Source organism: Desulfogranum marinum (assembly GCF_963675105.2).
Lineage (GTDB): Bacteria > Desulfobacterota > Desulfobulbia > Desulfobulbales > Desulfobulbaceae > Desulfogranum > Desulfogranum marinum.
The window spans coordinates 57,672-288,357 of the sequence record NZ_CAXXRO010000005.1 but is presented as its reverse complement, the minus strand read 5'-3'; the positions used below and the strand labels follow the sequence as shown (position 1 = coordinate 288,357).

Genomic DNA, 230,686 nt, shown 5'->3' with positions numbered 1-230,686 from the left:
CCTCGCCCTTCTTGGCCGAAGCCTCCCTGCCTGCAAAAGGTGGATCTGCCGCCTTGCCCACTTCGAGCTCCCACTCCATAGCAGTGCTCGACTCAGGGCTTACCCCTGAAGCTCTTTCACTGCCATGGGTCGCTGCCACCTACGATGCAGTACAGCCATACTCACAAATTCAGGACCCATCAGGGCACGGCACCCAGATGGCGCAGCTTGCTTCAGGCGCAGTGTCCCCATTAGGTGTAAGTGCGAACCAGGCCGACCAACTCACCTCACCGGTAATAGCGGTACGAGTCTTTGATCAAAATGGGGTTACCTCTAATTTCAGCATCATCCAGGCCCTTGACTTTGCCATGGCCAACCATGCAAAGGTGGTCAGCATGAGCTGGGGTGGCTCAACAAAAAGCGAGTTTCTTGATCAGGCCCTTCAAACAGCAAACGCCAACGATCTCATTCTGGTGGCCGCCGCGGGCAACGACGCTACAGGTGAATCCATTTACCCTGCCGCCTTTGAAAATGTTATCGGCGTCGGCGCCTTAAAGCCGGATGGAACCCCGTGGGAGTCTTCCAATTTTGGCCCTTTTGTTGAGGTACAGGCTGCTGGTTTTGCACCTTTTGTTCAAAAAGAAGAGAATACCCCCATGCTCTTTGCCGGCACCTCCATTTCCACAGCCTATATTGCCCATACCATTGCATCTTTCCTTGACACCCACCCCGATGCTACTCTTCAGGAAGTGCGTACCATGCTGCAAAAACGTTTTTAATTACTCAAGGCAGTACTTCATACACGGTCAACCACTATTATTCCATTTCATCAGCAGACAACAATGAATAACAATTCATAAACGCCCTCCAAAAAACAATGCTATTTCAACATGTTGCACGGCTCGACAATGAGCGCTTGACTTTTTATCCATTGATTTGTATCAATAACGGCTGGTTGCATATGAAAGGGTATGTGTGGGCTGGAGTTCTTGTGTCTCTTTTTTTTATTTTTAAACACAGGATCTGCAAGGGTGTATCCACTTATCAACCTTTCCGGGCAACCACACCATTGTCTGACTATAAATGGTAATAATGCCTCATCTTGAGGATTTTTGTTTACGTTACGGTAGATCCCGATACGTTTTGGGCTACCAGCTGTTAAGACAACTTTAGTGTAAGGAGAAAAAAATGAAAGCACCAGTACGTGTAGCCGTTACCGGCGCAGCAGGTCAAATCGCATACTCCCTCATCTTCCGCATTGCCAGCGGCAGTATGCTTGGTCCTGATCAGCCTGTTATCCTCCAGCTCTTGGAAATTCCGCCTGCAATGGGCGCACTCAATGGCGTTGTTATGGAACTTAACGACTGTGCATTCCCATTGGTTGCCGGCATTGTAGCCACTGATGATGCAAACGTCGCATTTAAAGATATTGATTTTGGTCTCTTAGTTGGTTCTCGTCCTCGTGGACCAGGAATGGAACGTTCCGACCTGCTGGAAGCCAATGCCCAGATTTTCTCCGCCCAAGGTAAAGCACTTAACGATAACGCCAAGCCTGACGTAAAAATACTGGTTGTTGGTAACCCTGCAAACACCAACGCCCTTATCACACTGAAAAATGCACCGGATCTCAATCCACGCAACATCACAGCTATGATGCGTCTGGATCACAACCGTGCCAAATCTCAGCTTGCTGAAAAAACAGGTGCTCACGCCAACGACATTGAGCAAATGGTTGTTTGGGGTAATCACTCTGCAACCCAGTATCCAGATATCAGCTATGCCACCGTTAAAGGCGAAGCTGCAAAAGGTTTGGTCGACGACGCATGGAACGTGGACAACTTTATCCCTGTTGTCCAGCAACGCGGTGCCGCTATCATCAAAGCCCGGGGCGCTTCCAGTGCGGCATCTGCAGCTTCTGCGGCAGTAGACCATATGAGAGACTGGGCTTTGGGTAGCGAAGGCAAATGGGTCAGCATGGGTGTATACAGTGCCGGCAACCCTTACGGCATTGATGAAGATATCATCTACGCCTTCCCTATCACCACTGAAAACGGTGAATGGAAAATCGTTGAAGGTCTTGAAGTTAGTGACTTCAGCCGTAAAAGTATGCAGGAAACTCAAGACGAACTGACAGGCGAAAGAGACGCTATCAAGCATCTGCTGTAAGTTTTAAATCACTCGTTAGTCAAAAGGGGGTACCTACAGGGCACCCCCTTTTTTTATTCCCTCTTTCTCCTCAATCAGTGTACCATCAATAGAATTCTTTACGGTCACGCATCTATCTCCCCAGAGATGTGCTATACTCTCTCACAAAACGTTCACATGAGAGGACTATCCGGGTGTCAGACAACATTGCTCTAATTAAGAAAAAAATAGCAGCAGGCCACATTGTCGAGGCCGGCACCCTGCTTAAACTGCACCCTGACACCATTACGGGTGAACAACGCACCGCATTGCAGCAAGCCATTGCAGAGGTGAAGGCTGCGGCAGATGCGTTGATGGACCAGGCCAATGCTGAAGAAAAAAAAGGAAATGTAGAGGAAGGTATACGGTTGCTTCATCAGGCTGAAAAAATTGCAACTGATCTGCCCGACCTGGGCACAATGCTCACCCGAATGCATGACACGGTTGCTCTCACCCGGGCCTTAAAAAACAGATCACTCCGCCGGACACAGCCACTCCCGCCAGCTAAACCAGCTCGCCCTACGGCACGAACACTCAAGATCGCCTGCCTATTGACCACTCTGCTGGGCATCTCTGCATGGCTTATCGGCAACTCGCCCTTTTCACCTTTACGACAACCTGAAGTAATTCCCCCAAAAAAAACGGCTACGAACCTACTCAAAAAAATACAGGTTGCCACCTCATCACCACCCCAATTAGAGGTTACAAACATCCAACGGCCATCTGTAAAACCACCGGCTGACGAGACAGCCAAGAGCCCCGGCTCAGTATCCCAGATAAAAGAAGCGCCAATCCCTGCTGCCGTTATAAGTACCAAATCCAGCACCACAACTACAATAAACGGACAACAGAGTTTGCCCCTGCAAAAGCCCGTCTCCGTTCCGCGGCAGCAGGTAGGCCTCCTTCCGCCACCGTCAACCAGCCTGCCTGATAAAAAAACAGCCAACACTCCCCCGCAAGCACGAGGCACGGCCGGAACATACGTCATTCAGCCCGGAGACACACTCAGCTCCATTGCCAATCGTCTTTTCTGCAACGAAAAAGAAAGGGAAAAGCTGTACAGGATGAACAAGGACCGGCTGGCTGCCCCCAGCTCCATTTACCCTGGCGTCGAGCTCAAACTGGAGACCGAAACCATAACCATTGTTAATCTTTGTAATCGCTAAAGGCGTCTAAAATGGCGGCGCAGAAAAAAAGCAAAGTACTCGATCTGTTTCCGGATGGACAAACTGCAACCCTGTTGCATGGAGCAGCATCTGGTCTCCTCGGTGGCCATCACCGTATAAGCTGTCACCTACAATGGGATGTCCAAGGCCTTTAGAATGACTGGAATGTAACCGGAGTTGATGGGTCCGCCCTGTCGCGGGGAAAAATTCAATCTTTGTCCGCTGCTGAAAACGTTGCAGAACTCTCCATTTGGTCACTCCCAGCTTTCCGCATTCAGGATCATAGACCTGGTGTGGCCGGTTATCCGGATCTAGCCTGAAAGCCAGTTCTATTCTCCCTGCTTCTGCATCCACCAGACCATCGACAACAGCAACATATCGTTTGATCACGGTACGGTTTTCAAACTGCAGCGAAAGATGCCGGTGCGCCGTACGCGTCAGTCCTAGCACCATGAGCCCCGAGGTTGCCATATCCAATCGGTGCACTGCCGGCTGTGTTATACATTCCGATACCTTCTTTTGCAGACGGGTGACAACACAGTCTTGTTTATCCGCACCTCGTCCGGGAACAGCGAGCATACCGCCAGGTTTGTTCACCACGGCAAATGATGGTTCCAGGTACAAAATTTCTAGATTTTGCTGACTACACATCGCTTTCTAACCCGCAGAGAAAAAAGCCAAGAATAGGTTCGCACTTTGTTGCACAGGAGGGATAAAAAAATCCGTGTTGTCGTGAGCGAGACGCATTTTCTTTACCCCAGTAAAATTCAGCCAGCCCCACAGGCACGATCTTATGCAGGGCCGCATGTTGCAGGAGTTTCGGCGCACAGCAATCACCTGTACCGGTAGGTGGGCCATTTTCACCATTAAAAATGTCAGTTAACAATTCGCCGGCACCCCGAAAATTAGTCACCCTGTACAAGCCATGAATCTGCTGCATCAATTGCCGAGACAACCGCCGCCTTTTTTGTACGAGTTCTTTGCGCCGATCAGATTGAGGCGAAAGACGGCGGATCTCCCGAGTCAGCCTTTTCACCTCCCGCTCACCGTCCTCGGTCACATTAACAAAGGCCGCAGGGTCAAACACAGGTTCTACCCAGTCAGCCACAGACCAAAGACCATTGTATTGACCGGAAAAAGCATAAAAGATCTTTTCCCTACCCAGTTCATCTCTCCCTACAAGAGCACCAAACATCTTTCCCCTTGCCTCTCCAAACAAATAGTCTGTACGGCACAGTGGATTACTCTGATGGGGAGGGACCTGAAAATCTATGCGTTGATGTACCCTCAGGTTGGTCATCAGGTCCAGGCAGGCTTGTCTCGCAGGTCCTGCCTCCAGGCGATGGTCCTTTTGGCAGTGACGACAATAGCCGCCAATCGTTATTCCCCAAGATGGAGGCACGTTTTCTTCCGTTGAGCTTTGCCTGTCTTTGTTCACTTCCATTACACGATTCAACTGGAGTCTATTTTCGGAAAAACCAGATCAAAACAGAGATGATCACGCTAAACAACAGGCAGGTCGTCACCGGAAAATAAAACCGAAAATTTTCGCGAACAATGATGATATCGCCCGGAAAACGACCAAAAGGAATTTGCTTTATCCACGGCCAGCAGGCGCCAATACAGATGCAGATCACACCTACCCAGATCAATGCCTTATTCATGAACTCATGCCACTTCTTCTTGATTTTTTCGATCCTGACTCAGGATAACCCCACAAAACACCAACACACAGGCCCAAAACTGCCAAAAGGTAAAATGTTCCCCTAAAATCACAAACCCAAGGATAACAGTAAAAACGGGAATAAGATTAATAAAGACTGAAGCCTGATTTGCTGGTATGCGACTAATACCGAAATTATACAGACCATAGGCTCCGACACTGACAAAAACACCTAGATAGAGAATAATCGACACCCCGCTGAGCGATATTGCCTGTGGGACATGCACCTGGGGAAGCAGCAGTACCGGCAAAAAAAACAGGGCTCCCAAAACACATTGCACTGCTGTTAAAAAAAAGGGTGAAAGATCTCTGCTTAAATATTTCATCTGAATAATGTATCCTGTGGCACAAACCATGGCCAGGAATTCTAAAAAATTTCCCAGGACCGGGTTGGGAGCCTGCTGGGTACGTTCTCCAGCCAAAGTGAGCCACAAGGCCCCTGCAGCTGCGAGGATAAAACCAATCACGGTTTTTCGTGAAATATGCTCTCCCAAAATTGCACCAGCAGCAATCGCCACCAGCAGCGGCAACATGGTTGTAATCATTGATGCCTGAGATGCGCTGGTCTGCTGCAGAGCGGCTGCTTCAAAAAGAAAATACAGACAGGGTTCGCAGAGGCCCATTCCCAGCATGGGCAACAGATGTTTTTTTCTGATTGGCGCCTTGACAAAGTGCCGGATAAAAGGAAGAAAGCACAGTGAAGCGACCACAAGACGACCCAATACAACAAGCAAGGGATCAAGTTCAAAAAAAGCGTACTTCATGGCAACAAAAGAGCTTCCCCACAACACCATGGCCACCAACATTGCCAATGTCGGCAGCAAACTCCCCTGGTAAGAGACTACCTGATTTATATGTCCTTTATGTTCCACATCCATAACTTCTCTCGCAAACAGCTTATTGCTCTTTTATTCCTCTCCATTGCGCTCTTTGCAATGCTGGAGGGCAGCACCGCGACAACAGCACACGGAGCCCCCCTTGACTTACAGCATGCGAGTTGGCGACAGACCGTCAGTCTATACCAGAGAAATGACTGCCTTACCAGTGAGCAAGTGGCCTATGGCAAAGAAATTATCAAAGGACTCAGTTATAATAGCCAGCGCGTTTTGCGTATCTTTTGCAGCCTCCCTGCTCTCGGCTTTGCCCAATACCAAAACATCTGGTCACTGCTCATTAACCACCCTCTCACCTTTGAACAGGTGCGCATTTTTGAGCAATGGAGTGAGCTTACCGGTACTGATTACGACCTCTCACTTAAGGCAGTGCCGGCAATCAGTGCTCTCTCTTATGCAGCGGGCAAAACCTTCGTTGCCTTTTTCGAGCTTCCTGATACGACTCCCGGCTTTGCTCTGGAGTTAATCCCTCTGCTCAACAAGCTGCCTGCTCCAACCCACCAGGCACTGCAAGCTATGCTGGCAGTCAAGGGCATGACTGCCAAGAACATCACCACGGTTTTACTGACCATACACAGACTCAGTGAAAGCCAAGCCATGGCACTCAAGGCTTATGCTCAGCTTGAAGACCTGGATACGACAACCCTTTTTGAAGGACTTTCACTCATCTCCCGACTTCGCAAGGAAGATGCCTGGAATGCTCATTTTCTTTTTATCACCACCCAACCACCCAGCAAAGAAGCCTGGGACTGGCTGGTTATGTTTTTTGCCCTGCCGCCGGACATCCAGGAAACCCAGGTCGCCACCTTTAACAAAGGGCAGAAGAAACAACTCCTCCAAGGCATGCAGGCAGGCGCCCAAACCCTGATATGGGAAATAAACGATCTCCACGCCCTGACAGATCGATTTGGCATGGAACTTTCTTCAAGTGTTCTCCGCAAGATGCCCACCAAAGAACTCCGACGATATTTCCACCACCTTTCACCGGTCATCAAAGTCCGCTATGGCAACCAATTTACCTCCGCAATCACATCCCGGCAGCAAGGCACAGCAATCAATATCCTGCGTGAGGCAACCTCTGCCAACAGATCGTACATCGCATCCAGCCTGACATCGATCAACATCTACGCACTCCTTAGCCAGGGAAGCGAATTATATGATTCTTCCTTCCGGAATATTCTGGTACCAGTCCTGCAAAGGCGCCTGCGAGATAACTTTTCAGACAATCTCCTCCTTTTCTTTGAAGCCGTTGACCCAACACATTTCCTGGTAGCACAGTTCATTACCAGTTGTGCCCAAAAAGGTAAATTGGCCTCATTTTTCCCAAAAAACAGTCAACAGCAACAACAGGTGCTGGACCTGGTGGCCAAATCCGCTTTTCGTGATCCCGCTTCACTGCTTGTCTTCACAGCTACAATGCAGCCGCTTTTTAAAATCCTTAAAACAGAGGCCCGTTCTTATTTTGTACAAAAGATGATCACGGCTGCAGAAGAAACCAACTCAGAGGTAGCAAGACTACTGATCGCAGCCCTGCAATATTACCAACAACATCAGCAGGAATTTCTTACTCGAGAAGACCAGGAAAAATTGAGCTTGCTTGAGCAAAAGCATGGTCGGCTCTCCTTTGCCCAGTTCCTGCAGACTCCTTTTGCAGAATGGAAGCAGGACAACCAATTAGTGTCGTTGTCTCTTTTCCATCCCGATGACGACGGACGTCAATCGTTTTATTCCTTTGCACGCTATCTGCGGCAAAAGGGTTACGTATTGGAACCGGCTCCGGCCTATTCAGCGGTTGCAATTTCGCCCTTACAGCGGCAAGAAATCAATACCCTTTCTCCTCAAGATGAAAACATAGGGTCCCTAGGACTACCAAAACTTTTCCGACTGATGGAAACAGAAAAAGCCAGCGTGGCATTTACTCGCACCCTCAACCACATAACCATACGCCACGTACTCTCTGTATATGCAACCCAGGAAGAACAACAAGACAAGCTCCTCAACTTTTTCACAAGTGGTCATGAAATGCTTATCCAGCGAGGGCATAGCTACTGGCGCAAAGAACAAATAACCGATCCAATGACCTCCCTTATCGACCAAAATATGCTCACTCAAAAAATGCTTAAAAACAAGCAACGTTTTTTAAGTATTGGCTCCTGCGGCGGAGTGAAGGTATACTCTCACCTTAATCAACTTTTTGCGGGATCAGTTGATATTTTGGCAACCATCGGCACGGGTCTGGCTGAAATAAACACTCCTTACAACACCTTTTTATTTGAATTTGTCGCCACCCACGGAGAGGCAGCCACCTGGGATAAGGTTACCAATGCCTCTACGCCATTTTTCCAGTCCGGCCGTGGCCAGGACTACTTGCAACCAGGATCACTGCCGGCTATCCTTCATAAAATGTTTATCAACCAGCCTGCTACCCTTCTCCCCCCGAAAAAGAGCTAACCTGTATGCCTGTCTACACTCGCGAAACACTCCCCAAGTTACTGGAACAAACCGTCAACAATGCAGCCCAGGTCTACCTCTTTTTTGGTGAACGATATTTATGCAGGGATGCTGTTGAAAAAATTGAAAAACAGCTCCTCCAGCTCCCGGGTACAGTTCACCCAGTTGACGGTGAGCATGAGGACACGGCAACCCTGGTGTACAAACTGCGCAGCTTCAGCCTTCTTCCCGGTCGCCAAATCTTTAAAGTCATTGACACTCGGCTCTTTTTTTCAAAAACTGTTGCGAAAAACATATGGAAAAAAGTTATCAAGGCCCATGAGGCAAAGAAACCAGGACAAGTGACTCGATCACTTAGTGCTTTCCTCAGTGCAGGCGGAATAAAAGCGGATATTTCTGAACATGACCTCAGCCAACTGACCCCCCAGCAGTGGCAGCATGCTTTTGGTTTCGCCAAACCTGATGAAGATCTCTCCTGGACAGTTGAACCGTTGCTGACACTACGCTCACAACCCGACAAGCAGGTCAAAAACGCTGCCGACTCTGCGGAAATACTCATAGCATGTCTTGAAGAAAACATCCCCGCAAACAACATCCTGATCCTAATTGCCGAAGCAGTCGATAAAAGGAAAAAACTGTTCAAATATTTCAAAGAGCACCATGTCGTGGTCGATCTCGGCGTTGAGGCAGGTTCTTCTGCCAAGGCGCAAAAGCAGCAAAAAAGTGTGCTTCTAGCTCTCATCCAACAGACTCTGACCGAGATGAATAAAACCATTGTTCCTGCTGTCGCTGATCGGTTGATAGAAAGAGTCGGCTTCCATCCGGTTGCGGTTGTCATGGAACTTAGAAAAGTTATGCTCTATATCGGAGAGCGTCAAAAAATAACCCAAGAAGACCTCGACGCTGTGGTCGGCAGGACCCGCCAGGAAGCACTTTTTGAATTGACCACCGCCTTAACGGCTAAAAATCTCAGGCAAGTTCTACTCATTGCCGACAGGCTGCAGGCAAATGGGCTCCATCCCCTTGCGCTTATAGCAGCATTGAGGAATACGACCCGCTCTCTTTTATTATTTCGCTCGCTCCAGGAACAACCCCACTTCGGCTACACACCTTCCATGTCTGCCAGCGCTTTTCAGAATCAGTGCCTTCCGCTACTAAAAGAGAATTCCGCCTGGAAAAAAGAACTCAGCGGCCACCCATATGCACTGTATATGCAATTTAAAACGGCGGCCAACCATCCATTGCAGCAACTGCAGCAGTGGATGCGCCTCCTGTTACAAACAGAAATGCGGCTCAAAGGTTCTCCTGTGACTCCGCAAATAATCCTTCAGCATCTTTTTTTCAGCATGCTCGCTCAGCAGCAATGACATTGCCGCCCTCCGAAATGAAAGGAAACTTGAAAATTTAGAGGGGAGCATTACTATACAAGTATGAAAGAGAGAAAAAAAAAGTTACAACCCTGTTGTTATTTCAACGCACTTGACACAATTAACACTGTAGATTCGACGGCAGAAACAGCTTTGGGTCTACGAAATATAAATGTAATTAACTGTTCACGATAATGGCCAAGGAACAATCCAACCTTCAAGGTGAGATTCTCGCAGAAGATAAGAAGCAGCTGCAAGAACCACCACTTTTTAAAGTTTTGCTGCACAACGACGACTACACTACCATGGATTTTGTGGTGATGATTCTTGAAACGATTTTTAACAAGGACAGCACCGAAGCCACTAAAATCATGCTTGATGTACACCACCAGGGAATGGGCATTGCGGGTATATATACCCGTGAAATAGGGGAAACAAAAATATCCCAGGTGCATCATTTGGCCCAAAAAAATCAATTCCCATTGAAATGTTCTCTTGAAAAAGACTGTTAACACCACCAGAGGACACCGGACCATTCTTAGGCAAAAGAATGTACGTCCAGTCTCTGTATAAGGATCAATACTATGCTGAGTAAACAATTGGAACTGGCACTAATAAAGGCCATCAAAGAAGCAAGAAATCAGCAACATGAATATGTTACTGTCGAGCATATGCTCTACGGGTTACTCCACGACGAACTGGCCCGACACATTATTGATAAATGCGGCGGCAACAATGCCAACCTTAAAGAACGGCTTGAACAATTCTTTGCCAGTGGTATGCCGGTATTAAAAAACAATGAGAGCGAGCCCTCACAAACAGTTGCCTTTAACAGGGTTCTGCAAAGGGCTGTTAGTCATGTGCAGAGTTGCGGTAAAAAACAGGTCGACACAGGAGACGTGCTCGTATCCATACTTACCGAGCCCGATTCCCATGCCGTTTATTTTCTCGGTTCAGAAGGAGTTGGTCGCCTGGAAGTAGTTGAATATATTTCACATGGTCTCCCTGAAACGCTACAGAGTGAACCGTTTAAACAACCTTCACCACCCCCCAACAAAAACAAACAAAAAAAGGGCGGTGAAAACGCACTTCAGGAATTTACGGTCAATTACGCGCAAAGAGCAGCAGAGGGAACTATTGATCCTCTGATTGGCAGAGACAGTGAACTACACCGAATGATGCAAGTACTTTGCCGCCGGAAAAAAAATAACCCCTTGTTGGTGGGCGAACCTGGAGTCGGTAAAACAGCCATGGCAGAAGGGCTTGCTCTCAGGATCTACGAGGATGGCATAGCACGTCAGTCCGATCCCCCTGATGAAGATAAGCTAGTACCGGATCTGCTTCAGGACACGGAAATCTATATGTTGGATCTCGGCACTCTGGTTGCCGGAACCAAATATCGAGGTGACTTTGAAAAACGGCTTAAAGAAGTGGTAAGCGCCATCGAAAATAAGGACAATGCAATCCTTTTTATCGATGAAATGCACACCATTATCGGCGCCGGTGCCACCAGCGGTGGTTCTATGGATGCTTCAAATCTGCTCAAACCTGCTTTGCAGGCCGGCACCATCCGCTGTATCGGTTCAACTACTTATGAAGAGTATAAGAACCATATCGAAAAAGACAGGGCTCTATCCCGGAGATTTCAAAAGATAGACATCGAAGAGCCTTCGGTGGATGATACCTGCAACATCTTAAAAGGGTTGCAGCCCCGTTACGAAGAACATCATCATATCCGTTATTCTAAAAATGCCATTATCTCAACGGCTGAACTGGCGGACCGATATATAAACGATCGCTTCCTCCCAGACAAGGCTATCGATATTATGGATGAGGTAGGTGCCTCTTTTCGGCTAATGGGAAAGATAGGGAAAACTGTGGGCGTTAAGGATATAGAGCGTATCGTATCAAAAATGGCCAGGGTTCCTGTTTCGAGCAAGGTCCGTGATGACACCAAAGATCTTCGCAACCTTAACAACAAGCTGAAGTCAGCCATTTTTGGACAAGACGACGCACTTGAAGCCGTTGTCAAGGCTGTTAAGCGCTCTCGAGCCGGACTTGGCAACCCATTGGCGCCTACAGGTTCGTTTCTTTTTGCCGGCCCGACCGGAGTCGGCAAAACAGAAGTTGCGAGGCAACTGGCAGCAGCTCTTTCCATTCATTTTGAACGTTTTGACATGAGTGAATATATGGAAAAACATGCGGTGGCAAGACTTATTGGTGCTCCTCCAGGTTATGTCGGATTTGACCAAGGAGGCCTGCTCACCGATGCCATTCGCAAGCACCCCTATTCAGTACTGCTGCTCGACGAAATCGAAAAGGCGCATCCTGATGTTTTTTCGGTTTTACTCCAAGTTATGGATCATTCAACCCTCACTGATAATGCAGGGCGACGAGCCGACTTTCGCAACGTCATTATCATTATGACCACCAATGCCGGTGCCAGGGAAATGAGTGAACAGACAATAGGATTTATCGGCGATTCTAAAGGGAAAGAGCAAAAAGCCATTAAAAATCTTTTTGCCCCTGAATTTCGCAATCGCCTTGATGCAACCATCAGCTTTTCCACCCTTGGTATAGATACGGTAGAGAAGATTGTCGATAAAATGACACTTGAGCTGCAAGCCCAGTTGTCCGAAAAGAATATCTCAATTTCCTTAACCCCAAGTGCACGACGCTGGATTGCCAGTGAAGGCTATGAACCCGCCTACGGGGCTCGCCCCCTGCGTCGCCTGATCATGAAAGAGATAGGCGACACCTTAACCGACGAAATCCTTTTCGGGGCTCTTAAAAAAGGTGGCAATGTAAGAATAGGCCGAAAAAACAACAAAATGACCTTCCGCTACTATTAACATCCGTATCAATCACCGGAAGTATTATTCGCTTCCGGTGATTCTCCCTCCTTAAGCCCCACCCTCCCGAGTACAATTTTTTATACTTTTATAGGCTGTCGCATTGACTTTCTTCGGTTATAACGATACTATCGGTATTAAAATATACATAGTGTGCTGTAATTCCGTATAGTTTCAGAAAATTAAGGGAAGGAAGAAGGGAGGAGGAAAGATGGTAAAAAAAATGTCCATGCTTGCTTTGGCTGGTTTGCTGGCTTTGCCGGCAACTACCTTTGCCGGTGCAGGCAAAACACCCCAAGATCTGGAAAGCAAGATCGAAGAACTTGCTAGACAGCTTGATGCTTTGAAAGCCCAGTTGGCCGAACAAAGTGAGGCAATGACCGAATACAGTGATAAAGTTAACGACATGGATGACCTGCTGGAGGAAAAATCAGAGTCCTGGGACCTGGCAGCTCGTTTTACTTTTTACGGCGACTTCCGTGCCCGCGGCGATTTTTACAGTGCAAGCAACGTCTTTGATGCCGGCACTCCTCTGCTTATGACCGGCATGGCAAACGGGCAACCCACCTTTGCCACCCAGGCCATGGGAGATCAAGAAAACGATACCATCCTCACCAACCGCTTTCGCCTCAACATGCGGGTTAAAGCGACTGAAAACGTTGAGTTCAAAGGTCGTCTTGCCATGTACAAGGCGTGGGGTATGCAGTCAACCCCGGATAACCTGGCAGGTGGTTTTCCGATCTTTGACGGCAATGTCACCCGTACCCCCAACGACAGCGCTCTTTATGTAGACCGTGCCTTCGTCAATTGGAACAACATCGGCGGTTTGCCTATGTGGTTCTCCATTGGTCGGCGTCCTACCACTGATGGTCCCCCCGCACATTTACGTATGGGTAATGATACTAGAATGGCCACCCCAAGCGCCTATTTTGATTACCCCTTTGACGGCCTCACCCTTGGGTACGCATGGGACTGGAATGCAGAAGCCATGGGTACCAGCCGGTTACGCTTCTGTTATGGCCGTGGGTTCGAAAACGGTCTCCAATATGATCAAGACACCAACCCATATCCGCTTGACGACACCGATTTCGGCGGCTTCAGCTGGGATGTCATGAAGCAGGGGTCAAGATTCCTCAATCTGCAATTCTTCGGCATCTACAACTTGTTCAACTATCCTAATTTCCAAAGCGACCTTGTTCGCCTGGGAGCAAGCCAACCACAAGAAGACGGCGGCTTTGGCGCCCAGAAAGATCTCGGCCAAATGTACCACACCACGGGTATATTCATGGACAAGGTTAACAACTTCAACTACTTCCTTGCTGGTGGATGGAGCCATACCGATCCAAACGGCAACGGCATGTTCAATGATTATTTCGGCATGAGCAGTGGCCAAACCGGGCTCAATACCGATTCAGAAGATGGTTATTCCGTCTACGCCGGCATCCGGTATGACTTTGAAGACCTTGGTCTCAAGCTTGGCGCTGAATACAACTACGGCTCTCAATACTGGGTTGCCTTCACTCCTGGTCATGACGAACTCTACATGTCTAAGCTGGCCACCCGCGGTAATGCCTACGAATTGTACATGATCTACGACCTGCCTACCGGCGAAGCTATTTCCAAATATGCCAAGACGTTTATCCGTCTGGGCTGGCAGTACTATGATTACAACTACTCAGGCGGATTTGACTGGAATGTCAAACCTTATGACCTTGACGATGACAAAGATGCGCTGCAAGCACTTGGACTCAACCCTGTAGAAAGCGCGCACCAAGTATACCTCACCTTTGAGGCTTATTTCTAGCATCTGGCCTGCAGCATAAACACTTCTAACCGGGAAAGCCTTCACAGGCTTTCCCTTTTTTCATTATACGAACGTGATTACATCCCATCCAGGACTCACTTATTGCACAAGCAGTAATCTACCTATTCCCCACGGCATGTTTTGCCGGCATGGCGGCGTCGGTTCAGGACCTTTCAACTCGCTGAACCTCAGCTACTCTGTTGGCGACAGCGAGGAAGCAGTAAAGGCCAACCGCAATATTCTCCGTCAACGCCTCCGGATTGAGCACCTCTGTTCGGCCCATCAGATCCATTCAGATGTGGTTGCAGTCATCCGTTCAAAAAATAATCTAAAGGAAATTGAAGGCGCTGACGCTTTAATAACCAGTATGAAGGGAATCGGCTTGCTCATCCAGCAAGCAGACTGTCAGGCGGTTCTCCTTTATGATCCACAGCAACAGGCCATTGGTGCTATCCATTGCGGTTGGAAAGGAAGTGTCATCAATATTATTGCCACAACCGTAGCCCAAATGCAGAAAGAATTTGCAGTAGCTCCACACGATTTACGTGCTGTTATCAGCCCTTCGCTTGGTCCATGCTGTGCAGAATTTCAAAACTATCGCCAGGAGCTGCCAACGTGGATGCACGCTTACCAGGTACGTAGAAACTATTTTGATTTTTGGGCCATAACCAGACAACAACTCAGACAAGCAGGGATAAAGAACACCAACATTGAGACGACAGAAGTATGCACCAAATGCAATGACCGTTTTTTTTCCTACAGAAGAAGCACAGCAAAGGGAGAAAAATATACAGGTCGCAATGGCTCAGTCATCAGCCTGCCGCAAACAGACCACGATTAGGCAAAACGAAAAATTATAAAAATTCGAAATCACAAATCAATGGAGCATGGTCTGAAAAAGTGACCAGAGGAATCTGGAAATTGACCACCCTCAATTCAGGACTGTGAAGGATAAAATCAAGCTCCATTTTAGGGCTACGACTGGGGAAGGATGGTATTTTTTTCGGATTGGCACTCACCAGGCCGGTGGCGCCGAGAAAAAGGTCAAGTTCTCGCTTTCCCCAAAGCACATTAAAATCACCCGCCAAAATCACAGGCCGATCAACTTCTCGAATAAGCCGATACAGCCGCTCCAGCTGGTATTGTCGCTTGCGAAATGTCAGTGACAAATGAACAAGAAAGACCGTAACCCTTTCCATACATGCCTGAATAATAAGCCTCTTGACCCCTTCCTCAAAATAATGAAAACGGTGACTGATTATTTCGTCATGCGCCAAAATAGCATTACCCTGCGTTCTCAACAAAGGCATCCGTTTCGCTACTGAACCAAAGGCATACTTGGTTTCAATAACATGATAGAGCTTGAGTTGATCTGCTATTTTTTTGGCCTGACACTGTTGCTCAGTTCGAAAAGAGCCGCCGTCCACCTCTACCAGCCCAAGGATATCCGGCTGCACGCTCTTAATAAAGGATACGATTTTGGCCAGTTGGCTTCCGGAACGCTTCAAATACCCGGCATAGGGGAATGGTAGATGAAAGCGGGTACCGTTTCCAGCTGCATAGCGAATGTTGTACAGCAAAAATCGTAATGCCCGTTCATCTTTTGGGGTAACAATCGTCTTAGCCACGATTCCTCAGTCCAAACACGCCTTGTTTTTTACTGCTAAAAGCAGGATTAACCCCCCGTCTACCCGGTTTTTTACTCCGAGTCCCATTTTCAGGCGGCATAACAACAGCTTCCTGCTGATGTTGCTCTTGGAAAAAGCAGTGCGGCTCGACCTCACCCTTGCCTAAGGATTCGCGGTAAATCGCATAAAAACGGGTACAGTCACGATAATAACTCTTCCGTTTTAACCATTTAGGTATTTTCCCTCCATTCTCCAACTGATGGAAGGTCGGTAGATTGACCAACAGGATCGCCAGGGCATCCTTTGCCATCCGCTTAACATTAAACTGTTCCCCTAAATAACTATCAAGATCCGCACGAATTTTGCGATTCAAGACATGATACCCTTTACCACGCAGCTGTACTTCCAGGAGATTGAAACGCCGGATTGCCCAAGGCAGAAGCAAAGCTGCAAACAGCATATATTCAGGAATTACAACTTGCCTTTTTTGTTTACGCAAACCATACAGCCTATCCACCACGCTTAACAGGCTATACAGTTCGTGTATTATATTCTGTCGTTCGTTACTCTTGAAACAATTCGTATACAATGGAAAGAGTATGTTCCAGATGTTATTTTCGATACAAAGCTGTGCCCATTTTTGGCTTGTCCCAGACTGCAGGTCCTTCAAAATTTCATCCCGAACACGTGATGCAGGGCAAAGCAAAAGTTTATCTGCATGCACTCCAATGGCCTCTCGGGTTGGGGAATCTATCGTAAATCCTTTTCTGGCGGCATGGCGGATTGCCCGCATTATACGCACGGGGTCACGCGTAAATCGACGATGAGGATCGCCGACCATACGGACCACCCCGGTATTTAGATCGTTGACGCCACCAATGTAGTCAATAATTGTATTGGTCTCTATTTCGTAAAACAGAGCATTGATGGTGAGGTCTCTGCGGAAGGCGTCTTCCTCCAGAGTGCCAAAGGTATTATTATGGGGCAGAACCTGTTGAGGGCCGTTAAGATCATGTTCGCTCTGTGACCGCAATGTCGAGACTTCGATAATCTTATTGCCTCGAAAAAAGACCTGAACTAATCGAAAACGTCTGCCGATTGTGCGGCTGTTACGAAAAAGTTTACGCAACTGCCCAGGACGAGCGTCAGTTGAAATATCAAAATCCTTGGGATTCTCACCAAGATAAAGATCACGCACCCCTCCACCGACAAGATACCCTTTAAAACCGGCATCACGCAGCCGGTAAAGCACTTTCAAGGCTTCGATGTCCAGCTGCGATTCTCGAATGGGGTGTTCAGATTCGGGGATAATCAACGGTTCGCACCGCTGATATCCCCGGCCAAGAGCTGCAATTGATGAATCCGTATCCATACACTCACTACAAATGGTTTATACCAGGCTTCTTCACGCTGCCCCGGGTTCGGATGTTTTTGCTGTTTCCTTGTAGACTGATTCGGCAGCCTTGACAAAACGATCAAAAATTTCACGCACCGGCAAAATCTCATTCATTTTATAGGTATTTGCCCCTGAAAAGAATAATCCATTATCAAGATCGCCATCGCATGCAGCCGTTAATCTGTCGTTAATACAATACTTATAACTGCATTTTTTCAGGCATTTAAACCTGCATTTATCCACCGAAACATCACCGCCTTTTTCCATTTTTTCAATAAATGGAGTTTTCACCGCTCGTCCGGTCATCCCCACCGGGGATGGCACTAAAACGATATCATCCTTCTGGGCTTTCAAGAAGGCGTTTTTGAACTCCTGAGAAACCGAGCATTCCTCACTAAGGACAAAACGGGAAGCAATCTGGATACCATCAGCACCATAGTCATCCATCATCTCAGCCATCTCAAAACCGTTTGTAATGCCTCCAGCGGCTATCAGCGGAACCTTGGAAACGGCCTTTCGAATTGCCGGGAACATGTCCCTCAATTTTTTATCCGTGCCGAGATGCCCACCGGCTTCAGTGGCTTCTGCAATGATGGCAGCAGCTCCAAGCTTTTCAGCCAGCTTTGCAAAATTGGGGGAAGAAACGATTGATACAATCGGTATATTATGTTTTTTTCCTATCTTAAAGATATCCCTTGAAAATCCAGCACCAGTAACAATCATGTCAGCACCGGCTTCTATGGACCCCATGACCAGTTCATAAAAGTCCTTCATCGCATACATAATGTTCACGGCGATTATGCCCTGGGTGGCGTCTTTGGCTTTACGAATATCCGCCTTTAATTCTTCGACAGGGATCGCAGATCCCCCTATTGTACCTATCCCGCCGCACTCGGCAACAGGCACTGCCAGAGCGGAGGTTGAAACACGAACTGACATTCCACCCTGAATGATAGGTACCTTGGCTATAAATGAGCCTATTTTTAATTCTGGCAATTTCATGCAAATCTCTTGGGTTAGAGGGCTAATATATTTACAGTCGCCGAAACGATGCACACTTCACGCTGCCTCGGCAATTTGCGGTAAAGCCTTAATACAACAGTAACCACTATCCAGTGCCTGACCTTGTAATATTGCCTTTTCAACGACCATATAATCTAAATACCAATCTACTATTATAGTCTTTTTACCAGAAATGCGCCACACTGACTTGACTTTTCATTCATTTTGCAGTTAGATTTTTGTCTTTTTTTATTAAAATCAAGTATCGTCGATGTGCATAATGCATATTTTCTGCAGTCACAATGGAGCACCTCTTTGAAAATTCAGGCTATAAACGGATTTAAAGACATTCTGCCGGACAGCGCCCTCCTCTGGCAGCAAATTGAACAACGGGCCAGAGATATTTTTCAACGATTCGGTATGCGGGAAATCAGAGTACCGATCATGGAAAAAACCGATTTGTTTGTCCGCTCCATCGGTGAGGCGACAGATGTGGTTGAAAAGGAGATGTATACCTTTACTGAGAAGTCGATAACCATGCGTCCGGAAGCAACTGCTTCCATCATGCGGGCTTTTATAGAAAACGGTATGCATGTGCAACAACCTGTTCAGCGGTTATTCACCATTGGCCCAATGTTTCGCCATGAACGTCCACAAAAAGGCCGTCAACGCCAATTCCACCAGCTTGATGCAGAAATCATCGGTGCCCAGGAACCGCAAGTTGACGCGGAATTGATTGCCATGGGCCAAATGTTACTCGATGAACTTGGCATAAACACCAGCCTGGAGATCAACTCACTGGGCTGCCCTGCATGCCGGCCCCCTTTTCGCACAAAACTCGTCAACTATCTGGAGCTGCATCAAGACGCACTGTGCGATGATTGCAAGCGCAGAACTACTACCAATCCGCTCAGAGTACTGGATTGCAAAAAATCTACTTGCAAAGCTATTGCCAAAGACGCCCCGTCCATACTTGACAGTCTCTGCGAAAACTGCAGCGACCACTTTTCCCTAGTCCGGCAAGCACTGCAGGACCTTGGCATATCGTTCACGATCAACCGTTTCATGGTACGCGGACTGGATTACTACACCCAGACTACTTTTGAATTTCTGACAAGTGATCTGGGAGCACAGGCAGCTGTCGGCGCTGGGGGACGATACGACGGACTAATAGAACAACTCGGTGGCCCGGCCTTGCCAGGCATTGGATTTGCCATGGGCATCGAACGTATTGTGCTGTTGATGGAACAAAAAAACAACGGCACCTCTCTTACCCAAAATACAGATTGCTTCATCGCAGCACTGGGCCAAGAGGCTAACAAGCCATGCAGCCAGCTGACCCACCAACTCAGACTGCGGGGAATAAATGCAGCCATGGATTACAGCGGCCGTAGTCTTAAGGCACAAATGAAACAGGCTAACCGCGTCCACGCTCGCTTTGTACTGATTGTCGGCGAAAACGAACTGAAGCAAGAGGAGGCTGTTCTCCGTGACATGAAAACTCAGAAACAGCAGGTCTTTTCCCTTGCCGGATCTGTCAGCGAGCAAGGCGAACGGTTAGCACCCGTGCTGCGCGCTTAACCTCAACACAATATTTTCAACCCTGCTGACCTTTCATCAAAACAGACAGCTTGAGTTGCAACGCGCCGTATCGGGCTTAGCCCGGCGGCCTTTTTCTGGAGAAAACTATGGAATCAATGGGAACGCTGCGGCGAACACATAACTGTAATGATCTTGGACTGGAAAACCTGTCTCAGGAAGTAACCCTCATGGGCTGGGTTTTGCGCCGTCGAGATCACGGCGGGGTTATTTTCATAGACCTTCGTGATCGCTGGGGCATCACCCAGATTGTTTTTAACCCTGAGATCAACAAAGACGTGCATGCAAAGGCTCACCAACTGCGCAACGAGTGGGTTGTTGCAGTAAGGGGCAAAGTCGAAAGACGTCCCGGGGACATGGAAAACAAAAAACTCAAGACCGGTTCCATCGAAATACTTGTTGATGAACTGCGCATTCTCAACACCAGTGAAACACCCCCTTTCCCACTGGACGAAGACAGTGATTTTTCCGACAACCTGCGTCTCCAGTACCGTTATCTCGACCTTCGCCGACCCGAGGTGGCTAAAAACCTCATCCTCAGACACCAAGCGCTGCAAACCGTTCGCAACTACCTCAACAACCGGGAGTTTCTCGAAATTGAGACCCCCATGCTCACCCGTTCAACCCCTGAAGGTGCTCGCGATTATCTGGTTCCCAGCAGGGTAAGTGCAGGTAAATTCTTTGCGCTTCCACAATCGCCCCAGCTCTTTAAGCAAATCCTGATGATGTCCGGCATGGACCGTTATTATCAAATTGTTAAATGCTTTCGCGACGAAGACCTGCGCGCTGATCGCCAGCCGGAGTTCACCCAGATTGATATGGAGCTCAGCTTTGTTACCCAAGAGGACATTATCACCATTGTTGAAGGCATGATTGCTGCCCTTTTCAAAGCTACTGTCAACGTCGACCTGAACCTCCCCATTAAACGTATGACGTATGACGAATCCATGCTCCGATTCGGTACTGATAGACCTGACACCCGTTTTGGCCTGGAGCTTGTCGACCTGACCGAGATCCTGAGCGGTTGCGGTTTCAAAGTGTTCAACACCATCATTGAAAAGGAAGGGGCTGTCAAGGCGATCAATGCCAAGGGGTGCGCCAATTTCTCCCGTAAAGACCTGGATGACCTGACAGAATATGCTGGACGATTTGGTGCGCGCGGTATGGCCTGGATTAAAATAAAAGATGACGAATGGCAATCCCCGATCACTAAATTTTTCAGTGATGAGGAAATCACAGCCATGGGCAAAGCTCTTGACGCTCAACCCGGCGACCTGATCTTATTTGGCGCAGACAAAATCAGCACTGTTCACCAGGTGTTGGGAGAGCTGCGGCTCGAGTTGGCACGCAGACTCGACATCATCGAACAAGACACCTATGACTTCCTCTGGATCACAGATTTCCCGATGTTTGAATACGATGACGATGCCAAGCGCTTTTCGGCGGTACACCATCCTTTCACAGCACCCTTTGACGACCAGCTGGACATGCTCGAATCAGATCCTGGAGCAGTAAAAAGCCAAGCTTACGATTTGGTTCTCAACGGCAACGAAATCGGTGGAGGCTCAATCCGTATTCACAATCCGGCAGTCCAGGAAAAGGTTTTCAAAGCCCTTGGAATTGACGATGAAGAAGCTCAGGAAAAGTTTGGTTTTCTCCTCAAAGCTCTCACCTATGGCGCACCTCCCCATGGCGGAATTGCTTTCGGGGTTGACCGCCTCATCATGCTCTTGAGCGGCTCCACCTCCATTCGAGAGGTTATTGCCTTTCCTAAAACCCAGAAGGCAACCTGCCTGCTAACGGAAGCGCCTGCACCTGTTAACCGCAAACAATTAACAGAACTGCACTTACGGCCTGACTGGAAAGAGGATTGAGAGTAATAATCCACACGATACAAAAAAGTCCGAAGCAGCAAACGATGCTTCGGACTTTTTTCTGATTACGCCTTTTCTATCTACCAGCTGCCTACAAAACGGCATTCCCCGCTTTCAGGCATTATCCTTCATCTGACGAATTATCCGAAATACCTCTTCCGGCGTACCGTCCATATTCGGGTCCACATTTTGCGCTGCAAAATGAATAGCAGGCTTACCACAGCGGAGAAACGGGTTGGTGTTCAGTTCAAGTTCCAGGTCTGACGGCGCCCAGCCCTCGGCACTGTTTGCTGCTGCGACCTCGTCTTCCAACCTCTGTATAATAGCACTGTTTGCAGGTTCGAGGGACTTGGCGAATTCAAGGTTCGCTCGCGTATAGTCATGACCGGGATAAATCTTGATTTCGGGCGCAAACAATTCCGTTATCCTTGCCAGAGAATGGTACATTTCCTCGGCCGTCCCCTCGAAAAGACGACCGCACCCAGCGCCGAAAAGTGTATCCCCAGTAAAAAGAGCGTCACCAAAATGATAAAGGGAACTGCCCCGCGTATGACCGGGTGTATGATAAATCTTCCCGTTAAGCCGGCCAACCGCCACCTCCTCCTGGTCAACTAACAGATGGGTTAATGCCGGAATACGCCCGTGATCACTAGCATGCCCATACACTGGAAGTCCCGGATACTCTTCCAGGATATCTTCGATGCCATCGATATGATCCCGGTGGTGGTGGGTACAAAAAATTGACTCGGGCTTGAGTTGATGCTCTGCCAGGGCTGAAACTACCGGGTAATACTCGCACGGGTCGACAATAGCGCACACCCTTGTTGTTTTATCGACAAGCAAATAGGAAAAATTATCAAACAAACAGGGAACAGGAAGAACAAACATACTATTTTCTCCTGGGTAGAATCTCAACAGTGTTGTTATCAGGTCTTTTCATCCGGATGTTTTCCGTGATAGGCCATGGCTGACGAACCTATTTCATCGCGGGTTTTACCAAGGGCCGCAAACGTGCCCATTTCCGTTGTCATCTTGAGCGCAGCTTCTATTATGGGAAAAACCAACGCACACCCCGTGCCTTCACCAAGGCGCATATTCATATCAAGCATTGGCTCCAGCCCGGTAATTTCCTTCAAAAGCTTTGCTCCGGGTTCAAAAGAGATATGCGAAGGAATTATATAATCGATTACCTCGGGTTTCAACCGTAGTGCAGTTAGTGCTGCCACATTGGAGATCAGCCCATCGGCAACCACCGGAATCTTTCTCGCAGCACAGGCGAGATAGATACCAGCCATACCGGCAATATCGAGACTACCGACCTTGGAGAGTACATCCAAGGGATCATCACGATCAGGCTGATGCAGATCAACCGCATCCTGCACCACCTTCTTTTTGGCAGCATAGGATTCATCGCTCAGCCCTGCCCCGCGGCCGACAACACGGTCAATAGCAGCACCGGTAAAGGCATACAATACGGCACTGGAAGCAGTGGTGTTCCCAATACCTATCTCCCCGGTGCCAAGCAGATTGTACCCGTCATCGATAGCCTGCCCGGCAATCTCAATCCCTGTTTCGACCGCCTTGACGGCCTCCTCTCTTTCCATTGCAGGTTGCCTGCGAAAATTGGCCGTACCATAACGAATTTTCCGTGACACAACCCGGGGAAGATCGACATCGACCTGGATACCTATATCAACGGCTATAATATCAGCCCCGGCATGATTGGCCAGGAAATTGACTCCCATCCTCCCAGAGGTTACAAAATCGGCTCCTATCCGGGTTACATCCTGCGGGTACATGGCAACACCTTCGCCATACACACCATTATCAGCCATCATGACAATAATGGCTTTTTTATCAATGGTGTTGTTTAGCTTGCCTGTGATACCAGCAACCTGGCGGGCTATATCTTCGAGCTTTCCAAGGCTTCCGGGAGGCTTGAGACAATAATCTATTTCCCGCTGGGCCTTAGCCATAATATCCCTGTCCGCTGCCCGGATGTGTCCAAGAGTCTGCTCTAAAATTTTCACAAAACCTACCTACCTGTAGTTGAATCGAACCAGAATCGGCATACCGCCCATAAATTCAATTTCGGTCAAAGTGGCATTATCCACCTTAAATTTCCAATATCCAGCAGAGATTGATTCACAAAAATAATGCGCCATCAATGAACGAATACATCCACCATGGGAGACTATTGCCAAGTCCTTGCCCGTATTGGCACCGACCAACTCATCTGCAAAGGAGACAACCCGCTGCTTAAACGAGCCAAAGGATTCACTACCCGGAATCTGGGTCTTTTCCCAGTCGGTCAGCCACGTCTTCCAGGCCTCCGGATACTGCTTTTCAATTTCTTTAAAATGCAGCCCTTCCCATTCACCGAAGTGATATTCCTGGATGCTCGAGTCGGTTATAATGGGCGCATCGCTACCAAAAACAATGGATGCCGTTTCAGTTGCGCGCTGCAGCGGGCTGGAAAAAATAGTGTCCACCTCCAGGGCGTTGAGACGATCCCGCAGATAAGAAGCCTGATTTCTTCCATAGTCATTAAGCGGAGCATCTGTGCTGCCCACCAGCACGCCGCCTTTATTTTGTTCGGTCTGTCCGTGACGGATAAGATAAAGTCTGGTTACCTTCATACCAAAAAGTCCCATGCTAAAAGAAAAAATAAAAAAGAGGTCATTTCACTGAGTTCAATCGTTGCGCCGATGGTATCACCGGTGATACCGCCAATTCGATGCTGCAGATAAAAAGCAAAACCAACAGCCAGGGCAATAGCAATGCCATGGAGGATTACAAGAGACCATATGGCCGAGACCAAAGACATACCTGTAAAATAGAAGACTATGCTTGTGAGCAGCAACGAGCATACTGTCGCAGTCAGTGCCTGGGGCAAACCAACACGATCGGTAAACGATCCCATTCCTGATTGCTCCCGTGCATAGCTCGCCACTGTTGTATGCCAGGTTATGGCCATGCGGCCAAGGACTGGAGCACACAACAAGGCGGTCACACTCCCTGCAAGCGGTATATTTTTCAAGGTAATAAATTTGAGCAAGATGGTCAAAACCACGGCTACGACTCCGTTGGTCCCCAAGGTGGAATCACGCATGATCTCCAGAACCCGTTCTTTTGAACGATAACAGAAAAGACCGTCTGCCGAATCACCCATTCCATCAAGATGCAGACCACCGGTAACAGTGATCAGTACAATCAAGGCTAGAAAAGTAGAAACCTCACCACCAAAATAAGGAAAACACAGATAGAGAAGAACTGCGGCAGGCAGCCCGACCAAAAAACCGACAATGGGCATCCATTTCATTCCCTGAACAAACCGATCAACAGTGAAATCTATCTGCACAGGGATAGGGTAACGAGTCATAAACTGGATCATCAACAATAGGCTAGACACCGATTCCGTCCCCTTTTATTTTTACGGGAATACCAGACACAACCATAACCACCTCGTCGGCCGCGGCAGCCATACGTTGATTGACCCGCCCACTGCAATCCCGAAAAAAACGAGACAATGGCGTAGCCGGGACGATGCCAAGTCCCACTTCATTGGTCACTGCAAACAAACGACCGGCATACGACGCATGACTTGCAAGCAGGGCATCAATTTCCGCCAGCACCCGTTGTTCAATCTTGGCCATGCTTACCACCGTTGGTTGTTCCCAATCAATGGCTGGATCCTCAAGGATGATATTTGTGGTTAAGACAGTCAGACAATCAAGCAAAAAACCGTCGTACTGCTGGTGGTAAGCCTGCACAATCGATGACGGATGCAAGGGTTCTTCAAACGTCTGCCAAGTTCCAGGCCGCTGCAATCGGTGCCTGGCAACTCGATCTTCCATTTCTGCATCCAGTGCACGAGCAGTGGCAATATAGGCTATATCTTCACACCATCTGCTTATTTGTTGCTCTGCATAGCTGCTCTTACCGCTGCGAGCCCCCCCTGTAATCAATGTCAAACGACCCATTGTAGTCCTGTATTCGTACTATTTCTCATGATACACCCTGCATTACGTTACCAAGCTGGGACAAGTGAGGATTCGATAGCAGAACCTCCACCACGAAGATCGCTACCCAGGAGAAGTATCTGGCTTATCCAAAAATATTGGAAATACAGTTGCGGGACAGCACGGGATTCACATTAAATACTCAACGTATTGATATTAAAAGACAAATCAAATGACACATTTAAATGTACCGCCAAAAATACCGCCAGCCCGATACCCCTTACTATTGTAAAACATGTTGTGTAACACGATAAGCTTTTAACCTCAATCTAACAAAAGAGAGAACGACAATGAAGAAGGAAAAATAAATCACAGAGCAGGATATCCTCAACATTCACAAAGCCGGTAACGGCGCGGCTATTATAACGAAGATTATGGAGGAGGTCGAGACAAGTAAAAATGGTACGGGGCAAGAATGCTTCCTCACCTCACCTGACCTAGGTAAGCTACTGGATCTGCATTCGTTCTTAGGTGAACACATTCCAGATAAAACAGTTCGCTTGGCAGAAGAAAAAATGTAGCCTATTTTCAGCTATTCAATGGACAACACAACCCGCCTTCTGTCCTAGTTGGCCGGTTTCTTTTTGTAGCCAGCTCCGCATTTTCCCACCCGTTATTTCCAGGCAAGAAACACAGTAAACAACTTCTCCTGTCATTGCAACGGCTACAAGGCGTTGTTGACATATGCACATTAGCGCGCTAAGATGTTGATATTGTACAACTTTACCTTTGTGTCGCGTGGGTTTTTTCAAGGGAGGGAACTTAAAAGGATCATGAGGATGCCTATCCAGCTTGATCACACTGTCACATTCGCTTGCTTATTCGTGTTAGTCTCTTTTGCTTTCCTGCCTCGTTGCATGTCTGCCGAGTTAAGCGATTACGAAAAAGGTCAACTTGCTGGGTCTCTTGTATTCTCGGCTCTTGCTGTTGATACGTATTATGCAATCTGTATTGCTGGCGGTTATGACGCAGAGAACCATATTACAGGTGTAGGACGTCTATTAAAAGAGAACTTCGATTTAGACTACAAGACCCTCTTAGAAGATCAGCAGTCTACCACTGGGCGGAATTATAAAGATGAAGCGGTGCGTATGGTTAACCACGCCAAAACTGAACTGGGCGGGTGCAGTTCTGAGAAGATGAAGACATGGTTTGCTGAGGTTGTTGAAAGAAGGTATTGGCAGAATCTAGAGGTGTTAAGAGCGATCCAGTGATTAAAGAGGGGCAAATAAGACATGAGGAGTAAAGGTGTAATTGTAATTTTAATTGGCATTGGCCTTCTGCTGCTAAGTTACGTGTTTGCCTCAGAAAGAGTAAAATGTCGTACGTGTGGTCTAAGGGAAAAAATATCCAAAATGGAAGTTGTATTTATAGAAGGAAAGCACCCTAACAAGGTGCCTGAAGATTTAGGCTTGTCACGTTATGATTCATACCATTACAAGAAGAACCATTATGTAGGAAGGGTCGCTATCCCGTTAAAATTCACTATTGCACTCTCTATTGTGATGATACTTTCGGGTTCAGGAATGGCAATTCTTGCACCTAAAAAAGAGAAGGTTTCGTCTTGATTTTGATAATGCTGGAGAAGGAAGATGTTTTGTCACCCGACACACGGCAATACCTCGCAATCAACCAAGGTCAGGCAACGACTTAGCTTCAACCGCTTCTGCTTCAATAACATCGTCTTGGCGACCCTCTCTCTGGTTGAATTTCCTTATTGTTTCAAGTAGTTGGCTATCTAGCGTGTGCGTATGACTTATCTCTATTTGAGCTTTGGGCGAATACTCTTGAGGCAGCTTGCGCTCTAGTAGCCATTTTGCCGTTGAAGTATCATTGTCTAAAGCGTCATATACACGTTGCCTTGCCTTGATTACAGGGTTTTGCCGAAGAGCGTCGAAGCGCTCGGCTAATTCAGGTTCGCGTTTCAGTAGATTGTAGTAGGCATCCTTCTTGACGCCAGCAGTATGCAGCGCTTCAGAGACGTTAGCGCCTATAGCGAAGGCGTTTTCAAGTTTGATAATTGCCGAATCTGTGACGACAGGTGGACGGCCTACAGGACGTGTTTTTTGCGTGTTCATATTCTACTCCTTGTCTTAAATGAAAGGTGAGTCACAATTATTGAGCTATGTTATGAAGAACGGAAGATGGAGTAACGCTAAGATATTTACGGTGCTAAGCTTTACCTGTGTATTTTTTGGAATGATTAGAGGTGACCATAGTTGGTGGTGGGCTGGATCATTTTTCTTTATTGCTGCTGCATTTCTCTCGCTTGTCTTGCGAGCGGGTTCAGGCAGAGATTAGATACCGTAATTCCATATATCAAAAATGGGAATTAATCACAAACGCCACTACGCCTCTAGTGGTTCATAGATACCCTAATGTTATTTATAAGCAGGAATACTAATTGCGTTAACAAATACGTTAATTAGGTATGGAGAGAGAAGGGAAGGTTTCCATTGAGGCTAGACATAGAGGTTCGAGGAGAAAAGATGCAGAAAAATTATTATTTATCTTCAGTGTTGATGATTGTATTATTGCTCTTCAATTCTAATGCGCGGGGAGATTCTTTCGATATATCTTCTTATCGAGAATCTGGTAACTTGCTTGGTCTTGCAGTTGATCCAATCACACATAATATATTTTTAACTAATGGCTCTGACGGACAAGGTAGGCTCCTTGAGTTTTCCCCTGAAGGCGTTCTCCTTAATGATACTATTGTCGTCAGGCAAAATGGAAATGATGTCTTGTCGAGTGCTGTAATGGTTGATAATGGGAATCTTTTTGTTAACGTGGCTTACAGCGATGACTGGAGTTCATGGGACCGACGGACTATTGAACTGAGCCGTGATGCAAGTACGATTTTCTCAGACTTTGATAGAGAGCCATTCACAAAAGGTGGTGATGGATTGACTTATGATCAAACTACCGATCACTTACTAATATCAAGCTATGCAGATAAAATGGTCTTTGAAACTACCCTTGAAGGAGTATTGGTCAACAGTTATGGAGGGTTCATAAGTAGCTATTACGACATTGCCCTTGACCCTTTTTCGGGAGATTTGTTTGCAATAAATAATAGTGATATTCTACACAGATATAACAAAGAAAGCTCGGGCAACTATACTCTTACCGAGTCTTTCGATCTTTCTTCTGTTGGTATTACAAGGACTCCATTAGCATTAGATATCGATAGAGCAAGTGGATTGTTTTATCTACAAGAAAGTAACAGACGAATAGTAGAGTTCAGCCTTGATGAGTTACTCTATTGTCCAGCTACTCCATGGGATTTTAAAGTTAACACTGAACAATATTTACTTACAGAACAACTGGCACTTGGCAACACCTTCACCTTCGATTATTGGTGGGAAATGGGGATGGAACCAACCGATTTCAATTGCGATTTTTTGTGGTTCAATGGTGCTCAGTGGGAAACTTTCGGATGGGCTTTAAATTTTGATGGTAGCTCCGATGGATGGAATACTGCATCATTCTTGGTTCCGTCATGGGCGCAGGGGGATACTGCGCAGATACGCTTTCAGCTTTTTGATTGGGGCCAGCAGACCAACCCAACTATTTACCTAAGAAACATAGTAAGCAACGGAACAGCACCGGTACCCGAACCAACCACCTTACTCCTCTTCGGTACAGGTCTAGCTGGCCTTTCTGCTGCAGTTGGCAGGAGAAGACGCAAGTAATGCAATTCCATTAACCGGAATTGAGAAGCAGGGTTTAACGGCTTTGCCTTTTCTATTTTAACAGGTAGAAAACCGCTCACCCCTTGGCAAGACAACCAAAAGGAATTGCCTCTCTTTTTGGCAAGAGAGTTGTTTGGGCGGTTATAGAGCTTGCTTCTTCCTCGAATCCTTGCCTAGGCTCTTCTCATTGATATCATCCATAACCGACTGCCGAGCCTTCTCGAAGATATCTGTAGCTCTATCTACCTCAAGATTACCAGACTCAACCATTGAACATAACCCACGACGCAACGCATAGAGATATATAATTGAATTGTCGTCAGGGTGTTTTTCCAGTAACGAATGCCATTCAAACCAGCTTGCTTCATCTCTGCAGTAGTTATCTGGCGTGCTATCTGTCGCATTAGCGAGGACATGGAAACTCGACAAGGAAATGATGGCTAAGAAGAGGAGACAGTGTATCTTGATTCGCATAGTGATCAAATTTTAAGGTTCACGATTACACGCTTATTGACACGTCAACATATAACCATTTTACACCTAACTAATTGATTAATCAATGAAATATCTTCACGGTACAGTCTTGAGCATCACGAAACAACCTTTGATATACCTAATACCTTCTCTGCTTATCTACACATTATGCCTGTTAGCGGCTCCACAAGCTTGCGCGTATACCGCAAAGGTAATAGGTGTTGCTGATGGTGATACAATCAAGGTTCAGCGTAGTAACGGCAAACAAGTCAAGATACGTCTCTACGGTATCGATACACCCGAGAAGAAGCAGGCGTATGGTAACCAAGCTAAAAAGCTGACTAATAAGCTAGTGAGAGGTAAGACGGTAGATGTTAAGCCTATTGATACAGACCGTTATGGGCGCACCGTAGGCTTGGTGAAGGTAAATGGTAAGAGTGTCAATAAACGCCTTATACAGGACGGGCTTGCTTGGGTCTACACTAAATATTGTCGAAAAAGTTTCTGTAGCTCGTGGAAATCAATTGAGAATAACGCGCGTTTACAGAAACGTGGTATGTGGAACGATCTTGATATTACCCCTCCATGGGAATGGCGAAAAGCTCAGCGGCAAGGCGGTGGTAGTAAAAAAGTAGCGACTACCAAGCCAATTGTAGCGGGTCAGTATCATGGCAATGTGAACAGCCTAAAGTTTCATCGTCCTGGGTGCAGGAGTTACAACTGCAAAAATTGCACTGCTGGCTTCGCTAGCCGAGAGACTGCAATCAGAGCAGGTTATAAACCTTGTGGGATTTGTCGTCCGTGATTGTGTGGTCAGTGCGCCTGGGTAGCTAGTAGAAAACAGCACTAAATCTGGCATTCAATATTTGCAAGGTTTATACCTCAACCGACAGTCCCTTGAAGACACACAGGAACAAGCTAACTTTTTGATATTTAGCTTCAGGGTAGTCCTGCCGATGGATACCTCAATCATTTAGTAAATTCATTTGCCGCTCAATATAATCTAGAAATTTCTATATCCAGCTTCCACAAACGACACTGCTCCACACAGAGTGCTTTACCACTCTTCTCGTTTTTCAAAAAACAAATTGAATTAAAATGGCGAAGCTATTAACCTCTAAGTTGTTGAACTTCAGGGGGAAGTACTAGCTTTCTCACCGGTGCAACAGGGCTCGTAATCATTCAGCCAAAGATAGTATTAGGCGTTGCAGTGGTTTCATGGCAATCACAGGTATCCCCGAATCAACCACCATGCTCCTTTTGGGAACAGGTATTGCTGGTCTTGCAGTAGTAGGTCGCAGGCGTAAAAAGGAAATTCACATTTCCGGACTTTGATAATACAGGAGGGACGATGAAACGATTAATAGGACTTGGAGCCGGTTTAGCTTTGCTTGGGCTTGCTGGTGTTGCCAATGCCAGTTTAATTGACTTGGGGAATGGTGTTATTCATGATGACGTTGCAAATCAATATTGGTTTCAGGATTTATCCACTTTCAAAAATCTAGACTACGAAACTCAACTTTATGAAATCGAATCATTAAATATGTTTGATGCTGGTTACTGGGATGATCGTTGGGGTGATTGGAGAATGGCCAATCTTAATGACATGCAAAACCTCTGGAGTTATGACGCTAGTGAGATAACAAGCATTTTCACTCAAACGGTTATAGATGACGAAAACAATAGAAGGTTTGAAGGTAGGTACAATGAAGCATATTCTTCACGACCCAATGAACATTTTATGGCCAACCTATTAATATATCCAACTGGATATGCTCGAAAATCGCCATTGTCAGCATACCCAATTTCAGATGCTCAAGGATTTGTAACTATCGGTGCTTGGGCAGTGGTGGATGCCACTTCTCCTGCCCCCGAACCAACCACCATTTTTCTTTTCGGAACGGGTATAGCTGGTCTTGCTGCTTTAGGTCGTAGACGTAGAAAGTAATTTTTACATATCCGGGAATTCTAGAGGCCGTCTTCTTTGTTGGAGGCGGTCTTATTTTATTGACTGGTTTTCGGTTCGGCGGCTTTTGTTCTATGCACGGGTGGCGGGTCTATTATTATAAGTTACATCAAGCGTTGCAAACGTAAGACTGAAACCGATAGCAGCCTGATGCTGATTCCAATAACTTGGCTACTTAGAAGAACTGTTACCCCGGTTTCGACCTCAGGCACCAGCTCTTTCGCTTAGCATTTCCAGTACCAATATATAAATGCTATGCAATATAAGAAACTTAACCTTGTTCCTGTATCTCCCAGTCGATCACTTTCATGAGGGTTTGTATGGTTGGAACGAAACTTGGTCGCTCGTTCTGCTAGATCAGGCAAGAGCCACTACAAATCCTTGTCATATGTATGTGGTTACCGTGGAAGTGAATAATTCAACCACTCCTGTAACGATACCCCTTACTGGAGCGGTTAAATTCAGACGATTAGCTTCATGCGGGTAGTATTGTATATGTAGAAGGAAAAATAGATTTTTACCCCTTTAAAACAGCCCTGAGAAGGGGTTACTATGAAGGGGTATAGTAGTGTGTGATTGTTACTCTTCTGTCCACCCTGATGCATCCGGTTTGTGATCAATCAAAAGCTCCTAGTTTAAGATGAATGCCGCAAGCTAACTCTCGTTGGCAGGTTCCATTTTTACACATTGCCCATTCACGCTTAAAGCGATTTTCAATACTCCTAGTCTTCAAAGAAGCAAGGCGACAATTCAAGGCCATATGCTGGTACCAGCGATTTACTTCCCAACCAAAATCAGCGGTTTAAAAGTCGACACCATCATCGGTTGAAATCCAGCCACAGATAATCTCCTTCTTCATTTTCTTACGTTTTTCATCCAATCCTGATGCATATCAGGTGTCTTTTCTTCTATTTTTTCCTTTGTAGTTTCTTCTTTTTCTTTTTTTCGACGTGCACATCCCTCAACCCGCGGAGGAGAGAGTGAAGACTTGCACATTTCGATGCGTCTGTTGCAGAAGGATTCTACCAAGGAACCCAAGAGTGCATAACCAGAAGTATTGTGGAGCCAAGGCTTGTCAGCGAGCAAGAAAGAGCAAATGGCAAAGAGAAAAACAGCAGACCGATCCAGATCACCGGGCCAACAAATGCGAGAGCCAGCGGGCCTGGCAGAGGAAAAATCCCTTCTATTGGCAACAGTATCGTCAAAAAAATCCGAATTATTGCGAGCAAAACCGAAAACTGCAACGGGTACGGGACAAGGCCGCGCGCCAGTCAGTCCCGGTGAAGGAGAATCTTGCAAAGATGGATACGTTAGAAAGCCTTTTAAACGATACATCAATGACATATTTCATTTCTGCCGACAGCGGGAATCTTGCAAAGATGGACGCGTTAGCTGTAAAAATAGTCCCAACAACAGCGATATAGGCGATCTTGCAAAGAAGGACTCGATAGTCTTCCGGTAATACATGCGATATCGTAGTGAAAAACGGAGGTCTATCATGCGAAATCCACTTATTATTGAACGTGTCAGGACAATCAGCGGCAGCTTTGCCTTTATCGAGCACCGTTTTCTCCGCCATGGTTTCTGGAGCAGCCTCTCTCATCAAGAGCTGCTGCTCTATTTTTTTCTGGTCATGGTGGCTGACCGGCAGGGGCTGTCTTTTTATTCCTACGACAAAATCTGCACCCTGCTAACCATCAATGTCGATGAATACATTCTTGCCCGGGACGGGCTCCTCAGCAAAAACCTGTTGGCCTTTGACGGCACCTTATTCCAGGTGCTTTCCCTTCCGCCTGAACCTGTACACCAAACGCGGTTACTCCAGAATGAGGAAGATATGCGACGGGAAGATCCGGCAACCATCCATCAGCTTGTTCGGCAATTCAAGGAGGGAAGGACATGATCAGCAGGCGAACGGCACTTGAAATCCTGCAGCTTAAAAAAGAGGGGTTTTCCCAACGCAGCATTGCCAGACAACTGCAACTCGACCGGCAGACCGTGGCGAAATATCTGCAGGACGACAGACCGATGCCTGCCGAGAGGACTGCCAAAAAATCCAAACTCGACCCTTATCGCGAAATGATAGGTGAAATGGTGGATAGCTGCCCGGACATCAAGGCACCGGTAGTACTGCGGAAAATACGGGAGAATGGGTTCACTGGCGAGATCACCATTGTCAGGGCCTTGCTCAGACAATTGCGGGGGCAGCAGGCTCAGCGCCAACCGTTCATCCGCTATGAATCCGAACCAGGTGAGCAGGTACAGATTGACTGGGGCCACTTCCCCTCCCTGAGCTATGGCGCCGGGCATAGAAAACTGTATGCCCTTGCGGTGGTTGAAGGTTACAGTCGTATGCTCTACGTCTATTTCTCCCACAGTCAGAAGCAGGAATATCTGCATCAAGGTTTGCTGGAAGCATTCACCTACTTTGGCGGCACTTCAAGAGAAATCGTGGTCGATAATATGCTCACCGCAGTGACCGAGCGAGTCGGCTCTGTGGTTCGTTTCAATGAGGCTTTCCTCGTGTTTCTCAGCAAGTTCGGCATCCTTCCGCATGCCTGTACAATTCGGTCGCCTTACGAAAAAGGGAAAGTAGAGAATGCGATCAAATACCTGCGTACCAATTTCTGGCCTCTGCGGGAATTCAGCAGCTTGAGTGATGTTCAGGACCAGGTGCATCAATGGCTGGACACTGTAGCCAACGTTAGGAAGCACGCTACCACATCTCAACGGCCGATTGACCGGTTGCATAACCTGCGTCCACTTCCTGAGCCCTTACCTGACTGTCGACAGACTGCATCTCTCAAGGTGCATAAAGACTTCGGTGTGCGCTTTGACACCAATGTTTATTCCGTACCGCCATGGGCCATCGGCAAACAGGTCACCCTCAAGGCAGACAACTCTCTCATCTCAATCTATCTCAAAGAAAAACTCATCGCCTGCCACAGCCGCTGCTGGGAAAGACAGCAGCGAATCGAAGTGCCAGGTCATCGGGAACAGGTGAAAAAAATCAAAAAACGGCTGCTTCAAGATCGACAGGTAGTGGTCTTCCTCTCTTTGGGAGAGGTGGCGCTCCAGTATCTCGAGCGCTTGAACTCACTGCGCCTGCCAATCAGAAAAAATATCGCAGCCCTCCTGATACTGCGCGATGAGTTCGGAGACAGTTCCCTTATCTACGGATTGAAAAAGTCATTGGAGAAAAATGTCATCGGTGCTGATTACGTCCGCAATATCCTCTATCAGGAGATGACTCCGACCAGCACTCATCTGCCGGTACGGCTCAAACAGGAGGACCTTAATGCAATCAGGCTCACAACTCCGGCTTTGGCCGAATACGACGCTATCGCCCTCAAGAGGAGATCAAACAATGGTTGACGAGATAAAAAAGAAATTCAAGGTACTGCGTCTCACACACTGTGCTGAAAATATCGGAGAACTACTGGAACAGGGAGCGCAGAAAAATCTTTCGACTTTGCAAACCATTCACAGGTTGCTCGACTTGGAGATCGAAAAACGCCGCCAGGGAAAGATCCTGCGCTGCTTTAAACAGTCGAAGCTTACCGAACAACCCACCATCGATCAGTTTAACTTTGATCACCATCCTTCCCGCAAGAAACAGAAGGCAGTTATCCTTGGCATGATCGACCTCGAGTTTATTCACCGCAAAATGGATATCATACTGATCGGCAACCCCGGTGTCGGTAAAAGTCTGTTGGCCAAGACTATTGCCTACGCATCCACCCAGGCTGGCATAAAAACTCTGTTCACCTCGGCAATGGACATGATCAATCAACTGGTCGCCGCCCAGGAAAACAATACCTTGCTGAGTAAACTCAAAACGTATCAAAATCCGGATCTACTTGTCTGTGACGAGATAGGTTATCTCCCGCTTGGCCAACAGGGTTCAAATTTGTTTTTCCAGGTTATCAGTGCCCGGCATGAGCAGAAGTCCACCATCATAACGACCAATCTGCCATTCGCACAATGGGGAACCATTTTTGACAGTACCACCGTGGCCACAGCAATAGCCGACCGTCTTGTCTATAACTCGGAGATCCTTGTCATGGAGGGGAAAAGCTATCGCAAAAGAGCATAAGGAGTAAAAATACAACTTCTGGATACTATGGAGGAAATGTCGTCAAGACATCATTCTGAAACGCACAGCTGCGACCAGCCGTTGTTGTGGCTGATTTTTAATCGCTGTTTTTGGTGGGTTTTTGTTCCGCTGATTACAGCCATATGCTTTAGCGCGTTGTTTTGCCTCATACTCGAAACAAGCTCGTTCATATTCAAACCTATCTTCATCGCGCCATTGGCTAGACTTTGATTTAACGGTGAATGTTTCTTCAGGATCGGCCTCGGAAAAATTTTCAAGGCGTTCCATGTTAAGTTGTTCATTTAACGGTTTTGCAGATTTAGGGTGTATCATTCAAGGAACTCCTAAGAAGGAAAGATATATTATCTCTAATGGTGAAGTGTATCGATCACGCAAACAGGCTCATAGAGCATGCTGGCATCGCGTTAGGTGAAAGTTGACGCTGAATGAATAGCAAGGCTCGGTTGATAAAAAGATGCTGCGAAAGGGTAAGAAACTAACCCTGTTTTACTGTAACCGTTACAGCTAAACCGTTTAAATTTAAACGGTTTGGGTATTGTGAATGTAATTGGTCACGTTGGGGTAAAAACGGGAATTTAAAGCTGTTTAACTGTAAAGAGTAAGGAGTAAAGAGGTGAGCTGAGGAAATTTACATGGTTGAGTATATAAGTACCTACAGAGAAGCGACGGACATTTTGGGTATGGGTGGGGGTTCTACATCTCGAAACGGTAGTAACATATTCACTTTTTTGAGCCAAAACACCCACGCTACCACGTCACCTATCATGCAGACACAACACTCTGGGAAATGAGAATAGATTGATCACATACCGTTGTACTTATCACCAGACATGCAACAATACCTTGACCTGTTCCTGGCACAGTGTTGCTGTTGCTATCACTAGAGCGTTACTAGAGCGTTGCAATAGCAACACCGTTCTTAATACTTTCTTAAAGGCTTTCTTAAAGACTTACTTAGTGGGTAAATATGAGACTGATATAGGTCATATTTGAGACTCTGATAACCTAGTTGCAGGACGAGTTGGGACGATATCAACCTGATATTGCAGCTATACCATCTCAACCTATTAATAAAATTGATCGGGTAGTAGACCAACCATATACGCTTTTTTACCATTCTCATCGATTCCTCTCTGGATCATCCCAACATCAAGTAGAGATTTTATCCCTCTGTAATACGTTGACTTTGTCACTCCAGTATCTTCCAGCAGGTATTCAATCTCAGCGCTACAGTATTCAAAGGTACGTTCTTTGAAGTCTGTAAGCGAGTCGTATGATTCTTCATAGCCATCCCAGTAACAATAATTTCTCATCGAGATATAAACAGCTTGACCACATGAACCCATCTCTCCCCATGTGCCTGTTGCAACGATATCCTTAGAGAAGGGAAAGCCTGTGTCGCGTGGTGTTTTCTTTACATGATAACGCTTTGCAGAATGACCTCTCTTCGTCTTCCACCGCTCTATTCGCAAAAGTCCTGCCTTGGCTAACTCATTAATCGCCTTTCTCACAGTCTTTCTACTGAGGCCGGTTAATTTGGCTATTGTATCTTCTCCTGGAAAAGCTGTTCCTTCTTCGTCACAATGAACAGCAATCGAAACATAAACACCTTTCGCGCCATTGCTCAAAGATGCCCATGTGCCGTCTTTAATCATCCTGTCATCAAACCAAAAATGTTTTGTAAGTATAGACATATATCACCCCTCTGCGAATATAGACAGGTAACGCCCGGGGGTGGGAGGCATTATCTTATCACTGGTTCCCCAACCAGCGCCTGTCTGTGAGTCGCAATTATTAAACTAAGCACAACACGGCAATTGCCGTTTGCACGATCAAATATAGAAATCAAGGGAGGCTAATCCCTTGTATAGTTCTGGCGTGCTTGATTGAGGATTTAGGCGAACGAGTTAAAGCGGTTCGCCTGTATCAATCAGCCGTGCTCCTGTTTTGGTAGGTACTGCTGTGGTTATGGTGCGAGGGGAGGTTATCCTCGTTTGGACTCAATCCAGTTGTTCAGGTCACTCTCTAGCCAGCCAACAGAGCGCTTACCCATCTTGATCGATTTCGGAAAATCACCTGCGCTTATCCATTCGTACAGGGTAGAATTGCTGATCCCAATCATTTTCAATACTTCTTTGCGTCGATAAATCTGATCCACCATAAGAAAACTCCCAGTAAAAATCACGAAGTACGATCTTGAAATGTATCAAGCTGTTATTCCAACATTATGATTCACTTCAAACTTAATTATTATCGTACTTATTCCAGTGCAGTAGTTGTGAGTCAAATGTTATCGGGTAAAAAAATAAGAAAAATGATAAAGCCGGAATGGAGATATAGTGAACTGCTTGGAGTTGGTGGGTTAAGGGGAAGTATGGAAGGGGAGAGTAACTATTTACTCTTTAATTTGTCGAGGTAATCTGACCACCATTGCATCATATCTCGACGCTTGGGCATGTGTTGGGCGTGATTGTACGCTGCTTTAACTTTATTTCGTTCAACGTGGGAAAGTTGAAGCTCAATTATATCAGAGGGCCAACTATTTTCATGTAGAGTCGTAGAAGCCATAGCTCTAAAACCATGACCACAGATTTCATCCTTCTTGTACCCCAAATTCCTGAGAGCAGAATTGACAGCATTGGAACTCATTGGTCTTTTATCACTCCTAAGATTAGGGAAGAGATACCTACCATGGCCTGTCAGCGGGTAAAGTTCATTGAGGGTTGTTATTGCCTGTCTTGACAGTGGAACAATATGTGGCAATCCATTCTTCATTTTGTCGCCTGATATTTTCCACTCAGCCTTGTCCAAGTCAAATTCACTCCATTCTGCCTTCCGCAACTCACCCGGACGGACAAAAACCAATGGGGCCAATCTTAATGCGCACAAGGTGGTGAATTGACCGTTGTATACGTCTATACTTCTCAGCAGCTCTCCTATCTTTTGCGGATTAACGATAGTAGCCATCCTGGATGACCTAACCGGAGCGATAGCTCCCCTTAAATCTGCACTAGGATCGCGTTCAGCACGATCAGTAATTACAGCGTAGCGAAAAACTCTTCCACATAGCGAGTGAACTCTGTGAGCAGTTTCCAGCGTCCCTTTACTTTCAATTTTCCTCAACACTTTCAGTAAATCGGAAGGGCTAATACCCGCAATGGGACGACTACCAAGCCATGGAAAAACGTACTTCTCAAGCCTACGTTTTGTCGATTTCGCATAATCAGTGGACCAAGTATGCTTTTGCCTAACGAACCATTCCATAGCGACAATTTCAAAACTATTTGAGGCTAACTCGCGGTTCTTCGCATTGGCTTCTTTTTTATATTCCGATGGATCGATACCATCAGCTAGAAGCCTTCTGGCTTCGGCGAGTCTCTCTCGCGCCTTCTTCAGGCTAACATCGGGATATACGCCTAGCGCCAGTGTTTTTCTGCTTTTGTTAAACCTGTAGTCATACCGGAAATATTTCCCTGTCTCGGTGACAAGCAAATACATCCCTTTGCCGTCACTCATCTTGTATTGTTTTTTTTCTGGTTTGGCGTTGCGGATAGCAGTATCAGACAATGGCATTGACGGTACCTCCTGTTAGTGGTAAGTCGCATACCGTAACAGATACCGTCAAAAACGGGCGACTGTCAAGAGATAATTTCGGACAGCAGCAGACAACCAACAGCTACAAGTGACTGATTTAACGTAAACCAAAAAGAAGAGCAGGACTAAAAAAACATAAACGGAATGAATTGCGAAGGACAGCACGGGATTCACACCCGTTTCCTCCAAAGACATGTCGTTTCAGGACTTCTTGGACCCTGAAACTAAGAAAAAAAGACTATAGCAAATAACGCTGCAAAGAAATAGCAGCAATAGCTTGAACAGCAGAAAAAATGACTGGATGATAAAACCGGGTCAGCCCACAAGCTAACCTGGGTTTCTCATCAGTTCAGGCGGCGTCAGGTTCAAAGTTTTTGGTAATGAATCATAGTAGCCTATTTTCATTGCCAAAATACTGAAGAAGACGATGCTGGATGGACTGACCTGCAGTGAACATTGTGTATAACTTTTAACCCCATGTGAGTTTGTATACCATGCAGAAATTGTGTCTAATTTGACAAGCTGACACAATGTTCAGGAGAAATCCAGGCTAGTCCACCACAGAGAAACCCTTTTCAGCAATAACCGCCTTAGCTTGCTGCAAATCCACTTCTCCCTCTAACCTGGCCTCATTATTTTCAAGATCAACCTGCACAGCTGTAACTCCCTCAAGAGCTTCCAGCCCTTTTTGAACACTGCCTACGCAGTGCTGACACTTCATACCTTTGATTTTAATAATCTGCATTGTAAGTGCTCCTTCACAAGCGTATCTGAATAATTATCGACGAATTTTTTCAATAACCCTGGTCGTTGAACGGTCATATTCAAAGGCGATACGTTCCACCCTCCCCCCGGCAGCTTTCACCTCACGACCGCCAACGATATCATCTTCCGCCCAGTCCGCACCTTTGACCAATACATCCGGCAGAAGGGCTGTTATCAGATCAAGAGGGGTATCATCAGCAAACACAACTATAAAATCAACGCACCCGAGGGCGGCAAGCACCCTGGCCCGATCCTCCTCCCGGTTCACAGGACGAGAAGGCCCTTTTAATCTCCCAATCGAGCTGTCACTGTTCAACCCAACAACAAGGCAGTCTGCTGTGGACCTGGCCTGTTCCAAATAGCTCACATGGCCTGCGTGCAGAATATCAAAACACCCATTGGTAAATGCAACCTTGCCGCCTTGTTGGCCTATGGACTTAAGCGCATCTTGCAGGACTGCCAGTGAAACGATTTTTCCGACATCATTTTTTCGCCAGGGACGCTCTCCAGGAGGACAAAAACGACGGCGGGTGTTTGTAAGCACATCACCATCGAGCTCTGCCCCGGCTATAACCGGAACTTCTCCGGCCTCTTGCAGTACGGTACCGTCTGGAGCGACCACCATCGAGTGACCGGCAAGCTCGATCTCACCACTTATTCCACAACCGTTTGCAGCAACCACATACACTTGGTTCTCAATGGCTCGGGCCTTAAGCAGTACTTGCCAATGATCAAGTCTCGCCAAAGGCCACTGAGCACTGACCAGCAACAAGCACATCCCGGAAAACGCCTGTTCTCTTGCTACTTCGGGAAACCGCAGATCATAACAAACCAGACCACCCACAGGACCCCACTCAGTCTCCATGGGAGCACAATCTTGACCTGCCTTGTAATACCTGTCTTCCTGCCAGGCAGAAAAAAGATACTGCTTGGGTAAACGACCAAGCACCCCTGTCGGCCCGACTAAAAACAAGGTATTATGCGGCAACCCTCCGGCTACAGTCTGCTCAGCCAAGGAACCGGCAAAAAAAACAGTATAACGGGCTGCCAACGATCTAAGCTGCTCAAGTAGAACAGGGGTTTGAGCTGCCAGCTCTTCGGTTCGCTGATAATCAAATCCGGTTGCCCATAACTCAGGCAGGACAAGCAACGTCTGAGATGATGGACCATTTTGGGCAAGCAAATCAACAACGGTTTGCACATTACGTTCGGGACGGCCTGGTTCAATGGCAAACTGAACAAAGGCTACTCTAGAAAAAGGTAATATTGCCATTTTACAGCATCTCTTGCAGGGCAGAGCCGGCAAGCTCTCCCACAGTAAAGGGCTGCACATCGCCATCTCCATACACGAGCAGCTCTCTTTGATCAGCCACGAGCTCCTGCAACTGCGGCTTAGCTTCCATCATGCCTAGGCTCCCGGTAATCCTGGCAGCCAATCCACAAATTTCGGGATCTGACGAAGCAAGGAAAGGAGCGACATCCTTAAAACTCACCTTGTTAGACAAGAGTTTGGGACGGCTTGCGGCAAGACGTGCCACTCCCCACAGAAGACCTTTTTGCAGGGAAGGCAGCTCAAGAAAATTACCGTCTTGCAGTAACTCATCCCCATCTTCCTGCATGTAAGATACCAGCATATGGCAATACTCCTCTGCAAGCTGCCCCTGATGGCACATAATTTCCGCCAGGCACTCTGGTGCTCCCCAACCGATGCCCCCTGATTCGTCATTAAGGCTCCAGAGGAGGCGACGCATGATAACCCTCGCTTCCTCCATGTTTTGTTCAGCCAAGCGGGCCACCGTCTCCCCCATACAGGTTATAGCCATCCATCGGACCCTCGGCACCTCTCTGCATATGGCGGAAAACAGGACATTGACCACATCTTTTGCAGGCAAGGGGCGCAAACGCTCCAGAATAGCCTGATGGCTTTGCTGCTCCAACATCGGCAGGATTTGTTTTTTCAATTTTCTACTGCTCACCGTTTCCAGTTGCCCCTGCTTTTTTTATTCGCCGGCCGGATCAAAAACCCGCTTACTTAATTCAGCGTCAAGCATAAAAAGTCCTGAGGGATTGTCCTTAATCAATCGCAAACGATCTACAATGCCGCCGACAGTGGCCTCTTCCTCAACCTGCTCTGACACAAACCACTGCAAAAAGATATTGGTAGCATGATCTTTTTCACTGATCGCCAGGTTAACCAAGTCATTCACCAGGCTGGTCACATGCTGCTCATGCTTGAGAATAGCTTCAAAGGCGTCCAGAGGAGACTTCCACTCTGCCTCCGGCTTGGCAATGGCATCCAGTGTCACTCTGCCGCCTCGCTCAACTACGAAATCATAAAATTTCATACCGTGCATCAACTCTTCCTGCACCTGACCACGCATCCAGTTTGCAAATCCACCAAGGCTTATTGATTGAAAATAGGACTCCATCGACAAGTAGAGATATGACGAATACATTTCAGCATTAATTTGGTCGTTCAACGCTTTCTGCAATTTTTTCTTGAGCATATTTACTCCTTTCTTCAGGTAGTTGTTTCACTTTGAGTCTAACACGATTTTCATATCATACGCGTACAACTCTCAAGACTGCCGGCAGTGATGGATAAAGCAGCTTCTGCCGGCATTAAAGTAGAATTAACAGTAATGCTCGACTCATGATTTGCAACCTTGATTCCTGCTTTCTAGTGGAAATAATTCAGCAATCCTTCGCCAACGGCTCCCTGCCAACACACGACATCTTTCCCCAATCCCACCAATATATGGGTAACTCCGCAAAAATAACCATAAAAGACTTGTCGTAAAAATTATTTTTTTGCTATAATCGCACTTCGTTTTGCAAAATTGGACCCGATAAAATTGGCTCAGCACGTTCAACTGTGCATTCATCTTTTCACGTAGGCAGATTGTTGCCAAGCAGTATACCGACGAGGCCGTTAAAGAGAAAAATATGCGTAGAGTAGTTATCACAGGACTAGGGATTGTCTCACCGCTGGGAAATACAACAGATGAGGTCCTGCACTCGCTGCAGCAGATGCGGTCGGGAATTCACTTCCACCAGCCATATCAAGAACTGGGCCTCCGCTCTCAGGTCGGTGGCTTTACCACGGTCAACGTCAAACAGTTCATTGATAAAAAACAACTACGCTTCATGGGCAACGCAGCTGCCTATGCCTTTATCGCCATGCAGCAGGCAATCGAGGATGCAGGCCTGCGTCCTGATGAAATATCCAATCCTCGAACAGGCCTTATCATAGGTTCCGGCGGTACTTCTGCAGAAAACGTTGTTGCAACGGCAGATATTATGCGAAAAAAAGGGCTAAAGAGGCTGAGTCCCTTTATGGTTCCCCGTACGATGAGTAGCACGGTATCAGCCTGCCTTACCAGCGCCTTCCAGATTCTCGGCCTCTGCTACTCTATCTCTTCAGCCTGTGCAACAGGCTCGCACTGCATTGGTGCAGCCATGGAACAGATTCAACTGGGAAAACAGGACATTGTTTTTGCCGGGGGCTCAGACGAGGAGCACTGGACCCAAACAGCCATGTTTGACGCCATGGGGGCTCTGACCACCAAATTCAACCAAACACCGCAACAGGCATCACGCCCGTACGATACAAACAGAGATGGTTTTGTTGTAGCCAATGGTGGTGGAGTAGTTGTTCTCGAGGAATTTGAACGAGCTCGGAAAAGAGGGGCAACCATTTATGGCGAAATAACCGGTTATGGGGCAACAGCAGACGGTAGCCAGATGGTGATTCCGTCTGGAGAAGGGGCTGTACGCTGCATAAAACTTGCCATGGGAGAGAACTCTCCTGCTGTTGACTACATTAATGCCCACGGAACCTCTACCCCGGTAGGCGATTTAGTTGAGCTCAAAGCCATTACCGAGGTTTTTGGCAAAGAAAGCCCCCTGATAAGCTCCACCAAATCCATATCCGGCCATTCCCTGGGGGCTGCAGGTGTCCATGAAACAATTTACTCGCTGCTCATGCTCACCAACAACTTTCTCTGCGGATCAGCAAATATTGAGAAGATGGAACCTGAGGCAGCATCAATGAATATCCTTACTGAAAATCGTAATGTTACACTCAACACTGTTATGAGTAACAGCTACGGTTTTGGCGGCACCAACGCCTGTCTCATCTTCAGCAAGGTCTGATCCGAGGACTAGCAAACAGTCATCAGAGCAGCGCTACTCTTCGCTCTGTTCATCAATACGGCGCATACCTTCCATTACCAGCCCCATAAAGCCGCCTATTACCGGTAATGCCGCAGCCTCTTCAGATATACCGGAGGTATAGGTAAAGGAACCATCTGATTTGGCCATCAAACTAAAAAACGCTTCCTTGCCTGCAAGATTATCATGCACAGCCTGCACCAACTCGCCCTCGTTGAACAAGACCGTGGCCTTGCCATCTTCAAAGAGCAATTCAACCTTGCCGGTTTTGGTGCTTGTGTTGATGAGTTGAAAAAGCTCTACCGGATGGATATCAGAAAGTTTACCTGTCATCCCAGAACTAATAGTGCCGGAGCGAAGGCTGTTGGCTTGTGCCCTCTCCACCAATAGTCGATAAAAGAAAACCTGCAGGATTGGATATTTATTAAGAACATGTTTAAAGTCCTTGCTGGAAAGCGTGGCCAGTTTTGTTCGCTCTCGAGAATGGATGGACGTTGTTACCGGCTCTCCCGAAAGCAAGCTCATTTCTCCAAACACATCACCCACTTTCATCTCTGACAAAGTCTGCCCATCATCATTAACCACGGCAACCTTGCCCTCTACTACGATGTACAGGCTTGTACCAGGATCACCTTTTTTCAGTATAATCTTATTGGCTCCATACTCTTTTAATTCCAGCAGAGCTGAAAGATCACGAAGGCTGTTTTCTTCCAGTGGCTCAAAAATATCGAGCTTGCGCAGCAGATCATAAAATTTATCCACATGCTTCATGCGCTGCCGCTGTTCTGCCGCAGCCAGTAATTTCATCTGCAGAGTGGCAAACCCTTTTTCCTTCTTAAATTCAAAACGAATGAGCCCTGTACAGCCGCCACAAACAAACTTTGTTTTCCTGATCCCCTGTGGAGTGAATCGCTCCATACTCTGCCTGTTGGAAACAATTTTCATTACCTCCTGCACCAATAGTAGACATGCGGGTTTTGCTTCAGGGACCGTCAGGGCCATACTTTCGACTTTAAGTTCCTCACCTACGTTGTAAATGGGGCAGGACAACTCTTCGGTAATGATAAAAATTGCGTCACGATACTCCATAGTCCTTGTCCCTTTACTAAAACGATGAGCAATGTTTTTCGTAACTATCCAGCAGCACTCCAACTCTCGACGACCTACCCGCCGGCATACCGATGTCTCGGAGTCGGGACTTATTTGGTTGATCGGTCAGCTTATGAATATTTGGAGCACGGCTGAACAATTACAGTTCGGGGTAGATTGTCAGTTTGTAGATCTTGGCTGAATAGTTACATTTTAATTGATTGGAAACGTTCAGTCTGACCGACCAAACAAAAGATATATAATAAAGCCTAAAACGCCTGCACCCCCAAAGAGTACCGGCAGCACTTTGTTCATCTGTAATTCATCTCCAACCACCAAAGTCTGCATATAATGGGTCCCCGAAGCATACCAGGCGCCCATCAGCAAGCCCATGATCGTTAAATCGCGAAAAGACTGTTTATAAATCATATAAGCAACCAATGCAATAAAGGGGACGAGGAACCATGGATTTGTAAACAAACCGGCGAAATCCACTTCACTTATCTGTTCCGGTAAATGTGTTTTCTCCAACAAAGCCCCGATCTTTTCAGAACCGGAACCAATGGCTTCCATGAAACCCTCTGTGATTGAACCCAATGACACGCTCCACCTCACTCAAAAAAAGAAACTCTTTAAGAGACAGGTATCCCATCTCTCCATATTCAATAATACAAGTATTATACCTTCCACAGCTCACGAATCAAGCAACCATCAATAAAATCACAGCTACGATAACGTAGCTATAATGACAATCAATCTACAATATTGTCGGCAAGTTCACACTGAGCCGACACCATCCGTGCCCGAAAGAGAGGTTACAAGATTCTAGTCCGAGTACCTCATGACATTATATTATTATTTAAAAATATGAATACTGTCTTTGGATAGCGTTAAGACCAACCAAATCAAAAATTGACAAAATGCTCACCTCAACCCAGCATCCAGTGCCACCTTCTTCACTCTTTTGGCCGTAAAAATAGTCTACTATCAGAGTCTGCGCTTACCCGGACTCTGCGCTTGCCCGAAGCCTACCTCGTTCCTCTTTGCCAGCAAAAACGTTGAATCCTGCATCATCAGCCCAGAGAAGCAATATGGGCTAATCATTATTCAGCCCAACAAAAAAAACACCAACCCATATTTTGGCACACATCATGCTTAAACAAAGGCACAAGGTCATTATCGCACCTACCCCCTTAGCGGTAATGGCCACCATTTCACACGATGTAGTCATTCTCCAAAAGGCTGCCCTGCTCACCTCCTCTCGGCAGGGCAGCCTCCCTCCTCTCTCTCTGCACATTCAACAGGTATCGTAACTATGCAGCAGCACCCAGCTCTCCACGATCTGCCCGCCAGGCATACCGATCTACAGCCAATCGGTCAGCTTGTGAGCATTTGGAGCACGGCTGAAAAATCTCCCAATATCAGAGAAAGCACCCTTTTTGAAATAAAATCACTCTCACCACTGTACTATCTGAAAATTGCAGACAATAACGCCCTGGATCGTTGATACTGCTCCCCCGTACCATTCCAGACATCAGATATGCAAAAGAGTGAAAATCCCTTGACAGGTGTCTGATGTGTGATATATCTTGTCCGATACATTTCACATCTTTTACATTATCTATTCATTGTATTCCTACATGAGGTTCAAATGTCTTCTTCAAAACTTGTCCTTAAATTTCTCTCCCAACAAGACATGATTGCAGCGGGTGTCACCGACATGAGTTACTGCATCGATATGATGGATGAAGCTTTCGCTCTGCTCGGCAAAGGCGACTATGTCATGGGCGGCTCTACCCGTAACTCTCACGGCCAGCGTGTATGGTTTCCAAAAGAACCTGCATTTGAAGGTATGCCTAAAGGAGGACCAGACCAAAGATTCATGTCTCTGCCCGGTTATCTTGGTGGCCGTTTTAAAATATGCGGCAACAAGTGGTATGGGTCCAATGTAAACAACCCAAAAAATCATGGCCTCCCGCGCTCCATCCTGACAATGACCTTAAATGATCCGGAAACAGCCCGTCCTCTTGCCATCATGGAAGCCAATATCCTCAGCGGGATGCGTACCGGCGCTGTGGTAGGATTGAGTGCACGTTACCTTGCCCGTGACGACAGTGAAACTTTAGGTGTCATTGCAGCAGGCCCGATTAGCAAATTCTGTACGGATGCCATTGCTAAAGCGCTGCCATCGCTGAAAAAAATTGTTGTATTTGACATTAACGCAGACGCTGCCAACCGTTTTTGCGAAGAAATGAGCGAAAAACTCAACATCGACGTCTCTCCTGTTTCCACATTTGAAGATGCCGTCAAAGGCCAGGATGTCATCACCTCTGCCATTTCCGGAGACCACACTCCCCTGTTTGAAGAAAAATGGCTCAAGGAAGGTTCGCTACTGACGTTGCCTGGACGTGCCAACGTCGAAGATGATTACCTACGCGGCGCTTATATCGTTCCGGATTGCTGGGAAATGCAGAAGACCTACAAGATCGAAGGCATGATGCTGCCGGAAGATGAACGTGCCATCCCGCACAGCCAACTTCATAATCTCGTTGACAGTGGAGAAATCGCAGAAAGTGAGATTCAGGATCTGGGCAAAGTTGCTGCAGGACTGGCCGACATCGACAAAAACAGCGCAAAGAGAAAATACTTCATCTCAAACGGCATGATCCTTCAGGATATCGCATGGGCAACTGCCATGTACGAAAGTGCTGTGGAGAAAGGCTTGGGCCAAGACCTTGTTATGTGGGACGAGCCATACCGCGTTTAATAAATCGTAGGGAAAATACTCCCTGCCGAACCAGTAAAGCAACAAGTAAACAAACGTTGTGCGGATTGCAGCGCAATTTTGTTTATTTTCAAAGCGCAGCTTGCTGCAACACAGAAAATAAGCAAAAGGGCAAGCAAGGTGTATACGTTATTTTTACCTGATGCCTAAGTACGGAAAAGAGTATCAGATGAGCAACGGTAAAAGTAAATTTACCTGGAACAACCTACCCTCAGAGACAGACACAGTCACGATTTACTTTGAGGATGCACCATGTGAGGTTCCTTCCGGGGTTACGGTCGCAGCGGCCTTACTGGGACATGATGACAATCATTTTTGTCGTTCTGCAGCCAAACAGGAAAAACGGGCCCCCTATTGCTTGATGGGGGTCTGCTTTGAGTGTCTGGTGGAAATAGACGGCATAAAAAATCGTCAGGCATGTCTTGAACCTGTTCGTGAAGGCATGCATGTTAAACGGCAGCATACCCTGGTAGACGAGAAAAAATGAAAAACTCCTATGATGCCATAATTATCGGCGCCGGCCCCGCGGGTCTTGCCTGCAGTGCAGAGCTGGCCAACAAAGGGTTGGAGGTAGCGCTTCTTGACGAGCAAGCCACCCCTGGCGGACAGATCTACAGAAACATAACAAGGACATCATCCCGCCAACGAACTGTTCTTGGAGAAGATTACACAGAAGGGCTCAAGGTTATAGAAAACTTTGAAAAGGCAGCTCCGGACTATCTGCCCCGAGCGCGTGTCTGGCAGGCAGAACCCAATGGCGAAGTTTTCCTTTCCCATAATAAGAGCTCGAAAAAACTCACAGCCCAGTTCCTGGTCTTAAGCACCGGCGCGATGGAACGGCCGGTTCCTTTTCCAGGGTGGACCCTACCCGGGGTTATGACCTGCGGCGGTATGTCCAACCTTTTCAAGGATTCCAGCCTCGCTCCAACAGAGCCTGTGGTCATCGCCGGCAGCGGTCCCTTACTTTGGCTGGTTGCCGAGCATCTCTTTGCTCTTGATGCACCCATCGCTGCTATTCTTGACACCACGCCAAGCAAACAATACATCACCTCGGCCAGACATATGCCGCAGGCACTTGGTCGTTTCGGCTATCTCATGAAAGGCGTGAAAATGATTGCAGCGGTGCAGTTGGCTGCCAAAAAGGCCAAAGTACCAATGTATCGTAACGTGAAAAACATAGAAGCCGTCGGCAACGAACAACTCCAAAGTGTCAAGGCCACCTGTGGAAACAAACAACTGGAATTCGCAGCCTCCACACTGCTCGTGCATGAAGGCATTATTCCCAACACAGCCCTGCTGCGCCAGATAGGTTGCGAGCACACGTGGAACCCGGTTCAACGCTATTGGCACCCTGAAGTGAATGAGCATGGCGCAAGCAACCTGCCGGCTGTTTTTGTTGCCGGCGACGGCTCCTTTGTCCATGGAGCGAAGTCAGCTGAATACAAAGGAAGACTTACAGCGATGGCCATTGCCAAACAGCTGCACCGGCTTAGCAAGTGTGAATATAAGCAGCAGGCTGCTCCGGTTCGCGAACAGCTGCACAAAGAATTACAGCCACGCCCCTTCATCGACGCCCTCTATGCGCCAAGAAAAGATCTGTTTGCAATCCCTGACGAGGCAACCGTTTGTCGATGCGAAGGGGTAACTGCCGGAAGGATCAGAGAAATTGTTGCCCAGGGATTTTCCGATCACAACGAAATCAAGTCAATCATCCGTTGCGGCATGGGCCCATGTCAAGGTCGAATGTGCGGTTCTGCCGTACTTGAGTTGGTTGCAGAAAGATCAGGCATTCCAGCTGAAGAAACCAGACCTCTACGCATGAGACCACCGATTAAACCTGTGAGCCTGCAGGAACTTGCCAATGCGCAACTGGAGGAGACCGATGAAAGCTGATGTGCTTATTGTAGGTGGCGGCATCATGGGGTGCGCCACCGCTATTGAACTTGCGCGTAAAAAGAAATCCGTCATTCTCTTTGAAAAAGACGAACCCGGCAGACACGCCTCCGGTCATAACTCCGGCGGTGTAAGATGCCAGGGGCGAGATGTAAGAGAAATCCCACTTGCTGTTGCAGCGCGGGCCATGTGGGATCATCATGAGCAAACCGTTCAATCCGACTGCGGTTTTCATGTATCCCCTCGTCTTCGCCTTGCTGAAAATGATGCAGATATGGCAGTACTGGAAAAACGCCAGGCACTGCTCAACAGTTTAGGCTATGACCATGAAGTCCTTGTTGATCGTGAACAGGTGCGACGAATGTCGCCTCATGTTGCAGAGCATGTTGTCGGTGGCCTTGCCTGTTACACCGATGGCCTTGCCAATCCACTGCTTACTTCTAAGGCATATGCAGCGACGGCAGAACGTGAAGGCGTAACCATCCTCTCACAGACAAGAGTCATAGATGTGCAGAAAACGGCCAATGGGTTTAAGGCCCGCACAAGTTCCGGCAAGCAATATGAAGGGGAAACATTAGTCAACGGCACAGGCGCCTGGGCTGGTCGTTTTTCGGAAATGCTTGGCGATCCATTACCGGTCTATGCAGCGGCACCGACCATGATGGTCACTGACCGCGTACCTGGAATCATGAACGGTACGTCCCTTGGCCTGACAGGTCGCCTGCTTGGTTTAATGGCCGCGGAAAACGGTACCATCATCATTGGCGGCGGGTACCGCTCCCCGCTGGATCTGGAAAAAGAAAAAATCTGGATCGATCCTATGCAGATGAGCAAGGCTGCCAAAATCATGATAGAGGTTCTTCCCGCCCTGCGCAGTGCACAAATGATTCGTTGCTGGACCGCTTTTGAGGGCTGCCTCAAAGATAAAGTACCCATTGTAGGCGCCTCAACAAAAGTTTCAGGTCTGTTTCATGTCTGTGGCTTTTCCGCTCATGGGTTCCAGCTTGCGCCGATGATGGGCAGAGTTATGTCACAGCTTGTTCTCGGCCGGGAACCGGAACTACCGTTGGATGATTTTCGACCTGACCGTTTTGAACAGGCAGCATAGAGCAGTACCACCCTGTATTCGTATACTCACAGAACATTACATTTCATAAAAAATGATCACAACAGCCAAGTGGTCTCAATATACACAGGAGCACAAGCATGGCAGATGGTAAAATCGTAACCCTGGAAAAATCAGAGGTTCTTAAGCACACCTCCCAACCTAAAGTTAACCCTAAGACTGGAGAGCCGCACGCTAACAACTGGACTTACTTTGAGCACAGTTCAGGAAATTTTAAGTCCGGTATCTGGGATTGTACAGCAGGCAGCTGGGAACACAACCACCCCAAACTTGAGTTCTGCTATATTGTTGAAGGCAGTGTCAAGGTTATAGAAAAAGACGGCCCAACCCATGTCTATAATGCCGGTGATGCTTTTGTAGTGCCCAAGGGAACACCAGTGACCTGGGTTGTAGATGACTACGCCAAAAAGATTTTTGTTTCCGCCGCCCACCTGGAAGGGGAATAAGTATCTTCAGACCTCCCTTCACGCAGTGTATAGGGGCAATAAAACCAACGAGGTTGTATTGCCCCTATTTTTTTATCGCAGCGCTACCACATTGAGGTTCTCCGCGATAATTGCCCTACTTTTTCTCTCTGACAAGACTCCTTTTTTTCGCAATAATATCCTTCCACGATCGACTTAAAGCTCCCGCCGTAACTCATTGAAATAATTGAAACACCTCGTTCCAGTTAGTTGCCGGTCGCCTTACTGCCGTTTTTTTATCACAAAAAGAAGGAGAATATATAAAATTCCCTTGACAGATATCTGGTGTGTGATATATCAGATCGTATGGTTATTCATTAACAACCTGCTCAAAAAGGCAGGTCTCTGCCCCTGTAAAATCAGGGTAAGCAAATATACAACGGAGGTTTTCCAATGGCTAAAATCAAGATGACCACAGAAGAGGCGTTCATCAAGGTTCTCCAGATGCACGGAATTGAGCACGCGTTCGGTATCATCGGATCTGCAATGATGCCTGTTTCAGACCTTTTCCCCAAAGCTGGAATCACGTTCTGGGACTGTGCGCATGAAGGTAACGCAGGTATGATGTCTGATGGTTACACTCGCGCATCCGGAAAAATGTCCATGATGATTGCGCAGAATGGTCCTGGTATCACTAACTTTGTAACTCCAGTAAAAACCGCTTACTGGAACCATACCCCACTGCTGCTTGTAACTCCTCAGGCTGCGAATATGGCTATGGGACAGGGCGGTTTCCAGGAAGTTCCCCAGATGGCTGCTTTCGAAGATATGGTTGCTTACCAGGAAGAAGTACTTCACCCTTCGCGTATCGCTGAAGTACTCAACCGTGTAATCATTCAGGCTAAACGTGCCTCAGCTCCTGCACAGATCAACGTACCCCGTGACTTCTGGACCCAGGAAATTGAGATTGAACTGCCTGTTATCGTTGACTTTGAGCTGCCGGCAGGTGGTGCCGATGCCATTGCCAAGGCAGCGGATCTGCTCTCCAACGCTAAATTCCCAGTTATCCTTAACGGCGGCGGCGTCGTTATCGGTGGTGCTATCGATGACTCCAAAGCACTGGCTGAAAAACTTGATGCTGCTGTGTGTTGCGGTTATCAGCACAACGATGCCTTCCCGGGAAGCCATCCTCTGCACACCGGAACTCTGGGTTACAACGGATCTCGCGCTGCCATGGAATTGATCTCCAAGGCTGACGTTGTTCTCGCTCTCGGAACCCGCCTCAACCCATTTTCTACCCTTCCTGGATACGGTCTCGAGTACTGGCCTGAAAATGCAGAAGTAATTCAGGTGGACATCAATCCTAACCGCATCGGTCTGACCAAAAAGCTGGCTGTCGGCATTGTTGGTGACGCCAAGAAAGTTGCACAGTCGATTCTCGGACAGCTTTCCGCTACCGCTGGTGACGCAGACCGCGAACAAAGAAAAGCTGTCATCGCCAAAACCAAAGCGGACTGGGCTGCAGACCTCGCAACCATGGATCACGAAGCTGATGATGAGGGAACCACCTGGAACGCACGTGCTCAAAAAGCTGATCCAGACAAAATCACCTCTCGCATGGCATGGCGTGCAATCGTTGAAGCACTTCCTGAAAACGCTATTATCTCCGGTGATATCGGCAACAGCTGTGCTCTTGGTGCTGCCTACCCTACTTTTGAAGAAGGTCGCAAATACCTTGCTCCCGGCATGTTCGGACCTTGTGGTTACGGTTTCCCGGCCATCTGTGGTGCTAAGATAGCTAAGCCTGACGTTCCTGTCGTTGGTTTTGCCGGCGATGGTGCATTCGGTATCTCCATGAACGAAATGGTTTCCTGTGGCCGTGATTCCTGGCCGGCAGTTACCATGGTTATTTTCCGTAACTACCACTGGGGTGCGGAAAAGCGTAACACAACTCTCTGGTATGATGACAACTTCGTAGGCACCGAGTTGGACCGCAACGTATCTTACGCCGGTATTGCTAAGGCATGTGGCGTTGAAGGCGTACAGGTTAAAAGCATGGAAGAAGTTACCAAAGCATTGAAAGCTGCCGTCAAGGCGCAGATGGAAGAAGGAAAAACCACTTTCATCGAAATTCTGACCAACATGGAATTGGGCGAACCTTTCCGCCGTGACGCCATGAAAAAACCTGTTGCAGTTGCAGGCATTGACAAAGCTGACATGTGCCCTCAGCAGGGAGCATAAGTCCTGGTTTATTTAATAATTAAATAAACCTTTATGCAGAAAAGGCACTTGCCGGCTGATATCGGTTGACAACAAAACCACATATTTTTCTGGCAGTGCCTTTTTACATAACAGGTAATTTAACTCACACTTTCTTATAAAAGCATCCCTTATTCATATACTAGGGAGGAGACCCCATGGTAACATCAAAAGATTGGTTGGAATACGATACTGAAGAAATGGTAAAGGCTGATAAAGATGCTCTCTGGCATCACCTGAAGCCGCACAAAGTATTTGAAAGCCAGGAACAGATGATTATCGTCGAAGGCCAGGGCCTGATGGTAAAAGATATTCGCGGCAAGGAATATCTCGATGCAACCTCTGGAGGTGTTTGGAGTGTTATGGTCGGATACGGCCGTGATTCCATTGCTGATGCCGTTTGTGCTCAACTGAAAAAAATGCCTTACTTTGCCGGCGTGTTCGGCAACATTCCTTCCATTAAATTTGCCCAGACCCTGCTTGAAAAACTCCCTAGGATGGACAAGGTCTACTTCTCCAATTCAGGTTCAGAGGCAAACGAAAAAGCATTTAAGATTGTTCGTCAGGCTTCGCGCATCAGCCCTGAGCGCAAAGGTAAGTACAAGATAATGTACCGTGATCGAGACTACCATGGCACCACCATTGGTGCAATGAGCGCTACCGGGCAAGCTCAGCGTAAACAGGATTTTGGTCCTTTTGTTGAAGGCTTTGTCGAATTCCCTCATTGTGCATGCTACCGCTGCCCCTATGACAAAAAATACGGTGAATGTGACATCGAGTGTGCACGAAAAGTAGAGGACGTTATCCTCAAGGAAGGTGCTGACACCATCGGAGGCTTGATTGTTGAGCCGATCACCGCAGGCGGTGGCATCCTCAAGCCTGTCAAAGAATACTATCCAATCCTTCAGGAAATCTGCAAGAAATACGATATCTGGATGATTATGGATGAGGTAGTTTGTGGCTTTGGTCGTACCGGTAAGTTCTGGGGACATGAGCATTTTGACGTAGACCCGGACATTATCACCATGGCTAAAGGCTTGGCAAGCTCCTACGAAGCACTGTCCGCAACAGTTGTTAAGCAACATGTATACGATGTTTTCCTCAATGATCCTACTGACGAAAACGACCGCCTGAACTACTTCCGCGACATCAGTACCTATGGTGGCTGCACTTCTGCAATGACAGCTGCTCTTGAAAGTACTAGAATCATTGATGATGAAAACCTGGTTGAAAACAGTCGGGTTATAGGCGAATACCTCCTCGAAAAACTGGAAGAGCTGAAAAAATATGATGTTGTTGGTGACGTCCGCGGCCAGGGACTTTTTGGCGGTGTTGAATTTGTTACCGACCAGGCAACCAAAGCACCTATCACCGAAGGCCAGATGGCTACCCTGATGGGTAATGTTCTGGGCCAGGGGGTTATTGTCGGTCGTACCAATTCCAGCTTCCATGGCCTAAACAATATCATGAATTTTGCTCCATGTCTGATTATCACCAAGGAGCAGGTTGATACAATAGTAGGCGCGGTAGCGGCTGCCATAGAAAAAACTTTTTAACTACTACTAATTGAGTGGAGATCAAACAATGATCGTCGGTATATTAAAAGAAATAAAAATTGCGGAAAAAAGGGTCAGCATGTTACCTGGTGGGGTCATTGAGATGGTTCGCAATGGTCATGAAGTGCTGGTTGAAAAAGATGCCGGACTTGGTGCAGGATACCCCGATGCTGAGTATGTAACAGCAGGTGCTACCATTGTTGAAACCCCTGCAGAAATCTATGCCAAGTCTGACATGGTTATGCATGTGAAGGAACCACAGCCTTCTGAATATGACATGATTCGTGAAGACCAGATCGTTTTCACCTACCTGCATCTTGCAGCAGATGAGCCGCAGACAAATGCACTGGTCAAGTCTAAATCCATTGCCATAGCCTATGAAACCATTGAAAAAGACAACGGCTCTCTGCCTTTGCTGGTTCCGATGAGTGAAGTTGCGGGTCGCATGGCAACCCAGGAAGCTGCCAAATTCATCGAAATGCCACAGGGCGGGCGCGGTATCCTGCTCGGCGGAGTAACCGGTGTTGAGCCGGGAACCGTGGTTGTTATCGGCGGCGGTGTTGTCGGTATGAACGCTGCGAAAATGGCATGTGGTCTCGGTGCTAAAGTGTACATCCTCGACCGCAATCTGGAAAGACTTGCCTATCTTGACGATATAATGCCTGCCAACTGCTTCCCTGTCATGTCTGACGAAGTAACCCTGCGCAAGCTGCTCAAGGATGCGGATGTTGTTATTGGTGCTGTTTTGGTAGCTGGTGCGAAAGCTCCCAAACTACTCACCAGAGATATGCTCAAGGATATGAAAGACGGTTCTGTTATCGTTGATGTTGCTATCGACCAAGGCGGATGTTTTGAGACCTCAAAAGCAACCACCCACGATGAACCTACCTTTGTTGTTGACGGCGTTATCCACTACTGTGTTGCCAACATGCCTGGTGCGGTTGCCAGAACCTCCACCCGTGCATTGACCAATGCAACCCTCCCTTACGCAATCGAGATTGCTAACAAGGGTTGGAAAGCAGCAATGCAGGAAAACAATGAAATCAAATTAGGTGCGAACGTCATTAAAGGTGCAGTTACCTTTAAGGCAGTTGCTGAGGCCTTTGACCTGGAGTACACCCCGGTTGACAAATTTCTGTAAAACACCTCTGAAGTTGTGATATTTTATACTTTCCTGTCACTTGACATCATCTTACAGTGTTGTAGGATATGGATTTTTGCTGGCAGGGAAGTATAACTTTTGAATTGATTAGAAAGGAAAAAGCTATGGGTGCATTAAAATTTTCGTCTCTGAGTGAACAAGTCTACGCCTATTTACGTACAGAGATGATTAATGGAAACCTTACCCCTGGCTCAACCATTAATATCGGAGAAATCGCCTCTGAACTTGGTATCAGCAAAACCCCGCTTCGCGATGCGTTGATTCATCTTGAACTCGAGGGCTTTGTCACCATTATCCCAAGGCGTGGGGTATTGGTCAACGAACTCAAAATAAGCGACGTCAAAAATGCCTACGAGGCAGTCGGCCTCATTGAAGCTTTCATTGTTGAAAAAGGGATTGAGCACATTACCTCATCTCACATTCAGGAGTTGCAAAAACTCAATGAGATCATGATCAAAGATATCCAAAACAACGATTTTTCCAGGATCTTTGAAACAAACCTTGAATTTCATAGCGTCTATGTTGACAGTTCCGACAACGAGCTGCTGCAAAAATTCATTCTCCCTATCAAACACCGCTTATACGATTTTCCCCGCCACAATTTTATTCCTGAATGGGAGATGCGAAACTGTGAAGAACACAGACAGTTTATCGAGCAACTGAAAAAAGGAAACGGCAAGGAGGCAGGCTCAATCCTGAGGGATAAGCACTGGTCATATGAGTATCAAAAAGACTTCATTTATGCCTTTTATAAAAAGAACATCGAGATGGCACCCTAAGGCGGTTTCTCTTTATTCAAAGCCTCACTACACAGCATTACAATAGTAGTACTTTCCCTTCTTCATCATACAGAGAATAGATGAAGGAGAGTATAGCCTTAATCCTACTCAATGCCATTCCGGGACAGGATCAAAATACCCTCCCAGTGGCCTCTATTTTTTTCATTATCAACATGGTGGATTTCTATTCCGAAATCCCAGCTATACTCTTCACCTTTACATAGATCTTCCTACCTACTCAGCCAGCAACAAATAACCTTGCCTTAACCACGATCCGTACAAGCAGGCTGGTACCTATACTAATGTGTTGGTTTCCTACCCCATCGCTGCACAGAGGTATGCACTGACTCCATGTATGCTGCTGAGTAGTTGCCTTTTTTAATGGCTTTTAAGCAGCCAGTATCTCCTCTCGTTTTCCGCCATATAGAGTTATTTGTAGAAAATAGATGCTCAGAGGTGGTACAATTCGATATCCCGCTCTACTTCCCCTCCCCTTACCATTGCCAATTAATCTCACCTTGTTTCCACTGCTTATGATCTTTTTTTGGCGGTCTTTTTCCATGCAAACAAGATCCATTATCAACTTTTCTATTAATATCCACTGGTTCTATCTTTATCGATAAAATAGTTATTTCTGATTTCGAGAAGACAGGCTGAAAGCCCTCTCAAACACGAAGAAAATACTTGACACCTCGTGATACATTGTACTAGATATCTAATACATTAGACTTCTTCATGAGCATAATTGATACATAAACAAACACTATATCAGAAACATAGATACCGTTTTTTTTATGTTCAAAAGTCAAGAAATACTTGAGTGAAAATACGCAGAAAAAGTCACTTTTTTTGTTAAAAAGAGAAAGTAAGACCTTACTGAGTTGCGCCTTTTATGTTGGTTACCCACAGCCCAGTCTCAACAAATATTATCAAACCACATTGCAACGAACTGATGTTCGATGCTTATCCTATTTGCCCCTTTCCTATTGGCTTTCAGCCCAAAACAAAAAATTGTTCCGTCAGCATCGTTGCTGAGGAAAACTCACGTGTCTTTTTGTTTAGCAGGCTTAAGGTTGTACCATTGAAAGACAGACATAAGTGCTGAGCACTAGAAATAGAAACTACTCACAGCGCCGTGAGTTAGAGCAGGAAACCAAATGGAGTTAACGAGGAGAAACAAGGAGAAACGATGAGTATTGAATTAATCACCCTATTATACTTTGGTTGCCTGTTTATCGGGCTCTTTTTAGGGCTACCAGTTGCCCTGGGATTGGGAGGCACAGCGGTTGCTTTCGCGTTCTTTTTTGAGCCGCGTGCTCTGTTAGCTATCCCCAGTGCTTTTTACTACACTCCATGGAACCATGTACTTGTGACGGTTCCATTATTTTTATTCATGGGGAGCCTTATTCGATTTTCCGGAATCGCAGAAGCCGCATATGATGCGGTGTATAAGCTAATCGGTCACATCCATGGCGGCCTTGCCATGGGAACGGTTATGGTGTGTACTATTTTTGCAGCCATCACCGGTATTACCCCGCCAGCGACGATCACCATGGGCCAAATCGCCTACCCGTCGATGATGAAGTACAAATACAAACGAAACATTGCCATCGGTTCCATTGGTGCCGGCGGTGCGCTAGGTGCGCTCATCCCACCCAGTGTTCCTTTTATTTTCTACGGGCTGCTTGCAAAAGTATCCATCGGCGGCCTGTTTCTTGGGGGCGTCCTTCCTGGTTTGATGTTGGCGACCTTTTACATCATCTACATTGGTGTACGTTGTAAAATCCAACCTCATATGGGCCCTGCAATCCCAGAAGATGAAAAATTTACTGTCGGTGAAAAAATACAGGCTGTTGTCGCTATTTGGCCATTCGTGCTCTTGGTTATCATCGTCCTTGGTGCTATTTGGGGCGGAATCGCCACCCCTGCAGAAGCTGCCGCATTCGGAGCCACCGGTTCTTGTCTTATCAACGCTGTTTATGGCAAACTCACATGGAAAGTATTTAAAGATTCCCTGGAAACAACCCTCAAACTTTCCGGCATGGGTCTGTGGATTCTGATCGGTGCAAATGTTTATCTCAACGTCTTCAACTCCTTGGGGTGCCAGGAATTGGTAACTTCCATGGTTCTTGGTATGCCTGGTGGCGAAAACGGCATCCTGCTGATGATGATGTTTATTATCCTGCTGCTTGGCATGGTTATGGATGACTGGGCAATCATCATGCTCTGTACTCCTCTCTACATCCCCATTATTAATGAACTGGGTATCGACAAACTCTGGTTTGGTGTTCTCTTTATCGTTAACATCCAGATTGCCTACCTTACTCCTCCCTTTGGATTTGTTCTGTTCTGGATCAAGAGTATCCTGCCACCGGATGTCAGCATGGGCGATGTATATAAATCTGTTTGGCCGTTCATTTGCCTGCAGGTACTTGGTTTGGCATTGGTTTACATTTTCCCACAGATCGCGTTATGGCTTCCAAGCCTGATGAATTAAACGACGATCATAGAAATCTACAACAAAGATCCAATCAGGGAGAATACTAATGAAATTATGGAAGATAATAGAAAAAGCTATTGATTTACTAGTCGAACTTATGGGCAGGATCGGCTGGATCCTGGTCCTCTACTGTATGGTTTTTGGTGTGACTGACGTTTTTCTTCGTTACGTTATGAACAAACCATCACTTTGGATCGGAACAACTATTCAGGCAGCCATGGTGCTGATGGCGTGTGTTGGTGGAGCCTATGCTCTCAACCATAATGCCTTTGTTAAGCTTGATCTGTTTTATGCAAATTTTTCCAAAAAGAAAAAAGCAGTCTGCGACATACTGACGGTTGGGTATACGTTCCTCTTTTTATACGTCCTCATATGGAAAGGGTATGCTGCGGCAATGCTCTCCATTAAGTTCAAACAGGTCACCCCGACCGGAGTACCTATCCCCATCTATCCGATCAAAGCATTTATCCCAATTGCCGGTTGCATAGTATTGCTTGTTGTTATCAAAAAGCTAATCAATGATATCATCACCCTGACATCTTCGGATGAACAGGATAAAAAATAGCAGATTTAACTGATGTAACGTACCTCTTCAGTTAATTGGTAGGAGATGTTTGTTTGGTAGAATTATAGGTTTAATTCTCAATACACCCATTACAAACAAAAGAGACATTATAGGAGAACACAATGAAAAAAATCACAAATGGTTTAGTTGCTGGTTTGTTCGCCGTCAGTTTGGTTGCGCCTGGCCTTGCATTGGCTAAGGGTGCTGATTACGGCCCTCCAAAGAAAGTTACAAAATGGGTATTCCAACCCTGTTTTGACTCTTCTGATGCAGGTTGGGGAAGCGGACTTGTGCCTTGGGTAAAAGCAGTTGAAGAAGCTACCAAAGGTACTGTTAAAATCAAGCTGGAGCCTGCTGGGGCAATTACCTCCGGTTCTGAAGCATTTGCAGCGACTGCAGCCGGCATGGTTGATGGTTATGCTGGTTGGGCAACCGTTTATGGTGGAGATATGCCTGAAGGCTTCCTCGCCTTTGGTATGGCTATGGGCGCAAACAACTACCGTGATGCCTGGGCCGCCATGTGGGGCGATCCAAAGTATCGCATTGGTGACATCATCCAAAAAGCAGCTAATGATCGTAACCTGCAGTGGGTTGGTTGGACAAGCCAGGGACCAAATGCAGCATTTACCACTTACCCTGTAGCCAAGATGGAAGATTTCCAAGGTAAAAAAATGAGAGCCGGCGGGCCACAGGCACTGTTCCACCAGGCAATGGGTGGTTCTCCTGTATCTTTAAACGCTGGTGATATCTATACCGCTATCAAACTCGGCACCATCGACGGCACCTATTGGGATACCGGTGGAATCGATGATATGGCTTTCCAGGAAGTAATCAAGTACGCAGTAATGCCTGGTTGGTGCCCTTCCCAGCATCAGGAAATTTACGTAAACCTTGATCAATGGAATGCTCTTAACCAATGGCAGCGTGATCAAATCAATGAAATATTCGAATCCACTTACTTTGAGACCAGCCGACTGCATGCACAGGGAGTAACCCATGCACTTCAAGTGCTTACCGAAGCAGGCGGCGAAGTTATCCATCTCCCAGAAGAGGAAGTAAAGCGTATTCGCCAGGTCTCTATTGAAAAAGTATGGCCTCAAGTTGCTGCCAAGTCTGAAGGCAACAAAAAGGGTGTTGAGCTTTGGACAGAATTTTTAAAGGACATTGGTGAATTGGAATAATTTTCACCATTGATATTGTTGCTTAGTTAGACTTTAAGGCGTGTCACTCCTCATATATTAGGTGAGTGGCACGCCTTTCTTTATCCATTTTCAGACATTTTCGGGCCCCACCAAACAGTCTTTCTACAACGCGCATCCTCTACAGTTACGCTTTTGCCCTGCTCTTTCAAAAAAAGTGAAGCAGGCTGAATTGGTAGAGAAAGAAGTTGACTCTCTATTACAACTAATATATTAGTATACTAGAATTCAAGATAGCTTATCTTTGCTGATCCAGAACAAACCACAGGATGCTCCACCAAGAACCTGAAAAATACAATCAACTGCACACAGCCATTGGTGCAAATTCAACCAAATCGTTAACAGGAGTTAATGGTCATGACCAATCAAAGCGTTCCCAAAATCAAAAATTATATTAACGGTGAATGGATAGAAGAAACCGGCGTTGAGCATGTTCCGCTCTACAATCCTTCCACCGGCGAATTAATTGGTGAAGTCCCGCAGAGCTCTGAAAAAACATCTCTTGCTGCTGTTGATGCAGCCTTTGATGCCTATGGAAGTTGGCGGAAACTTCCCATCAGCAAACGCATGGGTTTTTTGTATGCAATTCGTCAGGCAATGATTGATCATGAGGAAGACCTTGCCGTATCTATTGCCGTTGATCAGGCCAAGCACATTTCTGAAGCAAGAGGTGAGGTTAGGCGTGTTGTAGAAATATTTGAGGCAGCCTGTACAATTCCTTCCCTTATTCAAGGTGAGACCCTGGATGGCATTGCCAATAATATTAATGGTCGGGTTGTCAAGCAGCCGCTTGGCGTGTTCGGAGGGGTAGCTCCTTTTAACTTTCCAGCCCTCGTCTTTGGCTGGTTTATCCCCTATGCCATTGGGGTCGGCAATACCTTTATCTACAAGCCATCCACCCAATCCCCCATGTTTATGCAACAAATGGGGGAAATTTTTAATGAAGTAGGATTGCCCAAAGGTGTGGTCAATATTGTGCACGGCAATCGATCTGTACCCGGCACCTGGTATGAACATCCAAAAATGAGTGGGGTCTGTCTGGTAGGTTCCACTCCTACTGCAAAAGCCATGGCAGAAGCATGCGGCCGAGGTGGAAAAAGAAGTATGCTGCTTGGTGGGGCCAAGAACTACCTGGTTGCCATGGAAGATGTGAACTGGGATGTATTTATTGATAACTTTATTCACTCCTGTTACGGCTCTGCCGGTCAGCGTTGTCTTGCCGGCTCTATTGTTGCCGCAGTACCGGAAGTGTATGACGAGCTGATCGAAAGAGTGCTTGAAGCCTCTAAAAAAGTTACCTTTGGCGATGCTATGAACCCTGATGTCTACATGGGACCGGTTATATCTGCCAAGGCTAAGGCCAATATTGAAAAATATATCGAAATCGGCATTGAGCAGGGTTCCAAACTGGTGCTCGATGGTCGTAATCCCGAGCTACCGGAAGCAAATAAAAACGGCTATTTTGTCGGACCTACCATCTTCACCGATGTAACCCCATGCAGACGAATTGCGCAGGAAGAAATTTTTGGTCCAGTTGTGTCTATTATGAAAATCAAAGATCTCGATGATGTCCTGCAGCTTATCCGGCAACAAAACTTTGGTAACGGTGCCTGTATTTTTACCCAAAACCAGTACTACGCCGAAAAATTTATTGCTGAGGCGGATGTCGGAATGGTTGGGGTTAACGTCGGTGTGTGTGCACCGCATCCTTACCTGCCATTTGGCGGTATCAAAGACTCCCACCTTGGCACCAATAAAGTCCAAGGTAAGGATGGACTGGATTTCTTTACCCAGAATAAGGTCGCTACTATCCGGGTTACTCCCCCTGAAGGAGTAAACGAAGATGGAGAAAAAATAGCTGGCGATACTTCCGTACGCAGCTGCGTAGCACAGTAAAGTTGCCATCCTCCCCTGCCGGGAATGCACAACCGGCAGGGGAAACTGACTACATAACGATTACAAATGACAATCTTTTTTAGTTGAAAAGGAATAATAAATGAGTCAATTTCAATACGGTTATATCATCAAAGCTCCAGGCTATTCCACCGATGGTGACTTGAAAGTTCTTGAATCAGAGGCCTTTAAATCAAGCATCATTGGTGTGGCCACTGTTGAAGAAGCCTGTAAAGCGGCACAACAAATGGTAGAGAAGCAGGTTACCCTGATCGAACTCTGCAGTGGCTTCAAGGCTGATGACGCCAAAACCATCTTCGACGCCATTGAAGGCGCGGCCAAGGTAGGATACATTGGTGAATTTTTCAGCAAAGAATAGTATCAGATTGTATACATACTTTTTTTTACGCGGTCTCAACAAAAAAACGTCTTCACCCTCCTTTCACCAACGACCCGCCATTCTGCTATATAGAGGAAAAGCTGATGCTCAACAATACTCGCCCCGGCAATAACCTGCTCAGGGTTCAGGTATATGATTATCTGGAAAAACAGATGCGGGTCGGCGCGTTAGAACCAGGTGCGTCCATCAGCGTCAATACCCTGATAAAAGAGTTGGGGGTCAGTCGAACCCCTTTACGTGAAGCGCTCCTTCTTCTCCAAGAGCAAGGTTTTGTATCTATCCAGCCGCAGCGTGGGGTTCGGATAAACGAGCTCACCCTTGAGGATGTCCGGGACATATATGAGATTTTGGGTGGTATTGAATCCAGAGTGATTCTTTCCGTGTTTGACAAACTCGGCAGCAAGGAAATCAACCAACTAAAAAAGCTCAATAAAAAAATAAAATTAAGCCTTGTTGCAAATGACATTATTGCTCACAACCAAGCCAATGTCGACTTTCACGAGGTCTTCTTAAACCTGTCGACAAATCAGCGGCTGCTTCGATATGTAAAAAATCTCAAGATGTTACTCTACGACTTTCCACGAAGAGATTATGGAAAACAGTGGAACGAAAAAAACCTGCTTGAGCATGGAGAGTTTATCCAACTTATCGAAAATGGCAAAGCGGTTGAAGCTGCAGACTATATGCGCGACGTGCACTGGGAGTTTGACCCACCTGATTCGTTTATAGTTATTTCAGGAACAAAACAATAACCAGCATCAATCCATATTTGTTTTATGTCGACGACGGAGCAGTTTGCTCTTACAAAAAAGGCCGTTTCATTAAGAAACGGCCTTTTTGTTGCCTGGCTTTCCATCAAGCGAAGCTGGGGACATTAAACCCGCCCTCCCCTGGGCAAGACAGCGCCCTACTCGTCTGTGAGTGGTACAATAACCACTGGAATTTTCGATCGACGTAAAACTCTTTTGGCAACCGACCCTAAAAACGTATGGGTAAATCCTTTTTCATGGGCCCCCATGACAATGATATCAGCTCCGATTTCTTTTGATACGCTTAGAATTTTTTCCTCGGGAAACCCTCTTTCCACTCTAATGGTCAGCCGATCAGGATCAATATATTCTCCACTGCTCAGGGTCGTTGCCTGACACAGCGTTTCTACCCTTTGAAACATCTCCTCTTTAGCTTCCTTTTGCTTTTTGCGCATCATCTCTTCCGCATCTCCATCGGAAAAATGCAAGGCAATGGCAAATTTGGCATCAGGAGACAATTCTTCCAACACATGCATGCTCGTTACATGTGCATCAAATTGGTTTGCAAGAAAAATTGCATACTGAAACACTCTTGGTGCCGCTGGAGAAAGATCGGTGGTGTACAGAATTTTTTTCATTTGATACGGCATAAAATCCTCCTTGTGATTGTTACGCTCGACGTGATGCCTAATGTGTAGTACATCACACAAAAACATACTCTTTTATTCTTACAGTACGCAACCAAAATTCAACTATCAATCAGTAAAAAAAATAGCGCTGATCAAGAACATACAACGGCACGCCTTACCGGAAAGACGATCGCAAAACCGTTGACATATGTGCAGAGCAGATTCTTTAAGTATTAGCCGGCTCATTACTGACAGAGGCAGAGTTAAACTGCTTATAAGCACTACAAAACAAGGACTTATAAGTCAAACATTCTTTACCGATATACTTTTAACGCCGGATAATCAGCAACAGCCAAGAGAGATACAAATGATATACTATTTAGGACTTGTCGGCATAGCTGCCTTTTCCATTACCGGAGTTATAGCAGCAGGAAAGAAAGGGATGGATATTTTTAGTATTGTTTTGCTTGGTGTCGTAACAGCGTTGGGTGGAGGCACCATACGAGATATAATTATTGATGTTAACCCTATTTTCTGGATAGCTGATTTACAGTATCTTTGGGTAGCGGCGTTGGCTTCGATAATGACTTTTTTCCTGGTGCGGCACATCCACAATGTCTACCGTTTGCTGCTCTTTGTCGATGCATTCGGCCTGTCACTCTTTACCATCCTGGCCACGGAAAAAACACTGCTGCTTGGCTTCTCCAAACCCATCGCGATTTTAATGGGCATTGTTACGGGTGCCGGCGGCGGCATTCTCCGCGATATCTTAACCGGCAGGATGCCACTTATCCTGGGTAAAGAATTTTACGCAACACCTGCATTGCTGGGCGCACTTGTCTTTATACTATTCGATGCTTTTTTCCCGCTTCACGATTTCAACAGAGTCTATGCGATAACCGTTATTTTCCTTCTACGGGCGTCGGCCATCCAATGGGACCTGTATTACCCGCAATGGCTCACTTACAGCCAAAAAGAGTAAATCAACCAGGCAATCAGCCTGGGCGCGGCTCACAATTTTTTCCCGAATCAAGGTGTTTTCAGCTGACCAGGCCCAGCCATATAATCAACATCAGAGTAGGCTTGCTTACATGCGAGCATTATTTTTTTCGAAATAACGGCGATATGGGAAAAATTCCCGGTCCGACTACTGCTCCGGAGGCATAGGCTACGCTAAGGAGCAATTATCTATCAATCGGGTTCTGCCATACTGCAAAGCGCAGGCAACATGCGCTTCACCGTCTATCTTTTCAAGGTACTCTAAAGTGTGCGGATGAAAAATTTCAAGATAATCTTCTTTGGCATCCGGAACATTCTCCTGCCAATAGTCACGTACTGCCTGTTTGACAGCCGCCACTTCTTTTTCCCCTTCCTTCACCCTCCGGCACCCGACCTGCAATCCCTTATTTATATGCGGAGCCTTGGAACGTTCTTCCGGAGACAGGTATACATTACGACTACTCAAGGCTAGCCCGTCAGCTTCACGGACAATGGGGCATCCATGAATTTCGGTGGGGATATTCAAATCATTGACCATACGACGAATTATAGCCAACTGCTGCCAATCCTTTTCGCCGAACACGGCCATACTTGGAAGAGTCAGCATAAAAAGCTTGGTTACCACCGTACATATCCCTCGAAAGAAAACAGGCCGACTGATACCGCAAAGCCGCTTTGCCATATGGGGTACTTCAACCCATGTCATATGGTCCTCTACATACATCGCGCCTGCTTCCGGGGCAAATAAAATATCCGTACCCTGGGCCTTTGCAATGGCAGCATCCCTTTCCAAATCGCGAGGATAGGTGTCCAGGTCTTCATTTTCACCAAATTGGGCAGGATTGACAAAAAGAGTAGTAATAAGCTTATCGCTATTAGCCCTGGCATACTGCATAAGACTCATATGCCCTTCATGGAAATAACCCATGGTTGGAACAAGGCCGGTTTTCACACCGGAAAATCGCCATTGGCAGCAAAGGTTTCGTAATTCATCTAAACTTGTAATTATCTGCATATTAACCTTGGTCTGTGAGGAGAAATCATTGACCACTTCTCACTCTTCTAATTAATCTGTTTGAAGTACAAGCAATCATAGGCGCCCTGCGCAAAAAACTCCCGGCAGAAAAAATGAAGCATTGTTGCCTGAACAAGCCATTCCTGACACCGCAATTTAGCAGCGGATCTCGAATCGAAAAAATACTACTCTATCAAAATCAAGAATGTAAGTAATTTATGTCGTTTATCCGGCTCCCCAGCCAACTAACAAGCAAGTTCTCTCCACTTTTCTCCTCTTCTATTTGAAAAATATGAAACCGGCTGCTAAAGCGGAGAATGTCAAATCTCCATCGCCCCTTTATCAAACACCGGTAAACCGTACCCAACCTACCTAAAAATTCTTTCTTCCCAATATGGTACAATTTTAGCTAGGAAAGGAACAGTACCTGTGACTGTCAGGCGTTTCTTTTATTCATCCTTTACCTACATATCATTTTCTCATGAGTATACTGGACCACGAATCTGTATTTTCGGCCATGCTTCAAAACGGCCCTTTTGCAACTGTAAAATCATCACCCCTTGCAGAACACATGTTTTCGAAAGCTTCAAAATCCTGGGTCGCTGCTCTCAATAATGACCAGCTCATGAAAACCAAGTACAGACTTGTCCGCAATCAAATATTTGATCTACTCGGTATCAACTCGTTGGATGAAACATTGCACCTTATTCATATACCAACTCGCCGCCAGGAAGCTATCAGCAGGTCTCACTCGCTCCTAGCAAACATGTTCGGCATTAGTGGCTCACCTCATGATGTGACTAGACATTTAAACGATTATGCCCGAACAGCAGACGATGTCATCCACACCCTCCGTTCCAAGGTTCTCGCGCCTTACTCTTCTCATCTTGAAACAACCAATGAAATAACATCCACTAATGAACCGGTAACGCTGTTGCTCTGCCTCTTTGATGATCGTTTCCATGAAAAAGCACGTTTTGAAGCAAAACGAAAACTTGCCTTAATGGGGCTAGCAGGCTCCATTGATCATAGGGAGCGTGAGACGTGTATCGCTGATAAATTCTCAGAATTTATCAATTTCCTCAACATGTTTGTCTGGAGTTCCAATCTCAAGATTGGAGAAATGGAACCAGCCTACCTTTACAGTAAACATAATCCAGATGATTTTCAGTGCGCAGAGGTTGAAACCCTCACTCCTGAGGCAGCTCAGCGTCTTAGCCCACAAAAAGGAACCAAATTGACTCTGATCAAACGTAGGAGATTTAACGACCGGGGATCAGAGATTCCAATTTATGTAACCATTAGAAAGAAAGCCCCGGCCGCGAAAGTTATCAAACTTCTGCGAAAAAACGAAAAAAATCCAGCCACTGCCGTTGATGACGAACTTGGCCTTATGGCAGTTCTCAACTCTGTAAATGATGTCAATCGCTTTGTTCGTCACCTTACCCGGTGCGCAGCAAAAGCCGGCTCCTTTATGACCCTGGAAGATATCTCAGACACTCTCACAGGTGGCCGGTACAATGGCAATGCAACAGGCAGCTCCACCAAAACAGCAATGCTCAAATTTTTTGCCCGTATAGGAGGCATGAGAGTAGAATTTATCATTCATACCAATCGGTCATACCTTAACTATATGTACCAGCGAGATGTCGCTCACGACGAATATGAAGTTAAAAGACTCTTTGACACCGGGGTGGCTGAATTTCTCTTTCCCCGAGACTTTTATCATCTCAATCTCACATCCATCCGTGACCGTCAGCTCGCTCGTTTTAGAAAACTCATTGAAGAAAGCTAAAAAATTACATTATCGTAAGGTCTCCGATTTACTCTTTACACATCCGAAACATTGCCTGAAAAACACCACACACTCCCGGCGCCCGGCGAAAATCATCTTTTCTCGGATTACGCACCCTCTCTAAAAATACATTTTTGTAAATCAACAAAAACATGCTATACAAAATTGAAAACAAAAAATGCTTACACACTTTCACTCAAGGCAAGAAGCACCACTAACATACCGTATAAACTTACATTCCCTTAACAATATCATTTCTGGCACTGCCTTTGCTTTAACCTTTGCGATACTAGCTCTTCTTTTTTTATGCAACTTACTCTATGCATCTCAAACAATTACCAGGAGGAAACAAAGTGAAATCCTACAACCCGTCGAATCAGAAAAAAATACTAGGGGGGGCAGCCTTCCTTGCTATCATGGCCGTAGCCATTCCAGCATTTGCAGAAGAAGCACCTACAGCAGATAGCGTTGCGGGAACCCTTATCCAGCTAGCCTACTCCATTGACACATTTTACTTTCTCATGTCCGGCGCTCTGGTCATGTGGATGGCGGCAGGCTTTGCCATGCTTGAGGCCGGCCTGGTAAGAGGCAAAAACACAGTGGAAATTCTCACCAAGAACGTTGCCCTCTACTCCATAGCCTGCATCATGTATTTGATCTGCGGATACAACATCATGTACGGCGATGCCCTGAGCAGCGTTATCCCAGGGTTTAGCTTATTCGGTTTGGCTGACAATACGGTTGGAGACGTCTTGGCATCAGGCGGCGATACGTATTATTCAAACCTGAGTGACTTCTTCTTTCAGGTTGTATTTGTTGCCACAGCAATGAGTATTGTGTCCGGTGCCGTTGCCGAACGTATGAAACTGTGGGCGTTTCTTGCCTTTGCCGTAGTCATGACCGGCTTTATCTATCCCGTCGAAGGGTACTGGAAATGGGGCGGTGGTTTTCTCGATGGTCTTGGCTTCCTTGACTTTGCCGGTTCCGGTGTTGTTCACCTCACAGGCGCTTCTGCTGCTCTCGCCGGTGTCTTGCTCCTTGGTGCACGTAAAGGAAAATACACAGATGGTCGTGTAAACGCCATTCCCGGCAGCAACCTGCCACTGGCAACACTGGGCTGCTTTATCCTTTGGTTAGGCTGGTTCGGGTTCAACGGCGGTTCAGAATTAAAAATCTCCAACATTGAAGAAGCAAATGCTGTAGCCATGATCTTTGTCAACACCAACGCAGCAGCAGCAGCCGGCCTGGTTGCAGCACTCCTGCTCTCCCAGGCATGGTTCGGCAAGGCTGATTTGACCATGGCATTAAACGGTGCCCTTGCCGGCCTCGTTGCCATAACAGCAGAACCCCTTACCCCATCACCACTTGTATCAACTATAGTAGGAGCGATTGCCGGAATCATCGTTGTATTTTCCATCGTCTTCATCGACAAGCTCAAAATCGACGACCCGGTTGGTGCCATCTCCGTCCATGGCGTAGTCGGCCTCTTTGGATTGATTGCAGTCGCCTTCACCAACCCCGAAGGTTCTTTAGTCGCTCAGCTGATCGGCGCCGGCGTTATCTTTGCCTGGGTCTTCACCACCTCATTCATCGTATGGCTCATCATCAAACTGACCATGGGCATCCGAGTCGGCGAAGAGGAAGAACTGGAAGGCGTAGACATTTCAGAATGCGGGCTTGAAGCGTACCCGGAATTTACTAGAAAATAACAGAAGCGGAGGACTCAACTGTGAAAAAGATAGAAGCCATCATCAAGCCATTCAAGCTTGATGAAGTAAAAGAAGCACTTACCGAAATAGGTATCGCCGGAATGACGGTTACCGATGTCAAAGGCTACGGCCGACAAAAGGGCCACAAAGAGGTTTACCGCGGGGCTGAATACAAAGTTGACTTCAACCCCAAAACAAAAGTCGAAATCGTCATTGACGACGACCTGGCAGAAAAAGCGGTCTCTGTTATCCGCGAAGCCGCCCTCACCGGCAAAATAGGCGACGGCAAGATTTTTGTCTTACCCGTGGAAGACATCCTGCGCGTCCGAACAGGAGAAAGCGGACCAGAAGCTATCTAATAACTCCCCCTTCTAGCAGATAGCTTTTCAAAGGGAGGACCGGCGCGCCCCGGTCCTCCCTTTTTTATTGCCGCAAAAGAGTGTCAAAGGAGTACAAACCGCGCTATAGTGGAAACAGCGCATATGGGACCAACACTACATCGAACATAACCTCAACCAGGCGGTCACAATTAACTCTCCAGCAAAGCTGTCCAGCACCCAACGAGAATCACTGCTTACAGGCGCACTCTGCCAGGCATTAATTGTAAAAAAAGAAATTTCCGCCGAAAGATTCCTTCTCCCCGAGATGAAATCGCCGCCTATCCAATGCCCCGATAATTGCCACATCTGCTGCAAATCCTCAGTAACATTGGACCTGACCGCAGTTGAATCATTGATGGTTTATCTCCTGAGCAGGGACATGATCACCCTCACCGAGCAATATACAGCCCTGCATGCCGCCACACAATATTGCCCGTTTCTGATCAAAGACAGGTGCATCATCCATGAATACAAACCCACAGCATGCCAGATGTTCATGCCCTTTGAATACCAGAGCGAACCAATGTGTTATTACCTAGCCAAAGACAAGGGCAACCTTTGCCAGGAAGATTGCAGCGACAGCTACATGAATTCCAACGCCTACGATATCCATGGCTTCATGATGATGACCCAATGCGCGGTTGACGCCTTGCTCCCGTGCAGCTTTTTTAAACATATCTACCAAGGCGTACTCTGGTGGAAAAACAATTACACCATTTTGCCACCAGCCACCAGAATGTGCCTGGAATCTATACTCTGCAATGGCCCTATAGGCTCAACACTCACTGCAGACTTCGAATTTGAAAAGGCCTTGACCACAGGACACGATACATACATCCATATGCTGGAGGAGCACAGAAAATAAAACAGGGGACAGACCACATTTAAAGGCCAAAAGCCTTTAAATGTGGTCTGTCCCCTATTTTGCACCCTATTTTGCATCCCCTATTTTATTTTTTATTCAAGGGATATATTTATCCAACACACCTTCTACATTACCCACCGGCAACGGCTTTGAGAAAAGATACCCTTGAGCGCAATCACATTTAAGCTCTTTTAGTATATTGAACTGTTCCTCGGTTTCCACGCCTTCTGCTACCAACCCCAGATTCAATGTATGAGCCAGAGCGATAATTGTCCTCACTATTTCCTTTGATTCTTCCTGCGCTGCCAATTCCTTGACGAAAGAACGATCGATCTTAAGATCGTTAATAGGAAATTGCTGCAAAGAAGAAAGGGAGGAATAGCCGGTTCCGAAATCATCAATAGCCAACTTGATCCCAATCTTCTGCAGGTCGCCCAAGAGATCAACTGTTTTGTTGCCGCCTTCCATTATAGCACTCTCTGTAATTTCCAATTTGAGCAGACTGGGATCAAGTCCTGTTTTTTCAAGAGTGTTACGTACGAATTGACCTAGATCCTTTTGCAAAAATTGTTTAGCGGAAAGATTGACGTTTATCTTAATACCAGCCATCTTTGGATGGATTGCCCGCCATCGCTGCATCTGCTTGCACGCTTCCCGAAGAACCCACTCTCCCAATCCGATGATAAGGCCGGTTTCCTCGGCGATAGGTATAAAAGTGTTGGGCGAAACTATTCCCAGCCGTGGGTGGTCCCACCTGACAAGGGCTTCAAACGCTACAAGCGATCTGGTCTGTATGTCTATAATCGGCTGATAAAAAAGAAGCAGTTCATTTGAGTGGATTCCCTCCCGAAGCTCATTTTCCAGTTGGAGTGCCTGCGAAGCGAGCTCATGGAGCTTGCGATTAAAAATTTGAAATCGCGCCTTGCCGAGCTCTTTGGCTCGATACATTGCAATATCTGCGTCTCTTAAAATCGCTTCCGTGGTGAGATAATTGCCGGTATTTAATATAATGCCAATGCTCGCGCTCACATGCACATCGGTGTTACCAATAAGAAGAGGGCGCTGAGCTTCCTGCTGCAGTCGATTGGCGATTTCGATCACCTTAGACGATTTACCATAATCCTCCAGAAGAACTGCAAACTCATCACCGCCCAAACGGGCGACAGTATCTCCCGTTCTCACACATGACAGAAAACGTTTTGCAATGCGCTGCAAAAGGTCATCGCCGGCAAGGTGTCCTAAGCTGTCATTGACCCATTTAAAACGATCAAGATCAAGGAGCATCACCGCATAATTATAATCGCTTTTTCGTTTTCTCCTCTCCAGGGCTCTTTCTACACGCTCAAAAAATAAAATGCGGTTCGGAATCTTGGTTAACCCGTCATAGAAGGCTTGTTTAAAAAGTTGATTTTCGAACTCTTTACGCTCAGTAATATCTTCATATATATAAAAAAAACCTTCGAGCTGGTCTTTTATTTTTACAGGAAAACTCAAAACCGATACAGGGATTAACGTTCCCGTACTCGTCCTTCTCATTGTTTCTTTTTTCACCAGTTCGCCACTGCGAATAGCCTTTTCCATGGTGAAAAATTCATCATCGTACTCGCCGGGAACTATAAATTCAGCTAGAGTTTGTCCTTTCAGTTCATCCTCTGAATACCCAAAAAGTTTCTCAAATCCCTGATTAAGACTAACTACCCGCTGCCTTGTATCAAGAGCGACAATCGCCTGAGCCGTTCCTTCAAAAAGCTGCTGAAAATAAGCCTTTTGCTTATTGAAACCATCCTGTGCCCGCCGCAACTCAGAAAGATCCATGACCGTAGCTACGGTATGATCGGAGCCAGCTATTCGAGAGATGTTGAGATAGACAGGTTTTACGTTCCCGTACCTGTCCAGGACTTTGCTGTCATAAGCTGAAGGGACCTGACTTGGGTTTGCCCTGCGTTTGACATGAAAATTATAGAGGCGATCCTTCTCATCGGCCGGAAGGAGCTCCATAAAACTCATTTTTTTTTGCTCCATTGCCTCACGACTATACCCGAACAACTCCTCAGCCTCTCTGTTGACCATTACCAAGGTTGTATCAGAGTCTATCATCAACGTTGCGACTCCGATATTCTCAAATAACTCTCGATATCGTAGTTCAGATTGCTTAAGAGATCGTTCCCTTTCTTTGAGCTCTGTTATATCTCTAAATGTCCCTATACAAAAGCTATTATCTCCGTGACCTGCCTCGGTGATTACAGCCTGCATCGGGAAGAGGGTTCCACATCTCTTCTTGCCGACAGTTTCAATTGTTTTCCCTTGCCAAAGCGGAAACTTTATACTGTCAAAATCCGAGGGTTCAAAAAAATCGCTGAGGCGAAAAGGCTCCTGTAAGGCTCCACCGCTCAATCCGAACATCACCCTGCCGCTTGGATTGATATTAATTACCTCAAGGCTGCCATTAACAAAGGTAACAATGGCGTCCTTGGCCAGAGAGACCACCGCATCTGTATGGGACAGAGCTGCTTCAAGAGATTCCATCACCTGATTATGCCTCGCGGCAATCATGCCCACCTCTGTAAAAGGCTCTACAGGCATCCGTATCGAAATATCTTTGGTTTGCGCCTGCGCATCCATTGCCCGGCATAAATCGACAAGCTCAGTGGTAGCACCGTGTTCGGAAAAATTAAGGCCATTATGTTCATCCTCCTTGGAAACACGAAGGGGAAAAAACTTATTTATCCTGCCAATCAAAAAAAGAGGTATCACAAATGCCATGACAAAGGCTGTGCCGATACCCAAAAGCTGAACCAGCAACTGGTTCCAGAAACCAAGGCCGGTGCCGATTAATTCAGGATCACCAAACACTGCCACTGCAATCGTACCCCATATGCCGCAACCAAGATGCACAGGTACGGCTCCGACAGCATCATCAATCTCCAGCTTAATGAGAGCTATCTCAACAGCAAAACAGATAAGGCCGCCTATGCCTCCTATCAAGACAGCGCTCGGAGCTCCTACACAGTGACAACAGGCGGTAATGGCGACCAGCCCACCTAGAGACCCATTAATCAGGAAGGTAACCCTGGGGACTTTGGTTAGAATGTAGCCTATCAAAAGGTTGCTCAATGCACCGGCAGCTCCTGCAAGCACGGTGTAGACGATAATTTTCGGAACGCTCTCGTTCATTATAAGGGTAGACCCACCGTTAAAACCTATCCAGCCTATCCAGAGGAGACAGGTACCAAGAACGGAAAGAGGGAGATTACTTCCATTGAAACCAAAAAATGCATTCTCCTCACTGAACCTGTGGGCTCGGGGGCCGATAATGATAAGAGTCGCCAGGGCAACCCAGCCGCCAATACTATGAACAACCGTAGACCCTGCAAAGTCTACAAAGCCCAATTTTCCAAGCCAACCAGTGGGATTACCACTCTCCAAGCCGCTCCAGGCCCAATGGCCAAAAATTGGATACACCAGTGTGGAGAGGAGGACGACGATCAAAAGATAGGATGAAAATTTCATGCGCTCAGCAACGGCACCGGAAAATATAGTGGTTGCTGTACCACAAAACATTGCCTGGAAGAAAAAGAAGGTGGCAGATGTCTCGTTGGTTTCAAAACTGACAAAAAACTCTGATGTGCCTAATACCCCGGCATGAGAGAGGCCGAACATCATACCATACCCCAAACACCAGAAAGTGAGGACTGAAACGATGAAATCGGTGAGATTTTTTACAGCTACATTAATGGAGTTTTTAGACCTTGTAAGGCCTGACTCCAAACACATGAAACCGGGCTGCATCAAGAAGACGAGGGTCGCCGCAATTACAACCCACAGAGAGTTCAGCATCGATAAATCATTCATTTCTATTCCGGTCACCTCGGTTCCATGCAAAGCCTACTCGCATTAGCTTCAAATACGAATACCATCAACCCAAGGTTAATAGACAGCAAGCGACATGCCTAAAACTTACAAAAACGAACAATACTGAAGGGTAACAACCACCGACAAAGCCGTAACATGAATAAAAGGGCGCAACTCTCTATTATACTGGTTTATTATATTGAAAAGAGAACGAAATTATGACCTGAAGCAATATGATTAAAAATTGCAAATGGTGGCTTATTCTGGAAAAACCTCTCAAAAACGTAATAAAAGACTATTTTAAATTACGCTTTCGTACACCCCTACCCATTGCAGGAGAGAGCGTAGTGCCACCCACCTAACAAACTTCAGCCTCTACAAATGGCTGAAAACACCTTACGAGATAAAAAAAGAAAAGGGGTCAGGGGGGGGGGGCAGTGTGAAAGTAACCGCCGTGAATTTAATTTCACGCTACCCCAATTGCCCTTGCACCTGAACTAAAGCAATATGCATGTTTTGCATATTGCTATTCCAAACAAGGTCTCTTTCCTAGAAATACCATTCACAAAATTGAAACCAAATAAGCAAATGTTGACCACCCAAACCAAACGGATACAAGCCAAACAAAGGCCACATCAGTTATCCGGAAATACCGGACAACTGGCTATACGCACTTATAGGCCTACAAAGCAGGGCAGTAGTTGCAATATTTGCAACACCTCAATCTCAAACAACTATAAACCTATTAACTTCCCGGTATACCGAAACCGCCAGTACGCCATAAAGCGTTTATTTGAAACGCAATTCACAAACAGTAAAAAAGGTAGGCTCAGAACTAGCCACGCATCGTGAAAACAAAATCACCCCTTTGCCTTGCACTCTGTTCTTCTTTCTTTGCAGTCGTTGCAGGAAGTTACCTGCACATCAGAAACTACGCCTAACTTCTCAGGTTACCGGAAAAAAATTGCACTAAACGAATGAGAGAAAAATCGCTTAAGAGATTGAATTTATATCACAAGTGGCGACCTCACCCACAACGTAAACACTTTTTTTCTATCCAGAGACAATGCTTTGCATTTCAACGACTCCGGGGAGATCAAAACTGCGCTCGTCCCTGAAGACAAGAGGAGAGGTCTACATATAGTAGAAAGGGTTTGACTTTGACTGGGGGGATTTTGTCACATAGCCTGTGCAGAAACCCTAACAGGAATAGTGTAAAATTCAGGATTTGCTTAAATGGTTAACCTTGGCAAGGCGAACCTTGGTAATCAAATTGAAGGTATTATCCGCAGCCCCACAGGCACCTCAACTCTAGATAAAAATACCTTCATGTTTTGGTGCTCATGGATAGTATTAGGTTTTAGATTGCCCGTTTGATGTTAGGTTATGAAGACGGCTGAACTTTCGAGTAGCAGTAGAAATGTGTATCGCAACAGTTGTTCAAAAATTATAACTTAGATATGCCAATCCTTTCATGCAATTGGCAGAGAAACCAAAAAAGTTGTTCCTTTATCGACCTTGCTGGTTACGCTGATCTGTCCCTGGTGCAATTCAACAATATGTTTACAGATGGCCAACCCTAAACCACTTCCCCCTGATTCTCTCGATCGTGCCTTATCCACACGGTAGAAGCGATTGAAGATGTGTGGCAGGGCTTCTTCTGAAATTCCGATACCGTTGTCGGAAACGGAGATTCGTGCCATTGAGTTCTCTGTCGTAATAGATAAGGAAATATTGCCCTTTTCAGAAGTATATTGCGTGGCGTTACGCAACAGGTTCAACATGACTGTTCGTAACAGACTGCAATCTGCTTTCACGATTACCGAACCCGTCTGATGTACCGTTATTGTCTGCTGTTTTTCTTGAAACAACGGCTCAATATAATCAGAGAGTTCCCTAATGAAAGGAACCAGATCTACCTCCGTTATTTCGGCCATCTCGTTTCCTGAATCAGCACGTGCCAGAAACAACAATTGACTGATGATACCGGCCATATGATCCGATTCCCCGGCGATAATTTCCAGAGATTTTTGGTATGAGGACGGTTCTCGTTCCTGCTGTAAGGAAAGGGTCGCTTCGGCCTGGATCACGGCAAGGGGAGCACGTAATTCATGGGAGGCATCGCCGGTTAATTCTTTCTGGCGACGAAACGCTTTTTCCAGCCTTTCCATCATATGATTGATGGTTTCGGCAAGATTTCCCAGCTCATCATGGGTGGTAATTGGGATCCGTCTGCTGAGATCTTTGGCTCCTATATCCTGGGCCGTATCAGAAATATCCTGCACGGGTCGCAAAATTATCCGCAGGAAAAAAATGCCGCAACATCCCATGAGGACGAGTGTCAGGGGCAATACCAGTACAAGAGTCTGGAAGAGCTGGTCCAGTGTTCGTTCGATATTTTTCGTGGTACGTCCGATGACGAGAACGGCTCGTTCGACAGTAATCCTTTTGTCACCTGGTTCAACCTTTGGTACCGGTCCGGTACCATCTTTTGCATGTTCAGAAGAATAGAGGGTTGAATAGAGTCTCAATATTTTACCATCCGGTGTTACTGCAAAAGAAAAGTCACTTTCTCCACCGGCCAGGATCTGGTCAACCTGTTCGGGAGAAACTGAAATCCTTCGCTCCTTAAGGGTGAGATCCTTCAGTTTTTTGTCATTGGTATAATAATAAAAGGAGAGAATCTCACCAGGCTCTTCTTCAAATGAGCCCTTGGCGACAATCTCCATCACATCCCTAAAACGCACGACCTGTTCCGCCCGTTCACGTAGGGTAGTATCCAGGTTGTTGTACAATCTTTTCGAGAGAGTGAAGTAGACGCTACACCCCAATACAAGGAGCAACGTCCCCAGAAGCGCAAGATACCGGACACTGAATGTAAAACTGATGCTTTTATAAAATTTCATAACGCTTGGATCTTGTATCCCGCCCCGCGAATAGTGACGATGATCTGTTTCCCGTATTCCGGATCGATCTTGTTCCTGAGTCTTTTGATATAAACATCCACCAGATTTGACATGGAATCGAAATCATAGTTCCAGGCATGCTCCTCAATCATGGCGCGCGAGATCACCGCTCCCGGCCTGCGCATAAGGTATTCAAGAACCGCATATTCCTTGCTGGTAAGCGTGACCGGGCTCTCTTTCCAATGCACCTCCCTTTTCACCGTATCCAGTTGCAGTTCCCCCACGGTGAGCGTAGAAGATTTCTCCGTGCTCTCTCTTCTCAGCAGCGCACGAACGCGGGCCAGAAGCTCGGCAAATGAAAATGGTTTTACAAGGTAATCATCTGCCCCGGTATCCAGGCCGCGGACCCTGTCCTCAACTTCGTCTTTGGCAGTCAGCATGAGGATGGGAGTGGTGATTTTCTGAGAACGAAGTTCTTCGCAGACAGCCCAGCCGTCTTTTTTCGGCATCATCACATCGAGAATAATCAGGTCATAGGGTGTAACCCCGGCATGAAACAGTCCTTCTTCGCCGTCATGGACGCAGTCCACGGCATAGCTGTTTTCTTCCAACCCCCTTTTCAGGGTATCACACAATCTCAGGTCGTCATCTATAACGAGAATCCTCACGTTGAAACCTCCTCTTCATCGTTCATTCTTTTCAACAACGTACCATATCAATATGAACGGAAGATGACATTTCAAATAATCCTCCCATTTCATCTTGGTTTCATCTTCATGTTCTATCATGGAAACAAATGAAGCAATCGATGTCGAACTACCGGTTCTAAAAAAGGAGTAGGAACCATGATCCATAAACCGAGAAGTATCATGTTAGCTTTTGCCCTGACCATTATCTGGGGAGCCTTGCTGCAATGTGGGGAGGCTTCTGAATCCTCGCAATGCCCGGAAACGGCACGCAATGAAAGCCAATGTAAAACCTGTTGCGATTGCCTGGAGACCAATGGCCCGACACGAAGGAGCTGTCGGGATATCTGTGCCGACTACGATTTCGGTCAGGATTCCGGCAAGGTTCCTATTGATGCTCCTTCCGTACTTGGAGAAGACGGTGACTATTCCACCGCTTTGAACCTGGGAAGCGAACAGGCATGCAAAGAGTACTGCGACGGTTCAGACGAGTTGGCATGCGGAGACCGTCACTACTGCCGTGATGCCTGTAACGCGAAGTTCAGTGGAGTAAGCAGAAAGAGCCCAAAACGTCGTGATAATCAAGGGTTGCCGTCAGAAATTGTTTCAGCTTGTCAGGGACTGCATGAAAAGGCTGCCTGTTACGTTGGTGAGTCATTTTCAGGGAGGTGTTACACGCTTCACAAGCAGCTCGCCTGCCTACTGAGCCCGGAAGAGGTAACCGGTGATCTCAAGACGAAATGGGATGATTTGGACCGAAACAACGATGGCTTTCTGGATATTAATGAGACCAGGGACCATGCTGAGCACCGGGATCAACAACATGACCCCAAGTTTCCCAAGGGAAACGGCAAACACGGTGGTTACAGTGTGGAGCAGGCGATATCGGATCGAGCCCAACTCACAACCATTGCCTTTGCCGCCCTTGCCTATATGACCGGTGACCTCTGTGGCGACTCTTTTTTACCTCCGGGCAAGGTTTCCGACTTTTTCGGCTACCAGTACCTCCGTGATACCGACACCGGGAAGATGGGACATAATACTGATTTTGTTCCCCGTAGCGCGAACAATGTGCTGTCTATCCTAAGCGATGTTCAGAAGGCTGTGCTGATCTCCCTGGCTCAAAAACAGGTGGAGCAGATCAAGGAATTCGGCTACAGGCGTTTTCCCCTGATGAAGGCGTTCCGGCGGCAATTAGGAGGAGATATTCCAACCGGCAGCACCGGCCTCAACAAACAGGCTGTGATCAAGTACTCAAAAGAGTTGTATCAACTTGACGGCAAACTGAGTTTGCAAAGAGCAGAGGTGCTCGGTTCCATAATCCGTTCTCTTAATAAAGAGCAACGGGCCTATTTGGATACAATGGCTGGCGGCAACTCTTTGTCCTGGAAAAAACTTCCGGATCAGGTGGACAAAAAGAGCTACTCCAGGGAAGAGCATGTTGCAATCATGACTTATGCAAGCGAGCTTTTCAGCTGGTATGCCGGTTCGATAGAGGCGGATACCTACTTCTGCCCCGAACGCCACGGTATGTATTTCGGTGCTTTTTACATGAAGGATATTCCGGCCATGGGGAACCCTGATTATTCCATTAGCACAACGGTTACCGGTAACAGCGGGGAAGCGTTCCTGAAGATCCTGAATGAATCACAACGTGAGTTGATTACAAGCCTGGTCAGCATCCAAAAAACAGCACTTCATGAAATTGTCGCAACCAGACGGGAAATTGCTGAAAAACTGCGACAGGCGATGAAATCCGACTCCATCGACAAAGAAGCCGTCCTGGCTATGTCCGGGAGGTACGGTGAGCTGGACGGTGAGATTTCCTATTATTACGCCACGCATTTTGCCGATGTCTATAAAAGCTTGAATGACGCCCAGAAAAAACAACTCACATCGCTCAGGAATCTCGATGAATTCACGTGTAAGGGGGCATTCCTGTACTCAAAAAACATTGCCATGCCGGAAATCAAAAATACGGATTTTCTGTTCTGATTCGTTATGAATATACAACTTCAAATTCCTTCAATAATACTATTTCTGTTGCTGGCATTACCGTTTTCCGCACCGGCCAAGGACTCTCAAGAAACAAATCCGGCCCTTTCCCTGGAACAGGCCGTACTCATCGCTTTGAAAAACAATCCAGCCCTGCATCAACAGATAAATACGGTGAAGAGTGCGGAGGTAATCGTCTCCCAGCGACAGGCCGATTTTTACCCGGATCTTTCCCTGAAAACCACCGGGTCTGAAGATCTCGATATGAACGTCGAATTGTCTTCCTCCGTCAATCTGTTCAGAGGATTTGCAGATACGGCAGCACTGCAAAATTCTGAACTGCTTGTAAAAGCAGAACAGGAAAACCTGTCCCGGGAAGAGCAGACCCTGATGTTCGAGACTGTTTCCTTGTTTATCGAAGTGCTTACCAACCAGGAGTTTATCGGTGCCCGGGAGATGAACCTGGAGGAAAACAAGAAACTTCTTGGGAAGATCAGGGCATTTCATGAAGCCGGTAAACTTCCGGTCAGCGATCTCTATCAGCAACAGGCTGAGACCAAACAGGCGGAACAGGATCTGCTGGAGGCACAACACAACCTAACAAGCAGCAAATTGACACTCATGCAAACCATGGGGATGGTCCCTACAGACAGGTACACCCCGGCCTTGCCGGAATTGACCAAACTCTCCCTTGAATTGCCCGATGAAGAAATCGACCGTCTGACCCGTCTTGCCCTGGAAAATCGATCCGACATCAAAGCCCGGAAACACCAGGTAGATGCAGCGGAACAACAGATACGTGAAGCAAAAGCCGGTAAATACCCGACGGTTGATCTTGTCGCTGCCATGGCCACCGACTACAGCGGCTACTGGGATGATTTTATGGATGAAAATCTCGGTTCTACCGTCGGCGTCACCGTATCCTTGCCGCTCTTTGACCGATTTGAGACCCGTAACAACACGGTCCTGGCACAAATCGAGAAACGCAATGAAAAGCTGACACTTCAGGAAAAAGAATTGCAGATCGGCCTTGAAGTAGCCCAGGCTGTCCAGGACCTCAAACAGGCCCGGCAAAAGATCGACGTTGTCGAAAGTAAACTGACCTATGCAAAAAGGGCTCTTGAGTCGTATGAGGAACGATACCGGGTTGGTGCCTCAACCCTGGTGGAGCTGATCCAGACCCGAACACAATATATAACGGCGATTTTTGATCAAGTAGAGGCAAAATACGATCTGGTAACCCGGGAGATGACGGTTGCCTACTCCCTTGGGGAACTGGGCCGGATGCTTGCAACCTTGTTGCCGGAGGAAATCAAATGAAAAGAAAGAGTAGACTAAGCCCGAGAAAAAGAAGCGTCATTGTCTTCGCTGTTTTTTCCATCCTGTTTTTCGGTTGGTACGTCCTGGCACACCAGAATGTTCCAAAGCAGAGGACAGCGCTGAAATATGCCGAAGTAAGCCGGGGAAATTTTGAGCTGGTCGTCTCCAGTACGGGGACCCTGGCTGCAGTGGAAACCGTTGAGGTCGGCACCCAGGTCTCCGGGACAATCGACAAGCTGATGGTCGACTATAACGATACGGTCAAAGAGGGTGACATACTGGCGGTGCTCGACCAGTCCCTTTTCAAGGTGGCGATTAAAAATGCAAAAGCCGGTCTACTCAGGGCCCGGGCGGAATTGAAACAGGCGGAAGATGAGTATACGCGAAACAAACCGCTCTATGAGAAGGGATTTCTCTCCGAACAGGAATTCCTTCCCGTTGAGACCGAAGTTGCTACCCTGAAGGCCTCTCTGTTGTCGGCACAGGCCACGCTTGAGCAGGCGGAGATTGATCTGGAGCATACGGTCATCAGCTCCCCCATCGAGGGAACCGTTATTGATCGTAGTGTAGATGCCGGACAGACCGTTGCCGCAAGCCTCAGTACCCCGACCCTGTTTCTGGTTGCCAGGGATCTCTCCCATATGCAGATTGAAACCAATGTCGACGAAACGGATATCGGCCGGATTCAAAAAGGGCAGCAGGTGCGATTTTCCGTACAGAGCTATGCTGAGGAAACATTTACCGGCACTGTTCGCCAGATACGTCTGCAACCGGAAACCGTTGATAATGTCGTGACCTACACCGTCATTGTCGAGGCGGCAAACGAGGCCGGACTACTCCTCCCCGGCATGACCGCAACAGTTGATTTTATTGTCCATGACGCCGAAGACGTTCTTTTCGTGCCGGTCGCCGCATTACAATTCAAGATGGGTAATAAAGAGAATGGTAATCAACTGTTTTGCCTGGATAACGAAGGAAAACTCGAAGGAATGCAGGTTGAAATCGGTAGGAGTGACGGCCTGGTAACGGTTGTAACCGGAAAAGATATTGTAGATGGAATGCAAGTGGCCATCGGCTTTGAAAAAAGCGGAGAAAAGGCGGGGGAAGAAGGCTTTTCACTCTCAAGCCTCCTCGGTAAAACCATGGGCCAGGGACCAGGACCCGGGCAAGGACCGGGACCACGGCCATGAGTTCTCCACAGATCATACTCAGAGACATTCGTAAAATTTTCACCATGGGTGATGTTAGGGTTGAGGCCCTGGGAGGTGTCTCCCTGACCATCTCCAAGGGTGAATTCATTGCGGTTATGGGGAGTTCCGGTAGTGGAAAGTCGACCCTTATGAATATTCTCGGTTGTCTCGATACACCAACGAGCGGGAGTTACTCCTTTGAGGGTGTCCAGGTTGAAGACCTGGACGGCAGGCAACTCGCAGATCTGCGAAATACGAAAATCGGTTTTGTGTTTCAGGGCTTTAATCTCCTTCCCCGTACCTCGGCACTGGAAAATGTAGAATTGCCTCTCCTCTACGATCGTCACCGCAAAAAACTGGAACCCCGCAAGAGTTCGATAGCGGCTCTTGAGCGTGTGGGACTCGGCAAACGGCTGGATCATGAACCGAGTCAACTCTCGGGAGGACAGCAGCAGCGGGTCGCCATTGCACGAGCCTTGGTGACGCAGCCTTCACTCATTTTTGCTGATGAGCCGACCGGTAATCTCGATAGCCGTACCACCCTGGAAGTGCTGACCCTCTTTCAGCAGTTGAACAGAGAAGGGATGACCCTGGTCATGGTGACCCATGAACCGGAAGTCGCCCAGTACGTCGGGCGGCTGGTGGAATTGCGTGACGGGCAACTCCTTAAGGATGAAAGGGTTGAACAGCCCCGAGATGCAGCCGCGGATCTTCAAGCACAATACCGGGGGGCAACCGTATGAAGCTTAGCAAGTTAATTTTGGTTGCCTTGAAATCCATTGCCCGCAACAAGATGCGCAGTCTGCTCACCATGCTCGGCATTATAATCGGCGTCGGTTCGGTTATCACCATGGTCGCCTTGGGCGAAGGGTCGCAAAAGGATATCGAGAGTGATGTAGCGGCGTTGGGTACAAACTTGCTCATGGTCCGGCCCGGTAGTATGCAGTCGGGAGGGGTTCGCGGCGGTGCCGGGACCCGCCCCAGCCTTTCCATGGATGATGTGAAGAGGTTGAAGAAGAACGGCACCCTGCTGCGCTGGGTCTCCGCAGAAGTCCGTGCAAATGGGCAGGTGATCGCAGGGAGCAATAACTGGAACACGACCATAACCGGTGTCGGCCCGGAGTATCTGTCTATTCGTAATTACCAGATTGCTAGCGGTTCTTTTTTTACGGAACGAGACAGTACAACACGAGCGAAGGTTGCGGTACTCGGCAAAACGGTTGCCGATGAGCTTTTTCCGGACCGGGATCCCGTAGGGGAACGCATGCGTATCAGAAATGTCCCGTTCCGGGTGATCGGGGTGTTGGCCGAGAAGGGACAATCATCCATGGGGAACGATCAGGACGATATCATTCTGGCCCCTGACACCACGGTTCTGTTTCGTTTAAGTGATGGGAAATTCGTCAACGATATCTCTGCCAGTGCCGTAAGTGGAGACCGGATGGATGCAGCGAAAGATCAGTTGAAAGCCCTGTTACGCAGTGAACATCGATTGAGTGCGGATGAAGAGGATGATTTCCTGGTCCGGGATCAGACGGAAATTATCGAAATCGCAACCAGCGTGACCGGTACCCTCACCATGCTTCTAAGCTCAGTTGCGGGTGTTTCCTTACTCGTTGGAGGAATCGGCATTATGAATATCATGCTGGTCTCGGTAACCGAGCGAACCCGCGAGATCGGCATCCGGTTGGCCGTCGGTGCACGACCGTCCGATATACTGGCACAATTTCTTGTTGAGGCCGCAATCCTCAGTCTCATCGGTGGATTGCTAGGTATTTTATCCGGTTTAGTCGCCGCTTCCGGCATCGGTACCTTTCTGGGAGTCAGTACGGTGATTAACCCTGCCATCGTTTCCGTTGCCGTTCTGTTCACCGGTGCCGTCGGCGTCTTCTTCGGTTTTTATCCTGCTCGCAAAGCCGCCAACCTTAATCCTATTGATGCCTTGCGGTATGAGTAAGTCACCAGATAGATAACTGCTTTACAGCCAATCAAAGTTTGCTAAGCAAATGACCGACTCAATGGAAATACTTCACTTGGCAATATCAGATGGTTTAGCAAAAACTTATATTCTGATTATTCCTGTGAGGGTTATCGATCCTGCCACTGCTGAAAACGGTTAGAATGGAGCAACTGCAACCGTTACATAACCAAAGAGCACCCCGAGGTACCTTCTGGAAGTCGGAAATGAGCCGAGTCTTAATCCGTACCTCCATTAACTGCACTATGCGTTTGATATTGCCAAATCGAAGGTAACGGATCTTGTGACTTTCTAAAAGTTGAGGTGTTTCCTGTTAATCCCTTATTTCCATCGATCCAGGCGTCCCCTACATATCAAGAGTTGTTTTCCGGAAAAAAAGTTGTTTCTAAAAACCTAGTGGTTGATCTTATCTTTTCTCTGACATATTGGTAACCTGACCTATACAGTAGACAAACACTTGATAAAAAAACCTACGTACAAGACTAAATCCATTCGTGCAGCCAAGCTCTCTCACTTTCTGAGAAGTTGACAAAAGGGCTGTTCACAAAAAGCGAACACGCTGTGCCCAGAACACATACCACCATTTGCTCCGCCTTTTTTATTGGTAGATACATTTTTTCACAGTATGATCGGTGTTTTTCATTACCGTTCTTTCGAAACCTCCACGGCAACGTGTCACCAAGCAAAGAGAGGTATTGGGGCCGGAAACAATCCAACAAAAACAACACAGCGGATAGAGTAATGGATTACGAAACCTACGAAGCGGAATGCGAAAAAATTCGTGCTGAAAACCAACTTTTGCTGGATGCCTTCCGAGAAGACTTGAAGGCGAAAAAGTTATCCCAAAAAACGATCGACAAGCATGTTTCCAACATTGATTTTTACATCAATGACTTCCTGTTATACGAAGACGCAGAACCACCTGAAGACGGCGTCATCCTGTTGAATTATTTTTTCAGCAGCTGGTTTATCCGCAAGGCCATGTGGGCTTCTGCCGCCTCTATCAAGGAAAACATTACAAGCCTGAAAAAATTCTACGGCTTTTTGGAAGAGAAGGGTCGTATAGAACCCGACGAGTATCTAGACATGCTGCAAGAAATAAAAGAAAGCAAAGAAGAGTGGCTTGAGAATCTGCGCAAATACGACCAAGAAATTGCATCCAGCGATTTCTGGTAAACAATCACCAGCGTCTATTTTCCAACAACCAACAATCAAGGACTTTGACAATGGGCAAAAAGCTGCTCAAGTTTTACAGGTTTCTCTTAAGAGAGAACCTGCTTAAACTGCTGGCCGTTATCCTGGTCATAATTATATGCAGCGGGTTTTTAATCGCCTCTTTTGAACCGGGCGTTTCCTTTGCCAGCGGCCTATGGTGGAGTGTTGTCACCCTGACGACCGTAGGGTATGGCGACATCTCACCCAGTACTTTTGAAGGCAGAGTTCTCGCAATCATCATCATGTTTTTCGGTATCGGGCTGCTGGGTATCCTCAGCGCGAGCCTGGCAACCATGTTAATAAGTATACGACTTAGGGAGCACAAAGGAATGGGCGACTACAGCGTGAGCGATCATATAATTATCTGCGAATGGAACCACCGGGCAAAATCCATCATCAATGAACTGCGCTCAGATCCGCAAACAGCCACCAAACCCATTGTCCTGATTGCAGACATTGAAGAAAAGCCGGTCAGTGATCCTGATATGCTTTTTGTCAGAGGGGTAGTTAACGAGGACACCCTGGAAAAGGCTAACCTGGAAACGGCAGCCACAGTGGTTATCCTCGGCGATGACGCGGTAGAAGTCACAGCAAGGGATGCAAAAGTGGTGCTGACCGCTTTGACGGTTGAAAGTATGAATCCCGATGCGTACAGCGTAGTGGAGCTGGTGGACAAGGCCAACAAACACCACTGCCAACGGGCCCACGCAGACGAGATAATCGTCAGCAGTGAATTAAACAGCCACCTGATCGCCAGCGCAGCCAGTGATCACGGCATCAGCAACATTATTTCCGAATTACTCAGCAGCAGATACGGCAATGAACTCTATTCCATGCCTGCTCCCGAAGAGATGACAGGGGAACTCTTTATTGACGCATTTGTGAAAATGAAGAAAGAACAAAACACCACTGTATTCGGCATTCAGAAGGGCCGTGGAGGCACCTTTATTTCCAATCCGGATGCTGAGTATGTGATTGAGCAGGGAGACTACCTGCTGGTGATCTCCAAAGACCGAAAACAAAGGTAACGTAAACCGTCACAGGCTCCCCATTTTCATGCGGTTGCGGATGACCGCATAGATGAGCCTGTTGACTTACTGTCTTTTCGCCCAATCTCTTTGTTATGCTGAAAAAATATTCCTCGGAATATCTATTATATGCCTGTGGTTACTTTTACAGCATGCCTCGACCTTGAACGAAAATTCTATTAAATCAACAGACTCATAAATGGACTATAGCGGTCCTTCACAACTGCGCAAATCTGAAGCACATGTGGAAGGCTTACACTTTGGACACACATGATATAGTATAATAACCGGCACCCTTGATTGGTTACCCGGTAACAAAAATGGAAAGACAGATGAAGACATTCCAGGCCCAGCTGAACTTTATAGGCATCTTACATGGAGATATTCAAAGCCGCCGCGATGCGCCGAAAAATTTTGACGAGTCCGATCACGTCGGTACCCTAGAGATTTACCCCCAGTACAAGGCCGGCCTCGAAGGGGTCACCCCCGGACAGATCATAGTTGTCCTGTTCTGGCTTCATAAGTCCAATCGGGACACGTTGCAGGTTTACCCACGTGGAGACAGGTCGCGGGGGCTGCACGGGGTTTTTGCCACCCGAAGCCCGGTACGTCCCAACCCCATTGCCATATCTGAATTAAAAGTACTGGCTGTCCGTGGCACGCATATAGACGTAGCAGGGCTCGATATTCTTGACGGCACGCCCATCATTGATATTAAAAAAAAGCTCCGTGGCTAAATGTATCTAGAGTATGGAAGTTTCTCATTTCAACACCGCCAGCACTTTTATCGAGATTAATTACCATTTTTCTATTGCATTAAAAAAACAACCGTGTATAATAGCGCCTATCGTTCCTACAAAGTAGAAGAGTTAAGTCCATTTATGTTTTCCTCGCAGCCTCGTTGTTATCTAGCGTTGTTCGTGCCATCCATAGAAGTTCGTACTGCTTACTTACCAGGAGAAAAAAAATATACAGTGTTGATACCCGTTAGCCCCGATATGCAATGGTAATCAGCACCCTATCAGGTTTATTTTTATACTTGATTTGAAGAAAGCCAACGCTATCATTTTGTATCATCAAAAAACCATAGATTCGGTCTCGAGATACAAATTACAACGGAGTTTTAATGAGTTTTAAGGATTTCCAGTTACACCAAAAAATCAACACCAACATCGCATCCTGCGGCTATACACAACCCACCCCTATTCAGCTAAAAGCCATTCCGCCCATCCTTGCCGGTCAAGACGTTTTAGGCCTTGCCCAGACAGGCACGGGAAAAACCGCTGCATTTGTCCTGCCCATAGTACAACACCTGCTCACAGGAAAACGGAAAACGGTACGGGCACTTATTGTCGCTCCCACAAGAGAACTGGCAGAGCAAATACACCAAAACGTTATTACATTGGCTGCGAACACCGGTATCAAAAGTGCAGTTGTCTATGGTGGTGTGGGAAAACAACCACAACTGAAAGCAATTCGCTCCGGGGCCGAGATAATCGTCGCCTGCCCTGGCCGTCTGCTTGATATTCTGACGGAAAAAGACATTACCCTCAGGCATGTCGAGACTTTTGTCCTTGACGAAGCCGACCATATGTTTGATAAAGGTTTTCTACCGGATATTCGTCGAATTGTTAAACAACTACCGCAAGAAAGGCAATCGCTGGTTTTTTCAGCTACCATGCCTAAACCGATTCGGCACCTTGCAGAAGAAATATTAACAGAACCGTGCACACTGCAAATCAATCATACCGCACCTGCCCCGACCATATCGCACACGCTTATTCGGGTTGCCAGGGAACACAAGACGCCCTTGCTCAAGCAGATGTTGCAGGAAAAAGAAATGACCAGCACGGTTGTTTTTACCCGTACTAAGCACAAGGCAAGAAGTCTGGCTCAGCAACTGGAAAGATCGGGACACAAAGCCGTTGCACTGCAAGGCAATCTGTCGCAGCAGAAACGCAAGATAGCCATGGAAGGATTCCGTGACGGTACATTCAGCGTTCTTGTCGCAACCGATATTGCAGCTAGGGGCATTGATGTTTCCAACATCTCTCATGTCATTAATTACGACGTGCCGGATACTGCTGAAACATATACACATCGGACCGGTAGAACGGGCCGAGCAAAGCAAAGTGGCCAGGCTGTTACTTTTGCTGATCGTGGCGACCAGGGAATGATCTCACAAATTGAGCGTATCCTTGGAAAAAAAATGAATTTACGCCCTCTTGACCAAATAATTAAGGTGCAAGAAAGGTATAAAGAGAGTAGGAAAACGGCAGCACCGATAAAAAAGACAGGTGCTCCCCGACAAAAAAGTCACCCTTCTCAACATAAAAATAGAAGAAGTAAGAGTGTTTCTTTTGATTTTGGGATAAACACTTCTTCATAAATTTTATCTGGAATTTCCAGATAATCCGTTAAGCCATCAAAAGGTGGTTTGACTTTATTACAAAGCGGCTCCAGATGGAGCCACCACACAGGAGTACACAAGATGGCTGAAGGAACAGTAAAATGGTTTAACGATGCAAAAGGTTTTGGTTTTATTGAGCAAGATGGCGGTAAGGACGTATTCGTTCACCACTCTGCAATCCAGGCTCAAGGATTCAAATCTCTTGAAGAAAATGCACGCGTTAGCTTTGATATTGTTGATGGTCCCAAAGGACCTTCTGCAGCAAATGTTGTTCAGCTGTAAAAGCTAGCTGCATCTAAGCAACAAAGGCTCCGCTTTTAGCGGGGCCTTTTCTTTTTTATACAATGACGGCCATGGGAGTTTTCCCAATGGCTTTTTTTTATGAGAACGTAAATGATCACAGCATCCAACATCGCTCTTTCCTACGGAAAAAGGGTCATATTCAAAGATGTCAACATTAAGTTTACCCCAGGAAACTGCTATGGTCTGATTGGGGCAAACGGTGCAGGCAAATCCACCTTTCTTAAGATTCTTTCCGGAAAAATAGACCCAGACCATGGCGAGATAAGCAAAGGGCCGGGACAGCGTGTTGCCATTCTCAACCAGGACCAGTTTGCCTTTGATGAATATACTGTTTTACATACAGTCATTATGGGCCATCTAAAACTGTACAAGGTCATGACAGAGAGAGATGCACTCTATGCTAAGCCGGACTTCAGCGAGGAGGATGGCATTCGTTCCGGCGAGCTGGAGATTAAATTCGGCGAACTGGGCGGATACGAAGCGGAAACCGAAGCAGCGGTGTTGCTCAATGGACTTGGTATTACCGAAGAATTGCTGCACAAGCACATGAAAGAACTGGATGGCGCAGAAAAGGTCCGGGTCCTTTTAGCCCAAGCGCTTTTCGGCAACCCAGACATCCTGCTGCTTGATGAACCGACCAACCAGCTCGACATACAATCAATCCAGTGGCTGGAACACTTTCTTTCCCGCTTCCACAACACTGTTATTATCGTTTCCCATGACCGTCATTTTCTCAATCAAGTCTGCACCCACATGGCAGACATTGATTATGGGAAAATTCAGGTGTATGTAGGAAATTACGATTTCTGGTACCAGGCAAGTCAGCTGCATTTTCGGCAAAAAGAAACCGAAAGCAAAAAAGCCAAGGCCAAAGCTGATGAACTCAAAGAGTTTATCAGGCGTTTCAGCTCAAACGCATCAAAGGCAAAACAGGCAACTTCGCGCAAGAAATTACTCGACAAACTCACCATTGAAGAAATGCCGATTTCTTCAAGAAAGTACCCCTACATTGTTTTTGCACCGGAACGCCCCAGTGGAGACGTTATCCTTGAAGTTGACGGACTGACCAAAACAATCGAAGGCGAAACCATGTTCAAGGATCTCAGCTTTACCGTGAACAAAGGGGACAAAATCGCCTTTATGGGCACCAACAGCCTTGCGAAAACGACACTTTTCAAGATCCTTGCCGGTGAAATGGAAGCAGATGCCGGTAGCTTCCGCTGGGGAATCACCATCAACAATGCCTATTTTCCCAAGGAAAACAATACATACTTTGAGGACAAAGGCCTTGACCTTATCGGCTGGTTACGTCAATTTGCCCCAAGCGAGGCTGATGAAGGGTTTATTCGCGGATTCCTTGGCAAAATGCTTTTTTCAGGAGAAGAAGCTACCAAGCAGACAGCTGTTCTCTCCGGTGGGGAACGAGTTCGATGTATGCTTTCCAAAATGATGCTTGCCAAGGCCAACGCGCTCATTCTTGATGAGCCCACCAACCATCTTGATCTTGAATCGATTACCTCTCTCAACAACGGACTCATTGCTTATCCGGAGATTGTGCTTTTTGCTTCACATGACCACCAGTTTGTCTCCACAGTGGCAAATCGGCTCATTGAAATCAGCCCGGATGGCTTTACCGATGTAATGATGAGCTTTGACGAATATCTCGAGTTACAGGAAACCAGCTCAAAAGACGCGAGTCACCTGGAACAAAAAGCCGCATAACCGCCCCCAGCAACAAAAAAACCGGGCAGCCTGTTTTACTGTCCGGTTTCCCTTCCCCGTTTAAAACGGGGCGTATCCTGTTCCTTCTCCTGCTAGAGCATCACCGATAAAGATCCTTGCGCGCATCAATCCTGCGTCGAAGCTGTTCACACTCTTTCTCTGCCACTGCCAGTTCTCGCCGTAATCGATCCGCCTCCAGGCCGGTAGCGACCTCCAGCTTATCACGCAAAGCATGTACTTTCTGCTGGCTCTTATAGAGTTCCACTGCTAACATTTTTATCGGCATACCTTCACAATCCTTTCCTGCTCACCACTCAGGGCAAACCGTTCTTTTTATTTTTGAGCACAGATATCAAGCACTTTCTGATCCGGCTTACTCAAACAGCCAACCAGCTGCTTGGCCTGGGCATCGGTTAATTCCGTCCCATGCTCTATCATTGACTGTATGGTTCGCTTCCAGGTCCAGGTCCCCTTTTTCTTTGCAAGATCAGGACAGACATGGGTAACGAAGTGGCAGCTTGCACATTTCTGCTCAATAAGTGGCCTGCACTCCACTGCCGGACTACTGGTTGATGTTACTAATACCCATCCGATAAGCGCAATACTTTTCCATGAAAGACCGTCGACAAAAAATTTCAAGACTCTTCTTCGTCTCATTTGTTCCTTTCTCTGTTGTCTTCTTGGTTAAAAAAATGCCCCATATCACACTAGAAAATCGGATATGGGGCTACTAAAAAATGTAGTTTTATTTACAACACATTAATTACTCTTTTTTCAATGGGAAAAAAGAGGCAAATGCTTTGCCGACATCTTATACAAAAACACACCAATGGAAATGACCCCTAAAGAAACCAAAAATTCTTTCCATGAGGGCGAATACCCCAAGCCACGCCAGGCACCATAGCTTTCCTGGCTAAACAGGCACACGTTCATCCTGTTCAGGATAACCCCGATGATAACGATGATATTGACCGCAAATATAACCTTAAGGTCATTGCGGTATTTTTTCACCGCTAGAATGGCTACCGGCAGAATAACACCCAGGAACATCTCCAAAAGATACATGTTTCCTTCCACCGAGCCGTCAAACGCCATGGCAGGACTGGCAACGGTAAACAGTTGGTACAGTTTTAACAGCAGATAAAAGCCAAGCACTATCAACAGCCCTCTGGCCAGACCTGTGAAAATTTCTTTATCCACCTCATGATGGAGGAACTTCTTGCTCAAGGCTGTCTCAAAGCTGACCATGGCCAATCCCATGGCAACCGCGGAAACCAGGAAATGAAACGGCAGCTTGGTATCCCACCACAGCGGTGACATCTTGGAAGGGGATATCAAAAAGACGGCGCCGAGTGACGACTGATGCAGGGTAGACAACATGACCCCGAAAATTACCGCGCCCACCATTATTTTACCGACTGCCCTTCGCGCCTTTTCCCACCCCAGCCGCTCGAAAAGCATGGGACTGAACTCCAATGCCAAGGTCGTGGTATAAAAAATGACGTGCATGGCCACAACCCACATCACCGACTGATACTGCCACATAATGGAAGGATGCCACAAACGAAACGGGTGGCCGATATCAAGAAACAATGCCAGTACAGCCATCAAGTACCCTAAAAAAGCGGTCAGGATCGCCGGCCTCACAATAGGTCGATATTTTTTCCAATTAAAGAGGTATACAGCGCAGGCAATGATAAAACCGCCTGCCGCCATTGCTACACCGCCGAGGACGTCAAGGCCGAGCCAAAAGCCCCAGGGGTATGCGTCATTAAGATTGGTGGTTGCCCCCAAGCCGTATATCATGCGATATAGGCCAACCGAAATCCCGACAATAATCAGTACAACCATGACCATTGTTGCCGGTGTCCAGGTTTTAATGTTCGGATTTGATTCCATTACTCTTCACCTCATATCCAAAGTTACGAAGTTGCTCGACAACAGCGCTGATAACTTTTTCCATACCCGCCTCAACTTCCGGGGTAAGCCCTATTCCCACATCCAAATTTTTGGGCTCAATACCGTATAAGAATAATTCTCCGGGCAGGGTGTCAGTAAGCTGCGCCGCGGCCAGTACATCGGAAATACCTAACTGATGGGGCGAGATGGAAGTCAAAAAGACCTGCGGCACATCCTCGCCTGCAACCAGAACGCTGGTGCCGGGCTCCATGTCATTACGCAAGGCATCAATCAGGATCACCAAGTCCTTACCATCCATCAAAGACAGCAACTCGAATCCTGCTGTACCTCCATCCATGCATTCCAGTCCAGGCGGCAGCTGGTAACGCCGGTTCAACTCCTCGACGGCTTTACAGCCAACACCTTCATCCCCAATCAGCAGGTTGCCGATACCTAACACAAGTGCATTCAATAGTTTTCTCCCGTGCTACAGAACCTTGACTTTGCCGATCGGCGTTCTCTTATTATCAACCAGATGGATAGCGCAGGCCAGGCAGGGATCAAAGGAGTGCACTGTTCGCAGAACTTCCAGCGGTAGCTCTGCATCAGCAATGGGATTACCTACTAAAGAGGCCTCATAGGGACCTAAGGCATCCTGACCGTTTCGTGGCCCTGCATTCCATGTTGAAGGTACAACTGCCTGATAATTTTTAATTTTTCCATTTTCGATAACGATCCAATGGGACAGCATTCCCCGAGGTGCTTCATGAAAACCTACCCCGCGTTGCTCACCGGACGGAAAGACAGGAGCGTTAAAGGTATCCATTTCACCCTTGCCGATATTATCGATCAGGGCCTGCCATGAAACACTCATGGTGTCATACAGTACTGCACAACGAATGACACGGGCTGCGATACGGCCAATGGTCGAATGTAATGCCTCTATGCCCACCGTGGTGCCAGCCAGGCTACTAACCGTTGCCAGAGTGGAATCAACATACTCCTTGGTACCGGCATGACCGGCAAGATACATGGCCACCACATGGGGCAGCGGTCCTACCTGGGCAGGCTCTCCCCTAAAGGTCGGCGACTTGACCCAGGAATATTTATCTTCATAATCATACCCCGTATAGTTTGGTTCGGTCTCGCCATCATAAGGGGAACGATCCCAATCGCCATCATACCAGGCATGCTTAATGCTTTCCTTGATGTTGTCGTACAGCACAGGATCCGTCTGCGAAGCTATGGGTGCAAACTGACTGATATCACCGTTGGGGATGTAACCACCGGCAAGCTGATACTCGGTCCCTTTGGAATCCATCGGCATATCAGGCACGGACAGATAATTGAGGACCCCTGCTCCATACGTGGTCCAGTCGGCATAATTGGCACCGATTGCAGCCACATCGGTGAGCATTGCCTGTTTTATAAAATCTCCGACTTCGTCTATCAGCGTTTTCACATTAAAAAGCTTCTCAATGGTCAGGGTCGAAGGGCTATCCGGATTAATAGCATTGGTTACTCCGCCCACGGCAAGGGTTTGCACATGAGGTGTTTTACTGCCGAGAATGGCAACAACCTGATTAATTTTGCGTTGATACTCAAGCGCCTGCAGATAATGCGTTGCTGCCAGCAGATTTACCTCCGGCGACAATTTCATTGCCGGATGCCCCCAGTAACCGCTGGCAAAGATACCGAGCTGACCGGAACTGATAAATTTTTTCAGCCGATCCTGTACCGCTTTAATTTCCTGATACCCATTGCGTCTCCAACCGGACAGCTTTTGCCCCAGAGCCGATGCCGAACGTGCATCAGCCTTGGTAGCGGAAACGATATCCACCCAATCCAAGGCACAAAGCTGGTAAAAATGAACAATATGATCATGAATGCCATGGCCGGCAATGATCAGATTACGTATCAGTTGCGCATTGACTGGAATTTCCAGATCAAGTGCATCCTCAACCGCCCTTACCGAGGCTATGGCATGCACAGTGGTACATACGCCGCATATACGCTGGGTATAGGCCCAGGCATCACGTGGATCCCGGCCTTTGAGGATAACTTCGATACCTCGCCACATCTGTCCGGAAGACCAGGCATTGGTCACCTTGCCATTATCCACTTCGCAATCAATACGCAGGTGCCCCTCGATTCTGGTGACCGGATCTATTGTAATTTTTTTCGCCATTCTCTTTCTCCTTTACGTGCTTCCCGCTACAGGATTTCGCAACTCGTGATATAGTGGAATAAACTCAACAAATCCCCTGGACTATTCGCCTGACTCATTGTCCTTATTTTTCTTCTCCATCCGCTGAGTGACAAGTCGAGTCACTGTCCCGGCTACCAGAAGGGTACCTATCAATTGAGGTACATGAGAGACATACTCCCAGGTTAAATCAGGGTATACCTGGTTGGTTATTTTCGGATTAAAACCGAGTTTATCGAAATCCACACCGGCGAGGAACATATACTGGGTACCGCCGGCCTCTTCCAATCCATAGACATGGTCCACATATTCAGGCACGACCTGCTCTGTTGTTTTCCCATGCTCGATATGATTTACCGGATAAGCATATGTATCGCCTGCTTTCAGGTTTAATCGCCGCTTGGCTTCCTCTTGGAGATCGGTGACCTTTCCAAACAGAGAAGCTCCTGTCGGACAGGCCTCGCAGCAGGCAGAGTAACCGCCCTGGGCGATTCTATGGTTGCACAACTGGCATTTGACCACTGATGGAGAGGATTTTTCCCACTCATACATGGGTATGCCGAACGGACAGGCGACCTGGCAGTACCGACAGCCGAAACACCTGTTTTTATCATAGGTAACAATGCCGGTTCCCGGCTGTTTTTTCAGTGCTTGCACAGGACAGGCAGATACGCATGCAGGATCAACACAATGGAGACAGTGTTGCTTTATAAAGGAAAACTCCCCCGCACCTTCTTCTTTTTCCGATTTTCCACGATATGCCTTTATCAGGCACAAGGTCTTGTCTGAGAGTGAAGTTGGGGCGTCATATTTTTGTTCCTCGCCTTCGTACTCGTAAGGTATCTGCCCCGCAGTTTCTTTGTGGTATAAGGCCCCGCCCGGTTCGGCATTGGCCTTTTTACAGTTGACCATGCACGACATGCAGCCAATGCACAGGGTGGCATCATAAAGGATACCCACCGCATCCGGAGAAAGCTCCTTCTTCTCCCTGGCTGCGGACACCTTGGCATCCGTTGCCAGCACCAAACCGGTGCCGGCTGAAAATTTGAGAAAATCCCGTCTATTTATAGCCATGGTTTTCACGCTCCCCCTTTACGATTTCAGTCTTCGTCCTTGCCACGTGTATTTGCAAGCGCTACAGCCGTCGCACCGACTGCGGCTCCGGCAACACCATAGGCAAAACTCTTGGCACCACTGCCCTTCTCCGGCAACGCTTCAGGAGCTTGGGCCGGAGGCGTGGGAAAACTTACTCTGGCTTTGGAAAATAACGGACTGTCAAATCCGACCCCGGCTTCTGAGCAGCCAAAGCAGGGTGCGCCTGTACCTACCGGCCAGCAACCGGTGGTGGCCACATCTCCGAAATGGAGGGTCGAGCAGTTGTTATAGGTCTCGGGTCCCTTGCATCCAAGTTTATATAGACAGTACCCTTTACGATGGCCTTCATCGCCGAACTCTTCTGCAAACCGTCCGGCATCAAAATGTGGACGCCGCTCACAGTTCTCATGAATAAGCCTGGAATATGCAAATTTGGGACGCATCTTGTCATCTAAAGCCGGCAGCTTATTGAAGGTGACAAAATGGATGACAGTGGAAAGAAAATTATACGGATTAGGAGGGCAGCCTGGGATATTGACCACCGGAATCCCTTTATCCTTGAGTATTTCATGTACCGGGGTTGCTCCGGTCGGGTTGGGTTCTGCTGCAGGTACGCCGCCCCAGGCAGCGCAGGAGCCAATGGCAATAACCGCAGCAGCGTGGGGTGCGGTTTCGTTGAGAATATCAAGCACGGGTTTACCGGCTATCTGACAATATACACCGCCATCCTTTACCGGAATGGCGCCATCAACAACCAGAATAAATTTTCCCTTATTGGCCTCAATGGAAAGTTCTCGGTGGTGTTCTGCCTGATGTCCGGCACCGGCATTGAGTGTTTCAGAATACTCGAGGGAGATAAGATCAAAAATAAGGCTGTCAATTGCAGGGTGATGGGTACGTAAAAGTGATTCCACACAACCGGTGCACTCCTGACCGGAGAGCCATATAACCGGGGGTCTTTGTGGAGAAGTGACTGCCTCTGCCATTTTCGGAGCAACAGTCAAGGGGAGGCCCATGCTTGCCGCCACCCCAGTGCAGAACTTTACAAAATCTCTTCGCGTAACACCGCCCAACTGCTTATCGTGACTGCTCGCTACCTTTGACTTCATCAGCTAACCTCCTTGGTTTGTGTACAGGTGTTGACACCTTGACAAACTGGTAATTGGACAAGCCTTGCTGTCACAGCATACGATCACGCGCGAGAATACCTGCTTGTGATATTACGTCCTACTCTCCAGGTCACCTTCAAAAAGTACTTTTCGAGGCACCTCTATAATTTTAAAAATGAAAAACCTGCGACAGCCCTCTCTCTATTCGGTTCACTTTCCGGATACATGAAAAAAATGACAGGAGCGCTTGGGGGAAAAGATGTCCGGAGTACATCACTGGTATTAAACGCCCACTCCTGACACAAACGTTATTACTGTTCATATATAAGAAAAATCAATCACAGGCAACTGCTTTTTTGATATTTTGCACATCACGCACATTCAACACCTTAGGAATCAATACGTAAACCATCCCGCTTATCGCGCTGCCAATAAAATTTATTCAAGAGCTCAAGCAAAACCGTTTAAAATCAGATAAATAAACAGGACCTATCCACCCAACAGCAAAATAACAAAAAAAGTACATTTGGCACAGCAACCTATACCACAAAGTACTATTACCTTCTGGGTAAGCAAGGCATAGCCCCGCGTCTCCTCGAGGCGACAACACAAATGCTGAAAATAGCCTTTAAACAGCACTTTCCTCATTTTTTACCACTGGATTACCCGAACGCCTTTGCATCTGAAACCGCCTTGACAGATGAAAAATCCGGATGAATGCCTGAACAAAACGCGCACCATAATTACAGGCTCTCTTGTCCTGCCCGATACGCACAGAGGCAAACGATGATTCTGTGGAGCTACCCTGATTTAACCAACCAATGGCCAAAAAATGGGAATAATGACCATCAGTAATGCCAGTATTACTAGAGTAAGGGGCAATCCGACCTTAACATAGTCCATGAATTTATAGCCCCCCGGTCCCATGACCAGTACATTAGCTGGATGCGAAATGGGTGAGGTAAAACTTGAAGAAGCAGCCATCGCAATACCCATCATCAAAGGGTAGGGAGATATGCCAAGACCAGCAGAAGTCTGAAGAGCGATAGGAACCATGAGCACCACCAGAGCTGCGGTCGGTATGATACTGGTACCCATAAAAGTAATACTGAGCAGCCCAAACAAAACCCCATACGGCCCCAATGGCCCCAGGATGGTTATCACCTTTTCGGCAACCATTAACGCGGCACCGGTTTTATCCAGCGCTACTCCAAGCGGTAGCATGCCTGCAATCAGAAATACGGCTTTCCACTCGATATAGAGATAAGCCTCCTCCATGGTCAGACAATTGGTCAAGACCATAAACGCGGCGCCAATGACCACAGCAATATAAATTGGTACCCAACCGAAAATGACCGGCAACAGCACAATCGCCATAATAGTCAGCGCAGTTTTGGCTTTCTCTTCCCGGGCAACTTCCTGCATTTTTTCGGTGAGCACTACGAAATCGGGCTCTCGCCCCAAGACAGCCAGTTTTTTCCATTGTCCATACAGCAGGAGGGCATCCCCGAGTTGTATTTGCAGATCACGCAGTCCGGTACGTATCACCTTGCCCTTTCGCAGAAAGGCCAAGACGTTAAGCCCGAATTTTTCACGAAAACGAATCTCCTGCAGTGTCTGACCAACCAGAACGGAATGCGGGGAAAGGATGACTTCCACAAAGCCCACTGTATCACTTTGGAGAATTGATGTATCTTCCACCACTGCTTGATCTTTATCGAAAACCGCCTCCAGCCCCTGCATGAGCAGAACTCCGACCAGATCCGACATCCCGGCAACCACAAGCCTGTCTCCCGGCTCAAACACCAAATCTGAGGCAGGGACCACTGCGCTACCATCTTTTCTTATAACTTCAAGAATCTGGACATCAAGAGCATCGCCAAGACAACTCTCCGTCACCGTCATGCCGAGCAACCTGGAGGTATCGGGAATGCTGAAAAGACGGATTTTCTTTTCCTTTTCATACTTTTCCTTTACCTCCTCGGCATTGAGCACAACCGGTGGCATGATGCCGTCTGTTTCCGCCAGTTGTTTGATGCTGGCCATTGGCCCGTGCAGGACCAGCACATCCCCGTCAATCAGTTTCCGGGACTTAACATTCATGTTTATCTGCCGACCGAGTCGCAAAATTTCCAACACATTCAAGCCGTACTGGTTACGAAAACCCAATTCGGAAAGGCTTTTGCCGAGCCATGGGCTATCATCAGACAGCCGGACCTCTGCCACCTGCATACCAAATCCGAGCAGTGCGTTTTCTTCAGGAACAACGCTTTCCGACAGCAGCTGCCCCCAGTTATTCATTTCCTGAATCCGATCAAGACGACCTTCTACAATAAGTTCATCATCCGGCAGAATTGTATCCGTTGAATTCGGCGCAAGAGAGATCTTTCGCCCCCGGTTGATGGCAATTACATTGAGACCCAGCCTGGAACCGAGGTGACTTGAGGCAAGCGTATGGCCGGCAAGGGCCGACTGTTTGGGAATGTGGATTCTGAACAACCGTTCCTGAATACGATACTGACTGATAACCTGCTTTTCGCCTTTCCGCTCAGGTTCAAACGGGGGATGCTTTGGCAGAAATCGTGTTCCGACAAAGGTTATAAAAAGCATGCCCACGACCATAACGATCAGGCCTACCGGCGAAAAATCAAAGAGACCAAATGGTGTAAGGCCATGGGTGCGCAATGCTTCGCTGACCAGAATATTGGGTGGTGTCCCAATCATGGTGGTGAGACCACCAAGCAGGGAACCATAGGCCAAGGGCATCAATAAAATCGAAGGTGACTTACCGGTTTTTCTTGCAATATCCATAACCACCGGCAACATCAACGCTGCTACTGCCACATTGTTCATAAAGGCAGACAACCCACCGGCAATTACCATGATGAGCATAATCATCCTTGCATCACCTGTTCCCGACAGCTTCAGCATATTTCGCCCAATAATGTTGGCAATACCGGTTCGGGTGAGTCCGCCACTGAGGATAAACACGGCCCAAATGGTTACCACCGCCGGGTTACTAAATCCTGCCAGTGCCTCTGTCGGCGTCACCAGTCCGGTAATGGCCAATACCCCTAAAACCAGCATAGAGAGGACTTCAAGCGGCATAACCTCGGTAACAAGTACCACGATTACAACAACAAGAATGCCGAAAACCAGCAGTATTTCCGGTGTCATTACGTTATCCTCCTGAGAAGTTAGATATGCATCACAATGCAATCAGCCTTGTAAATCAGTTTAAAGGCCACCGTAAAGAGTACAGATGCGAAAGGTCGTTGAAGGCAAATCGGTATCCAGTACAACCAAGCAGTTTCTGCCATCTTCTTTTCGTATTTTTTTACTAGGAAAGCAATCGGTTATCCGTTTATTATTCTTGCGGGCCTGTTTTTGTTGTAATTAATGTACAAAGGGATTGGTATATGAGAGCAATGAGCCCGGCAACTATCATTATACCTAAATCCTGCAATTGGAAATTTCGGAGTCTACGCTACCTGCCGAAGATGTGAGGCACCGGACCCGCAGACATATAAAAATACTTCAAGCCTTCGGTAACGTAGCAGATTTGGTGAAATTGCCGATCCCAAAGGGCGTTGAAGGTGAGAAAAAAGAGGTTCACTCAAAACAGTGAAGAGAACTTCAAATCAATTGTCTGCTCAATATGTTGTTTTTTAAAGTAGAATTTATTTTTTCTAACATTCGACGTGCAGAATTTAGATTATATTTAATATTTTACCCCGGAAGGCAAGCGTAGACTTTGAGATGAGCCATATGCCTGTGGCAAAAAATTGCATAGACTCGGAGTCGACACTTGCCGGGTGGAGATAGAAAGATACGCTTTTTCAAAGTACCTAAAATAAAAGATCAGGAGGCGTGGCATGAGTTATTATTATAATGACCCGGATCCAACGGAAACCACAGACTGGCTCCAATCACTTGATGGAGTCATCAGGACAGAGGGCAAAGAGAAAGCTGACTACCTCCTCCGGACTCTCACCGACCGTGCCAGGGAAAAAGGCGTATCCACCTCCCCCGGCATACTTACACCCTACTGCAACACTATCTCTCCTGAGCAGGAAACACCGATCCCGGAAGAGTCGTTTATTGCTCGCAACGTTGCCGCCTATGTCCGCTGGAACGCCATGGCCATGGTGGCAAGGGCCAACAAAGACGGCAAGGCCCTGGGCGGTCATATTGCAACCTACACATCGGTTTCTGCTATTTTCGAGGTAGGATTTAACTGGTTTTTTCGCGGCCCCCATGCCGAGTCAGGGGCAGACATGGTCTATTTCCAAGGGCACAGCTCTCCAGGCGTGTACGCACGTGCTTTTGTCGAAGGCAGGCTGGACGAACAACATCTGGTTAATTTTCGCCAGGAAGTAGGTGGTCATGGTCTTTCTTCTTACCCTCACCCATGGCTGATGCCTGATTTCTGGCAATTCCCTACTGTTTCCATGGGGTTAGGTCCAATGGCTGCCGTTTACCAGGCACGCTTCATGAAATATATGGACAGCCGCGGCTTGAAACCTGCCGGGGACAGAAAGGTTTGGGTTTTCATGGGTGACGGAGAATCTGATGAGCCGGAATCTCTGGGCGCACTTTCGCTGGCATCGCGAGAACAGCTCGACAACCTGATCTTTGTTGTCAACTGCAACCTGCAGCGCCTTGACGGCCCGGTGCGTGGCAATGGAAAAATCATCCAGGAATTGGAAGGAAAATTCCGTGGCGCCGGCTGGCATGTGATCAAAGTGCTGTGGGGCACGGAGTGGGATAAAGTCCTAGAACGCGATACCGAAGGCAGGCTCCTGCAAAAATTCGGCTCCATGGTAGACGGCGATTTTCAGACAATACGAGCTCGCGGTCCGGCCTACCTGAGGGAAAAAATATTTGGTGACGACCCGGAGCTGGCAAAACTTGTTGAAGATATATCCGACAATGAACTCTGGCAGATGACCCGTGGTGGGCATGACCCACGAAAGGTCTACGCAGCCTTTACCGCTGCCGCTGCCTATCAGGGAAAGCCCACCGTTATCCTGATTAAAACCATCAAAGGATTCGGCATGGGCCAGGCCGGCGAATCTGTGATGGTCGCCCATAATGTGAAAAAAATGGATGTGGAATCGCTCAAGGCATTTCGCGACCGCTTTCATGTCCCCCTGGAGGATGACCAGCTCACGGCACTGCCGTTTATAAAACCGCCCCAAGGGAGTCTCGAAGAACAATTTCTCCAGACGCAACGAGAAAAACTCGGAGGACCGGTCCCCTATCGGGAAACGAAACACATACCATTATCAACCCCGCTCCTGGAACAGTTTCAAACCCTGCTCACCTCTTCAAAAGAACGACAACTCTCTACCACCATGGCATTTGTGCGCCTGCTAGGAGCACTGGTCAAGGACCAAAATATTGGCAAAAATGTGGTACCCATCATACCCGATGAGGCACGCACTTTTGGAATGGAAGGGCTGTTCAGGCAACTAGGCATTTATGCTCCTACCGGTCAACTCTATGAACCGCAGGACTCCGAATCAGTGGCGTGGTACAGGGAAGATCCCCAGGGGCAAATCCTTGAAGAGGGGATTACCGAGGCAGGGGCCATCTCCTCCTGGATGGCAGCAGCAACGGCACACACCAACTACGGCGTGCCCATGATACCGTTTTACACATTTTACTCCATGTTTGGATTTCAACGAATCGGCGACCAGCTCTGGGCTGCTGCCGATGCCAGGGCAAAAGGCTTTCTCATGGGAGCCACAGCTGGCCGAACCACCCTTAATGGAGAAGGTCTGCAGCACCAAGACGGCCAGGGCCTGCTCTACGCCTCTACTATCCCAACATGCCAAGCCTACGATCCGACCTTTGCCTATGAGCTGGTCGTTCTCATTCAAAACGGGATACAGAGAATGTATAAAGACGGCGAGGACATTTACTACTACATAACACTCCTCAATGAAAACTACCCACAGCCTGCGTTGCCGGAAGGAAGCGAACAGGGAATATGTAAGGGGATGTACCTCTTCCAACGTGGCGAAAAGAGCACGCTCAAGGTGCAGCTCATGGGCAGCGGCGCCATCTTCCGCGAAGTGATTGCCGCAGCAGAACTCCTGGCAAAGGATTTTGATGTTGCCGCTGACGTATGGTCTGTACTGGGGATAAACCAGTTACATCGCGACGGCATGGAAACAGAATGCTGGAACAGGCAGCATCCTGACCAACAGGCAAAAATTCCCTATGTCACCCAAGTCATGGCTGATCACCCCGGACCTGCTGTAATCAGCACAGATTATGTGCAGGCTTATCCGGAACAAATACGCCGCCTGCTCCCTAATCCACTTACAATTCTCGGGACCGACGGCTTTGGCCGCAGTGATTCTCGTGAAGCATTGCGGGACTTTTTTAAAGTCGACAGGTACCACATCACCATTGCCGCTCTTAAAGCGCTTGCCGATCAAGGAGACCTGCCCATTGAAAAAGTTACAGAAGCCCTGAAGGCATATAATATTGCCACCGAAACTCCCCACTCTCACAACCAATAACAGGAGCAAACAATATGGCTATTGAAACTATGACAGTTCCTGATTTTGGAGATGTTCAGGAAATCACCGTTGTCGAAGTATTTGTCCAACCCGGCGACATAATCCAAGTGGACGATTCGATCATAGCCCTGGAAAGTGATAAAGCAGTGATGGATATACCGTCTCCTTTTGCTGGGACCGTCTCGGAACTGTTGGTGCAAGAAGGACAGACTGTACAAAGCGGTGCTCCTATCGCCTCTATCCAGACCGATGCGGAACAAGAAAGTGTCCAGGAACAGGAACCTGACACGCAAACTACAGAGCCGGAGCAGCCGCAGGATACCACACCGCCACCGGTACAGGAGGGTCGCCCTTTTCCTGCAGACGACCAGCCGGCGTCACCACCCCCGGTTATGGACCAACAACCACAGCAGGGTGGAGAGTACCATGCTACACCTTCTGTTCGCAGCTATGCGCGTGAACTGGAGGTCGACCTTGCTCTGGTTACGGCAACAGGGCCCAAAGGCCGCATTTTAAAAGAAGACGTGCAAACCCTGGTCAAACACCTTCTCCACCAACAAAACCAAAAGGCAACAGCTCCCGGAAAAACGGACAAGGTGCTTCCAGAAATTGCCTTGGAGGATTTTTCCGCCCATGGCCCCATAGAAGAAATGCCCCTCGGAAGAATCCAGAAGGTGTCCGGCCCGCATCTCCATAAAAGCTGGCTCAACATCCCCCATGTGACCCACTTTGACGAAGCCGACATCACGGAACTGGAGCAGTTCCGCAAACAACTCAACAGCGAGCTGCCCCAAGAGCAGGTCCGCGTCAGCCCGTTGCCGCTTATTATCAAAGCAGTGATCGCTGCCTTGAAACAGTACCCGGTTTTTAACAGCTCGCTGGTGCCTGACGAAAAAATAATCATCAAAAAGTATTATAATATCGGTGTTGCCGTTGACACCCCTCAAGGACTGGTGGTACCGGTCATTAAAAACTGTGATCAAAAAGGGATCACCGATATTGCGGTTGAACTTTCAACACTCAGCCAGGCTGCCCGCGAAGGCAAACTCAGCATCAACAATCTCCAAGGCGCTTCTTTTACCATTTCCAGCCTGGGCGGGATTGGCGGCACCAATTTCACGCCCATTGTCAACGGACCGCAAACCGCCATACTCGGACTTGCGAGAAGCAAAATGCAGCCGGTGTGGGATGGGGAGCAATTTATGCCACGTCTGATGCTGCCTTTCAGCGTTTCCTATGACCACCGGATTATTGACGGGGCCATGGCCGCCCGCTTTTGCGTTACTTTGGCAGCGTATATAGCTGATTTGAAGAAAACACTTCTCTAAATTTACATTTGTAAGGAGTTGCCCATGAGTACCGAAATCCAAACCGATGTTGTTGTTCTCGGCGGTGGTCCTGGTGGTTACACCGCAGCTTTCAGGGCTGCTGATCTCGGTTTATCCGTCTGCCTGGTGGAAAAAGAAAGCCGTCTTGGCGGTGTTTGCCTTAACGTTGGCTGCATTCCATCCAAGACCTTGCTCCATGGAGCGACAGTTATCGAAGAAGCTGCCGAAGCAGCAACACTGGGCATCACTTATGCAAAGCCCAGCATTGATCTGGAAGTCTTTCGCAACCATAAAACAAAAATTATTGAGCAGTTAACAGGCGGTCTTGACGGATTATGCAAAGCCCGCAATATTCAGCGAATACAGGGCGAGGGCGTTTTTGCAGACAAAACCACGATCACTGTCAACGGTGAGGAACCAACGCGTATCACCTTTAAAGATGCTGTCATCGCCACCGGTTCCGCCCCTGCGATGCTGCCCGACCTCCCCGACGATGACCGGATATGGGATTCTTCCGACGCGTTGGCCCTTAGGACCATCCCCAAACGGCTCCTCATTATCGGCGGCGGCATTATCGGCCTGGAAATGGCGCAGATATACAGTGCTCTTGGTTCATCCATCACCATCGTGGAAATGCTTGATCACATTATTCCACCGGCAGATAAGGACGTCATCCAGCCCTTGTTTCTCAAACTGAAAAAACGATACACGATTTTCACAAAAACCAAGGTCAACAGCGTCACAGCTGACGACAGCGGCATTAAGGTTTCCTTTGCAGGAGCCAAGGCTCCGGAAAAAGAAACATTTGACGCAGTCCTGGTAGCGGTGGGCAGACGTCCCAACACCAATGGGATAGGCCTGGAAGCCCTTGCTATCACTCCAGGAAAAAACGGAATTATCGCTGTAAACGATCAGCAGCAAACTGTAACCCCCCACATTTACGCTATAGGTGATGTTGTTGGCGACCCCATGCTTGCCCATAAGGCGACTCACCAGGGGAAGGTTGCGGCAGAAGTTATTGCCGGTCATAAGGCTGCTTTCACCCCTTTGACCATTCCATCGGTGGCATACACCAACCCTGAGGTTGCCTGGGCCGGGTTAACCGAGAAAGAGGCCAAAGCACAAAAAATTGCATACAATAAGGGGAAATTCCCGTGGGGAGCCAGCGGACGTGCGCTGAGTGCAGGCGCCTCAGCCGGAGTAAGCAAAGTTCTTTTTGACCAACAAAACGGACGCATTATCGGGGCAGGGATATGCGGTGTGAATGCAGGGGAGATCATCCACGAAGCAGTGCTGGCACTGGAGATGGGTGCTGATGCCGAAGACATCAGTAAAACCGTTCATGCCCATCCCACCCTTGCTGAGACATTGGCCTTTGCCGCGGAGATTGTCGATGGCTCTATTACTGATATCCTGCCGTCCAAAAAATAACCGCAACAGAACTTACAGCTCACATTCTAACCAGACCAAAAAACGCCATGCAATTGACCATTAATGCCCCCCTGGACATGCACCTTCACCTCCGCGAGGCGCAAATGCTGCAGCTTGTGGCCCCATTGAGTGCAGCCCATTTTGCCGGCGCGGTTGTCATGCCTAATCTGCAAAGCCCTGTAGACTCACAGCAGAAACTGCTTGCCTACAGGCGTGCAATCGTCGAGGCCGCCGCTGACGACAGCTTTACCCCGTACATGACGCTTTTTTTCCGCCCCTACACCAAAGCGGAACTGGAAGCTGCTCGAGAGCACATTATCGGCATCAAACTGTACCCGGCAGGGATTACCACCCAAAGCGAGGCAGGGGTCGCTGATTTTGAGTCCATCGGCGAAACAGTGGCCCTCATGGAAGAATTGCAGATCCCTCTGTTGGTTCACGGCGAATCCAACGGTTTTGTCATGGAAAGAGAGCGGGAGTTTTTGGCAATCTACAGGTGGCTTGCCGAAAGCTTCCCCCGACTTGCCATTATCATGGAACATATCACCACCGCAGACACTCTGGACATTCTCGACGAATTTCCCAATGTAGCGGCAACAGTCACCCTCCACCACCTTATGCTCACCTTGGATGATGTGGTGGGCGGCCTGATGCAGCCCCACCTCTTCTGTAAACCCATAGCAAAAACACCGCACGATCTGCAGGCGCTGCGAGCAGCTGTTTTCAGCGGACACCCGCGGATCTTGTTTGGCTCCGACTCTGCCCCCCACCCCACCCATGCCAAAGAATGCTGCGGATGCGCTGCCGGTGTTTTCTCCGCACCGGTTGCCCTGCCTAAACTGGTGGAACTGTTTGCCGCACAAGATAAACTTGACGTGCTACCTGATTTTGTCACCAATAATGCACAACGTTTTTACGGCATTACCCCAAATCCCAAAAAGGTCCACATCCACGATGAAGCATGGACAGTTCCGCTGTCATACGGGTCTGTGCGGCCATTTCTGGCAGGGGAACAAATTCAGTGGCAAGTAACAGCAATCGAAAAGTAAGCAAATCCACAACTCATCAGGTGGCGAGATTTTCTGTTTTAGCTACCCTCGCCATACAGCAACGGCAAGCCACAACCAGCCGGCAATCATCATTGCTCCGCCCACAGGGGTCACATAGCCGGGGTTAAAGAGGTCGAATGCAAGCACATACAAAGAGCCACTAAAAAGAATCACCCCCACAGCAAGCAATATTCCCGCCACGGTTATGGCTGTTGTTGCCTGGGGCCACTGCCCCATTGCCCAGCAAACTGCAAAAAGGGCTAATGCATGGTGCATCTGATAACGGAGTCCCTTTTGTACCAATGCAATCTGTTCCGGGCTCAATATACGCAATCCTGCATGGCCGCTCCATGCTCCCAGGACTACAGCCATGCAACCTAATAATGCTGCTATTGAAAACAGAATTTTCATCCCTCACTCCCTTGACCTTGGGTTACGTTTACCAGCACAGTACACTTGTGCCCACCTTACCATCTGTTAATGATGTGTCACCCGTCATTCAGCATAAGAAATACTGATCAAAAGTATCAATATTTTATAAACAAAAATCATTAAGTGATAATCATTCACAATAGACATAGACACTATCTATCCTGACATTTTTATTCAGGAGCAAAAAAGCCCTTAACCATCTAATTTATATTTATTTTTCAAGCGTCGCACACGCGGAATTATTTTGCAATTCCACCAGCCGTATAGCATACTTTTCCAGTCTGCGGGAGCCCCTTCTTGCTGCCCTAGTTTTCTCCGTATCTGATTCAGGCAGTCTTCCTTGACACCCTTAAAAAAGAAATGGTAGATACTACCATTTTATGTCTGCCAATCTGTACGGGATGCCTTGCCGTGGACCGCTTTTGCCATGTCCTCACCAACAAATCTATGCAGGCTGACCACACTGGCTACAACTTCCATAAGGTCTGCACCAAAATCTTTGTACTGACGGATTTCTTTTGCAATCCAGTCTGTGAGTGCAACGAAGTGTGCTTTAGAACGTGTATACTTAACGTATAGGAGATTACCCCATGCCCAAATCCATGCCCCAGGCATTTGCCCGAAATTTTTTGGGAAATGCCCCCAAGTGGTACAAATTCTTAATTCTACTTTTCCTGATTATAAACCCTATTATCCTCAAGACCTCAGGTCCGTTTATTGCCGGATGGGTACTGATTGCTGAGTTTATATTCACCCTTGCAATGGCTCTCAAGTGCTATCCGCTACCTGCCGGTGGACTTCTCGCCATTGAGGCCGTTTTTATCGGGATGACCAGCCCCGAAACGGTTTTTCATGAAGCATTAAATAATTTTGAGGTTATCCTGCTGCTGATCTTCATGGTGGCCGGCATCTACTTCATGAAGGACTTCCTCCAGTTCACGTTCACCCGTATCCTGGTTAAAGTGCAGTCCAAGGCCACCATTGCATTGCTTTTTTGTTTTGCCGGTGCCTTTCTCTCCGCCTTCCTTGATGCACTGACCGTTACAGCGGTAATCATTGCTGTTGCCTATGGTTTCTACAATGTATACCACCGCTATGCCTCTGGTAAAGATCCGCAGACAAGTCATGACCTGACAAGCGACCTGGCCGTAAAGGAAACCGAACGTGAGGAACTCAAACAATTCCGCGGTTTCCTCCGTAACCTCATGATGCACGGGGCTGTCGGTACCGCGCTGGGTGGAGTGTGCACCCTGGTGGGCGAACCGCAAAACCTGCTTATTGCCAGTGAAATGGGCTGGCACTTCCTTCCCTTTTTCATCAAAGTTGCACCCGTCTCCATGCCGGTTCTGGTAATAGGACTTTTGACATGCTATATGCTGGAAAAAAAGAAGTGGTTCAGTTACGGGGTTGAGATGCCTGGTAACATTCGCTCCCATCTCTTGGAAACAGAAATCCAGATGGAGGCCAAACGAGGTCATCTTGGTCGTGCAAAACTGGTCATCCAGGCCCTGACCGGTGTTTGGCTGATCGTTGCCCTGGCCATGCACCTTGCGGCAGTGGGAATCATCGGTCTGTCGGTTATCGTTATCCTCACCTCTCTTAATGGAGTGGTTGAAGAACATCAACTGGGCAAAGCTTTTGAAGAAGCCCTGCCTTTTACCGCTTTGTTGGTCGTCTTTTTTGCCATTGTGGCGGTTATCCATGACCAGCACCTCTTTACACCGGTCATTGAATACGTGCTCAGCCTTCAAGGACACGCACAGCTGGCAGCTTACTATGTTGCCAACGGTGTGCTCTCCATGATCTCTGACAACGTCTTTGTGGCAACGGTCTACATCGGGGAAACCAAAACCCACTTTGTCCATGCCCTGGATGCCCTGCCAAATATCGGCATGACCGGTGCTGAGCTTATGGATAAGCTCACAGATCCGCATCATCCCCGCAGCGAAGTGTTGGCTACCCTTCCCCAGGCTGCAGCAGAACAGGCCCAAGCATTGATGCATCAGCTCGACAAGCTCGCTGTTGCCATTAACACCGGTACCAACATCCCAAGTGTGGCAACCCCTAACGGACAGGCAGCATTCTTGTTCCTGCTTACCTCTGCACTTGCTCCTGTGATCAGGTTGTCTTATGGCCGCATGGTATACCTGGCCCTTCCTTACACCATCACCATGTCCATTACCGGTCTCGCAGCTACCTACCTCTTTCTCTAAGCAGGTAAAAGGCTCTACTCTAAGCAGTCTTGCACAGCCCATCACCGATTATGATTTTTTCATGACCGGTGATGGGCTTTCTTTTTCCTGCTATAGACACCTCAGCGCATACTTTCGTTGATCGACTGCAGCGCCTCGTTTCCCGGGCAAAGATCCTTTTTGCCAAGCGTGTTCAATGGCTGCCGGCTTGTGTTTATTATACGATGGGTATCCTCACTGTCGGGATCAATATACAGAACCCCGGTCAGTATAAGCCCTTTTTCCTTGTGTTCCTCCAGGGCATCCACTGCCTGACGTCTGTCTGTTACATGGATGGAGCTATCTTTTTTATGGAGCTGGATGACACTGTTGTCATGAAGTACCACGCTCTCAGTTGTCCCGTCCTCATAATCGGTAGTTATCTCCTGCTTAAACGGTACATAGTCAAACGTATTGGTGGCCTCACTATGCTCACGCACCCAGTGATAGCTTTTAGTCGAACCAGGCGTATTATTGAAAGTGACACAGGGAGAAATAACATCAATAAAAGCCATACCTGTATGCGACATGGCAGCTTTCAACATGGGAACAAGCTGCCTCTTATCTCCGGAAAAACTGCGCCCGACAAACCCTGCACCCAGTTGAATGGCAATCTCGCAAAGATCAATGGATTCCAGCATGTTGGGTTCGCCCTTTTTCCCTACCGAGCCTTTATCTGCAGTTGCCGAATACTGGCCTTTGGTTAACCCGTAACAGCCATTATTCATCATAACATAGACCATGTTCAGATTTCGCCGAACAGCGTGAGCAAACTGCCCCATTCCAATGGAGGCAGTATCACCATCACCGGATATGCCCAGGTAGAGTAAATCCCGGTTCGCCATGTTGGCTCCGGTGACGATGGACGGCATGCGCCCATGCACCGAGTTAAAGCCGTGCGCCTTGCCAAGCAGATAGGCAGGACTTTTAGAGGAACAGCCGATACCGGAAATTTTCGCTATTTTATGTGGGGGGATCGACAGTTCAAAACACGCCTGAATAATGGCAGCGTTGGTGGAATCATGGCCGCAACCGGCACACAGGGTTGAGATTCCACCCTCGTAATCCTTGAGGTAATAACCAGCGTCATTGGGAGGCAGGTCCGGGTGTCGGAAACTGGGTCGAAAGAATGTCATGCTTTCCCTCCTTTGTGTGCAATAGATGCAGTAATAGCACTGGAAATTATTCGAGCCGTAATAGGCATCCCATCATAGTGCAAAACGGACACAAGTTGATCGGGCTGTACATCCAACTCGTTGATGAGTAACGTCTTCATCTGACCATCTCTATTTTGTTCGACCACATATACCAGGTCGTGTTGCCGAATAAAATTTTCGACATCCTGCTGAAAAGGAAACGCCTTTATGCGAAGTGTGTTGATCGTTATTCCCTGCTCTCTGAGCTGGTCCACAGCTTCCAGAGCCGCATCCGTACTGGTCCCATAATATATCATGCCGGCGGTAGCAGGTGCATTGCCAACCATTACTTCAGGAACCGGCACCAGTTCCTTGGCCGTTTCCCACTTCTGCAGTAAACGTTGCATGTTGTGCTCGTAGGCATCGCTCTCTTCAGTATATTTGGAATACTCATCATGGGATGTGCCGCGAGTAAAATAAGATCCTTTGGTAGGATGGGTGCCGGGATAGGTCCGGTATCCGATGCCGTCGCCGTCTACGTCAAGATACCTGCCCCAGCTATCGCCCAGTTCTTCCAGCTGATCTTTATCGAGCACTTTTCCCCGGTCGTAGGCACGACTGTCATCCCAATCAAGGGGCGGACTCATGTGGTCATTCATCCCTAAATCCAAATCACTCATCACAATGACCGGCGTCTGCAAACGCTCTGCAAGATCAAAGGCATCTGCGGTCATATCAAAACACTCTTTTGGGTTACAGGGAAAAAGCAAAACTTGCTTGGTGTCACCATGAGAAGCATATCCACACGCCAAAATATCTCCCTGCTGGGTTCGGGTAGGCATTCCCGTTGAAGGTCCTGTACGCTGTACATTAACCAGCACAGCAGGAATTTCCGCAAAATAGGCAAGACCTAGGAACTCACTCATGAGTGATACCCCGGGGCCGCTGGTGGCGGTAAATGCCCTGGCGCCGTTCCACGAGGCACCAATAACAATACCAAGAGCTGCCAGTTCATCTTCTGCCTGAACAATGGCGGCTTTGAGCTCTCCTGTTTCGGTGTCCTTTCGAAAACGTTCCGCATAACGACCAAAAGATTCAATAACAGAGGTGGATGGAGTAATCGGATACCAACCAACCACGGTTGCCCCGCCATAGAGCGCACCAAGACCGGTTGCAGCATTGCCATCCATGATAACGGCGTCCCCTACCTTATCCCGTCTGGAAATGGCAAGTTTACAGACACCTCTATAGTTTTCCCCGGCATACGCATAGCCCAGTTCCAATGCCTTCAGGTTGGGAGGAATAAGTTTTGATTTTTTACGGTACTGCTTTTCAACAGAAGAGGTAAGCACCTCAAATTCCATATCCAGCAAAAAGGCAAGAGCACCGACGTAAATTATATTTTTCAGCAGTCCCCGCATCTTGGGATTTTCAAAGGCATCATTACAGAGTTTGGTCAAAGGGATGCCGATCAATGCGACATCATCCCGCCCATACTCCTCGGACAACTTGCGCGACGAATCGTAGAAGAAATACCCCCCCGAAAGCAAACCTTCATAATCCTTCTTCATGGTCTGCCCATTCATCGCAACGACCATATCCACATCACCATGCCGGCCGAGATAGCCCTGCTCATTGATTCTCACTTCATACCAGGTTGGCAGCCCTTGAATATTAGAAGGAAAAATATTCTTGGGACTGACAGGAACCCCCATTCGAAAAACAGCCTTGGCAAAGAGATTATTAGCACTGGCAGAACCGGAACCGTTAACATTGGCAAATCGAATGACAAAATCGTTGGTAGATTCAATATTTTTCATTTATGACCCGCAAGTGGTATTTTGTAGGTGTATTTCTGCATTTCCCAGGCCGAGGTTGGGCATCTTTCAGCGCAGATGCCGCAATGAAGACAGACATTTTCATCTTTGACCATTACCCTGCCCGTAGGCAGTACATCTGAAACGTAGAGGTCCTGGTCAAGCTGCTTTGCAGGTGCGAGGAGCCGGATGCGCAACTCTTCCTCTGTTCCATTATCAACAAAGTTAATGCACCGTTCCGGACACGAATCAACGCAGGCATCGCACTCGATACACTCTTCAAAACGAAAGACGGTCTGCACGTCGCAATTGAGACAGCGCAGGGTTTCCGTATGACCAACAACCTGATCAAAACCCAATTCTACTTCAAGCAATCTGTCTTTTAAGCTCTTGGCCTTGTCCATCATTGGGACTGCCTGCCTGTGCTCATCATCTATCTGATTATGATACAGCCAGTCGTGAACACCCATCTTCTGCCCCTCCAGATGCACTTTGGGCAGTGGCCGTACAGCAAGGGACTCTCCGCGGCAAAAAAGATCTATGGAAATTGCGGCCTCATGCCCATGGGCAACAGCCGTAATTATATTTTTCGGGCCAAAGGCGGCATCACCGCCAAAAAACACATGCTCAAGACTGGATTGGAAGGTACCTTCTTTTAAGACAGGCAGGCCCCATTCATCAAATTCGATGCCAACATCCTCCTCAATCCATGGAAATGCATTGAGCTGCCCCACGGCGATCAATACTTCGTCGCACTCCATAAACACAAGAGGTTCACCAGTGGGCACCAGGGTTCGTTTGCCCTGGTCGTCGTAGCGGGCTTCAACCCTCTCAAAATGCATGCCGACAAGCTTGCCTTGCTCAACAACAAAATCAACAGGAACATGATTCTCATAAATGGGAATGTCTTCCCGCTCTGCATCCTCTATTTCCCAGGGAGAGGCCTTCATTTCCGCTTTAGGACTGCGAACAACAATCCGAACATCCTCGCCGCCAAGCCTTCTGGCCGTACGGCAGCAATCCATGGCCGTGTTGCCGCCGCCCAAAACCAGCACTTTCTTCCCGATGGATTCTACATGCCGAAAAACAACGGAGGCAAGCCAGTCAATACCTACATGGATAGAGGCATCCCCGTCTTTCCTGCCGGGTAGATCAGGAAGATCTCTCCCCTTGGGTGCTCCGGTCCCGACAAAAACGGCATCATAGTCTTTAGCCAGCATATCTCGCATGCTGCTCACATAATGATTAAAATGAGTGGTTACCCCCATGTCGAGGATGTAGCCGACCTCTTCGTTCAAAACACGTTCCGGTAAGCGAAAGGAAGGGACCTGACTACGCATGAAGCCCCCCCCGGTGGACTGATCATCGTATAGATCCACTTCGTACCCAAGGGGCAACAGATCGCGGGCAACAGTCAACGAGGCCGGACCGCCACCGATGAGTGCAATTCTTTTCCCATTTTTCCGATCAGGAATCGGAGGGAAAAATGTTTCAATATTTTCTTTTCTATTATCAGCAGCAACCCGTTTCAACCTACAGATAGCAACAGCGTCATCCTCGACACGCCCTCTCCTGCAAGCCGGCTCGCAGGGACGATCGCAAACACGCCCCAAAATACCTGGAAACACGTTGGAAACCCAATTGATCATGTAGGCTTCGTCATAACGTTTTTCATTGATCAACCGTATATATTCCGGTACCGGCGTATGCGCGGGACAGGCCCACTGGCAATCTATGACCTTGTGAAAATATTCAATATCTTTGATATTTGTAGGTTTCAAATCAGTAACTCCTGCGGAAGCAGTAATTTTATTCTCCCTAAAAAAAACGAGAATTCTTATCACAATCTTCGTAATTATAAAATTTTAATACAAAAAATAAAGTCATTTTCTGCAACCAGATGAAAGAAAGCAACCATCAATAAACACTATACGGTTTACAATTGCCGCCAACCTGTGGGAATATTAAAAAATCTGGTAACTGCTCAGCAATGCTCTATGGTATCAGCGCTTACTCTGCGGATGCTCAAGCAGGAAAAGGGAGCACTGCATAACAGTTACAGCTTGAGATGAAGGTGAGGTTACCTGTTATAGGTTGATCAGGGGGAATTCAGGGGACAGCTCATCAACGTTTCTACCCCACAATACAATCCCCATAATGGAGGCGACAAGTGCTGCTTGAAGAATGCTCTTTTCCTGAAGTTGAGGCGTACCTGCAAAAAAACGACACCCTGCTCATTCCCATCGGTGCGGTTGAGCAACACAGCCCTTACGGCTTGATAGGGACTGATTTTATTGCCGCTGAGGCAGTGGCCAGATCTGCAGGCGAAAAGTTAGGCATTATGGTGGCGCCAACCGTGAACTACGGTATTTCGCCCCACCATATGCAATTTGCAGGAAGCGCCACCTTCAGTCCAAAGACCATGATTGCCGTCTGTTGCGACCTTATTCGCTCGTTTGCCGGCCACGGATTCAGGCGCATTTTTTTTATCAATGGCCACGGTGGGAATCGGCATGCCCTGCGAACAGCTTTTCAGCAAAGTAAAATGGAGAATATTCCGGGCATATTGGAAATCTTTTCCTGGTACGAGTGCACAGGAGTGAAACGGTTTAACAGCAAATGCTTTGATCACAAGGAAGGGAGGCACGCAACCCCTTCTGAGATTTCGTTAACCATGCATATGCGGCCTGAAGCATTTACCCATAAAGAAACCAGCCCTGGAAAAGTAGATGTACAGGACACATACTGGCCCATGACTGCCGCAGAGATGAAAACGACCTACCCGGATGGACGGATGGACTCTGCCCCCTGGCTGGCTGACCGGGAAACAGGAGCAGCTATTCTAAACGCCGCTGTGGATGATCTTTGCAAAAAGTTGTCCCATTACATGGAAATGGGGCTTGTTGAACAGCGCTGATACTTATCGAGCATAATTCTTTTCTTTCAGTTGGAACTGGCGTAGACACGATTCCTGCCATTCTGTTTTGCTGTATAGAGATACTTATCTGCTATCGACAGAAGGTCATCCCGAAAGAGATCATCATGTTTATTTATCGTGACCACCCCTATACTAATGGATAAATAATCGGCCACAGGGGAGTACTCATGGGGAATTTTAAGAGCTGTGACCTGGTAGAGGCATCGCTCAGCAACGACCTTTGCGCTGTCAAGATCTGTCTCTGGGAGTATCATTACAAACTCTTCGCCACCGTATCTAGCAATAAAATCAGCAGGACGCAAAAGGGATGTTTGCAAAGATTTTGCTATATCTTGCAAAGCAATGTCTCCCATTGCATGTCCATAGTTATCATTATACTGTTTAAAATAATCCACATCCAACATGGCCAGGGAAAGAGGCGTTTTATTACGAATTGCACGTGACCATTCATTATCGAAAACTATTCCAAATCGGCGGCGATTGGGGATTTCCGTTAGGCCGTCGAGATAAGCCAGTTGATCCAACAAATTATATTGATGAACAATACGTAAATGATTTCGAACACGCATTTTCACGATCGGTGGAGAAAAGGGTTTTGCGATATAGTCTACAGCCCCAAGCCTGAGCCCTTGTTCTTCATCTTCTATTGAATTAAGAGAAGTGACGAAGATAACAGGGATTTTTTTCGTACGGTCGTTGTTTTTCAGATTTTTGATGACCTCGTAGCCTCCCATTTCAGGCATAACGACATCGAGTAAAATTAAGTCAGGTGGACTGTCACTTTGTGCATGTTTCAATGCCTGAGAACCACTTCTGGCGAGTACAAGGGAATAATCTTCCTTAAGCAGATCAGCCAGCACTTTCAGGTTCATTTTTTCATCATCGACAATCAGAATACGTTCTTTTTTATCACCTTGCGCCATAATCGTTACGACTCTTTTACTGAATTAGCGTTAAGAGCTCTCTTGCCGATTCAGCGGCTTGCTCATATTCAATGTCCTCAATCAGTTGAGCGAGAGCTTGTAGCTGTTTATCCATCCCACGACCGGACAATCCTTTTTTAATTTCCCCAAATTGTTCTTCAGCCGCCACCTCACCTTGTTGCAGGTGATTGATGAGTTGTTGTAAGAGTTTTCCCTGTTGCTGCATATCGGCCTGCTCAACGGGGACAACCTCATCAGGTTGCGAAACAGCGCATTCTTCCTTTGCTGGAAGGAGGCTGAGAGAGGAAAGAACTCTATCTGCCTCGTCGATAAAAGGTATAAGCAGAACCGCTGCCTCTTCACTTTGCCCTTTTTTCAAAGCATGTTCCACGGCCTCTGCTTTTTTCAATAATGAGGCAGCTCCAATATATCCAGACACCCCTTTAACAGTGTGTGCATACTCTTGTATACGATCCCATCGGTTGGTTCTGGAAAACTCTCGCAGGAGCGTAGGCAGGGTACTGTAGCTTTTCTGGAAGTCATAAAGCATAGTAAGAAACAGCTGGTACTTACCGTTTAACACCTTCAATGCTTGTTCCTGATTAATACCAGGCATGATAGGTAGCGCATCAAGGTGATTCTCTTCGGCAGGAGCAAGAGGAACAATAATCCGGCTATCCTGCTGATCGAGTTGTTTTGCGGGTATCCATTGCCGCAGTGCCCGATACAGTATATCCGGATCAATTGGCTTGGTTATATGTTCATTCATCCCGGCGGCGATACTTTTTTCGCGATCACCGGACATGGCGTGAGCAGTCATGGCAATAATCGGCAAGTCCATGTATCGACTCTCCTGACGGATCCTTCTGGTTGCTTCAAGACCATCCATATCCGGCATCTGAATATCCATTAACACAAGGTCAAATTGTTCGCGACTAAGAGCAGCAAGGCATTCTTTCCCATTTGCTGCGGTTTTAACCGTTATCCCCACATCTTCGAGGAATTCCGTCGCAACCTGACGATTAATACTATTATCGTCAACAAGCAGAATGTGTGCTCCCTGAATTTTCTCTAAATCTACATCCTGTTTTGTATCCTTGATCTTCCTCGTCCCTGAAATAGTTCCAGTACCGAGATTTTCGAGTAATGTGTCATAGATGACGGAGGCATATACGGGCTTTAACAAGAACGCATCCATGCCAACGTTGGCGGCCTCTACATACGCCTCTTCCCTGCCATTGGCCGTCACCATCAACATTGCAGGAATTTTCGCATGGGATGTATGGGATTTAATTCTTCTTGCCGTTTCGATGCCGTCTATCCCCGGCATTATCCAGTCAAGTAGAACCACATCGTACGCCACTCCTTGTTCCATGGCCTCATTAAGAAGTTTAATTGCCGATTGGCCATCAACAGCGGTGTCGACGGTTATGTTTAGTGAGGTGAGTATAGAGACGAGAACATCTCGTGCCGTCTTATTGTCATCGACTACAAGAGCCCGCAGCCCTTCAGGCAGTTTCCCTCTTCTCGAACGTTGGTTTTTCTTCTTGGCAGAGATACGAAGCTTGGTTGTAAAAAAGAAATCCGAGCCTTGTCCAGGTTCGCTTACCGCCCATATCCGTCCTCCCATCATCTCTGCCAGTTGTTTACAGATGGCAAGGCCAAGCCCAGTGCCGCCGTATTTCCTGGTAATCGAATCATCAGCCTGGCTGAACGCAGAAAAAAGCCCGGGAACTTGGTCCTTTTGCAAACCGATACCTGTATCACGAACGGAAAATTGAAGTGTCAATTCATCCTTTTGAAGGTCCTCCAACAGAACGGAGATTACGATTTCTCCTTGTTCTGTGAATTTTACGGCATTGCCTGCCAGGTTCATCAATACCTGGCCCAATCGTAAAGGGTCGCCTATAAGGCAGTAATTTATTTGGGGATCCACGTGAAAGAGGAATTCAAGCCCTTTTTCCTCAGCCTGCATGCCGACCACATTTGCGATGTTACCAAGAACATCTTCCAAGCTAAAGGGAACCTCTTCAAGATGGAGCTTGCCGGCATCGATCTTAGAAAAATCAAGGATGTCATTTATAAGATTGAGCAGCGTGTTTGCGGAAAGCAGTACTTTATCGACATAGTCAGATTGTTTTGGAATCAACGGTGTCTTCTGCAATAAAGAGGTCATACCGATGATACCATTCATTGGAGTCCGAATTTCATGGCTCATTCGCGCCAAAAAATCACCTTTCGATGTATTGGCTGATTCAGCGAGTTCCTTTGAGTGTATTAACTCTCTTTCCATCTGTTTTTGCAGGGTCATATCCATGGCTGTAAACAGATAACCGACTTTGCTTCCTCCCCCCGGATCGGAAAGACTGGTGATTGAAAGACTTACAGGTAGATGGTGGCCGTCTTTGCACACGTAAATCCATTCACGTGCCCTACTATGCTTTTGCTTAACGAACTGATCAAAGACCTTCATGTTATGAAGGTCCGATTCGGGGAGAGCACTCATCTCTTTGCCGTAATGATCAAGTTCTTCGGAAAGATGAAGGGAAAGAATATTATGCTTACCGACCATTTCATCAGGATGGTATCCCAAAAGCGTTGCGGCGCCTTTACTAAACAGCTGAATGGTTCCATCAAGGTTAGTGGCGATGATGGAGAGTTGGGTCGCAGCATCAAGTACGGCCTGCCGTTCGGCATCCGCCATTTGCGCACGATGCAACATACGTTCGGTTTGCTCAAATTGTTTAACAACAAATTCAGAGGTTATTTCAGCGGCTTCCCTCGCTACTTTAAGTTCACTCCGCAGCATGTCGATTTCCATCTGCAGTTCTTTTTTACTTTTTCCCGTCATGCCAAGTCCTTCATGCCTTTGAGCGCTAGAGTAAGGCTCAAATCAGCTGCAGTCTCGATCGTTTGTAAGGTATACCCACCTTCAATGCCGACAAGCAGTATTTCTTCTGGTAATTCTCCCTCGCAGACCTTGGGAAGTACTGATAATAAATAAGGAACCCCCGCCTCATGCCCGAAATGGTCTTGCGAAAGCGTGGAAACGATATCCTTTGCTGACAGTACTACCACCTCACCAGGGTCGGCCATTCGCCGCACCGCATCGACAAAAACAACCCGTCCCCCATTTTCTAAAAAAGATAAAAGATTAAGACCGGATACCCCCCCTTCAACGAGTTCAATTTCGGCTCCAAACGGTTGCATCTCACATAGTTTATCATAAACAGCGAGACCTGCAGAATCATCAGCTATGAACCGGTTGCCGATACAAATTATACAGCGCTTCACAGCCTACACTCCAACCGTAAGAAATCCTTTTTTTCTACCTTTTTGAATACAGTGGACGGCACAAACAAGGCATGGGTCAAAAGATCGGACCACATGACCAGCTTCAACAGGATTGTGTATGTCTTTAATCGTCGTCCCGACCAGAGCCTCTTCCCACGCCCCACGTACCCCAAAACTATCGCGCGGAGAGCCGTTCCAGGCAGTTGGGGTAATAATTTGATAATGGGCAATTTTATTGTTCTTTACCTTTACCCAGTGGCCGAGAGCACCTCGGGCTGCCTGTATCAACCCGGCACCTTCACCGTCCGGAATGGTTCCAACCGGAAAATAAAAGGTCTCATTTCTCTTTTCCAAAAGCTCTTCCAGCCATATACGCATAGCTCCAAGAAGTGAAACAGGACGAACAAGACGTGCAAGTTCTCGGGCAAAGACAGAGGGGCCTTTATCTTTGACCATCTCCTGAAAAAGGGGGTGCCCGTTGATAATCATCTCTGCCAAGGGCCCTGTTTCTACGGTCTGGCCTCCATACCGGGGAGCCTTGATCCATGAATACTGCCGGCCGCTATGGCCAGAGGCGTATGGCTTTGTCTCACCTGCAAAAGGGTGCAACGCCTTGTCTGTTTTTTCAAACCATGCATGAGAGGTATCTTCCGTAATTATTGAGGAATCAAACGGTTCCACTTCAACACCGGTGGAAAAACCTGCTCGAAACAGTCTGCCTCCAACTCCTTTTACTGTTGTTTCATCAGGAAGGGTATAGTTGCCGTAGGAAAGAAATCGACAGGGACCTTTCCCAAGTGCATCAAGACCTACCTGTCGAGAAAAACACATAAAAAAGCCAACTTCACTTTCTCGATGCGACGAACTTTCATCAAGCCAGGCCTCAAGGTCGTTGATGCTTTTGATTCGATTCCAGCGTTCAACACTGCAACCGAGAATACTCCGTTCGTACCATTGACAAAATCGCTCGAAAATTAATTTACATTGCTGAATCTTGGCAATTTCAGGGATCGAGGTAACTCCACCGGGAACCATGAACGAGGTATGCGGCCACTGTCCACCGATAATGGCGACTATTTGCAGTAATCGTTTGGTTTCCCGGATGACTTGAATGGCACTTTCACCCTCCAATGGATTATATCTGCGACGTGCATCATCACCTAATGGATGGTGTTGGTAGGCATCATGATTAGCAAAATCTGCCATGAACATCAGCACAGCCTGTCGAATATCGCTTTGGATGGATTCAACCATCAAAGCAAGATTACGAAGACGTCGAGCATTGTCAGGAGGTGCAATCCCGGTAATTTCATCCAGAGCCTCAACCGCTGCGGTAAGATGAGTGAGGCTGCAGATGCCGCAGACACGGGGAGTGACCACTAAGCCATCACGTGCTCCCCTTCCAATCATCATTGCTTCGAATCCACGATACATGGTTCCTGCACTCCAGGCGTCAACGATCGTGTCATCTTTGATCTCTACCTGAATTTCGAGATCACCTTCCGCTCTGTTGATGGGCAGATTGATTCTCTTTGATATCTTTGTCATACCTTCCTCTGCCTTGATCAAGTTATACTTTCGAGGTTCTTTTCTGAAGGTGCTCAGGTGCTGCAGCAGCGGCCATACCTTTATACACCATGTAATGAGCGCGGTTTACTCCCATGGGAAGCGAGAGTGGAATGCCTTCAATATTGGGAGTTTCGAAGAAAGGTGAAGCTTTAGGGAATTCAGGATCCGTACAGCCGAAACAAGGAACCCCTGCCCTGGGTTTTGAGGATTGTTGGTTCCAGAGTAATTTATTACAAGGGCCGGGCACCAGCGGCCCAGCGCAACCCATATGAAAGAACAGACAGCCCATCTCTCCAAAATCAGATTCTTCGACCCTGTATTCATGATACTCATTACGGGTACAGCCCTGGTGCACAGTTGTACCGTACCATTCAAGCGGACGCTGATATTTATCAAGTTCCAGCTGAATACCATTAGCAACCGATGCAATGGCTCCGGTAATTACGTCATGATGGCAGGGACAGCCTGCAAGGTTAATAACCTGTTGACCCGATTGAGCGGTAAAGTCAACACCAAGAAATCCCCCCTTTTCCCGTTTAGTAAACTGTAACCCCTTGGCCTCGATGACGGTATCTGATCCGAATCCTCCAAATGAGGCACATGTACCAACAGCCAGAACATTTTGAGCCATTGATGCGAGGCTGAAGACAATTTCTTTTTTGGGTTGACCGTTTTTGGTATGGAACATTCCCGTTCCTGCCGGTCCACAGATAATTGAACCTTCCACCAACAGAATATCCAAAGGCTGCTCACCTGTCAAAATACGTGTAAATAATTGATCATGCTCAGTTGGTGATACATGAGAAAATGAAGGGTGCCAGAGTAATTTAATGTTCAATGAATGCAATAATTCTACAACGTTTGGGAATTCACTACTTAAAAAGGAAAAGGTGTCTCCTCCACACCCCCCTCCTTGTAACCAATATGCGGTCTTCACAAAACTTTCCCCCTCCAAGCTTGAAATCTTCTCTCGATCAATCAACGAAGAGCATGACTATTACGCATAATCAGTGAGGCGTTGGTTGAAGTAACCAAGAGACGAGACCCAATCAAAAAAAACATTTACCTGCAAACCATATAACCCTTAAGAGCCTGCCGACGAGCTACTTTCACGGACGACAAATAGCAGAAATCGGCTCATATTGAAGTCTATGACCTGAGGAGACATGAGTCAACAGAATAACCACAGGGCTGGAGCTCTTCCACCCATTAGATTCTATTATATTTCCATTTATTTTTCACTTGACACTAGCCTTGTAAGAGCTCAGAATATTTCACTATAATTGTAATTTTCTCCAACAAATTAAGAAAACTAAAGTTTCCTGCTAATTATCACGGTTCAAACTCATGTTTTCTCACACGACCATGCGTAACAGAGTTTGAACAAACTTGAAATCACTCGTTTTTTCATAAAACCCTCATGGTAAATTCGGGTTAAATACACATAATTGAAGAGTGTTGCCTGCCCGTGTGTAACAGCCAACTCACTTTTCTTAAAAAAAGTATCTTTTCCTCTCGCTTCGGCCTTTCGCTGTTAGTCCACAGTCTTTTCTGTCGTTATTGATTTTCCCTAAAAAAAAAAATAAAATAATCCCCAAACAAATTTGACCAATTAACTCGAGCACATATACAATACTCGAACAAGTGCTTTTGCTCGCCGACAAAATACGTCCTATTGCCGGCAACAGGTTGCGCCTGCAGCAAATCGACCGCCTTTTCTTATAGAGGTGAGACCACAACTTTTATTTTTTCATTTTCAAGAGGGAGCATGAGCAAAAGCAAAACAAACTGGCAAATTGTATTGATAACAGCATGCATGATCACAGGTAACCTTATTGGCGCCGGTATTCTAGGACTACCTATTAATACCGGTCTAGCCGGATTTTTCCCTTCTTTGATTGCCATGGTTGCAGGCGGCGCAATGATGTTCTTCACCGCTCTAATCCTTGGCAATCAAGTGCAGCTTAACCGGGAACAGGCATCTTTTGATTACCCCTCTCTTTACCAAAAATATTTCGGCAACATTGGCAAATGGGTTGCTGTTGCCGCAAATATTGTCATCCTGTACGGACTGTTAACAGCGTACTTTACAGGAGGCGCTAAGGTTCTTAGCTCAATGGTAGGAATCAATGACGAGAACCTGCCGCTCTTTTTATGTTTTGCGGGATTTTTGATTGTCATAACCTGTATCAATTTAAAATTTATTCAAAAACTCAACACAGTATTCATTATTTTTCTTGGTGCTGCTTTTGCGATCCTAACGTTTATCGGCAGCAGTCATGTCAAACCTGTTCAATTGAGCTACCAGGACTGGGACTTCCTGCCCGCTACTTTACCCATCATTGTTACCGCTTTTCATTTTCACAATATTATCCCGGTGGTGGTAGCTGAGCTCCAGTATGATGTGGCCGCTTTTAAGCGCTCTGTTATGCTTGGCATGCTGCTGGCATTTGTCATGAACATGACATGGGTAGCTGTGGGGATTGGGGTGTTACCTCTCACCGGTGAAAATTCAATTTTACAATCATATCAATCCAATATACCTGCAACCGTCCCCATGGGTATTCAGTTGAACTCGGTGGTCTTTACACTTGTTGCCTCCCTGTTTGCCATAGTGGCCATTTGCACATCCTTTCTTGCCAATGGTGTGGGATTGATGAATTTTATCAAAGACCTGCTTCTTGGTTCCAAATTACCGACGCCGCGCCCGCTTGTTGTTTTTCTTACCTTTGCCCCACCATTATTCACCGCCATTTTTTATCCTGACATTTTCCTTAAAGCATTGAATGTGGTTGGAGGCATTGGGATTATAACTCTTTTCGGCATCCTTCCAGCGGGCATTACGCTTATGAACAAATCACTTGGCAAGGGGATAAAAATTGCAGCTGCAGTGACCCTGCTTTTTGCAGGATCAGTACTGGTGGTTGAAGTGATGCAGGAAGTAGGCATGCTGCAGCTGCAGCCACATGTGGAATACCACCAGGTAGATTTCGACACCACCCCACCTCAACCAAGGAACTAATATGCAATCGCTCCGATATTTATATCGTTACGGCATGGGACCTTCTTCAAGCCATACCATCGGCCCACGAAATGCTGCTGATATCTTTAAATTGAGAACACCTGATGCTGCCGCTTACCGAGTCACCCTCTACGGCAGCTTAAGCCTGACAGGGAAAGGGCACTTAACGGATCAGGCCGTTATGCAGGGGCTCTCCCCGGCACCGTGTGAGATCATCTGGCACAACGAGCCATTAAGCTTTCATCCAAATGGAATGAAATTCGAGGCACTGGATAGTGCCGGCCAATGCTCCCAGGAATGGACGACTTTTTCCATCGGGGGCGGTGAACTGCGTGAACAAGAAGGCAGTGAAAGTGAGCACCCTCAAATGTATACTCAATCCTCCATGCAGGATGTACTGCAATGGGCAATCGATTCCGGCAGGCCTCTTTGGCAGCTGGTGGAAGACTCAGAAGAACCTGACTTTATCAACACCTACCTGGCCGACATATGGGAAAAAATGAAAATTTCCATAGATAGAGGGTTAAATAAAGATGGTGTTCTCCATGGTGGACTTCACCTGCCCAGAAAGGCTCGGGATGTCATGGTAAAGGCAAGAAGGCTGAAAGAAAGTGAAGCTCGCACAGGCTTACTCTCCGGATATGCCTTGGCTGTTGCTGAAGAAAATGCCGACGGAGGGTATGTGGTGACCGCACCTACCTGCGGATCATCGGGTATCGTACCAAGTGTACTGTATTACTCTTCCTATGAAAAAAGACATAGTGACAGATCAATTATTAACGCTCTGGCAACAGCCGGCCTGATCGGCAACCTGGTAAAGGAAAATGGTTCCATTTCCGGTGCAGAGGTAGGTTGCCAAGGAGAGGTTGGAGTGGCCTGTGCAATGGCTGCCGGTGCGGCGGCACAACTCATGGGGGGCTCATCACATCAGATTGAATATGCGGCCGAGATGGCATTGGAGCATCATCTGGGTTTAACGTGTGATCCCGTGCTGGGGCTCGTGCAAGTCCCATGTATCGAGCGTAATGCCTTTGCTGCGGTGAGGGCCATGGCCTGCGCCGAATATGCGCTGCTCACAGATGGACGGCATTTAATCAGTTTTGACAAGGTTGTGGAAACCATGCGTAAGACAGGCCACGATATACTTTCGCTTTATCGTGAAACTTCTTTAGGTGGACTGGCAACAGCCTTTTTTGAAAATAATAATAAGGAATCTGTATGAAGAAAAACAGTGTGAAAAAATGGCACATCGCCACAACCCTGGTCACTGGTCTACTCTTTACTTCTCAGGCATTGGCTTGTACCACCTTTATTATTACCCCTGGAGCCACAGAAAGCGGGGCCATGTATGTCGGCCATAGTGATGATGGTCACCTTAACGATCCCCGCCTTGTTTACGTCCCGGCTGCAGACCATCAGCCAGGCTCCACCCGCCCGGTTTACTTTGACGCAACATCCATAGGGGAATTACCTGAATACGGCAGCTTTGTCTATCGTCGCTATACCGGCAGTGACCGCGGGCCTGGATACATCAACACACGCGTCCCACAATCAAAGCCTGTCGGCTTTATCCCCCAGGTTGCACACACATACGCCTATTTTGACGGCAACTACGGTATCATGAACGAACATCAGCTGATGTTTGGTGAGTGTACCAATGGTACCAAAATGGGAAATGTAAAGCCCTCTCCCAAGCACCTCTTTTACAGTGCCGAACTCGCTCGTGTAGCTTTAGAGAGATGCAAAACTGCCCGTGAAGCAGTTGAACTGATAGGGCACTTAATCGACACCTATGGTTTTCATGGAACTGGTGAAACATTGCCTGTTGCTGATCCCAAAGAGGGGTGGTTGATTGAAATGGTTCCCGGCGACGACAGCTTTGGCGGGTTGTGGGTAGCGCAAAGAATACCCGATGGCGAAATGGTGGTGAGTGCGAATGAACTACGCATCCGTGAGGTTGACCCCAATAATCCTGATCAATTATTTAGTCCCAATCTGCATAAGGTCGCCCAAGCTAAAGGCTGGTGGAAACCGGAAGATGGCCAATTGGACTGGCTCCGCGCAGTGAGCCTTGGCGAATACAATCACCCATACTACTCTTTACGCAGGGTATGGCGTGTAATGGACAAGCTTGCGCCCTCGTTACATCTCAGCCCATGGGTTAAAGATGGATATACAAGAGACTACCCATTCACCATCACCCCGGATCACAAAGTAACCCGCCACGAAGTACTGCACCTGCTTCGCGACCATTATGAAGGAACAGAGTTCGATATGACCAAAGGCGTTGCTGCCGGTCCTTTCGGAGTACCATACCGCTATCTTGGCCCCTATGAATCAGCAGGCGACGTGGCAGATCCGAAAGCACACCATGACGGGGCATGGCAACGGCCATTATCTGTCTATTACTGCACCTATTCCTTTATCTGTGAAGGCCGATCATGGTTGCCGGATGCCATTGGCGGGCTGCTCTGGTTTGGGCTGTCAAAACCTTCGGAAACAGCCTATACGCCTCTCTACGTGGGAACGACAAAAATTGCAGAACCGTATTCCACAGCTGACCCAAGATACTACACCAGAGATTCTGCCTTCTGGGCGTTTAACTTTGTCGAGAATTGGGCTGCCATTAATTATTCGGGTGTACACCAGGACATCGTTGATGTGCGTGATCCGCTAGAAAAAGAACATTTTCAAGCAGTCGCTCAAGCAGACAAAGAGGCTCTTTCCCTGTTTAAACAAAACCCAGCGGCTGCCACTGCCTATCTTACTGAGTTCAGTGTCAATACTGCGCAAAATGTCTTTGAGACCTGGCAGAATTTTGCTGATATGCTCATCGTAAAATATGCTGATGGCGGGATGAATTATCCTGGAGAATTAAATCATAAGGTTGGTTATCCGCAGGAATGGCTAAAAACCACGTCCTGGGTAAATGGTCCGACGACCTATGAGCAACCTGAGGCAAAATAAGTGAGCGAGAACTAAAAATTCATAAAGTGGATAGTACGGCCCCTTCAGCAGTACGACAAAAACGCACTGCTGAAGGAGGTAAAAAACTTATTTCCTTTTCTATGGAAGTGCCTGACGTAACGAGTCTGCTCCCGAATTTTCTACATTCTGCTGGACAAGTATATCCACAGGACGCACCGGCTTGCCGTAATACTCTGTATTCCATTTCTCTCTTGGAGCGATTACCGCGCCTTCGACACTCAGCCCGATAAAGGCACCTTTTGATCGCCCAAAAGCGAGGATATCAGCTGTTTGGGCCTTGTTGGTAGCCCCGACCGGGCCAGCAGCGACAGTGGCGTCCCCACCAAGCTTGAATTCAGTTGACAACATAGCTTGCAGCCCTTTATCGCTCATCACCATCAGTATAATTTCAGATGCATCTGCACCAACCTGCAGGCCAAAAGAGATCGATCCCATCGTGTAGAATGCGGGATAGCTCCACTTGCCTGTTTTCGAATCCTGTGCGAGCAGCGCACCGCTTCCTCCTGAACCGCCGATGAAGAATCCGGCTTTAAGCATCTGTGGCACAATGAAGACGCCTTTTGCCTTTTTGACATTTTTTCTAAACCATTCCATGTTAGGGTCACCCAAAAAACTCTTGTAAACAGCAGTTGCCTTTGCTACCAATTCTTCGGGTTTACTGAAATCATCGGCAGCAAGCATTGGAGAAGCGCAACATGCCGATAAAAAAAGAAAACCAACGGCTGTAAGGATTACTCGTCTTAACATTTCCATCATTCTGCTCCTTTTATGGGTGTTTTGTACACGCTGGTTTGCCCGGTACATCCACCGAGTAACCAGCTGTTAGTTCATTTTTCTAGACACCGGCCAAATGCAGTTTCAATTGCTCACAGGTTAAAAACAGTCTTACTGTCGGCCTGCCGGGAGTAGAGCAAAGTTGCCTTCCATTTTTTTATTTTGCACCATGTCTGTCCCTCTCTTCCCCAAAATAGAAAACATTCTGGATGTACGCCGTCAAAAATGCTGCATCACCATGTACCACGATAGGCGGCATACATACCTAAAGGATTCTAAACAGCAGTCAGGCGGCAAACACCTTACGAACAAGAGCTGTAACAATCGGGTCACCTGTATCCACAATACTGGCCGAATAAATCCACTCTCTGTTGGCATTTCCGGAAACGGCAATAGCATTTTCTTCGTACTCGACCAGGTTCAATTCTCCGTTTTCCGGAGGGACACTGTCCTGCATGCGGGTTGAAGTCAGCCGGAAAGAAGAAAAAGGACGGCCTTCCGGATATACAAGTTCAAAAACGCCATTTTTTACAATGCCAATAAGTATCTTGTCCATCACACTTCCCCATGAATAAGGTCAATAAATGAACCTGCAACGTAACTATTTTGCCTATTGTGCCGAATCAAAGATTTTTACCAGTTTGTACAAACTGTACCTGCTCTGCAGGGCTCTATAGAGCTTAAACAGGTCCATTTGGCAAATAAGCCCCGACTTCGAAACCTCGGTATGCAAAATATTCTGACCGCCTATGAGTGAAGCACGACCCAACAGTTCCCGTGCAACAAACCTATAAACAATCAAGGCTGCTCCGACCTTCGTCTAGCCGAACCAAACAAATAGCCTGCAACAGCACCGAGCAGGCCGATGGGCGCAGTCAACTGTTCTGTTGTCAGGGCCGACACAGCCATGAAAATGGTTCCCTCGATTACCAGGATAAGTCCCACCGCATTTACCAGCGACTCACTGGAACAGTTGGGTATTTTTTTTAGACAGAATAAAACCAGCGCCAACATCAACGGAGTAGAGACGACGATACCCCCCAGCAGCCATATCCGATGCTTTTCCTGTAACATTCGAAATTCGGCATCCTTGGTATAAAAGGCAATGTCAAGGGCAGACTCCTCCTGGGTCGGAAGAGGTGCAGATAATTGCCGAGAAGGTGCTCCCGAAATAATGTCTTCGATGGCTTGGTCACTAGAGGGCACAGTTTCCTCTCCGTAAGCCTTTACGGCAGTGTAAGGCAAAATTCCCAACCAGGCACAAACAGTTACACTGATAATTGTAAGGACCAACAGCATACGCATACACGCCTCCCGTATCCACCCTCACCGGCACTGGCTGGATCTCATCTGTTGATTTAATGCATTCAGAAAACGGCTGTAATAGTTTTTATCCTCTGTCGTTCCTGCCGTTTCATACTCTCTTTGCAATGTGGCCTGCATTCTCTTTAGCTCTGCGCAGGAAGAAGTGCGTATATCTCTTTTAAACCGGCGTATTTTCTGCTCTGTTTGAGACGCCCTTGATTGGGGAACAACCTGTTGATACTGGGTTGCCCTGTTAGGTGTGGGAAACGGTAGCAACTCCGCAGCAAATGCTGCAACAGCAACATGCAAAAAGACCACCAAGATAATAATCAGCCAACTCAAGCGACATGTGCGTCTCCTTAGTTTAAAAACAAACATGCTCATCTCCTTTTCAACGATGATGGCCTTGCGAAAGTCCATCATCTGCTAAAAAACGGCGAAACGTAACCACAGGCAGAGGGTATGTCGAATAGCGTGAAAATTCGATGATGCCTTCAATAATAGCATCTCCGCATCTTTTGTTCCCATCATCCTCAAGGAGCTTGCGCTAACCCGACACCACGGTCGGCAACATCCACCCCGGAAGCAAGGGGAGCGGTTACTGCGGCTGCCAAAAGGCGGCTGGTGATTACACTTGCCTTGGCCGGCAACGGTTGGCTGCGAATAGCCTCCCACCAAAGAGCTGCCAGCCCAGCAACATGTGGACATGCCATACTGGTTCCATTTAAAGGAGTCAAACCGCCTCCTGTTTTAGCGGACACAATGCCTACACCAGGTGCGGCAATCTGTGGGAATGTGTTGGAAAAGTAGGCAACTCCCAAGCCATTGCTCCCTTGTTCCAAAGCGCCCACAGCCATGACCCCTTCTGCTGCCGCAGGAATCGAAACCCCGATCTTATAGTCAGGATTTGTATTGCGTTTGCTCTCATTACCTGCCGCTGCCACTACGATTGTTCCAGCACCAAAAGCAGCCTGGCGTCTGATCATCAGCATTACCGCGTCAAACATTCTCAAGTTGGCCCGATACCCTTCCAATGCCCTTGACGTCGCAAAATCAGCCGGTAAACCTTGATTGTTCACCATATCGTCAACCCATCCGGGAAAATCAAAACCCAGTGACATGGAAATCACGGATGCGCCATGATTTGCTGCCCATTGCATCCCTTGAAAAAGCATCTGCGAGTCTCCGCGCCCGTCATTGCCCAAAACCTTGCCGATCAGGGCCTGGTCAATGCCGGGAGCAACCCCAATTCTTGTATTTGCAACGGTTCGGCCAAAGACGGTACCGGCACAATGGGTACCATGGCCCTGTACATCGCCGTTACCGTCACCGCTGAAATCCTTTTCAACCAAGTTAACGCCTGCAAAGGCAGTATGATTGCTGTCAATTCCAGTATCCAACACAGAAACAAGAACACCTTTTCCTGTATAGGCAGACCCATCGGCTCCTACAGCACTGATTCCCCAGGCGGGTTTGTCTTCTTGCGGCTCTGCCATCACAACCGGAGCAATCAGCCGGGTAGGCATAACCGGTGCCATTGCATGCACCTGTGGGTCATTGGCGAAATCGACAACTTCGGCGGATCGAAGCTCCTGGGTTTCTAAAACCGGATGAAAATCCTGCAGAGGCTCAAATCCCCGAGTAGAAGTGGCTATCTCAAATGGAGCGCCCAAACTTGTCCCGCTCATATCACGTAAAATAGTATATTGACGCGGCATAACTCTACCTCCAAGAAGTATATAAGCTCGTATTCAAAGGGGTTTTGCTCCCCCAAGAAAAAAAATTAATGCACTAGGACCCCAACCTACCCCGGAATTTTTGATCAATAATCCGGACGAAGGGACTACTCGACCTACAATCTCCTCCCTACCTGTTCATTTAAATGGTAATATCATCAGGTCCGTTTACTACCCGATGTCCTCGGTGTTCAACCATGCCTAAAGGATCATGCATGGCAAGCTGTCCAAAACCAACCCCTACCCTGTTTTCTACCAGTTGAACCGGGACCTGATAGGTTTGGTACGCACCAAAAACAAACTCCAGATCTTCCATAAATCCGGATTGGCTCAAAAGATACGCCGTTGCCGAGAGCTGACCAGTGAAGGCATTTATGCAAACAACGACCTTCCAATACTCCTGTGGAATAAGCACATCCCGATATTCGCGATCGCAAAGCCCGAAAACAGGGCCTGTAAAAACACTTACTTTCAGATCATGGGTGGCCGCATTATCAAGAATATATTCCTCCAGGTCCAACCAACTTCTCTGGTTAAGCTGCGCATGTTGCGGATGAGCATTGGTATAGAAAAACGTATCATCTGCCGCTTGAGCGGCCTCTTCTCTCGTATCCCCCCATGCAGGATCAAGTCGTCGTACCATGTGACCTCGATCCAATGGATTGTTTTTGTATAGTTCATTGCCTACTTGATATATTTCCTCCATACGCGGGTCCAGTCCCCATCTGTCGCGGCGGCGTGGTATCTTGTACAACTTACGGCCATCAATATTGCACGCAGTAAACAGTGCCAGGCGACGGCTCTTATGCATCACCACCGAAAAATGCAGATAATGCAGGTATCCATCCTCTCTGTTGTTTACCGGGGCAACAACAGCTGGATCTACCTCAGGAAAGTCAACGGTCTCTCCTAAAAACAAAGGGTCATACCCTTTGCGGATTTCCAGGTCTGCCAGAGTCGGTTTCCTCTCTTCAGTCCCTGAAACCGATAGTTGAATTACGCTGCGGCCATAAAGATCTGCGAGCTTGCTCTTAATCGTTTCGCTGGTGACAGCAAAATTATTCTCTTTATAGGAGCCTGCAAAATGGAGCCCTGCAGCTTTCCCATCTTTAAGATTGACCACCACCGAACCTGAATTGCCCCCCAAAGTGGTACAGTCATGGGTCAAGATAAACCGATCTTCGCGAACACCGGTCACACGCCCCGGACTTAGCCGTTTAACATTGTAGATATTTTTAAAAATGCGCTGCATGATAAACGGATCATTTCTTCCCCCATCCTTAGCGGGATAACCGATAACAGCAACATCATCGTTTCGTTGCAAATGCAGGGATGACAGTTCGATCGGTTGCGGCAAGCCCTCAACCTTTTCAAGTCGAATCAAAGCCATATCCGGCCTTTCAGGACCTTCTTTTTCAATAAAAACAACAGCAACAACCTCAACTTCAAAAGCTGGATTAGGGGATGCGTACTCTTCGTTAAAATCTACCTGCACCCCAAGCTGAACGCCGAAAGGCGTGGTACGGAGGACAATTTGATTGTTTGCATGATAAGCAAAAACGTTTGCAACATGTCGGTTGGTGATCATCACGTCTTCCTCTATCATCCACCCGGTCCCGACATATTCCAGTGTAGGATCATTCACCAACTCCACACGCCCTACTTTAGGGATAGCCTGCCGCAGATACCCTGTTGCCGGTTCTATTCTTTTTTTTATCACCTGCAGCTCTGGTTCTTCCCATTGCCCGTCCCGAATAAGCAAGGCAGGCCGCCCCGTAGCAAGCACAATCGCTTCAGGAGAGGCAAACCCTGTGGGAACCCCTTCCTTTCCATCAAGCAGTAAATCGATTCTTTCACGATCGCTTGCCTGCAGCAGCACGTCCATGCCTGCACGGAAGGTTGGAGACTCCATCAAATCCTCGAGCATCCCCTGCAGCAATTCTACCTTATCTTGTAGTTCAGAAACGACTTCTTCGTCGGCAAGCAGGGAAGCTAATGGAGCGTTTTCATTTTTTTTCCTACTCATTGGGGTTTCTCCCTATTCCAGGCAATAAAAATGGTGATGACAAAATTGATTGTTTACTCTACTCATTCGCAGGACTCCCAGCAGATAACACGCAATTGTCATACCATTTACACGGCAAAACCCGATACCGCGTAAACGGTCCTTCTTCTGCTCTTTAGGGGCACAGCCCGTGAAAGTAGGTTCTAAAAGTGGTGCATATACACCACCCATGGTGGTGCATTTCGACCACCAGCAATCGCGATGGTTTTTTTTTTGCCCGACAATGGGCAATGATGAACAGGAGTATTAATGACAAAGAGAGAAAAAGCGGTAACGATAACAAAGGGGAGAAAGTGAAAAAAAGTACCCCGGTCTGCAACAAACAGAGGAGAACGTCCCTGTGAGGACGGGCATAAAGAGAGTAGCTGCCCCAGCAAAGGCAAGCTACAAAATGTGAATATGAGAAGAATTACATTGTACGGTTAATTGCGTATTTTTTCATGCGGTAGCGAAGGGTATTCCTGGTTATACCAAGCTTTCTTGCCGCCTTGGATTGATTCCATCCACTCTGTTCCAGGGCTGCTAAAATAAGATTTCTTTCCTGTGAAGACAGGTCCAGATAATCATTGGAACGGCTCTGCGGAACAATGTATTCCGAGCGTATTTTCTCCGGCAGCAAATCCTCTGTTATCTCACCATGCCGGCAGACAAGCACGACCCTTTCCAACACATTTTTCAGCTCCCGTACATTACCCGGCCAATGATAACTCTGCAAAAGCTGCAAGACCCCGTCTGCCAAAACCAATGGCGGTTTATTTTGCTCCCTACAAAATAATGCAACAAAATAATCGACCAGCTCATCCAAATCAACCCCTCGCTGCCTGAGTGGCGGTACACGGAGAGGATACATGTTAAGACGGTGATAGAGATCACTTCTAAACTGCCTGTTGTGGACCATTTGATCAAGATTACGATTGGTCGCGGCAATGATCTTGACATCTACCAAACGAGATTTTGAGGATCCCACAGGAGAGACCAACTTATCCTCAACCGCATGCAAAATTTTCGGTTGCAGATCAAGAGGGAGGTCACCAATTTCATCAAGAAAAATGGTGCCTTTATCTGCCTCCACAAATGCACCCTCCCTGTTGCCGACTGCTCCGGTAAAAGCTCCCCTGACATGTCCGAATAATTCACTTTCAAGCAGATCGTGGGGAATGGCCGCACAATTAACCCGTATAAAGGGTTTAGCTGCTCGTGGGGAATGAGCATGAATCGATTGCGCAATCAGTTCTTTGCCCGTTCCTGACTCGCCGGTAATCAATACTGACATTTTGGTAGAGCCGATAAGCTTAATATCCTCATACAACTTATGCATAACCTGAGAGGATCCTACCATCTTTGCCTCTCCCTGAACCCCACGCGAGACACCAACTTCCTTTCGGGTATCCGCGATGGCTCGCGCTACGACACGCACAACCTCCATATTATCAATCGGTTTGGTCAAATAATCATATGCCCCCTGTTTCATCGCCGTAACGGCACTCTGAATAGTCCCAAAAGCGGTGAGAATAATCAGCGGAACATTCTGGTACCTGCGGTTTCGAAAATCCAAAACTTCCATACCATCAGCCCGCGCCATTTTCAAATCGGTCAACACAGCATGGGGCTCCATATCACGCCACAAAAGCATCCCCTTTACTCCGTCTTCAGCAGCCTGAACCTCATACCCTTCTTCAGAAAGGACTAAGGTCAGCAAATGACGCATGCGTTCTTCGTCTTCAATTATGAGTACCCGACTTTTCATATGCAATTATCCTGGAAACAATTCTGGAGTTTCAATCTAATTTTTACCCACAGTTACCAGCGGCCTCAAAGGCAACCTGATAATAACCCTTGCCCCTCCTTCTTGGTTGTTGACAAGCTTGATGCTCCCGTTGTGGGCACGCACGACTTGCCTGCAAACAGGGAGACCGAGCCCTACTCCCTTTTCTTTGGTAGTAAAAAATTTTTTAAAAACAAGCTTTAAATCATCTTCAGCAACACCTGGTCCGGTATCCTCAACTACTATTTCGATCCGTTGCTGTTCTATCTCTCGAATGGAAATGGTTATGGTTCCAACCGCTTCCATTGCCTCTTCACTGTTTGCCACGCAATTAAACAATACCTGCCGGAGTTGTTTAAAATCTGCATAAAGCACCGGCAACGTATCCGGCAGGTTGACATTGATCTTTACACCCTCCGAGTGTTCTTCACACTCCACCCATTTATCCACAAAATCCTTAATCTCAAACTGTAGATCAACTTTTCTGAACTTAGGCGGTTTATGACGGGCAAGGCCGAGAAGATTATTGATGATCAGATTTAAGCTATCCACCTCTTCAATCACATACTGCAGCAAATTTTCCTGGACCTCAGCACTTCGCTGTTCACTCAAGAGGTACTGGGCGGAACTCCTGATAATTCCCAGTGGATTAATCAACTCATGGGCCAACATGGCTGTCATTTCACCAAGGGCAGCCATTTTTTCAGCCTGCACCAACTTATGAAATGTTGCTTGTAACTGGTCATTGCTCCCAGCAAGCGACTCAAAGTTCAGGGCATTTTCGATGGCCGTGGACACTTGACTCCCCAGGATGCTGAATGCCTGAAAATCACGACTTGTATAAGAGGTACCATCTTTCCTGGGACCAATCAGCAGCATTCCCGCAAAAAGCGATCCCCCTTGCAGACCATACACCAATGCAAATCCAGCCTTTTTAATCTCCAGCAGTTCCGCGCTCAAAACAGAATCACCCACCATTCGTTTACAAGAGAAAGATTGCTGTCCTTGCCGCAGCAAAGTAATCAAACGACTTTTCGACCAGAGACTGGATCCAAAACGCAGGTTCTCCGGGTACAGGCGGCTGCGCTTTTCCTCCATGATCATCAAACCTATACCGGTAACCTGTAGCCCTTTGGGCAATTCATTAACAAGGATATCGACCAAATCGGGCAGCTGCAAAGTAGTGGCAATTCTCCCGCTCACCTCACAAAGTAGATTCTGGTAATCCGGCCTGCTCCCGAAAATGAGCCGGTCCACACTATACTGCACCAATCGCCTTAAAGGGCTGTAGACAAGAGCGCAACCAAGAATAACGAGCAATAAAAATTCGGTGGGGGCGTCACGGGAATTGGGAGAAAGATAATCCAACAACGCCAACAGGCAGGCATATAAGCCGTAAAGCATCCCCAGAAGTATCCCAAAAGTCAGCCCACTGCTCAACAACCGGTCAAGCTCTACTTTCAGAAAAAAAATCGGTCCAAAAAAGAAAAAAAGAGAAACAACTGTGGCTGTAAACAGCGATAAGGTAAGGGAAACAAGCGAGTGATCTACAATAAGCAGAGGCAGCATATACAGGTAAACAAAGACCAGTACCCCAAACCACACCCCTATAAACAGGAGAATAAACAAGTCTTTTTTACTTATCTGTAAAAAACGTGGCATAGTGGATACGCTGACCGGAAAGTATTATTTTGAATATATGAGGATACTACCTGCCCCCTGTTCATGCCGGGCAAGCTCTTTTCACCTCATTCTTCCATTGGGAACCATTGATTTAGCATCTTACAAACCAGGCTCTCCTGTTTACCGCCAGTAGTCCGGAACTATCTTATTTCATAACAATTATACCAAAACAACGAGGTGATCGCCAACGTTTCTGCAGTTTGCCCGAAAAGACTTGTCTTGCAAGCACTTTTAGATTTCAGCAGATAAAAAAACAACAGCCGACAAGGCTAAAATGCACATAGCAAATATATAAGACAACTTTTCTATACTGGTTGCTTATTTTTTTTATCTAACCGAATCAGGTACAGCCACCAAAGACTACCGGGCACCATAAACAACAAAGCGAGCACTACGACAATACTTCTGGGAGAAAAACCAGCATCCAGTGCCTGTCCAGTGGCCAGGGTTGACAGACTCATAATCAATGTCAAAAGCGCCATCTCCACCGCAAAAACCCTGCCCCGAAACTGTTCTTCAACCCGCAAATGAAGAAGTGTGGAGCTAAAAACCCACTGGATGGCACCACCAATATGCCCAAACAGAACAAAAATGCCGGCAATAAAAATATTAGGAGCCTGACTGAACAGCAGGTAAGCGACGGCAGAGATGGCAAAAGCCACTCCAATAGCCCGGCGCATACCTGAAGAATCAGCCCCAAACCAACGCCACGCAAGAAACGGACCGATGGCAGCCCCAATGCCGCGCATGGAGTAGAGTACGCCACTCAAACCGCCGCGGCCACCATCAGAAAAGACATGTTCACCAAAAACCGTTAGCATAACCAATATGCCTCCGGACAGTGCCCAGCCACTTTTCACCAACAAAAGCGCCGCAACCCGTGAATTACTCCGCACGTACTGCAAACCTTCCAAAAATGCGGGCACCCCGGTAAGCCTGGACAAGGAAAATTCCTTTTTTTTCCGTGGTCGCAACCTCAGCACCACCGTACTAACAAGAAGTGCTGAGCCCAAAAAAGTACCCACATCAATAAGTATAGCAGCCTTCCAACCGAACCAGGCTGTCACAAACCCGCCAAGTGCAGCGCCCAAGGCCAGGTTAACCGACCAGGAGGCGCCGAAAAGGGCATTAGCTACCTTCAACTCCTCCTTACTGCACAGATCGGGAATGGAAGCCTGACGTGCAGGATGATTAAACGTCCAAGCCGACTCCTGTAAAAATGCCAACATATAAATCAACCAGACCTGAGAATCGAGTCCTGCCAGCAAATACCCCGAAACCACCAAAGCCCGAAGCACATCGCAGATTATCATAATTTTCTTGCGATTGAAATGGTCGGCAACCACCCCGGCAAAAGGTCCCAAAAGCGTTGTCGGCAAAAACTTGGCAACTAAAAACCAGCTAATGGCCTCACCAGATCCGGTCAAATCCGTCAACACAACAAAGATGGCGATGTAATTAAACCAATCTCCGACCTGACTAACAATAGTCGCAAGCCAGAAGCGTCGAAATTTTTGATTGGTTCGTAAAAATTGTAAATATGATCTCAGCCGGCCTGCTGTCAGCTTGTCCGAACCATCATGCTCAGTATCTGTCATAAACGTATACGAAATGAAAAGATAATAGTTCTAGTAAGTTATAAAAAAATACCTTCACAGGGAGGCAACGGGCACTTCCCCAACCTGCCTACAAAACCGGAATGGAAGCAAACGCCGGTAGCGCAAAACGATCAAATCGGGACACCTGCCCCCTCTATTTAGACAGAAGCTTCCCTCGCTCCTTTTACCATATCCTAAAAAACGCTTTTCATTCCCATAGTCTCCACAGTCTTGAATGCAGATAATCTCAGCAACGGTGTATAGAATAATCATGCAGCATACAGGCTCATCGGTATACTCTTATACCATCTCAAACAGCTCCCCCTTCTTGAAAAAGAATAAAAGAGTGGGTGATTATTTCATCTCAGTGGTGTCTATTCTTTGCCGAAACAGCGCCTGACGAATGACTGTCAGGCCGGAGAAAGGTAATACAATGGTAAACAACGAACAAAGGCCCATGCTCCGCTTCCTGGTTACCCTGACTATATGTTCAGTGGTTGGATTGCAGACGTGGATGGTTCTATTTAACAACTTCGCCGTAGAAGTGGCTGCCCTTGATGGAAAACAAGTCGGTGCCATTCAATCGGTACGTGAAATACCGGGCTTTCTTGCCCTACTGGCAATCTATGTCATGCTTCTTTTGCAGGAACATAAAATTGCAGCACTGTCCATTATCCTTCTTGGAGCAGGTACGGCTGCAACCGGTTTTTTCCCGACATTTTTCGGTTTACTGACCACGACCCTGCTGATGAGCTTTGGCTTTCATTACTATGAGACCATGAACCAATCACTGGTGCTCCAGTATTTCAACCGGTCTACCTCTCCGCTGATATTAGGCCGTTTGCGCAGCCTGTCTGCAGCTGCGGCCATCCTCACCAGTGGTCTTATCCTCTGTCTCGGCAAACTTATTGATTACCGATGGATATATCTCATACTTGGTTCTACAGTTACGGCTGCAGGAGTGTGGGCGTTGTTCCAAAACCCCACCCACGCCAACATAGTGCCGCAACACAAAAAGATGATATTCCGTCGTCGCTACGCCCTTTACTATTTCCTCACCTTTATGGCAGGCGCTCGCAGGCAGATTTTTATTGCTTTTTCGGTTTTTCTACTGGTCAAAATTTTTTCTTTTTCGGTGCAAGAGGTAATCTTACTGTTCATCGTTAACAACATCATCAACTACTTCCTCAATCCTGTGCTAGGCAAAGCTATCGTGCGCTATGGTGAGCGAAAAATACTCACCATCGAATACACCGGCTTGATTTTCGTCTTTCTTGCCTATGGTTTTACCGAGTCAAAACTGATCGTGATGTGTATGTATATTTTAGATCATGTCCTGTTTAACTTTTCCATGGCTATCAAGACCTATTTCCAAAAAATTGGAGACCCTCAGGATATCGCCCCCAGCATGGCTGTCGGCGTTACAATTAACCACATTGCAGCGGTTGTCATACCTGTGCTTGGCGGTCTCATCTGGATGGTAGACTATCGGATTCCGTTTGTCATCGGTGCCATGATGAGCGGCATCTCATTGATCGCCGTCCAAAAAATATCGCTTCCCGCAAAACAATCGCCGTAAATACTCATGGGGGGGATAACTTCCTGATTTATTCCCCCTAAAATCTATAACTGCTCACATCACCAACCAAATAGCAAACACATCTTCACACTATGCAATCCAAACATTCTACTACGAGCCAATCGCTTACAGCTCAACCGATAATAACCTCACGCATGTCCAGAGAAGAAATTAACGCCCTGCCCATAAAAAAATGGCACGGCCCAACTCACCTCATCTCGTGCAAAGAGCAATTACAACACGCCATATCGATATTGAAAAAAAACCATGTCCTTGGTTTTGACACGGAGACCAGACCAGCCTTTCGTAAAGGACAGCAGTATCTACCCGCTCTGCTCCAGCTGGCTACAGAAAAAGAGGTTTTTCTCTTTCAACTCAAGCAGATCGGCCTACCTGAATCTATCACTGCATTGCTCAGCAACAGAACAATTTCCAAGGTTGGAGTCGCAATAACCGATGACGTGCAGGGGCTGCAAAAAGTCACCCACTTTTCTCCTGCAGGATTTATTGACCTGGCAAAACTTGGCAAGACCCTCAGCATACAGCATTTTGGATTGAGAGGTCTTGCAGCGGCCACCATGGGGATCCGCATTCCAAAATCAAAAAAAATCACCACCAGCAACTGGGCCAAGAAGGACCTCTCGCCGGGACAAATTCAATATGCGGCAACCGATGCATGGATAGGGAGGGAAATTTTCCTGCGGTTAAACAATAAGTGAATCCGGCCATGGGCATTTCATGCCCCTCACCCGACCACAGGTGTCCTACGAAAAGGGTTGCCTCCAGGCCGACAGGATATACACTATACAAGAAGACCTTAGCGACCCTTAAAAATAACAAACAGGGAGACCTTTTTTATGGCAAACGAAAAATTTAACAATCACTACCAAAGCTTGATCAACAATTTCCCTGAAGTTATGGCAGCAGTGGAAAACCTTGGCTCTACAGTGCGGACGGCAGGGCCACTGGATAAAAAAACGACGGAATTGATCCAGTTAGGAGTTGCAGCGGCAACTCAATCAACAGGAGCAGTGCACTCCCATACCCGCCGTGCTCTTGCAGCAGGCGCATCTGTGGCAGAAATACAACACAGCCTGCTTCTACTTATCTCCACTATAGGTTTTCCAAAAGTGGCAGCTGCGCTGGCATGGATTCAGGAAACGATCGCTGAAAAGTAATCTATTTTACATCATTCGAATGGAGCCTTACTCACACTCTCTTGGCGACTATCGCTCACCAGCTATTGCCCGGTATGTTTACCGGTTCCTGCATACGCTCAAGCTGATCTTCAAGATCAGCTATTTCCTGCTGCCAGTAAGCAGCTGAACCAAAATCAGGTACGACTACGGAATGCCCGTCTTCTTTAACCTGATAGGCACACCAGGCTGTATAGTGGACAAAGCGCATTGCACGGAGAGGCTCCATCAGGGCAAGGCTTCTGTTATCAAAACTGCGGAAAGTTTCATACCCTTCAAGAAAAAGATCAATCTCGACAAAGGCTGAGTCCAAGGTACCTGGAAGCAGCATCCAGAAATCCTGCACCGGCGGCCCTGTAGCAATATCATCCAAATCGATCAGGTAAAAAGATTCTCCTGGTCGATAAATGAGGTTACCGGAATGACAGTCGCCATGGATGCGAATCATGTCGGTATCTTCAAACAGAGGGCTCGCTTCCCTGATAAACCTTTGTACGACTGCTTCATAATCAGCGGCCAACTCCTCGGTAAGGAGGCCGCTTTCAAGGATGTAGCGGAGATGAGCCTGCGTGCTTTGATCCGGCCTGATCGTCGGTCGATGGGCAAATGATCCTGCGGCACCAACCACATGGGTACGACCCAATAACCGACCGAGTTCAAGCCACTGCCCATCATTGAGTTCGTCAACATAACGTCCCCCTTTTTTGGGAAAAAGGGTGAAAAAAATGTTTTCGTAGCAACCGAGCGTACCACCCTTCTGCAATGGAAGTGGTGTAATCACGGGGATCTCATCCTTTGCCAGTTGGTGGAGGAATTGGTGTTCCTCCAGCAATGCCTCTTTACTCCAGCGTCCAGGCCGAAAAAATTTAATGATAATCCCATTGCCGTCTTCATCTTCTAATTCATATACCCGGTTGATATAACTATTCAATGGGCGGCACAAATTAGAGAGATATATACCAAGCTCTTTTTCGGCAAGGTTAAGAATGGCATCAGGCGTGAGCGCCGAAAAAACACCACCAGTTGAGCTTTCTTTCGTATTCATATACGGGCATTACCTTTTTGAAACGGATTCTGCAGCCTACCTTGCCGGCTTAATTGATATTTATTGGCCGGAGGGCGACAAGTATGCTACGATCAAACCGTAATTATTAATATCTTCTTTTTGATCATTCTCTCTTCGACCTGCAGATAATTGTTCCATTTCTGCGAAGAGGCCACAAAGAATAATCAAAACAAGGACTGTCTTTTTTTGACACTCACTCCCAGAGGAAAAGAATGCGTACCTCCCACTATCGCATACAATCAGTTGGTCCAGTCCTCTTCCAGCTCTTGAGCCTGCGCTCTTCTTCCTTCTCTACTCGATTCTCCATAGGCCTTCTGTTTTATTACGTCATTCTATCTTGTTTAGCTATCACAATACGCCCGCCTGGTATGTATCGGCATACCGAAACAACCCTTTTACACCATATACAATGAAGGAAAACCTACGTTCTTTTACTAACAAGGAGGAAAAACATGAAAAAATGGGAATGCACAATTTGCGGATACATCCATGAAGGTGAAAATCCCCCAGACGAATGCCCTGTATGCGGAGCAGACAGCAGTGCGTTTATCGAGGTCACAGAAAAGGCTGCACCTGAAACGCCCGAAGAGGATACAGCAGAAAAAGGACAGGATGAAGAAAACCCGGTTCCAGAAACGCTTCTCGAAAAAGCTACTGCACTTATCCTGCAGTTTCATCTCCATCCGATTACAGTCCATACCCCCAATGGAATAATCCCCTTCGCCTTCATACTGCTCATACTTACTCCTGTTTTCGGCCTCATTTCATTTGAGACGGCGGCCTTTTACAGTCTTGTTTTTGTACTCCTCAACATGCCGGTGGTCCTGTACACCGGGTACGTCACCTGGCAAAAAAAATACAAAGGTGCAATGACGTCGCTCTTTAAGCTCAAGATTGGTGCTTCCATCGCTGCTACCGTTCTGCTTACCCTGCTCGTTATCTGGCGACTGGTACAACCGGAAGTGATGGCTACGCCTTCTTCTGGGAGGATGATGTTTATTTTCCTTGCCTTGCTCCTTCTGGCAGCGGTGGGCATAGCCGGCCACATGGGTGGTAAACTTGTATTCGGTGTTAAAAAGAGCAGTTGATATTAATAGTAATGGATCCTAAGTGATTTTTATTCCCAAAACTATTGCAAACTTTTTTCGGATACGTTATTCATCTTCGTAATTTGATTAACCAAGCAAATGATGGACTTATAAAAAGTCCATCACACACTAAAGATGGCTAAGTACAAAAGTTCGATATACAAGGCGCAGTGTTTTTCCCGAGGCTTTGACTATACATATGGTATGTCAAAGCCTCGGGAAAAACCTGCAACACCGTAGATCGGACTTTTTACAACGCCATCAGCACATAACAAACTACAGATAAGTATATTCAATCATTTTAAAGGAGTAAAAAATGGCTACAACAAATGACAATCTGAAAGAAGCTTTTGCCGGTGAAAGTCAGGCTAACCAGAAGTACCGGGCTTTTGCCAAGAAAGCAGAAAAAGATGGTTTCGTTAACATTGCAAAGCTGTTCCGTACCACTGCTGAGGCAGAGCGAATTCATGCAGAGGGTCACTTAAAGGCACTAGATGGAATTGCTACTACAGCCGAAAACCTGCAGGCTGCCATTGACGGAGAAACCTTTGAGTTCTCCAATATGTATCCCCCCATGGTTGACCAGGCAGTCGCTGAGGGGCACAGAGCCAAGACAATGTTTAAATTCGCAGTGGATGCAGAAGAAGTCCATGCCCAGATTTACTCCAAGGCACTCGAAGCAGTAAAAAACGGAGTTGATATGGATGTCACAGACTTTTATCTTTGCCCCATATGCGGCTATATTGAACTTGGTGCAGCCCCTGAAAAATGCCCGGTTTGCGGAGCAAAACAGCAGGTCTTTACCCAAGTAGCATAACGATGTTCCCCCCTCTGCCGGCAGCTTATTTGTAGACAAAGCTGTCGGCAGAGCTCCTATTATACAACCCGCCTTACACAACGCTCCGCCCCTTGTTCTTTTTCATTTATTGTGCAAACAGGAACAAATAAGGGCTCGCACCACCAAAGCGTACTCTGTCTCAGCCGTTTCCGGTCTGCCCATTGCATGGAGGGCAGGACTGCATTTTTTTGAAGTTCGCTAAATATAAATAGAAGTTGTTCTCCCTCGCGATCATTAACTATTTTGCAAAAGATAGAGCACCTTTTATCGCCGACAGATGCAAACAAGGAAGTGGGTCAATTGATTTTTCTGAATGCCCCAACCTGAAAAATCGTATAAAGAGGTAATAAGGGGTTGCTGGACATGATTAAGATTCACCATCGTTAACCTGGAGTTCTCATCAGTTCAGGCGGCGTCAGGTTCATTTTTTTTGGTAATGAATGGAAGCGTAAACTCCGGGTAAGCGTAGACTCAGCTAGCAGTCTCTATTCATTACAAAAATACAACCATTCAACCCCTCTTTATTTTCTGCAACGGTGACAACGACCCAACTTTTCTATATAATTAAACATATTCCAGCTGAGCTCTACCAGCAGCTACAGAAGCATCACTACCTGGAAACAAGTCTATGCCTCCTCCAGTCCAAGCAGCCACCCACAAAGGCCGTTATGAAAGTCTTCTCAATAGTATCTCCACCAATGATGTGGTTTGTATTCTTATTGTTGCAGACCCTGATGCCATCGCCAGTGCTCTGGCTTTAAAAAGATTGTTCTGGAGAAAAGTAAAGAAAACTCTTATCTGCCGGGTTAATGCTATTAAACGTTCGGATAATCTGGCCATGATCAGAGAGTTAAAGATCACCCTCCCTTACATTACAAAGGCAGACACCAGTGAGGTGACGACATGGGCCATGGTTGATTCACAGCCCCATCATCATAAATCTTTAAGCAATACCAATTTCAGGATCATAATCGATCATCACACGCCTGATCCAACTCTGAAAGCTCCTTTCAAGGATATCCGCGAGGAATATGGCGCGGTTTCTTCCATTATGACGGAATACCTTAGAGCGGCGGGGATTACTCCTTCGACCAAATTAGCCACTGCTCTATTTTACGGCATTAAGACAGACACAGATAACTTTGCCAGAACGTCAACTTACGATGATGTCAAGGCGTTTCGGTACCTTTATCCTCACGTTAATATTAATATTATAAAAAAAATTGAATCATCTGAAATCAACAAGAAAAACCTGGACGCATTCCGCAAAGCTTTCGAAGAGTTGCAATTTATAGGTGATACGGCCTATATCCATATGGGTGAAGTAAAGGATGCCGATTCTCTGGTGATTCTTGCCGATTTTTTTCTAAAGATGGCAGAGGCGACCTGGTGCATCGTGTCCGGTGTTTACGGTAAAAAATTAATTATAATTCTGAGAAATACCGGTTTTCGACTTGATGCGGGCAAACTTGCACAACGGCTGTTCGGTAAGCTGGGTTCTGCTGGAGGGCATAAGAACGCGGCTAGAGCAGAGATTCCACTCGCAGGGCTTGCAGACGAAACAGATGATTTATCGCAACTTGGAAAATATATTGCTGATAAAATCAAAAACCGTTGATCCTGTTTTGGAAGCTGGCAACACTTAATATCGCTGTTGCAAGATGCGATCGGCCACGAGGGCTTTATAAAACGAGAGGCAAAAATAACGAGTTGGTAAGGATCAATAATTTCACAAATATGTTTGTTCTTTCAGAGATTGGCATGTTTCCAGGAGTCTGTCGGCCTGAACCCTTTCTCTCCAGCTCGACGTTATTGCCGAAAAAACAATACTCGCAGGGAAGCGTAAACTCCGATAGTAAGTTTATGGCTGTGCCTCTTGCGTCGCATAAAAAGAATGCTTTGGGCCACAGCCGGTATCACTCCTGACAGGGACCGAGTTCAAACATGGTCTGTTTGAAAACTGCGCAATACCCTTGATCACACTGCATCTGTCCAGCTGGAACAATGACAATTAGCCATATACCCGCAATAATTCTTACAGCCCAAAACGGCTCAAACAAAAACGTGTATTTTAGTACATTTTTTTGCAATGAGCTTCATGCTGGAACCTTGCAGATTCTTTGCCGATTTCCATTACGCAACCGTCGGTCATATTCCTCTGTTACAATCGGATTTACTCCACTTTTTCTAAAAATAGCGGAGGGCAAATGAAGCATCGTGTTTAAATGTTGACAGGTGATACAGCTTGGCCGGCGAAAGGAGTAGGTCATCCCTCTGCACTATGTTGAGAAAGAAAGGTGGGCCTCCTGCAGCATCATAGTCCGGTTAGAGTCCATTTTCATCTCAAGAGAGGGCGAGTAGAATATTTATTTATATTAATTATTTACCAAGGAGGCAGGTATGTTTCCAGTATCATCCATATTATGTCCGAGTGACGGTAGTCAACATTCAGAATCTGCATTAAGCGTTGGCGTCGAGATTGCCGAGAAATTTGGTGCAGCATTACATGTTTTGCAGGTAGTCCAGCCGGTTCCGATAGTCATTGGATCAGGCTATGGCTCAACCTCACTTAACGGTTTTAATGTGCCGATGTATGAAGAAAAGCTGGTTAAAGATGCTGAACAGGAATTGTCCCAGATAGTGGAAAAAACTGTTCCAAGCACCGTTGAAGTAAGCACTCATATTGAGGTTGGATTAGCTGCTGATGCTATCAATGACTTTGCCGTAAAGAGTAAGATCGATCTGATCGTAATGGCTACCCATGGCCGATCCGGGTTGACTCATTTTATGATTGGTTCGGTAGCTGAAAAAACCGTGCGCAAGTCGACAGTGCCTGTTTTGATAGTTCCGGCTAAAGCTGCGGCCTAACCTGAAAAAACGTAACTATTCAACAGTAGCCCCAACTCTCCAAGATCTGCGGGCCCAGCATTCCGATATATCGAGGTCGGAGCTTATCTGCTAATCGGTCAGCTTGTGAACATTTGAAGCACTGCTGAACAGCATCACTTTCCAAATTAATCAGCCATCAATGGGGATACACCTATGCCATTTAGTCACGTATTGTGGACCGGGCAAAAAGATTGTTTTAATAGTCTAGGACAGCGGGTCGATTGTTGCGAATTGGGACAAAAATCTGAATATGAAATTGCCTTTTCCTGGCCTGATCCCCGTTTTGAACTAATTGATCAAAATATCATTAAAGATCGAGCGACCCAACTCATTTGGCCGCGCAATGCATCCCTTACTGAATATCCAATGGGTTGGTTCGAAGCCTTGCAATGGATAAACGAGCTCAACGAACAACAACTTTTTGGTAAGAAGAGTTGGCGATTACCGAACCGAAGAGAGTTGAGAAGTTTGATTGATCATAGCAGAAGTAATCCTGCTCTTCCCCAAGACCATCTTTTTCATAATGTTGCCATAGGATGGTATTGGACATCCACTACCTCTGCCATGAACACGAATTATGCCTGGTATATCCATATGGAAGGGGGGAGAATGTTTTATGGCAACAAGAATGAAAGTTACTGGCTACTACCGGTTTGCGGTACCAGCAACATTTTACCTCGAACCGGCCAAGAATCTTGTTTTGATAAAAACGGGCAGGCATCTCTATGTAATGAAACAGGACAAGATGGATTCTTTCGCTGTGGAGCAGAATGGCCGGCCCCTCGGTTTGTTATTGACGCACAAGGAGTACTGGACCAACTCACTGGACTGATCTGGCACCCTGATGGAAACCTGACGGATGGACCTGTTTCTTGGGAAGAAGCTTTATATGCTGTTAAATCCTATGCGGCTAAAACTCGTCAACCATTTCGCCTACCGACTATCAATGAAATGGAGAGTCTGGTAGATGCTTCTCAGCATTCTCCAGCCTTACCGCGCCGTCATTTTTTTGATAATCCGCAAGAGGCATATTGGACATCGACAACTAGTGGTTTTGAAACTGATTGGTCGTATGTCTTGTATCTTCATAAAGGAGCTGTAGGGGTTGGGTATAAAAGAAATAAAGATTTTCACGTATGGCCGGTAATGCACCATGACCAAAGGGTCATATAATACCAGCAATTGCCAAAAAATCGTAAAACGCAACCTAACTGTTAAGCAGCACCCAACTCTCCAGGATCTGCCCACCCAGCATACCGATATATCGAAGTCGGAGCTTATCTACTAACCTGTCAGCTTGTGAACATTCGGAGCACTGCTGAACAGGTACAGTTCGGGGTAGAGGTAAAGCATCATTCTTCCTTGGTATAGACGGAATTCCCTTCTTTTAAAAAAAATCTGAAATCAAATTGTAATATCAGCAATTAATGGTAAATGGTCAGAAGCCGTTCTGCTTAGCCGTGTCTTATAGGGTCTCAATGCGCTAAGCGCACCAATCGGCTTAACCCAGATCCTGTCGAGCTTAAGCAGTGGGATCCATGCTGGAAATGTCGCAGGTGAAGACGATTGAGTAAAAACCATTTGCACCGCTCGCATTGAACGTCCCCACACCAGCCATTCATTAAAATCGCCTAACAATACAGAGACATCGGCATTCTTGGTGCCGATAACCCGTAACAATTGGTTAATTTGAAAGTATCGTTCAGCAATACCAAGGCCGAGGTGCGTTGCCCAGATCGTAATGGAGGTCTCGATATCCGGAACATGAAGAACAATCTCAATAACACCACGCGGTTCTTTGCCCGTGACACTGATATTGATGCGGTTGACTGTAGAGATTGGCAATCCGGTTAAAATGGCATTTCCGTATCGAGTACCTGAAGTGGTAAGCGTGAATCCCTCAATAGCTTCCATCTCGGTTTCCAAGGCCAATCGGGCTAACATACTAGATGATTGCTTGTTACTGGAAGTGACCTCTTGTAGGGCAACAATATCAGCATTTAGTCCTTTAAGAACTGCCACTATTCTATCTATATTTTCTACTCCGTCCCGCCCCACGCATCGATGAACATTATAAGTTGCAATTCGAAAGTTCATTATGAACCGTTGTTTTTTCTTTTCCGGCTGCGCCTCTTTTTGATCCAATTTTTAAAAAAGGCCAGCCCGCCAATAGCAACAACAACTGCCGCAAAAAGTGCTGTATAGCTTGTCATGTCAGGTTGCTGCAAAGATTTGGAGAACCGATCGGCCACCATTGCAATCGCGACAATCCCTGGAAGAATACCAATAAATGTACCCCAGAAAAAATCTTTCACGCGTATAGCTGAGACTCCTGCAATGAGGTTGATTATGGAAAATGGTGCTACGGGTATTATCCGAAAAGCGATAATGGCCATGAGTCCCGACTCTTTAAGACGCTGATTAATTCTGTTTATCAGGCTTCCGGAAAAACGGGCAACAAATTCTTTTCCTAGAAGATTTCCTAAAAAAAACATTGTCATGGCACTGAGAAGTACCCCCACTAATGCATACACCCCACCAAACCATGGGCCGTAAACAACAATAGTTGCCATAATCATCAACGTAACAGGAAACGAAAGAAGACTAAGCAGTATATAAGATGCAGGGACAAGCAACGGACTGAAAGGATACTCTTTTATCAAGCGGGCATAATCTGTAACGGATTCGACGTTGAGATAATTTTCCAAAGAAGTCCAACGCCACAGTGCCACAAGCCCCAACACTACCAGGATCATCACCAGTATCTTGAGGAAATGGCGATAGGCCGGAAGTTGCTGTTCCGGGCGAACGAGGTAATCCAAAAATTCTTCAGGTTCAATGGGCTTTTCAGGATCAAGAAGCTCTGATTCAGGGACTATCCGGTCGAGGTCTTTGTCTATCTTACCTTCTAAAGTGCATAAACTCCGATCATTGCCGGACAGTGATTCCACTGCTGAAATAAGCGATTTCTTCCGAGAAACAGCCTCTTTCACTTGTTCGGGCACAACCCCAAGATGTTCGGCCAGCAAGGTATTCCGAAACGTTATGATAGCCTGCGCTGGAGCAGAATTTGGCTCTGCTGCGATGGCAAGATCGCACTCAGAATCCAATCCCAATGATCTGTTACTGAGATTTGAGGAGCCGATGCGGACAAAACAATCGTCAATAACCATTATTTTAGCGTGCACCATCAGGGACACATCTGCTTTTTTACTGATTCTTGGATAGTATACACGTAGTCGGTCATGCCTGTCAGCCTGCCGCAATACCCGCAGAATACGTCCTCGTAAAACATCCATGGTATGCTGCTCCAGCCAACCGCCGGTCTGCAATGGTAAAACAGCTATAATCTCCGGACCGTCCTCCTCAGCGAGCTTTTTCTCCAATGCCTCACAGACACGATATGAGCTCAGGTACTGGTTTTCTATGTAAATGTATTTGCCGGCTTTGGCGATCGTATCGCAATAGAGCCTTTCAACTTCTCTGATCTCTTCATGGCCATTATGTTGCGGTAAAGTACGAGAAATGGCCACAGTAACATTGCTTAAGTCAGGAGTAACACTCTCCGGCCAAGGGTCCCCATTCCTCCTGGGCTCACCTTTTTTCGGTTGGTCTTCACACGCCCTTTGCCATCGTTCACGTACTATTTGCCCCAATGCCGTTGCAGCTTCACCATCAACGAGCATCTGTACATCGTGAAACGGGGGATACGTATTTCCATCCGGATCGATTCGTAACTTATCATCCGGTCGATGCTCGGAGGTGTCCCAGCGCCATTTTGATAGATCAAAACCTCCTGAAAAGGCAACGAAATCATCGACAACCACGATTTTCTGATGCTGTGATGCGCCGACAGGATGCTCACCATCAAGGCAGAAATGAATATTTTTATGGGTTCTCCACTTTAATTTGTATCGCGGAAAAAACTCACGTTCCATTGCGTAAATCATGGCAAAGTCCCAGCTCAGCAGATAGATATCAAGTTCCCCTTTCTTGCTAGCCAGATAGTCAAGGAATTCTCCCAATGTCTCGGGTGATGCCTTTTTTTCACCATTGCGAAGCAAACGTAATTCGCTGTGCAGATCCCATCCAACAATCATGATCGAATGTTCAGCCTTTTCCATGGCTTCATACACAGCACGAAAATAGTTTTCGCCATCAATCAAAAAGGAAGCCCGATGCGCCTTTTTAAGATATCTGCAATTTTCACCAGGTTTGAATATATTTTCCATTGTCAAACTCATAAGCCTGCTTCTCTCACCTTTACCTGTTAATTTGAGTATAACTCGTTACGGGATCGGGTCGGCCATATAAAGTATCGTTTTTTACCTGTTCGTTACACGCGATTTTACCTTAACGACAAAAATTAAAAACAGTTAACCTAAATCCTGCAATCGGCAATACCTTCCCCTTATGCTGAGTTAATAACCGTTCAATAGTTTTCCATATGCGTACAAACAAATATGGAGCGGCTTAACAGTTACCCTCTTTTTGGCCTTTTCCCTCTCTTTCCTTGCCGAGAAATCACTCAAGCATTACCGTGTAAAAAGTATAAGACAAATTCCAACTATTGGGAGAAGAGAAGCATGTTGAAAAAATTACTGATGCTCACCATCATGATATTAATGCCTATAACTGCGGTTTGGGCCACTTCTGCAGTTCCAAAAATGGAGGCAGAAAAACTGCAGGCAATGCTAGGTTCGCCGGGCGTAATTGTCCTTGACGCCCGCGCTGCAGGTGCCTGGAAAGATAGCACCGAAAAAATTCAGGGAGCAATTCGTGCTGCATCCGAAGACTATCAACAGTGGAAAGCACAATACTCCAAAAATGCGACTATTGTTCTCTACTGCAGCTGACCAAGTGAAGCGACAAGTGCCAGGTTGGCACAAAAAATGATAGACAACAACTACTCTAAAGTATTTGCTCTAAAAGGTGGTTGGAATATGTGGAAGGAAAAAGGATTTCCCGTTGAAAAGAAGTAACGTTCCTTAAACGACAAGCAGGCACAGCACGTTACTTCTGCCATCATCTTGGCGTGTGACTGCTGTGTCAGCTAATGGAGTGATTGCTCACCCAAACAATCCAGCAAACGGGATGATTATTATTGTGTTGCTGCTCTCAGCTAGACATCGGTCCGATTTTCGTCTGTAACTTCGTTGCAGGTGTCCCCCTTATTGACTCACCGCTACAACTGCTGCACGTGCCTCCCCCGCCGGAATGACACGTTTCACCAAGCTCCTGCTGTCTCTTGGTCTTTTTTTTTCGACCGGACATGACCAACCAAGCAAACCCCACAAATCCAATAAAAGTAATGCTGAAAATTAGAAAAAATTCACCCATGGGACCTACCCGCCAAAGTCATCAAAATGAATATTACTTGGTTCTACGCCCAGGTTATCGAGCATGTCCAGTACGGCGGAAATCATCATAGGCGGCCCGCACAGGTAATACTCCACGTCTTCAGGAGCTGGATGCTTTCCGAGATATTCATCATACAGTACTTGATGAATGAATCCGACCTTACCTGTCCACTCATCTTCCGGTTGGGGCTCGGACAACGCCACATGAAATTCAAAATTAGGGAACTCCTCGGCAAGCTGCTCAAACTCATCATCATAAAAAACTTCTTGGCGACTGCGTCCCCCATACCAGTATGCAACCTTTCGTTTGGTTTTTCGTCCTTTAAACAGTTCAAAGATATGACTTCGCAAAGGAGCCATCCCGGCACCACCGCCGATATAAATCATCTCCGCATCACTTTCTTTGATAAAAAATTCACCAAAAGGACCGGCAATGGTCACCTTATCGCCTTCTTTTAAATTAAAAATGTAGGAGGAAGCCTGCCCCGGCGGAATACCTAAAGGTCCTCGCGGTGGCGGGCTGGCAATTCGTACATTGAGCTTAATGATTCCTTTTTCTCCTGGATAGTTTGCCATGGAGTAGGCCCTGGTAACAGGTGTATGGACATGCGACTGATACTGGAACATCTTGAACTTGGTCCAATCACCAAGAAATTTTTCATCAATATCAAAACTCTTGTAATTCAACGCATGGGAGGGAACCTCGATCTGTATGTATCCACCCGCCTTAAAATTTACTTCTTCACCCGGCGGCAAATCCAGTACCAGTTCTTTGATAAAAGTGGCTACGTTCCTGTTGGAACGGACCGTACACTCCCATTTTCTGGTCTCAAGCATCTCTGCCGGAACCTTTATCTTCAAGTCCCGCTTTACAGGCACCTGGCAGGAGAGACGATAACCAGCTTTTGCTTCATAGGGCTTAATTGCAGAAAGCTCAGTAGGCAAAATTGCTCCGCCGCCATCTTCAACCACACAGCGACACTGACCGCAACTTCCACCGCCGCCACAAGCTGAAGAAAGAAAAATATCATTGGCTGCCAAAGTGGTCAGCAGCTTCCCCCCGGGTTGCACCTCCAGTTCCTTTTCATCATTGATAAGGATCGATATCTCGCCACCGGGCAACAAGACCTTTTTCGCAGCGACAATGAGGCTGACCAAAATAAACTGAATAGTCACAAAACAGAGCACCCCAAAAATAATTTCATTCATAGCACTGTCTCCAAAAAGGTAGCGGTCGAACCAGCAAAACAACATCGAGTATACATCTTTTGACCACCATTAAAATCCGGCAAGACCCATAAAGGCGAGAGCGATCAATCCAGCACTGATAAAGGTCACTCCCAGGCCACGCAATCCTGCCGGCGGGTCAGCATATTCCAGTTTTTCCCTGATGCCTGCAAGAAGTACCACCGCGAGAAAAAACCCACCGCCGGCACCAAACCCGTAGGCAACACTCTCGCCAAAGGCCAAATCACGTTCAACCATAAACAAGGTACCGCCAAGGATGGCGCAGTTCACTGTCAACAATGGCAGAAAAATACCCAAGGTATTGTAGAGAGCCGGAATAAAACGATCAAGCACCATCTCTAAGATTTGGACAATAGCAGCAATAATACCGATGTAGGTCAACAGCCCGAGAAAGGTCAGATCTATATTCGGTTGCCCGGCCCAGGCAAGAGCTCCGGCCTTAAGTACCTTATTTAAAAGCAGGTTGTTAATAGGGACGGTGATCAGCATCAAAACCAGTACCGCAGCCCCCAGGCCAACGGCACTTTTCACTTTCTTGGAAATCGCCAAAAAAGTGCACATGCCTAGAAAAAAGCTCAGCGGCAGGTTCTCAATAAAAAGAGATCGAAAAATGATATCAAAATAGTGCGCCATTACGCTTTCTCCTGCTGAACGGGATCTATGGTACGCAGAAACCAGATAAGGATGGCAATCAGAAAAAAGGCACTCACTGGAAGCAACAAAAATCCATTTCGCTCGTACCAGCCACCATTGGTTGTCAGCTGGAAAATTTCCCACCCGAAAAGGCTTCCAGAACCAAACAACTCCCTGATAAAAGCAACAAACATAAGCACAAATCCGTAGCCAAGCCCGTTACCGATGCCATCAAGAAAGCTGTTCACCGGCGGATTGCTCATGGCAAAGCCTTCGGCCCGCCCCATGACAATGCAGTTGGTTATAATAAGACCGACATAGATCGAGAGCTGCTTGGAAAGATCAAAGTAAAAAGCCTTGAGGAATTGATCAACCAGGATGACCAGGGTGGCAATCACTGTTATCTGGATGCCAATGCGAACAGAATTGGGGATCTGATACCGGACGATGGAAATAGTCAAGCTGGAAAAAGCCACCACCAAGGTCACACAGATAAACATCACAAAAGCAGTGGTCATCTGGGATGTGACAGCCAGGGCTGAACATATCCCCAAGACAAGCAGCGCTATGGGATTGCGCTCAATGATCGAACGTAGGAGTAAATCTCTTTTCCGGTCATCCATTGAAACCTCCCTCTTTTTTGATCCGCTCAATAAATGGTTTAAAGCCATGGTCACCGAACCAGAACTGCATTAAATCGCTCACCCCGTTGGCGGTCATTGTGGCTCCAGACAAACCGTCGATTTCATAAGCTGCCTGCTCACCACTTTTCTCGGCACTGCCCTTGACCACTTGCAGGCGAACTGCTCGATCCTGATCATACACCTTCTTGCCCTGCCACCCTTTTTGCCAGTTTGCATTTTCCACTTCACCGCCCAAACCCGGCGTTTCGCCATGGGCATAAAAACTGACCCCGCGAATGGTGTTCAAATCTGCATCCAAGGCAACGTAGGCAAACATAGTAGACCATAACCCCTTGCCGCGAACAGGGAGAATAACCTGCTCTATCGTATTATCATCCCCGGCGATCAGGTACACCAACGAATACTTTTCCAACCGGGAAAGACGGGCAAGATCCTCTTCTTTTGCAAGCGGTCTGCCGAGTTCATCGCTAAAGGCAGCCTTGGTCTGGTTGAACTCCTCAGGAGAAAGCTGTTCCTCGGCAACAAAGCTACCGGTTGCAAGCTCCACCAAACGGGTTTCAACAACCTTAAACTGATCAGCCACCGAAACATCATCTTTGAAAATCCCGGCCGCCCGTAAAATATTCTTTTTCTGATCCAGCTGACGATTTGACTCCTGCAGCGGACGCAATCCAACAGCAGCCCCTGCCACCAACAAAGAGCAGGCAAAGGCCAGCACCAGTACCGAATAAAACGGTTTTAAAGCAGATTCTTCAGCCATGACGCATTATCCTTCGTTTAATATTGGCCTGCACCACAAAATAATCAAGCAGCGGTGCCAGAATATTGCCCAGTAAAATCGCCAGCATGACCCCTTCCGGATAGGCTGGATTAGCCACCCTGATGGCAATGGCCAGCACGCCGATAAAGCCACCGTAAATCCACATGCCGAGCCGTGTCTGCGCGGCAGAGACTGGATCTGTCGCCATAAAGGTAAGCCCAAAAGCAAAGCCTCCCATTACCAAATGCCAGTGAGGCGGTATCTCCCGCAACGGATTCTCAGCTCCAGGCACCACATAAAATACAGTGGCCATAAAGAGCCCACCCAGGACCATTGAGAGCATGATCCTCCACGAGGCGACACCGGTAACAAGCAGCAGGACAACTGCAAACAGGCAGGCAAGAGTGGAGGTTTCCCCCATGGAACCGGGGATTGATCCGATAAAAGCCTGCCCCCAGCTATAGTCTAAAGTGGCCATAGCTTGTCCAGGCTCACTGCCCGCGACCATACCGATAGGAGTGGCGCCAGTGAATCCGTCCACAGCTGTCCAGACCTTATCCCCGCTCATTCTGGCTGGGTAAGCAAAGAAAATAAAAGCGCGAGAGGCCAAAGCCGGATTCATAAAATTTCGACCAACTCCCCCAAAAACCTCTTTGGCAAAAATAACCCCAAAACTGATCCCCAGCGCAACCTGCCATAGTGGAACCGTCGGCGGCAAGGTCAAAGGAAACAGGAGACTGGTAACCAGAAAGGCCTCAGACATTTCATGGCCGCGAATAATGTTAAACAGGACTTCCCAGACACTGCCGACGATGACCGTTACCAGGTAAATGGGAAGAAAATACAAGGCACCATGGAGAAAATTGCTCAGCATGCTTGATGGATCACAGCCAACAAGGGCCATAATATCTCCCCGCCAACCTCCTGGCGAAGATATTCCCAGCTGCTCCAAGCCACTGTTTGCCTGGTATCCGGTATTCCACAGTGCCATGATCACACAGGGAATAAGGGAAAAAATAACAATGATCATGATCCGCTTATAATCGACAGCGTCACGAATGTGCGGCGCAACCCTGGTTATTCGGTTGCTGTGAAACAAAAAAGAATCGGTTGCCTCATAGAGCGGATACCATCGCTCCAAGGGGCCACCCTTTTCAAACTGAGGGGCTAATTTTGCAAACTGATCGCTAAGAAAGCTCATGTCGTTTTAAGGTGGCTGTAATTGCTGATTGAATCATGCAACATGGCTGAAATTCGGCCCGGTGCACGTCTAATGGCTATAAATGAATGAAAATTTCCTCCCATGCATCTATCGCCCGCCCTACCCTTCCTGCTCAAGCGTACCAAGGACCGCACGCAGCATAGGGCCAAATTCATTTTTACCTGGACAAACAAAGGAACAAAGCGCAAGGTCTTCTTCCACCAGCTCCAGACAGCCCAGCTCAGCGGCTTTTTCCGCATCACCCACTGCCAGACTTTTCAATAAAGGAAGTGGTATGATATCCAGGGGCATAACTTTTTCATATACCGAAAGTGGATATATGGCCCGGTGCCCTCCCCAGACAGCAGTAAGAAAAGAGAAGCGGCTTTTCTGTTTTGCAAAGGCAGATAAAAAAAGGCCGGTGGCTGTAAAACGGTCCTTACCCGGACTCAACCATCCAAAAAGTGACCTGCCACTGCCTTCCCGCAGAGTTGAAACCTGTCGGTGATACCTGCCAAGGTATCCGGTAAACTCGCCCACAGCTCGCCCATCCAAGACGCCGCCGGACAAAAGTCTATATCCATCGGCTGCCACACGTTCATCACTGCAAATCTCATCCAGGGAAGCTCCTAGATGCGTTTGCACCAATGCCGGAGCCGTGAAGCCCTCGCCGCTGAAAGCAACCACCGTATTGGTTGACAAACAGCCATGGGTAAACAGGTAGCCAATCCGGATAACATCCTGACAATCAATGTGCCAAACCTGTTTTTGAGCATGGACCGGGTCAATGAAATGAATATGAGTGGATGGCAGGCCAGCCGGATGAGGACCGTCAAATGCCCATGTGGTAACTCCAGCCACATCAGTTGCTGCCACATCAGTAGCATTGGGAGAGACACAGAGATGAAGCGGTACCTCCAACATTTTTTGTAGCACTCTCAAGCCCAGCTCAAAACATGCTTTATCTGCTGCAATGATGATTGCCGGGTCAGCAGCCAGAGGATTGGTATCCATGGCCGTAATAAAAAGTGAGGACGGCACACTTTCCGCTGCCGGTATACGACCAAAAGGACGAGTTCTCAGAGCCGTCCACAATCCCGATTCCTGCAACAGGCCGCGAATAACCTCAGCCTCCTGCTGTTCAACCGGTACCTCAGTGGCTTGGGCAAAAGACACCGCCTCTTCACCTTCCAGGCTTATAACCAGCGATTCAAATTTTCGCTTCGCCCCTCTATGAATTGCTTTTACCGTGCCACTGCCTGGGGCTGTAAACTGAAAGCCTGGATTTTTTTTATCAACAAATACCGGCTGCCCCAGTTTAACCTGCTCCCCTTCCTTAACCAGCATGGTGGGTTTGAGTCCGAGGTAGTCATCCCCCACAAGGGCCACATGACGGACAGCAGCCCCCTGCCTGATCTGCTGCTGGGGCAAACCTTTCAGAGGTAGGTCCACCCCCTGTTTAATGGTGAATGTCTTCATATCATACCTCAAATCCACTGGTACGATATTGGCGCAGGTCCTTATCTATGAGTAACCCTTCACAATGCTCCATCGTTTCCAGCGTTGCTAAAGCCTTTTCCGGCCCTTGCACCATGGCCGCAGTAGCGAGGCCATCGGCCATGGCAACGGATGGAGCGGTGACGGTAGCACTTGCAAGTTCAGGAGGCGACATACCGGTTCGCGGGTCTATGATATGATGATGCCGCATATCCTCTGTAAACCATTGCATATAATCACCTGAAGTTGCTATGGCGGTAGGCCGACTCACCTCCATGACCATCATTTCTTCAACATTTTGAGGGCGAGGATTGCGAACGCCGATACGCCACGGCTTGCCCTGAGGCTTGGCTCCGGATACCATCAGGTCACCGCCGGCCTCAACATAGACATTATGAAAACCAAGCTCCTGCAAAACAGCCACACCCTGGTCAACGATGTATCCTTTTCCTATCCCATCAACCGTGATCGACATGCCTGATTGACGAAAGGCCGCCCTATCACCGGTCCACTCAATTGCTTGAAAATCCACCAGACCGCGAGCAGTGTTCAGCTGTTCTTCTGTTGGCAACGCATCGGTGGCATAGAGATCAAGCAGGGGCAGAACGGTGATATCAAAGGCACCGTCCGTCGCCATGCTCACATCTCGTGCCAAGGAAAGAATAGATTGCAATGCATGCGAGGGATTGTTCACGACTCCATAGCGGTTAAGCCGCGACAATTCGCTCTCCTTCAGGTGCCTGCTCAACAGTTGCTCGACCTCACCCATCTTGTGCAGGGTTGCCTCAACCCCTTGCAAACAGGCATCCTGGTCAGGTCCGCAAACGATAAGGTTAATTTGGGTACCCATCATTTTGCGGGACTCCCGTACGATATGAGGGATAGCCCTGGTCGGACGAATACCGAATTGATACAGCCCGGCACCGGCACCTGCCACCGCGACTATCTGCAGAAACCTTCGCCGATTGAAACGTGGTTTGCTTTTCCTGCTCTCAGTCATATTTTCCTACCTTTTCCACAAAAGTTTTCAAATCCGATAGTAACTCTTCAGCGAATAACAAAAAACCTCGCCTTAACCTCGACCTGTACCTGTTTAGCAGTGCTCCAAATGCATATAAACAGACTGCCTTTCTGCTCCCTTCCTCTATATTCGGAAACATCCCTCTATTAGCTTTCGCGCTGCAACAGGAAAGTTTTCCGGCATGTTAATCGTTTCTTCTCACTCAGAATATGCTCTAATAGCTGATCGCCAAAAGCGCGGACAGCATGACTATATCGTGCAAAAGTCAATAAATCGTGAAAAAATGCCCTATACTGTACGACCGTAAGTTGATCATTATATAGCATAAGCAGAAGCAGCATCAGGGTATTGAAATATACCAAACCTGCTGATCGGGCGAGAGCCAATACATGTTTATCATCAGAAAGAACTGCCAGTCGACGGTCGGATGCAACAGGACAAAGAACCTGATCTGCAGCACCCGGAGGCGATTCCACGTAAATGACCTGTACGGGGAGGGAACGACCAAACTCCTGCAGCACCTGGGGAACAACCAACAACCGGTAGACGGATGCCAGGCGGTTCAGAAGCCCAAGTCGCTCAAGATAGATCAAGGTTGAAGTATCGATAACACCACCCTTGAATTGCTGCACATCATGTAAGGCAGTTTTAATATCCATGGTCATGGTAATTTATTGGGTTACTTCATAATATCCGGCTATAGTAACATAAACGGATAGAAATAATCATCATTGTTAATAAAAAGATGAAAAAAAGAGGTTCAAAAATGGATCTACAGCTGATTATAGATCAGGAAGCCTGCATCCAGTGCAGTGCCTGCGTCAAAGATTGCCCCTATGAAATTTTGGAACTTTCCCCTGACTTTCCAGCGGTCATAGCTGACAAAGCCGACCAGTGTATCCAGTGTCAGCACTGTCTGGCAGTCTGCCCCACAGGAGCGCTGTCGATCCTCGGCTTTGATCCGCAGGATTCCCTCCCTCTCAAGGGGCAACTGCCGACACCTGAACAAATGGATATACTTATCAGGGGAAGACGCTCTGTTCGCAGATACAAATCGACTCCGCTGGAAAGCAGCGTAATTGATACGATGATGGCCACTATCGCCCATGCTCCTACAGGCGTCAACAGGCGCGAGTGCCTCCTCACAGTGGTTGAGGAAAAGGCGGTGATGGAAAAAATTGCCAACGAAACCATCGCCGGAATACGGAAAAAAGCAGACACCGAAACGCTTCCCAAAGGTTTGGAGTTTTTTGCAGGTATTGTCCGAGCCTGGGATAAGGGAAAGGATGTGCTTTTTAGAAAAGCGCCCCACATGCTGATCATATCAGTTCCTAAAACCGGCCCTGCCCCGGGGGCAGATCCAATTATTGCCTTCAGCTATTTCGAACTGCTGGCAGCCAGCATGAATATTGGTACCCTTTGGGATGGCTTGGCAAAATGGGCTATTACCGATATTGTTCCGGAAATGCAGAAAAAAATAGGTATCCCTGAGGATCACCAGATTGGGTACGTGATGCTATTTGGAAAACCGGCAGTTAAATATTTTCGCACTGTACAACGGGATAAGGCTAATATCAGACGCGTTACTTATAAATAGCTGCCAGGAGAGAGTAAGGTTCAGAGGAGGTAATTTGGCAATTACCTCCTTTTCGATGCCTGTGTTCTTGCATAATCTTGATCCCAACACCCATTTTTGAACGATCACTATTACCCGCATAGAGTGGCTACCGGAGTCTTCGCTTCCCTGCGAGGATTATTTTTTTAACATAACGAAGAGATTGGACGAAAAGGCAGTAAATCAACTGGCTCATGTATATTTCAATGCCTGTTTTTTGCTGAAACTTTTCCACCAACCAATAAGCTACAGCCAGCCCTTATGTCAACTCCTGCACCGAACAGTCCTTTTATTTACATGGCCCCGCTCAGGGGAATCACCGACGCGTTGTTCAGACGAGTATACACACGCCATTTTTCTGGCGTGGACGCCGCACTTGCGCCGTTCATCATCCCCCATCACCAAGCGATCCAGTCAAAAAAATTGCTCAAAGATATCATACCCGAAGCAAACGTTTCCGGGCTGAAACTGATTCCTCAGCTTCTGAACAGCAGCGCAGACGATTTTCTGGCTGTAGCGGCCCGAATTCACGACCTGGGATACGACGAAGTAAACTGGAATCTCGGCTGCCCGGCACCGATGGTGGCAAAAAAGAAAAGAGGCTCGGGCCTGCTGCCGTATCCTGATGAAATCGAGTCTTTGCTGGAGAAGGTAATGCCCCGGCTGAAACCTCGTCTATCGATCAAAATGAGGCTTGGTTACCGAGACTACGAAGAATCCATGGAACTGCTGCCCCGGTTGAACAAATACCCGCTTGCAGAGATTATCATCCATCCCCGCCTGGGAACCCAGCTATACAAAGGAAAAGCGTCCCCGGAACATTTCAGCTCACGCATGGATCATACCGGGCACACACTCGTCTACAACGGCGATATCGTCTCTCTCGAATCATTTACCGAACTGCAGGAAAAACTGCCTGGGATCGATCGCTGGATGATCGGCAGAGGCTTGGTCGCCGACCCGCTGCTCCCGGAAAAAATAAAGGGAATCAAAATTCCCGAAGAGCAAAAACAAAAAAGACTGACCTTATTCCACGACGAACTCTACGCTGCCATGAAAGAGAACCTGAGTGGCCCGGGCCACCTCCTCGGTCGCATGAAACAGGTATGGCCGTACTTTATCGACTCTTTCCCGGAAAAAAAGAAGCAACTTAAGAAAATCATCAAAGCATCGACGGAAACGAAGTATTTGGAGGCGGTTGAGGCGGTAATAAGCAAGGAGTGAGGTCTGAGGAGTGTACTCCTGTATGACTCCGGTGGCTCCAAGAACTTCCAGACCAGCACTTTCCTTAGTGAAATTGGTAACTGCAGAAAAATGAGAAGTGGGGAAGCAAGGGAAATCCCGTAGCCAAAAATTTTGAGAAAAGTAAAGGTAAACTTGATTATTAATCTGCTTCATCTCCTTGGCTTATTGATGCCTAATGTACCTCTTTTGATTGGGGCCAGTAAGACATATTCTCATTGATGGACCGTAAGTACGCCAGGTAACCATTCCCAACATTACCCGCAAAGTCTCACCAAACCACACTCAGATTTCCACAATAACTTTCGCTATATGCTCGGACAGCTTACCAATCAAGCGACTCTGGGCTGCTACCAGTGCATCATATCCTCCCACTGCAACCGGTTCACGAAGAGAGCTTCGATGAACGACAGTCCCTTTTTCTTCGCCTTCTCTGTGAATCACCCAAGTCGTTTCAAGTACGGCATATTGATCTAGTCGGCCATCAAACTGACGTATGTCAATGATAATGCGAATCTCGGGCTGGAAATAATGCTCCCAAGGACGAATCATTACCTGATCGGTATTCAACAAACGGCTCAGATTATCTGCCATCACGCGGAGAAAATTTTTCTCCAGTGATCCGCCCCATCTATGAAATTCGTCTATAACCAGACGGCTTTGACCAGTGCGTGTAACAATTGAAGGACGATCAAGCTCACTTGGAAATTTAACGGGACCAATTCCAATGGCAAGCGAGGGAGGTGATGACGACATTGTTTGGGTGGAGATGTTCTCGATGGGGTTGAGAGTATAATACACCGCCTTGGGAGTCTTTAAACTGCAACCACATACTGCTACGGATAGGAGCAACAGGAATAACAGGGAATATTTAGCAGATGTAATCATTATTAATCCTCAAGTTTTTTTCCTTGAATCAAAGCTTCCGGGTGCCGGTCCAACATATCGGCAAGATTGTTAATTGATCGAGCAGCTTTGCCGATTTCCTGAAGCGACCGCAGTAAATTTTCCTGTAAGGGGGAGTCCGTACTTACCGAGCCTTTCACCTCTTTGATAAGGTCGTGCAATTCTTCCAGAGTAGCTGTGACTTCCGGCATGGTGTCTGCGTTAAGATTTTTTGTTGTTAATTCCAAGTCAGCTAAAATTTCTTGCAAGGATTGCATAGATTGCTGCACGTCAGGACTATTGACCAGTTTTTCAATGCCTGACAGGGAACCTTGCAGACTTTGTCCGATCTCCTCTATGGGTAACGTATCAATCCTTTTGATCAAATTAGTCACCCCTGCTATAACAGCCTGGGTTGAAGAAGGAATACTAGGGATGACCAGGAGGTCTTTGTACACTGTCTCTTCAACCAGGGGGGCATCAGGATAATAATTCACATCTACAAACAATTGCCCTGTCAACAGATTGCCTGTGTTGAGCTGGACTCGTAGGCCGTCTTTGATCATCTTTTTGATCTGAATATCTGGGGTGAGGTTATCACGCTCAGTAATGCCAAGACGTTCGCGTTCAATAGTGACACCTACCATTGTTGAAAAATTCATTTTATTTTCAGTAATTTTCAACTCAATATCCGTGACTGTACCTATCTGAATACCACGAAATTCGACAGGCGCTCCAATGGATAGGCCGCGAATGGACTCAAAAAATTCCAAGTAGTATTGTTCTCTCAATGTATATTGATCATCTTGGGCCTCTTCACGTGTTTCATACAGCTTAAACTCCATATTTTCAGAAGCGGATGTTTCCTGGTGGGTATGAGAAAAGTTCTCAAATGCCAAGCCGCCAATCATAAGCGACACAACGGAATCCGTATCCACACGTATTCCGTTGGCAGTTAACTGCATATCAAGACCACTCGCTAACCAAAAACGTGTGTTTTCAAGAACGAATTGATCATATGGATTCTCTATAAATATATTTACCCCTACATTGTCACCCTTTTCCTCCAACCTGTAATCCACGACCTGGCCAACTTTTACCTGGCGAAAATATATTGGAGAGCCGGGGTTAAGGGAACCAAGTCGTGGCCCAACCAGTTTAAACCTCTTGCCCTTACTGGCACTGGTTACAAGGGGAATTGCTTCAAGTCCTACAAAATCCCGTAGGGGTTTTCCCTTGTCAGACGGTTCAACACCGATATAGGCTCCTCCGAGAAGCGTGCTTAATCCGCTCACCTCGGTGGCTGATATGCGTGCCCGTACCACCCAGAATTTTGTTTGATCGGTCAGGTATGGCTCCGCCCCTTTGTTCAGTTGTACCCGCAATATAACCTGGGAAAAGTTTTCACCTATATCTATGGATTCAACAACGCCAACATCAACAGATTTATACTTCACCTTGGTTTTGCCTGCTTCAAGACCATCTGCAGTGGCAAATTTAATGGTTATCACAGGCCCTTTCTCTGTTATCGCTTTATAAGCGAGCCAGCCACCAACCAGCAATGCAACGACAGGGACTAACCAAACGATTGAAATAGAACGACGCGGCTTGATAATTGGGTCGGTAGTTGGAGGGCCAGGTGAAACATCATCAGTTTTCTCAATCATCTGTATTCTCAATGTTATCCCAAATAAGCCGGGAGTCAAAAGATTCAGCTGCAAGCATGGTAATGACTACAACCATGGCAAAAAAAAGCGCCCCCAAACCAGCTGCAATATTAGCAAGTGCTCCCATATGCACCAGGGCAACTAAAATGGTGATTACAAAGATATCAAGCATTGACCATCGACCTACCGCTTCTGTCAGATGGTATAAACGGGTACGGTCTACAGGGCGCCATTTCCAACGCAACTGTACAGAGAGCAACAATACAATAAGAATAATCAACTTAAGTAAGGGGACAAAAACACTGGCTATAAAAATAATGAGAGCAATAGGCCAGCTCCCGGAATGAATGAAATAAATCACTCCACTCATGATGGTATCAGGCTGTACCATTCCAATAGAAGATGTATACGTAACTGGTAAAATGTTCGCAGGAATATAGAAGATAAAAGCTGTAATAATAAGAGCCCACGTCCGGGCAATACTATCTGGCTTACGGCTATGTATAACGGCCCTGCAACGAGGACATATGCTCTTATTGCTGGAAAGTTTACTCAGCAAGTGGCAGCGGTGACAGGATGCCAACCCCGCCTGTTTTGCCGTCGTTGATTGCATGTTCACTAATACTTGATCTTTTTCCATATCACGTGAGCATCTAAGGTCACTGTCATCGCAGAAAAAACGAAAATAAGAGCAAAAAAAGCATACAGTGCTACTCCTGGAATAATCGTCGCCATTTTAATCAGCTTGATTGCAGACACCAATATACCTAACAGAAAAATCTCCAGCATTCCCCAGGGCTTGAGCATGAAATACAGACGAAAGACAGGAGCAAGGAAAGGCGGTGTCTGGTTTACGCTTAATGGTGCCAGGATATATACCATGGCAAGTAAGTGAAACGCCGGCACGATAACAACGGTAAACAGAACCAAACTGGCGATGATGAACATGTCTTGTTGGTACAGTTGAAAAATCCCGGTGGCAAGTGTTGTTTCCCTGAGTTGCGAGCCTATTCTAAACCCTAGAAACGGATGGGTATTGGCGATCACATAAAAAATCACCCCAGCCACGGCAAAGGCAAGCGAGCGGTTGATACTGTCCCGCTTTGGCCGATAAAGAGGAGTGCCACAACGTGAACAGCAGGCTGATCCTCCAAGAGGGACATCTCCAATGCGATGAAGTAAATCGCATGCATGGCAAGCTATGAGTTGTTTTTCCATTATTTCTTACCTCTAGCGTTGTAGCTATGCATTTACAAAATGCGCTTGTAAACATATTTTTTATTGTTGTCAGTTCTCACTTCACCGAATACCATTTATTATTTTTAGGCTGGGCTTGCCTGCCAGAGGTTTAACTATCAGTTCGTTGATAATTGTTATCTTAACGACCTGGAGATCTATCTTGCAAAGGGTCTCAAAACCTGAACCCTACGCCTAGTACAGGACCACTCAATATCATTTCCTGCATCACATTGCTGTCATCCAGGTCATAATCCAAGTGTCTGTAGCCAAAACGTATATCACCCCAACTGAACCGGTAACCGACCCCCGCAAACAGCTGCCAGGTAAGGTCAGATCCACCTGCACCAATATCGGCATGATAAGGAATATACCAGTTTTCATTTAATTGAATACGACCTCTAATTCCAACTATCCCATCTAGCACACCCTCTGATTCTGACACGCTGTTCGGAGGGTGAGATACCGGCAACGGACCGTTGAAGCCGAGCGAAGTGTCGACGTCCACGGTAAGGTAGCGAACCCCGCCAATCAGGGAGAGTGAACCTTGCTCCCCGTTTACGACTGCATAGCCGGCTGCACCGGTCAATATCCAGGAACTAAGGTCCAGGTTGACGGAGCCGGTTACTGGTTCGCCTGAGCCTGTATAAAATGTCTGGTTGGTGTCATCGCCGACATCCATATAGACAATATCAGCGATGATGGACCATCTGTTATACTTTGACTCAACACCGGCCATAAGTATCATTTCTAGGTTTTCGAGGATGTCTGATGCCTCATAGGAAAAATCTGCCCCAGAGCCGGGACCACCTGGGTAATGTACAGTTCCGTCAATCCCGGCAAACCACCCGTAGATTCCTACCTCGTGTACCCAGGTATCTGTGTCAGCAGCGCTTGCATTGTTCACGCAACAGGCAAAAGGCAGCAAACTCGCCAGTATCGCGCACGCGGTTTTACCAGGTAACCAGCCAAACGGTCTCATCTTGCTCTCCATTTCAAGTTGAATCAGTTGTGTCACTACAGGGTACTTTTTTTATGTGGTCTCTACTTACTTCACCCAACCTACGTCCTTGAGTGCGTCAAGGCAACGTTTGCTTACATTGGTTTTATTTTTCTTTAGACATTCGAGCAATCGACCTTCACCCGGTTGAATATTTGAACAATTATTGGTCAAATCTGCATCGCATTCGTGGGTAGTGTACGCAAGGTTAGTGACGGTCCGGTTGAGTTGGCCAATAGAGTCGTAGAGGGCCATTTCACAACGCGGAGAAAGTTTATCGCTAAAAGCATACAGGCAAGCGAGGATACGATTTTCCCCAGGTGTGACATCTTTGCAGTAACTATTCAATTCTGCCTGGCATCCTTCTCCAAAACGATCTAGCGCGGCTTTAATTTCTTGTTCCGCCGGGCTTTCGGATGCAAATACTGACGGTACCAGGAAAAGTATTGTCGCAAGTGCAAAGAGTGTATTTTTTTTCATCGTTTACTCCTTTTAATTGAGAGAGTTCCAGGTTGAATAAGTAGTATAGGTCATCCACGGCATAGTGGTTGACCAGGCGCGGCACAAGGAATATTACCGTCTTCCTACCCTGTTAACAGGGCCGCCACGGTTATAGCGAGTATTGCCCCCTGGGCCAATAGGGGTACGCCGGGCAACGCCAGCATAACTGATGGGCGTGGCGGGCCTGCCCACGACAGCTTCCGCAATGGAGCAGAGTGATCCTTGCGGTGGGATTTCAAATTTTCCGTTCCATGCGATAACTATGGCAAGTAGCGCAACCCCTAGTAGTATTTTTTTAATAACCGATTTCATTGATTTTCATCTCCTTGCACTTCCGGGGGGAGTTCATCAAACTCTATCAGTTCCGTTTCCTTGATCTTTTTTGCATCAATTGGCGGGATGAACACGAAGTCTTCGGTTGTTGGGTCAACGTTGGTTTTCCAGTCTTTGATGGTGATGGAGTACTGCGGGGCACTGTTCATTGTCTTACTGGTGACGACCATTTTCCGGGGAATAGGTTTTTCCCCTGCCTCTACCCACAGCTGCCAGTCCGTTTCAAAGTTGCGAAACGCCAGGTGTTCACATTCCACACCGTTTATGACTCCCCTGCCTATGTATTTGGCTTCAATGACATCGGCCATAAGGAGAGGAAAAGAGTCACCCAGTAAAAGGTCAGAGCCAGGAAGTGAAATGCCATGCCCTTCCCGCAGTAGATGGATCAAGTCATCTACACTACCGGGAGCATCAAACCTGGCATACTTGTTGATGTGTTCGCCATACACACTGACGGTAATCCCATCAAAATACATGTACACATCAGCATACCCACCCCATCGATGGGCACGCAGTTTGTTCGGTCGTTGCAACAACGCATCACCGGAATTGGTGAATTGGATTTTTTCTAGTTGTGGGGTGATTATTTCGATGCTGCTCTCAAAAGACAAGGCAATTGTCTTTTGAGAGCCGACGTATTGAGACATTTCTCTGACGATTTGCTTGGCAGTGTCTTCGTTTGCATGGGCATAAGCAGGAAAAGAGATCATACCCAACATAAAGGCAAAGAGCAAAAGCACAGGCAGCGCTTTTCTTGTATCCATGGACCAGATCCTGTGCAAAGAATTATTGGAGAGGGTTCTCTACGGCAACATAGACCAGCTTGTTGCCCATGAAAGCTGCTCGGTAAAAGGTGGAGTCGCATTTTTGATACTGCGTTTTGCCCACGGTTACGGGGACGCACCCTGATGGTAGAACTTCTATGACCGTACCAAGTGGAGCACCGGAAGTTGCTTGTACTCCTGTGGCTTGTTGCTGCGCAATGGCCGCTTGCTGTTTTGCCGCTGCTGCTTCCTGCTCGGCCATCGCTGCCTGCTGTTGAGCTGCCGCTGCCTGTTGCTGCGACGCAGATGCCGCTGCAGCTCCTGAAGACTTGCCTGCCGAATAGGCGACCACAGCTGTCCTTCGACGTACACCAAAAATAGCTTGAGCTTCGGGAACAAGGTCCAATGGAAAGATGGGGATATCGACCATGCACGTCGTTATAAGAAGTAGCGTTGGGATAACGCCTCGAATAAATGCTTTCATTTGCTGCTCCTGGGTGTAGAATTAAAACAAGAGGAATTCAATTTTTTCAGCACCTTCAGGCGGGGTAAAGGTAAAGTCGGTTGCTTTAACCTCTGGGTTGAAATTCCAGTCCCGCATAGTCGTTCTAATGCTCAATAGATCGGTAGACGATGTATCGGTGACAACATATTTATAGGGAAAGGGCTTGTCCCCGACTGCAACCCATACTTGAAAATCCACACCAGGTCGGCTGAAGAGAAGCTGGTCGCAAAGAACGCCGTTGATGGTGCTTCTTCCTAGAAATACTGCCAGATCAACTTCTTCCATGAGCAGGGAATAGGCATCTTTAAGGATCAGATCAGATACCGGGACGGCAAATCTAAAATTTTCAGCCATGTGTCTGAATAATTCGAGATAGTTGTCCGGTACAGGCTCTGTTGCGTAGAATTCGGTCTCCGGATGATACAAGGTAAGATTTTTTCCATCGTAATAGAATACCTGGTCAACCAGTTTACCACGTCGCTCTGCCCGTAATTTATTTGGGCGGCTGACAATAACATCTGCGGAAACGTCAATATCTACCCGGTGTCCGGAATCAAGCTTGTACTCCAGAGTGTTTTCGGTTGTTACGCGAAATTGCTTTGCATTACCGATGAAGTCCGCCATCCGCTTCAAAATTCCCGTTGCAGTGGGATTAATTCTGAGTTGGGTGTCGGGTGCCTGGGACCAGCAATTTCCTCCTACTGCGGCTACCACCAACAAAGATACTGCTGCGGCAACCAAATACTTCATATATCTCATGCCGAAACCTCCAGTTTGATTTTTCTGTAGACATCTTTTCCTTGTAATGTCGGTTAGCTGTAATGGTCGGTAAGCATCTGATTTCTTCATGCTCCGGTGCGGTGAACCCACACCGGAGTTATTCTCCAGACAGCTCAAATGTCGCTAAAAATGATATCTGAGGGCAGCAGAAATATTATTAGTATAGATGTCTTCTACATTGACATCGAAATCCGCATCATCAAGGGATACATATTCCCAGCCAAGATCCAAGAACAGGTTACTGTCAAAGGCATAGAACATCCCTGCTCCCACCTTCCAGGCAAAGCCACTGTCATCGCCGTCTATGTCATAGAGGCTGAGTGTCGTTGTACCGAGGCCGAGACCGCCGGTGAGGTAAAGACCGAACCCATTGTTAATAGGGATGTCGAAATAACCATTAACCATATAGGTAGTTATCCTTACATCACCTGAACCAACTCCTGTTGTCTGACCCGCAAACTGCAGTGCGTCAACGTCAGTCTTCTGAGTAGCGATTTCAGCTTCCAACCTGAACTGCTCTAGGAATTGCATCCCAACAGCGCCGCCAAAGCCATAGCCGTTGTCACTCTCGACATCTACCAAACCTTCAACCTTTGGATCGCTTGGCATAACATATTTCACCGCACCTTTGACGTAGACGGAACCGTCATTTGCTGCCAGACACGTACTTCCGGTTAAAAGCATTACTGAAACCGCTGCGACACTAAATACCTTTTTCATTCTTATTCTCCTTTTTTAGTGGCCTCTTAAATAGGCCATGAATATTTCCGAACAATTATCTGGCAACCAGATTTATCGCAGTTGCTTAGCATATTTCTACTTTGGGAAAACAAAGGTAAACTGGAAGCGTACCCCCCAATCCTCCGGTCCATTTTCGGGGCTGTCCGCCCAATAGCGTGCCGCCAGTGATATTTGTACCGGCAACTGCCCGATTCTAAGCATTTGTGCCAACGTGAATATCACTGGCACCGACCACTCTTCATTTTCCCAGTCATAGGTTGACTCGGTGCTCAAGGCCAGGGTTGTATGGGTTTTGGTGACATAGGACATAAATGGCTGCATGTACGTTGAGCTGATATCCTCCCTGTCGTCATCTCCGGCAAAAGACCAAATATGGTTGGCCAGGATTCCATACGTCCATGGACCGTGCTGCCGCAGAGCGACACCGGTCGGGCCGAGACCCCATTTTTCTCCGCCAAGTATTTCATCCGAGGCTGTAGGCAACAGCCAGACTGGTCCAACGCCCCAGGTCCAGCCGTTAACCGTTGCAGAAGGAGAAAAAAACTGACTGGCAACGATATCACCAAGGCCTGATGCACTACTTCCTTGGACAGGAATATCGCTTTTATCCACAAACGGTAAAATCGTACGGGTGATGATATTCCAGTCATCACTTATGGAAAACGGAATGACTGGCTGGATGTTGAGCAGCCACTGGTCTCCCTCATCATGAGGACCAAAGTTTTCATCGTAATTGAGTTGCAGGGGGACGCTTATCAGGTTGGCAATAGGGTTGGCCAACTGTTTGGCGATTTCCGCTTTTTGCTCATCTGCCTGTGCTAGGGAAAAAGGCAGCAGGCATGCTGCCATCATTGCGACCCCAGTGCCAGCGATTCGTTTTCGAGTTTGTATCATTTCATGTCCCTTTTTTACCGCAATTGTCTGGATACCTGCACCATCGACAGTTGCTGGCCGATACTTGACGGGAGATGGAAGAGCTGTTTCCTTCAATATATTTGCAGCGCAATGTTGAGTCCCTCTCCGGCAAGGGTAAGACAGACCCCGTTTGAGCGGGCTTCAGCTTCATGACCACTCCATTACCATTTTTCAGGATAAGCCTGAGCCGCCACTAATAAGAACCCCTCCTGTCACCCCCCTTTCAAGCTCTCAAGCCATTTTCAATATTTAAGGCTTGTAATTACTATATGGACCACCGGTGCGATCATAGGTGTTGCCGAAGTCATCCTGGCAGATCAAACACTTCCCGTTGTTCGGAGTGAGAATAAGGTCCTGCTCAAGAATTTTGGTCCTGAATTTCCAACCTTCGGCCAATTTTAACTTACTCCCCAGATCCTTAAGGCTTTCGTAACTCTGATCAGGGTCAAGTATCTGGCTCATTGACTTCATGCAGTACGTATTACCTTCAGGATCATCAAGTAGGTAAACCCGCGTTCCCTTATTGATGCCGAAATGGGTATCCCGTTTACCTGTAATTGGCCGGTAGGACATTTTGTCCTGACTGCCACCTAGGTGTTCCGGTACATCGAGCCACATCACCCACCGTGCATCGAGCCCTTGAAAGTTACGCTGTTTACCCACCTTGACTTCTACCCAGTCCAGGGTCCACTGCCTTGGCCCATTTTTGTAGGCACCAAGAAGATTATATTCCTGGGCAAGGGCTTTCATATCCATCTTATCCAGGATCTCTGCAGGGGCAGTATCTCCTGTTTCTTTTGGGTCGTTGAGGCCAATGGTTTGATAAACACCACCTTTAAGTTCCTTGGTGGTTGCATTGCCGCCGATCAGAAAAATTTCTGTGTATCGGTTGGCGAGGGTGCCTTCATATCTCAGGAGCTTGATATCAACGTCATCCTTGGGTAAAGGAACGATTGTATCTTCTGTTGCATTGGCAGACATTACAGATCCTGCCAGGGATGCAACGAGAAAGGCACTCGCCACTGCTTTTGACAATAGATTCTGTTTATTGTCTCTTCTTTTCATTTTCTTCTCCTTTTTTATAGATTGATGAGTTCAATGTCTGCCTCATGTAAAAATGTTCTTTTCAGTCTCTCCCTTTTTAAAAGTTTTAATACGCCTTGAAGGATAGGGAGCCTGGAGCCAGTTAGCCTCCCTCTCCGGACCAGGTGGTGATAATTATGGGATATGAATATCCAAGAGCCATCCAGATTAAAGGTAAGCGGCATCCTGGAGTATATATTGTAGCGCTCTATGCTGTTTCCATATCGCCCCGAAGCCAACCAACGCAAGTCCTGTTCTGGTCATGTAGTCTGCTCCATAGTTGGGGCAAGGTTGGAGGACATAACGCCCCAGCCGGCTCTTTTCAGAGGGCTTTTTATTGTCCATTTTTTCCTCAGTGCTGCCCGGTTCTTGTACTTTATGGTGTATAATTACATGCATTGTCGCGCCCACAGACTTGGTAGGTATTTTGAAATTCGTCCATGGTTACCCAGGCGAGGTAATCGGGAGCCGGAGGAGAGACTATCAACTTGCGGTCCAGCACTTTGGTTCGGAACTTCCATCCTGCTGGCAGCTTTTTGAACTGACTGCCAAGATCTTTCAGATTTTCTGCTGTCTCCCCCTTGTTTACATATGGGGTCCATGATTGCATAACCATGACCCCACCACCGTCTTTTTTTGGAATATCAATTATATAAACCATAGTGCCTTTATTATACACAAAGCTATTGTTACGGTGAATCTGTCCCGGGTTATAGGAACTATGACCAACCGCTTCGGTCATCGCGATGTAGGGAATAACTCCCATCCAGACCATTTTCACCGGTCCAAACTGCTTTTCTTCACCGACCTCATAGACTTCAAATTCATCCCAGGTCCAGTGGCGGCTCGGATTGAGGAAAACATCCATTGCCCCGGTTTCTTTAATAATCTGGTCTTTCATGGCCACGATCTTTCCGAAATCTTCAGCCGTACAGTGATCTATCCCGGTGGGATTGTAGAAGTTTGCGACCGCATTTTCCTTGGTTGTGCCGACGATGGTGGCCACTTCACAAAATTGATAATTGGGGCCTTTTGCAGTCAATTTTTTTCCTGGTATGATGTGACTCTTTTGCGATTCCTTCATATTTTTTTCGACGGTCAATTCTTCTGCGGTCACAGAACCGGCAAACATTGAAGTGCTTAAGCAGGCCGAAAGTGCTATAGCTTTTTGTATTTTTTTAATAATGGCGGTTTGCATGGTTTTTCTCCTCTATTTAAATTGAGTGGCACTCTCCTGCTACTTTTCTATTCTGGTTAATCAACCCGTTTAACAGGCGGCGGTTCCCATGAGCCGTCGAGTATGGATGGAGATGATTTCGATGGCCCATAGACACGCAGTATTAGGGTAAATTTTCCCTTGGGTGCTGGCAGCCAGTTGACATCCTTGCCCTTACCCGGAGATTTGGTTTGAATATAAATATCCACGGAACCGTCCGGGTTGGTAATAAACGGGTCGTCCTGGCTAATGTTGTAGCGGTTGATCTTGTTGGGAACGAGAAAGAGCTCTTTGTCGTACATAGTCAGGGACCAGAAGCCATCCACCGGAGGTAAGCCGCCCTTGTCAAAGTGGATTACATAGTCATGTTTTGAGCCATCATATTTATCGCCATCCATATCTTTGGACGACAGCGGATAGATAGCATCTTCTGGTCGGTTAAAACCAGGACCCAAGAGGTTGGCTGCGCCACGCATCAGATAATCGGTTCCGTAATTACCGACACCTTTGGTAAAATACAGCCAGCCATTGATCTGTTTTTGTTTTTTAAGGTGAAGTGCCATCTCAAGCTGGGCCAGTTTGGGAACGGTATTCAGGAGAGAACTGTCTATAAAACCGAGCTTTTCCTTGTCAAAGTCCTGCCCAGGTACCAGCCCTATTTTTGCCATGCGCTTGACCATTTCCGCATCTTCAGCCTTGGGGGGGTTGGTTTTCATAAGGTAGGCAAGAGTGTCAAAATAGGTGTTGATATCCATGGCATGGACCTGCTTTCGGACAGAGGTTTCCATGTCAAAAGAAGGATCAACATCTCCCTTGGAAGGCGTATAAGTGCTGCCGTAGGCACTTAAGGGGAGCAAAAGGATATCATCTTGCAGCTTGGCTACCGCTGCATAATCCTCATCAGTGCCGGTACAATACACTCGGCCGCATAGCCAGATCATGGCCGTAGGTGATTTTACCTGGGTAAATCCATCCGGGATCGTTCCTTCCCATCCCGGACCCGTTATAACGTATTTTTTTTGTTCATTTTTTGAATGGATTGAGCTGACGACTTTAAAAACTTCTGAGTATCCGTCCAGCAGCGGCATGATATAGTAGCGATTACCCATATCCGGTAGGGTGAGAACGTAGGGCTCTTTTTCCACATCCAGCCAGGCAATAGTATACAAAGTGTCTTGATTTGGAGCGGCACAGCAGTGATTATCTACGTCGATATATTTACGCATTTTGATCAGCTGCCCGACAGGTGCATGCTCACCATCGGCTACGGCTACATTGGTTTCCTGCTTTCGTACCATGTCAAAGGTAATTAAAGGGTACCCATATATGTATGCATCCATCGCTGTGCTAACGGCTTCTTTAACCCCCATTGAATGTGCAGTGGTCACACTCAGAATAATTGCAAAAAACAGCATGACGCAACGGTCTAGAGTACGCCTGATGGCTTTCACCTTCATCTCTTGCCTCCTGTTAAAATTCTTTTTTCATCTGCATGACTTCAGCACTTTTTCGTGCAACAGTGTCCAGGAAATCGATCCATTTTCTTACTCTTCGGCCGACCTCACCTTCCTGCAGATTTTCTGATTTTTTATTTAAGATCGCTTCCACCCGACTCTTCAATGTTTGATCATCGTCTGTAACGAGCTGCAGTGGTTCATTAATGTTGAGATATCGCTGCATCCCCTCTTCAGAAAGAGACATAATCGCAAAAGGGGCAATGAGTTGACTGAAAATCATCTCCTCTACTCCGTTTTCAAGCACACCATCCTGCGCGCTCCATACTAACCGCAGAGGACGTACACCTTTTATGTATGCCCGTTCCCATCGCTGCGAGGCATGGATCCTGCGTAGAACTTTGTACATCTCTTTTGAAAGCAAAATGGTTGCATGGATTGCCTGTTCTTCAACCAACTCCTCTCTGCAGGCGGTAACCGTTTTGGTAATGCAACCTGAGACAAAGCAGACGGAAGGGACCAATCCCTGAGCAATCCGTTTTTCAATTCCTTTGAGGTAGGCCTCTGTAACTTTTATGAGGTGGTGTGGCGTGAAAACGGGTCCGGTATTAAGTGGAATGCCGGCAGAGGTGATTTCCTCAATGGCCGCCAACATGTGGTCACATCCTGGGATGGTAATTAAAACATTAGGTCTTTTTAACTGACTATACATTTCAGCGACCACTTTCGGCAGCATCTCGATATTATCTACCGATAACGGCCAAATCGGCAATGTTACCCAGCCATCCACTCCACTGGTACGTTCATACACATGCCGAAGCTGGTCTGCAGCAAAGCGGACATCTTCAACTATAAGTTCACGGGCCAGTGCCTCTCCATACACTCCGTCACCGAGATTTCTTTCGATATCGCTTGCGTATAGATGATTTGAATTCAGGCTTTCTAAAACCGTCGATGGATTGATGGCTACTCCGGTTATAGACCAAACCTTCAGGTGTCTGCGTAGCCCCCCGTCCTGAAGCGATCGACGGGTCACATTATTGAGCCATAAACTTTGTTCCGAGTGGCACACTCGTTGAAACCCGTTCAACGTACTCCCTCCAAAGCTGCTGAATAAGTTTTCCCTACCGTCAAGGAGGGCATAAAACTAACTATCCATTCATTAGCAAGGAGTGGGCCAGCAAAAAACTTGCGCAACAAACAACGCAACTATCTGTAATATTAGCATTATACAACTTAACGAAATTAAAGAGGTACTGCAGAGGAGAGGAGGAAACCTCAAATTGCTGAGGGAAGGATCAAACAGGACGCTTAATACTGAGCTTTTTCAGTCTGAATCGAAGTGTACTAGGATGGAGATCAAGGACAGCGGCAGCACCATTTGCACCTTCTATTTTCCAGTCCGTGGCGTGAAGCACCTTTACAATGTGCTCCCTTTCTATCGTTTTGATATCTTTAAGTTTTTTATCTAGAGCACTGTCGCAGTCAATATTGATCAGTTGCTTGTTGATACAAAGTGAATTACCGGTCGTAATAATGGCACATCGCTCTATCAAGTGTTGCAGTTCCCTGACATTTCCCGGCCATGCATAGGCCCTCAGTAAATTGAGGGCTTTGGTGGGCAATTTATCTATTTGTTTCCCCATCTTGCGAGAATACTTCTCAATAAAAAATTGCGTCAGGGGCAAAACATCTTCAATTCTTTCTCTTAAAGAGGGAATGGTGATAGGGAATACATTGAGACGATAAAAAAGATCTTCCCGAAAACGGCCATCCTGTACGTCTTTCTTAAGATCTCTTCCGGTTGCTGCAATAACCCGTACGTCTACTTTGACGGTTACAGGGCTGCCTAGGCGCTCAAATTCACCATCCTGGAGCACTCGCAGGAGTTTTGCCTGCATTTCCAATGGCATCTCACCGATTTCATCCAAAAAAAGCGTCCCATGGTTGGCCACCTGGAACCTACCGGCCTGGGCAGCATGTGCTCCAGTGAATGCTCCTTTATCGCGCCCAAATAGTTCACTCTCAATAAGGTTATGTGGAAGTGCTGCACAGTTCACCGTTACAAACGGTTGCTGTTTTCGGTCGCTCATTTTATGGATCGCATTAGCCATCACGCCTTTTCCTGTGCCGGTTTCTCCAAGCAACAAAACAGTGGCTGCTGTCGGTGCAACCTGCTTACACGAAGCAAGCACGGATTTAAATTGCTTGCTGCTTCCTACAATTTGTTCAAACCCTTTTTCCGTCTGCAGGTCTTCACGCAAATACAAATTTTCCTGCTCGATCTGCTGCTTGAGTTGCTCAACTTCTGCAAGTTTTTGATGCAGGGCCTCCTCCAATTGTTTCCTGTCACTTATATCAACTGAAATACCAAGCATTCGGGAGGGGGTACCATCCGCATGGTAAAAGGGACGGCCTTTTGAGACTATCCATTTGGCTCGGCCCTTTTTATCAAGAATACGGTATTCGACCTGCAGTTTATGGTTTTCAGCCAATGAAGCGGTTAATGCTGCTCTGACCTTTTCCAGGTCTTCATCGACTATGGATTGTTCAAACAAATCCATTGTAACGTTTTCATCAGGACTATAATCGAACAGTTTCCGAGCCTGCTTTGTTGCCCAAAAGCTACCTTTTTGATAATCAAGCTCCCACATTCCATGTCCGGCAGACTCAGCAGCCAAAGAGAGTCTTGCTTCAGATTCAATCAGTTTTTTTTCTGCATTCTTTCTAACAAGGACATTGGCGAATATCTCTGCCACCAGTTTAAGGCGCTTTACCTCGTAATCGGTCCAGAATCTTCGCCTACTGAGCAAGTCAAAGGAAATAACTCCAAGAACAGGCGTATCACCGGTTGCAAGAGGCAAAACCACTGAGGACACGACACCAAGTCCTTGCCGAGTAGTTTTATCTATACTCGCCTCCTCAGGAAGATCATCATTGCTAATGGCCAAGGTTTCCCTTTCCAACATCTTGCCGTAAACCCAGGGAAAGGATACGCAAGCATCAATATCGATAGGGCGGGTTGGCCCTTCCTCTGGGCTATACAGGTGGGTTAAGGTCATTATATGTGTATCTTTGTCTGACCACTGCCAAAGAGCTGAAAGGTCAATATCGAGGTACTTGCATATCCGTTTCTGAGTATCCTCTATCACCGCATCAATCGAATCCAAAGGCAGGTTAACAAAAAGAGCAGATACCTGCATAAGTAGTTTTTCAAACCCACAGTTTGCTTCACATGCTGTATCCTGATCATTTTTTGTACGCAATGTCATAAGCCCCTTGCCGGTTAAATCTTAAGGCTATAAAAAAAAACTCATTTGATCCAATCTGTTGGTCGCATTTACAATTTTCATCAAAGGTAAACGCAGCCCCCGATATCAACCCCATATCTGGGGAAAAATGTCAGATGCGCCTCAGGTTAACGATATTTAGTCATTGTGCAAAACGCACTTTACAATAGTTAACCGCATAACAGGTCTTTTTGCTTTGGTATTTCTTACTCGAACTCGAGAAAAAGAGAAAGGGCGTACCCTCAAAATGTTGAGGTGGCAATTTCAGTAGGGCCGTTGGATGCCAAATTTTTTCAATCGGAAACGAAGCGTGCTGGGATGAATATCAAGAATAGCGGCTGCACCTCCAGGGCCTTCAATCTTCCACTGGGTGAGACTGAGAACTTTGATTATATGGTCCTTCTCATTGGTTTGCAGGTCCATTACACGAGCGCTGCCTGAATCATCGGTTGTGGTATCGAAGAGCTGATCATTTAAGGCAAGTATGTTGCCGCTGCTAAGGATAACACTGCGCTCAACCAGATGCTCCAATTCCCTTACATTGCCAGGCCATGAGTAAGACGTCATCTTTGTAAGGATGCGATTGGGGATCCGGTCGATCTGTTTTCCCATTTTAGCGGAATATTTGTTAACGAAGTGCTGTATCAGGAGAGGGATATCGCTTATTCTCTTTCGTAGGGGGGGAATCGATATGGGAAAAACATTTAAGCGATAGAAAAGGTCTTCTCTGAAACGACCATCCTGAACATCTTTTTTCAGATCCCTGCCCGTTGCCGCAATGATCCGCACGTCGACCTGAACCGTCGCTGAACTTCCGAGCCGTTCAAATTCACCCTCCTGGAGGACTCGCAGCAGCTTGGCCTGCATTTCCAATGGCATCTCACCTATTTCATCGAGAAATATGGTTCCATGGTTGGCTACCTGGAAACGGCCAGCCTGGTCCGCATGTGCTCCGGTAAACGCTCCTTTCTTGCGGCCGAAAAGTTCACTTTCGATGAGGTTATGCGGAAGTGCGGCACAGTTAACCGTTACAAAGGGTTGCTTCTTACGATCACTCATTCTGTGAATGGCATCAGCCACAACACCCTTACCAGTTCCGGTTTCCCCTAAAAGGAGAACCGTTGCCTCAGTTGGCGCAACCTGATTAGCCGAAGTCATAACAGCTGAGAACTCCTTGCTGGAACCAATGATTTGTTCAAATCCCTGCTCTGTGCGAAGTTCTTCCCTTAGATAGAAATTCTCCTGTTCAATCTGTTGCTTAAGGTGTTCCACCTCTTCCAGTTTGGCGTATAGAGCCTCCTCCAGCCGTTTTTTTTCACTGATATCAACGGAAAAACCTGTGACTCGGTCCGGTGACCCGTCTCCATGAAAATACGGCCGCCCTCTGGTACATATCCACTTCGGCTCACCTTGCGGATCAGTGATGCGATATTCGATCAGAAACTGTTTATTACTGGTTAGTGCTTCGGTTATCGCACGCCTTACTTGCTTCAGGTCTTGCTTACAAACTGATTGTTCGAAGCGGGATAGTGTGATCCGTTCATCGGCAGAATAGCCATATAATTCACGTGCTTTTTCGGTTGTCCAGAATTCTTTTGATTGAAGATTGATTTCCCATAACCCAGCGCCGGCTGATTCTGCGGCAAGACTCATGCGTTCCTTGCTTTCAACAAGCGCCTGCTCAGCATTTTTTCTGGCTATTGCACTGGCCAGGATTTCCGCTGCCAGCTTGAGCAGCTTCACTTCTTTATCATTCCATGACCGTGATCTGTTGAGGGTATCAAAGGAAAGAATGCCAAACAATGGCTCTCCACCTGTGGCCAAAGGAATAGCGATAGAAGATTCCACCCCATATCTTTTCCTTGTGGCCACATCAATATGTGCATCGCTCGGGAGATCGGAGTTTGAGAAGGCAAGACTCTCTCCGCTTACCAGCTTTTCGTAGATATAGGGGTGTGTGTTTGCGCCATCTATGTTTTCAGGCGGGATGGAAAAATCCGGTGGAGCGTGGTAATGGGTTATTGTCATCAGCTTTGGATGATGACCAGACCATTGCCATAATACCGATAGGTCAAGATCAAGGCATTCGCATATACGACGCAGGGCTTCCTCAATAAAGTGATCAATAGAGTCTAGTGGCAGGTTAATAAACAGTGCGGATATCTGCATCAACAACTCTTCACAACTGGAATACTCGCCCCAATAAGAGCTCTCTTTCCTACTACCTTCTGTATAATTCATTTATCGCAAAGCCGTTTATACATGTGACCAGTAGTGATATGAGCAAAAACTATTGAATCTCTAGTGCTAATCATATACAAACTACCCGAATATTCAAGGAAAGTTCGAATCGGCGTAATCGTTCACCACACCTTCTGCCTGGAAGAAAGAGAAAGCAAATAAATGGGGCCATTTTTTCAGGGTCCTGCGCGCTCTGGTCCTGCCAGCTTTATCCTCGCTGTCACAGTATTGTTTGCAATATTTTTTCATTCTTGCCCGGATAAGAGTTGTTGCTTGGTAAAGTCGCTCACGCGAACAATCATCAGTCTCCAGGTAAGCATGCCGGTATGTGAAAAGTCTGCCGCTTTCCTTATGCATATTTTTAGAAAAAATATAGGAATCCGGACTGCCTCGGTTCTGTTTGAGAGCCTTGAACTTTCTTATGAGATGAGCCCAGCATAGTTGGCGTTTTCCATTTTTATGGTATGCACTGTAAGCGGAGTAATCGTCACTGCCGATGATACCATCAAAGAGAGGGCCGAGTATCTTCTTCAAGACTTTTGATCCTCTTGAATTGTCGATATGAAAAAATACACATACTGTCCCAACGAAGCTCCAAAGGTAAATGCGTTTGGCTTTATTCTTCCAGCTGGTCTCGTCGATGTTAAAATTAAACGTATTGGCGACATAACTTCTGATCTGCTCAGCAACAGGTTGGCAGGCCTCCGAGACTCGACAAGCGATGTTGCAGGTCGAACCGAGAGCCATATAAAGGTTGAAGAAATTTTTAACGATGTCGGTAATGCCTCGCTTAGTCACTCGATGTTCTACGTTGAGGTATGCAATGGCAGCATGCTTTGGCAGAGATGCTGTGGGTCGATGACCGCATCTGCAAGTAAGGGTGTGGCATCGAAACTCTTCCATTATCATCTTAATGACCGGCAACTCAAACCACTGATACCTGGCTGGTTTATCTGTGGGCTTTTTTTGATCATCAGCGAAGTGGTCGCTGCATTCCTCGCATTGATCCGGATAGCAGTCATGGATTTTATCCATTTGCTCGGTGGGCAGCGAGTTGCACTTCTTACCTTTGTGGTCGGGTTTACCACCTTGCTTTTTTCCGGATTTTCTTTTTTTGGTCTTTTTCTTTGCTCCAGGCCCATCTGAAGAAGGCGGCTTGGAAGAGTTGGTCGAATCCTAGCGGAAAGAGGTAACAAGTTCCTCTAGTTTTTTGATTCGCTGGCACTGTTGACTCAAGGTGATAATCACAGCCTCTTTGCCGGCCTCGTGGATTGCCTTAGCATCTGCTCTATCCACGACACAGCCTTTCACGGAAATCACCGACCAGGGGAAGGCCGTACATGGCTTTTATAGAGGTAAGCTGCTTCTGAGTTTTGTTATATTTACCCCGGCCTGATATATTGCCAAGGAAATGCCAGTTCGCAGCTTTATAGCAGGTGCCCTTTAATCTGTCCGTATCAACAAAGGTCTCCAACCAGAAAAGAGGATGATTGTAATATGCTTGCCAGTCCGCCGAAATGGTTTTGGCGCATCTACCCAGAAGGTGTGATGCCAAGTGTGGAACCTTAACCCAAGGCAACAGGAGAAAGCGGGAATTATAGGCAAGTAGGTGGCGGTTTTTCTCTAAGGCATCAGGGGACCAACCGATAAATCGATCTCGATGTAGAATGCTATAGGGCGCGGACGAAAAGATAAAGCAGGCAATGGGACGTTCTTCTGCGAAAACCTGGTATTTTAGATGTTCTCCAACCGGTTGGGTGTAACCGAGATAATGGTATTGCCCAATCAGGCTGTTAAAGAGCTTTTCATGCTTGGTCTTTCTGACCTGGCGAAACTCAACGGGCTTGAGCTTTTTAACTATAGAGATAACAGGGGTCTGATCGATGTCGAGTTGTTCTGTTTTTGCCTGTTTGGCTTACCGACCACCGCTAAAAGGTTTCTTTCTGGGAGGAAGTGTAATGTACCCTTCCCGGTGAACGGTTACAACGAACCCGTACCACAATATGGACGCATAATTGTTATATAAAATCAAAAGTTTAAGGCTGCACCACCACCTTCTTTTATTATCAAATTTATATTTGCTAAATAGCAGCCTCTAACCTTTTCGATATAGCGAATTAATTCGCCAGTTTTTCGCCTCTTCCTGTATGCCCTGATAATGAATGTTACTCGGTGTCCTCTCTTTATTCTCTGTTCTATTGTTCATTGAATACCAATACTCATAAGGCGAGTACTCGCCGCACTCCCCTATACGGGAGAAACCCGTCATCTACACAGGGGAGGATGGTGCTGGTAGAGGGTACAGGAAGGATTGATTAGAAGGAAGTGGGGTAAGGTCAAGCTGCTAAAACAGCAGACCATGAGAAACTTCACAGTAATAGTGCAAAACTGGGGAATTGCTTAAATGGTTAACATTGCCATTACTAGTCTCTGCAATTGTTATGTCGTGCGTCCCTGTACCTTCTCATGGATAGTCTCAATCCCCAAAATATCGTTTTCGATGGTAAGATTTGGAGCTAACCGTGTGTCTGGGTACAGGGTATACCTTGGGTAAGCTTAACTCTTGCAATTCAGCGAAAAATCTTATTTTTATAATTTGGCGGGAGCCTTTTGCTTGGTAGATACAGGAAGTTTGCGTAAAAATCCTGCTTTTTGAAGTGATTGACCTTGCCAATTTTAGTCTCTACCAACGGCAGTAAATGCATCCCTATTTTACCATATGATAAACACATCAATTCTGCGCGAGCTTCACAATATTGAACTGCTCAAAAACACGGCCTCGTCGCGAATTATATGCTTGTTGTTAGACAGTGTTTGATTGCTAAAAATAAGCCGAAATTGAGTTTCGGTAATTAAAATCGACAAGAACCAATCAAACTCGTAAAATTAACATAGTATTAATTTTTTGATTCCTTTTCCCTAAAGTGGCCACATGAAAACGATCGCCTCATTTTTGATTATAGGATTTTTTTTCTTTTGTACTCCTAGCGTACATGCAAGCCTTTTTGATGAGTTGAGTGGTGATCAGCAGCAGGCCGTGCTGCAGAAATTAAAAGGTCATTTGCCTGGAATGATTGAATCAGATTCGGGCCTAAAAGGTTATGCAGATGCAATGGTTACTCATATCCCTGATCTGGCAACCAGTCTGGGTGCTTTAAGTGGCGGGTATTATGACCCAATCATAACACAATCGCTTACCTTTGGTGTAGATAGTATAGCCTCAGCATGGGCCGGCACTTTTGATGAAGGGCTGGGCCAAGATACTTTTAAATATATCTACAGCAAAAAGAGCAGTGTTAAAAATGTAGCCCTAGCCATGATGGACGAAAAAAACAACTGGGGTGATGTTAAGGATGTTGTTTGGGTAGAAATAAAAAGTAACCTGCGAGATGATTTAAATGCGTTTGCAGCAGATGCTGCCAAAGGGGCTTTTAACTGGGTTATCGGTGGGGGAAAGACACTTGGGTTTACTCCTGCAGATTTATATATCTTGGCCATACAAGCTGAAATGATTTTTATTGATGTCGAAACAAGAAGATATAAAGAGAAGACATTTCATGAAATTTATTCTCCTTATTATGAGGCTAGAGAAAGTGGTGCTAATCCATACTCAGCTTGGGAAACAATCATTTATGATAAAAAAGCAAACACCACAGGATGGAGAACCACTTTTGTCTTAGGAGATATGCCAGATAGTGACATCAAAGCCCTTTTTGAGAAGTGTTATAATTCTGGCATTTACAATGATAATTTGTATCAATTTATGAAATATTCTCTTGAGAAAGATATACAAAAAAATCAAGCAGAATTGGCTAAAAATCTTGAAAAGTCGGGCAGTAAATTCAAAAATGACTTGAACGGCTTTTATGACAAAGTTAAGGGGAAATTAAATGAACTTGTAGGTGAAGAAGTAGAAAAAATTACTAAGCAAAGAGATGAAGAAATAGAAAATGATAAAGAACTAAAGAAACGTTACGAAGCAGCACTTGAAAAAGCAGGTATACTCCTTGATAAAATTGAAATTGATGATGATAAACGCCAACCATCTTGTGAAAGTTACGCTAAACAGCAGGAAAGAAAAAACGACGCAACACGTTCTAAAAATGAAAATGAGTGGGCCATAGATGATCTCGAAAAGAATCTAAACAACCTAGAGCAGTGCCAGGAAATTAATACTGAAAGTCAATCGATTAACAACGATCTAGATAAACTGAAAGCTTTACTGAACAAGTCTGCTCAGTCGTGGGAAGAATTGAAACAAGCTGTAACAGAAGTCTGTGCTGAGGCAAGTCTTGTTTCAAAAAGTCGAGAAAAGAGCAAAGCAAGACAGGCGCTCAACAATGCCATTAAGCTTGGAAAATCCGCTGAACAACTAGTGAGATCAAAAAGGCAGCTGGAGCAGGATATCGCAGAACAGTTAGGTTCATTATCTTTTCGTATATCACGGTTTGATAAAAAATATCGAGGGAAAGGGAGTAACGTAAAAGAGAATCTCGAGGAAAAATTACATGAAGCTCGGGAGGCTTTCGACCTTATAACTAAATGGGAAAAGGCGGAAAAACAGTATCAGGATGCAGAAAAAAGGATGGAAAGTAATCGTACTAAAGCGGTGAACCTAAGCCTTTCGATTAATAAGAACTACATAGAAATTAACGACATTTTAAATGAAGGCGGTTTATCTGACTCTCTATTTTCTTTATTTTCATCTGAGTCAAATATATTCAAGTGGGGGAGTAAAGGCCAATCGTTACTTACAAAAGCTAGGAAAAGACAACAACATCTTGCTTCCTGTGACGAGGTCATTCAACTCCTTGTTACTCAAGAGAGGGAGCAATTACGTGGTCGACACTCACTTACACACACAATTCAAGAGCTTTTTCCAGATATCCTCGATTCCTCGACCAGTCGATCAAAAAATGATGAGGAAGAGGATGATGAGTGGACGTTGTCAGATACTCAAGACTTAAAGAAAAGATACAAGAGAGCGAGTGCTAAATGCAACTATACTAAGAATGCTGTTGATAGCATTGCGATGTTAACTGATCTCAGCGAACTGCAAAAGAAGCAGACGGATATCACTTATATTGATTTGTATCAGGGCAAGATAAATACTTGTATTGCCGCTGCATTGGCAGCTTTTGATAGGAAATTTTTAGACAAAGAGGAAAGCGGGGAGGAGCAAGACGCTTCTAATAAGCCAGACAAAAAACAAGAAGCAGAAAAATACTGTAAAGAGAGATTGCCTGGAAGTGTCCCTGCTGTTGATAACAAAGGGAATTTGCTTCTTTCAACAACCGCTTCATTTCGCTGTAAATGTCTTGGTGACGCAATAAAGTATAATAATAAGTGCGTTCGTTGCAGCGTGCTAAAACAAAATTTTGATAATGCATTAAGGGCTAAGCGAACGGAAAATGCCTTGGAAATTTTAAAAGAATCTTTTCATTGTGATTGGGTCCAAAAACGAAATGATAAAACAAGTCTGACAGAGAGGGAAATTTGTCCAGACATGAATACGGTTTATCTCCTTGATGAAGATGATAATGCGCAATGTGTTCCATGTAGTCAACTTGAGGTTGATTTTGAAAATACACTAGATGAAAATAATTATGAATATGCAAATACCCTGGCATCTTTAGCGGCACAATGTAGTTGGTCAAGCAACGCTGAAGATAAAATATCACAGGACAAAGCTCAAAAGCAGTGTAAGCAGAGCCTGCCTGGCAGTGTGGTGGTTCGATCCAGAGGAGTTGAAACGTGTCGATGTCCTGCAGGGACAGTAAAGTTGAGCGATCAGAATAATCACAATGCTTGTGTTTCCTGTAGTGATCTGGAGCGTGACTTTAATGCCATCCTCGCTGAGGGTGACTTGGAGTACGCAGAGACAATCTTAGAGTTTGCAGACGGTTGTGGTTACTGGGTAACTAATGGTTGGTCAAAGCTTAAAAAGGTCAAAGGGTGTCCACCAGGTAGTATTAAACTCAGTGATGAACACGGCAATAATCAATGTGTTTCTTGCGAAACACTGAAGCAGGATTTTCAGGCAACACTTAGTCAGGGTGATTTTCTATATGCGGAAGAATTACTCGATCTATCATCGGATTGCGGCTGGGTTGGCTACGGAAAGGAAGCCTTACAAAATGCCCAAAAATGCCCTCAAAATACCGTCAAATTAAGTGATGGAAGTGGATCAAACCAATGTGTACCATGTGACACACTCTACGCTGATTACAAGGTCGCTCGCGGACAGGGCGATCATCAATATGCTGATTCCTTACTTGATTTGGCATCAGAATGTGGTTGGAGTAAGCAAGCAGCTCAGCAAATCGGACAGGCACAACTTCAAGCAGAGCTGAATCAGAAGTGCAATCAACAGATGCAAGGGAGTCATGCCGTAATAAATGGTGATCGTTATAATTGTTACTGTGATGAAGGCATGCTTGAAATTACGTATGGTAATGGCACTAAAGTTTGTAAAAGCTGTGAACAAATGCGGTTGATGGTTAACGATGCCTTAAGGAAAAATGATGCCAATACTGTAAGGGGTTTGATTCAAGGGGCAAGACATTGTGACTGGTATGACCAGGCTGCTGGTATTGTTGCAGGAATGACAAATAATCGACCATCACGTCAACCACAGTCACAGCCCTCACAGAAGCAAGGCCCACTGACCGGTTCTTGGGATATGTATTGGAAAGAATTTAATCCGACATACTGGAAAAGTATGGACGGTTCCAAGACGAGATTCCTTAATTTCGATGGACACAAAGGAGTTGTAAAATTAACTCATGAAAACAACTCACTCCGTGGACAGTTCGATGTAACTTCCGGTAACGGTCAATCAATAATGGTCGATGGATCAGTAAATGGAAGCCAGGTGAATTTTTGTATTTTTACGTCACAAGAAAGGGACTGTACTGCGCTTACTGTATACTATAATACCATGACAATGACTGGAGTAAACGTAAGTAAGTCCGGCAGAAAAAGAATTAAATGGACACTGAGAAAAAGAAGATAAAAGGCTTTGACTGTACCTATTCTTTTTTTTTGGGGGGGGGATGATCTTGAAACAGAACTATCTGAAAGCACTACCATTTATATTGCTAGGAATTACTTTATGCTCCTTACTCGTCGGATGTCAACCGGTAAATACGACAGTAGTTGGTACAGCACGTACGCAAATAAATTCCAAAGATGTGGTCGTGTATTCAACAGCACCACCAAATTATGAAGTTATAGCACTAATTGAAGCATCAGATGACACAGGATGGACAGCTGCTGGCTCTCAGGAAAATGCGATTAATATAATGAAAAAACAGGCCGCTGAAGTCGGTGCTAATGGAGTAATCCTAGAAAGAATAGACACAAGATATCCTACGTTTAATGGCGTCACATGGGCAGTGAAGACTGCCATAGGCAAAGCTATTTATGTTCATCAGGGAAGGATTTATAATGAGTTGCCGGTCGCCCCGCAGGCCGTTTCCTCCCCCTCTAATACTTCTAGCAAGCCAGTGCGAAGGTGGAAAAAACCCGTTGATTAATGATTTTAGGTCAACTCAAGATCAAATAACGATAGTGAGTTGAAATCCTGCAAGAACAAGCACACAGCATATAGCTGTCAACAAGACCAAAAACTTACGGAAAAGGGTGATGAAAATATCAAGAGCAACCTCAATAATTATTGTGAAACAACTCACATCCGTCTGTATAGCAGTATCAATTGTGTTCGTAGCAGTACATGCCTTTGCGCTGACTGCTCAAGAGCAATATGAGCGTGCCCGGCAATTCCATGAACAGGGGAATGATGTGCAAGGGTGCGCATGGCTTGAAAAAGCCGCAAATCAAGGTCATAGAGACGCACAAAACAAAATTGGCGTATGCTATCAGAATGGTTACGGCGGAACAAAAAGTTTGCAAAAAGCAGCGTATTGGTATGCTAAGGCTGCAGAACTGGGTGACTATTCGTCCATGAGTAACTTGGCTGGAATGCTCGCCTCAGGCGATGGAGTCCCTCGAGACTGTCGCCGGGCCGAACAGTACTTCCGCCGGTCGGCAGACCAAATCGGCCAATCTTCTTTCGGACTCGGGTTGATGTACCAGCAGGGGTGCGATTCGGTCGCCCCGAATATCAGCCAAATGGCAAAATATTTCGAAAAATCGGCGGAGCAGGGATACAGCGATGGCCAGTCGAACATCGCGTACCTCTATGCAAACGGCCGGGGAGTCCCCAAAAATTTTGAAAAGGCATGCTATTGGGCAACGGTCGCTTCTCTACAGGGAAATCGGCAGGGATTGGCAAATGCCGATGTTTTCTGTGCGCAGTTGTCAAGTGGTCATGCAGCAGATGCGAAACGACGTGCCGAACAATTCGGTATGGGAGGGACATCGTTAGGTCAAGCTCCGGCTCAGAGCTACTCCGCGGCTGAAACCAGCACGCCGGCATCCGGCGGCTCGTCTTTCAAACGTCGGTGGAAAAAAGCTGAATGATAATTTTATAGTAATCTCCAACAGACAATGTGAGGTTCAATTTCATGAGATATCTCATTTTATCAGCGCTGTTTCTGGCTCTCTCAACCATGGCATACGCCGCCAGTTGCGTTTCCGGCAACTGCGTGAATGGTCACGGCACCTATGTCTGGGACAGCGGAGCGCAATACTCCGGGGATTGGCAGAATCAGAAACGGCATGGCCGGGGAACATTCACCTACGGTAGCGGTGAGACCTATACCGGCGATTGGGTCAACAATCAAAAACACGGGCAAGGAACCTATGTCTGGCCGGGAGGTTCTCAGTTTACCGGTGGCTGGAAGAATAACAAAGCGCATGGTGAAGGTATCTACACGTTTGCAAACGGCCAGCGGGCAGCCCAAGTACTCAATATGGGGCAGCTGGTGTCTGAGAGGGCATTGAATCAGCAGGGTAGTGGCTCCCGACAGTCATCTGCCCTGCCGGCTCAGGCATCGAGTTTATCTTCGGGGAGGAAATGGAAAAGAGCTGAATAAATGTAAATGCCAATAATCATGTATCTTAAAACAACCAACTTGGGAAAAGGCACTTCCATGCACTGCTCAAAATCTCATCTGACTCAATTTGCTTTATCGACTTTATTCGTTGTTCTGTTTCTTTTTGTCTTGGTGGAAACCGGCTGACATCAAAGAGGCTGCGTTAACGTGAAAACCCTGTCGATTGTATTATTCAGCTTTGGTTCAATTATCTGCTGTTTAAACATGTACCTTTCCTATGTCAGAAGTGGTGCCGCCAATCCAGACCAGTAGCTAAGTTAACATTTCTGTAGTTCCTCAACCATGTTAGAATGAGGAATTATGAAAAAGCAAAGACGGAAACACAGTGCAGAATTCAAGGCCCGAGTGGCATTTGAGGCTATCCAGGGCTTGAAAACCCAGAGTGAAATAGCCAAGCAGTTTGAGATCCATCCGATCATGGTCGGCAAATGGAAAAATGAACTGCTTGAGCGAATGCCGGAGCTGTTTGAAGGCAAAAGAAAGCAAGGACAAGGTGGGACTGACAAGGAGCGACAGCAGCTCGAACGCAAAGTTGGCCAGTTGACGATGGAGGTCGATTTCCTCGAAAAAAAGTGCGAACAGTTGGGAATTCCCGTGAAAAAGCCAAACTCGTAGAGCGGAATTGTCAACTGAGCATTCGGCGTCAATGTGAGTTGCTGGGCATTCCACGTTCGGTTGTTTATTACCAGTTATCTGGTGAATCTCCAGAGAATCTTGCGTTGATGGAAAATATCGACAAATTACACCTCGAAGACCCGGCAGCTGGCAGTCGTAGGATGTTCAAATATTTACGCCGATTAACGGGCAAACAAATTGGTCGTCGAAAAGTCCGTCGGTTGATGCGGGTAATGGGGGTTGAGGCTATATACCCCAGAAAACGAACAACTATTCCTGGTGGACCGGAAGGAATTTTCCCATATCGTTTGCGAGGGCTTACAATTTCTCGCCCCAATCAGGTGTGGTGTGCTGATATCAGCTATATTCCAATGCGTAGAGGCTATGTGTACCTTTTCGCTATAATGGATTGGTATTCGAGGAGAATTATAGACTGGGAGATTTCTACAACCTTGGACACCGCTTTTTGCATCCTGTGCCTAAAACGTGCTTTAAATGATTTTGGAGCACCGGAGATCATGAACACAGATCAAGGCTGCCAGTTTACCTCTGAAAAGTGGATAGACTGTTTGCAGGATGCAGGCGTTACGATCAGTATGGACGGCAAGGGAAGATGGGTTGACAATGTGATGATTGAGCGTTTTTGGAGAAGTATTAAATATGAAGATATATACCTGAAATCATATGAGAACCCTAAACAATTGACGCAGGGGATTGCAGCTTATGTTCTCCGGTACAACACCATTCGTCCCCATGAATCACTCGACGACAAAACCCCGGATGAGATATATCGGGGAGAAGTAAAAAAAGCGGCCTAAAAAAACTCCCTCTTCCCCGCGGGGAAGAGGGAGGACACATGGAACTACGAAAATAACTTAGAACTCCATGGTGTTGGTCTAAAGAACGAGACCACTTCTGTCGGACCTTATCTGTTTTTCCTTTTAAAAGGCCCAGACAAAGAATTGAGAATGGGATCCGGAATTCCTATGCTCGGTTCGGTCGCTATAATCATAGCACTCCTATGCTGGAGGACGACAACCTGGGTATGGGCTGGCATTTTTATGCTACTTATCGATACATTAGGCCCTTTGTGGCTAGCCGCAACAATACTCGATGAGAAGATGAGAGGGAAAAAATAGCCGGAATGACAGACAGTTATAACACTATTTTTATTCGAAGATAGCGAATCTGGTCACATGGACCAACTTGATATGTTTTCTTGTTCGAAGCTTACCTTTCAGGACGTTGCACGATTTTCAATCAATACTAAGCAGGTTTACGATTTCTAATCGAATGTTATGATTGCACGTTGACATCTCAAATTTCTGCATGCACTCCAATGCAAGAGATCTCTTATATATGTAGCGAGACCCCAAACAACCCATATATCACCAAGTGGTCTTTTTTGAACTATCAGCCAGTTTAATATTTTATAGTGAGCAGAGACTTTCCATTTTCAAAAAAACTGACCCAAAATTGAGTAACTTCAATCTGAAGATTACCAAAGATAAGGTGATTGCTGAAGTATGTCATTGAAGTTAACATTGCCACATCGAAGCTCCGAACCTCCAACTAGTACCTCTACTTGAGCTTATTCCATTTCAGAAATAACTCCTCACAAAGGTAAATTGAACCGAATTTTAGTGCCGAAATCGGCAGTAGAAAGGCCTATTAATACGGATCTTTTTCGAGATTCTGTCTGATAATATTAACCGATCCTCATGACCGATAGAAAAGTAATATTTTTCAGCATTTCTACCCAAAAGTATCTATCCTTAATACTGAGCATTTCCGATTTATCTAATCGCACGATCTATCCAAGTAATCATTAGACAAATGTGCGCGCATGTGCCACCCTGCTTTTATAGAAACTATTGGTGTAGGATTATAGAGTTCCAAAATAAAGCTGTTATTTCATTTTCATGACCATAATAACCGACATCTATTGGTAGGCTAAACATGACCCGAAAATTTGTTTTCCTACTAATATTTTTTTTTGGGGTCCCCATTCAATTAGTTTGTGCAGAGTTGAAACTCGCTACCTTAGAGTGGGCGCCGTACGTTTACAATCACTCAGACCAAGGATATGTTGCTCAACTTGTAAAAATGGCATTTGCCAATTCAAATTATGAGGTTAAGCTGTCCTTCTTTCCATGGGCCAGAGCTCTTCGTGTCGCAAGCAACGGCACTTTCGCAGGATATTTTCCCGAATATTATTCAGAACAAAGGTCAGAAGAGTTTTATTTTTCTGAATCATTTCCCGCTGCTCCTCTTGTACTTTTCAAAAGAAAAAAGGATGTTATCGAATACTCAAATCTTCGGGATTTGGAGCCTTACACGATTGCGGTAGTCACGGGGTATGTGAATACTGAGGAGTTTGATAAGGCTACATATCTTAAGAAAGAAAAAACAACCAGTGATTTACAGAATTTCAAGATGCTTATGGCGGGTCGCGTAGACCTCGTAGTCGCTGACAAATATGTTGGATATTATTTGGTAAAAAATTACTTACCAGAAAGTTTGCAATTCATTGACGTTATCGACCCACCGTTAGATAGGAAAAAGCTGTATCTATGCGTTTCAAAAAAACATCCTGATGCCGTTATGATTCTGCAAGCATTCAATAACGGCCTTTATAATATGCGTAATAATGGTTTTCTTGAAAACCTTACACAACGCTTCTTTTCACAAAATGATATTCATTAGGATGCGGTGTGGATTTGACCTGAAAGTGATACATTGTTCGGTTTGAATACTAATGCAAACTTTGTCGAGTAACATGCAAGATAGCATGATAGTAGCCGACAATACCAGGTAGAGGTTTCCATTGGCAATAAGAGCTCTTGGGGAAGAACATCGGTTTTAGACTGTTCCTGTTGTGTTGCGAGTTGACCTATCTGTCTGAAATTATTTTACTTTTTAAGCAGAATGCCAAATGTCTGCTTTTGCTTGTTATTTCAATTTGTTACGCTAACCCTGGGAATGATTCTTCTTTTCGATGCAACATAACTTATTTGGCTATCCTTTACCTTCCCGTCAGCCTCTTGCGAGGAAGTAAAAGAAGGAAATGCAAAGAAAAAGGAGGAAGAAAAGCAAACAAAGAAGAAAAGAGACAACAAAAAGAATCTCGCAACATAATTCCTGTAGATATTCAGATTGGCGGATTTTGCCTCCTGGGAAATGACAAGCCAACGATGCATAGAAATGATCGTTCCTTAACTTCAATAGACTATATGCTTGTCCTTTTTACCCTACGCCTGTCAAAAAGGAATTAGTCTATAATTAAACCTAGCTTTTCAAAAATAAGCAGGGCTAAGTTTGATTGCTCAACGGTGAAACCGATGCGAACCCATCCTTTTTTCTGAGTAATGACAAATATCCTATCCCTGCTGGGTCTCTTGACATCACAAGGGAACCAGGTGTGAAAATCACCAGTACCATGAATACGGTACTTTCCAGACCCAAGCGTTGGAGCGAACACTTCAATTTTCTTTATTTGATCCAAATTGATCCGCTTAGATCCAAAAGGAAAGTAGTAATGGTGAAACAGTATGTATTCCTTTGTTATTCCGACAAGTTTATCGTGATATTCCATTTCGATCTATTTTTGTATTTTTACTCTTACCGGGCCATTGGCAATCTAAACCGTTACGGTAATTTCTCAAGTTAATCTTTTTCCTGTGCATTTCTGATTTTCAAAAGCCCAAATATCTCCTATCAAGTATGATCTTCAATTCGCAACCTGAGCGCAAATATATTTCCCAAAGACATTTATCCGCATTCGAACTTGAAAATGATTGACATGACAGAGATACTCACCTTGTTCATCAATGTTTTTCTTAAGATTTTTATGATCTTTACCCCCTTTTTCGTCATGTCGGCTTTTCTGTCGCTCACCAGAAACGAATCGCAGGTCGAGCGGCACAGGATAGCCAAAAAGGTGACCATGGCGGTCGCTCTGACCTGTTTTGCTCTTTTTCTTTTTGGCACTTATATTTTCGCGTTGTTTGGCATCACTCTTGATGCCTTCCGCATCGGTGCTGGGGCGATACTGTTTCTCTCAGCTGTTTCCATGGTCCAGGGAAAAACAACTGTTTCTCCGCAAGAATCCCAGGAAGATGTGGCGGTTGTTCCCCTGGCGATTCCTATTACAGTTGGCCCGGGCACAATCGGTGCTCTTTTGGTCATGGGTGCTGGTCTGGAAACGTTCTCCGAGAAACTTACCGCTTGTTTTGCGCTGCTCTGCGCTATCTTTTCGGTTGGTGCCCTGCTCCTTGTTGCAGGCCGCTTTGAACGCCTTCTCGGCCAACAGGGATTGCTCATACTAACCAAGCTTACAGGCCTCTTCGTTTCGGCCATAGCCGCACAGATTTTTTTCACAGGGTTGAAAAATTTCTTGAGCTGAAAATGAGAGGCCAGGCAGCACCTCCTTTCGAGTCTTACCCATGATGCATCTGATTTAGGCATATTTCAAAAAATGTGGTAGGCTCAAACCGTCATGAAATCCAGATACCACCTATACACGCATTCTTCTTAGTTGGTATCTGTACAGAAACGCTATCAATGAGCATACCTATAATGAAAAGTACTAAAGCTGTCTGTCTTATAAGTGTTCTGTTTCTATGCCTGGGGCTATCGACAACGATTTTTGGTGCTGAAGAAGAGAACACTCTTCGGCTCGCGCTTCTGCCGATCCCAGACGTGTTGCCGGTATATGTTGCCCAGGAAAGGGGACATTTTGCTGAACAGGGAATCCTCGTCGAAGCTCTGCCCGTTGGGAGTGCTGTGGAACGTGACCAGCTGCTGCAGGCTGAAAGAGTGGATGGCATGATCAATGAAATCTCCGGCGCAGCCAATTTCAACAGAGAGCAGAACCGGGTGAAAATTGTCTCTATTGCCCGTTCACCAATAGGGGATTCGCCGCTGTTCAGGCTCCTTGCGGCGCCCGGCAGTCATCTGAAGACGGTTGCTGATTTGGCCGATGTTTCCATTGGTATTTCTAAAAACACCATCATAGAATATATAAGCACTCGACTGCTTGAAGCTGGTGGCGTGGGGCCTGAGGCTATTCAATACAAATCAGTTCCGGTATTACCGGAACGTCTGCAGCTGCTTCTTTCCGGACAATTACAGGCGGTGACGCTACCAGACCCTCTTGGAGCTAGTGCCATCCAGGGGGGAGCCATTGAAATCGTCAATGATACGGCCTTGAGCAGTGTCAGTGCCAGCGTTGTCACCTTTACCAATGATGTGCTTGTAAAAAAAGCCGAAACCGTTAAGAAATTTATGGTAGCCTGGGATAGAGCGTGTGCAGATCTCAATAGTGATCCCGCTGCTTTTCAGTCGTTGATGTTGAAAAAAATTCGGATGCCGAAAAACATCGCCAACGATTATCAGGCACCTCCTCTGCCGAGAAAAGAGGTGCCGACAAAAGCGCAGTGGGACGATGTCATGGCCTGGATGCTTGAGAAAAAGCTCCTGAGCACACCTTTGGCCTATGAAGGTTCGGTTACCTCGGAGTTTCTCGCACCATGAAAGGGAGCTCGAAGTGATAAAGATCCACAACCTCACTTTTGGTTATGGAGGTACGAAGCTTCTCTTTGAAGATTTCTCTTTCAACATTAAGCGAGGTGAATCCTGGAGCGTTATCGGCCCGTCTGGCTGTGGGAAGACCACGCTGCTCTATCTTATAGCAGGATTGCAACAACCCTCTGAAGGGGAAATCCGTATTGGTAAAGAAAAAATTATCCGAGCCAGACCATCCACTGGGCTGGTGCTTCAGGATCACGGTCTGCTGCCTTGGGCGACAATTTTGGAAAATACCCGGCTGGGCCTGAAGATACGAAAATTTTATGGTCCGGATGGCAAACACAGCCCTGCCAATGCGGTGCATGATGCGGCAAAGGATGCAGACCGCGTTGAATACTGGTTGCACTGGTTGGGGATCGCCCACTTGAAGGCGATGTACCCCGCGCAGCTGTCAAGGGGGCAGAGACAACGGGCGGCTATCGCCAGAACCCTGGTTCTCGGACCCGACCTGTTGCTGATGGATGAGCCTTTTTCAGCACTTGATGCCCCGATCAGAGAAGAACTGCAAAAGGTGATGAACCGTTTTCACCAGGAGTCTGGTTTAACATCGCTCACCGTTACCCATGATATTGAAGAGGCTGTGATGCTGGGTGAAAAAATACTGGTGCTGGGTAACAGCTGCAACCGGCTTCCACAGATCATCGACAACCATCTGTCGGGCGAAATCGACAAACGAACCGATCCCGAGTTCCTGAAACGTTGCAGTGCATTGCGCGATCTTCTGGCACGTTACACCACCCGGGATGCCGGAATCAACTCAGGGAGTCGCTGACAACAATGAAGAAAAAAGCGACCTTGCTCGATACCCTTATAGGCATTGTGATGTTTTTCTGCCTCTGGCAACTGGCAGCCCTTTTGGTCAATCGTCCGATCCTTCCTTCTCCGGTGGTTGTAGTACCGCTTTTTTTTGCCCACATCACCGGCGACTTAGGCCTCCATTTTCTGGCGTCTGCAGGGCGGGTTCTGGCTGCGGTTTGTCTGGCCACCTTATTTGCGGCACCTCTTGGGCTGGCGCTCGGACAGATGCCGCAACTGGACCGGATACTGAGCCCATTGATCGCTATAATCTACCCTATCCCCAAGATCATCTTTCTGCCGGTTATCTATGTGCTGATGGGCATCAGCGATTTTTCCAAAATCACCCTGATTGCCATCATTATCTTTTTTCAGATACTGGTTGTGGTGCGTGATGAGGCCTCGGGGTTGAAGAAGGAGTTGCTCCTTTCTGTTAAATCCCTTGGTGCCGGGCGTCGGGCTCTTTTCCGCTATGTCTATCTGCCGGCGTCGCTGCCTGCGGTATTGACCGCCCTGAGGATCTCGGTAGGCACAGCGGTGGCAGTACTTTTTATAGCCGAACAGTCGTTGACGAGCTATGGACTTGGCTATTACATAGTGATTGAGACATATCAGGTGCTGCTTTATCCGGAAATGTATACTGGTATCATGGGGATGGGGCTTTTGGGAGTGCTGCTCTATTTTGCTATTTATGCTATAGAGCTGAAAGTAAGTAGACATCGCTTTGTTGAATGATGCCGGATTGTTAAAAACTTTTCATCTGCGTCGTTGCTGCAATTTTTTTCTGTTGCAGCGTATTTGAGTACACCGCAATGATAACAATTGTACGCGCCCCCTGATTTCCATTAGGTACATGAAAATCAGGGGGCAATCATACCATTACACAGAAACCATTATGCAAGAGACTCTCTCAAAATTCAAGATTTGGCTACTGGCCATTCGTCCCAAAACCCTGCCAGCAGCGGTCGGGCCGGTGGCGGTAGGGTCTGCCGTGGCCTTTAGCCATGGAAAATTCGCCTTTGTTCCGGCTTTTTGTTGTCTTCTTGGAGCTACCCTGCTGCAGATCGGAGTGAATTTGGCCAATGATTATTTTGACTTTAAAAATAGTATCGACTCCGAGGAGCGACTGGGGCCGGTACGGGTTACCCAAAGCGGCCTGATTTCACCAGCTGCGGTGAAGGGGGGGATGATTTTTAGCCTGCTGCTTGCTTTTTTTCTTTTTCTTTACCTGGCTACGGTAGGCGGAGTAACGATAGTGATCATTGGTATAGTTTCAGTACTGGCGGCGCTGGCCTATAGTGGCGGCCCTTATCCTCTGGCTTCTCATGGGCTGGGTGAGCTGTTTGTTTTTATCTTTTTTGGTCTGGTGGCGGTGTGCGGAACATCTTTTATCCAAAGCGGCGAGCTGAGTCTGCTGGCGTTAGTTGCAGCGGTTCCCCCCGGACTGCTGATCACCGCGATCATGGTGGTCAATAACTTACGAGATATTGATACCGATCGCAAAGCGGGCAAAAATACCCTGGCTGTGATTCTTGGGCGTAGCCGGACAATTATTGAATTTAAACTGTTGCTGTTGCTGAGCTATCTGGTTCCACCGCTCATGGTGTCGACCGGCGTTGCCAAGAGCTTTATTCTCCTGCCGCTGCTTACCGTTCCTCTGGCCTGGCTGTTGGCTAAAAAAATAAAAGTTGAGCAGGGGGGTCAACTGAATGCGTTGCTGGCCGATACCGCCAGATTATCATTTTTATATAGTTTGTTGTTTGCTGCCGGCCTGATAGTTGACTTCAGCTGATGCCACAATAAAAATGGATATTCCTTTTAAATAGAGCATGGTCAATTACAAACAAAAAAGGACCTTTCACAAGTGTATCTGCCTGAGAGATGCCTGAAAGAAACGCCCTAGTAGCCTGTCGGATTGAGCAATTTTTTCTTCAAATCAAGGCATTGTCGGAAAAACAAGCACAGCCATATACTTAATATCGGAGTCTGCGCTTCCTTACCTGCGAGCATTATTTTTTCTGCAATAACGACGAGTTGAGGATAAAGGGTTCAGTCCGACAGACTCCTAGACCATAGGAGAACAACTACTCAATTAAACCAATAAATAAGGGGTAACATTTCATTTTCTTTGCAATTTCTCTTAGGTTCTCGGTACTATGAATTGGTATATTAAAGGCAAAATAAGTTACCTTTTTTGATCCATCCTATTACCACTTAAGGTGCATGATGATTGCCAATACAGGTGCACATACAAGTAAATGCGACGATCTTTCCTTTGCGCAACAGAGGATGCATCCTATTCTTGTGGGCCCTGCTGAACGATCCATCATCTCCGAAGACCTTCCCTGCTCGTCTCAGCCGAAAATTGCTGCCAAGTACGCCCTCCCTTGTTCTACACCACCAGCATGCACGCAGCCTGTCAAGAGCGGCAAAGAGTTACTTTTTACGACATGGGTAGAAAGCTGATGCAATCCACTCAATCACAACAAGCCAAAATAGAAAAACTTCACGACCTGAACGAAGATAACACTGTTAGGCTCAAAAGCTCGGGTGACTGGACCATTGATACGCTCCACGATGCGGCAGAGATGCTGACTGAAATGACCAGCACATATCGCAATGTCCCTATCCTGTGGGATGTGTCTGCTACAGGACGCGTTGATTCAGCCGGCATGCTGCTGTTTATTCGCAGCTTCGATGCGCTCAAGGCAAACCAGTGCTCCGTGGACGTTGTGGGCGCTACCAGTGAGCACGAAAAAATATATCAACTGGTGCGTAGGTACGCTTTCGGGCATCGTGAAGCCAAACCTGCACTTTTCTCCCGTCTCCTGATGCCTTTCAACAGGATAGGCAGAAGGTTCGTTGCCTTTCTGACTGATTTGAAGGACTTTTTAGCCTTTACCGGAGAAAATTTCATCAACCTGCTGCTTGCAATAGTGCACCCACGTACCATCCGTTTCGGTGCTATTGTAAAAAATATTGAAGAAGCTGGTGTCCGGGCAATGCCCATCGTGGCTCTGACCAGTTTTCTCATAGGGGTGGTTATAGCCTATCAGGGAGCGGTACAGCTGGAAAAATTTGGTGCTAATATTTTCATTGTGGACATGATAGCACTTTCAGTGACCAGAGAACTCTCCCCATTGATCACAGCCATCGTGGTTGCAGGTCGAACCGGCTCTTCCTATACAGCTCAGCTTGGAGTGATGAAAATAACGGAAGAGATAGATGCCATGCGGACCATGGGGTTTGACCCTCATCGCTTTCTCGTCCTTCCCCGAATTTTCGCCCTGATCATTGCCCTGCCGTTGATGATTTTCTTTGCCGACATAATCGGGATTGGTGCCGGCATGTTTATCTCGCATATACACCTCAACCTGTCCTATCCGGAATTTATACACCGCCTGCAGAAAGTACTGGCGGTCAAGCATGTCTGGGTCGGCATAGGCAAAGGACCGTTTTTCGCCTGGCTTATCGCTACGGTAGGATGTTTCCGCGGCTTTCAAGTTTCTAAAAACACAGAGAGCATAGGGCGCTACACCACCATCAGCGTGGTCAACGCCATTTTTCTGGTAATAGCTTGTGATGCACTTTTTTCGGTGGTCTTTACGGAGCTCGGCATTTGAACGACACAATTATTAAGGTATCAAATATCGTTACCCGATTCGGCACCAATGTGATCCATGACGGCATCAACCTGAGCGTACGCCAGGGGGAGATATACGGCCTTTTGGGCGGCAGTGGTTCGGGTAAGTCCACCCTGCTCAAACAGATGATTATGCTGTTGCGCCCTGAATCCGGAGAAATCACCCTTCTCGGCCATAACCTTATGAGCATCAGCCGCAACGATGCAGCCTCCCTACGCCACTATTGGGGAGTGCTTTTCCAGGGCGGCGCCCTCTATTCGTCACTCACTGTTGCTGAAAATGTCGGCATCAAGCTCCGGGAATACACAGAGCTCCCAGAAAATATGATTGAGGAGCTGGTGCAAATGAAAATAAAAATGGTTGGACTACCACCTACTGCGGCAACGCTCTATCCTGCTGAACTGAGCGGAGGCATGATAAAACGGGCAGCCCTGGCACGTGCACTGGCAATGGACCCGCAACTCCTGTTTCTTGATGAACCCACTTCAGGACTGGATCCAATCGGCGCCGAGGCCTTTGACAATCTGCTTATTGAACTGCGCGACATTCTCGGGTTAACAGTGGTAATGGTTACCCATGATCTGGATTCTATCTGGACCATTGTTGATCGTTTTGCCGTTTTGGGCGAAAAAAAAGTCATTGCAGAAGGCACACTTAAGGAAGTTCTGCACGCCTCCCACCCTATTGTACAACAATTCTTTGGCGGGTCCCGGGGGCAAATACGGAGCAGAGATGGAAAGTAAAATTAATTATACACTGGTTGGGCTATTCGTTGTCTTTCTCACAGCAGGGCTGATAACCTTTGCCTACTGGCTGGGAAAACATGGCGGCAAACAGGAATATGACACCTACCTTGTTTATATGTCGGAATCTGTAGCAGGGTTAAGCACTGATGCCTCTGTTAAATACAAGGGCGTTAATGTGGGCACAGTCCAACAACTGGGTATAAGCCCTCATAACTCGGAAGAGGTGGAACTCCGTTTACAGATTGTACGCAGCACCCCCATCAAAACCGACACCACCGCACAATTAAAGTCTTTTGGCATAACAGGTCTGGCATTTATAGAGCTCAGCGGCGGCAGCAAAGATGCTCCACTGCTGAAAACCTCAAGCACGGGAGTTCCAATCATCCCGGCAACGCCCTCCACCTTTACCCAAATGTATGCCTCTCTGGAACAACTGGTAAAGCAATCGACCTTGGCGATGGCCAAGTTTGACAGGATACTCAGCGAAAAAAACCTGGAGAACATTGCCACCATCATTGCGGAGACAACATTGCTTGTCAAAGATATCAGGGGACAATTGCAGGGATTACAGGATGTTGTTGATAACGGCGTGGTCATGGAAAAACAGATAACCAAGGCTTTTGCAAAAGTAGCAGATGCCTCGCAAAGCATACAAACAATGGCAGACAGCCTGGAACATAACTATGCTGACCTTGGACATAACATGCGACAGGACGTCCAACAGAGCCTTGAGCTCCTCAATCAGCTATTATACAATCTGGATATTCTTGCCGGAGACCTAAAGCACACCACCCAAGCCATACAGGCCAGTCCAAGCGACCTGCTTTTTAAACGCAGTCAGCCAAAACCTGGACCAGGGGAAAAATAATATCATGAAAAACAGGAACATTTTACTCGCAATATTTTGCTGTGCCCTCGCCAGCTGCAGCTTCAACAAGGTCCCACCAAGCGATATCTATACCATATTGCCTGATTTTGGGAAAAGCAGCAGCTCCACCACAGTGAAAAAAAAGAACCGACCCGTCATCAAGCTTGCTCCAATTCGGGCATCGCGGGCGTTTACCGGTACCGACATGGTGTACGTCACTACCCAATATGAACAAAACAGCTATGCCTACAGCCGCTGGAGTGACGCACCTGTAACGTTACTGCCCCTTCTCTTCCAAACAGCCCTTGAAGCAACCGGGAGTTTCTGGGCTGTAATCAGCCCTCCATCGGCAGCAAAAGCTGACTTTCTGCTCGAAAGTACCCTCACTGATTTCAGCCATCACGTACATGACGGCAACATCTCAGAAGGAATTATCAGTATACGTTTCTACCTAATAAACGCGGCAACAAAAACGGTAATCGCGACCAGGGAATTTCGCTCTCAAGTCCCGAGTTCCACACCCAATGCCGGGGATGGGGCTACCGCGCTTAACCAGGCGGCGGATACGGTTGCCCATGACCTCGCCGCCTGGCTTAAGGGGATGCAGCTCTAACCCGAATCCCCCATGTCTCTTTGTAGGAGGTGGATGCGGTTCCCGATCGTTGCTCCTGACACAGAGCAAAGATTGTTCTGTTGACACAAGTAAATAATAACAGGAAAATCCCAGAGGATTTTTAAAAAGAGTGTACGTATCTCATCACCATACCCTTTTCACCTCGCCATATGAATACGCTTAATCAACTCAAGGCTGTTCTTGTTTTCGTAGCTATCTTTCATCTCATTTTTGGTTTTGGCTTGATGTTTTCAATTGATTTTCAAAAAGCCGCCATTGCTCATTATGGGGGCACCCTGGAATGGAACGTAACAAACGTTTATTTCATCAGAATAATTGGATCATTCGCTTTTGTTCTTGGTTATCTTGCCTGGATGGCTTCACGCGATCCGATGAAGCACAAAGTCATTATTATCGGTTTTATCGAATTCTTTATTCTTCGAAATATTAGCCGCCACCTTTTTGCAGACGAGCTCTATGCGGCACTTGGTGTTAGCCATATGATGAATGTTATGACCTCAGTGTTTTTTGGAATACAGGCCTTGCTACTGTGGTATCTTTTGTGGCGCATTTCCAGAAAAAAGCAGGCAACCAAAGCAACCCCAGAGTAGCAATCGATTAAGAAACGAAGATTACAGGCTACCCCAACTCCAAACTGCAATTTTTGCGACTTATTGGTTGCACAGAGGCGTCATTTGGCAATAATGCTGGTCATATTCTTTCCTGACAGACAATATTTTGATGATGCATGAAGCCCTTTAAAAAAAATGCTGATAACGTACAATTGTTTTGCTTCAGCTGGAACTGGAATTTTAAGCCTGTTGAGTTAGTTGGTAATAGCCGGATTGTTGCCAGCTAATAAAAGCCTTTTTGTTGGAGCCCCGTCGGAGACGCCTCTCCGTCATCGCCACCTTCAGGTCCAGCAAACGAGATTAATTTGGCAAGGCTGCGAGCTTGCGAGCACCCGTAGGGCTTGGCCTTGCCAAATTAATCTCGTTTGCTACGGGGGTACAACTTAGTCGTCGCCGTCTCTTGGCTTTTCTAGCCGCTCTTGCGTTTTCCAGCTTGCTATCTCGATCTTTTAAAATTTGTTTATCCCGCCCCTCAAGCATAGCCTCCGGCGTAATATAACCGATGGCGCTGTGTAGTCGAACTGTGTTGTAATGGCGAACAAAACCGGCAATTACCTTTCGAGCATCTTCAAGAGATAACAGAACTCCTGGGCGGATACATTCTGTCTTCAATGATTTGTGCCATCTCTCTATCTTACCGTTGCTTTGAGGGTAGTAGGGAGAGGTCCGAACATGTTTCATTCCTGCGATACGAATAAACTCCTTGAAGTCTTTGGCAATGAATTGGGGCCCATTGTCTGAGATGATTCGTGGAGCAACATCAGGAAAACGTTCACGCCCTCGTTGGATAATTATTTCAACTTCAGCCTCTGTCATGGTCTCCCGGATCTCCCAATGGACAATATAACGGCTACAACCATCCAAGATACTGCAAAGATAATAAAAAGTTCCGCAAATATTGATATGAGATATGTCAATATGCCAATGCTCATGTGGCTTGAGAGGCTGCACAAATCCAGTCCCTTTCTTGCTCGGCTTGGCGCCCCAGCGCTGAAGGAGCCCTGCTGAGGACAGAACCCGGTAGACAGAACTGGGGCTAACTGCAACGATGTCATTATCAAGCATCATAAAGGTTAGTCGCCGGTATCCTTCAAGTGGATTTTTATCATGAAAGTCGACGATAGCAGCCTTTTCCCACTCTTCAAGCCAAAAATCGCGAGGGACCTGGCCGTTGTGCTCATTACTCTTGCCGTAGCGTTCTTTCCAGCTATAAAATTTACTGGCTGATATGCCAAGCCACGCTATAAACAGTTTGAATGATAATTCTGTTTTCATAGCCCAATATTTGACAAAATCAACACAATTGTCTCGAATGTCATGAGGAACCCACTTGCCTTTTAAATTTCCCCAAGATTTTTTTTTAATTTTAGATGGGCTTCCATGAGTTCAGAGACCACTTCGTTTTTGTTCGCAAGCTTCTCCTCGAGCTCGCGTATACGGCGCTCTTGACTGCTTTCTTTGGATTTTCGTTTAGTGACAAAAGCCGCTGAACCGTTTTCAAAAAACTGTTTCTGCCAGCGGTAAAATACCGCTGGAGAAAGGTGATGTTGATCACATACATCTGATATCGGCACGTTGTCCACCAGATGCTGCTTTAAAATAAATACTTTTTCTTCTGGGGTGTATTGTTTTCGTTTCTTGGTCATGAAATATTCCTCCGTATGAGTAAACTAACTCAGACGGTTGAAAATTCCAATTCACGCTGAACCAGTACACAATACTTAGCCAATTATCTATCTAGTGTCTGTCCAGGAATGAGGATTTTCGCTTAAGTTCAAGGCGTGCGATAAATTTTACCACAGGCATATAACTAATATTCCGAGGATAAAATTTTGAGCACAACGCCGAAATTAGGTGAAAAGGCCATTATTTGTGGACAGGCACTATCTAAGCAGACACGGGACTGAGGAATTTAATCAGTCTACCGGGGGAAAAATGGCCGAGTTTCATGGGTAATCAAAATTTTATACTGGACCGGTCGCCTGGAAATGCATTGCATCCCGCCCCCAAAACGCTCCAGCTGCCAGCCACCCTTCTTGCGCAAAACACTCCATCACTTCAATCGGCATTTTCGCATTAACCGGCCAGGAAGTTTTATTTCCATTTTTACCGGCATTGATATCAATAGCGTTCATCCACGCATGCATAGACCAAGAAGTTGCACTACCCCGTTTCTTCCGCGGGTTATACACGCCATTATAAACAAGTATCCCCGCAGCCTCTCGTGACCCATCATTAGGGTAAATTGTTGCCAGCTTTTGAAAAACACGCTGTAAACTGTCAGCACACTTTTCATGCACCAGTAACGAGGTAACGGGAGTTTGATCATAATAAATTGTAAACGGAAGTTTGATTCTCTTGCTTGGTGGGGTGTACCCATCCTTTTCCCCATGTGGTCCAAAAAAATCCAGAAATCCGGATGAACCTTCAGCCGGGAATGGATGTGGGACAGGCATCATATTTTTGAGGTGATTTTGGCAGGCTGCAATGCTTTTAGGTCCCCAAAACCCATCTACCACAGTACCTATGCGCTCTTGAACATGAAAAATCTCAATTCTATTCATGGTGGCATTCCTCTGTTTTTTATGAACAAATATACTTCTCCTCGCAGTGCCTGATTTTTTCATTGACGAGGCAATGCCGGAAGAGTCCGGGCCGGAAAGGTAGAGCTTTCAACGAGGCTCCTCCTGCCAACCTGCGAAGCAAAAACAATGCCACTAGCGGCCACCGGCTCTCAAGGGCAGTTTCCACCAGGAGGGCAGGTTGGGAGTCAAACAGAAGGATGAAAAATCCACTTTTTGGTTCATATCCACCAAAACTGGTGGTTCATATCAAGCAGGTGGTTCATACAAAAAAATTATTCACAATCAAGGAGATATAAATGGGAACCAAATTATACAGTTCGCCCCAGGTACCCTTGTTTTTCCTTATTTGAACGGGATTTTCAAGGTGACATGGAGTAAGTTCGCTCACTGGTATTCATCAATAAAAAATACACACGCCCTTTTCCCTGCGAGATATCTGCAAATGACAAAACCTGAAAGCCCTCTGCTCACTTATATAGCCCTCATGCTGGCGGTTCTCTTTTGGGGCCTCTCTTTTGTGGCCACCAAAGTCGCGCTGCAGAGCTTTACACCTTTCTGCCTTATCTTTTTCCGTTTTTTCGCGGCATCGCTTTTTTTTATTGTCCTGTTCCGGCGAACCGGCTTTCAACCGCTCAGTAAACATGACCTGAAATTATTGCTGCTGCTTGCAGTGATGCAGCCGGGACTCTATTTCACCTTTGAAACCTTCGGCTTACAGTACACATCTGCCACCAAAACCTCGTTGATCATTGCAACCATACCGGCAGTGGTTTTATCCCTGTCAGCTCTTCTGCTCAAGGAACGGATCAGATTACTAAATCTTATGGGAATCATGCTCTCTCTGTTCGGGGTTTCGCTCTTAGTGTTTGGCAGCGGCGAGCAAGAGGAGCTGGGAGGCATGCTGATTGGCGACCTTCTCATCTTTGGAGCGGTCCTTTCCGCTTCGGCTTATATGATCATGACCAGACGTTTAGGAGCGAACATACCTTCGAGACAGATTACCGGCATGCAGATTATCTTCGGAGCAATGCTCTTTTTCCCGGCCTTTGTGTACGATTTACCAAAATTCAATCCCCAGGCTGTAACCAGTGAAGCTGTTATCGCCGTAATAGGGCTAACCCTTTTCGCTACTATCGGAGCCTTTCTCTGCTATAATTATGCCCTAACCAAAATCCCTGCAGCCAAAGCCTCAGTCTGTATTAACGCTATTCCGCTGGTAACTGCCTTTGGTGCATGGGTACTCCTCGGCGAGTCATTGACCATGGTGCAACTCTGTGGAGCCGGAATAGTCCTCTTCGCGGTATTTTTGGCAAACCACACACGCACACCAGGGAGAAAAAGCAAAAACGGTACCATCGTAGCTTGACCCCAAAAAAACAATACGTTATTCCTCTGTACCATTTACAGCACCCTCAACAGAATCAACAGGATACCCGGAAGCTCACTCTCCTTTCCTCAGTCATCCCACCTCCAACATAATGACAAATGACAGTAATTATGTGCTGATCCTATGAGTCTGTTGATTTACTAGGGCTTTCGTTCAAGGTCAGGTAAGCGAAGACTCCGAGAGATTGGGCGAAAAGACAGTAAATCAACGGGCTCATCCTATAACGCACAGCTTCTTGTTGAACATCCACGGTACCCGCCGTTACTTTGTCCTCGCTGTCACTCCATTTTAAAAATTCCCGGTAAAGTCACCCAATGATTCCGGCTTGTGGAAATGCTTCCAGATGGCGTTATGCCCTTTCACCTTCAGGAAAACTACTGTTCAAGATTCCCACAATATACGACAAGAAACTTGTTTTAGCCTTTATTTATGTGGTATCATTTATAAATTTAAAATAACATTGATTATCTGTAACTAATCAACACTATTTCATCTCTCCATTATTTGCCCGTTCAGCAAACCTATGTATCGAAGTCGGGGCGTATCTGCTGATTCGGTCAGCTTGTGGATATTTGGAGCACTGCTAAACATGCACAGTTCGGGGTGGATTGACAGTTTTTAGATATTCGCTGAATGGTTACGATTATCTTTATAAAAACCGTCTCCTGACTCGTTCCGATAAAAGTTACTCTCTAAGAACCCTTAACCCTGCAGAGAATGTGCCATGAGATTGAAAACCATCGGTTTGATTGCCTGCTTGACCTCCTTGTTATTCGCTTGTAGTGGTGAGCAAAAAGATACTCCACCTCCTCTACCGCCCCCCGATGTATCGGTCTTCGAAACCAAAGCCCAGGAAGTCCCTCTCTTTCAAGATTTTGTTGGCCAGACTGCCGGACTTAAAGACATTGCTATCCGCGCCAGGCTGGAAGGTTTTCTCGAAGGTATACATTTCCAGGAAGGCTCAGAGGTAAAAAAAGGCGCACTGTTGTACACCCTGGAAAGCCAGCCTTTTGAGGAAAAAGTTGCCACAAGGATGAGTCAGGTTGCCGAGGTCAAGACCAATCTGGCGAAAACCAAAGGGGATCTGGATCGAATCAGGCCCCTTGCAGCAATAAATGCCGTCAGCCAAAGTGATTTGGATGCTGCCGTTGCCGCTTATGAAGCAAACCTTTCTTCCCTGGATGCTGCCAATGCCACCTTACGGTCAGCTCAGATTGAATTGAGTTATACCAAAATCTACTCTCCCATTGACGGCATCATTGGCAGGACCAAAGCCAAAGTTGGAGATTTTGTTGGGAAAGACCCCAATCCGGTGATCTTGAACACGGTATCCCAAGTGGACACAATTCTTGTCAACTTTTTCATTACAGAGACGCAGTACCTGACACTGGCTAAACATATTGCCGAACAAAAAGGGAAGCAACAGGATCCCCTTGAAGACAGTCTTGAGCTGATTTTAATCAACGGTGAGGTGTACAACCACAAAGGTCGCCCCGATTTCATCGACAGGGAGGTGGATAGCACCACCGGCGCCATGCTGGTCCAGGCATCCTTCCCTAACCCTGAAAAACTGCTGCGGCCAGGCCAGTTTGCCATAGTGAAGACCAAAGTAATGGACGTTAACAATGCCATTTTAATTCCCCAACGTTGTGTCATGGAATTACAGGGATTGTTTAACGTGTTTGTGGTTGATGAGAGTAACAAAGTGGAAACCAGGGAAATTAAGGTCGGCCCCAAAGTCGGCTCCATGTGGCTGATAAGCGAAGGACTCCAGCCTGGGGAAAAGGTGGTTTTTGAGGGGCTGCAGAAAGTCAAAGACGGCATCACCGTCAACCCCACCATCGCAGATGTCAAATCAACTAAGCAGGATAAGACGTGATCAGCCATGGGTGATTTTTTCGTAAGAAGGCCCATTGTGGCCATGGTAATGGCCATTTTTATGGTCATCGTAGGGGTCGTATTTCTCAGTGGCTTGCCCATGGAGCAATACCCGGACATCACCCCCCCCATTGTGGAGGTGAGAGCCACATATACGGGGGCTAATGCGGTGAGTGTTGAGCAATCTGTTGCCACTCCGCTTGAGCAACAGATTAATGGTGTGGACAACATGATCTACATGAAATCCACCAATGCCAATGACGGCACTATGACCATCCAGGTCTCTTTCGAAGTGGGCACTGATCCGGACATGAACACGGTCTTTACCCAGAATAGGGTTGCCGCAGCCACTGCCAAACTGCCGCCAGAGGTCACACGCATGGGAGTGACCACGGAAAAATCCCTGCCTAACATTCTCATGCTGATCGCCCTGACGGCAGAGGACCCTCGTTTTGATCAAAACTTTCTTGGCAATTACTCCCTAATCAACATCAAAGATATTCTTTCCCGCATCAAGGGTATCGGCAGGGTAAACGTTATCGGGGCCAGTGACTATTCCATGCGCATCTGGATAAAACCCGATCGGTTGGCCTACCTTGGCATAACAGTACCAGAAATAATGGATGCCATTCAGGCACAAAATGTGGTCGTTCCCGGGGGTAAATTCGGTGCCGAGCCCGCTCCTCCAGGTACTGAGTTCACCTATACCGTTCGTATGCCTGACCGCTTGCAAAGCGAAAAAGAATTTGGAGAAATAGTCATCCGGACCACTCCGGAAGGATCTCAGGTAAAACTCAAGCATATTGCCAGAATCGAACTGGGTGTGGAGACCTATAATGCCTTCACTCGCTTGAACAGCGATGCCTGCGCCATGATTGCCTTGTACCAGGCGCCAGGCTCTAATGCTGTTGCCCTGGCAGAGACAGTGAAAGCGACCATGGCTGAGATGTCTAAATCTTTCCCCAAAAGTATGCGTTATGATATCTCTCTGGATACCACTACAGCCATTACCGCTGGTATTGATGAGATTATCGAAACGCTGTTTATCGCACTGGGCCTGGTGGTACTCGTTGTGTATATCTTTATTCAGGATTGGCGAGCGGCTCTTATTCCCACCATCGCCATTCCTGTTTCTCTTTTGGGCGCCTTTATCGCCTTCCCCATCATTGGCTTTACCATCAACGTTCTCTCCCTTCTTGGGCTGGTGCTGGCCATCGGTATTGTTGTTGATGACGCCATTGTGGTAGTGGAAGCCGTGCAGGTGAATATCGAGGCAGGCATGTCTCCTAAGGAGGCAACCAAAGCGGCCATGAGGGAGGTTACCGCCCCGGTTATTGCCACGACCCTGGTAATGGTAGCAATCTTTATCCCTGTCGCTGTCATGGGCGGCATCACCGGCCAACTCTACCAGCAATTTGCCATCACCGTCGCTGTGTCGGTTGTCTTCTCTTCAATCAACGCCCTGACCCTGAGCCCGGCCTTATGTGCTCTGCTTTTACGCAAGCAAAAACCCATCGGTGGCCCGCTCGGAGCATTCTTCCGAATGTTCAACACTGTTTTTGATAAAACCACTAAAGGGTATACCGGCTTAACGAAAATCGTGGCCCGCAGGATCGCAATGGGGCTGACTTTCATGCTGATACTCACCGGTGGCTTGATCTTTCTTAGCAAAGTGCTGCCCGGTGGGTTTATGCCCAGCGAAGACATGGGCTACCTGATGGTGAACGTCCAATTGCCCGATGCCGCCTCTTTGCAACGCTCTGATGTGGTGGTAAAAAAGGTTGAAGAAATCATCGGCAAGCACGAAGAGGTCGAATTTGTGACAGCAGCCACCGGTTTTAGCCTTATTTCAGGCAGCATGTCGTCCAATGCCGGTTTTGTTTTTGTTTCTCTTAAAGATTGGAGCGAACGAAAGAAAACAGCCAATGAACTGGTCGAAGCTTTAAATCGTGATTTTTTTACCCAGGTAAACGAGGCCCAGGTCTTTGCCTTTGGCCCACCGCCCATCCCCGGCCTCGGAAATGGATCAGGTTTTACCATGATGATGCAGGATAAAGGCGGCAACACTCCTGAGTACCTGGCAGATCAGACTGCTCAGTTTATCCAGACCGCACTTAAGCGCCCTGAAATCGGCTCCATGTTCACCACTTTCCGAGCCTCTGTCCCTCAGCGCTACATGGAAATCAACCGCGATAAAGTACTCAAGGCGGGTGTATCCCTTAATGATATCTACTCTACGGTCGGAGCCTTTCTTGGTGGCTCATATGTCAATGATTTCAACAGGTTTGGTCGACTTTACAAAGCCTACATTCAAGCAGAACCTGAATACAGAATTAATGAAAACAAAATCAATCTTTTTTTTGTACAAAACGGAAACGGCGAGCAGGTTCCCCTCAGTGCCTTTGTCACTATCAAGGATATCGCAGGCCCGGATTTTACCAATCGGTTTAATCTTTATCGCGCCATCGAATTAACCGGTGGCCCGGCGCCAGGCTATACGTCTGTTCAGGCGCTAAACGCTCTTGAAGAGGTTGCAGCCGATTCCCTCCCGTCAGATATGGGCTATGCCTGGAGCAATATGTCTTTTCAGGAGAAAAAATCTTCCGGTACGGCAAGCGTGGTTTTAGTATTCTCCTTACTCTTTGTTTTTCTCATTCTTGCCGCCCAATACGAAAGCTGGTCACTCCCTTTCAGTATTTTACTGGGAACCCCTTTTGCTATTTTCGGCGCCTTTGGCGCGCTTTACCTGGCACGTTTAACCAGCAACAGTTTTGAGCTCAATGTTTTTGCCCAAATCGCCCTGGTCATGCTCATTGGCATGGCCGCTAAAAACGCTATCCTGATCGTTGAATTTGCCAACATTGAATTTCATAAGGGACTGTCTCTGTATGACGCAGCCATCAAGGCTGCCAAGTTACGTTTCAGGCCAATACTCATGACCGCCTTTTCCTTCATTCTGGGAGTACTTCCCCTGGTGATGGCATCGGGGGCAGGGGCTGAGGCGCGCATTGTTATGGGGATGGCACTGCTTGGCGGAATGGCATTGGCAACATCTTTGGGAGTCTTTTTCTATCCTATGCTTTTCGTTTTCATCGGAAACATTGCAGGGTACGAGAAAAAAAGAGAGATGCAAAAGGAGCAGGTGTAAACACAATGAATACACACACAAAGACAGGCAAGGGTTGTACATTCTTTACTCTAGTCCTTTCACTTTTTTTCTCGGCCTGTACGTTAGGGCCAAATTTTACAGAGCCAATTACCGCCACTCCTGATGCGTATCGAACCCAAATTATGCCGGCCGACCCCATCAATGATCTTCAATGGTGGGAACTCTTTAAAGATCCACTGCTCTATTCTTTAGTGACAACGGCTCTGGAAAACAACCGCGATGTTAAAATCGCTATCAGCCGTATTGAGCAGGCTCGAGCCAACCTGGGATTTGTGCGCGCTGATCAATACCCGCGCGTCGATATAGATGCAGGAGCCACAACCGGCAATTTCAGCGGTGGTACACGATCCGAGGACACCAACTCCACCGTCTACCTTGCAGCTCCACTGAGCTGGGAATTAGACTTTTGGGGAAAATTCAGTCGTTCAACTGAAGCTGCACGGGCTGAATTGATGGCATCGGAATATGGTCTCAAAACTATCCAACTGACCTTAATTGCAGAAGTGGTCACCAACTATTATCAACTGTTGGATTTTCATCGTCGTTTAAATATTTCTGAAGAAACACTCGCCTCGCGTATTGAAAGCCTTAACATCATTCAACAACGATTTAATAAAGGAATTATTGCTGAGCTCGATGTTAATCAGGCCCAGATCCAAAAGGAGATCGCCGCCGCGGCCATACCGCTCTACAAGCGCTCTATCGCAAAAACGGAAAATAATTTGAGCATATTGCTTGGCCGCTTACCGAGTCCTATTGTTCCGGAGCAGAACCTGGGTGTAAATTTTCAGGCCCCAAAAATTCCGGTTGGTTTACCTCCTGCCATACTCGAGCGTCGTCCTGATATCAGCCAGGCCAAATACCTGCTCAAAGCACAAACTGAAAACATTGGTGTTGCCGAGGCACTGCGGTGGCCGGCAATTTCCCTGACCGGCACTTTGGGCGTTGCCAGCAGCGAGTTGAGCTCTATCACCATTGATGGCGGCGTGTGGTCAGTGGGCGGAAGATTGCTGGGCCCGCTGTTTGACTTTAACAAAAATAAAAGACGAGTGGAAATTCAGGAACAAAAAACGAAACAAGCCCTTTTCCAGTACGAAAACGTTGTCCTCACTGCCTTTAGAGAAGTGAATGATGCACTGATGGAAATTGCAACCTATCGTAATGAATTAGCTGCTATCGATCGTCAGTTGAAAGCTTCACAGAATGCCACCAATTTATCCAAAGAAAGGTATGATAAAGGGGTGAGCAGTTATCTGGAAGTACTGGATACAGAACGAACTCTTTTTTCCACAGACTTACAACAATCACAATTGCAGCAGCAATACCTTAACGCCTATGTCAATCTGTATAAAGCTCTGGGGGGTGGTTGGATAACCAAAGCAGATCGGAACCACAAAACTTCTCCGGTTGCTCCAACAATCTTTTAGCGTAGCCAGCAAAAGTAGGGTTTCTTGACTTATTAGCAGTTTAGTTCGATATCAGGCAAGCCATGAATCCGGGAGATCGGGCTAAAGGGCAATTATTCACGATAGTTTGCCCACAAAACCCAAAAAGCCGTTTCAACCCAACGGGATGAAACGGCTTTTTTCGGTTTACAGTTTTTGTTAACAATCAACCAAAACGACCGGTAATATAATCTTCTGTTAACTGATGGAGTGGATTGGTAAAAATTCGATCAGTTGCTCCCACTTCCACCAAGTCACCCAAGTGAAAATAAGCGGTCCGTTGCGAAATCCTTGCTGCCTGTTGCATGTTATGGGTCACAATAACGATGGTATACTGTTCTTTAAGTTCGGTAATAAGATCCTCTACAGTTGCAGTGGCAATAGGGTCAAGCGCTGAGCACGGTTCATCCATGAGAATCACCTCAGGACGAACGGCAACAGCCCTTGCAATACAAAGGCGCTGCTGCTGCCCTCCGGAAAGCCCTGTGCCCGGTTCATCGAGACGATCACTAACCTCATTCCATAAGCCGGCCTTTTTCAGGGAATCCTCTACAATCCCGTCCAGTTCAGTCTTGCTATTCACAATACCATGAATTTTCGGACCATAGGCCACGTTATCATAGATGGATTTCGGAAAAGGGTTGGGTTTTTGAAACACCATGCCTACCTGTGCCCGCAATGGCACCACATCAACGGATTTATCATAGATGTCATGACCATCCAGCAAAATTTCACCTTTCACCCGACAGATATCAACCGTGTCGTTCATCCTGTTAAGACAGCGGAGAAAGGTCGACTTACCACATCCTGAAGGGCCGATCATGGCCAGTACTTCATTATTAGCAACATCAATGGAGACACTGCGGATCGCTTGCTTATCACCATAAAATACATTGACATCACGACATGTCATCCGGGCATCATCGACAAATTGTGTCCCAACAGTGGTTCGATCTTCGCGGTCTACTTTTTCTTCGACAACCGAATCGATCGCACCAAGGGTATTTTTACCAGTCAAAAAGGTATCGCCCATATCCAGAACCGTATCCATTCCCATAACATTTTCCTGGGGTAGAGAAAACACCGGGAAACAGAAAGATTGTTTCCCGGCACATGTACATCACAGCAAAATTCTTCTGTGAACTGAGTAAATCAGAAGATTACATTGACAGTGGAGTTAAGCCTTTTGCATCGGCTGCAAATTTAGCGCGTTCCTCAGCTGGAGCAGGAATCAAACCTTTTTCAGTAAGATAGCCATCTTCGCCCCAGGCGCGATCACTGGAAAATTCGGCAAGGAACTCAGCAATTCCCGGAATCACACCAACATGTGCTTTTTTAACGTAAAAGTAAAGCGGACGCGAAACAGGATATTTACCATCTGCAATATTTTCAAAAGTCGGCGCCTGTCCATCAACGAAGGAACCCTGTATCTTGTCACCATTCTGATCGAGAAAGCTGAATCCGAAAATGCCCAGGCTCTGTGGGTTGGCATCAAGCTTCTGCACAATCAGGTTATCGTTTTCACCGGCTTCAATGTATGCACCGTCTTCACGAACAGTGTGACAGATGCCTTTGTAGGCATTCTTGTCTGATTTCTTCATTGCCTTGATAAAATCAAATTTTTTGCAACCACCTTCCATGGCGAGTTCTACAAATGCATCACGGGTGCCGGAGGTAGGAGGAGGTCCGAGGACTTCAATTGCTGTTGCAGGTAACTCTGGGTTAACATCCTTCCAGGTTTTATAAGGATTAGGCACAACCTTTTCTCCACCCTTTGGATCGGGTACATCCTTGGCTAAAGCGAGGAAGAGATCCTTGCGGCTTAATTTGAGTTGTTCAGCTTTTTTGGAATTGGCTACAACAATCCCATCGTAACCGATCTTGATTTCAACAATATCCTTTACACCGTTATCCTGACATTTTTTGAATTCAGAAGACTTGATGCGACGGGAAGCATTGGTGATATCCGGGGATTCAACACCAACACCTGCACAAAACAACTTCATTCCCCCGCCCGAACCCGTGGATTCAATTTTCGGAGTTTTAAACTTGGTGGTCTTGCCGAATTGCTCAGCCACAGTGGTTGCAAACGGGTATACAGTTGATGAACCGACAATGGAAATGTAGTCTCTTCCACCTGCTGCCGACGAGGTATTCACAGCGGACACAGCCAGTAAAGATACTGCTCCAAAAATAAGCCCTTTTTTCAACATTACTCTTCTCCTAATAATTAGTTTAAAGCCAATTGTTAATTGTTATCAGTGAAGGACTGCTTGCCGCTTCACTATAAAAAACACTTCTACAACATTTCCTTCTGTTACCAGCGCCGTTCAAATTTCTTTCTCAAAAATACGGCCACCCCGTTCATGCAGATCAAGAAAGTAAGCAGCACCATGATGGCAGCGGAAGTACGTTCGACAAAAGCTCGTTCCGGTGAGTCGGCCCAGAGATATATCTGGACCGGCAGCACTGTGGAAGGATCAGTAAAAGAACCTGGAACATCCACGATAAAGGCAACCATACCAATCATCAAAAGGGGTGCTGTCTCACCGAGTGCCTGGGCCATGCCGATTATAGTACCGGTCATCATGCCAGGCATAGCAAGCGGTAAAACGTGATGAGTGATGGCCTGCATTTTTGATGCACCCACCCCAAGAGCAGCTTCCCTGATGGATGGAGGGACAGACTTAAGCGACGCCCGACTGGCTATGATAATGGTCGGCAGCGTCATCAACGTCAGTACCAGCCCACCAACAAGCGGAGCAGAGCGCGGTAAACCGAAAAAATTAAGAAATACGGCTAGGCCGAGAAGACCGAAAACAATAGAGGGAACCGCAGCCAGGTTATTGATATTGACTTCAATAAAGTCTGTCCATTTATTAGATGGAGCGAATTCTTCCAGGTATACGGCTGCTGCCACACCAATAGGAAAAGACAGGGCCAGCGTGACCAGCAAGGTGAACATAGATCCCATTATTGCCCCCTTAATACCGGACAGTTCAGGTTCTCTGGAATCGCCTGCAGTAAAAAAGGTGGTATTAAATTCGAGCTGCAAACGGCCTGCTTCCACCAGTTGATCCACCCAAGCAATCTGCTCATCGGAGATACGGCGTTCCGACTCCGGGACGTCGCGGGAAATATGTCCTTTGAGCAGCATATCCACCTCATCATCAACCGGAAGACGAACCAGCTTGGTCGTACCTATAAGTCCGGGATCACTTAACACCATGTCCTGCAATTCAAACGCGGCTCCGGAGCTGACAAGTTTGTTCAACCGACGCGTCTGCGACCTACCGCTTACATCGGGAAAAAGCTCGGCCATGGAGGTTTTAATGAGTTTCCCGTAATTGGCATTGCGCAGGTTCTCCACCTGTAGCGCCTGCTCATCAAAGGTAATATCGAGATATATTGCCCCTTGCCGAAAGGCAGTCCATCCGTTGGCGACAATTGAACCAAACAGAAAGACCAAAAACATAAGACTAGCTATAATTGCCGACAGGCCAAGCAGTTTAAACTGTTTTTCCTTACGATATCGCCTGGCAAGACCGCGATTGACGATATCCATAGTCGATGGGGTTTGTTTTTCCATGCTAAGATCCAAACAACGAGTGGTATTATTCGTACTCTTCGCGGTATTTGCGAACCACATAAAGAGCGATGACATTGAGTATCAAGGTGATAACAAATAGCAATAATCCAAGGGCAAAAGCTGCCAAGGTCTTTGGGCTGTCAAATTCCTGATCCCCAACAAGCAAGGTGACAATCTGCACCGTAACAGTGGTTACTGCCTGTAAGGGGTTGGCTGTCAAATTTGCGGAAAGGCCCGCAGCCATCACCACAATCATGGTCTCACCAATAGCCCTGGACACTGCCAGCAATATGGAACCAACGATTCCCGGCAATGCTGCCGGCAGGATAACATTGGTAATGGTTTCACTCTTTGTCGCTCCAAGTCCATACGATCCATCCCGTAGCGACTGGGGAACGGCATTAATAACATCATCTGAAAGTGACGAGACAAAGGGTATAATCATCACGCCCATAACAATGCCTGCTGCAAGGGCACTTTCAGAGGAAACAGACAGGCCGAATGTCAGGCCGGCATTGCGAATAAATGGTGCAACAACAAGAGCTGCAAAAAATCCGTAAACAACAGTGGGAACACCGGCCAGGATTTCAAGCAGCGGCTTCACGGTTGCCCGGAACCGATTGCCTGCATACTCTGAAAGATATATAGCTGCCATCAGCCCAATTGGAACGGCAACGGCCATGGCAATCCCTGAAATCATAAAGGTTCCGGCGAGCACAGGAATCGCACCAAAACTACCGGAGCTGCCTGCCTGATCGGCCCTGATAGCCATCTGCGGGCTCCATTTAAGACCGAACAAAAAGTCAGTAACCGGCACCTGCTGAAAAAATCGGTAGGATTCAAAAAGGACGGACAGGACGATGCCGACAGTGGTAAGAATCGCAATTGCAGAACAAAAAATCAGAAATATTTTTACAATACCTTCCACCTGATTCCGCGCTCTCATGGCCGGCTTTATTCGCGAATAAACAAATAAACAGCCGATCATGGCACAGGCAAACATAACAATGCCCAGTGCTATCGTACCAACACGCTCCATGGCAATGTATCTGTCTGCAGCAACCTGCAACTGCGGATCCACATCAGCGGAAAAGTAATTTCCGGCGACCAGGTTACGCAAATCATTAACCAACAGGTTAACCTGCGCAGTGTCTACGGGGGCACCATGACCAACAATAGCCCCCATAACCATGTTGGTGAGGACAGTGTCTGCTACAAACTGCCACACACCAAAAATGAGCAGTGCAGGAATCCCGCACCACAGCGCCGTAAGTAATCCGTAATAACCGGGACGAGAGTGCAACCTTACAGACTCATCCTTACGTACAAGTGCAAAAGCTTTCTTCTTCCCTACCCCATAGGCAAGGGAAGACAATATGAGGGTAAAAATAACGAGCAGATTTGGCGACATTATGGGTGCCCCTAAAAAAAAGTATGATTTTCAAATCTCAGACCCAAACAATACCGCCTCTTTGTTAACTGTTCATTCGGCGATTGTTAGAATTCTGTTAAGACGGTTGCAACTCCATCTCTTTTGCGCTTATTGTAAGAATACAATATGGGGTTATGCCATGAGTTGTAGTCTACCTACCTCCCAGGCAAGAAAACGCTATCTTGAACACAAACGACCTTAATTCAATATCATCAGCCTCGCACCCAGGCTCAGTTCTGGTAAACTCGTGGATAATGAATATTGTATTCAATTACTTTTCAGGCATAAGCAATAACGATGTCAAAGGAGAACAGAATGGGAAAATGCATAGGCGTATTGACAGCAGGTGGTGACAGCCCAGGACTGAATGCCGCAATTCGTGCCATCGGCAAAAGCGCTCTCAATTCTTATAACATGCAGGTTATTGGTTTTAGAGACGGTTTTCGAGGACTCATGGAAAACCGAACAGTACAGCTCCAAAGTGATACGCTCTCCGGTATACTGACCCTTGGCGGTACCATTCTGGGCACCAGTCGCGACAAACCACATAAAATGCCGGTAGGATCAAAGATGCAGGACATGACCGAAGTCATGCTCGACAACTACCATCGTCATCATCTGGAAGGACTCATTTGTATCGGTGGCGGGGGTACCCAAAAAAATGCACTCCGCCTTGCCCAGGCCGGCATGAACATCATTACCCTGCCCAAAACCATAGACAATGATGTTGCCCAGACCGACATCACCTTTGGCTTTGACACCGCCCTTTCCATAGCAACGGACGCCATAGATCGGTTGCACTCAACAGCCCACAGCCACCACCGTATTATTGTAGTCGAGATCATGGGGCACAAAGCCGGCTGGTTGGGACTCGGCGCCGGCATGGCCAGCGGAGCTGATGTTATCCTTATTCCGGAAATCCCTTATGACGTGAACCTTGTGGCAGAGGCCATTCGCAGAAGAAGACACAGAGGAAAAAATTTCAGCATTGTGGCGGTTTCAGAAGGTGCTCTGGCAAAAGATGACGAGCAACTTTTCACCGAGTTACAAGCAAAAAAGAAAAAAGCCAAAGAAAACAGTGACGAAAAAAAACTGAAAAAAGTCTTGGATTCACTTTCGCAATTTAAGGCAGTCCAGAAAAAAAATACCTTGCTCCTGTCCAGTAAACTGGAAACCCTGACAGGACTGGAGAGTCGGTTGACCATTCTCGGTCACCTGCAAAGAGGTGGAACGCCTTCGGCTGCAGACCGAATTTTGGCAACGCGGCTTGGTACCAAAGCCGTTGAAGCAATAGCCAAACAACAATACGGCAACATGGTTGCCGTCAGTGGGGAAAGCACTAAATTGGTCCCCCTGAAAGAAGTTGCCGGGCAGCGAAAAATAATCCCCCTCGATCACCCGTGGATTCACTCTGCCATCGAGACCGGAACCTGCCTTGGAGAGGAAATCTCTTTGCATGACATAATGTAGATTGGTTCAGAAAAACTCTGTAACGAGCTTGAACCACCTTTGATTTACTTGACTGGAGAGGAGCGGATTCATTTTGAAATCCATGTCTTCCCAGGCATTACCCAAACTAAACAAGTTCCGATGCAGTGATAGAAAATAATGCCAACCAGTGGTAAAGTACTTTCACATCACGTGGTAACACTATATAGCATACTGCCCTATAATTACTGACCCAAACAAAGGGTACTTACTCGAAAGGTTCCAAGATGACATTTATAGAATTCAAAAAATTACTGCTGGATGCAGAGATAACACTTCCTAAATTTTGCAAGCTGATAAAGGTCAGTGATAAAAATATCCAGTCATACAAAAAGAAAGGCTATGTTCCCAATACGATAGCAGTCATAGTTACATGCTTTGCAAAGATGCAAGCAGACCAGGTAGATTACCGCGCACTGATAGATAGTCTTGAATTAAAAAAGCAGACTAAAAAAGGAGGATTCAAAAAAAAGAATCCTGAGGTTGAAAATACGTCTACGGAGAGCAAAATTTCAGGCTCGGACCCTGCATCTTCAGTGGCTGAAAAAAAGAACAATGCATAATGAAAAACTTTGAAGCTGACGCCGCCTGAACTGATGAGAAATCCAGGTTAAGCATTTCGATGTGGCTGCTAAAAAATGCCGGTTTCAGCAGCACCCTACACTGTCTGCTGAAACCGGTTTGTAGTTGACCGTTTTATTTTACCGGCCTGTCAATAGCCTTGAAAAGGCTGACGACGGGATCAAGGTAGATCAAATCCGTCAAAATTCATTACTCTATCCCATGCGGCTATAAAGTCGGCCAGAGACTTGTCCTGAATCAAGATACTGCCTGGAATCATTGAATGTACCATCTTTTTGTGAATGTCAATTCAAGCAGGAGCGCCACGCCACGCTTATACAAGTACTATGGCCACCGCTTACAACACTTTTCAACAGCACCAGACATCGGGTTCTCTTTGCCTGACCCATGCTGACCCCTCCAGCACAAAAGGGATTACAGATTTCCTCCCCCGCGAACGATTTCCCCTTCCACCAGATAAATTACCTCTTCGGCAATATTATTGGTTCGATCACCAATACGTTCGAGATGGCGTGCAATAAGATACATGTTGACCAAACCGGCTCCGTCCCCTCTATGCTTGTCAATTTCCTCAATCACAGCTTTATAGGCAAGGTTACGATACCTGTCGACCTCCTCGTCCATATGAAATATCTTGCGGGCAAGATCAGCATCTTCCGACACCAGCGCATCCAAACCGACCTTGACCATTTCCAACACCTTTTCAGCCATGGGCTGATAGTCAAAATGAAAACTAACATTGTCCGTCTTTTCTATGGTTAGTACCCTTTTAGCAATGTTAACGGCATAATCGGCAATCCTTTCCAATTCACTGTTTATTTTTATGATAGCTACAATCAAGCGTAGGTCTCTGGCCACTGGTTGATGCAGAGCTAAAATTTTCAAACACTCTTCTTCAACCACGATCTCCATATCATCTATTTCCCAATCTGAATTAAGAAGAGCGTTAGCCTGCTCGTGATCGTGATTTTCAATGATACTACAAGCTTTTCGAACTCTATCTTCGACCAGGCCGCCCAGCTCAAGGATTTTCTGTTTCAATCCTTCAATTTCACGATGAAAATGCATGTGTCTACCCAAGATACCCTCCTGTTGGTACAGTAAATTAAAATGAGACTATATTAAAATCACCTGGCGTTACCTCGTTGTTAGGAAATGATTAGGAATACATTAGCATTTTTCTTTTTTCTTGCAACAGCACGGCCAAAGGGTAATGTACTTGTTATTTGCTAAGGGAAACAAGAGGATAAAAAGTGAGTAAACACCGCATTTTGATCGTCGAAGATGATGCCGACATCCAACAGCTGGTCAGTTATAACCTGATCAAGGCTGGTTATAATGTGACCTGTGCCGACACCGGGGAAGAAGCATTACAGATCCTGGAAAACGAATCCATCGATGCCATGCTCCTTGATCTCATGTTACCGGGACAAGACGGCATGGAAATATGCTGTGCTGTCAGAGCGACCGAAAAGACACGTGCTCTGCCCATCATCATGCTCACTGCAAAAGGTGAAGAGGATGACGTTGTCTCAGGACTGGAATATGGTGCTGACGATTATGTTACCAAACCTTTCAGTCCCCGGGTATTGCTTGCCAGAATCGAAGCTGTGCTCCGCAGAAAATCAGGTCGACAGCTAGAAGATCAAGGTGATGAAAAAGACGGTATTTTTCTCCATTCCATGGAGATCCATCCTGGTCGCCATGAAGTTCGCATCGAAGGCGTAAAAATACACTTAACCATCACCGAGTTTACAATCCTCACCTTGTTGGCGAGTCGACCGGGTTGGGTTTTCTCCAGGCAGCAAATTATCGATCACGTTCGCGGCTATGACTATATGATTACCCCTCGCGCTGTGGATGTGCAAATATTTGGTCTGCGCAAAAAACTTGGCCAGGCAGGCAGTTATATCGAGACCGTACGAGGCATTGGCTATAGAATTAAAGAGTAGAACATCCCATATCATATCAACGGCATACACCTGACAGGCTGCACTAACCAGCCCTCCTCACCTTTTCAACTGATCCAAATTCATGAAAAACATACGTCTTTTTTGGCAAATATTTCCGGCAATCATCATTACCACCATGATTACCCTGGTTACTGTTGTCTGGTATATCTCAACAACAAGTCGTGATTTTTACCTGGAACAACTCCAGGTAGGACTGCAAGACAGAGCCCTGCTCATTGAGTCGTCCATCGCCTCGTATGCAGCAACCTCCCAGGAACGACTCCATTCATTTATTCGGACCGCAGGCAGAAAGGCATCCACCCGCATTACCCTGATCGACAAAGACGGGCTGGTATTAAGCGACTCCAATGAAGACTATAAACAAATGGATAATCATGCCAACCGTCCGGAGATCCAAATGGCCAGGGAAGGGAAAACAGGGACATCCATCCGGTTCAGTAAAACCCTCGGCCAGTCCATGCTCTACGTCGCTCTTCCGATTCAGCTTAAAGATGGAGAACAGGCAATTCTTCGTCTTTCAGTGGCCACCACCTCCTACGAAGAAAAACTCAAGTCGATTTATACTAAAATTGGATTAATAGGCATCGGCATATTTTTTATTGCCGCCTTGCTCGCCCTCTTTAGCGCACGCCGTATCAGTCGCCCATTGGAAAAGATGAAAAAGGGAGCAGAACAGTTGACCAAGGGCCGGATTGATCATTTAATAAAAATAAGCAGTGACCATATGTCAGTAGAAATGGCTGGTCTTGCCGGAGCTCTCAACCAGATGGCCGAGGAAATCAACCGTCGGGTTCGAGTTATTATCCAGCAACGAAATGAATTAGAAGCGGTTTTCGCCAGTATGGCCGACTCAGTGGTGGCCATTGACGCAGAGCAGAAAATTCTCCGTATGAACAAAGCCGCAAGCGGATTGTTTACCCTCTCTTCGGAGGCGGTAAAAGGAGTGCCCATTCATGGAGTAATCCGCAACCAGAAATTGCTCAGCCTTATAGAGCAGGCATTACAGGAAAACGTCACCATCAAAGAAGAGGTTACTCTTTTTAACGGTACCCAGCCGCTTATCCTGCAAGTTCATGTAGTGCCACTGTGCGACGAGCAACATCCCTTGGGAGTACTGTTGGTCATGCACGATCTCACCAAACTCAATCGACTTGAAAATATCCGCCAGGACTTTGTCGCCAATGTATCCCATGAACTCAAAACCCCAATTACAGCAATAAAAGGTTATGTAGAGACGCTGTTGGACGGTGCTTTGGAAAACCACGACGATGCCGTTAAATTCCTGACAATTGTCGCAAAACAGACCTCCCGGCTCAACTCAATTATTGATGATCTTCTGGCCCTTTCACGGATAGAAAATAAACAAGAAGCCGGAGGAGTGGAGCTGACGCTCCAGCCGGTAACTCCCCTTTTTGAAGCGGCCATACAGACGTGCAACAGCCAGGCTCATGAAAAAAACATGACCGTTACAATAGAAAATAATGATGAGCTCCAGGTCCCCATGAACCGCCCGTTACTCGAACAGGCCATCATCAATCTGCTTCAGAATGCTCTGGCCTATAGCCCGGAACACTCAAAAGTGATTCTCAGAGCCGCAAGCAGTCAGACCATGACAGGTGGACAGATGATAAATCTCAGTGTTATTGATCAGGGACCTGGAATTGCCAAAGAACATCTTCCTCGGCTTTTCGAACGCTTTTATCGATGCGATAAAGCAAGGGGAAGGAATTTGGGAGGAACAGGTCTGGGACTGGCCATTGTTAAACATATAGCCCATACTCACAACGGCAGAGTGGATGTGACCAGTTCCCCGGATACGGGTTCTACCTTTACCCTTACAATACCAATCAATGCAGCAGAGTTAAGTTAACCAGTGAGGCAAAGAAAGACTCGTTGAATAAAAAAGGTGCCGCATGCGGCACCTTTTTTAATTTTTTGAGGGTATGTTGAATTATTACTATTTAGTTCGAGGTCAGGTCAGCCTCAACAGGGTGATTTCATGCTGCACTATTCTTAATACAACTCCAACAAGTTACTTTTAAACCAGAACATTCTTTCATAGGTACGATACGGTTATATTAACCCGTTAGTTAATAACACGAGAGAATTATTTTGGATCTATCCCAAGTTGTCGTCCGTCCAGCTCAGCTTTACGCCACGTAGAGTTCTCGATTATCTAAAATTAACAGGAAATACACTCAGGCTATATCAACAGCTTGACAATTAGCATGATTTTATCCTGGGCAACACCCTGTAAATATAAATTTTTAAAAGTCAACCATAACTCCTCCCCAACACAAACCGGCGGGATCCCACCCCTTGAAAGCAAACAGGATGGGGGAGATATGACCCGCTTGGCGTAAAGTGATTTTCACCATGTCCTTTCTCTACCTGCAAAGCCTGTTTACCGAAAAAGCAGTTGAGTTTACAACGGGGCTACATTATTGTTAATAGGTTAATTTTTCTTACATGAGGCCATCGATACCGCTTCATGCAAATACCATCTTGGTGTCACCTGCACAGTGTTACCCGGCACACTCCGCCGGGGATTCCACATGTGAATCAAAATCGAACAGGTGCTATCGGAAACCTTTTATCCAAGGAAATGCAATGCGTCTTTTTTTGCTTGTTTGTTTCTTTTTCTCCTCTCTCGCAGTCACAGGTTATTGCCAGGATCCTCCACCGGCAAAAGTGCGAACTGCACCCATCACCAAAGAACAGGTTTCCAGAAATAAACCCTTCCTGGGAATCCTGTATTACGACAGGTTGAGCAAGGTTTCCAGTGAGGTAGCCGGGCTGGTGGAAACGATTAATGTCAGGAGCGGTGATAGAGTCAAAAAGGGGGAGCCTTTGGTACAACTCAATACCGACTTGCTTGATCAAGATATCAAGTTAAGTACCACCAGGGTAAAACAGAAAAAACTGGAAAACGAACTGGCACAAAAAAACTACGATCGACAAAAGAGCCTTCTCGAAAATCGGGGAGCCAGTCAAAAAAAATACGACGATGCCCAATTTGCCTATAATAATTCCATGATGGAACAACAGGCGGCACAGCATACTCTGGCAAGATTACGCCTCCAACAGAAAAAATCCCTGATTACAGCCCCGTTTGACGGTATCATCCTTGAAAAAAATGTAGATTCAGGTGACTGGGTACAACAGGGTGGGCAGGTTGCGGTAATTGGCGCCTCTGATGCCCTTTTTGTAAAAGTTCCCGTGGGTGAAACGCTGCTCCAATTCATTCAACCAGGTGCGGAAGTGGAAGTGGTTATCAATGCTTTTGCTCAATCCCTGACCGGTACCATTGACACCATCGATCCTCGAGCCGATACAAAAACAAAAAATGTTTCCATTAAAATTCGCATCCCCGTGATTGCAAAAAGTGTGGAAAACTTATCAGCCACGGTTCATCTCCCCATCAGCAACAAGCAGCAACTCAGCATCATCCCCAGGGATGCCCTGATCAAATTCAAAGGCAAGGATTTTGTGTACACGGTAAAAGAGGGAAAGGCCGGCATCCTTCCTGTGAATATCGTCACCTTTCTTGGTGATAAGGTTGCAGCAGACAACCCCTACCTCGCTCCGGGTATGCCGGTTGTTATTGAAGGTAACGAGCGTCTTCGCCCCGACCAACCTGTAACCATCATAGGGGAATAAGCGCTATGGATATCATTCGCTACTCCCTTGAAAAACCAGTCACAGTAGCAGTTGGGGTTATTCTGGTCATACTTTTCGGGATCATCGGTCTCAATGCTTTACCGGTCCAACTGACTCCAGACGTAGAGACACCGCAAATAACGGTCAACACCAGCTGGAGCGGAGCAACGCCCTATGAAGTGGAAAAGGAGATTATCGAGCAGCAAGAAGACACCCTGAAAGGATTGCAGGGGTTGACGAAAATGGAAAGCGCCAGCTACAATTCATTTGGAGAAGTCACCCTTTCGTTCCAGGTCGGCACCAATATTGATGATGCCCTGCTCCGGGTCTCTAATAAGCTCAACGAGGTTTCCGACTACCCTGAGACTGCCAAAGAGCCCGTTATTGAAGCTGCCGGCGCACAGAGTTCCCCTGTCATCTGGATGGTCATTCGCCCCAAGCCTGATAACAAAGAACCCATTAACCACTATCGTACTTTTTTCGAAGATACAGTACGGCAGCACTTGGAAAGGGTACCAGGAGTCGGCTCCCTGTTCGTCTTCGGCGGCACTGAGAATCAACTCGAGGTTGTGGTGGCCCCACAGCAAATGGCTCGTTTCGATGTCTCGATTAACCAGATTGTACAGGCTATCCAACAGGCAAACAGTAATATAGCCGCAGGCGTGCTCGGTATAAAAAAATAAGAACTACCGAATCAGAACCGTCAGTCAGTTTCAAACTGCCGGTGATGTCCTCGACGTTGTCATTGCTGACGACGGCGTCAACCGGGTCTACCTCCATGATGTGGCAACAGTTGATAATGGTCACAAAAAGGAAGACGTCTCTGTATTGCATAACGGAGACCAGGTTATTGTTGTCGGAGTGCGTCGAGAGCAGGGCGCAAATGTACTGCACATGACAGATCAGCTTGAAATTGTCATTAACAGGCTCAACACCTCCATGCTCGACCAGGAGGGCTTATACATTGATTGGGTCTACGACCAGAGACCGTACATCAACCGGGCTATCTCCATTGTTAAGCAAAATGTCCTTATCGGTGGTCTGCTCGCTATAGGGGTACTTTTACTTTTTTTGCGCAGTCTCAGATCCACAGCAACCATTGCCATGGCCATCCCTATCTCCGCCATTGGAGCCTTTGTTTTCCTTTGGCTGACAGGTCGAAATCTGAATGTGGTCAGCCTGGCAGGTATTTCTTTTGCCGTCGGTATGTTGGTGGACAACTCCATCGTTGTTTTGGAAAATATTGATCGCCATCGACAAATGGGCAAAACTGCCATTAAGGCTGCCTATGAAGGTGCTCAAGAGGTATGGGGCGCCATTTTTGCTTCGACCGCGACCACGGTAGCCGTATTCCTGCCGGTTGTTTTTATCCAGGAAGAGGCAGGGCAACTCTTTCGTGATATTGCTATCGCCATCACTTCCTCAATTCTCCTCAGTCTTGTTGTTTCCATTTCCGTGATACCCACCCTCATTAATCTGCTC

Annotated in this window: 204 protein-coding genes (2 of these 204 only partly in view); 107 read left to right on the top strand and 97 right to left on the bottom strand. The window is 46.9% G+C overall.

Annotation, left to right across the window (positions count from 1 at the left end; all coding sequences use genetic code 11):
* The 3 genes from ACHZCY_RS21810 to ACHZCY_RS21800 form a co-directional block, all read left to right on the top strand.
* Positions 1-758, top strand: the 3' portion of a protein-coding gene (locus ACHZCY_RS21810) for a S8 family peptidase (protein WP_319550398.1). Its footprint begins 511 nt before the window's first position; the window shows 758 of its 1,269 coding nt (coding positions 512-1,269); the start codon falls outside the window, past its left edge; it ends in the stop codon at positions 756-758.
* A 409-nt stretch (positions 759-1,167) separates the two neighbouring features.
* Entirely contained in the window at positions 1,168-2,145 is a 978-nt protein-coding gene (locus tag ACHZCY_RS21805; RefSeq protein WP_205221201.1) for a malate dehydrogenase, read from the top strand.
* Between the two features lie 173 nt (positions 2,146-2,318).
* Positions 2,319-3,329, top strand: coding sequence for a LysM domain-containing protein (locus ACHZCY_RS21800; RefSeq protein ID WP_319550397.1), 1,011 nt, complete (start codon positions 2,319-2,321; stop codon positions 3,327-3,329).
* Positions 3,330-3,335: 6 nt separating this feature from the next.
* Here ACHZCY_RS21800 and ACHZCY_RS21795 read toward each other — a convergent pair whose 3' ends face one another.
* The 4 genes from ACHZCY_RS21795 to ACHZCY_RS21780 are packed head-to-tail and all read right to left on the bottom strand — an operon-like array spanning position 3,336 to position 5,930.
* Positions 3,336-3,980: an RluA family pseudouridine synthase gene (locus ACHZCY_RS21795; protein WP_205221203.1), complete on the bottom strand. Its 645-nt coding sequence runs from the start codon at positions 3,978-3,980 to the stop codon at positions 3,336-3,338.
* On the bottom strand, positions 3,973-4,773 hold the full coding sequence (locus ACHZCY_RS21790) for a hypothetical protein (protein WP_319550396.1): 801 nt from the start codon (positions 4,771-4,773) through the stop codon (positions 3,973-3,975). The genes ACHZCY_RS21795 and ACHZCY_RS21790 overlap by 8 nt, the downstream gene beginning before the upstream one ends.
* A 19-nt stretch (positions 4,774-4,792) precedes the next feature.
* The gene (locus ACHZCY_RS21785) at positions 4,793-4,993 is read right to left on the bottom strand and encodes a DUF2905 domain-containing protein (protein WP_205221205.1); all 201 of its coding nucleotides are present in this window, start codon (positions 4,991-4,993) and stop codon (positions 4,793-4,795) included.
* Between the two features lie 4 nt (positions 4,994-4,997).
* The gene (locus ACHZCY_RS21780; RefSeq protein ID WP_319550395.1) at positions 4,998-5,930 is read right to left on the bottom strand and encodes a DMT family transporter; all 933 of its coding nucleotides are present in this window, start codon (positions 5,928-5,930) and stop codon (positions 4,998-5,000) included.
* Here ACHZCY_RS21780 and ACHZCY_RS21775 point away from each other — a divergent pair.
* The 6 genes from ACHZCY_RS21775 to pgeF all read left to right on the top strand — a co-directional run bounded on the left by ACHZCY_RS21775 (position 5,907) and on the right by pgeF (position 15,260).
* A complete protein-coding gene (locus ACHZCY_RS21775) occupies positions 5,907-8,396 on the top strand; it encodes a hypothetical protein (RefSeq protein WP_319550394.1) in 2,490 nt (829 codons plus the stop codon). The two genes, ACHZCY_RS21780 and ACHZCY_RS21775, sit on opposite strands and share 24 nt — an antisense overlap.
* A 5-nt stretch (positions 8,397-8,401) precedes the next feature.
* Positions 8,402-9,763 (top strand): DNA polymerase III subunit delta, encoded by a 1,362-nt coding sequence (holA, locus tag ACHZCY_RS21770; RefSeq protein ID WP_319550393.1) that lies wholly within the window; start codon positions 8,402-8,404, stop codon positions 9,761-9,763.
* A gap of 194 nt (positions 9,764-9,957) precedes the next feature.
* Positions 9,958-10,275 (top strand): ATP-dependent Clp protease adapter ClpS, encoded by a 318-nt coding sequence (gene clpS, locus ACHZCY_RS21765; RefSeq protein WP_205221209.1) that lies wholly within the window; start codon positions 9,958-9,960, stop codon positions 10,273-10,275.
* A gap of 72 nt (positions 10,276-10,347) precedes the next feature.
* Positions 10,348-12,615, top strand: coding sequence for an ATP-dependent Clp protease ATP-binding subunit ClpA (clpA, locus tag ACHZCY_RS21760; protein ID WP_205221210.1), 2,268 nt, complete (start codon positions 10,348-10,350; stop codon positions 12,613-12,615).
* 211 nt (positions 12,616-12,826) lie between these two features.
* Positions 12,827-14,419 carry a DUF3373 family protein gene (locus ACHZCY_RS21755; protein ID WP_205221211.1) on the top strand — a complete coding sequence of 531 codons (1,593 nt, stop codon included), beginning with the start codon at positions 12,827-12,829 and terminating at the stop codon, positions 14,417-14,419.
* A 73-nt stretch (positions 14,420-14,492) separates the two neighbouring features.
* Positions 14,493-15,260: a peptidoglycan editing factor PgeF gene (pgeF, locus tag ACHZCY_RS21750; protein WP_319550392.1), complete on the top strand. Its 768-nt coding sequence runs from the start codon at positions 14,493-14,495 to the stop codon at positions 15,258-15,260.
* A 13-nt stretch (positions 15,261-15,273) separates the two neighbouring features.
* Here pgeF and ACHZCY_RS21745 read toward each other — a convergent pair whose 3' ends face one another.
* From ACHZCY_RS21745 to ACHZCY_RS21735, 3 genes are read right to left on the bottom strand one after another with little or no spacing between them, the layout of a single operon-like run.
* Positions 15,274-16,047 carry an endonuclease/exonuclease/phosphatase family protein gene (locus ACHZCY_RS21745; RefSeq protein WP_319550391.1) on the bottom strand — a complete coding sequence of 258 codons (774 nt, stop codon included), beginning with the start codon at positions 16,045-16,047 and terminating at the stop codon, positions 15,274-15,276.
* Positions 16,040-17,419 carry a polynucleotide adenylyltransferase PcnB gene (gene pcnB, locus ACHZCY_RS21740; RefSeq protein WP_319550390.1) on the bottom strand — a complete coding sequence of 460 codons (1,380 nt, stop codon included), beginning with the start codon at positions 17,417-17,419 and terminating at the stop codon, positions 16,040-16,042. Before pcnB ends, ACHZCY_RS21745 begins: the two co-directional genes overlap by 8 nt.
* Before the next feature lie 33 nt (positions 17,420-17,452).
* Positions 17,453-18,445, bottom strand: coding sequence for an NAD(P)H-dependent flavin oxidoreductase (locus tag ACHZCY_RS21735; protein WP_319550389.1), 993 nt, complete (start codon positions 18,443-18,445; stop codon positions 17,453-17,455).
* 315 nt (positions 18,446-18,760) lie between these two features.
* On the opposite strand from ACHZCY_RS21735, the gene hisS reads away from it, so the two are divergent.
* On the top strand, positions 18,761-20,026 hold the full coding sequence (gene hisS / locus ACHZCY_RS21730) for a histidine--tRNA ligase (protein ID WP_205221214.1): 1,266 nt from the start codon (positions 18,761-18,763) through the stop codon (positions 20,024-20,026).
* 107 nt (positions 20,027-20,133) lie between these two features.
* Positions 20,134-21,918: an aspartate--tRNA ligase gene (gene aspS / locus ACHZCY_RS21725; protein ID WP_319550388.1), complete on the top strand. Its 1,785-nt coding sequence runs from the start codon at positions 20,134-20,136 to the stop codon at positions 21,916-21,918.
* 114 nt (positions 21,919-22,032) lie between these two features.
* Here the strand turns inward: aspS and gloB are convergent, their stop codons facing one another.
* The 5 genes from gloB to cobU are packed head-to-tail and all read right to left on the bottom strand — an operon-like array spanning position 22,033 to position 25,901.
* Complete coding sequence (gene gloB / locus ACHZCY_RS21720) at positions 22,033-22,806, bottom strand: hydroxyacylglutathione hydrolase (RefSeq protein ID WP_319550387.1); 774 nt, start codon at positions 22,804-22,806, stop codon at positions 22,033-22,035.
* A 38-nt stretch (positions 22,807-22,844) separates the two neighbouring features.
* Entirely contained in the window at positions 22,845-23,948 is a 1,104-nt protein-coding gene (gene cobT / locus ACHZCY_RS21715; protein ID WP_205221217.1) for a nicotinate-nucleotide--dimethylbenzimidazole phosphoribosyltransferase, read from the bottom strand.
* A 9-nt stretch (positions 23,949-23,957) separates the two neighbouring features.
* Positions 23,958-24,557, bottom strand: a complete 600-nt coding sequence (cobC, locus tag ACHZCY_RS21710; protein ID WP_205221218.1) for an alpha-ribazole phosphatase — start codon at positions 24,555-24,557, stop codon at positions 23,958-23,960.
* A complete protein-coding gene (gene cobS / locus ACHZCY_RS21705; RefSeq protein WP_205221219.1) occupies positions 24,554-25,330 on the bottom strand; it encodes an adenosylcobinamide-GDP ribazoletransferase in 777 nt (258 codons plus the stop codon). Before cobS ends, cobC begins: the two co-directional genes overlap by 4 nt.
* The gene (gene cobU / locus ACHZCY_RS21700) at positions 25,323-25,901 is read right to left on the bottom strand and encodes a bifunctional adenosylcobinamide kinase/adenosylcobinamide-phosphate guanylyltransferase (protein WP_205221220.1); all 579 of its coding nucleotides are present in this window, start codon (positions 25,899-25,901) and stop codon (positions 25,323-25,325) included. Before cobU ends, cobS begins: the two co-directional genes overlap by 8 nt.
* Positions 25,902-26,719: 818 nt before the next feature.
* On the opposite strand from cobU, the gene ACHZCY_RS21695 reads away from it, so the two are divergent.
* The gene (locus ACHZCY_RS21695) at positions 26,720-27,154 is read left to right on the top strand and encodes a hypothetical protein (RefSeq protein WP_319550386.1); all 435 of its coding nucleotides are present in this window, start codon (positions 26,720-26,722) and stop codon (positions 27,152-27,154) included.
* A gap of 21 nt (positions 27,155-27,175) precedes the next feature.
* Positions 27,176-27,508, top strand: coding sequence for a hypothetical protein (locus tag ACHZCY_RS21690; protein ID WP_319550385.1), 333 nt, complete (start codon positions 27,176-27,178; stop codon positions 27,506-27,508).
* 60 nt (positions 27,509-27,568) lie between these two features.
* Here ACHZCY_RS21690 and ACHZCY_RS21685 read toward each other — a convergent pair whose 3' ends face one another.
* Positions 27,569-28,018 carry a hypothetical protein gene (locus ACHZCY_RS21685; RefSeq protein WP_319550384.1) on the bottom strand — a complete coding sequence of 150 codons (450 nt, stop codon included), beginning with the start codon at positions 28,016-28,018 and terminating at the stop codon, positions 27,569-27,571.
* Between the two features lie 411 nt (positions 28,019-28,429).
* On the opposite strand from ACHZCY_RS21685, the gene ACHZCY_RS21680 reads away from it, so the two are divergent.
* A complete protein-coding gene (locus ACHZCY_RS21680) occupies positions 28,430-29,635 on the top strand; it encodes a PEP-CTERM sorting domain-containing protein (RefSeq protein WP_319550383.1) in 1,206 nt (401 codons plus the stop codon).
* Positions 29,636-29,776: 141 nt separating this feature from the next.
* Here the strand turns inward: ACHZCY_RS21680 and ACHZCY_RS21675 are convergent, their stop codons facing one another.
* On the bottom strand, positions 29,777-30,109 hold the full coding sequence (locus ACHZCY_RS21675) for a hypothetical protein (protein ID WP_319550382.1): 333 nt from the start codon (positions 30,107-30,109) through the stop codon (positions 29,777-29,779).
* 85 nt (positions 30,110-30,194) lie between these two features.
* On the opposite strand from ACHZCY_RS21675, the gene ACHZCY_RS21670 reads away from it, so the two are divergent.
* The 7 genes from ACHZCY_RS21670 (at position 30,195) to istB (ending at position 36,171) form a co-directional block, all read left to right on the top strand.
* Positions 30,195-30,914, top strand: coding sequence for a thermonuclease family protein (locus tag ACHZCY_RS21670; protein WP_319550381.1), 720 nt, complete (start codon positions 30,195-30,197; stop codon positions 30,912-30,914).
* A gap of 413 nt (positions 30,915-31,327) precedes the next feature.
* Positions 31,328-31,444, top strand: coding sequence for a PEP-CTERM sorting domain-containing protein (locus ACHZCY_RS21665; RefSeq protein ID WP_319550380.1), 117 nt, complete (start codon positions 31,328-31,330; stop codon positions 31,442-31,444).
* Between the two features lie 16 nt (positions 31,445-31,460).
* Positions 31,461-32,057, top strand: coding sequence for a PEP-CTERM sorting domain-containing protein (locus ACHZCY_RS21660; protein ID WP_319550379.1), 597 nt, complete (start codon positions 31,461-31,463; stop codon positions 32,055-32,057).
* A 1,058-nt stretch (positions 32,058-33,115) separates the two neighbouring features.
* Positions 33,116-33,499 (top strand): hypothetical protein, encoded by a 384-nt coding sequence (locus ACHZCY_RS21655; RefSeq protein WP_319548963.1) that lies wholly within the window; start codon positions 33,116-33,118, stop codon positions 33,497-33,499.
* A gap of 74 nt (positions 33,500-33,573) precedes the next feature.
* Positions 33,574-33,978, top strand: a complete 405-nt coding sequence (locus tag ACHZCY_RS21650) for a hypothetical protein (protein WP_319548962.1) — start codon at positions 33,574-33,576, stop codon at positions 33,976-33,978.
* A complete protein-coding gene (gene istA / locus ACHZCY_RS21645; RefSeq protein ID WP_319549144.1) occupies positions 33,975-35,450 on the top strand; it encodes an IS21 family transposase in 1,476 nt (491 codons plus the stop codon). The genes ACHZCY_RS21650 and istA overlap by 4 nt, the downstream gene beginning before the upstream one ends.
* Positions 35,443-36,171 (top strand): IS21-like element helper ATPase IstB, encoded by a 729-nt coding sequence (istB, locus tag ACHZCY_RS21640; protein ID WP_319549145.1) that lies wholly within the window; start codon positions 35,443-35,445, stop codon positions 36,169-36,171. The genes istA and istB overlap by 8 nt, the downstream gene beginning before the upstream one ends.
* Positions 36,172-36,213: 42 nt before the next feature.
* Here istB and ACHZCY_RS21635 read toward each other — a convergent pair whose 3' ends face one another.
* The 8 genes from ACHZCY_RS21635 to ACHZCY_RS21600 form a co-directional block, all read right to left on the bottom strand.
* Complete coding sequence (locus ACHZCY_RS21635; RefSeq protein ID WP_319550378.1) at positions 36,214-36,504, bottom strand: hypothetical protein; 291 nt, start codon at positions 36,502-36,504, stop codon at positions 36,214-36,216.
* Between the two features lie 755 nt (positions 36,505-37,259).
* The gene (locus ACHZCY_RS21630; RefSeq protein WP_319550377.1) at positions 37,260-37,886 is read right to left on the bottom strand and encodes a helix-turn-helix domain-containing protein; all 627 of its coding nucleotides are present in this window, start codon (positions 37,884-37,886) and stop codon (positions 37,260-37,262) included.
* A gap of 290 nt (positions 37,887-38,176) precedes the next feature.
* A complete protein-coding gene (locus tag ACHZCY_RS21625) occupies positions 38,177-38,353 on the bottom strand; it encodes a helix-turn-helix transcriptional regulator (RefSeq protein ID WP_319550376.1) in 177 nt (58 codons plus the stop codon).
* 230 nt (positions 38,354-38,583) lie between these two features.
* Complete coding sequence (locus ACHZCY_RS21620) at positions 38,584-39,765, bottom strand: tyrosine-type recombinase/integrase (RefSeq protein ID WP_319550375.1); 1,182 nt, start codon at positions 39,763-39,765, stop codon at positions 38,584-38,586.
* Between the two features lie 571 nt (positions 39,766-40,336).
* Positions 40,337-40,531 (bottom strand): heavy-metal-associated domain-containing protein, encoded by a 195-nt coding sequence (locus tag ACHZCY_RS21615; protein WP_205221221.1) that lies wholly within the window; start codon positions 40,529-40,531, stop codon positions 40,337-40,339.
* 33 nt (positions 40,532-40,564) lie between these two features.
* Positions 40,565-41,824: a D-glycero-beta-D-manno-heptose 1-phosphate adenylyltransferase gene (gene rfaE2 / locus ACHZCY_RS21610; protein WP_319550374.1), complete on the bottom strand. Its 1,260-nt coding sequence runs from the start codon at positions 41,822-41,824 to the stop codon at positions 40,565-40,567.
* A gap of 1 nt (position 41,825) precedes the next feature.
* Positions 41,826-42,512, bottom strand: a complete 687-nt coding sequence (locus tag ACHZCY_RS21605) for a DVU0298 family protein (RefSeq protein ID WP_205221222.1) — start codon at positions 42,510-42,512, stop codon at positions 41,826-41,828.
* A 39-nt stretch (positions 42,513-42,551) separates the two neighbouring features.
* Positions 42,552-43,058, bottom strand: coding sequence for a ferritin (locus ACHZCY_RS21600; protein WP_205221223.1), 507 nt, complete (start codon positions 43,056-43,058; stop codon positions 42,552-42,554).
* 439 nt (positions 43,059-43,497) lie between these two features.
* Between ACHZCY_RS21600 and fabB the strand changes: the two genes are divergently transcribed.
* The gene (fabB, locus tag ACHZCY_RS21595) at positions 43,498-44,706 is read left to right on the top strand and encodes a beta-ketoacyl-ACP synthase I (protein WP_319550373.1); all 1,209 of its coding nucleotides are present in this window, start codon (positions 43,498-43,500) and stop codon (positions 44,704-44,706) included.
* A 33-nt stretch (positions 44,707-44,739) separates the two neighbouring features.
* On the opposite strand, the gene ACHZCY_RS21590 is transcribed toward fabB, so the two are convergent.
* Both ACHZCY_RS21590 and ACHZCY_RS21585 read right to left on the bottom strand, forming a co-directional pair.
* A complete protein-coding gene (locus tag ACHZCY_RS21590) occupies positions 44,740-45,813 on the bottom strand; it encodes a cyclic nucleotide-binding domain-containing protein (protein ID WP_319550372.1) in 1,074 nt (357 codons plus the stop codon).
* A gap of 231 nt (positions 45,814-46,044) precedes the next feature.
* Complete coding sequence (locus ACHZCY_RS21585; RefSeq protein WP_319550371.1) at positions 46,045-46,386, bottom strand: hypothetical protein; 342 nt, start codon at positions 46,384-46,386, stop codon at positions 46,045-46,047.
* A gap of 578 nt (positions 46,387-46,964) precedes the next feature.
* Between ACHZCY_RS21585 and ACHZCY_RS21580 the strand changes: the two genes are divergently transcribed.
* The 18 genes from ACHZCY_RS21580 to ACHZCY_RS21495 all read left to right on the top strand — a co-directional run bounded on the left by ACHZCY_RS21580 (position 46,965) and on the right by ACHZCY_RS21495 (position 65,086).
* Positions 46,965-47,126, top strand: coding sequence for a hypothetical protein (locus tag ACHZCY_RS21580; protein WP_319550370.1), 162 nt, complete (start codon positions 46,965-46,967; stop codon positions 47,124-47,126).
* Positions 47,127-47,128: 2 nt separating this feature from the next.
* On the top strand, positions 47,129-47,320 hold the full coding sequence (locus ACHZCY_RS21575; protein ID WP_319550369.1) for a hypothetical protein: 192 nt from the start codon (positions 47,129-47,131) through the stop codon (positions 47,318-47,320).
* A 144-nt stretch (positions 47,321-47,464) separates the two neighbouring features.
* Positions 47,465-48,580, top strand: coding sequence for a tyramine oxidase subunit B (locus ACHZCY_RS21570; RefSeq protein ID WP_205221227.1), 1,116 nt, complete (start codon positions 47,465-47,467; stop codon positions 48,578-48,580).
* A 187-nt stretch (positions 48,581-48,767) separates the two neighbouring features.
* Positions 48,768-49,085: a (2Fe-2S)-binding protein gene (locus ACHZCY_RS21565; RefSeq protein ID WP_319550368.1), complete on the top strand. Its 318-nt coding sequence runs from the start codon at positions 48,768-48,770 to the stop codon at positions 49,083-49,085.
* Positions 49,082-50,491, top strand: a complete 1,410-nt coding sequence (locus ACHZCY_RS21560; protein WP_319550367.1) for an NAD(P)/FAD-dependent oxidoreductase — start codon at positions 49,082-49,084, stop codon at positions 50,489-50,491. The genes ACHZCY_RS21565 and ACHZCY_RS21560 overlap by 4 nt, the downstream gene beginning before the upstream one ends.
* Positions 50,481-51,599 (top strand): NAD(P)/FAD-dependent oxidoreductase, encoded by a 1,119-nt coding sequence (locus ACHZCY_RS21555; RefSeq protein ID WP_319550366.1) that lies wholly within the window; start codon positions 50,481-50,483, stop codon positions 51,597-51,599. Before ACHZCY_RS21560 ends, ACHZCY_RS21555 begins: the two co-directional genes overlap by 11 nt.
* Before the next feature lie 98 nt (positions 51,600-51,697).
* Entirely contained in the window at positions 51,698-52,063 is a 366-nt protein-coding gene (locus tag ACHZCY_RS21550; protein WP_205221231.1) for a cupin domain-containing protein, read from the top strand.
* Positions 52,064-52,483: 420 nt separating this feature from the next.
* The gene (xsc, locus tag ACHZCY_RS21545) at positions 52,484-54,262 is read left to right on the top strand and encodes a sulfoacetaldehyde acetyltransferase (RefSeq protein WP_394713463.1); all 1,779 of its coding nucleotides are present in this window, start codon (positions 52,484-52,486) and stop codon (positions 54,260-54,262) included.
* Between the two features lie 176 nt (positions 54,263-54,438).
* On the top strand, positions 54,439-55,836 hold the full coding sequence (locus tag ACHZCY_RS21540; protein WP_319550364.1) for an aminotransferase family protein: 1,398 nt from the start codon (positions 54,439-54,441) through the stop codon (positions 55,834-55,836).
* A gap of 28 nt (positions 55,837-55,864) precedes the next feature.
* Positions 55,865-56,977: an alanine dehydrogenase gene (gene ald / locus ACHZCY_RS21535; RefSeq protein ID WP_205221233.1), complete on the top strand. Its 1,113-nt coding sequence runs from the start codon at positions 55,865-55,867 to the stop codon at positions 56,975-56,977.
* 125 nt (positions 56,978-57,102) lie between these two features.
* Positions 57,103-57,777, top strand: a complete 675-nt coding sequence (locus tag ACHZCY_RS21530) for a GntR family transcriptional regulator (RefSeq protein WP_319550363.1) — start codon at positions 57,103-57,105, stop codon at positions 57,775-57,777.
* Between the two features lie 80 nt (positions 57,778-57,857).
* On the top strand, positions 57,858-58,001 hold the full coding sequence (locus ACHZCY_RS21525) for a hypothetical protein (protein WP_319550362.1): 144 nt from the start codon (positions 57,858-57,860) through the stop codon (positions 57,999-58,001).
* A 965-nt stretch (positions 58,002-58,966) separates the two neighbouring features.
* Positions 58,967-60,274 carry a TRAP transporter large permease gene (locus ACHZCY_RS21520; protein ID WP_205221235.1) on the top strand — a complete coding sequence of 436 codons (1,308 nt, stop codon included), beginning with the start codon at positions 58,967-58,969 and terminating at the stop codon, positions 60,272-60,274.
* 49 nt (positions 60,275-60,323) lie between these two features.
* On the top strand, positions 60,324-60,842 hold the full coding sequence (locus ACHZCY_RS21515; RefSeq protein WP_205221236.1) for a TRAP transporter small permease subunit: 519 nt from the start codon (positions 60,324-60,326) through the stop codon (positions 60,840-60,842).
* Positions 60,843-60,964: 122 nt separating this feature from the next.
* The gene (locus tag ACHZCY_RS21510) at positions 60,965-62,023 is read left to right on the top strand and encodes a TRAP transporter substrate-binding protein (RefSeq protein WP_319550361.1); all 1,059 of its coding nucleotides are present in this window, start codon (positions 60,965-60,967) and stop codon (positions 62,021-62,023) included.
* 375 nt (positions 62,024-62,398) lie between these two features.
* Complete coding sequence (locus ACHZCY_RS21505; RefSeq protein WP_319550360.1) at positions 62,399-63,937, top strand: aldehyde dehydrogenase family protein; 1,539 nt, start codon at positions 62,399-62,401, stop codon at positions 63,935-63,937.
* A gap of 100 nt (positions 63,938-64,037) precedes the next feature.
* Positions 64,038-64,313, top strand: coding sequence for a DUF6506 family protein (locus tag ACHZCY_RS21500; RefSeq protein ID WP_319550359.1), 276 nt, complete (start codon positions 64,038-64,040; stop codon positions 64,311-64,313).
* A 104-nt stretch (positions 64,314-64,417) separates the two neighbouring features.
* Positions 64,418-65,086 carry a GntR family transcriptional regulator gene (locus tag ACHZCY_RS21495; protein ID WP_205221240.1) on the top strand — a complete coding sequence of 223 codons (669 nt, stop codon included), beginning with the start codon at positions 64,418-64,420 and terminating at the stop codon, positions 65,084-65,086.
* Between the two features lie 155 nt (positions 65,087-65,241).
* Here the strand turns inward: ACHZCY_RS21495 and ACHZCY_RS21490 are convergent, their stop codons facing one another.
* On the bottom strand, positions 65,242-65,733 hold the full coding sequence (locus tag ACHZCY_RS21490; protein ID WP_319550358.1) for a universal stress protein: 492 nt from the start codon (positions 65,731-65,733) through the stop codon (positions 65,242-65,244).
* Between the two features lie 346 nt (positions 65,734-66,079).
* Here ACHZCY_RS21490 and ACHZCY_RS21485 point away from each other — a divergent pair, with 346 nt between their 5' ends.
* Complete coding sequence (locus ACHZCY_RS21485; protein WP_319550357.1) at positions 66,080-66,694, top strand: trimeric intracellular cation channel family protein; 615 nt, start codon at positions 66,080-66,082, stop codon at positions 66,692-66,694.
* 186 nt (positions 66,695-66,880) lie between these two features.
* Here ACHZCY_RS21485 and panC read toward each other — a convergent pair whose 3' ends face one another.
* Positions 66,881-67,726, bottom strand: a complete 846-nt coding sequence (panC, locus tag ACHZCY_RS21480; RefSeq protein ID WP_319550356.1) for a pantoate--beta-alanine ligase — start codon at positions 67,724-67,726, stop codon at positions 66,881-66,883.
* Between the two features lie 571 nt (positions 67,727-68,297).
* On the opposite strand from panC, the gene ACHZCY_RS21475 reads away from it, so the two are divergent.
* The 4 genes from ACHZCY_RS21475 to ACHZCY_RS21460 all read left to right on the top strand — a co-directional run bounded on the left by ACHZCY_RS21475 (position 68,298) and on the right by ACHZCY_RS21460 (position 72,475).
* On the top strand, positions 68,298-69,521 hold the full coding sequence (locus tag ACHZCY_RS21475) for a hypothetical protein (protein ID WP_319550355.1): 1,224 nt from the start codon (positions 68,298-68,300) through the stop codon (positions 69,519-69,521).
* Positions 69,522-69,874: 353 nt separating this feature from the next.
* Positions 69,875-71,230 (top strand): ammonium transporter, encoded by a 1,356-nt coding sequence (locus ACHZCY_RS21470; RefSeq protein ID WP_319550354.1) that lies wholly within the window; start codon positions 69,875-69,877, stop codon positions 71,228-71,230.
* A 20-nt stretch (positions 71,231-71,250) separates the two neighbouring features.
* Complete coding sequence (locus ACHZCY_RS21465; RefSeq protein ID WP_205221246.1) at positions 71,251-71,589, top strand: P-II family nitrogen regulator; 339 nt, start codon at positions 71,251-71,253, stop codon at positions 71,587-71,589.
* Positions 71,590-71,875: 286 nt separating this feature from the next.
* The gene (locus ACHZCY_RS21460) at positions 71,876-72,475 is read left to right on the top strand and encodes a YkgJ family cysteine cluster protein (RefSeq protein WP_205221247.1); all 600 of its coding nucleotides are present in this window, start codon (positions 71,876-71,878) and stop codon (positions 72,473-72,475) included.
* Between the two features lie 96 nt (positions 72,476-72,571).
* Here ACHZCY_RS21460 and amt read toward each other — a convergent pair whose 3' ends face one another.
* The 3 genes from amt to ACHZCY_RS21445 all read right to left on the bottom strand — a co-directional run bounded on the left by amt (position 72,572) and on the right by ACHZCY_RS21445 (position 79,901).
* Entirely contained in the window at positions 72,572-76,327 is a 3,756-nt protein-coding gene (amt, locus tag ACHZCY_RS21455; protein ID WP_319550353.1) for an ammonium transporter, read from the bottom strand.
* A 1,472-nt stretch (positions 76,328-77,799) separates the two neighbouring features.
* The gene (locus ACHZCY_RS21450) at positions 77,800-79,233 is read right to left on the bottom strand and encodes a sensor histidine kinase (protein WP_319550352.1); all 1,434 of its coding nucleotides are present in this window, start codon (positions 79,231-79,233) and stop codon (positions 77,800-77,802) included.
* Complete coding sequence (locus tag ACHZCY_RS21445; RefSeq protein WP_319550351.1) at positions 79,230-79,901, bottom strand: response regulator transcription factor; 672 nt, start codon at positions 79,899-79,901, stop codon at positions 79,230-79,232. The genes ACHZCY_RS21450 and ACHZCY_RS21445 overlap by 4 nt, the downstream gene beginning before the upstream one ends.
* A gap of 177 nt (positions 79,902-80,078) precedes the next feature.
* On the opposite strand from ACHZCY_RS21445, the gene ACHZCY_RS21440 reads away from it, so the two are divergent.
* The 11 genes from ACHZCY_RS21440 to ACHZCY_RS21390 all read left to right on the top strand — a co-directional run bounded on the left by ACHZCY_RS21440 (position 80,079) and on the right by ACHZCY_RS21390 (position 93,080).
* The gene (locus tag ACHZCY_RS21440) at positions 80,079-81,914 is read left to right on the top strand and encodes a hypothetical protein (protein WP_319550350.1); all 1,836 of its coding nucleotides are present in this window, start codon (positions 80,079-80,081) and stop codon (positions 81,912-81,914) included.
* A 6-nt stretch (positions 81,915-81,920) separates the two neighbouring features.
* The gene (locus tag ACHZCY_RS21435; protein WP_319550349.1) at positions 81,921-83,234 is read left to right on the top strand and encodes a TolC family protein; all 1,314 of its coding nucleotides are present in this window, start codon (positions 81,921-81,923) and stop codon (positions 83,232-83,234) included.
* Complete coding sequence (locus tag ACHZCY_RS21430; RefSeq protein WP_319550348.1) at positions 83,231-84,424, top strand: efflux RND transporter periplasmic adaptor subunit; 1,194 nt, start codon at positions 83,231-83,233, stop codon at positions 84,422-84,424. The genes ACHZCY_RS21435 and ACHZCY_RS21430 overlap by 4 nt, the downstream gene beginning before the upstream one ends.
* The gene (locus tag ACHZCY_RS21425; protein WP_319550347.1) at positions 84,421-85,167 is read left to right on the top strand and encodes an ABC transporter ATP-binding protein; all 747 of its coding nucleotides are present in this window, start codon (positions 84,421-84,423) and stop codon (positions 85,165-85,167) included. Before ACHZCY_RS21430 ends, ACHZCY_RS21425 begins: the two co-directional genes overlap by 4 nt.
* A complete protein-coding gene (locus tag ACHZCY_RS21420) occupies positions 85,164-86,381 on the top strand; it encodes an ABC transporter permease (protein WP_319550346.1) in 1,218 nt (405 codons plus the stop codon). The genes ACHZCY_RS21425 and ACHZCY_RS21420 overlap by 4 nt, the downstream gene beginning before the upstream one ends.
* Positions 86,382-87,143: 762 nt before the next feature.
* On the top strand, positions 87,144-87,578 hold the full coding sequence (locus ACHZCY_RS21415; RefSeq protein ID WP_319550345.1) for a hypothetical protein: 435 nt from the start codon (positions 87,144-87,146) through the stop codon (positions 87,576-87,578).
* Positions 87,579-87,628: 50 nt separating this feature from the next.
* Positions 87,629-88,645 (top strand): potassium channel family protein, encoded by a 1,017-nt coding sequence (locus tag ACHZCY_RS21410; RefSeq protein ID WP_319550344.1) that lies wholly within the window; start codon positions 87,629-87,631, stop codon positions 88,643-88,645.
* 332 nt (positions 88,646-88,977) lie between these two features.
* Entirely contained in the window at positions 88,978-89,382 is a 405-nt protein-coding gene (tsaA, locus tag ACHZCY_RS21405) for a tRNA (N6-threonylcarbamoyladenosine(37)-N6)-methyltransferase TrmO (RefSeq protein WP_319550343.1), read from the top strand.
* Positions 89,383-89,771: 389 nt separating this feature from the next.
* Entirely contained in the window at positions 89,772-91,034 is a 1,263-nt protein-coding gene (locus tag ACHZCY_RS21400) for a DEAD/DEAH box helicase (protein ID WP_319550342.1), read from the top strand.
* A gap of 102 nt (positions 91,035-91,136) precedes the next feature.
* The gene (locus tag ACHZCY_RS21395; protein ID WP_205222616.1) at positions 91,137-91,337 is read left to right on the top strand and encodes a cold-shock protein; all 201 of its coding nucleotides are present in this window, start codon (positions 91,137-91,139) and stop codon (positions 91,335-91,337) included.
* Between the two features lie 111 nt (positions 91,338-91,448).
* Entirely contained in the window at positions 91,449-93,080 is a 1,632-nt protein-coding gene (locus tag ACHZCY_RS21390) for an ABC-F family ATP-binding cassette domain-containing protein (protein WP_319550341.1), read from the top strand.
* Positions 93,081-93,180: 100 nt separating this feature from the next.
* Here ACHZCY_RS21390 and ACHZCY_RS21385 read toward each other — a convergent pair whose 3' ends face one another.
* From ACHZCY_RS21385 to ACHZCY_RS21350, 8 genes are all read right to left on the bottom strand, one after another.
* Entirely contained in the window at positions 93,181-93,366 is a 186-nt protein-coding gene (locus ACHZCY_RS21385; protein ID WP_205222614.1) for a hypothetical protein, read from the bottom strand.
* 47 nt (positions 93,367-93,413) lie between these two features.
* Positions 93,414-93,737 (bottom strand): hypothetical protein, encoded by a 324-nt coding sequence (locus ACHZCY_RS21380; RefSeq protein ID WP_205222613.1) that lies wholly within the window; start codon positions 93,735-93,737, stop codon positions 93,414-93,416.
* Between the two features lie 117 nt (positions 93,738-93,854).
* Entirely contained in the window at positions 93,855-94,979 is a 1,125-nt protein-coding gene (gene nrfD / locus ACHZCY_RS21375) for an NrfD/PsrC family molybdoenzyme membrane anchor subunit (RefSeq protein ID WP_205222612.1), read from the bottom strand.
* A complete protein-coding gene (locus tag ACHZCY_RS21370) occupies positions 94,957-95,451 on the bottom strand; it encodes a HyaD/HybD family hydrogenase maturation endopeptidase (RefSeq protein WP_319550340.1) in 495 nt (164 codons plus the stop codon). The genes nrfD and ACHZCY_RS21370 overlap by 23 nt, the downstream gene beginning before the upstream one ends.
* Positions 95,452-95,466: 15 nt before the next feature.
* Positions 95,467-97,167, bottom strand: coding sequence for a nickel-dependent hydrogenase large subunit (locus tag ACHZCY_RS21365; RefSeq protein WP_205222610.1), 1,701 nt, complete (start codon positions 97,165-97,167; stop codon positions 95,467-95,469).
* An 81-nt stretch (positions 97,168-97,248) separates the two neighbouring features.
* Positions 97,249-98,259, bottom strand: a complete 1,011-nt coding sequence (hybA, locus tag ACHZCY_RS21360) for a hydrogenase 2 operon protein HybA (protein WP_319550339.1) — start codon at positions 98,257-98,259, stop codon at positions 97,249-97,251.
* A 26-nt stretch (positions 98,260-98,285) separates the two neighbouring features.
* Entirely contained in the window at positions 98,286-99,392 is a 1,107-nt protein-coding gene (locus ACHZCY_RS21355; RefSeq protein ID WP_394713462.1) for a hydrogenase small subunit, read from the bottom strand.
* Between the two features lie 807 nt (positions 99,393-100,199).
* Positions 100,200-102,566 carry an SLC13 family permease gene (locus ACHZCY_RS21350; protein WP_319550337.1) on the bottom strand — a complete coding sequence of 789 codons (2,367 nt, stop codon included), beginning with the start codon at positions 102,564-102,566 and terminating at the stop codon, positions 100,200-100,202.
* A 698-nt stretch (positions 102,567-103,264) separates the two neighbouring features.
* Here ACHZCY_RS21350 and aceE point away from each other — a divergent pair.
* The 4 genes from aceE to pyrC are packed head-to-tail and all read left to right on the top strand — an operon-like array spanning position 103,265 to position 109,730.
* Positions 103,265-105,922, top strand: a complete 2,658-nt coding sequence (gene aceE / locus ACHZCY_RS21345) for a pyruvate dehydrogenase (acetyl-transferring), homodimeric type (RefSeq protein ID WP_319550336.1) — start codon at positions 103,265-103,267, stop codon at positions 105,920-105,922.
* A 14-nt stretch (positions 105,923-105,936) separates the two neighbouring features.
* Complete coding sequence (locus tag ACHZCY_RS21340; RefSeq protein ID WP_319550335.1) at positions 105,937-107,250, top strand: 2-oxo acid dehydrogenase subunit E2; 1,314 nt, start codon at positions 105,937-105,939, stop codon at positions 107,248-107,250.
* A 24-nt stretch (positions 107,251-107,274) separates the two neighbouring features.
* Positions 107,275-108,681: a dihydrolipoyl dehydrogenase gene (lpdA, locus tag ACHZCY_RS21335; protein ID WP_319550334.1), complete on the top strand. Its 1,407-nt coding sequence runs from the start codon at positions 107,275-107,277 to the stop codon at positions 108,679-108,681.
* Positions 108,682-108,728: 47 nt separating this feature from the next.
* Complete coding sequence (gene pyrC, locus ACHZCY_RS21330) at positions 108,729-109,730, top strand: dihydroorotase (protein ID WP_205222603.1); 1,002 nt, start codon at positions 108,729-108,731, stop codon at positions 109,728-109,730.
* A 42-nt stretch (positions 109,731-109,772) separates the two neighbouring features.
* Here pyrC and ACHZCY_RS21325 read toward each other — a convergent pair whose 3' ends face one another.
* Positions 109,773-110,141, bottom strand: a complete 369-nt coding sequence (locus tag ACHZCY_RS21325; RefSeq protein ID WP_319550333.1) for a DUF423 domain-containing protein — start codon at positions 110,139-110,141, stop codon at positions 109,773-109,775.
* A gap of 611 nt (positions 110,142-110,752) precedes the next feature.
* Here ACHZCY_RS21325 and nhaB point away from each other — a divergent pair.
* Positions 110,753-112,375 carry a sodium/proton antiporter NhaB gene (gene nhaB / locus ACHZCY_RS21320; RefSeq protein ID WP_319550332.1) on the top strand — a complete coding sequence of 541 codons (1,623 nt, stop codon included), beginning with the start codon at positions 110,753-110,755 and terminating at the stop codon, positions 112,373-112,375.
* A gap of 101 nt (positions 112,376-112,476) precedes the next feature.
* On the opposite strand, the gene ACHZCY_RS21315 is transcribed toward nhaB, so the two are convergent.
* The 3 genes from ACHZCY_RS21315 to ACHZCY_RS21305 are packed head-to-tail and all read right to left on the bottom strand — an operon-like array spanning position 112,477 to position 117,127.
* Positions 112,477-113,529, bottom strand: coding sequence for a 2-oxoacid:ferredoxin oxidoreductase subunit beta (locus ACHZCY_RS21315; protein WP_205222600.1), 1,053 nt, complete (start codon positions 113,527-113,529; stop codon positions 112,477-112,479).
* Positions 113,526-115,349, bottom strand: a complete 1,824-nt coding sequence (locus tag ACHZCY_RS21310) for a 2-oxoacid:acceptor oxidoreductase subunit alpha (RefSeq protein ID WP_205222599.1) — start codon at positions 115,347-115,349, stop codon at positions 113,526-113,528. The genes ACHZCY_RS21315 and ACHZCY_RS21310 overlap by 4 nt, the downstream gene beginning before the upstream one ends.
* Positions 115,346-117,127 (bottom strand): FAD-dependent oxidoreductase, encoded by a 1,782-nt coding sequence (locus tag ACHZCY_RS21305; protein ID WP_205222598.1) that lies wholly within the window; start codon positions 117,125-117,127, stop codon positions 115,346-115,348. Before ACHZCY_RS21305 ends, ACHZCY_RS21310 begins: the two co-directional genes overlap by 4 nt.
* A gap of 389 nt (positions 117,128-117,516) precedes the next feature.
* On the opposite strand from ACHZCY_RS21305, the gene ACHZCY_RS21300 reads away from it, so the two are divergent.
* A complete protein-coding gene (locus ACHZCY_RS21300) occupies positions 117,517-118,263 on the top strand; it encodes a creatininase family protein (RefSeq protein ID WP_319550331.1) in 747 nt (248 codons plus the stop codon).
* A 26-nt stretch (positions 118,264-118,289) separates the two neighbouring features.
* On the opposite strand, the gene ACHZCY_RS21295 is transcribed toward ACHZCY_RS21300, so the two are convergent.
* From ACHZCY_RS21295 to ACHZCY_RS21275, 5 genes are read right to left on the bottom strand one after another with little or no spacing between them, the layout of a single operon-like run.
* Positions 118,290-119,207: a diguanylate cyclase domain-containing protein gene (locus tag ACHZCY_RS21295; protein WP_319550330.1), complete on the bottom strand. Its 918-nt coding sequence runs from the start codon at positions 119,205-119,207 to the stop codon at positions 118,290-118,292.
* A 16-nt stretch (positions 119,208-119,223) separates the two neighbouring features.
* Positions 119,224-122,058, bottom strand: coding sequence for a PAS domain-containing hybrid sensor histidine kinase/response regulator (locus ACHZCY_RS21290; protein ID WP_319550329.1), 2,835 nt, complete (start codon positions 122,056-122,058; stop codon positions 119,224-119,226).
* A complete protein-coding gene (locus ACHZCY_RS21285; protein ID WP_319550328.1) occupies positions 122,055-122,501 on the bottom strand; it encodes a hydrogenase maturation protease in 447 nt (148 codons plus the stop codon). The genes ACHZCY_RS21290 and ACHZCY_RS21285 overlap by 4 nt, the downstream gene beginning before the upstream one ends.
* A 3-nt stretch (positions 122,502-122,504) precedes the next feature.
* Positions 122,505-124,049, bottom strand: coding sequence for a nickel-dependent hydrogenase large subunit (locus tag ACHZCY_RS21280; protein WP_205222593.1), 1,545 nt, complete (start codon positions 124,047-124,049; stop codon positions 122,505-122,507).
* Positions 124,050-124,071: 22 nt separating this feature from the next.
* Positions 124,072-125,007, bottom strand: a complete 936-nt coding sequence (locus ACHZCY_RS21275) for an NADH-quinone oxidoreductase subunit B family protein (RefSeq protein WP_205222592.1) — start codon at positions 125,005-125,007, stop codon at positions 124,072-124,074.
* Between the two features lie 831 nt (positions 125,008-125,838).
* Here ACHZCY_RS21275 and ACHZCY_RS21270 point away from each other — a divergent pair.
* The 3 genes from ACHZCY_RS21270 to ACHZCY_RS21260 are packed head-to-tail and all read left to right on the top strand — an operon-like array spanning position 125,839 to position 130,059.
* The gene (locus ACHZCY_RS21270) at positions 125,839-127,092 is read left to right on the top strand and encodes an aromatic amino acid transport family protein (RefSeq protein WP_319550327.1); all 1,254 of its coding nucleotides are present in this window, start codon (positions 125,839-125,841) and stop codon (positions 127,090-127,092) included.
* A 1-nt stretch (position 127,093) separates the two neighbouring features.
* Positions 127,094-128,314: an L-serine ammonia-lyase gene (locus ACHZCY_RS21265; protein ID WP_319550326.1), complete on the top strand. Its 1,221-nt coding sequence runs from the start codon at positions 127,094-127,096 to the stop codon at positions 128,312-128,314.
* Entirely contained in the window at positions 128,311-130,059 is a 1,749-nt protein-coding gene (locus ACHZCY_RS21260; RefSeq protein ID WP_319550325.1) for a dipeptidase, read from the top strand. Before ACHZCY_RS21265 ends, ACHZCY_RS21260 begins: the two co-directional genes overlap by 4 nt.
* Positions 130,060-130,158: 99 nt before the next feature.
* On the opposite strand, the gene ACHZCY_RS21255 is transcribed toward ACHZCY_RS21260, so the two are convergent.
* The 6 genes from ACHZCY_RS21255 to ACHZCY_RS21230 all read right to left on the bottom strand — a co-directional run bounded on the left by ACHZCY_RS21255 (position 130,159) and on the right by ACHZCY_RS21230 (position 135,921).
* On the bottom strand, positions 130,159-130,836 hold the full coding sequence (locus ACHZCY_RS21255; protein WP_232371030.1) for a lipid-binding SYLF domain-containing protein: 678 nt from the start codon (positions 130,834-130,836) through the stop codon (positions 130,159-130,161).
* Between the two features lie 304 nt (positions 130,837-131,140).
* Entirely contained in the window at positions 131,141-131,410 is a 270-nt protein-coding gene (locus tag ACHZCY_RS21250; RefSeq protein WP_205222588.1) for a hypothetical protein, read from the bottom strand.
* Between the two features lie 242 nt (positions 131,411-131,652).
* The gene (locus tag ACHZCY_RS21245; protein WP_205222587.1) at positions 131,653-132,159 is read right to left on the bottom strand and encodes a hypothetical protein; all 507 of its coding nucleotides are present in this window, start codon (positions 132,157-132,159) and stop codon (positions 131,653-131,655) included.
* A 21-nt stretch (positions 132,160-132,180) separates the two neighbouring features.
* On the bottom strand, positions 132,181-132,537 hold the full coding sequence (locus ACHZCY_RS21240) for a hypothetical protein (protein ID WP_319550324.1): 357 nt from the start codon (positions 132,535-132,537) through the stop codon (positions 132,181-132,183).
* A 155-nt stretch (positions 132,538-132,692) separates the two neighbouring features.
* A complete protein-coding gene (locus ACHZCY_RS21235) occupies positions 132,693-133,877 on the bottom strand; it encodes a S8 family peptidase (protein WP_319550323.1) in 1,185 nt (394 codons plus the stop codon).
* A 160-nt stretch (positions 133,878-134,037) separates the two neighbouring features.
* Complete coding sequence (locus ACHZCY_RS21230; RefSeq protein WP_319550322.1) at positions 134,038-135,921, bottom strand: DNA/RNA non-specific endonuclease; 1,884 nt, start codon at positions 135,919-135,921, stop codon at positions 134,038-134,040.
* A gap of 188 nt (positions 135,922-136,109) precedes the next feature.
* Here ACHZCY_RS21230 and ACHZCY_RS21225 point away from each other — a divergent pair, with 188 nt between their 5' ends.
* Positions 136,110-136,304 (top strand): hypothetical protein, encoded by a 195-nt coding sequence (locus tag ACHZCY_RS21225; RefSeq protein ID WP_319550321.1) that lies wholly within the window; start codon positions 136,110-136,112, stop codon positions 136,302-136,304.
* A 65-nt stretch (positions 136,305-136,369) separates the two neighbouring features.
* Here the strand turns inward: ACHZCY_RS21225 and ACHZCY_RS21220 are convergent, their stop codons facing one another.
* The 3 genes from ACHZCY_RS21220 to ACHZCY_RS21210 form a co-directional block, all read right to left on the bottom strand.
* A complete protein-coding gene (locus ACHZCY_RS21220; RefSeq protein ID WP_319550320.1) occupies positions 136,370-137,707 on the bottom strand; it encodes a sigma-54-dependent transcriptional regulator in 1,338 nt (445 codons plus the stop codon).
* Between the two features lie 36 nt (positions 137,708-137,743).
* Entirely contained in the window at positions 137,744-139,387 is a 1,644-nt protein-coding gene (locus tag ACHZCY_RS21215; protein WP_319550319.1) for a sensor histidine kinase, read from the bottom strand.
* A 326-nt stretch (positions 139,388-139,713) separates the two neighbouring features.
* A complete protein-coding gene (locus tag ACHZCY_RS21210; protein ID WP_319550318.1) occupies positions 139,714-141,006 on the bottom strand; it encodes an MFS transporter in 1,293 nt (430 codons plus the stop codon).
* A gap of 433 nt (positions 141,007-141,439) precedes the next feature.
* Between ACHZCY_RS21210 and ACHZCY_RS21205 the strand changes: the two genes are divergently transcribed.
* The 3 genes from ACHZCY_RS21205 (at position 141,440) to ACHZCY_RS21195 (ending at position 143,763) form a co-directional block, all read left to right on the top strand.
* Positions 141,440-142,585 carry an MFS transporter gene (locus ACHZCY_RS21205; RefSeq protein ID WP_319550317.1) on the top strand — a complete coding sequence of 382 codons (1,146 nt, stop codon included), beginning with the start codon at positions 141,440-141,442 and terminating at the stop codon, positions 142,583-142,585.
* 155 nt (positions 142,586-142,740) lie between these two features.
* On the top strand, positions 142,741-143,304 hold the full coding sequence (locus tag ACHZCY_RS21200) for a 3'-5' exonuclease (RefSeq protein ID WP_319550316.1): 564 nt from the start codon (positions 142,741-142,743) through the stop codon (positions 143,302-143,304).
* A gap of 138 nt (positions 143,305-143,442) precedes the next feature.
* Complete coding sequence (locus ACHZCY_RS21195; RefSeq protein ID WP_319550315.1) at positions 143,443-143,763, top strand: carboxymuconolactone decarboxylase family protein; 321 nt, start codon at positions 143,443-143,445, stop codon at positions 143,761-143,763.
* Between the two features lie 55 nt (positions 143,764-143,818).
* Here ACHZCY_RS21195 and ACHZCY_RS21190 read toward each other — a convergent pair whose 3' ends face one another.
* Positions 143,819-144,826 (bottom strand): serine/threonine protein kinase, encoded by a 1,008-nt coding sequence (locus tag ACHZCY_RS21190; RefSeq protein ID WP_319550314.1) that lies wholly within the window; start codon positions 144,824-144,826, stop codon positions 143,819-143,821.
* A gap of 473 nt (positions 144,827-145,299) precedes the next feature.
* Between ACHZCY_RS21190 and ACHZCY_RS21185 the strand changes: the two genes are divergently transcribed.
* The 5 genes from ACHZCY_RS21185 (at position 145,300) to ACHZCY_RS21165 (ending at position 150,835) form a co-directional block, all read left to right on the top strand.
* Entirely contained in the window at positions 145,300-145,935 is a 636-nt protein-coding gene (locus ACHZCY_RS21185; RefSeq protein ID WP_205222575.1) for a rubredoxin-like domain-containing protein, read from the top strand.
* A 316-nt stretch (positions 145,936-146,251) separates the two neighbouring features.
* The gene (locus ACHZCY_RS21180; RefSeq protein WP_205222574.1) at positions 146,252-146,752 is read left to right on the top strand and encodes a rubrerythrin family protein; all 501 of its coding nucleotides are present in this window, start codon (positions 146,252-146,254) and stop codon (positions 146,750-146,752) included.
* Positions 146,753-147,401: 649 nt separating this feature from the next.
* The gene (locus ACHZCY_RS21175) at positions 147,402-148,391 is read left to right on the top strand and encodes a DHH family phosphoesterase (protein ID WP_205222573.1); all 990 of its coding nucleotides are present in this window, start codon (positions 147,402-147,404) and stop codon (positions 148,389-148,391) included.
* A 782-nt stretch (positions 148,392-149,173) separates the two neighbouring features.
* The gene (locus ACHZCY_RS21170) at positions 149,174-149,641 is read left to right on the top strand and encodes a universal stress protein (RefSeq protein WP_205222572.1); all 468 of its coding nucleotides are present in this window, start codon (positions 149,174-149,176) and stop codon (positions 149,639-149,641) included.
* Between the two features lie 174 nt (positions 149,642-149,815).
* On the top strand, positions 149,816-150,835 hold the full coding sequence (locus tag ACHZCY_RS21165) for an Lcl C-terminal domain-containing protein (protein WP_319550313.1): 1,020 nt from the start codon (positions 149,816-149,818) through the stop codon (positions 150,833-150,835).
* A 231-nt stretch (positions 150,836-151,066) separates the two neighbouring features.
* Here the strand turns inward: ACHZCY_RS21165 and ACHZCY_RS21160 are convergent, their stop codons facing one another.
* Both ACHZCY_RS21160 and ACHZCY_RS21155 read right to left on the bottom strand, forming a co-directional pair.
* Positions 151,067-151,759 (bottom strand): endonuclease/exonuclease/phosphatase family protein, encoded by a 693-nt coding sequence (locus tag ACHZCY_RS21160; RefSeq protein ID WP_232371032.1) that lies wholly within the window; start codon positions 151,757-151,759, stop codon positions 151,067-151,069.
* The gene (locus tag ACHZCY_RS21155) at positions 151,759-153,894 is read right to left on the bottom strand and encodes a VTT domain-containing protein (protein WP_319550312.1); all 2,136 of its coding nucleotides are present in this window, start codon (positions 153,892-153,894) and stop codon (positions 151,759-151,761) included. Before ACHZCY_RS21155 ends, ACHZCY_RS21160 begins: the two co-directional genes overlap by 1 nt.
* Positions 153,895-154,248: 354 nt before the next feature.
* Between ACHZCY_RS21155 and ACHZCY_RS21150 the strand changes: the two genes are divergently transcribed.
* Positions 154,249-154,518, top strand: a complete 270-nt coding sequence (locus ACHZCY_RS21150; RefSeq protein ID WP_319550311.1) for a rhodanese-like domain-containing protein — start codon at positions 154,249-154,251, stop codon at positions 154,516-154,518.
* A gap of 489 nt (positions 154,519-155,007) precedes the next feature.
* On the opposite strand, the gene nqrF is transcribed toward ACHZCY_RS21150, so the two are convergent.
* The 8 genes from nqrF to ACHZCY_RS21110 all read right to left on the bottom strand — a co-directional run bounded on the left by nqrF (position 155,008) and on the right by ACHZCY_RS21110 (position 162,685).
* On the bottom strand, positions 155,008-156,231 hold the full coding sequence (gene nqrF / locus ACHZCY_RS21145; protein WP_205222567.1) for an NADH:ubiquinone reductase (Na(+)-transporting) subunit F: 1,224 nt from the start codon (positions 156,229-156,231) through the stop codon (positions 155,008-155,010).
* A gap of 69 nt (positions 156,232-156,300) precedes the next feature.
* Entirely contained in the window at positions 156,301-156,903 is a 603-nt protein-coding gene (gene nqrE, locus ACHZCY_RS21140; protein ID WP_319550310.1) for an NADH:ubiquinone reductase (Na(+)-transporting) subunit E, read from the bottom strand.
* Positions 156,903-157,526, bottom strand: coding sequence for an NADH:ubiquinone reductase (Na(+)-transporting) subunit D (locus ACHZCY_RS21135; RefSeq protein ID WP_205222565.1), 624 nt, complete (start codon positions 157,524-157,526; stop codon positions 156,903-156,905). The genes nqrE and ACHZCY_RS21135 overlap by 1 nt, the downstream gene beginning before the upstream one ends.
* On the bottom strand, positions 157,519-158,307 hold the full coding sequence (locus tag ACHZCY_RS21130) for a Na(+)-translocating NADH-quinone reductase subunit C (RefSeq protein ID WP_319550309.1): 789 nt from the start codon (positions 158,305-158,307) through the stop codon (positions 157,519-157,521). Before ACHZCY_RS21130 ends, ACHZCY_RS21135 begins: the two co-directional genes overlap by 8 nt.
* Positions 158,300-159,508 (bottom strand): NADH:ubiquinone reductase (Na(+)-transporting) subunit B, encoded by a 1,209-nt coding sequence (locus ACHZCY_RS21125; protein WP_205222563.1) that lies wholly within the window; start codon positions 159,506-159,508, stop codon positions 158,300-158,302. Before ACHZCY_RS21125 ends, ACHZCY_RS21130 begins: the two co-directional genes overlap by 8 nt.
* Before the next feature lie 120 nt (positions 159,509-159,628).
* Positions 159,629-160,987: a Na(+)-translocating NADH-quinone reductase subunit A gene (locus tag ACHZCY_RS21120; protein ID WP_205222562.1), complete on the bottom strand. Its 1,359-nt coding sequence runs from the start codon at positions 160,985-160,987 to the stop codon at positions 159,629-159,631.
* A 1-nt stretch (position 160,988) separates the two neighbouring features.
* Positions 160,989-162,005, bottom strand: coding sequence for an FAD:protein FMN transferase (locus ACHZCY_RS21115; RefSeq protein WP_205222561.1), 1,017 nt, complete (start codon positions 162,003-162,005; stop codon positions 160,989-160,991).
* Between the two features lie 167 nt (positions 162,006-162,172).
* Entirely contained in the window at positions 162,173-162,685 is a 513-nt protein-coding gene (locus ACHZCY_RS21110) for a hypothetical protein (RefSeq protein ID WP_394713457.1), read from the bottom strand.
* 107 nt (positions 162,686-162,792) lie between these two features.
* Between ACHZCY_RS21110 and ACHZCY_RS21105 the strand changes: the two genes are divergently transcribed.
* Together ACHZCY_RS21105 and ACHZCY_RS21100 are read left to right on the top strand one after the other, a co-directional pair.
* Positions 162,793-163,623, top strand: a complete 831-nt coding sequence (locus ACHZCY_RS21105; RefSeq protein ID WP_319550307.1) for a nitroreductase family protein — start codon at positions 162,793-162,795, stop codon at positions 163,621-163,623.
* Positions 163,624-163,902: 279 nt separating this feature from the next.
* Positions 163,903-164,865, top strand: a complete 963-nt coding sequence (locus ACHZCY_RS21100) for a tRNA-dihydrouridine synthase family protein (protein WP_319550306.1) — start codon at positions 163,903-163,905, stop codon at positions 164,863-164,865.
* A 303-nt stretch (positions 164,866-165,168) separates the two neighbouring features.
* Here ACHZCY_RS21100 and ACHZCY_RS21095 read toward each other — a convergent pair whose 3' ends face one another.
* The 20 genes from ACHZCY_RS21095 to ACHZCY_RS21000 form a co-directional block, all read right to left on the bottom strand.
* Entirely contained in the window at positions 165,169-165,771 is a 603-nt protein-coding gene (locus tag ACHZCY_RS21095) for a PqiC family protein (protein ID WP_319550305.1), read from the bottom strand.
* A 2-nt stretch (positions 165,772-165,773) separates the two neighbouring features.
* A complete protein-coding gene (locus tag ACHZCY_RS21090) occupies positions 165,774-167,435 on the bottom strand; it encodes a PqiB family protein (RefSeq protein ID WP_319550304.1) in 1,662 nt (553 codons plus the stop codon).
* Positions 167,428-168,048 carry a paraquat-inducible protein A gene (locus ACHZCY_RS21085; RefSeq protein WP_319550627.1) on the bottom strand — a complete coding sequence of 207 codons (621 nt, stop codon included), beginning with the start codon at positions 168,046-168,048 and terminating at the stop codon, positions 167,428-167,430. Before ACHZCY_RS21085 ends, ACHZCY_RS21090 begins: the two co-directional genes overlap by 8 nt.
* A 5-nt stretch (positions 168,049-168,053) precedes the next feature.
* On the bottom strand, positions 168,054-168,653 hold the full coding sequence (locus ACHZCY_RS21080) for a paraquat-inducible protein A (protein WP_319550303.1): 600 nt from the start codon (positions 168,651-168,653) through the stop codon (positions 168,054-168,056).
* A 193-nt stretch (positions 168,654-168,846) separates the two neighbouring features.
* Positions 168,847-169,653 (bottom strand): porin family protein, encoded by an 807-nt coding sequence (locus tag ACHZCY_RS21075; RefSeq protein WP_319550302.1) that lies wholly within the window; start codon positions 169,651-169,653, stop codon positions 168,847-168,849.
* 66 nt (positions 169,654-169,719) lie between these two features.
* Positions 169,720-170,151, bottom strand: coding sequence for a cysteine rich repeat-containing protein (locus tag ACHZCY_RS21070; protein ID WP_319550301.1), 432 nt, complete (start codon positions 170,149-170,151; stop codon positions 169,720-169,722).
* A gap of 93 nt (positions 170,152-170,244) precedes the next feature.
* Positions 170,245-170,484 carry a hypothetical protein gene (locus ACHZCY_RS21065; protein ID WP_319550300.1) on the bottom strand — a complete coding sequence of 80 codons (240 nt, stop codon included), beginning with the start codon at positions 170,482-170,484 and terminating at the stop codon, positions 170,245-170,247.
* Complete coding sequence (locus ACHZCY_RS21060) at positions 170,481-171,269, bottom strand: DUF2092 domain-containing protein (RefSeq protein WP_319550299.1); 789 nt, start codon at positions 171,267-171,269, stop codon at positions 170,481-170,483. The genes ACHZCY_RS21065 and ACHZCY_RS21060 overlap by 4 nt, the downstream gene beginning before the upstream one ends.
* Before the next feature lie 22 nt (positions 171,270-171,291).
* Complete coding sequence (locus ACHZCY_RS21055; protein ID WP_319550298.1) at positions 171,292-171,753, bottom strand: hypothetical protein; 462 nt, start codon at positions 171,751-171,753, stop codon at positions 171,292-171,294.
* 21 nt (positions 171,754-171,774) lie between these two features.
* Complete coding sequence (locus ACHZCY_RS21050; RefSeq protein ID WP_319550297.1) at positions 171,775-172,533, bottom strand: DUF2092 domain-containing protein; 759 nt, start codon at positions 172,531-172,533, stop codon at positions 171,775-171,777.
* A 144-nt stretch (positions 172,534-172,677) separates the two neighbouring features.
* The gene (locus ACHZCY_RS21045) at positions 172,678-173,274 is read right to left on the bottom strand and encodes an outer membrane beta-barrel protein (RefSeq protein ID WP_319550296.1); all 597 of its coding nucleotides are present in this window, start codon (positions 173,272-173,274) and stop codon (positions 172,678-172,680) included.
* Between the two features lie 96 nt (positions 173,275-173,370).
* Entirely contained in the window at positions 173,371-174,189 is an 819-nt protein-coding gene (locus ACHZCY_RS21040; RefSeq protein WP_319550295.1) for a hypothetical protein, read from the bottom strand.
* Positions 174,190-174,459: 270 nt separating this feature from the next.
* Complete coding sequence (locus ACHZCY_RS21035) at positions 174,460-175,275, bottom strand: hypothetical protein (RefSeq protein ID WP_319550294.1); 816 nt, start codon at positions 175,273-175,275, stop codon at positions 174,460-174,462.
* A 186-nt stretch (positions 175,276-175,461) separates the two neighbouring features.
* On the bottom strand, positions 175,462-175,638 hold the full coding sequence (locus ACHZCY_RS21030) for a hypothetical protein (protein WP_319550293.1): 177 nt from the start codon (positions 175,636-175,638) through the stop codon (positions 175,462-175,464).
* A 31-nt stretch (positions 175,639-175,669) separates the two neighbouring features.
* On the bottom strand, positions 175,670-176,491 hold the full coding sequence (locus ACHZCY_RS21025; RefSeq protein ID WP_319550292.1) for a hypothetical protein: 822 nt from the start codon (positions 176,489-176,491) through the stop codon (positions 175,670-175,672).
* Positions 176,492-176,547: 56 nt separating this feature from the next.
* Positions 176,548-177,966, bottom strand: coding sequence for a DUF1254 domain-containing protein (locus tag ACHZCY_RS21020; RefSeq protein ID WP_319550291.1), 1,419 nt, complete (start codon positions 177,964-177,966; stop codon positions 176,548-176,550).
* Positions 177,967-177,979: 13 nt separating this feature from the next.
* A complete protein-coding gene (locus ACHZCY_RS21015) occupies positions 177,980-179,053 on the bottom strand; it encodes a transaldolase family protein (protein WP_319550290.1) in 1,074 nt (357 codons plus the stop codon).
* A 208-nt stretch (positions 179,054-179,261) separates the two neighbouring features.
* The gene (locus tag ACHZCY_RS21010) at positions 179,262-181,235 is read right to left on the bottom strand and encodes a sigma 54-interacting transcriptional regulator (protein WP_319550289.1); all 1,974 of its coding nucleotides are present in this window, start codon (positions 181,233-181,235) and stop codon (positions 179,262-179,264) included.
* A gap of 282 nt (positions 181,236-181,517) precedes the next feature.
* Complete coding sequence (locus ACHZCY_RS21005) at positions 181,518-183,422, bottom strand: sigma 54-interacting transcriptional regulator (protein ID WP_319550288.1); 1,905 nt, start codon at positions 183,420-183,422, stop codon at positions 181,518-181,520.
* Between the two features lie 165 nt (positions 183,423-183,587).
* On the bottom strand, positions 183,588-184,397 hold the full coding sequence (locus ACHZCY_RS21000) for an IS66 family transposase (protein ID WP_319550287.1): 810 nt from the start codon (positions 184,395-184,397) through the stop codon (positions 183,588-183,590).
* Between ACHZCY_RS21000 and ACHZCY_RS20995 the strand changes: the two genes are divergently transcribed.
* A complete protein-coding gene (locus ACHZCY_RS20995; RefSeq protein ID WP_319550286.1) occupies positions 184,377-184,640 on the top strand; it encodes a hypothetical protein in 264 nt (87 codons plus the stop codon). The two genes, ACHZCY_RS21000 and ACHZCY_RS20995, sit on opposite strands and share 21 nt — an antisense overlap.
* Before the next feature lie 30 nt (positions 184,641-184,670).
* Here ACHZCY_RS20995 and ACHZCY_RS20990 read toward each other — a convergent pair whose 3' ends face one another.
* Together ACHZCY_RS20990 and ACHZCY_RS20985 are read right to left on the bottom strand one after the other, a co-directional pair.
* Positions 184,671-184,805, bottom strand: a complete 135-nt coding sequence (locus tag ACHZCY_RS20990; RefSeq protein WP_319550285.1) for a hypothetical protein — start codon at positions 184,803-184,805, stop codon at positions 184,671-184,673.
* Entirely contained in the window at positions 184,783-185,379 is a 597-nt protein-coding gene (locus ACHZCY_RS20985; RefSeq protein ID WP_394713461.1) for a Druantia anti-phage system protein DruA, read from the bottom strand. The genes ACHZCY_RS20990 and ACHZCY_RS20985 overlap by 23 nt, the downstream gene beginning before the upstream one ends.
* A gap of 1,047 nt (positions 185,380-186,426) precedes the next feature.
* Between ACHZCY_RS20985 and ACHZCY_RS20980 the strand changes: the two genes are divergently transcribed.
* The 7 genes from ACHZCY_RS20980 to ACHZCY_RS20950 all read left to right on the top strand — a co-directional run bounded on the left by ACHZCY_RS20980 (position 186,427) and on the right by ACHZCY_RS20950 (position 195,835).
* Entirely contained in the window at positions 186,427-190,509 is a 4,083-nt protein-coding gene (locus tag ACHZCY_RS20980; RefSeq protein WP_319550284.1) for a coiled-coil domain-containing protein, read from the top strand.
* Between the two features lie 46 nt (positions 190,510-190,555).
* Positions 190,556-191,032 carry a YbjQ family protein gene (locus ACHZCY_RS20975; RefSeq protein ID WP_319550283.1) on the top strand — a complete coding sequence of 159 codons (477 nt, stop codon included), beginning with the start codon at positions 190,556-190,558 and terminating at the stop codon, positions 191,030-191,032.
* A gap of 109 nt (positions 191,033-191,141) precedes the next feature.
* Positions 191,142-191,978: a tetratricopeptide repeat protein gene (locus ACHZCY_RS20970; protein ID WP_319550282.1), complete on the top strand. Its 837-nt coding sequence runs from the start codon at positions 191,142-191,144 to the stop codon at positions 191,976-191,978.
* A gap of 44 nt (positions 191,979-192,022) precedes the next feature.
* Complete coding sequence (locus tag ACHZCY_RS20965; RefSeq protein WP_319550281.1) at positions 192,023-192,493, top strand: MORN repeat-containing protein; 471 nt, start codon at positions 192,023-192,025, stop codon at positions 192,491-192,493.
* Between the two features lie 321 nt (positions 192,494-192,814).
* Complete coding sequence (locus ACHZCY_RS20960; RefSeq protein ID WP_319548583.1) at positions 192,815-193,129, top strand: transposase; 315 nt, start codon at positions 192,815-192,817, stop codon at positions 193,127-193,129.
* Positions 193,087-193,947: an IS3 family transposase gene (locus tag ACHZCY_RS20955; protein WP_319548584.1), complete on the top strand. Its 861-nt coding sequence runs from the start codon at positions 193,087-193,089 to the stop codon at positions 193,945-193,947. Before ACHZCY_RS20960 ends, ACHZCY_RS20955 begins: the two co-directional genes overlap by 43 nt.
* A 1,141-nt stretch (positions 193,948-195,088) precedes the next feature.
* Positions 195,089-195,835: a substrate-binding periplasmic protein gene (locus tag ACHZCY_RS20950; protein WP_319550280.1), complete on the top strand. Its 747-nt coding sequence runs from the start codon at positions 195,089-195,091 to the stop codon at positions 195,833-195,835.
* A gap of 565 nt (positions 195,836-196,400) precedes the next feature.
* On the opposite strand, the gene ACHZCY_RS20945 is transcribed toward ACHZCY_RS20950, so the two are convergent.
* Positions 196,401-196,724 carry a hypothetical protein gene (locus ACHZCY_RS20945; protein WP_319550279.1) on the bottom strand — a complete coding sequence of 108 codons (324 nt, stop codon included), beginning with the start codon at positions 196,722-196,724 and terminating at the stop codon, positions 196,401-196,403.
* A 207-nt stretch (positions 196,725-196,931) separates the two neighbouring features.
* Between ACHZCY_RS20945 and ACHZCY_RS20940 the strand changes: the two genes are divergently transcribed.
* The 11 genes from ACHZCY_RS20940 to ACHZCY_RS20890 all read left to right on the top strand — a co-directional run bounded on the left by ACHZCY_RS20940 (position 196,932) and on the right by ACHZCY_RS20890 (position 205,995).
* The gene (locus ACHZCY_RS20940; protein WP_394713460.1) at positions 196,932-197,534 is read left to right on the top strand and encodes a MarC family protein; all 603 of its coding nucleotides are present in this window, start codon (positions 196,932-196,934) and stop codon (positions 197,532-197,534) included.
* Positions 197,535-197,707: 173 nt separating this feature from the next.
* Entirely contained in the window at positions 197,708-198,664 is a 957-nt protein-coding gene (locus ACHZCY_RS20935; protein ID WP_205222550.1) for an ABC transporter substrate-binding protein, read from the top strand.
* Between the two features lie 13 nt (positions 198,665-198,677).
* Positions 198,678-199,490, top strand: a complete 813-nt coding sequence (locus ACHZCY_RS20930) for an ABC transporter ATP-binding protein (protein WP_205222549.1) — start codon at positions 198,678-198,680, stop codon at positions 199,488-199,490.
* A 5-nt stretch (positions 199,491-199,495) separates the two neighbouring features.
* Positions 199,496-200,248: an ABC transporter permease gene (locus ACHZCY_RS20925; protein ID WP_205222548.1), complete on the top strand. Its 753-nt coding sequence runs from the start codon at positions 199,496-199,498 to the stop codon at positions 200,246-200,248.
* A gap of 160 nt (positions 200,249-200,408) precedes the next feature.
* Positions 200,409-201,305 carry a 1,4-dihydroxy-2-naphthoate polyprenyltransferase gene (locus ACHZCY_RS20920; RefSeq protein WP_319550278.1) on the top strand — a complete coding sequence of 299 codons (897 nt, stop codon included), beginning with the start codon at positions 200,409-200,411 and terminating at the stop codon, positions 201,303-201,305.
* 431 nt (positions 201,306-201,736) lie between these two features.
* On the top strand, positions 201,737-201,979 hold the full coding sequence (locus ACHZCY_RS20915; RefSeq protein WP_394713456.1) for a hypothetical protein: 243 nt from the start codon (positions 201,737-201,739) through the stop codon (positions 201,977-201,979).
* Positions 201,964-203,136, top strand: coding sequence for an ABC transporter permease (locus ACHZCY_RS20910; protein WP_205222545.1), 1,173 nt, complete (start codon positions 201,964-201,966; stop codon positions 203,134-203,136). The genes ACHZCY_RS20915 and ACHZCY_RS20910 overlap by 16 nt, the downstream gene beginning before the upstream one ends.
* Positions 203,133-203,900, top strand: a complete 768-nt coding sequence (locus tag ACHZCY_RS20905; RefSeq protein WP_319550277.1) for an ABC transporter ATP-binding protein — start codon at positions 203,133-203,135, stop codon at positions 203,898-203,900. Before ACHZCY_RS20910 ends, ACHZCY_RS20905 begins: the two co-directional genes overlap by 4 nt.
* Positions 203,890-204,771, top strand: a complete 882-nt coding sequence (locus ACHZCY_RS20900; RefSeq protein WP_319550276.1) for an MlaD family protein — start codon at positions 203,890-203,892, stop codon at positions 204,769-204,771. Before ACHZCY_RS20905 ends, ACHZCY_RS20900 begins: the two co-directional genes overlap by 11 nt.
* A 4-nt stretch (positions 204,772-204,775) precedes the next feature.
* A complete protein-coding gene (locus ACHZCY_RS20895) occupies positions 204,776-205,384 on the top strand; it encodes an ABC-type transport auxiliary lipoprotein family protein (RefSeq protein WP_319550275.1) in 609 nt (202 codons plus the stop codon).
* Between the two features lie 170 nt (positions 205,385-205,554).
* Positions 205,555-205,995 (top strand): hypothetical protein, encoded by a 441-nt coding sequence (locus ACHZCY_RS20890; RefSeq protein WP_205222541.1) that lies wholly within the window; start codon positions 205,555-205,557, stop codon positions 205,993-205,995.
* Between the two features lie 321 nt (positions 205,996-206,316).
* Here the strand turns inward: ACHZCY_RS20890 and ACHZCY_RS20885 are convergent, their stop codons facing one another.
* The 3 genes from ACHZCY_RS20885 to ACHZCY_RS20875 form a co-directional block, all read right to left on the bottom strand.
* Positions 206,317-207,291, bottom strand: a complete 975-nt coding sequence (locus ACHZCY_RS20885; RefSeq protein WP_319548209.1) for an IS3 family transposase — start codon at positions 207,289-207,291, stop codon at positions 206,317-206,319.
* 62 nt (positions 207,292-207,353) lie between these two features.
* Positions 207,354-207,662: a transposase gene (locus ACHZCY_RS20880; RefSeq protein ID WP_319548208.1), complete on the bottom strand. Its 309-nt coding sequence runs from the start codon at positions 207,660-207,662 to the stop codon at positions 207,354-207,356.
* A 318-nt stretch (positions 207,663-207,980) separates the two neighbouring features.
* Positions 207,981-208,580 (bottom strand): M15 family metallopeptidase, encoded by a 600-nt coding sequence (locus ACHZCY_RS20875; protein WP_319550274.1) that lies wholly within the window; start codon positions 208,578-208,580, stop codon positions 207,981-207,983.
* A gap of 463 nt (positions 208,581-209,043) precedes the next feature.
* On the opposite strand from ACHZCY_RS20875, the gene ACHZCY_RS20870 reads away from it, so the two are divergent.
* The 4 genes from ACHZCY_RS20870 (at position 209,044) to ACHZCY_RS20855 (ending at position 216,462) form a co-directional block, all read left to right on the top strand.
* Positions 209,044-209,967, top strand: a complete 924-nt coding sequence (locus ACHZCY_RS20870; RefSeq protein WP_319550273.1) for a DMT family transporter — start codon at positions 209,044-209,046, stop codon at positions 209,965-209,967.
* Positions 209,968-210,712: 745 nt separating this feature from the next.
* Positions 210,713-211,867, top strand: coding sequence for an efflux RND transporter periplasmic adaptor subunit (locus ACHZCY_RS20865; protein ID WP_319550272.1), 1,155 nt, complete (start codon positions 210,713-210,715; stop codon positions 211,865-211,867).
* A gap of 6 nt (positions 211,868-211,873) precedes the next feature.
* On the top strand, positions 211,874-215,014 hold the full coding sequence (locus tag ACHZCY_RS20860; RefSeq protein ID WP_319550271.1) for an efflux RND transporter permease subunit: 3,141 nt from the start codon (positions 211,874-211,876) through the stop codon (positions 215,012-215,014).
* Between the two features lie 5 nt (positions 215,015-215,019).
* Positions 215,020-216,462 carry a TolC family protein gene (locus tag ACHZCY_RS20855; protein WP_319550270.1) on the top strand — a complete coding sequence of 481 codons (1,443 nt, stop codon included), beginning with the start codon at positions 215,020-215,022 and terminating at the stop codon, positions 216,460-216,462.
* A 184-nt stretch (positions 216,463-216,646) separates the two neighbouring features.
* On the opposite strand, the gene pstB is transcribed toward ACHZCY_RS20855, so the two are convergent.
* From pstB to pstC, 4 genes are all read right to left on the bottom strand, one after another.
* Complete coding sequence (pstB, locus tag ACHZCY_RS20850; RefSeq protein ID WP_232371124.1) at positions 216,647-217,393, bottom strand: phosphate ABC transporter ATP-binding protein PstB; 747 nt, start codon at positions 217,391-217,393, stop codon at positions 216,647-216,649.
* Positions 217,394-217,640: 247 nt separating this feature from the next.
* The gene (locus ACHZCY_RS20845) at positions 217,641-218,693 is read right to left on the bottom strand and encodes a PstS family phosphate ABC transporter substrate-binding protein (protein ID WP_319550269.1); all 1,053 of its coding nucleotides are present in this window, start codon (positions 218,691-218,693) and stop codon (positions 217,641-217,643) included.
* Positions 218,694-218,797: 104 nt separating this feature from the next.
* Positions 218,798-220,069, bottom strand: coding sequence for a phosphate ABC transporter permease PstA (gene pstA, locus ACHZCY_RS20840; protein WP_232371120.1), 1,272 nt, complete (start codon positions 220,067-220,069; stop codon positions 218,798-218,800).
* 25 nt (positions 220,070-220,094) lie between these two features.
* Entirely contained in the window at positions 220,095-221,480 is a 1,386-nt protein-coding gene (pstC, locus tag ACHZCY_RS20835) for a phosphate ABC transporter permease subunit PstC (RefSeq protein WP_319550268.1), read from the bottom strand.
* A 336-nt stretch (positions 221,481-221,816) separates the two neighbouring features.
* Here pstC and ACHZCY_RS20830 point away from each other — a divergent pair, with 336 nt between their 5' ends.
* Together ACHZCY_RS20830 and ACHZCY_RS20825 are read left to right on the top strand one after the other, a co-directional pair.
* Positions 221,817-222,971, top strand: a complete 1,155-nt coding sequence (locus tag ACHZCY_RS20830) for a 6-phosphofructokinase (RefSeq protein WP_205223569.1) — start codon at positions 221,817-221,819, stop codon at positions 222,969-222,971.
* A 245-nt stretch (positions 222,972-223,216) separates the two neighbouring features.
* Positions 223,217-223,552 carry a hypothetical protein gene (locus ACHZCY_RS20825; protein ID WP_205223568.1) on the top strand — a complete coding sequence of 112 codons (336 nt, stop codon included), beginning with the start codon at positions 223,217-223,219 and terminating at the stop codon, positions 223,550-223,552.
* 433 nt (positions 223,553-223,985) lie between these two features.
* Here ACHZCY_RS20825 and phoU read toward each other — a convergent pair whose 3' ends face one another.
* Positions 223,986-224,651 carry a phosphate signaling complex protein PhoU gene (phoU, locus tag ACHZCY_RS20820; protein WP_232371119.1) on the bottom strand — a complete coding sequence of 222 codons (666 nt, stop codon included), beginning with the start codon at positions 224,649-224,651 and terminating at the stop codon, positions 223,986-223,988.
* A gap of 173 nt (positions 224,652-224,824) precedes the next feature.
* Here phoU and ACHZCY_RS20815 point away from each other — a divergent pair, with 173 nt between their 5' ends.
* The 5 genes from ACHZCY_RS20815 to ACHZCY_RS20795 form a co-directional block, all read left to right on the top strand.
* Positions 224,825-225,523, top strand: coding sequence for a response regulator transcription factor (locus ACHZCY_RS20815; protein ID WP_319550267.1), 699 nt, complete (start codon positions 224,825-224,827; stop codon positions 225,521-225,523).
* Between the two features lie 82 nt (positions 225,524-225,605).
* On the top strand, positions 225,606-227,414 hold the full coding sequence (locus ACHZCY_RS20810) for a HAMP domain-containing sensor histidine kinase (protein WP_205223566.1): 1,809 nt from the start codon (positions 225,606-225,608) through the stop codon (positions 227,412-227,414).
* Positions 227,415-228,154: 740 nt separating this feature from the next.
* Positions 228,155-229,204, top strand: coding sequence for an efflux RND transporter periplasmic adaptor subunit (locus ACHZCY_RS20805; protein WP_319550266.1), 1,050 nt, complete (start codon positions 228,155-228,157; stop codon positions 229,202-229,204).
* A gap of 5 nt (positions 229,205-229,209) precedes the next feature.
* Complete coding sequence (locus tag ACHZCY_RS20800) at positions 229,210-229,887, top strand: efflux RND transporter permease subunit (protein WP_319550265.1); 678 nt, start codon at positions 229,210-229,212, stop codon at positions 229,885-229,887.
* Positions 229,888-229,897: 10 nt separating this feature from the next.
* Positions 229,898-230,686 carry the start of an efflux RND transporter permease subunit gene (locus tag ACHZCY_RS20795; RefSeq protein ID WP_319550626.1) on the top strand. The gene runs 1,659 nt beyond the window's last position, so 789 of the gene's 2,448 nt are visible here — the first part of the coding sequence; it begins with the start codon at positions 229,898-229,900; the stop codon falls past the right edge of the window.

Bases quoted from the DNA above. Each gene is read 5' to 3' on its own strand.
- tsaA (WP_319550343.1), top strand. From the start codon at position 88,978: ATGAAGACATTCCAGGCCCAGCTGAACTTTATAGGCATCTTACATGGA.
- ACHZCY_RS21555 (WP_319550366.1), top strand. From the start codon at position 50,481: ATGAAAGCTGATGTGCTTATTGTAGGTGGCGGCATCATGGGGTGCGCC.
- ACHZCY_RS21240 (WP_319550324.1), bottom strand. From the start codon at position 132,537: ATGTTTGTTTTTAAACTAAGGAGACGCACATGTCGCTTGAGTTGGCTG.
- ACHZCY_RS21780 (WP_319550395.1), bottom strand. From the start codon at position 5,930: ATGGATGTGGAACATAAAGGACATATAAATCAGGTAGTCTCTTACCAG.
- ACHZCY_RS20910 (WP_205222545.1), top strand. From the start codon at position 201,964: ATGGGTAGAAAGCTGATGCAATCCACTCAATCACAACAAGCCAAAATA.
- ACHZCY_RS21070 (WP_319550301.1), bottom strand. From the start codon at position 170,151: ATGAAAAAAAATACACTCTTTGCACTTGCGACAATACTTTTCCTGGTA.
- ACHZCY_RS21450 (WP_319550352.1), bottom strand. From the start codon at position 79,233: ATGAAATTTTATAAAAGCATCAGTTTTACATTCAGTGTCCGGTATCTT.
- ACHZCY_RS20830 (WP_205223569.1), top strand. From the start codon at position 221,817: ATGGGAAAATGCATAGGCGTATTGACAGCAGGTGGTGACAGCCCAGGA.
- ACHZCY_RS21040 (WP_319550295.1), bottom strand. From the start codon at position 174,189: ATGATACAAACTCGAAAACGAATCGCTGGCACTGGGGTCGCAATGATG.
- ACHZCY_RS21120 (WP_205222562.1), bottom strand. From the start codon at position 160,987: ATGAAGACATTCACCATTAAACAGGGGGTGGACCTACCTCTGAAAGGT.
- ACHZCY_RS21795 (WP_205221203.1), bottom strand. From the start codon at position 3,980: ATGTGTAGTCAGCAAAATCTAGAAATTTTGTACCTGGAACCATCATTT.
- ACHZCY_RS21035 (WP_319550294.1), bottom strand. From the start codon at position 175,275: ATGAAAAGAAGAGACAATAAACAGAATCTATTGTCAAAAGCAGTGGCG.
- ACHZCY_RS21340 (WP_319550335.1), top strand. From the start codon at position 105,937: ATGGCTATTGAAACTATGACAGTTCCTGATTTTGGAGATGTTCAGGAA.
- ACHZCY_RS21665 (WP_319550380.1), top strand. From the start codon at position 31,328: ATGGCAATCACAGGTATCCCCGAATCAACCACCATGCTCCTTTTGGGA.
- ACHZCY_RS21230 (WP_319550322.1), bottom strand. From the start codon at position 135,921: ATGAGTAGGAAAAAAAATGAAAACGCTCCATTAGCTTCCCTGCTTGCC.
- clpA (WP_205221210.1), top strand. From the start codon at position 10,348: ATGCTGAGTAAACAATTGGAACTGGCACTAATAAAGGCCATCAAAGAA.
- ACHZCY_RS21105 (WP_319550307.1), top strand. From the start codon at position 162,793: ATGGATCTACAGCTGATTATAGATCAGGAAGCCTGCATCCAGTGCAGT.
- ACHZCY_RS21580 (WP_319550370.1), top strand. From the start codon at position 46,965: ATGCTTAAACAAAGGCACAAGGTCATTATCGCACCTACCCCCTTAGCG.
- ACHZCY_RS21785 (WP_205221205.1), bottom strand. From the start codon at position 4,993: ATGAATAAGGCATTGATCTGGGTAGGTGTGATCTGCATCTGTATTGGC.
- ACHZCY_RS21660 (WP_319550379.1), top strand. From the start codon at position 31,461: ATGAAACGATTAATAGGACTTGGAGCCGGTTTAGCTTTGCTTGGGCTT.
- ACHZCY_RS21430 (WP_319550348.1), top strand. From the start codon at position 83,231: ATGAAAAGAAAGAGTAGACTAAGCCCGAGAAAAAGAAGCGTCATTGTC.
- ACHZCY_RS21540 (WP_319550364.1), top strand. From the start codon at position 54,439: ATGGTAACATCAAAAGATTGGTTGGAATACGATACTGAAGAAATGGTA.
- ACHZCY_RS21565 (WP_319550368.1), top strand. From the start codon at position 48,768: ATGAGCAACGGTAAAAGTAAATTTACCTGGAACAACCTACCCTCAGAG.
- ACHZCY_RS20935 (WP_205222550.1), top strand. From the start codon at position 197,708: ATGAAAAGTACTAAAGCTGTCTGTCTTATAAGTGTTCTGTTTCTATGC.
- ACHZCY_RS21735 (WP_319550389.1), bottom strand. From the start codon at position 18,445: ATGAAATTGCCAGAATTAAAAATAGGCTCATTTATAGCCAAGGTACCT.
- ACHZCY_RS21160 (WP_232371032.1), bottom strand. From the start codon at position 151,759: ATGAACTTTCGAATTGCAACTTATAATGTTCATCGATGCGTGGGGCGG.
- ACHZCY_RS21060 (WP_319550299.1), bottom strand. From the start codon at position 171,269: ATGGATACAAGAAAAGCGCTGCCTGTGCTTTTGCTCTTTGCCTTTATG.
- ACHZCY_RS21570 (WP_205221227.1), top strand. From the start codon at position 47,465: ATGTCTTCTTCAAAACTTGTCCTTAAATTTCTCTCCCAACAAGACATG.
- ACHZCY_RS21530 (WP_319550363.1), top strand. From the start codon at position 57,103: ATGGGTGCATTAAAATTTTCGTCTCTGAGTGAACAAGTCTACGCCTAT.
- gloB (WP_319550387.1), bottom strand. From the start codon at position 22,806: ATGTTTGTTCTTCCTGTTCCCTGTTTGTTTGATAATTTTTCCTATTTG.
- ACHZCY_RS21260 (WP_319550325.1), top strand. From the start codon at position 128,311: ATGAAGAAAAACAGTGTGAAAAAATGGCACATCGCCACAACCCTGGTC.
- ACHZCY_RS20925 (WP_205222548.1), top strand. From the start codon at position 199,496: ATGAAGAAAAAAGCGACCTTGCTCGATACCCTTATAGGCATTGTGATG.
- ACHZCY_RS21000 (WP_319550287.1), bottom strand. From the start codon at position 184,397: ATGGAAGAGTTTCGATGCCACACCCTTACTTGCAGATGCGGTCATCGA.
- nhaB (WP_319550332.1), top strand. From the start codon at position 110,753: ATGCCCAAATCCATGCCCCAGGCATTTGCCCGAAATTTTTTGGGAAAT.
- ACHZCY_RS21175 (WP_205222573.1), top strand. From the start codon at position 147,402: ATGCCTCCTCCAGTCCAAGCAGCCACCCACAAAGGCCGTTATGAAAGT.
- ACHZCY_RS21495 (WP_205221240.1), top strand. From the start codon at position 64,418: ATGCTCAACAATACTCGCCCCGGCAATAACCTGCTCAGGGTTCAGGTA.
- ACHZCY_RS21315 (WP_205222600.1), bottom strand. From the start codon at position 113,529: ATGACATTCTTTCGACCCAGTTTCCGACACCCGGACCTGCCTCCCAAT.
- nqrE (WP_319550310.1), bottom strand. From the start codon at position 156,903: ATGGCGCACTATTTTGATATCATTTTTCGATCTCTTTTTATTGAGAAC.
- ACHZCY_RS21150 (WP_319550311.1), top strand. From the start codon at position 154,249: ATGTTGAAAAAATTACTGATGCTCACCATCATGATATTAATGCCTATA.
- ACHZCY_RS21500 (WP_319550359.1), top strand. From the start codon at position 64,038: ATGAGTCAATTTCAATACGGTTATATCATCAAAGCTCCAGGCTATTCC.
- ACHZCY_RS20860 (WP_319550271.1), top strand. From the start codon at position 211,874: ATGGGTGATTTTTTCGTAAGAAGGCCCATTGTGGCCATGGTAATGGCC.
- pstC (WP_319550268.1), bottom strand. From the start codon at position 221,480: ATGTCGCCAAATCTGCTCGTTATTTTTACCCTCATATTGTCTTCCCTT.
- ACHZCY_RS21520 (WP_205221235.1), top strand. From the start codon at position 58,967: ATGAGTATTGAATTAATCACCCTATTATACTTTGGTTGCCTGTTTATC.
- ACHZCY_RS21215 (WP_319550319.1), bottom strand. From the start codon at position 139,387: ATGCCACGTTTTTTACAGATAAGTAAAAAAGACTTGTTTATTCTCCTG.
- ACHZCY_RS21670 (WP_319550381.1), top strand. From the start codon at position 30,195: ATGAAATATCTTCACGGTACAGTCTTGAGCATCACGAAACAACCTTTG.
- ACHZCY_RS21600 (WP_205221223.1), bottom strand. From the start codon at position 43,058: ATGCTCAAGAAAAAATTGCAGAAAGCGTTGAACGACCAAATTAATGCT.
- ACHZCY_RS20960 (WP_319548583.1), top strand. From the start codon at position 192,815: ATGAAAAAGCAAAGACGGAAACACAGTGCAGAATTCAAGGCCCGAGTG.
- ACHZCY_RS21065 (WP_319550300.1), bottom strand. From the start codon at position 170,484: ATGAAATCGGTTATTAAAAAAATACTACTAGGGGTTGCGCTACTTGCC.
- ACHZCY_RS20855 (WP_319550270.1), top strand. From the start codon at position 215,020: ATGAATACACACACAAAGACAGGCAAGGGTTGTACATTCTTTACTCTA.
- ACHZCY_RS21440 (WP_319550350.1), top strand. From the start codon at position 80,079: ATGATCCATAAACCGAGAAGTATCATGTTAGCTTTTGCCCTGACCATT.
- clpS (WP_205221209.1), top strand. From the start codon at position 9,958: ATGGCCAAGGAACAATCCAACCTTCAAGGTGAGATTCTCGCAGAAGAT.
- ACHZCY_RS21490 (WP_319550358.1), bottom strand. From the start codon at position 65,733: ATGCCGTATCAAATGAAAAAAATTCTGTACACCACCGATCTTTCTCCA.
- ACHZCY_RS21650 (WP_319548962.1), top strand. From the start codon at position 33,574: ATGCGAAATCCACTTATTATTGAACGTGTCAGGACAATCAGCGGCAGC.
- ACHZCY_RS21220 (WP_319550320.1), bottom strand. From the start codon at position 137,707: ATGAAAAGTCGGGTACTCATAATTGAAGACGAAGAACGCATGCGTCAT.
- ACHZCY_RS20875 (WP_319550274.1), bottom strand. From the start codon at position 208,580: ATGAATAGAATTGAGATTTTTCATGTTCAAGAGCGCATAGGTACTGTG.
- ACHZCY_RS21195 (WP_319550315.1), top strand. From the start codon at position 143,443: ATGGCAAACGAAAAATTTAACAATCACTACCAAAGCTTGATCAACAAT.
- istB (WP_319549145.1), top strand. From the start codon at position 35,443: ATGGTTGACGAGATAAAAAAGAAATTCAAGGTACTGCGTCTCACACAC.
- aspS (WP_319550388.1), top strand. From the start codon at position 20,134: ATGGAATCAATGGGAACGCTGCGGCGAACACATAACTGTAATGATCTT.
- ACHZCY_RS20915 (WP_394713456.1), top strand. From the start codon at position 201,737: ATGATGATTGCCAATACAGGTGCACATACAAGTAAATGCGACGATCTT.
- ACHZCY_RS21620 (WP_319550375.1), bottom strand. From the start codon at position 39,765: ATGCCATTGTCTGATACTGCTATCCGCAACGCCAAACCAGAAAAAAAA.
- ACHZCY_RS21690 (WP_319550385.1), top strand. From the start codon at position 27,176: ATGAGGAGTAAAGGTGTAATTGTAATTTTAATTGGCATTGGCCTTCTG.
- ACHZCY_RS21095 (WP_319550305.1), bottom strand. From the start codon at position 165,771: ATGATTACATCTGCTAAATATTCCCTGTTATTCCTGTTGCTCCTATCC.
- ACHZCY_RS21395 (WP_205222616.1), top strand. From the start codon at position 91,137: ATGGCTGAAGGAACAGTAAAATGGTTTAACGATGCAAAAGGTTTTGGT.
- ACHZCY_RS21790 (WP_319550396.1), bottom strand. From the start codon at position 4,773: ATGGAAGTGAACAAAGACAGGCAAAGCTCAACGGAAGAAAACGTGCCT.
- ACHZCY_RS21630 (WP_319550377.1), bottom strand. From the start codon at position 37,886: ATGTCTATACTTACAAAACATTTTTGGTTTGATGACAGGATGATTAAA.
- ACHZCY_RS21055 (WP_319550298.1), bottom strand. From the start codon at position 171,753: ATGAAAGCATTTATTCGAGGCGTTATCCCAACGCTACTTCTTATAACG.
- pstA (WP_232371120.1), bottom strand. From the start codon at position 220,069: ATGGAAAAACAAACCCCATCGACTATGGATATCGTCAATCGCGGTCTT.
- ACHZCY_RS20965 (WP_319550281.1), top strand. From the start codon at position 192,023: ATGAGATATCTCATTTTATCAGCGCTGTTTCTGGCTCTCTCAACCATG.
- ACHZCY_RS21550 (WP_205221231.1), top strand. From the start codon at position 51,698: ATGGCAGATGGTAAAATCGTAACCCTGGAAAAATCAGAGGTTCTTAAG.
- ACHZCY_RS21290 (WP_319550329.1), bottom strand. From the start codon at position 122,058: ATGACGGGAAAAAGTAAAAAAGAACTGCAGATGGAAATCGACATGCTG.
- ACHZCY_RS21210 (WP_319550318.1), bottom strand. From the start codon at position 141,006: ATGACAGATACTGAGCATGATGGTTCGGACAAGCTGACAGCAGGCCGG.
- ACHZCY_RS21755 (WP_205221211.1), top strand. From the start codon at position 12,827: ATGGTAAAAAAAATGTCCATGCTTGCTTTGGCTGGTTTGCTGGCTTTG.
- ACHZCY_RS21190 (WP_319550314.1), bottom strand. From the start codon at position 144,826: ATGAATACGAAAGAAAGCTCAACTGGTGGTGTTTTTTCGGCGCTCACG.
- pcnB (WP_319550390.1), bottom strand. From the start codon at position 17,419: ATGGATACGGATTCATCAATTGCAGCTCTTGGCCGGGGATATCAGCGG.
- ACHZCY_RS21420 (WP_319550346.1), top strand. From the start codon at position 85,164: ATGAAGCTTAGCAAGTTAATTTTGGTTGCCTTGAAATCCATTGCCCGC.
- ACHZCY_RS21365 (WP_205222610.1), bottom strand. From the start codon at position 97,167: ATGGCGAAAAAAATTACAATAGATCCGGTCACCAGAATCGAGGGGCAC.
- ACHZCY_RS21075 (WP_319550302.1), bottom strand. From the start codon at position 169,653: ATGAGACCGTTTGGCTGGTTACCTGGTAAAACCGCGTGCGCGATACTG.
- ACHZCY_RS21255 (WP_232371030.1), bottom strand. From the start codon at position 130,836: ATGATGGAAATGTTAAGACGAGTAATCCTTACAGCCGTTGGTTTTCTT.
- amt (WP_319550353.1), bottom strand. From the start codon at position 76,327: ATGAATGATTTATCGATGCTGAACTCTCTGTGGGTTGTAATTGCGGCG.
- ACHZCY_RS21200 (WP_319550316.1), top strand. From the start codon at position 142,741: ATGTCCAGAGAAGAAATTAACGCCCTGCCCATAAAAAAATGGCACGGC.
- ACHZCY_RS21135 (WP_205222565.1), bottom strand. From the start codon at position 157,526: ATGGATGACCGGAAAAGAGATTTACTCCTACGTTCGATCATTGAGCGC.
- ACHZCY_RS20880 (WP_319548208.1), bottom strand. From the start codon at position 207,662: ATGACCAAGAAACGAAAACAATACACCCCAGAAGAAAAAGTATTTATT.
- ACHZCY_RS21585 (WP_319550371.1), bottom strand. From the start codon at position 46,386: ATGGAAGCCATTGGTTCCGGTTCTGAAAAGATCGGGGCTTTGTTGGAG.
- ACHZCY_RS21295 (WP_319550330.1), bottom strand. From the start codon at position 119,207: ATGGCGCAAGGTGATAAAAAAGAACGTATTCTGATTGTCGATGATGAA.
- ACHZCY_RS21250 (WP_205222588.1), bottom strand. From the start codon at position 131,410: ATGGACAAGATACTTATTGGCATTGTAAAAAATGGCGTTTTTGAACTT.
- ACHZCY_RS21410 (WP_319550344.1), top strand. From the start codon at position 87,629: ATGGGCAAAAAGCTGCTCAAGTTTTACAGGTTTCTCTTAAGAGAGAAC.
- ACHZCY_RS21245 (WP_205222587.1), bottom strand. From the start codon at position 132,159: ATGCGTATGCTGTTGGTCCTTACAATTATCAGTGTAACTGTTTGTGCC.
- ACHZCY_RS21425 (WP_319550347.1), top strand. From the start codon at position 84,421: ATGAGTTCTCCACAGATCATACTCAGAGACATTCGTAAAATTTTCACC.
- ACHZCY_RS21505 (WP_319550360.1), top strand. From the start codon at position 62,399: ATGACCAATCAAAGCGTTCCCAAAATCAAAAATTATATTAACGGTGAA.
- ACHZCY_RS21380 (WP_205222613.1), bottom strand. From the start codon at position 93,737: ATGAGACGAAGAAGAGTCTTGAAATTTTTTGTCGACGGTCTTTCATGG.
- ACHZCY_RS21310 (WP_205222599.1), bottom strand. From the start codon at position 115,349: ATGAAAAATATTGAATCTACCAACGATTTTGTCATTCGATTTGCCAAT.
- ACHZCY_RS20800 (WP_319550265.1), top strand. From the start codon at position 229,210: ATGGATATCATTCGCTACTCCCTTGAAAAACCAGTCACAGTAGCAGTT.
- ACHZCY_RS20845 (WP_319550269.1), bottom strand. From the start codon at position 218,693: ATGTTGAAAAAAGGGCTTATTTTTGGAGCAGTATCTTTACTGGCTGTG.
- holA (WP_319550393.1), top strand. From the start codon at position 8,402: ATGCCTGTCTACACTCGCGAAACACTCCCCAAGTTACTGGAACAAACC.
- ACHZCY_RS21115 (WP_205222561.1), bottom strand. From the start codon at position 162,005: ATGACTGAGAGCAGGAAAAGCAAACCACGTTTCAATCGGCGAAGGTTT.
- ACHZCY_RS21590 (WP_319550372.1), bottom strand. From the start codon at position 45,813: ATGGAGTATCGTGACGCAATTTTTATCATTACCGAAGAGTTGTCCTGC.
- ACHZCY_RS21130 (WP_319550309.1), bottom strand. From the start codon at position 158,307: ATGGCTGAAGAATCTGCTTTAAAACCGTTTTATTCGGTACTGGTGCTG.
- aceE (WP_319550336.1), top strand. From the start codon at position 103,265: ATGAGTTATTATTATAATGACCCGGATCCAACGGAAACCACAGACTGG.
- ACHZCY_RS20940 (WP_394713460.1), top strand. From the start codon at position 196,932: ATGACAGAGATACTCACCTTGTTCATCAATGTTTTTCTTAAGATTTTT.
- ACHZCY_RS21685 (WP_319550384.1), bottom strand. From the start codon at position 28,018: ATGAACACGCAAAAAACACGTCCTGTAGGCCGTCCACCTGTCGTCACA.
- ACHZCY_RS21205 (WP_319550317.1), top strand. From the start codon at position 141,440: ATGGTAAACAACGAACAAAGGCCCATGCTCCGCTTCCTGGTTACCCTG.
- ACHZCY_RS21775 (WP_319550394.1), top strand. From the start codon at position 5,907: ATGTCCTTTATGTTCCACATCCATAACTTCTCTCGCAAACAGCTTATT.
- ACHZCY_RS21050 (WP_319550297.1), bottom strand. From the start codon at position 172,533: ATGAGATATATGAAGTATTTGGTTGCCGCAGCAGTATCTTTGTTGGTG.
- ACHZCY_RS21485 (WP_319550357.1), top strand. From the start codon at position 66,080: ATGATATACTATTTAGGACTTGTCGGCATAGCTGCCTTTTCCATTACC.
- ACHZCY_RS21475 (WP_319550355.1), top strand. From the start codon at position 68,298: ATGTTTTCGAAAGCTTCAAAATCCTGGGTCGCTGCTCTCAATAATGAC.
- ACHZCY_RS21005 (WP_319550288.1), bottom strand. From the start codon at position 183,422: ATGCAGATATCCGCACTGTTTATTAACCTGCCACTAGACTCTATTGAT.
- pstB (WP_232371124.1), bottom strand. From the start codon at position 217,393: ATGACATGTCGTGATGTCAATGTATTTTATGGTGATAAGCAAGCGATC.
- ACHZCY_RS21265 (WP_319550326.1), top strand. From the start codon at position 127,094: ATGCAATCGCTCCGATATTTATATCGTTACGGCATGGGACCTTCTTCA.
- istA (WP_319549144.1), top strand. From the start codon at position 33,975: ATGATCAGCAGGCGAACGGCACTTGAAATCCTGCAGCTTAAAAAAGAG.
- ACHZCY_RS20890 (WP_205222541.1), top strand. From the start codon at position 205,555: ATGAATACGCTTAATCAACTCAAGGCTGTTCTTGTTTTCGTAGCTATC.
- ACHZCY_RS21385 (WP_205222614.1), bottom strand. From the start codon at position 93,366: ATGCCGATAAAAATGTTAGCAGTGGAACTCTATAAGAGCCAGCAGAAA.
- cobU (WP_205221220.1), bottom strand. From the start codon at position 25,901: ATGGGTCGTTTGACATTGATTACAGGGGGGGCTCGCAGCGGTAAGAGC.
- ACHZCY_RS21100 (WP_319550306.1), top strand. From the start codon at position 163,903: ATGTCAACTCCTGCACCGAACAGTCCTTTTATTTACATGGCCCCGCTC.
- ACHZCY_RS21525 (WP_319550362.1), top strand. From the start codon at position 57,858: ATGAAGGAGAGTATAGCCTTAATCCTACTCAATGCCATTCCGGGACAG.
- ACHZCY_RS21125 (WP_205222563.1), bottom strand. From the start codon at position 159,508: ATGAGCTTTCTTAGCGATCAGTTTGCAAAATTAGCCCCTCAGTTTGAA.
- rfaE2 (WP_319550374.1), bottom strand. From the start codon at position 41,824: ATGGCAATATTACCTTTTTCTAGAGTAGCCTTTGTTCAGTTTGCCATT.
- ACHZCY_RS20945 (WP_319550279.1), bottom strand. From the start codon at position 196,724: ATGGAATATCACGATAAACTTGTCGGAATAACAAAGGAATACATACTG.
- ACHZCY_RS21280 (WP_205222593.1), bottom strand. From the start codon at position 124,049: ATGACAAAGATATCAAAGAGAATCAATCTGCCCATCAACAGAGCGGAA.
- ACHZCY_RS21435 (WP_319550349.1), top strand. From the start codon at position 81,921: ATGAATATACAACTTCAAATTCCTTCAATAATACTATTTCTGTTGCTG.
- ACHZCY_RS21235 (WP_319550323.1), bottom strand. From the start codon at position 133,877: ATGCCGCGTCAATATACTATTTTACGTGATATGAGCGGGACAAGTTTG.
- lpdA (WP_319550334.1), top strand. From the start codon at position 107,275: ATGAGTACCGAAATCCAAACCGATGTTGTTGTTCTCGGCGGTGGTCCT.
- ACHZCY_RS21635 (WP_319550378.1), bottom strand. From the start codon at position 36,504: ATGATACACCCTAAATCTGCAAAACCGTTAAATGAACAACTTAACATG.
- fabB (WP_319550373.1), top strand. From the start codon at position 43,498: ATGCGTAGAGTAGTTATCACAGGACTAGGGATTGTCTCACCGCTGGGA.
- ACHZCY_RS21805 (WP_205221201.1), top strand. From the start codon at position 1,168: ATGAAAGCACCAGTACGTGTAGCCGTTACCGGCGCAGCAGGTCAAATC.
- ACHZCY_RS20895 (WP_319550275.1), top strand. From the start codon at position 204,776: ATGAAAAACAGGAACATTTTACTCGCAATATTTTGCTGTGCCCTCGCC.
- ACHZCY_RS20920 (WP_319550278.1), top strand. From the start codon at position 200,409: ATGCAAGAGACTCTCTCAAAATTCAAGATTTGGCTACTGGCCATTCGT.
- ACHZCY_RS21575 (WP_319550369.1), top strand. From the start codon at position 47,129: ATGCAGCAGCACCCAGCTCTCCACGATCTGCCCGCCAGGCATACCGAT.
- ACHZCY_RS21415 (WP_319550345.1), top strand. From the start codon at position 87,144: ATGGATTACGAAACCTACGAAGCGGAATGCGAAAAAATTCGTGCTGAA.
- ACHZCY_RS20980 (WP_319550284.1), top strand. From the start codon at position 186,427: ATGAAAACGATCGCCTCATTTTTGATTATAGGATTTTTTTTCTTTTGT.
- ACHZCY_RS21460 (WP_205221247.1), top strand. From the start codon at position 71,876: ATGAAATCGCCGCCTATCCAATGCCCCGATAATTGCCACATCTGCTGC.
- ACHZCY_RS20810 (WP_205223566.1), top strand. From the start codon at position 225,606: ATGAAAAACATACGTCTTTTTTGGCAAATATTTCCGGCAATCATCATT.
- ACHZCY_RS21045 (WP_319550296.1), bottom strand. From the start codon at position 173,274: ATGAAAAAGGTATTTAGTGTCGCAGCGGTTTCAGTAATGCTTTTAACC.
- ACHZCY_RS21020 (WP_319550291.1), bottom strand. From the start codon at position 177,966: ATGAAGGTGAAAGCCATCAGGCGTACTCTAGACCGTTGCGTCATGCTG.
- ACHZCY_RS21270 (WP_319550327.1), top strand. From the start codon at position 125,839: ATGAGCAAAAGCAAAACAAACTGGCAAATTGTATTGATAACAGCATGC.
- ACHZCY_RS21625 (WP_319550376.1), bottom strand. From the start codon at position 38,353: ATGGTGGATCAGATTTATCGACGCAAAGAAGTATTGAAAATGATTGGG.
- ACHZCY_RS20865 (WP_319550272.1), top strand. From the start codon at position 210,713: ATGAGATTGAAAACCATCGGTTTGATTGCCTGCTTGACCTCCTTGTTA.
- ACHZCY_RS21010 (WP_319550289.1), bottom strand. From the start codon at position 181,235: ATGACATTGCGTACAAAAAATGATCAGGATACAGCATGTGAAGCAAAC.
- ACHZCY_RS21030 (WP_319550293.1), bottom strand. From the start codon at position 175,638: ATGGACAATAAAAAGCCCTCTGAAAAGAGCCGGCTGGGGCGTTATGTC.
- ACHZCY_RS21695 (WP_319550386.1), top strand. From the start codon at position 26,720: ATGCCTATCCAGCTTGATCACACTGTCACATTCGCTTGCTTATTCGTG.
- ACHZCY_RS21515 (WP_205221236.1), top strand. From the start codon at position 60,324: ATGAAATTATGGAAGATAATAGAAAAAGCTATTGATTTACTAGTCGAA.
- ACHZCY_RS21180 (WP_205222574.1), top strand. From the start codon at position 146,252: ATGGCTACAACAAATGACAATCTGAAAGAAGCTTTTGCCGGTGAAAGT.
- ACHZCY_RS20900 (WP_319550276.1), top strand. From the start codon at position 203,890: ATGGAAAGTAAAATTAATTATACACTGGTTGGGCTATTCGTTGTCTTT.
- ACHZCY_RS20885 (WP_319548209.1), bottom strand. From the start codon at position 207,291: ATGAAAACAGAATTATCATTCAAACTGTTTATAGCGTGGCTTGGCATA.
- ACHZCY_RS20950 (WP_319550280.1), top strand. From the start codon at position 195,089: ATGACCCGAAAATTTGTTTTCCTACTAATATTTTTTTTTGGGGTCCCC.
- nqrF (WP_205222567.1), bottom strand. From the start codon at position 156,231: ATGAATGAAATTATTTTTGGGGTGCTCTGTTTTGTGACTATTCAGTTT.
- ACHZCY_RS21090 (WP_319550304.1), bottom strand. From the start codon at position 167,435: ATGATTGAGAAAACTGATGATGTTTCACCTGGCCCTCCAACTACCGAC.
- ACHZCY_RS21350 (WP_319550337.1), bottom strand. From the start codon at position 102,566: ATGACACCGGAAATACTGCTGGTTTTCGGCATTCTTGTTGTTGTAATC.
- ACHZCY_RS21560 (WP_319550367.1), top strand. From the start codon at position 49,082: ATGAAAAACTCCTATGATGCCATAATTATCGGCGCCGGCCCCGCGGGT.
- ald (WP_205221233.1), top strand. From the start codon at position 55,865: ATGATCGTCGGTATATTAAAAGAAATAAAAATTGCGGAAAAAAGGGTC.
- hybA (WP_319550339.1), bottom strand. From the start codon at position 98,259: ATGGCTATAAATAGACGGGATTTTCTCAAATTTTCAGCCGGCACCGGT.
- ACHZCY_RS21615 (WP_205221221.1), bottom strand. From the start codon at position 40,531: ATGCAGATTATTAAAATCAAAGGTATGAAGTGTCAGCACTGCGTAGGC.
- ACHZCY_RS21675 (WP_319550382.1), bottom strand. From the start codon at position 30,109: ATGCGAATCAAGATACACTGTCTCCTCTTCTTAGCCATCATTTCCTTG.
- nrfD (WP_205222612.1), bottom strand. From the start codon at position 94,979: ATGGAATCAAATCCGAACATTAAAACCTGGACACCGGCAACAATGGTC.
- ACHZCY_RS21390 (WP_319550341.1), top strand. From the start codon at position 91,449: ATGATCACAGCATCCAACATCGCTCTTTCCTACGGAAAAAGGGTCATA.
- panC (WP_319550356.1), bottom strand. From the start codon at position 67,726: ATGCAGATAATTACAAGTTTAGATGAATTACGAAACCTTTGCTGCCAA.
- ACHZCY_RS20805 (WP_319550266.1), top strand. From the start codon at position 228,155: ATGCGTCTTTTTTTGCTTGTTTGTTTCTTTTTCTCCTCTCTCGCAGTC.
- ACHZCY_RS21080 (WP_319550303.1), bottom strand. From the start codon at position 168,653: ATGGAAAAACAACTCATAGCTTGCCATGCATGCGATTTACTTCATCGC.
- ACHZCY_RS21510 (WP_319550361.1), top strand. From the start codon at position 60,965: ATGAAAAAAATCACAAATGGTTTAGTTGCTGGTTTGTTCGCCGTCAGT.
- ACHZCY_RS21165 (WP_319550313.1), top strand. From the start codon at position 149,816: ATGCCATTTAGTCACGTATTGTGGACCGGGCAAAAAGATTGTTTTAAT.
- ACHZCY_RS20825 (WP_205223568.1), top strand. From the start codon at position 223,217: ATGACATTTATAGAATTCAAAAAATTACTGCTGGATGCAGAGATAACA.
- ACHZCY_RS21400 (WP_319550342.1), top strand. From the start codon at position 89,772: ATGAGTTTTAAGGATTTCCAGTTACACCAAAAAATCAACACCAACATC.
- ACHZCY_RS21155 (WP_319550312.1), bottom strand. From the start codon at position 153,894: ATGGAAAATATATTCAAACCTGGTGAAAATTGCAGATATCTTAAAAAG.
- pyrC (WP_205222603.1), top strand. From the start codon at position 108,729: ATGCAATTGACCATTAATGCCCCCCTGGACATGCACCTTCACCTCCGC.
- ACHZCY_RS21185 (WP_205222575.1), top strand. From the start codon at position 145,300: ATGAAAAAATGGGAATGCACAATTTGCGGATACATCCATGAAGGTGAA.
- ACHZCY_RS21085 (WP_319550627.1), bottom strand. From the start codon at position 168,048: ATGCAATCAACGACGGCAAAACAGGCGGGGTTGGCATCCTGTCACCGC.
- ACHZCY_RS21110 (WP_394713457.1), bottom strand. From the start codon at position 162,685: ATGGATATTAAAACTGCCTTACATGATGTGCAGCAATTCAAGGGTGGT.
- ACHZCY_RS20970 (WP_319550282.1), top strand. From the start codon at position 191,142: ATGAAAATATCAAGAGCAACCTCAATAATTATTGTGAAACAACTCACA.
- ACHZCY_RS21170 (WP_205222572.1), top strand. From the start codon at position 149,174: ATGTTTCCAGTATCATCCATATTATGTCCGAGTGACGGTAGTCAACAT.
- cobC (WP_205221218.1), bottom strand. From the start codon at position 24,557: ATGAAGGTAACCAGACTTTATCTTATCCGTCACGGACAGACCGAACAA.
- ACHZCY_RS21325 (WP_319550333.1), bottom strand. From the start codon at position 110,141: ATGAAAATTCTGTTTTCAATAGCAGCATTATTAGGTTGCATGGCTGTA.
- ACHZCY_RS20870 (WP_319550273.1), top strand. From the start codon at position 209,044: ATGACAAAACCTGAAAGCCCTCTGCTCACTTATATAGCCCTCATGCTG.
- ACHZCY_RS21025 (WP_319550292.1), bottom strand. From the start codon at position 176,491: ATGCAAACCGCCATTATTAAAAAAATACAAAAAGCTATAGCACTTTCG.
- ACHZCY_RS21680 (WP_319550383.1), top strand. From the start codon at position 28,430: ATGCAGAAAAATTATTATTTATCTTCAGTGTTGATGATTGTATTATTG.